The organism is Methylobacterium organophilum (assembly GCF_022533465.1).
Taxonomy (GTDB): Bacteria; Pseudomonadota; Alphaproteobacteria; order Rhizobiales; family Beijerinckiaceae; genus Methylobacterium; species Methylobacterium organophilum.
Genome location: NZ_CP092848.1, coordinates 4,489,838 through 4,713,820, shown reverse-complemented (window position 1 = coordinate 4,713,820; position 223,983 = coordinate 4,489,838). Strand labels below are relative to the sequence as shown.

200 protein-coding genes, 2 tRNA genes and 13 pseudogenes (2 of these 215 only partly in view) are annotated in these 223,983 nt (G+C 70.6%); 103 read left to right on the top strand and 112 right to left on the bottom strand.

Annotated features, from left to right (window positions below; genetic code table 11):
- The 5 genes and pseudogenes from ureC to ureG all read left to right on the top strand — a co-directional run.
- Nucleotides 1-58 carry the final stretch of an urease subunit alpha gene (gene ureC, locus MMB17_RS22285; RefSeq protein WP_241100313.1) on the top strand. Its footprint begins 1,670 nt before the window's first position, so the window shows 58 of its 1,728 coding nt (coding positions 1,671-1,728); its start codon lies beyond the left edge, outside the window; the stop codon is at nt 56-58.
- Between the two features lie 33 nt (nt 59-91).
- Nucleotides 92-586 (top strand): DUF29 domain-containing protein, encoded by a 495-nt coding sequence (locus MMB17_RS22280; protein WP_241100312.1) that lies wholly within the window; start codon nt 92-94, stop codon nt 584-586.
- Nucleotides 583-1,110, top strand: a complete 528-nt coding sequence (locus MMB17_RS22275) for an urease accessory protein UreE (protein WP_241100311.1) — start codon at nt 583-585, stop codon at nt 1,108-1,110. Before MMB17_RS22280 ends, MMB17_RS22275 begins: the two co-directional genes overlap by 4 nt.
- Nucleotides 1,049-1,798, top strand: coding sequence for an urease accessory protein UreF (locus tag MMB17_RS22270; RefSeq protein ID WP_420847296.1), 750 nt, complete (start codon nt 1,049-1,051; stop codon nt 1,796-1,798). The genes MMB17_RS22275 and MMB17_RS22270 overlap by 62 nt, the downstream gene beginning before the upstream one ends.
- Before the next feature lie 10 nt (nt 1,799-1,808).
- Nucleotides 1,809-2,421 (top strand): annotated as a pseudogene (gene ureG / locus MMB17_RS22265) (urease accessory protein UreG).
- Between the two features lie 55 nt (nt 2,422-2,476).
- Here the strand turns inward: ureG and MMB17_RS22260 are convergent.
- A pseudogene (locus tag MMB17_RS22260) lies at nt 2,477-4,275 on the bottom strand (adenine deaminase C-terminal domain-containing protein).
- 307 nt (nt 4,276-4,582) lie between these two features.
- On the opposite strand from MMB17_RS22260, the gene MMB17_RS22255 reads away from it, so the two are divergent.
- The 4 genes and pseudogenes from MMB17_RS22255 to MMB17_RS22245 all read left to right on the top strand — a co-directional run bounded on the left by MMB17_RS22255 (nt 4,583) and on the right by MMB17_RS22245 (nt 6,521).
- Nucleotides 4,583-4,659: transfer RNA gene (locus MMB17_RS22255), tRNA-Arg, on the top strand.
- 93 nt (nt 4,660-4,752) lie between these two features.
- Nucleotides 4,753-4,857 (top strand): annotated as a pseudogene (locus tag MMB17_RS25455) (hypothetical protein); the annotation flags it as partial.
- An 80-nt stretch (nt 4,858-4,937) separates the two neighbouring features.
- Nucleotides 4,938-5,402: a hypothetical protein gene (locus MMB17_RS22250; protein ID WP_241100310.1), complete on the top strand. Its 465-nt coding sequence runs from the start codon at nt 4,938-4,940 to the stop codon at nt 5,400-5,402.
- A 270-nt stretch (nt 5,403-5,672) separates the two neighbouring features.
- Nucleotides 5,673-6,521 (top strand): site-specific integrase, encoded by an 849-nt coding sequence (locus MMB17_RS22245; protein ID WP_241100309.1) that lies wholly within the window; start codon nt 5,673-5,675, stop codon nt 6,519-6,521.
- 27 nt (nt 6,522-6,548) lie between these two features.
- Here MMB17_RS22245 and MMB17_RS22240 read toward each other — a convergent pair whose 3' ends face one another.
- On the bottom strand, nt 6,549-7,121 hold the full coding sequence (locus tag MMB17_RS22240; RefSeq protein WP_241100308.1) for a hypothetical protein: 573 nt from the start codon (nt 7,119-7,121) through the stop codon (nt 6,549-6,551).
- Between the two features lie 127 nt (nt 7,122-7,248).
- Between MMB17_RS22240 and MMB17_RS22235 the strand changes: the two genes are divergently transcribed.
- The gene (locus MMB17_RS22235) at nt 7,249-8,253 is read left to right on the top strand and encodes an IS481 family transposase (protein ID WP_241100307.1); all 1,005 of its coding nucleotides are present in this window, start codon (nt 7,249-7,251) and stop codon (nt 8,251-8,253) included.
- Between the two features lie 303 nt (nt 8,254-8,556).
- On the opposite strand, the gene MMB17_RS22230 is transcribed toward MMB17_RS22235, so the two are convergent.
- The 7 genes and pseudogenes from MMB17_RS22230 to MMB17_RS22200 all read right to left on the bottom strand — a co-directional run bounded on the left by MMB17_RS22230 (nt 8,557) and on the right by MMB17_RS22200 (nt 12,845).
- Nucleotides 8,557-8,736 (bottom strand): hypothetical protein, encoded by a 180-nt coding sequence (locus tag MMB17_RS22230; protein WP_241100306.1) that lies wholly within the window; start codon nt 8,734-8,736, stop codon nt 8,557-8,559.
- 131 nt (nt 8,737-8,867) lie between these two features.
- Complete coding sequence (locus MMB17_RS22225; protein ID WP_241100305.1) at nt 8,868-9,056, bottom strand: hypothetical protein; 189 nt, start codon at nt 9,054-9,056, stop codon at nt 8,868-8,870.
- 37 nt (nt 9,057-9,093) lie between these two features.
- Nucleotides 9,094-9,848, bottom strand: a pseudogene (locus tag MMB17_RS22220) (IS5 family transposase).
- A gap of 206 nt (nt 9,849-10,054) precedes the next feature.
- Nucleotides 10,055-10,306: a hypothetical protein gene (locus tag MMB17_RS22215; RefSeq protein ID WP_241100304.1), complete on the bottom strand. Its 252-nt coding sequence runs from the start codon at nt 10,304-10,306 to the stop codon at nt 10,055-10,057.
- A gap of 364 nt (nt 10,307-10,670) precedes the next feature.
- On the bottom strand, nt 10,671-11,591 hold the full coding sequence (locus tag MMB17_RS22210) for a hypothetical protein (protein WP_241100303.1): 921 nt from the start codon (nt 11,589-11,591) through the stop codon (nt 10,671-10,673).
- A 7-nt stretch (nt 11,592-11,598) separates the two neighbouring features.
- Nucleotides 11,599-11,940: a Flp family type IVb pilin gene (locus MMB17_RS22205; protein WP_241100302.1), complete on the bottom strand. Its 342-nt coding sequence runs from the start codon at nt 11,938-11,940 to the stop codon at nt 11,599-11,601.
- 32 nt (nt 11,941-11,972) lie between these two features.
- Nucleotides 11,973-12,845: a helix-turn-helix domain-containing protein gene (locus MMB17_RS22200; protein ID WP_241102265.1), complete on the bottom strand. Its 873-nt coding sequence runs from the start codon at nt 12,843-12,845 to the stop codon at nt 11,973-11,975.
- Nucleotides 12,846-13,423: 578 nt separating this feature from the next.
- Here MMB17_RS22200 and MMB17_RS22195 point away from each other — a divergent pair.
- The 5 genes and pseudogenes from MMB17_RS22195 (at nt 13,424) to MMB17_RS22170 (ending at nt 22,800) form a co-directional block, all read left to right on the top strand.
- Nucleotides 13,424-17,455, top strand: a complete 4,032-nt coding sequence (locus tag MMB17_RS22195; protein WP_241100301.1) for a flagellin — start codon at nt 13,424-13,426, stop codon at nt 17,453-17,455.
- A 444-nt stretch (nt 17,456-17,899) separates the two neighbouring features.
- Nucleotides 17,900-18,421 carry a helix-turn-helix domain-containing protein gene (locus MMB17_RS22185; RefSeq protein ID WP_241100300.1) on the top strand — a complete coding sequence of 174 codons (522 nt, stop codon included), beginning with the start codon at nt 17,900-17,902 and terminating at the stop codon, nt 18,419-18,421.
- A 452-nt stretch (nt 18,422-18,873) separates the two neighbouring features.
- Nucleotides 18,874-21,655 (top strand): annotated as a pseudogene (locus MMB17_RS22180) (xanthine dehydrogenase family protein molybdopterin-binding subunit).
- On the top strand, nt 21,652-22,167 hold the full coding sequence (locus tag MMB17_RS22175) for a (2Fe-2S)-binding protein (RefSeq protein ID WP_241100299.1): 516 nt from the start codon (nt 21,652-21,654) through the stop codon (nt 22,165-22,167). The pseudogene MMB17_RS22180 and the gene MMB17_RS22175 overlap by 4 nt, the downstream one beginning before the upstream one ends.
- A gap of 68 nt (nt 22,168-22,235) precedes the next feature.
- Nucleotides 22,236-22,800, top strand: a pseudogene (locus MMB17_RS22170) (Isoquinoline 1-oxidoreductase subunit).
- A gap of 578 nt (nt 22,801-23,378) precedes the next feature.
- On the opposite strand, the gene MMB17_RS22165 reads toward MMB17_RS22170, so the two are convergent.
- The 10 genes and pseudogenes from MMB17_RS22165 to MMB17_RS22120 form a co-directional block, all read right to left on the bottom strand.
- Nucleotides 23,379-24,005 carry a hypothetical protein gene (locus tag MMB17_RS22165; RefSeq protein ID WP_241100298.1) on the bottom strand — a complete coding sequence of 209 codons (627 nt, stop codon included), beginning with the start codon at nt 24,003-24,005 and terminating at the stop codon, nt 23,379-23,381.
- Nucleotides 24,006-24,101: 96 nt separating this feature from the next.
- Nucleotides 24,102-24,404: a cytochrome C oxidase subunit IV family protein gene (locus MMB17_RS22160; RefSeq protein ID WP_238310533.1), complete on the bottom strand. Its 303-nt coding sequence runs from the start codon at nt 24,402-24,404 to the stop codon at nt 24,102-24,104.
- Entirely contained in the window at nt 24,401-25,069 is a 669-nt protein-coding gene (locus tag MMB17_RS22155; RefSeq protein WP_241100297.1) for a cytochrome c oxidase subunit 3, read from the bottom strand. The genes MMB17_RS22160 and MMB17_RS22155 overlap by 4 nt, the downstream gene beginning before the upstream one ends.
- On the bottom strand, nt 25,066-26,763 hold the full coding sequence (ctaD, locus tag MMB17_RS22150; protein WP_241100296.1) for a cytochrome c oxidase subunit I: 1,698 nt from the start codon (nt 26,761-26,763) through the stop codon (nt 25,066-25,068). The genes MMB17_RS22155 and ctaD overlap by 4 nt, the downstream gene beginning before the upstream one ends.
- Before the next feature lie 109 nt (nt 26,764-26,872).
- On the bottom strand, nt 26,873-27,946 hold the full coding sequence (coxB, locus tag MMB17_RS22145; RefSeq protein WP_241100295.1) for a cytochrome c oxidase subunit II: 1,074 nt from the start codon (nt 27,944-27,946) through the stop codon (nt 26,873-26,875).
- Nucleotides 27,943-28,446 carry a hypothetical protein gene (locus MMB17_RS22140; RefSeq protein ID WP_241100294.1) on the bottom strand — a complete coding sequence of 168 codons (504 nt, stop codon included), beginning with the start codon at nt 28,444-28,446 and terminating at the stop codon, nt 27,943-27,945. Before MMB17_RS22140 ends, coxB begins: the two co-directional genes overlap by 4 nt.
- Nucleotides 28,439-29,395 carry a hypothetical protein gene (locus MMB17_RS22135; RefSeq protein WP_238310538.1) on the bottom strand — a complete coding sequence of 319 codons (957 nt, stop codon included), beginning with the start codon at nt 29,393-29,395 and terminating at the stop codon, nt 28,439-28,441. Before MMB17_RS22135 ends, MMB17_RS22140 begins: the two co-directional genes overlap by 8 nt.
- On the bottom strand, nt 29,392-29,925 hold the full coding sequence (locus tag MMB17_RS22130; RefSeq protein ID WP_238310539.1) for a c-type cytochrome: 534 nt from the start codon (nt 29,923-29,925) through the stop codon (nt 29,392-29,394). Before MMB17_RS22130 ends, MMB17_RS22135 begins: the two co-directional genes overlap by 4 nt.
- A complete protein-coding gene (locus tag MMB17_RS22125) occupies nt 29,922-30,437 on the bottom strand; it encodes a DUF3341 domain-containing protein (RefSeq protein ID WP_238310540.1) in 516 nt (171 codons plus the stop codon). The genes MMB17_RS22130 and MMB17_RS22125 overlap by 4 nt, the downstream gene beginning before the upstream one ends.
- Nucleotides 30,434-31,249: pseudogene (locus tag MMB17_RS22120) on the bottom strand (NrfD/PsrC family molybdoenzyme membrane anchor subunit); the annotation flags it as partial. The gene MMB17_RS22125 and the pseudogene MMB17_RS22120, both read right to left, overlap by 4 nt.
- A gap of 85 nt (nt 31,250-31,334) precedes the next feature.
- Between MMB17_RS22120 and MMB17_RS22115 the strand changes: the two are divergent.
- A protein-coding gene (locus MMB17_RS22115) for an IS3 family transposase (RefSeq protein WP_085987083.1) occupies nt 31,335-32,686 on the top strand; the annotation gives its coding sequence in 2 pieces (ribosomal slippage) (nt 31,335-31,671 and nt 31,671-32,686; 1,353 coding nt in all).
- 786 nt (nt 32,687-33,472) lie between these two features.
- Here the strand turns inward: MMB17_RS22115 and MMB17_RS22110 are convergent.
- Nucleotides 33,473-33,777 (bottom strand): annotated as a pseudogene (locus MMB17_RS22110) (trehalase-like domain-containing protein); the annotation flags it as partial.
- A gap of 55 nt (nt 33,778-33,832) precedes the next feature.
- On the bottom strand, nt 33,833-34,726 hold the full coding sequence (locus MMB17_RS22105; protein ID WP_238310549.1) for an SMP-30/gluconolactonase/LRE family protein: 894 nt from the start codon (nt 34,724-34,726) through the stop codon (nt 33,833-33,835).
- A 422-nt stretch (nt 34,727-35,148) separates the two neighbouring features.
- On the opposite strand from MMB17_RS22105, the gene MMB17_RS22100 reads away from it, so the two are divergent.
- Entirely contained in the window at nt 35,149-35,544 is a 396-nt protein-coding gene (locus tag MMB17_RS22100; protein WP_241100293.1) for a hypothetical protein, read from the top strand.
- 33 nt (nt 35,545-35,577) lie between these two features.
- Here MMB17_RS22100 and MMB17_RS22095 read toward each other — a convergent pair whose 3' ends face one another.
- The 5 genes and pseudogenes from MMB17_RS22095 to MMB17_RS22075 form a co-directional block, all read right to left on the bottom strand.
- Complete coding sequence (locus MMB17_RS22095; protein ID WP_238310551.1) at nt 35,578-35,937, bottom strand: SpoIIAA family protein; 360 nt, start codon at nt 35,935-35,937, stop codon at nt 35,578-35,580.
- Between the two features lie 55 nt (nt 35,938-35,992).
- Complete coding sequence (locus tag MMB17_RS22090; protein ID WP_241100292.1) at nt 35,993-38,206, bottom strand: primosomal protein N'; 2,214 nt, start codon at nt 38,204-38,206, stop codon at nt 35,993-35,995.
- Between the two features lie 101 nt (nt 38,207-38,307).
- Nucleotides 38,308-38,415 (bottom strand): annotated as a pseudogene (locus MMB17_RS22085) (type II toxin-antitoxin system PemK/MazF family toxin); the annotation flags it as partial.
- Nucleotides 38,416-38,455: 40 nt separating this feature from the next.
- Nucleotides 38,456-38,671, bottom strand: coding sequence for an antitoxin MazE family protein (locus MMB17_RS22080; protein WP_241100291.1), 216 nt, complete (start codon nt 38,669-38,671; stop codon nt 38,456-38,458).
- 67 nt (nt 38,672-38,738) lie between these two features.
- Nucleotides 38,739-39,971: an MFS transporter gene (locus MMB17_RS22075; protein WP_241100290.1), complete on the bottom strand. Its 1,233-nt coding sequence runs from the start codon at nt 39,969-39,971 to the stop codon at nt 38,739-38,741.
- Nucleotides 39,972-40,054: 83 nt separating this feature from the next.
- Here MMB17_RS22075 and MMB17_RS22070 point away from each other — a divergent pair, with 83 nt between their 5' ends.
- From MMB17_RS22070 to MMB17_RS22060, 3 genes are all read left to right on the top strand, one after another.
- A complete protein-coding gene (locus tag MMB17_RS22070; protein ID WP_241100289.1) occupies nt 40,055-40,783 on the top strand; it encodes an esterase/lipase family protein in 729 nt (242 codons plus the stop codon).
- Nucleotides 40,784-40,862: 79 nt separating this feature from the next.
- Nucleotides 40,863-42,026, top strand: a complete 1,164-nt coding sequence (locus MMB17_RS22065; RefSeq protein ID WP_238310556.1) for a complex I NDUFA9 subunit family protein — start codon at nt 40,863-40,865, stop codon at nt 42,024-42,026.
- A 90-nt stretch (nt 42,027-42,116) separates the two neighbouring features.
- A complete protein-coding gene (locus MMB17_RS22060) occupies nt 42,117-42,539 on the top strand; it encodes a cupin domain-containing protein (protein ID WP_241100288.1) in 423 nt (140 codons plus the stop codon).
- A gap of 72 nt (nt 42,540-42,611) precedes the next feature.
- On the opposite strand, the gene MMB17_RS22055 is transcribed toward MMB17_RS22060, so the two are convergent.
- The 3 genes from MMB17_RS22055 to MMB17_RS22045 form a co-directional block, all read right to left on the bottom strand.
- Nucleotides 42,612-43,247: a Crp/Fnr family transcriptional regulator gene (locus tag MMB17_RS22055; RefSeq protein ID WP_238310904.1), complete on the bottom strand. Its 636-nt coding sequence runs from the start codon at nt 43,245-43,247 to the stop codon at nt 42,612-42,614.
- 92 nt (nt 43,248-43,339) lie between these two features.
- Nucleotides 43,340-44,668, bottom strand: a complete 1,329-nt coding sequence (locus MMB17_RS22050) for a flavin monoamine oxidase family protein (protein WP_241100287.1) — start codon at nt 44,666-44,668, stop codon at nt 43,340-43,342.
- 94 nt (nt 44,669-44,762) lie between these two features.
- The gene (locus MMB17_RS22045) at nt 44,763-45,704 is read right to left on the bottom strand and encodes a Kelch repeat-containing protein (protein ID WP_241100286.1); all 942 of its coding nucleotides are present in this window, start codon (nt 45,702-45,704) and stop codon (nt 44,763-44,765) included.
- Between the two features lie 135 nt (nt 45,705-45,839).
- On the opposite strand from MMB17_RS22045, the gene MMB17_RS22040 reads away from it, so the two are divergent.
- From MMB17_RS22040 to glpK, 3 genes are read left to right on the top strand one after another with little or no spacing between them, the layout of a single operon-like run.
- A complete protein-coding gene (locus MMB17_RS22040) occupies nt 45,840-46,553 on the top strand; it encodes a sulfate transporter family protein (protein ID WP_238310560.1) in 714 nt (237 codons plus the stop codon).
- Nucleotides 46,554-46,579: 26 nt separating this feature from the next.
- Nucleotides 46,580-48,082, top strand: a complete 1,503-nt coding sequence (gene glpD, locus MMB17_RS22035) for a glycerol-3-phosphate dehydrogenase (RefSeq protein WP_241100285.1) — start codon at nt 46,580-46,582, stop codon at nt 48,080-48,082.
- 45 nt (nt 48,083-48,127) lie between these two features.
- On the top strand, nt 48,128-49,630 hold the full coding sequence (glpK, locus tag MMB17_RS22030) for a glycerol kinase GlpK (protein WP_241100284.1): 1,503 nt from the start codon (nt 48,128-48,130) through the stop codon (nt 49,628-49,630).
- Between the two features lie 9 nt (nt 49,631-49,639).
- On the opposite strand, the gene MMB17_RS22025 is transcribed toward glpK, so the two are convergent.
- On the bottom strand, nt 49,640-49,942 hold the full coding sequence (locus MMB17_RS22025; protein ID WP_238310563.1) for a hypothetical protein: 303 nt from the start codon (nt 49,940-49,942) through the stop codon (nt 49,640-49,642).
- Entirely contained in the window at nt 49,939-51,159 is a 1,221-nt protein-coding gene (zigA, locus tag MMB17_RS22020; protein WP_241100283.1) for a zinc metallochaperone GTPase ZigA, read from the bottom strand. Before zigA ends, MMB17_RS22025 begins: the two co-directional genes overlap by 4 nt.
- 208 nt (nt 51,160-51,367) lie before the next feature.
- On the opposite strand from zigA, the gene MMB17_RS22015 reads away from it, so the two are divergent.
- Entirely contained in the window at nt 51,368-52,030 is a 663-nt protein-coding gene (locus tag MMB17_RS22015) for a TetR/AcrR family transcriptional regulator (RefSeq protein ID WP_241100282.1), read from the top strand.
- A 50-nt stretch (nt 52,031-52,080) separates the two neighbouring features.
- On the opposite strand, the gene MMB17_RS22010 is transcribed toward MMB17_RS22015, so the two are convergent.
- Nucleotides 52,081-52,437, bottom strand: coding sequence for a DUF6883 domain-containing protein (locus tag MMB17_RS22010; protein WP_241100281.1), 357 nt, complete (start codon nt 52,435-52,437; stop codon nt 52,081-52,083).
- Nucleotides 52,434-52,616: a hypothetical protein gene (locus MMB17_RS22005; protein WP_241100280.1), complete on the bottom strand. Its 183-nt coding sequence runs from the start codon at nt 52,614-52,616 to the stop codon at nt 52,434-52,436. Before MMB17_RS22005 ends, MMB17_RS22010 begins: the two co-directional genes overlap by 4 nt.
- A 270-nt stretch (nt 52,617-52,886) precedes the next feature.
- Here MMB17_RS22005 and MMB17_RS22000 point away from each other — a divergent pair, with 270 nt between their 5' ends.
- Nucleotides 52,887-53,351 carry a DUF2852 domain-containing protein gene (locus MMB17_RS22000; protein WP_241100279.1) on the top strand — a complete coding sequence of 155 codons (465 nt, stop codon included), beginning with the start codon at nt 52,887-52,889 and terminating at the stop codon, nt 53,349-53,351.
- Nucleotides 53,352-53,519: 168 nt separating this feature from the next.
- A complete protein-coding gene (gene ruvC / locus MMB17_RS21995) occupies nt 53,520-54,092 on the top strand; it encodes a crossover junction endodeoxyribonuclease RuvC (RefSeq protein ID WP_238310568.1) in 573 nt (190 codons plus the stop codon).
- Here the strand turns inward: ruvC and MMB17_RS21990 are convergent, their stop codons facing one another.
- The 3 genes from MMB17_RS21990 to ubiG all read right to left on the bottom strand — a co-directional run bounded on the left by MMB17_RS21990 (nt 54,093) and on the right by ubiG (nt 56,523).
- Nucleotides 54,093-55,073 carry an NADPH:quinone oxidoreductase family protein gene (locus tag MMB17_RS21990; RefSeq protein WP_241100278.1) on the bottom strand — a complete coding sequence of 327 codons (981 nt, stop codon included), beginning with the start codon at nt 55,071-55,073 and terminating at the stop codon, nt 54,093-54,095.
- 77 nt (nt 55,074-55,150) lie between these two features.
- Complete coding sequence (locus MMB17_RS21985) at nt 55,151-55,723, bottom strand: YbhB/YbcL family Raf kinase inhibitor-like protein (protein WP_241100277.1); 573 nt, start codon at nt 55,721-55,723, stop codon at nt 55,151-55,153.
- A 65-nt stretch (nt 55,724-55,788) separates the two neighbouring features.
- A complete protein-coding gene (ubiG, locus tag MMB17_RS21980; RefSeq protein ID WP_241100276.1) occupies nt 55,789-56,523 on the bottom strand; it encodes a bifunctional 2-polyprenyl-6-hydroxyphenol methylase/3-demethylubiquinol 3-O-methyltransferase UbiG in 735 nt (244 codons plus the stop codon).
- Nucleotides 56,524-56,701: 178 nt separating this feature from the next.
- Here ubiG and MMB17_RS21975 point away from each other — a divergent pair, with 178 nt between their 5' ends.
- From MMB17_RS21975 to thrS, 6 genes are all read left to right on the top strand, one after another.
- Nucleotides 56,702-57,937: an aspartate kinase gene (locus MMB17_RS21975; protein WP_241100275.1), complete on the top strand. Its 1,236-nt coding sequence runs from the start codon at nt 56,702-56,704 to the stop codon at nt 57,935-57,937.
- A gap of 73 nt (nt 57,938-58,010) precedes the next feature.
- Nucleotides 58,011-60,275: a phosphoenolpyruvate--protein phosphotransferase gene (ptsP, locus tag MMB17_RS21970; protein ID WP_241100274.1), complete on the top strand. Its 2,265-nt coding sequence runs from the start codon at nt 58,011-58,013 to the stop codon at nt 60,273-60,275.
- Between the two features lie 122 nt (nt 60,276-60,397).
- Nucleotides 60,398-61,483: a peptide chain release factor 1 gene (prfA, locus tag MMB17_RS21965; protein WP_241100273.1), complete on the top strand. Its 1,086-nt coding sequence runs from the start codon at nt 60,398-60,400 to the stop codon at nt 61,481-61,483.
- A gap of 13 nt (nt 61,484-61,496) precedes the next feature.
- The gene (gene prmC / locus MMB17_RS21960; protein WP_241100272.1) at nt 61,497-62,387 is read left to right on the top strand and encodes a peptide chain release factor N(5)-glutamine methyltransferase; all 891 of its coding nucleotides are present in this window, start codon (nt 61,497-61,499) and stop codon (nt 62,385-62,387) included.
- Nucleotides 62,388-62,817: 430 nt separating this feature from the next.
- A complete protein-coding gene (locus MMB17_RS21955) occupies nt 62,818-63,924 on the top strand; it encodes a DUF4167 domain-containing protein (protein WP_238310576.1) in 1,107 nt (368 codons plus the stop codon).
- Nucleotides 63,925-64,101: 177 nt separating this feature from the next.
- Entirely contained in the window at nt 64,102-66,129 is a 2,028-nt protein-coding gene (gene thrS, locus MMB17_RS21950; RefSeq protein WP_241100271.1) for a threonine--tRNA ligase, read from the top strand.
- A gap of 16 nt (nt 66,130-66,145) precedes the next feature.
- Here the strand turns inward: thrS and MMB17_RS21945 are convergent, their stop codons facing one another.
- The gene (locus tag MMB17_RS21945) at nt 66,146-67,630 is read right to left on the bottom strand and encodes an aminotransferase-like domain-containing protein (RefSeq protein ID WP_241100270.1); all 1,485 of its coding nucleotides are present in this window, start codon (nt 67,628-67,630) and stop codon (nt 66,146-66,148) included.
- A 123-nt stretch (nt 67,631-67,753) separates the two neighbouring features.
- Here MMB17_RS21945 and MMB17_RS25300 point away from each other — a divergent pair, with 123 nt between their 5' ends.
- Nucleotides 67,754-67,879, top strand: a complete 126-nt coding sequence (locus MMB17_RS25300) for a hypothetical protein (RefSeq protein ID WP_276518048.1) — start codon at nt 67,754-67,756, stop codon at nt 67,877-67,879.
- The gene (locus tag MMB17_RS21940; RefSeq protein WP_241100269.1) at nt 67,879-68,814 is read left to right on the top strand and encodes a DMT family transporter; all 936 of its coding nucleotides are present in this window, start codon (nt 67,879-67,881) and stop codon (nt 68,812-68,814) included. The genes MMB17_RS25300 and MMB17_RS21940 overlap by 1 nt, the downstream gene beginning before the upstream one ends.
- Here the strand turns inward: MMB17_RS21940 and MMB17_RS21935 are convergent.
- Both MMB17_RS21935 and MMB17_RS21930 read right to left on the bottom strand, forming a co-directional pair.
- Nucleotides 68,780-69,187 carry a hypothetical protein gene (locus MMB17_RS21935; RefSeq protein WP_238310580.1) on the bottom strand — a complete coding sequence of 136 codons (408 nt, stop codon included), beginning with the start codon at nt 69,185-69,187 and terminating at the stop codon, nt 68,780-68,782. The two genes, MMB17_RS21940 and MMB17_RS21935, sit on opposite strands and share 35 nt — an antisense overlap.
- 8 nt (nt 69,188-69,195) lie before the next feature.
- Nucleotides 69,196-70,164: a hypothetical protein gene (locus MMB17_RS21930; RefSeq protein ID WP_238310581.1), complete on the bottom strand. Its 969-nt coding sequence runs from the start codon at nt 70,162-70,164 to the stop codon at nt 69,196-69,198.
- Between the two features lie 173 nt (nt 70,165-70,337).
- Between MMB17_RS21930 and MMB17_RS21925 the strand changes: the two genes are divergently transcribed.
- The 3 genes from MMB17_RS21925 (at nt 70,338) to MMB17_RS21915 (ending at nt 73,572) form a co-directional block, all read left to right on the top strand.
- Nucleotides 70,338-70,901 carry a nitroreductase family protein gene (locus MMB17_RS21925; RefSeq protein ID WP_241100268.1) on the top strand — a complete coding sequence of 188 codons (564 nt, stop codon included), beginning with the start codon at nt 70,338-70,340 and terminating at the stop codon, nt 70,899-70,901.
- Between the two features lie 21 nt (nt 70,902-70,922).
- Nucleotides 70,923-71,531: a flavin reductase family protein gene (locus MMB17_RS21920; protein ID WP_241100267.1), complete on the top strand. Its 609-nt coding sequence runs from the start codon at nt 70,923-70,925 to the stop codon at nt 71,529-71,531.
- 349 nt (nt 71,532-71,880) lie between these two features.
- The gene (locus MMB17_RS21915; protein ID WP_241100266.1) at nt 71,881-73,572 is read left to right on the top strand and encodes a methyl-accepting chemotaxis protein; all 1,692 of its coding nucleotides are present in this window, start codon (nt 71,881-71,883) and stop codon (nt 73,570-73,572) included.
- Between the two features lie 188 nt (nt 73,573-73,760).
- Here MMB17_RS21915 and MMB17_RS21910 read toward each other — a convergent pair whose 3' ends face one another.
- Entirely contained in the window at nt 73,761-74,417 is a 657-nt protein-coding gene (locus MMB17_RS21910) for an aldolase/citrate lyase family protein (protein ID WP_241100265.1), read from the bottom strand.
- Between the two features lie 128 nt (nt 74,418-74,545).
- Between MMB17_RS21910 and MMB17_RS21905 the strand changes: the two genes are divergently transcribed.
- Nucleotides 74,546-75,688 carry a transglycosylase SLT domain-containing protein gene (locus tag MMB17_RS21905; RefSeq protein WP_241100264.1) on the top strand — a complete coding sequence of 381 codons (1,143 nt, stop codon included), beginning with the start codon at nt 74,546-74,548 and terminating at the stop codon, nt 75,686-75,688.
- Entirely contained in the window at nt 75,685-77,313 is a 1,629-nt protein-coding gene (locus MMB17_RS21900; RefSeq protein WP_241100263.1) for a DUF2336 domain-containing protein, read from the top strand. Before MMB17_RS21905 ends, MMB17_RS21900 begins: the two co-directional genes overlap by 4 nt.
- Before the next feature lie 10 nt (nt 77,314-77,323).
- Here MMB17_RS21900 and MMB17_RS21895 read toward each other — a convergent pair whose 3' ends face one another.
- Nucleotides 77,324-78,091, bottom strand: a complete 768-nt coding sequence (locus tag MMB17_RS21895; RefSeq protein WP_238310588.1) for an NAD kinase — start codon at nt 78,089-78,091, stop codon at nt 77,324-77,326.
- 117 nt (nt 78,092-78,208) lie between these two features.
- Here MMB17_RS21895 and cutA (MMB17_RS21890) point away from each other — a divergent pair, with 117 nt between their 5' ends.
- Nucleotides 78,209-78,529, top strand: coding sequence for a divalent-cation tolerance protein CutA (gene cutA / locus MMB17_RS21890; protein ID WP_241100262.1), 321 nt, complete (start codon nt 78,209-78,211; stop codon nt 78,527-78,529).
- Nucleotides 78,530-78,548: 19 nt separating this feature from the next.
- On the opposite strand, the gene MMB17_RS21885 is transcribed toward cutA (MMB17_RS21890), so the two are convergent.
- Nucleotides 78,549-78,764 carry a hypothetical protein gene (locus MMB17_RS21885; protein ID WP_238310590.1) on the bottom strand — a complete coding sequence of 72 codons (216 nt, stop codon included), beginning with the start codon at nt 78,762-78,764 and terminating at the stop codon, nt 78,549-78,551.
- 194 nt (nt 78,765-78,958) lie between these two features.
- Here MMB17_RS21885 and MMB17_RS21880 point away from each other — a divergent pair, with 194 nt between their 5' ends.
- Together MMB17_RS21880 and MMB17_RS21875 are read left to right on the top strand one after the other, a co-directional pair.
- Nucleotides 78,959-79,615 (top strand): protein-L-isoaspartate O-methyltransferase family protein, encoded by a 657-nt coding sequence (locus MMB17_RS21880; RefSeq protein ID WP_241100261.1) that lies wholly within the window; start codon nt 78,959-78,961, stop codon nt 79,613-79,615.
- 186 nt (nt 79,616-79,801) lie between these two features.
- The gene (locus MMB17_RS21875) at nt 79,802-81,058 is read left to right on the top strand and encodes a murein hydrolase activator EnvC family protein (RefSeq protein ID WP_241100260.1); all 1,257 of its coding nucleotides are present in this window, start codon (nt 79,802-79,804) and stop codon (nt 81,056-81,058) included.
- 70 nt (nt 81,059-81,128) lie between these two features.
- Here the strand turns inward: MMB17_RS21875 and MMB17_RS21870 are convergent, their stop codons facing one another.
- Nucleotides 81,129-81,491, bottom strand: coding sequence for a YidB family protein (locus MMB17_RS21870; protein ID WP_238310593.1), 363 nt, complete (start codon nt 81,489-81,491; stop codon nt 81,129-81,131).
- Nucleotides 81,492-81,671: 180 nt separating this feature from the next.
- Nucleotides 81,672-82,544: an ATP-binding protein gene (locus MMB17_RS21865; RefSeq protein WP_241100259.1), complete on the bottom strand. Its 873-nt coding sequence runs from the start codon at nt 82,542-82,544 to the stop codon at nt 81,672-81,674.
- 205 nt (nt 82,545-82,749) lie between these two features.
- On the opposite strand from MMB17_RS21865, the gene yajC reads away from it, so the two are divergent.
- From yajC to MMB17_RS21830, 7 genes are all read left to right on the top strand, one after another.
- Entirely contained in the window at nt 82,750-83,085 is a 336-nt protein-coding gene (gene yajC / locus MMB17_RS21860; RefSeq protein WP_238310595.1) for a preprotein translocase subunit YajC, read from the top strand.
- Nucleotides 83,086-83,152: 67 nt separating this feature from the next.
- Nucleotides 83,153-84,754: a protein translocase subunit SecD gene (gene secD / locus MMB17_RS21855; RefSeq protein ID WP_241100258.1), complete on the top strand. Its 1,602-nt coding sequence runs from the start codon at nt 83,153-83,155 to the stop codon at nt 84,752-84,754.
- 85 nt (nt 84,755-84,839) lie between these two features.
- A complete protein-coding gene (gene secF / locus MMB17_RS21850) occupies nt 84,840-85,778 on the top strand; it encodes a protein translocase subunit SecF (RefSeq protein WP_238310597.1) in 939 nt (312 codons plus the stop codon).
- Between the two features lie 84 nt (nt 85,779-85,862).
- Nucleotides 85,863-86,282 carry an Mth938-like domain-containing protein gene (locus tag MMB17_RS21845; protein WP_420847294.1) on the top strand — a complete coding sequence of 140 codons (420 nt, stop codon included), beginning with the start codon at nt 85,863-85,865 and terminating at the stop codon, nt 86,280-86,282.
- Nucleotides 86,283-86,292: 10 nt separating this feature from the next.
- Nucleotides 86,293-87,177 carry a phytoene/squalene synthase family protein gene (locus MMB17_RS21840; RefSeq protein ID WP_238310599.1) on the top strand — a complete coding sequence of 295 codons (885 nt, stop codon included), beginning with the start codon at nt 86,293-86,295 and terminating at the stop codon, nt 87,175-87,177.
- A 201-nt stretch (nt 87,178-87,378) separates the two neighbouring features.
- Nucleotides 87,379-89,121, top strand: a complete 1,743-nt coding sequence (locus MMB17_RS21835) for an L-lactate permease (RefSeq protein ID WP_241100257.1) — start codon at nt 87,379-87,381, stop codon at nt 89,119-89,121.
- Between the two features lie 132 nt (nt 89,122-89,253).
- Nucleotides 89,254-89,796 carry a GNAT family N-acetyltransferase gene (locus MMB17_RS21830; RefSeq protein WP_241100256.1) on the top strand — a complete coding sequence of 181 codons (543 nt, stop codon included), beginning with the start codon at nt 89,254-89,256 and terminating at the stop codon, nt 89,794-89,796.
- A 6-nt stretch (nt 89,797-89,802) separates the two neighbouring features.
- Here the strand turns inward: MMB17_RS21830 and trmFO are convergent, their stop codons facing one another.
- Together trmFO and MMB17_RS21820 are read right to left on the bottom strand one after the other, a co-directional pair.
- Nucleotides 89,803-91,218, bottom strand: coding sequence for a methylenetetrahydrofolate--tRNA-(uracil(54)-C(5))-methyltransferase (FADH(2)-oxidizing) TrmFO (trmFO, locus tag MMB17_RS21825; protein WP_241100255.1), 1,416 nt, complete (start codon nt 91,216-91,218; stop codon nt 89,803-89,805).
- Nucleotides 91,219-91,249: 31 nt separating this feature from the next.
- Nucleotides 91,250-92,224 carry a S1C family serine protease gene (locus MMB17_RS21820; protein WP_241100254.1) on the bottom strand — a complete coding sequence of 325 codons (975 nt, stop codon included), beginning with the start codon at nt 92,222-92,224 and terminating at the stop codon, nt 91,250-91,252.
- A gap of 406 nt (nt 92,225-92,630) precedes the next feature.
- Here MMB17_RS21820 and MMB17_RS21815 point away from each other — a divergent pair, with 406 nt between their 5' ends.
- A complete protein-coding gene (locus MMB17_RS21815) occupies nt 92,631-93,182 on the top strand; it encodes a sigma-70 family RNA polymerase sigma factor (protein ID WP_241100253.1) in 552 nt (183 codons plus the stop codon).
- The gene (locus MMB17_RS21810; protein WP_241100252.1) at nt 93,179-93,874 is read left to right on the top strand and encodes an anti-sigma factor; all 696 of its coding nucleotides are present in this window, start codon (nt 93,179-93,181) and stop codon (nt 93,872-93,874) included. Before MMB17_RS21815 ends, MMB17_RS21810 begins: the two co-directional genes overlap by 4 nt.
- Before the next feature lie 79 nt (nt 93,875-93,953).
- Here MMB17_RS21810 and MMB17_RS21805 read toward each other — a convergent pair whose 3' ends face one another.
- A complete protein-coding gene (locus MMB17_RS21805; RefSeq protein WP_241100251.1) occupies nt 93,954-94,526 on the bottom strand; it encodes a fasciclin domain-containing protein in 573 nt (190 codons plus the stop codon).
- A gap of 190 nt (nt 94,527-94,716) precedes the next feature.
- Between MMB17_RS21805 and MMB17_RS21800 the strand changes: the two genes are divergently transcribed.
- Genes MMB17_RS21800 through MMB17_RS21790 form a run of 3 tightly spaced genes read left to right on the top strand, consistent with a single transcriptional unit; the run spans nt 94,717 to nt 95,819 of the window.
- The gene (locus MMB17_RS21800) at nt 94,717-95,010 is read left to right on the top strand and encodes a hypothetical protein (protein WP_241100250.1); all 294 of its coding nucleotides are present in this window, start codon (nt 94,717-94,719) and stop codon (nt 95,008-95,010) included.
- Complete coding sequence (locus MMB17_RS21795) at nt 95,007-95,402, top strand: hypothetical protein (RefSeq protein ID WP_241100249.1); 396 nt, start codon at nt 95,007-95,009, stop codon at nt 95,400-95,402. Before MMB17_RS21800 ends, MMB17_RS21795 begins: the two co-directional genes overlap by 4 nt.
- A gap of 45 nt (nt 95,403-95,447) precedes the next feature.
- Entirely contained in the window at nt 95,448-95,819 is a 372-nt protein-coding gene (locus tag MMB17_RS21790) for a hypothetical protein (RefSeq protein ID WP_241100248.1), read from the top strand.
- 73 nt (nt 95,820-95,892) lie between these two features.
- On the opposite strand, the gene typA is transcribed toward MMB17_RS21790, so the two are convergent.
- The 3 genes from typA to MMB17_RS21775 all read right to left on the bottom strand — a co-directional run bounded on the left by typA (nt 95,893) and on the right by MMB17_RS21775 (nt 98,782).
- Entirely contained in the window at nt 95,893-97,719 is a 1,827-nt protein-coding gene (typA, locus tag MMB17_RS21785) for a translational GTPase TypA (protein WP_241100247.1), read from the bottom strand.
- A gap of 192 nt (nt 97,720-97,911) precedes the next feature.
- Nucleotides 97,912-98,451 carry an RES family NAD+ phosphorylase gene (locus MMB17_RS21780; protein WP_420847385.1) on the bottom strand — a complete coding sequence of 180 codons (540 nt, stop codon included), beginning with the start codon at nt 98,449-98,451 and terminating at the stop codon, nt 97,912-97,914.
- The gene (locus tag MMB17_RS21775; RefSeq protein ID WP_373324955.1) at nt 98,417-98,782 is read right to left on the bottom strand and encodes an antitoxin Xre/MbcA/ParS toxin-binding domain-containing protein; all 366 of its coding nucleotides are present in this window, start codon (nt 98,780-98,782) and stop codon (nt 98,417-98,419) included. The genes MMB17_RS21780 and MMB17_RS21775 overlap by 35 nt, the downstream gene beginning before the upstream one ends.
- Before the next feature lie 325 nt (nt 98,783-99,107).
- Here MMB17_RS21775 and minC (MMB17_RS21770) point away from each other — a divergent pair, with 325 nt between their 5' ends.
- Nucleotides 99,108-99,785, top strand: a complete 678-nt coding sequence (minC, locus tag MMB17_RS21770; RefSeq protein WP_241102263.1) for a septum site-determining protein MinC — start codon at nt 99,108-99,110, stop codon at nt 99,783-99,785.
- Between the two features lie 30 nt (nt 99,786-99,815).
- Here minC (MMB17_RS21770) and MMB17_RS21765 read toward each other — a convergent pair whose 3' ends face one another.
- Together MMB17_RS21765 and MMB17_RS21760 are read right to left on the bottom strand one after the other, a co-directional pair.
- Nucleotides 99,816-100,010, bottom strand: a complete 195-nt coding sequence (locus tag MMB17_RS21765; protein ID WP_238310611.1) for a hypothetical protein — start codon at nt 100,008-100,010, stop codon at nt 99,816-99,818.
- Nucleotides 100,007-100,207: a hypothetical protein gene (locus MMB17_RS21760; RefSeq protein ID WP_238310612.1), complete on the bottom strand. Its 201-nt coding sequence runs from the start codon at nt 100,205-100,207 to the stop codon at nt 100,007-100,009. Before MMB17_RS21760 ends, MMB17_RS21765 begins: the two co-directional genes overlap by 4 nt.
- 408 nt (nt 100,208-100,615) lie before the next feature.
- On the opposite strand from MMB17_RS21760, the gene minC (MMB17_RS21755) reads away from it, so the two are divergent.
- From minC (MMB17_RS21755) to minE, 3 genes are read left to right on the top strand one after another with little or no spacing between them, the layout of a single operon-like run.
- Nucleotides 100,616-101,296, top strand: coding sequence for a septum site-determining protein MinC (gene minC / locus MMB17_RS21755; protein WP_241100245.1), 681 nt, complete (start codon nt 100,616-100,618; stop codon nt 101,294-101,296).
- A gap of 12 nt (nt 101,297-101,308) precedes the next feature.
- Complete coding sequence (gene minD, locus MMB17_RS21750; protein WP_238310614.1) at nt 101,309-102,124, top strand: septum site-determining protein MinD; 816 nt, start codon at nt 101,309-101,311, stop codon at nt 102,122-102,124.
- The gene (minE, locus tag MMB17_RS21745) at nt 102,121-102,393 is read left to right on the top strand and encodes a cell division topological specificity factor MinE (protein WP_238310615.1); all 273 of its coding nucleotides are present in this window, start codon (nt 102,121-102,123) and stop codon (nt 102,391-102,393) included. Before minD ends, minE begins: the two co-directional genes overlap by 4 nt.
- A gap of 87 nt (nt 102,394-102,480) precedes the next feature.
- On the opposite strand, the gene MMB17_RS21740 is transcribed toward minE, so the two are convergent.
- Entirely contained in the window at nt 102,481-103,848 is a 1,368-nt protein-coding gene (locus MMB17_RS21740) for a cytochrome P450 (RefSeq protein ID WP_241100244.1), read from the bottom strand.
- A 138-nt stretch (nt 103,849-103,986) separates the two neighbouring features.
- Here MMB17_RS21740 and MMB17_RS21735 point away from each other — a divergent pair, with 138 nt between their 5' ends.
- Together MMB17_RS21735 and MMB17_RS21730 are read left to right on the top strand one after the other, a co-directional pair.
- Complete coding sequence (locus tag MMB17_RS21735; RefSeq protein ID WP_238310616.1) at nt 103,987-104,313, top strand: DUF167 family protein; 327 nt, start codon at nt 103,987-103,989, stop codon at nt 104,311-104,313.
- A 157-nt stretch (nt 104,314-104,470) separates the two neighbouring features.
- Complete coding sequence (locus tag MMB17_RS21730) at nt 104,471-104,614, top strand: hypothetical protein (protein WP_238310617.1); 144 nt, start codon at nt 104,471-104,473, stop codon at nt 104,612-104,614.
- Nucleotides 104,615-104,629: 15 nt separating this feature from the next.
- Here the strand turns inward: MMB17_RS21730 and MMB17_RS21725 are convergent, their stop codons facing one another.
- On the bottom strand, nt 104,630-105,961 hold the full coding sequence (locus tag MMB17_RS21725; protein WP_241100243.1) for a Gfo/Idh/MocA family protein: 1,332 nt from the start codon (nt 105,959-105,961) through the stop codon (nt 104,630-104,632).
- A gap of 118 nt (nt 105,962-106,079) precedes the next feature.
- The gene (locus MMB17_RS21720) at nt 106,080-107,084 is read right to left on the bottom strand and encodes a magnesium transporter CorA family protein (protein WP_238310618.1); all 1,005 of its coding nucleotides are present in this window, start codon (nt 107,082-107,084) and stop codon (nt 106,080-106,082) included.
- Nucleotides 107,085-107,304: 220 nt separating this feature from the next.
- On the opposite strand from MMB17_RS21720, the gene groES reads away from it, so the two are divergent.
- Both groES and groL read left to right on the top strand, forming a co-directional pair.
- Nucleotides 107,305-107,595 (top strand): co-chaperone GroES, encoded by a 291-nt coding sequence (gene groES, locus MMB17_RS21715; protein ID WP_012457015.1) that lies wholly within the window; start codon nt 107,305-107,307, stop codon nt 107,593-107,595.
- Between the two features lie 79 nt (nt 107,596-107,674).
- Nucleotides 107,675-109,315, top strand: a complete 1,641-nt coding sequence (gene groL / locus MMB17_RS21710; RefSeq protein WP_238310619.1) for a chaperonin GroEL — start codon at nt 107,675-107,677, stop codon at nt 109,313-109,315.
- Between the two features lie 174 nt (nt 109,316-109,489).
- Here groL and MMB17_RS21705 read toward each other — a convergent pair whose 3' ends face one another.
- From MMB17_RS21705 to MMB17_RS21685, 5 genes are all read right to left on the bottom strand, one after another.
- The gene (locus tag MMB17_RS21705) at nt 109,490-109,981 is read right to left on the bottom strand and encodes a hypothetical protein (RefSeq protein ID WP_241100242.1); all 492 of its coding nucleotides are present in this window, start codon (nt 109,979-109,981) and stop codon (nt 109,490-109,492) included.
- Nucleotides 109,971-110,870, bottom strand: coding sequence for a ParA family protein (locus MMB17_RS21700; RefSeq protein ID WP_238310621.1), 900 nt, complete (start codon nt 110,868-110,870; stop codon nt 109,971-109,973). Before MMB17_RS21700 ends, MMB17_RS21705 begins: the two co-directional genes overlap by 11 nt.
- Nucleotides 110,871-111,016: 146 nt before the next feature.
- Nucleotides 111,017-111,238, bottom strand: coding sequence for a hypothetical protein (locus tag MMB17_RS21695; RefSeq protein ID WP_241100241.1), 222 nt, complete (start codon nt 111,236-111,238; stop codon nt 111,017-111,019).
- Between the two features lie 67 nt (nt 111,239-111,305).
- Entirely contained in the window at nt 111,306-112,409 is a 1,104-nt protein-coding gene (locus tag MMB17_RS21690) for an adenylate/guanylate cyclase domain-containing protein (protein ID WP_241100240.1), read from the bottom strand.
- 248 nt (nt 112,410-112,657) lie between these two features.
- Nucleotides 112,658-114,859: a transglycosylase domain-containing protein gene (locus MMB17_RS21685; protein ID WP_238310624.1), complete on the bottom strand. Its 2,202-nt coding sequence runs from the start codon at nt 114,857-114,859 to the stop codon at nt 112,658-112,660.
- A gap of 695 nt (nt 114,860-115,554) precedes the next feature.
- Here MMB17_RS21685 and MMB17_RS21680 point away from each other — a divergent pair.
- The 4 genes from MMB17_RS21680 to MMB17_RS21665 all read left to right on the top strand — a co-directional run bounded on the left by MMB17_RS21680 (nt 115,555) and on the right by MMB17_RS21665 (nt 120,996).
- Nucleotides 115,555-117,606: a hydantoinase/oxoprolinase family protein gene (locus MMB17_RS21680; RefSeq protein WP_241100239.1), complete on the top strand. Its 2,052-nt coding sequence runs from the start codon at nt 115,555-115,557 to the stop codon at nt 117,604-117,606.
- A gap of 11 nt (nt 117,607-117,617) precedes the next feature.
- Nucleotides 117,618-119,510 carry a hydantoinase B/oxoprolinase family protein gene (locus MMB17_RS21675; protein ID WP_241100238.1) on the top strand — a complete coding sequence of 631 codons (1,893 nt, stop codon included), beginning with the start codon at nt 117,618-117,620 and terminating at the stop codon, nt 119,508-119,510.
- A 75-nt stretch (nt 119,511-119,585) separates the two neighbouring features.
- Nucleotides 119,586-120,188, top strand: a complete 603-nt coding sequence (locus tag MMB17_RS21670; RefSeq protein WP_241100237.1) for an SRPBCC family protein — start codon at nt 119,586-119,588, stop codon at nt 120,186-120,188.
- Nucleotides 120,181-120,996 carry a creatininase family protein gene (locus MMB17_RS21665; protein WP_241100236.1) on the top strand — a complete coding sequence of 272 codons (816 nt, stop codon included), beginning with the start codon at nt 120,181-120,183 and terminating at the stop codon, nt 120,994-120,996. Before MMB17_RS21670 ends, MMB17_RS21665 begins: the two co-directional genes overlap by 8 nt.
- Before the next feature lie 117 nt (nt 120,997-121,113).
- Here MMB17_RS21665 and MMB17_RS21660 read toward each other — a convergent pair whose 3' ends face one another.
- From MMB17_RS21660 to MMB17_RS21600, 14 genes are all read right to left on the bottom strand, one after another.
- Nucleotides 121,114-121,971: an IclR family transcriptional regulator gene (locus MMB17_RS21660; protein WP_241100235.1), complete on the bottom strand. Its 858-nt coding sequence runs from the start codon at nt 121,969-121,971 to the stop codon at nt 121,114-121,116.
- Between the two features lie 184 nt (nt 121,972-122,155).
- Entirely contained in the window at nt 122,156-123,055 is a 900-nt protein-coding gene (locus MMB17_RS21655; protein ID WP_238310631.1) for a hypothetical protein, read from the bottom strand.
- Between the two features lie 389 nt (nt 123,056-123,444).
- Nucleotides 123,445-123,576: a hypothetical protein gene (locus tag MMB17_RS25295; RefSeq protein ID WP_276518047.1), complete on the bottom strand. Its 132-nt coding sequence runs from the start codon at nt 123,574-123,576 to the stop codon at nt 123,445-123,447.
- Between the two features lie 76 nt (nt 123,577-123,652).
- On the bottom strand, nt 123,653-124,738 hold the full coding sequence (locus MMB17_RS21650; protein WP_238310632.1) for a BMP family ABC transporter substrate-binding protein: 1,086 nt from the start codon (nt 124,736-124,738) through the stop codon (nt 123,653-123,655).
- Between the two features lie 204 nt (nt 124,739-124,942).
- Entirely contained in the window at nt 124,943-127,330 is a 2,388-nt protein-coding gene (gene cutA / locus MMB17_RS21645) for an aerobic carbon-monoxide dehydrogenase large subunit (RefSeq protein WP_241100234.1), read from the bottom strand.
- Between the two features lie 2 nt (nt 127,331-127,332).
- Nucleotides 127,333-127,875 (bottom strand): (2Fe-2S)-binding protein, encoded by a 543-nt coding sequence (locus MMB17_RS21640; RefSeq protein WP_241100233.1) that lies wholly within the window; start codon nt 127,873-127,875, stop codon nt 127,333-127,335.
- A gap of 12 nt (nt 127,876-127,887) precedes the next feature.
- A complete protein-coding gene (locus MMB17_RS21635) occupies nt 127,888-128,745 on the bottom strand; it encodes an FAD binding domain-containing protein (RefSeq protein ID WP_241100232.1) in 858 nt (285 codons plus the stop codon).
- A gap of 487 nt (nt 128,746-129,232) precedes the next feature.
- Nucleotides 129,233-130,354, bottom strand: coding sequence for a carboxylate-amine ligase (locus MMB17_RS21630; RefSeq protein ID WP_241100231.1), 1,122 nt, complete (start codon nt 130,352-130,354; stop codon nt 129,233-129,235).
- A gap of 164 nt (nt 130,355-130,518) precedes the next feature.
- The gene (locus tag MMB17_RS21625; RefSeq protein WP_420847293.1) at nt 130,519-131,085 is read right to left on the bottom strand and encodes a DUF4142 domain-containing protein; all 567 of its coding nucleotides are present in this window, start codon (nt 131,083-131,085) and stop codon (nt 130,519-130,521) included.
- Nucleotides 131,086-131,160: 75 nt separating this feature from the next.
- Nucleotides 131,161-131,487: a hypothetical protein gene (locus tag MMB17_RS21620; RefSeq protein WP_241102261.1), complete on the bottom strand. Its 327-nt coding sequence runs from the start codon at nt 131,485-131,487 to the stop codon at nt 131,161-131,163.
- A gap of 65 nt (nt 131,488-131,552) precedes the next feature.
- On the bottom strand, nt 131,553-133,148 hold the full coding sequence (locus tag MMB17_RS21615; RefSeq protein ID WP_241100230.1) for a S10 family peptidase: 1,596 nt from the start codon (nt 133,146-133,148) through the stop codon (nt 131,553-131,555).
- A gap of 206 nt (nt 133,149-133,354) precedes the next feature.
- Nucleotides 133,355-134,122: a Bax inhibitor-1/YccA family protein gene (locus MMB17_RS21610; RefSeq protein ID WP_241100229.1), complete on the bottom strand. Its 768-nt coding sequence runs from the start codon at nt 134,120-134,122 to the stop codon at nt 133,355-133,357.
- 351 nt (nt 134,123-134,473) lie between these two features.
- Nucleotides 134,474-134,809 (bottom strand): hypothetical protein, encoded by a 336-nt coding sequence (locus MMB17_RS21605; RefSeq protein WP_238310640.1) that lies wholly within the window; start codon nt 134,807-134,809, stop codon nt 134,474-134,476.
- 143 nt (nt 134,810-134,952) lie between these two features.
- The gene (locus MMB17_RS21600) at nt 134,953-135,615 is read right to left on the bottom strand and encodes a transglutaminase-like cysteine peptidase (RefSeq protein WP_241100228.1); all 663 of its coding nucleotides are present in this window, start codon (nt 135,613-135,615) and stop codon (nt 134,953-134,955) included.
- 228 nt (nt 135,616-135,843) lie between these two features.
- Here MMB17_RS21600 and MMB17_RS21595 point away from each other — a divergent pair, with 228 nt between their 5' ends.
- Entirely contained in the window at nt 135,844-136,266 is a 423-nt protein-coding gene (locus MMB17_RS21595; protein WP_241100227.1) for an acyl-CoA thioesterase, read from the top strand.
- Nucleotides 136,267-136,269: 3 nt separating this feature from the next.
- Here MMB17_RS21595 and MMB17_RS21590 read toward each other — a convergent pair whose 3' ends face one another.
- The 4 genes and pseudogenes from MMB17_RS21590 to MMB17_RS21575 form a co-directional block, all read right to left on the bottom strand.
- Nucleotides 136,270-137,595, bottom strand: coding sequence for an O-antigen ligase family protein (locus tag MMB17_RS21590; RefSeq protein WP_241100226.1), 1,326 nt, complete (start codon nt 137,593-137,595; stop codon nt 136,270-136,272).
- Between the two features lie 95 nt (nt 137,596-137,690).
- Nucleotides 137,691-138,596, bottom strand: coding sequence for a KPN_02809 family neutral zinc metallopeptidase (gene ypfJ, locus MMB17_RS21585; protein ID WP_238310644.1), 906 nt, complete (start codon nt 138,594-138,596; stop codon nt 137,691-137,693).
- A 114-nt stretch (nt 138,597-138,710) separates the two neighbouring features.
- Nucleotides 138,711-139,594 (bottom strand): annotated as a pseudogene (locus MMB17_RS21580) (uracil-DNA glycosylase).
- Entirely contained in the window at nt 139,591-139,956 is a 366-nt protein-coding gene (locus MMB17_RS21575) for an NUDIX hydrolase (protein WP_338041791.1), read from the bottom strand. The pseudogene MMB17_RS21580 and the gene MMB17_RS21575 overlap by 4 nt, the downstream one beginning before the upstream one ends.
- 293 nt (nt 139,957-140,249) lie before the next feature.
- Here MMB17_RS21575 and MMB17_RS21570 point away from each other — a divergent pair.
- Nucleotides 140,250-141,921, top strand: a pseudogene (locus tag MMB17_RS21570) (electron transfer flavoprotein-ubiquinone oxidoreductase).
- A gap of 84 nt (nt 141,922-142,005) precedes the next feature.
- Here MMB17_RS21570 and MMB17_RS21565 read toward each other — a convergent pair.
- On the bottom strand, nt 142,006-143,694 hold the full coding sequence (locus MMB17_RS21565) for a methyl-accepting chemotaxis protein (RefSeq protein ID WP_241100225.1): 1,689 nt from the start codon (nt 143,692-143,694) through the stop codon (nt 142,006-142,008).
- 480 nt (nt 143,695-144,174) lie between these two features.
- Between MMB17_RS21565 and MMB17_RS21560 the strand changes: the two genes are divergently transcribed.
- Nucleotides 144,175-146,004, top strand: a complete 1,830-nt coding sequence (locus tag MMB17_RS21560; RefSeq protein ID WP_241102260.1) for a tetratricopeptide repeat protein — start codon at nt 144,175-144,177, stop codon at nt 146,002-146,004.
- A 91-nt stretch (nt 146,005-146,095) separates the two neighbouring features.
- Here MMB17_RS21560 and MMB17_RS21555 read toward each other — a convergent pair whose 3' ends face one another.
- Nucleotides 146,096-146,752 carry an alpha/beta hydrolase gene (locus MMB17_RS21555; RefSeq protein WP_241100224.1) on the bottom strand — a complete coding sequence of 219 codons (657 nt, stop codon included), beginning with the start codon at nt 146,750-146,752 and terminating at the stop codon, nt 146,096-146,098.
- A gap of 296 nt (nt 146,753-147,048) precedes the next feature.
- On the opposite strand from MMB17_RS21555, the gene MMB17_RS21550 reads away from it, so the two are divergent.
- The 7 genes from MMB17_RS21550 to MMB17_RS21520 all read left to right on the top strand — a co-directional run bounded on the left by MMB17_RS21550 (nt 147,049) and on the right by MMB17_RS21520 (nt 154,358).
- Nucleotides 147,049-148,221, top strand: a complete 1,173-nt coding sequence (locus MMB17_RS21550; RefSeq protein ID WP_241102259.1) for a cysteine desulfurase family protein — start codon at nt 147,049-147,051, stop codon at nt 148,219-148,221.
- A gap of 71 nt (nt 148,222-148,292) precedes the next feature.
- On the top strand, nt 148,293-149,762 hold the full coding sequence (gene sufB, locus MMB17_RS21545) for a Fe-S cluster assembly protein SufB (RefSeq protein WP_238310651.1): 1,470 nt from the start codon (nt 148,293-148,295) through the stop codon (nt 149,760-149,762).
- Nucleotides 149,763-149,982: 220 nt separating this feature from the next.
- Entirely contained in the window at nt 149,983-150,735 is a 753-nt protein-coding gene (sufC, locus tag MMB17_RS21540) for a Fe-S cluster assembly ATPase SufC (RefSeq protein WP_241100223.1), read from the top strand.
- A complete protein-coding gene (locus MMB17_RS21535) occupies nt 150,735-152,057 on the top strand; it encodes a SufB/SufD family protein (RefSeq protein ID WP_241100222.1) in 1,323 nt (440 codons plus the stop codon). Before sufC ends, MMB17_RS21535 begins: the two co-directional genes overlap by 1 nt.
- A 163-nt stretch (nt 152,058-152,220) precedes the next feature.
- Nucleotides 152,221-152,676 carry an endonuclease domain-containing protein gene (locus MMB17_RS21530; protein WP_241100221.1) on the top strand — a complete coding sequence of 152 codons (456 nt, stop codon included), beginning with the start codon at nt 152,221-152,223 and terminating at the stop codon, nt 152,674-152,676.
- The gene (locus MMB17_RS21525) at nt 152,673-153,917 is read left to right on the top strand and encodes a cysteine desulfurase (protein ID WP_241100220.1); all 1,245 of its coding nucleotides are present in this window, start codon (nt 152,673-152,675) and stop codon (nt 153,915-153,917) included. The genes MMB17_RS21530 and MMB17_RS21525 overlap by 4 nt, the downstream gene beginning before the upstream one ends.
- Before the next feature lie 57 nt (nt 153,918-153,974).
- On the top strand, nt 153,975-154,358 hold the full coding sequence (locus MMB17_RS21520; protein WP_238310656.1) for an SUF system Fe-S cluster assembly protein: 384 nt from the start codon (nt 153,975-153,977) through the stop codon (nt 154,356-154,358).
- 4 nt (nt 154,359-154,362) lie between these two features.
- Here the strand turns inward: MMB17_RS21520 and MMB17_RS21515 are convergent, their stop codons facing one another.
- A complete protein-coding gene (locus tag MMB17_RS21515) occupies nt 154,363-154,932 on the bottom strand; it encodes a Uma2 family endonuclease (protein ID WP_241100219.1) in 570 nt (189 codons plus the stop codon).
- A 179-nt stretch (nt 154,933-155,111) separates the two neighbouring features.
- On the opposite strand from MMB17_RS21515, the gene MMB17_RS21510 reads away from it, so the two are divergent.
- The gene (locus MMB17_RS21510) at nt 155,112-155,492 is read left to right on the top strand and encodes a HesB/IscA family protein (RefSeq protein WP_238310658.1); all 381 of its coding nucleotides are present in this window, start codon (nt 155,112-155,114) and stop codon (nt 155,490-155,492) included.
- Nucleotides 155,493-155,577: 85 nt separating this feature from the next.
- Here MMB17_RS21510 and MMB17_RS21505 read toward each other — a convergent pair whose 3' ends face one another.
- The 6 genes from MMB17_RS21505 to MMB17_RS21480 form a co-directional block, all read right to left on the bottom strand.
- Entirely contained in the window at nt 155,578-156,636 is a 1,059-nt protein-coding gene (locus MMB17_RS21505) for a GGDEF domain-containing protein (RefSeq protein WP_238310659.1), read from the bottom strand.
- Between the two features lie 134 nt (nt 156,637-156,770).
- Nucleotides 156,771-158,900 carry a carbohydrate porin gene (locus MMB17_RS21500; RefSeq protein ID WP_241102258.1) on the bottom strand — a complete coding sequence of 710 codons (2,130 nt, stop codon included), beginning with the start codon at nt 158,898-158,900 and terminating at the stop codon, nt 156,771-156,773.
- Between the two features lie 363 nt (nt 158,901-159,263).
- Complete coding sequence (gene accC, locus MMB17_RS21495) at nt 159,264-160,616, bottom strand: acetyl-CoA carboxylase biotin carboxylase subunit (protein WP_241100218.1); 1,353 nt, start codon at nt 160,614-160,616, stop codon at nt 159,264-159,266.
- A 10-nt stretch (nt 160,617-160,626) separates the two neighbouring features.
- A complete protein-coding gene (gene accB / locus MMB17_RS21490; RefSeq protein ID WP_238310661.1) occupies nt 160,627-161,103 on the bottom strand; it encodes an acetyl-CoA carboxylase biotin carboxyl carrier protein in 477 nt (158 codons plus the stop codon).
- A 7-nt stretch (nt 161,104-161,110) separates the two neighbouring features.
- Nucleotides 161,111-161,581, bottom strand: a complete 471-nt coding sequence (aroQ, locus tag MMB17_RS21485; protein ID WP_238310662.1) for a type II 3-dehydroquinate dehydratase — start codon at nt 161,579-161,581, stop codon at nt 161,111-161,113.
- Nucleotides 161,582-161,688: 107 nt separating this feature from the next.
- The gene (locus MMB17_RS21480; RefSeq protein WP_238310663.1) at nt 161,689-162,495 is read right to left on the bottom strand and encodes a DsbA family protein; all 807 of its coding nucleotides are present in this window, start codon (nt 162,493-162,495) and stop codon (nt 161,689-161,691) included.
- 288 nt (nt 162,496-162,783) lie between these two features.
- Here MMB17_RS21480 and MMB17_RS21475 point away from each other — a divergent pair, with 288 nt between their 5' ends.
- Nucleotides 162,784-163,890 carry a pyridoxal phosphate-dependent aminotransferase gene (locus MMB17_RS21475; RefSeq protein ID WP_241102257.1) on the top strand — a complete coding sequence of 369 codons (1,107 nt, stop codon included), beginning with the start codon at nt 162,784-162,786 and terminating at the stop codon, nt 163,888-163,890.
- A gap of 62 nt (nt 163,891-163,952) precedes the next feature.
- Here MMB17_RS21475 and MMB17_RS21470 read toward each other — a convergent pair whose 3' ends face one another.
- Both MMB17_RS21470 and MMB17_RS21465 read right to left on the bottom strand, forming a co-directional pair.
- A complete protein-coding gene (locus MMB17_RS21470; RefSeq protein ID WP_238310664.1) occupies nt 163,953-165,251 on the bottom strand; it encodes a methyl-accepting chemotaxis protein in 1,299 nt (432 codons plus the stop codon).
- Between the two features lie 405 nt (nt 165,252-165,656).
- Nucleotides 165,657-168,614 (bottom strand): Rne/Rng family ribonuclease, encoded by a 2,958-nt coding sequence (locus MMB17_RS21465; RefSeq protein ID WP_241100217.1) that lies wholly within the window; start codon nt 168,612-168,614, stop codon nt 165,657-165,659.
- 565 nt (nt 168,615-169,179) lie between these two features.
- Here MMB17_RS21465 and MMB17_RS21460 point away from each other — a divergent pair.
- From MMB17_RS21460 to MMB17_RS21450, 3 genes and pseudogenes are all read left to right on the top strand, one after another.
- Nucleotides 169,180-169,368: pseudogene (locus tag MMB17_RS21460) on the top strand (chromate transporter); the annotation flags it as partial.
- A gap of 112 nt (nt 169,369-169,480) precedes the next feature.
- Nucleotides 169,481-170,770, top strand: a complete 1,290-nt coding sequence (locus MMB17_RS21455) for an N-acetylmuramoyl-L-alanine amidase (protein ID WP_241100216.1) — start codon at nt 169,481-169,483, stop codon at nt 170,768-170,770.
- A gap of 162 nt (nt 170,771-170,932) precedes the next feature.
- Entirely contained in the window at nt 170,933-173,353 is a 2,421-nt protein-coding gene (locus MMB17_RS21450; RefSeq protein WP_238310667.1) for a penicillin-binding protein 1A, read from the top strand.
- Between the two features lie 10 nt (nt 173,354-173,363).
- On the opposite strand, the gene MMB17_RS21445 is transcribed toward MMB17_RS21450, so the two are convergent.
- From MMB17_RS21445 to MMB17_RS21425, 5 genes are all read right to left on the bottom strand, one after another.
- Entirely contained in the window at nt 173,364-175,079 is a 1,716-nt protein-coding gene (locus MMB17_RS21445; RefSeq protein WP_241100215.1) for a putative bifunctional diguanylate cyclase/phosphodiesterase, read from the bottom strand.
- Between the two features lie 24 nt (nt 175,080-175,103).
- Nucleotides 175,104-176,969: an ATP-binding protein gene (locus tag MMB17_RS21440; protein ID WP_241100214.1), complete on the bottom strand. Its 1,866-nt coding sequence runs from the start codon at nt 176,967-176,969 to the stop codon at nt 175,104-175,106.
- A 197-nt stretch (nt 176,970-177,166) separates the two neighbouring features.
- A complete protein-coding gene (locus MMB17_RS21435; RefSeq protein ID WP_241100213.1) occupies nt 177,167-178,168 on the bottom strand; it encodes an alginate O-acetyltransferase AlgX-related protein in 1,002 nt (333 codons plus the stop codon).
- Nucleotides 178,169-178,259: 91 nt separating this feature from the next.
- Nucleotides 178,260-179,246, bottom strand: coding sequence for a copper chaperone PCu(A)C domain-containing protein (locus MMB17_RS21430; protein ID WP_241100212.1), 987 nt, complete (start codon nt 179,244-179,246; stop codon nt 178,260-178,262).
- Nucleotides 179,247-179,289: 43 nt separating this feature from the next.
- Nucleotides 179,290-179,661, bottom strand: coding sequence for a hypothetical protein (locus tag MMB17_RS21425; protein ID WP_241100211.1), 372 nt, complete (start codon nt 179,659-179,661; stop codon nt 179,290-179,292).
- Between the two features lie 278 nt (nt 179,662-179,939).
- On the opposite strand from MMB17_RS21425, the gene MMB17_RS21420 reads away from it, so the two are divergent.
- The 3 genes from MMB17_RS21420 (at nt 179,940) to mscL (ending at nt 182,906) form a co-directional block, all read left to right on the top strand.
- Nucleotides 179,940-181,256 carry a L,D-transpeptidase family protein gene (locus tag MMB17_RS21420; protein ID WP_373324963.1) on the top strand — a complete coding sequence of 439 codons (1,317 nt, stop codon included), beginning with the start codon at nt 179,940-179,942 and terminating at the stop codon, nt 181,254-181,256.
- A gap of 547 nt (nt 181,257-181,803) precedes the next feature.
- Nucleotides 181,804-182,346, top strand: a complete 543-nt coding sequence (locus MMB17_RS21415; protein WP_241100210.1) for a diguanylate cyclase — start codon at nt 181,804-181,806, stop codon at nt 182,344-182,346.
- A gap of 134 nt (nt 182,347-182,480) precedes the next feature.
- Entirely contained in the window at nt 182,481-182,906 is a 426-nt protein-coding gene (gene mscL, locus MMB17_RS21410) for a large conductance mechanosensitive channel protein MscL (RefSeq protein ID WP_238310673.1), read from the top strand.
- A gap of 37 nt (nt 182,907-182,943) precedes the next feature.
- On the opposite strand, the pseudogene MMB17_RS21405 reads toward mscL, so the two are convergent.
- The 5 genes and pseudogenes from MMB17_RS21405 to MMB17_RS21385 all read right to left on the bottom strand — a co-directional run.
- Nucleotides 182,944-183,216: pseudogene (locus MMB17_RS21405) on the bottom strand (hypothetical protein); the annotation flags it as partial.
- 250 nt (nt 183,217-183,466) lie between these two features.
- Entirely contained in the window at nt 183,467-183,880 is a 414-nt protein-coding gene (locus MMB17_RS21400; RefSeq protein WP_238310674.1) for a DUF1236 domain-containing protein, read from the bottom strand.
- 255 nt (nt 183,881-184,135) lie between these two features.
- A complete protein-coding gene (locus MMB17_RS21395; protein ID WP_241100209.1) occupies nt 184,136-184,876 on the bottom strand; it encodes a sigma-70 family RNA polymerase sigma factor in 741 nt (246 codons plus the stop codon).
- 133 nt (nt 184,877-185,009) lie between these two features.
- Complete coding sequence (locus tag MMB17_RS21390; protein ID WP_241100208.1) at nt 185,010-185,852, bottom strand: class II glutamine amidotransferase; 843 nt, start codon at nt 185,850-185,852, stop codon at nt 185,010-185,012.
- A 146-nt stretch (nt 185,853-185,998) separates the two neighbouring features.
- The gene (locus MMB17_RS21385) at nt 185,999-187,108 is read right to left on the bottom strand and encodes a hypothetical protein (RefSeq protein ID WP_241100207.1); all 1,110 of its coding nucleotides are present in this window, start codon (nt 187,106-187,108) and stop codon (nt 185,999-186,001) included.
- Between the two features lie 317 nt (nt 187,109-187,425).
- Between MMB17_RS21385 and MMB17_RS21380 the strand changes: the two genes are divergently transcribed.
- The 5 genes from MMB17_RS21380 (at nt 187,426) to MMB17_RS21360 (ending at nt 194,103) form a co-directional block, all read left to right on the top strand.
- Complete coding sequence (locus MMB17_RS21380) at nt 187,426-190,029, top strand: ATP-binding cassette domain-containing protein (protein WP_241100206.1); 2,604 nt, start codon at nt 187,426-187,428, stop codon at nt 190,027-190,029.
- A gap of 125 nt (nt 190,030-190,154) precedes the next feature.
- The gene (locus MMB17_RS21375; protein WP_241100205.1) at nt 190,155-191,345 is read left to right on the top strand and encodes a L,D-transpeptidase family protein; all 1,191 of its coding nucleotides are present in this window, start codon (nt 190,155-190,157) and stop codon (nt 191,343-191,345) included.
- A 198-nt stretch (nt 191,346-191,543) separates the two neighbouring features.
- Entirely contained in the window at nt 191,544-192,458 is a 915-nt protein-coding gene (locus MMB17_RS21370) for an MBL fold metallo-hydrolase (protein WP_241100204.1), read from the top strand.
- A 78-nt stretch (nt 192,459-192,536) separates the two neighbouring features.
- Nucleotides 192,537-193,940 (top strand): L-seryl-tRNA(Sec) selenium transferase, encoded by a 1,404-nt coding sequence (gene selA / locus MMB17_RS21365; protein ID WP_241100203.1) that lies wholly within the window; start codon nt 192,537-192,539, stop codon nt 193,938-193,940.
- 70 nt (nt 193,941-194,010) lie between these two features.
- Nucleotides 194,011-194,103: transfer RNA gene (locus MMB17_RS21360), tRNA-Sec, on the top strand.
- Nucleotides 194,104-194,156: 53 nt separating this feature from the next.
- On the opposite strand, the gene MMB17_RS21355 is transcribed toward MMB17_RS21360, so the two are convergent.
- Nucleotides 194,157-195,503 carry an L-serine ammonia-lyase gene (locus tag MMB17_RS21355; RefSeq protein ID WP_241100202.1) on the bottom strand — a complete coding sequence of 449 codons (1,347 nt, stop codon included), beginning with the start codon at nt 195,501-195,503 and terminating at the stop codon, nt 194,157-194,159.
- Nucleotides 195,504-195,851: 348 nt separating this feature from the next.
- On the opposite strand from MMB17_RS21355, the gene glyA reads away from it, so the two are divergent.
- Complete coding sequence (gene glyA / locus MMB17_RS21350; RefSeq protein ID WP_241100201.1) at nt 195,852-197,156, top strand: serine hydroxymethyltransferase; 1,305 nt, start codon at nt 195,852-195,854, stop codon at nt 197,154-197,156.
- A 100-nt stretch (nt 197,157-197,256) separates the two neighbouring features.
- On the opposite strand, the gene MMB17_RS21345 is transcribed toward glyA, so the two are convergent.
- A complete protein-coding gene (locus tag MMB17_RS21345) occupies nt 197,257-197,463 on the bottom strand; it encodes a hypothetical protein (protein ID WP_238310684.1) in 207 nt (68 codons plus the stop codon).
- A gap of 265 nt (nt 197,464-197,728) precedes the next feature.
- Between MMB17_RS21345 and MMB17_RS21340 the strand changes: the two genes are divergently transcribed.
- The 3 genes from MMB17_RS21340 (at nt 197,729) to MMB17_RS21330 (ending at nt 200,125) form a co-directional block, all read left to right on the top strand.
- Entirely contained in the window at nt 197,729-198,526 is a 798-nt protein-coding gene (locus MMB17_RS21340) for a cell wall hydrolase (protein WP_241100200.1), read from the top strand.
- Between the two features lie 132 nt (nt 198,527-198,658).
- Complete coding sequence (lipA, locus tag MMB17_RS21335; RefSeq protein ID WP_238310686.1) at nt 198,659-199,660, top strand: lipoyl synthase; 1,002 nt, start codon at nt 198,659-198,661, stop codon at nt 199,658-199,660.
- 6 nt (nt 199,661-199,666) lie between these two features.
- Nucleotides 199,667-200,125: a type II toxin-antitoxin system RatA family toxin gene (locus tag MMB17_RS21330; protein WP_238310687.1), complete on the top strand. Its 459-nt coding sequence runs from the start codon at nt 199,667-199,669 to the stop codon at nt 200,123-200,125.
- 121 nt (nt 200,126-200,246) lie between these two features.
- On the opposite strand, the gene MMB17_RS21325 is transcribed toward MMB17_RS21330, so the two are convergent.
- The gene (locus MMB17_RS21325) at nt 200,247-200,765 is read right to left on the bottom strand and encodes a DapH/DapD/GlmU-related protein (protein ID WP_238310688.1); all 519 of its coding nucleotides are present in this window, start codon (nt 200,763-200,765) and stop codon (nt 200,247-200,249) included.
- A gap of 359 nt (nt 200,766-201,124) precedes the next feature.
- Here MMB17_RS21325 and aqpZ point away from each other — a divergent pair, with 359 nt between their 5' ends.
- Nucleotides 201,125-201,859 (top strand): aquaporin Z, encoded by a 735-nt coding sequence (aqpZ, locus tag MMB17_RS21320; protein ID WP_241100199.1) that lies wholly within the window; start codon nt 201,125-201,127, stop codon nt 201,857-201,859.
- A 39-nt stretch (nt 201,860-201,898) separates the two neighbouring features.
- Here the strand turns inward: aqpZ and MMB17_RS21315 are convergent, their stop codons facing one another.
- Nucleotides 201,899-202,405 carry a CinA family protein gene (locus MMB17_RS21315; RefSeq protein WP_241100198.1) on the bottom strand — a complete coding sequence of 169 codons (507 nt, stop codon included), beginning with the start codon at nt 202,403-202,405 and terminating at the stop codon, nt 201,899-201,901.
- On the bottom strand, nt 202,402-203,697 hold the full coding sequence (locus tag MMB17_RS21310; RefSeq protein ID WP_238310691.1) for a bifunctional 2-C-methyl-D-erythritol 4-phosphate cytidylyltransferase/2-C-methyl-D-erythritol 2,4-cyclodiphosphate synthase: 1,296 nt from the start codon (nt 203,695-203,697) through the stop codon (nt 202,402-202,404). Before MMB17_RS21310 ends, MMB17_RS21315 begins: the two co-directional genes overlap by 4 nt.
- Nucleotides 203,698-203,824: 127 nt before the next feature.
- Here MMB17_RS21310 and dusB point away from each other — a divergent pair, with 127 nt between their 5' ends.
- The 7 genes from dusB (at nt 203,825) to hfq (ending at nt 213,479) form a co-directional block, all read left to right on the top strand.
- The gene (gene dusB / locus MMB17_RS21305) at nt 203,825-204,898 is read left to right on the top strand and encodes a tRNA dihydrouridine synthase DusB (protein ID WP_241100197.1); all 1,074 of its coding nucleotides are present in this window, start codon (nt 203,825-203,827) and stop codon (nt 204,896-204,898) included.
- Nucleotides 204,895-206,034, top strand: coding sequence for a two-component system sensor histidine kinase NtrB (locus MMB17_RS21300; protein WP_238310693.1), 1,140 nt, complete (start codon nt 204,895-204,897; stop codon nt 206,032-206,034). The genes dusB and MMB17_RS21300 overlap by 4 nt, the downstream gene beginning before the upstream one ends.
- A 25-nt stretch (nt 206,035-206,059) precedes the next feature.
- Nucleotides 206,060-207,523, top strand: coding sequence for a nitrogen regulation protein NR(I) (gene ntrC / locus MMB17_RS21295; RefSeq protein WP_238310694.1), 1,464 nt, complete (start codon nt 206,060-206,062; stop codon nt 207,521-207,523).
- A 78-nt stretch (nt 207,524-207,601) separates the two neighbouring features.
- Nucleotides 207,602-209,242: a DEAD/DEAH box helicase gene (locus MMB17_RS21290; protein ID WP_241100196.1), complete on the top strand. Its 1,641-nt coding sequence runs from the start codon at nt 207,602-207,604 to the stop codon at nt 209,240-209,242.
- Nucleotides 209,243-209,317: 75 nt separating this feature from the next.
- Complete coding sequence (locus MMB17_RS21285) at nt 209,318-211,672, top strand: sensor histidine kinase NtrY-like (RefSeq protein WP_241100195.1); 2,355 nt, start codon at nt 209,318-209,320, stop codon at nt 211,670-211,672.
- Nucleotides 211,669-213,039 carry a nitrogen assimilation response regulator NtrX gene (gene ntrX / locus MMB17_RS21280; protein ID WP_238310697.1) on the top strand — a complete coding sequence of 457 codons (1,371 nt, stop codon included), beginning with the start codon at nt 211,669-211,671 and terminating at the stop codon, nt 213,037-213,039. Before MMB17_RS21285 ends, ntrX begins: the two co-directional genes overlap by 4 nt.
- A 185-nt stretch (nt 213,040-213,224) precedes the next feature.
- Nucleotides 213,225-213,479: an RNA chaperone Hfq gene (gene hfq / locus MMB17_RS21275; RefSeq protein ID WP_003600267.1), complete on the top strand. Its 255-nt coding sequence runs from the start codon at nt 213,225-213,227 to the stop codon at nt 213,477-213,479.
- 368 nt (nt 213,480-213,847) lie between these two features.
- On the opposite strand, the gene MMB17_RS21270 is transcribed toward hfq, so the two are convergent.
- The 8 genes from MMB17_RS21270 to mdcA form a co-directional block, all read right to left on the bottom strand.
- Nucleotides 213,848-216,379: a TonB-dependent receptor family protein gene (locus MMB17_RS21270; RefSeq protein ID WP_241100194.1), complete on the bottom strand. Its 2,532-nt coding sequence runs from the start codon at nt 216,377-216,379 to the stop codon at nt 213,848-213,850.
- A gap of 291 nt (nt 216,380-216,670) precedes the next feature.
- Complete coding sequence (locus tag MMB17_RS21265) at nt 216,671-217,606, bottom strand: acyltransferase domain-containing protein (RefSeq protein WP_241100193.1); 936 nt, start codon at nt 217,604-217,606, stop codon at nt 216,671-216,673.
- Nucleotides 217,603-218,472 carry a triphosphoribosyl-dephospho-CoA synthase MdcB gene (gene mdcB, locus MMB17_RS21260; protein ID WP_241100192.1) on the bottom strand — a complete coding sequence of 290 codons (870 nt, stop codon included), beginning with the start codon at nt 218,470-218,472 and terminating at the stop codon, nt 217,603-217,605. The genes MMB17_RS21265 and mdcB overlap by 4 nt, the downstream gene beginning before the upstream one ends.
- Nucleotides 218,469-219,140, bottom strand: a complete 672-nt coding sequence (gene mdcG, locus MMB17_RS21255) for a malonate decarboxylase holo-[acyl-carrier-protein] synthase (RefSeq protein WP_241100191.1) — start codon at nt 219,138-219,140, stop codon at nt 218,469-218,471. The genes mdcB and mdcG overlap by 4 nt, the downstream gene beginning before the upstream one ends.
- Nucleotides 219,133-219,849, bottom strand: coding sequence for a biotin-independent malonate decarboxylase subunit gamma (mdcE, locus tag MMB17_RS21250; protein ID WP_241100190.1), 717 nt, complete (start codon nt 219,847-219,849; stop codon nt 219,133-219,135). The genes mdcG and mdcE overlap by 8 nt, the downstream gene beginning before the upstream one ends.
- Nucleotides 219,836-220,753 carry a biotin-independent malonate decarboxylase subunit beta gene (locus tag MMB17_RS21245; protein ID WP_238310703.1) on the bottom strand — a complete coding sequence of 306 codons (918 nt, stop codon included), beginning with the start codon at nt 220,751-220,753 and terminating at the stop codon, nt 219,836-219,838. The genes mdcE and MMB17_RS21245 overlap by 14 nt, the downstream gene beginning before the upstream one ends.
- Nucleotide 220,754: 1 nt before the next feature.
- Nucleotides 220,755-221,063: a malonate decarboxylase acyl carrier protein gene (gene mdcC / locus MMB17_RS21240; protein ID WP_238310704.1), complete on the bottom strand. Its 309-nt coding sequence runs from the start codon at nt 221,061-221,063 to the stop codon at nt 220,755-220,757.
- A 52-nt stretch (nt 221,064-221,115) separates the two neighbouring features.
- A complete protein-coding gene (mdcA, locus tag MMB17_RS21235) occupies nt 221,116-222,762 on the bottom strand; it encodes a malonate decarboxylase subunit alpha (RefSeq protein ID WP_241100189.1) in 1,647 nt (548 codons plus the stop codon).
- A gap of 244 nt (nt 222,763-223,006) precedes the next feature.
- Here mdcA and madL point away from each other — a divergent pair, with 244 nt between their 5' ends.
- Together madL and madM are read left to right on the top strand one after the other, a co-directional pair.
- The gene (gene madL, locus MMB17_RS21230; RefSeq protein ID WP_241100188.1) at nt 223,007-223,474 is read left to right on the top strand and encodes a malonate transporter subunit MadL; all 468 of its coding nucleotides are present in this window, start codon (nt 223,007-223,009) and stop codon (nt 223,472-223,474) included.
- Nucleotides 223,475-223,491: 17 nt separating this feature from the next.
- Nucleotides 223,492-223,983, top strand: the 5' portion of a protein-coding gene (gene madM, locus MMB17_RS21225) for a malonate transporter subunit MadM (protein ID WP_238310915.1). Its footprint extends 276 nt past the window's final position; only the first 492 of its 768 coding nucleotides appear in the window; it begins with the start codon at nt 223,492-223,494; its stop codon lies off the right edge, out of view.

Sequence of the window (223,983 nt, the reverse complement as noted above, 5' to 3'; positions counted from 1 at the left end):
TCTAGTGTGCGAGCCCGCCGAGGTTCTGCCGATGGCGCAGCGGTATTTCCTGTTCTGAGGTAGGATCGGGCGCGATGACGGGAGGCCCCGCATGACCAAGGCCGCGCTGAAGCCGCCACCGGCGGCCGATCTCTACGGGACGGATTTCCATGCCTGGACCCAGGCCCAGGCCGCCTTGTTGCGCGCGCGACGGTTCGACGAACTCGATCTCGGCAACCTGATCGAAGAGGTGGCGAGCGTGGGGGCCAGCGAGAAGCGCGAGATCGAGAGTCGGCTCGATATCCTCCTGGCGCACCTTCTCACGTGGGCCTATCAGCCCGGTGCCCGGACGAGCTCCTGGCAGGCGACCCTGCGCGAGCAACGCATGCGGATCGGCCGGATCCTGAAATCGAGCCCCAGCCTGAAAAAATATCCGGCCGAGGTCTTTTCGGAGAGCTATCTCGCCGGCCGGCTCGAGGCGGCCCGGGAGACGGGGATCGACTTCAGCCTCTTCCCGGAACAGCCTCCCTTCACGGTCGAGCAGGCGCTCGATCCGGATTTCCTGCCGAAGGAGCCCGGTCTCCTCGATCCGTCCCGGATTCCATGATCCGCGCCACCCGCGTCATCCGCCGCGACGCCCTTACCGGCGGCGAGATCGTCGACCGCATCGTGCTCGATTCCGGCGACCGCCACCGCCGCCGCATGGCGATGCAGGCGGTGGGCGGCACGCGCTTCCTGCTCGATCTGCCGGAGGCGGCCGTGCTCGAGGACGGCGACGCCCTCGCCCTGGAGGATGGCCGCCTCGTCTGGGTCGAGGCGGCCTCGGAACGGCTCCTGGAGATCCGCGCCGCCAGCCCGCTCGCCCTCAAGCGGCTGATCTGGCACATCGGCAACCGGCACATCCCCGCCGAGATCGGGGAGGAGGCGGTCTTCATCGGCTTCGACCACGTGCTCGCCGAGATGGTGCGGGGCCTCGGCGGAAGCGCCGAGCCGGTGACGCGTCCGTTCCGCCCGGAAGGCGGCGCCTATGCCGGCGGGCACGGGCATGCCCATGGGCACGCCCACGAGCATGGCGACGGCCACGGGCACGGGCACGATCGTCACCACGGGCACCCTCACCACCATGGTTGAGGCGGGCACGGCCGAGGCGGGGATGGAGGCGCTCCGGCTGATGGCCTGGCTGTCGCCGACCTATCCGGTCGGGGCCTTCGCCTATTCGCACGGTCTCGAATGGGCGGTGGAGACCGGCGACATCCGGGACGAGGCGAGCCTGTCGGAGTGGCTCGGCGACGTGCTGGAGCGGGGCGCGGGGCGCAACGACATGATCCTCTGCGGCGCCGCTCACCGGGCCTGCGGGCAGGAGGCGGCGCTGGCCGCGCTCAACGACCTCGCCCTGGCCCTGGCACCCTCGCGGGAACTGCATCTGGAGACGAGCCAGCAGGGCCGCAGCTTCCTCGACGCCACCCTCGCCGCCTGGCCCTGCCCGGCGCTCGCCCGGGCCGCGGCGGCGCTGCCCGGCCCCGTCGCCTACCCGGTCGCGGTCGGGGCGGCGGCGGGCGCCCACGGCATGGGCCGGGGCGCCACCGTCTCCGCCTACGGCCTCGCCTTCGTGCAGAACCTCGTCTCGGCGGCCCTGCGCGTCGCCCCCATCGGCCAGAGCGCCGGCACCCGCCTCATCGCCGGCCTGAGCCCCCGCGTGGCGGCGCTCGCCGCCACGACCGACGATCTCGGCTCCGAGGATCTCGGGGCGGCGACCCTGCGCGTCGATCTCGGCTCCTTCCGGCACGAGACGCAGTATTCCCGCATCTTCCGCTCCTGAGGACACCGCAATGGCATCCGCACACGGCCCCCTCCGCGTCGGCATCGGCGGCCCCGTCGGCTCCGGCAAGACCGCGCTGATGGAGCAGCTCTGCAAGCGCTTCCGCGACACCTACGAGATCTGCGCCATCACCAACGACATCTACACGAAGGAGGATGCCCGCCTCCTCACCGTGGCCGGCGCCCTGCCGGAGGAGCGCATCATGGGCGTCGAGACCGGCGGCTGCCCGCACACCGCGATCCGCGAGGATGCTTCGATCAACCTCGCCGCGGTGGCGGAGATGCGCCGCCGCTTTCCGAAGCTCGACCTCGTGCTGATCGAATCGGGCGGCGACAACCTCGCCGCGACCTTCTCGCCGGAGCTCGCCGACATCACGCTCTACGTCATCGACGTGGCGGGCGGGGAAAGATCCCGCGCAAGGGCGGCCCGGGCATCACCCGCTCGGACCTGCTCATCGTCAACAAGACCGACCTCGCGCCCCTGGTCGGCGCCGATCTCGCGGTGATGGAAGCCGACACGCAGCGCATGCGCGGCACGCGGCCCTACGTGTTCTCCTCCCTGCGGGAGGGCCGGGGGCCGATGCCATCGCGCGCTTCGTGGTCGAGGCCGGCGGCCTGGCCTGAGGCCACCGGGCCCGCTTCCGGGCTCTCCCCGCGCGGCGCGGGGAGAGCCGGATCGTCAGGCCGCCTCGAACAGCGGCACCAGCTCCATCGCCGGCACGGTGACGAGGCCCTTGTCGGTGATGCGGATCTCCGGGATCACCGAGAGCGGGATCAGGTTGAAGCCCATATAGGGGATGGCGCAGCCGGCCTCCGCCCAGGCCGCCTTCACGGCCCGCAACTCGTCGGCGACGACGCCGACCCGCTTGTCGGACATCAGCCCGGCGATGGGCAGCGGCACCATGGCGACGACCGCCCCGTCCGCCACCACGCAGACCCCGCCCTGGGCGGCGCGCAGGGCCTCCAGCGCCACCCGCATGTCGGCCTCGTTCAGGCCCGCCACGATGATGTTGTGGGAATCGTGCCCGACGCTGCTCGCCACGGCCCCGCGCTTCAGGCCGAAGGCCCGGAGCAGGCCATGGGCGACCTTGCCGTGGAAGCCGTGCCGCTCGATCACCGCCACGTGGCAGAGATCGTTGGCGGCGAGGGTCGCGGCCCAGTCCGCCCCGGGGTGAGGGCGAGGCGCTCGTGCTTGAGCTCGATGCCCGGCAGCACCGTGCGGATCGCGTTCACGCGGCAGGGCCCCTCCGGCAGGGGCGGCACCAGGGCGGGCAGGGGATCGGGCAGGCGCACGGTGGCATAGGCCGGGGCGGGATAGCGGTAGGGCTTCTCCAGGGCCTCCTCCAGCCGCGGGGTGGGCTTGCGGCCCTCCACCACCAGCTCGCCGCCATACCAGGTCGCCTGGGGCACGGATCGTCGTCGAGGAGCACGAGATCGGCCCGGCGCCCGCCGCCGAGGCCGCCGATCTCGCCGTCGAGATGGAAGCGCGTCGCCGGGTGGAGCGAGCCCATCGACCAGGCGGCGGCCTTCGGGATGCCGTGCTCGACCGCCTGGCGCACCACCCAGTCGAGGCCGTGGTCGAGGAGGTCGTCCGCGTCGCGGTCGTCGGTGCAGGCGCAGACCCGCTTCCAGGCCGCGCCGTAATCCGTCACCGTGCCGATCGCCTTGGGCAGGGAATGCCAGGGCGTGGCCGGGGCCGCCGCGCAGGAAGATCCAGAGGCCGGCCTCGAGCAGGTCGTCGGCGATGTCGCGGTCGATCGCCTCGTGCGTGTCGGTGACGCCGCTCGCCGCGTAAGCGGCCACGAAGTCGCGCCCGTAGATGTGGCCCGAGACCGGCCGGCCCCGCTCCAGGGCCGCGGCGATGATGGCATGCGCCCGCGGGTCGCCCATGGCCACCGCCACGAAATCCATCTTCTCGCCCAGCGCCAGGGCCTCCGGCCACGTGTCGAACAGGGCCGCGATCTTCTCCGGCGTCAGGTCGCCGCCGGCGGTCTCGAGCTCCGGGGTGGTGGCGGGCACGGTGCTCGGCACGGTGAGGTAGATGTTGAGGGCGCCACCCTCGCATCCTCGAGCATCCACTCGACGCCATTGGCGTCGAGCACGTTGCCGATCTCGTGGCTGTCGCAGAACACCGTGGTGGTGCCGTTGATGAGCGCCGCCTCCGCATAGGCGCAGGCGGTGATCATGCTGCTCTCGATATGCAGGTGCGGGTCGACGAGGCCCGGGGCGATCAGGCCGCCGGCGGCGTCGTAGCGGGGGCGCTGCCCCGGTAGCTGCCGGCGGGCTTCAGGGCGGCGATGCGCCCGCCCGCGATCCAGAGCTCCCGGTCGGGCAGGATGCGCTCGAATAGGTCGAGAGGACCCGGGCGCCGGTGATCACCAGATCCGCCTCGGAGCGGGCTCCGGCGACATCGGCGAGCCGCCTCGTCAGCCTGTGCCTGGGGGAAACGGCGAAACGGTTGAGCGGGCTGTCCGTCATCAGAGCCTTGGCCTTCCTCGACACGCCACCCCCGCACACATCATGCCACCCCACGACAACATCTCAGGCGGGAGGGTTGAAGAGATCTCCGTCAGAAGGAACCTCGGCCCAAAGGACCACGATCACCGCCGGATGCGAAGGCTCGCCCCGACGCACTACGGCGCAGCCGTTCCGCATATGAAGCCGAACGGCCGGCCCCATGGCAGGTGGCGAACCAGATCTGCAATTCGGCATTAGCATGGCCTTGCAAATCCCGAACGAAGGACTTAGACACCCGGCTCACCGGCGGCCAACACAGCCGCCGCAGGCGCCCGTAGCTCAGCTGGATAGAGCACCAGACTACGAATCTGGGGGTCAGAGGTTCGAATCCTTTCGGGCGCGCCATTCATTCTCCAAGCCATTGTCTGGCTGGAATTTCTGCTAAAATCAGTACCTTGGGCCGCCGCCGGTCATGCAATCGGGCGGTGCAAACGGGCCATGGCGCTGATGTCATATCTCTCTCGTGATCGGCTTGGCACGTACTACTTCCGCAGGGTGATCCCGGCGGAGCTGCGCCCCTTCATGCCGGCGCCGTGGACCGGAAAGGCGAACTGGAAGCAGAGCCTCAGGACCAAGGAACCGGCTGCCGCCAAAAAGCCGGCTCCAGGATGCTGCGCGACTGCATGGCGGACTTCGAGCAGGCCGAGCGGACGAAGCGAGGGGAGATCCCTACAGCCTCGACCCGACGTGCTGCCACGATGCCCCTGCCTGAGGAGATTGAGGCGGACGTGCTGGCGGAGCTGTTGGCTGCCGATGACACCGAGCGATCGGACGGGGATGCTCGCAGACAGCTCCAGACTGCCGCCGAGCGTTCGCAGTGGCCCGACCTGATGCCGGTTGCCTTCGCCCGGCGCGGGATGGCTGAGGACCACCACCACGTCTACGGCGGGGAGTTGGAGGAACTGGCGGCGGACTACCGCAAGGCTCTCTCCCGATCCGATCCCGGCATCGTTGACGCTGAGACCCGCAACCTCCTGCGGCGAAAACAAGCACCGATAGACCCGACCTCCGAGGCCTACCATGAGGCGTCCTTGGCGGTCCTGCGGGCCCACGTGAAGGCCTACGGGCTGATGCTCGCTTGGCAGTAGGGTAAGGTGGTCTCTACCCCGCCGCCCAGCTCACAGCGCGGCCCAACCATCACAGAGGCCTACGAGGCTTGAAAGGCAGGCAGCGGCGCACGGGACAGCCGCAAGCCCAGCGGGCGGACCTTGCTCGAAGCCGAACGCTCTGTGCGCCTTCTCAGGGAGTGGCACGGAGACATCCGCCTGGGCGATCTTACGCGGGAGAAGGCGAGGGAGTTCAGGGACGCTCTTGCCCGGGTGCCGACACGCCTCCCTGCGGATCTCCGCCGGCTGCCAATGCGGGTCCTCCTGAAGCGGGACCTCAAAGGCTACCCAACCCAGCACGCCGCCACGATCAACAAGACGCTGAACATCCTGTCCGCCATCGTCAGCCACGCGGAGGCAGCCGGCAGCCTCGACACGGTGCCGGGCTTCAAGAACCCATTCGGCAAGGGCATCAAGCTGGTGGTGGATGCGAGGGCGGAGGAGAAGCGGCAACCCTTCAGCGCGACCGACCTCAAGGCCATCTTCAGCACGGGGGTCTATCAGAGCGGCGAGCGGCCCCGCGGAGGGGGAGGGGAGGCAGCCTTCTGGCTTCCGCTGATGGCCCTCCTGTCTGGCGCACGGCAAGGCGAGCTGGCGCAGCTCCGCGTGATGGATTTGGCGCAGGACGCTGAGACGGGCGTCTGGCACCTCGACATCGGGACGGCCGGAGGGCGAAGCATCAAGACGGCCTCCTCCCGGCGGAAGATCCCCCTGCACCCCGAACTGGAGCGGATCGGCCTGCTTCGCTACCGGCAGTCGCTGCTTGATGCCGGCTCAAAGCCCGACAGCCCGCTGTGGCCACACGTCGAGGCCGACAGCGAGGGGCGGCAGAATGGGCCGTGGTCGAAGTGGTTCAACCGATACCTCCGCGACAAGACAGGCATCGAGGACCGGACCAAGGTGTTTCACTCGTTCCGGCACACCTTCAAGGAGCTGGCGCGGGCCGCCAAGCTGGCTGAGGATGTGCACGATGCGCTCACAGGGCACACCGGGGGCGGTGTCGGGCGGCAGTACGGCGGGTTTGGTCTGAAGGTCCTAGCGGAAGAGCTGGCGCGGATCGAGGCGCCCGACGTGGTGCGGGGCTTACGGACGGAGTACTAGCTTGCGAGAAGCGGGAGCCGTTGAACGCTACTGCCTTCCCCTCACGATAGCATCCCGCAACTCAACCAAATCTTGGTCGAACTTGAATTCGCTATCTGCTGATATTTCTTTGAAACTGCACGCTCTGAATGTTTTAGACCCCGTAGGGCCAGAGAATGCACAATATTCAAACTCGCAGTTATCAAAACTTGAAATCATCAATTCATGAAATCTAACACTTGAATATCCAACGCTGCAATTATTGAACTCTGCACCAGAAAGTGACGAAATCGACGCCGAGTAGATGCTGCATTCGATGAACTTACACTGCATGAAGTCGTAATCGTTCAGCTTCAAATCACCAATGCCGCACCCTCTCAATGTTATATCACCTACATGAATTGATTTTGGAACTTCTCTCGATGCTATCGCGGAAAAGGCGTCGATAAAGTCCGCCTGAGACTTTACTGCTGCCTTCTCGTTATCCTGCGATCTCGCCCTACAAAACGACGCCAAAACCGCAAACGCTTCATTTCTGTATCGATGTTGTTTATTACTTGCAATCTCGCGCAAAATTGCGATGCCCGCGACACGAACAGCTAATCCGTCAGCTTGGAGCATTTCGGCTCCCTTTTGGAGCCGATCAGCATTCGCCCCTGCCTCAGCTAATGCAATCTGCTGCTGAAGACCCCTGATGTTCGGTCCCGCAGAGTGGTGGTACGACTGATGGCGCATGGAGGGACGCGCTATGGGACAGGTTCTCCACGGCAGCGCCACGACGACTGAGACGGTCCGTCGGGCAATCCAAGCTCGTCAAGAGAGCGTAAGGGCCGCCGCCAAGCGCTACGGCATCAGCGCCACGACGGTGCAGAAGTGGCGCTCACGCCAGACCAGCACGGATGCACGGATGGGGCCGAAGGAGCCCCGCTTCAGCGTGCTGAGCGTGGAGGACGAGGCGGTCATCGTCGCCTTTCGACGGCATACCCTGTTGCCACTGGACGATTGCCTCTACGCGTTGCAGCCGAGCCTGCCGCATCTGACCCGCTCGTCGCTGCATCGCTGCCTGCAGCGTCACGGCATCAGCCGCCTGCCGGATGTTGACGGCGACAAGCCCAAGCGCTCGCGCTTCAAGGCCTACCCAATCGGCTACTTCCACATCGACATCGCGCAGGTCAGCACCGAACAGGGCAAGCTACACCTGCTCGTGGCCATCGACCGCACGAGCAAGTTTGCTTTCGTTCAACTGCATGAGAAGGCGACGCAGCGGATTGCGGCAGCCTTTCTACACGATCTGGTCGCCGCCGTGCCGTACACGATCCACACGGTGCTGACGGATAACGGCATCCAGTTCGCCGACAATCATCCGGTGGACGAGGAGGCCGAGGCCAAGGCGGCCGCCTACTGGGCGACCCAGGATCGGCCACGCATCTACCGCTGGCACTCATTTGAGTGGGCCTGCGAGCAGACGAAGATCGAGCATCGCCTGACCAAGCCGCGCTGCCCGTGGACGAACGGCCAAGTCGAGCGCATGAACCGCACCATCAAGGACGCCACGGTCAAGCGCTACCATTACGCCAGCCACGACGAGCTCCGGCAGCACCTGCAGCTGTTCGTGGATGCCTACAACTACGGCCGCCGGCTCAAGACCCTGCGCGGCCTCACGCCCTACGAGTTCATCTGCCAGACCTGGACGAAAGAGCCAGAACGCTTCAGGCTCGATCCGTCACACCACATGCCGGGACCAAACAGCTAAGCTGTGCTTCACCGGTTGCAGCTTGGCGATGAGCAGTCCAGCTTCGCCAAACGGCGAGCGGCAGGCCGATTATGCCTGCAAGGAGTAATCCGAGCTGATATGCGATCTGGACAGCTTCCACACCTGACTTTCCGGACGAAATCGCGAAGACAATCACCAGGACAACTGCTATCAGGACAGCTGTTGCACCACAAACTACAATATTTGGAGCGCCGATTGTCGTTATCATTCGGCGAATTCGTTCTATAACCACGAAAACCCCTAGAGCAATCTGCGATCTATGCCGCTCTTCGGAGCTATAAATCACGGCTTTCCTCTCTGCACCACCCGCAGCTTCATCATTCCGGGCGGCATGTCAGGCGGCTGCGGGCGGCCGGCCTCAAGATCCGGGAAGTGGGCCTTGCACTTCGGCACGTACTGGCTCTTGGCCCGGGGGTGCCGCTCATCGAGCCACGGGCAATCGAAGGCGATGCGCAGAAGCACGTTCTCCAGCGGGGTCTCAGGGCCAAGCCGCGCGGCCAACCTGGCAAGCCAGCAACGGTGAAGGCATCGCTGGCTCCTTCACCGGTCAACGCTCCAGCCACCGTCCTGTCGCAACACCACCGGGCACGGCTCTAGTTGACCGAGCGGCCCGTAGTGGCGGCGCTCAGCTCGGAAGACCGCGGGGAGAGGATGCTGTCTCCGGTCTGCCAGGTCCGCACGGCATCCCGCCAAGCCTCATGCACCGAGCCGGCCATGTAGCCGTACTGCCGGGCGTTGGCCGCCACCCGCACCCGGTCGCCCTGGATCGCCCCGCCAATCATCCGCTCCAGAGGCCGGGCTCCTAGGTCGTGGACTCATTCAGGTCCATGCGACGACACAGGAAACGAGCGCGACGGCGGCCAGATAGTTGCAAGACAAACGGTCATATCGGGTCGCGACGCGCCGCCAGTTTTTGAGATGGCCGAACAGGCGCTCGATCCGGTTGCGCCGCCGGTAGGCGATCCGGCTGTGCTTGTAGGGGACCGTCCGGGAGGCCGTGGACGGGATGGTGGCGATCACCTTGCGGCTCTTCAACCAATCCCTCAGGCTCTGTGCGTCGTAGGCCTTGTCGGCAATCAGGCGCTTGGGTGGTACGACGGCCTGTAACAGAGGCAACGCCATACTGATGTCGGCCACGTTGCCCGGTGTCAGGGTGAACGCAATCGGTCGGCCACGACCATCGGCCAAGCAATGGATTTTGCTCGTGAAGCCGCCGCGCGAGCGGCCGATGGCTTGGATCCAGGCCCCCCTTTTCCGCCGGATGCCGAGCGGTGTGCCTTCACGTGAGAGGCATCGAGCATCAGCTCCTCGGGGACAGGACCTGCGGCAGCGAGCCTGGCAAAAAGCCGCTGCCAGACACCGCGCTGAGACCACCTGTTGTAGCGGTTGTAGATCGTCGTGTGCGGGCCGTAGGCAGAGGGCGTGTCCTGCCAGCGGCAGCCGACCTTCAGCACATGTAGGATGCCGCTGATCACCCGCCGGTCATCGACCCGCGGCTTGCCCGGTTGACCGTGAGGCAACTGCGGTTCGATCCGCGCCCAGGCTTCGTCCGAGAGCCAGAACAGCCGTGCCATTGCGATCCTCCTACGCAGGAAGCCCCATACCCAGGAAGAAAACGCAAGAGAAAGCAATTGGTTGTATGAGTCCCCTACCTAGGCCGACGCATACCGGCAAATCCTCCCAGAGCGCGGCCGCCGCGGCGGCAATCCGGCCGGAAACGAACGAGCCCGCCGCGGCGAACCGGGCGGGCCGACATGGCAGGGCTTGGGACGGCTTTGGCTTACCGGCGGCGGAAGCGGCTCTGCGTGACCGTCGTCGTGTTGCCGCCGACCGTCTTGCTCTCGTGGTGGTAGTCCACATGGGTCGCGCCGTTGCCGATGCCGCGCTTGATGTCGTTGAACATGCGGTCGAGGTCTCCGAACGCCGAGCGGGCGCCGCCATGGACCTGATCGAGAGCGTCGTCGGAAAGAAGAACGGGCTGGGCGCCGATGGTCTGATCGGTGGTCATCGCGGTCATGTCACGGTGGGTCATGGGAAGATCTCCTGATGTCGATGCGACGTCTTGCTGGCGTCTGTCGTGATTGACACCGGATCGCCCCGGCTTGGCTGTGTTCGGGAGCACGTGGCCACGCTTTGCCGCCGTGGCGATCCACAGGGACACTGGGGGCGCCGCCCGTCACCCAGCTGAACCCTTCAGCAGAGCCGCGGGTGAAGGCCGTTCTCCCAGGAGCGCGGCGTCGCATACGGCCCAGCCTGAACCGCTTCGCACTCAATGAGTGTCGAGCCTACCTTCTATGACGCACCCTGATCGGATAGCGCTCTCACCGTACAGCAAAGGCCGACCCTGCACTCGTTTTGAGCCTCGACTACCGCGTGGGAGCCAATCAGCATCTCCATTAGAATTTTATATTTTTATTATTCATCGTCATTTCCGCAATTCGAAAGGTGAGATCGTAAGATGAGAGGGAATCGCCGATGTAGCGGTCAATGGCGCTGATCCCGCGAGGCGTGAGGGTGATAGCCTTCCGGCCGGCTCCGATGCGCTCGACCAAATTGTGCGCTTCTGCTGCGACGATGACGTTGCGGATATGCGATCGCGAAACACCGAGGCGGTCCATCAATCCGGCGAAGCTCGTCTCCGTCACGGTTGAACACGGATCCTGGCTCTTGATGAGAAGCAAATTCATCAGGACAAGAGCCCCATTGTTCATCTGTGCAAATGGAAGAAGCGCGGCATCCTTCATGAGAAGCTGGGCGATGACGCTAAAAATCTTCAGGGCATTGCGGCGATGGGCGACATAGAACTCCTGGTCGCGCCGGACCGCGATACCATAATCGCTGCCTGGATAGAGCATCTGCAGAATATCGTAGTAGCTGCAGAGCCAATCGCGATCCCATGTCAGCATCTTCTCCGTCGGCTGGAGGAATCGCAGGCGCCCGTCGGCGGCCGGGCGCTCGACGGTGACATGTCCGGTCGCCATCACGCGGGCGATGAAGTCGTCGAGCTGGCGAGGACTGGAAAGACCGATCAAGGCAGCCGCATCCTTGAACCGCTTGAGGGTTGGCCAGGTCGATCGGTCGTCGGCATCATAAGACGCGTGAAGGCTTACGATGACACCGATGGCCGCAACACGATACGCGGTCGACGGCCAATTGCCTGGAAAGCGGCGGACTTCGTAGTGCGACAGCATATGCGCAATGTAGATGGTCCGGATTCGCGCATAGTCCGGATGTGAGACGATCTCGCCAGTCGTCCGATGCTCGATATCGGGAATGAATCGGCGAAAGAGGCCGCTGTCGGTCGGATAGGGCTTCAAGGTCGTTCTACCTTTCGCGCACCTGCGCCGATTCATCGAGGCGGCCATCGGTGCGGATCGCGGATCCGGAATGCATGTTGGCGCGGAACGCGTTGCGTTTGGCGGCCGCAAGCGCCTCTTCCGGCAACACGCTGCGGGATTGCACAGGACGCTCGCGAGGCTGCTCCTCGGTGCCGAAGAAAATCCCCTCGCCCCGCGCGGGGGCTAGGTGCGTGAGCACGGCCTGCTTCAGTTTAGGCGCCAGCATCCTGTAGGCCGGTATCGACACGCCGCAGAACAGTGCAGCGATTAATCCGTACTCGATAGCGGTCGCACCTGCCGCGCTCGTCGCAAATGATCGGAATCGCATCGCAGCGTCTCGCCTCACGCAACCCGGGATGGTCACAGATCCAGTTGTCGAATCCACGTTCCGAGGGTGGAGCCGCCCTTCGATTGGTCAGGCCAGATCAACGGCTCGGCGGAGGCTTCCCGGGGCAGGAAACCGAACCGTTGCTTGAAGGCGCGGCTAAACGTTTTCTCGTTTGAGAAGCCCGTGGCATAGGCGACGCTCGAGACGCGGGGCCGGGGCCCACCGTCGTTTCGGGTCAGGAGCCGCATCGCCCGAGCGAGGCGCCGCTCACGGATGTAGTTCTGCACACCCTCATCCGCAGCGAACTGTCGGTACAGGGTGGCGCGCGACAGGCCGAAGCGGGCGCAGATCGTCTCCGCCCCAAGGTTGGGCGAGCCGAGATGATTCAGGATGAAGGCCCGAATTTCGAGGCTGGTCCGCCGCTCCGCCGCTTCGCCCTCCGTCGGGGTACCGGGAAGCGCGGTGCTGCAGAGCTTCGAGGCGGCTTCCGCGATGCCCGGCAGATGCGCGGCATCGATCTTCTCCATCAGCCCGACCGTCTCGCAGAGATAGGACGAGAGCAGTCGCGCGACCGGGTCCTGCGCCGCGCTGAAGACGCTCCCATGCAAGGCTTCGACCGCGCCAGCGCGGGGGGCCAGCCTGGCACGCGGCAGAAGGATGCTCGTTACTGAGACGGGCGGTGAATCCGTCTCGACCGGCTGCGCGAGATCATAGACCACGAAATCCGAGGGCCTCACCTCGACCTCGCGGTGCCGGGTGCGCAGCCGGCTCGTCCCCCTCCGGTAGAGCTGGATGAGCACGTGATCGATGCCCTGCTGCGCGGCCTTGCGCGCGCTGCGCTCGAGCTTCTGCGCCGGCGCCGACATCTCCCCGACGAGGACGTTCCCGAGATTGTAGCTGCACATCGACACCGTGCCGTCGATCTGCGTCCCGGTCAGCGCGGTCGCATCGAAGACCGGGGTGAGATGCTCGGCCCATGCTCGCCACGCGGCAACCGGATCGACGGGGGGCGTGAACCTATCGGCAGCGACGCTTGTCATGTCCCGGCCATGAATGCTTAACCGAGGCCCTTTTGCTCATAGCAAAAGCAGCGATGCTCATACGCGATTTAGGCAGACCAAAAGCACAGCCCAAGTCGAGCCAAGCAATATGCATGTCGATTATCTGTATGTTTCTCGACGTGCAATCGGGGCAAAATGTCAAATTTTGCGAGGATCTCGACGGCCTACCCTGAACTCGTTTGCGCGATTTTCCCACCAGCGCAGATGAATCCGCCTTAAGCATCGCAGCAATGAGACAAAATGCGATACTTTTGGTACTCAGAGCGATATTTGATTACTTTGAAGCATTCTCAGACATATATGAGATAAAACGCGATCAATACATCGCAATGGAGGCAGAGAAATTAGATTCTGAGTAATCTTGCCGATCTCTGATTGCCGTGTCGCCGAAGCGTTCGGCCTCAGCTCGATCGGATCTCACCATGTCATCCAGCATCACGCTCTCGGCAGCGACGCGGCAGAACCTGCTGTCGCTGCAGGATACGGCCAACCTTCTCGCCACGACCCAGACACGTCTCTCGACGGGCAAGAAGGTGAACTCGGCTCTCGACAATCCGACCAACTTTTTCACTTCGCAGAGCCTGACCGCTCGCTCGTCCGACCTCTCGGCACTGCTCGACGGCATGTCGAACGGCGTGCAGGTCATCCAGGCGGCCAACCAGGGCATCACCTCGATCCAGAAGCTTCTCGACAGCGCGAAGTCGACGGCCCAGCAGGCACTCGCCGACAAGACCGGCGGCAGCAGCGGCCTCACCGGAGGCTCGGCGGCCCAGACCGCCAAGGTGAATGGCGGCTCGACGCTCGCAAGCCTCGGCACGACCGCGAACGGCACCACCACCTTCGATCTGTCGAGCCCGACGAAGGACGCCTCGCTCGATATCTCGCTCGATGGCGGGAATACCAAGACAACGATCCGCCTCGACTCGAATTCGCTCAGCAAAGCGGGCCTCGACCTGACCAAGGTCACGAGCGACCAGCTCCTGAGCGCGATCAGCAATCAGATCTCGGCGAGCAGTGCGCTGAACGGCAAGGTCACGGCGAGCATCGGCACCGACGGTCGCCTCGCCTTCGCGACCACCGCCACGGGTGCCTCTGCCAAGCTCAGCGTGGCCGGCTCGGCCGATTCGACCGTCGATATCGGCTACGGCAAGTCGTCGATCCCACCGACCGCCGCCACGGTCACCGCCACCAACGCCCTCAGCGCCATCACCAATTTCGCGAACGGCGCCAGCGCGTCGCTCAGCGTCTCGGACGGCTCGAAGAACGTCACCATCACCCTCAACAGCGATTCGCTGCTCAGCGACGGAACCACCAAGCTGGGCAACGCAGCGACCGCGGCCAGCATCCAGTCCGCGATCCAGTACCAGCTCACGCAGGCGGGCTCCTCTGCCACCGTGAGCGTGGACGGCGCGACGAACAAGCTCGTCTTCACCTCGAGCGACACCGGCCCGGACGCGGCGCTTACCGTGACCGGAGGGGCCGATTCCACGATCGGCGGCGCCACGGGCGCCACCGGCATCGGCTTCACCAGCTTCAACAGCGCCGGCAGCACCTCCGTCGCGCCGACCGACCTGTCCGTGAGCAACGCCGTGGCCGGCACCGTCGCCGGCCCTGCGGTGACCAGCACCGGCGCCGCGGGCGTCACCGCCTTCGGCAAGGCTCTGCCGACCAGCGGTTCGATCACCATCCCGGCCACGCTGGACACCACCTTCAGCGTCGGGGGCCAGACCGTCACCCTCAAGGCCTCGTCACCGACGGGAACGGGCAGCGACACGCTTGCCACCCACTCGACGCTCACGGACGTGCTCGGCGCGATCAACGCCCAGCTCCACGCCGCCGGCTCGGCGGCGGCCAGCATCACCGCAGGCGCGGACAGCAGCGGCCACATCACCTTCACCGACGCCAATCAGGCGAATGCCGCGCCGACGGTGAGCATCACGGACGATTACCTCGGCCTGCTCTCAAGCCCTGCCTCGACGAAATTGACGGCCGCCTTCAACGGCACGACCTTTGATCTGACCGGCAACAAGGCTGCGGCCTTCACCATCAGCGATGCCAGCGGCAATACGAAAAGCGTCACGATCAACGCCGACTCGCCGAAGAGCGGTCAGGCCACGCTCGGGAACAACAACACCAACGCCGTCTCCTCAGCGGACGTGCTCGACTCGATCAATACGCAGCTCGCCGGCACGAAGTTCAAGGCGTATGTCGACACGGCCGGCAAGCTCAACTTCGTCGGCAGCGACCCGTCTGCCAGCGCTCTGACGATCAGCAACGCCTCGGACACGACCGGCGCAGCGGTTTTCGCGGACGTGGCAGCCGGCGCCGCCGGGACCCAGGCCTCGTCGAGCACCACGACGCAGAGCGCCCAGGCCACGGCGACGGCAGCCAACGCCGCGACGACGCTGAACGCCAACTCGTTCGGCACCGGCGGCCACACCACCTTCACGGTCAACGGCACTGCGGTCACCGTCGGCGGCGCCTCGCTGTACGATTCCGACCCTGCCCACACGCTCGCCTCGGATCCGAGCAAGCTGGCCCAGGCGGTCAACGTGGCCATGCAGGGCGCCGGCGTTACCGGCGTCACCGCGAGCCTGACTGGTGGCAAACTGGTCTTTTCCGCCTCCAACGGCGGCAGCACGCCACCGGCCATCGGCACCAACGGCGGTAGCAACACCGATCAGCTCGGCCTGTTCGGCACACCCGCGACGACGACGCTGACCACCGACCTCTCGACGAAGCTGGTCAATGGCAGCCTCGACCTGAGCGGCGGCAAATCCTCCAGCTTCAAGGTCAGCGGAACGACCGTGACCGTCAGCGCGACGGCAACCGACGGAAATGGCGGCTCCGGGACGCTCGGCACCAGCGCAACGCTCGCCGCGCTCGCGAAGTCGGTGAACGCGCAACTGAACGGCACCGGCTACTCGGCCTACATCAACAGCCAGAACAAACTGACCTTCGTCTCGGCCGACAGCCAGTCGGCTCCGCCCGCCATCACGCCGACGGCCGCGGGATCGACCGGCCTGACGGATGCGCTCGGACTCGGCCTCGGCACCGCGGCCTCGACGACCGCCGGCACCGCGGCCGCGTTCAATGGGAACGGCACCATCGACCTGTCGGCCGGCAAGTCCAGCACGTTCAACATCGGTGACGGCACCAACAGCACGACCGTCACGATCAACCAGAACAGCACCACGGACGGCACGACGCCGATCGGCGCGAACGCTACCAAGGCGCAGGTCGCCGCAGCGATCCAGTATCAGCTTAACAACGCAACCTCCAACGGCAACCCGGCGCCGGTGAAGGCCACGGTCTCGTTTGACGCGGCCAGCGGCAAGCTCACCGTGACCTCGCAGGCGGTCGGCAGCCAGGCGAAGGCCACCCTGTCCGGGATCAGCGACACGGCTCAGCTCGGTGTCGGCAGCACCGTGACAACGAACGGCACCTATACGCAGGGAACCGGACAAGCCGCCATTGCCACGACGGCCACGGGCTCTGCAGCCACCGACGGATCCTCGCAGGCCTCCATCGTCGGGACCGACCAGAGCGCGTATCCGACCCGGGACTTCAGCGGTACGAAGGACGCGTCCTTCACGCTGAAGCTCGGCGACGGCCCGATGAAGATGATCAGCTTGAACAGCAGCACTTTCGGAAGTTCTGCGACGACCAGCCAAAGCGCCATTGCCAAGGCGATCAACGACCAGATCGCGGCCGATACCGGGCTCGCCGGCAAGGTGAGCGCGAGCTACGTCAACAACAAGCTCGTGATCTCCACCACGGCCTCAGGCTCCAACCAGAAGCTCGCCGTCTCGGCAGCCCAGGCGACATCGGGCGGCGTCGGCGCGGTCGATATCGGGTTCGGAATCTCAGGACAGGGAGCGACCGCCCAGACGGCCAGCGGCACCGACGTCGGCGGCAGCAAGGGCATCAGCTCGGCCCGATCCTCGCTGGCCGCCCAGTACAACCAGATCCTGCAGCAGATCTCGCGGCAGGCACAGGACTCGGGCTATAACGGCGTGAACCTTCTCTATCGCGACAGCAACAACGCTGCCGACAACACCCTGCACATCACCTTCAACGAGAAGAACACCTCGGCGCTCGACATCCAGGGCGTGAGATTCGACGCGACGGGTCTCGGTCTCGATGCCGTCTCCGGCAACTTCCAAACCGATACCGAGATCACCGCGGCCATCGACTCGCTCAGCACGGCCACCAGCCTGTTGCGGAGCCAGTCCTCAACCTTCGGCTCCAACCTGATGGTGGTGCAGAACCGTCAGGACTTCACCAAGGCGATCACCAACATCCTCGACACGGGCGCAGCGAACCTGACGAATGCCGACCTCAACGAGGAGGCGGCGAACTCCCAGGCGCTCTCGACCCGCAACTCGCTCGCGATCTCGGCACTGTCGCTTGCCAACCAGGCCCAGCAGGGCATCCTGCAACTGCTGCGCTGAAGTCTCCGGGGAACCGGGACGGATGGCTGTCCCATCCGTCCCACTCCTTCTTTCCCGCGGCCGCCCCATCGGCCGCGGGCATATAATCCCGGGATGGGTGTAACGGGTCGAGGGCCTCGGCAGCCTGCTACGACTACTCCGGCGGCGCGCGTTGCAGAACGGCCCGGACGCCTGCAACCTGCCAAGCGCTCAACCACCAGCAACTCGTCTTGCCGCTGCAGCCCGGCAGGTGCTTCCGTTATAGGCCGGCACGCAGCCCCAAGATGAGGCCCGTCAGCGTCACCCGGCGCGCAGCCGGACGTTTCGGGAGGGCGGCCTCTTTCCCACTCAGGCCAGTCAGGTCCCGCGCCAACACACACGTGCTCGAAGCGGCGCTGGAGATGTTGAGGGCGCCTCCCGCACCGGCGGCTTGGTAGTGGGCCAGCGTCCGCCCCCTCCGGCCAAATGCCCGTGATCCGTTGTCAGGACGACGCAGTTCGAGAGATAGAGGCAAAGAGGGCTTGGCAGCATTCGCCGGGCACTGCGGGAATCCAGCGCATGTCCAAACCCGTAGTGGTCCCGAGCATGATTGAACCGACAAGCCACGTCGAGCTCGATCGGGCCTTCGAGTTCTGGCAGAGCACGGCGCTTGCACGATTCGGCGATGTCGATCGCCAACATCCGCGCGAGCCGTTCTCGGCCAAGCGCCTCACCGTCGCTATGCCGGACTGGATCCTGACGCACACGATCAGCAGCCCGATAGGGCTGGATTTCAGGGCCTGCCCCATCGATCGCAACGCCCGCGACATGGTGGTGATCGGCCCGGGCAACCTCGCCTACCGGCGCCTGGCGTCGCCGCGCCACGACGCGCGGACGGTCGCGACGATCGCTTATGCCTGCGGGTTCACCGATATCCCGACCTTCAACCGCGCCTTCCGCCGACGCTTCGACCTCTCGCCGCGCGACCTGCGGGCGAGCCGCGCCTGATCGCTCGCCCGCGGGTCGCAGGGCGAGGCGCGACCCACGGATATATTCGTTGTCGATCCGTCTCAGGGCCGCGCGAGGCCGCCGCGCCGGATACTGCGCGGGGCAATAGAATCGGTCGAAGGCGCCGATCGCCGGGATTAGGGACATCTCGGCCGATAGTCCATTTTTGTTCAAACCAAATAAATCACTCGCTTACAAATATTTTTATTTTCCACCGCAGCAGCGCATTGACTCAAGCAAATCTTGCATGCTTTTAAGTCATTCTAAAGAGATTTCCGGGAAACGTTTTGCCGGCAGATCGACGGCCGGACGCGCGGCATGGCCGTTAGACTTCAAAGCGCATGCACAAGAGATGATGTTTTGCTCGATTCTGCAGATCATCGGATCTCGAGTGCAAATCCAGTGTGATCGTCACTGCAGGTCCGGCGTCGGGTCGTTGAGGAGTGGGCAGGATGCGAGCGTCGCGGCGCGATTTCGTCAAGCTCGGCATGGCCGGCGGCATCGCGATCACGCTGTCCCGTCTCGCCCGCGCCCAGGCGGCCCCCGGACCGCAGCCCTTCCTGGCCCATGAGACGCTGCCTCAGGCGAGCCCCTTCGGCCCGGCCGCCGGCCGCATCGACGGCGTCGCGAAGGTCACGGGCGAGAAGCTCTACGCCTCGGATTTCCGCGCCTCGGACATGCCGGGCTGGCCGGCCCGGACGAGCCACGCCCTGCTCGTACGCGCCAACAACGCGACCCATGTCTACGAGGGGCTCGACCTGGCCCGCCTCGATCCGGCCGCCGCGCCCGACGTGGTGGTGACGGCGTCCGACCTCGCGCGCCTCGGCGTGACGGTGCCGGCCTTCTACGCCGGCGACCTGCTCTGCCCGGTCGGCGAGACGCCGCTCTATCTCGGGCAGCCGGTCGCGCTCCTCCTGTTCACGCAATTCGACGCCTACGACCGGGCGCGGCTCGCCTTCCGCGAGGGGGGCATGCTGAAATTCGGCCGGGAGACCGGCCCGCTGAAGCGGCCGAACTACGCCGCCTATCGCTTCACCCGCGTCGCCGGCGCGACGCCCGAGGCGCCCGATCTCTACGCGCCGATCCGGGAGGGCTGGATCAGCCCGGGCTTCACCGAGAGCTCCGGCCGGCCGATCTGGGCGGCGCTGCCGGTGGCCGAGGGCGGCGCCTACGCCCAGGGCGCCCGGCACGGCGAGGCGATCCGCGCGGAGCTGAAGGGGGCCGACCCGGCCGTGCTCACCCTGGAGCGCGCCTTCACCACGCAATCAGTCGACCCGATGTTCCTGGAGCCGGAGGCCGGGCTCGCCTGGTACGAGCCGTCGGGCAAGGTGCTCGACATCGTGCTCGGCGTGCAGTCGCCCTTCGAGGCCGCGGAATCGGTGGCGACGCTGCTCGGCACCGCGCAGGCGGACCGCCGACCCGTGCGGATCGACGCCAAGTTCGCCCATGTGGGCGGCGGCTTCGGCGGGCGCGACCACACACACGCCCTTCCCCCTCTACGTGGCGCTGGCGGCGATCTTCCTGCCCGGCCGGCCGGTGCGCCTCGCCCATGACCGGTTCCAGCAGTTCCAGGGCGGCGTGAAGCGTCACGCCTTCGCCATGCGCTCGCAGATCGGGGTCGACCGGGCGAGCGGATTGATCCGCGCCTTCGCGGCCGACCACGTGCTCGACGGGGGCGGCCTCGCCAATTACTCGGCCAGCGTCGCGACGGTTGGGGCCACCGGCGCGATCAGCATGTACGACGTGCCGAAGGTCGACGTGACCACGGTGGCCGAGCACAGCCGCGGCGTCACCGCCGGGTCCACGCGCGGCTACGGCACGCTGCAGACCATGACGGCGCTGGAGACGCTGATCGACGAGGTCGCGGCCGCCTTGCCCCTCGACCCGATCGAGCTGCGCCGGCGCAACGCTCTGCCGCCCGGCGGTCGCACCATGACGGGCAACCCCTTCTCGGTCTCGGTCCGCGCCCCGGAGATCCTCGACAAGCTCGAGGCCCATCCGATCTGGCGGGACCGCGCGCTCCATCAAAGGCAGGCGCGGCCGGGCGTGCTCGTCGGCACGGGCGTCGCCTGCGCGGCCAAGGATTACGGGACCGGGGCGGATTGCTCCCTGGGCGCGGTCAGCATCGATGCCGAAGGGCGCGTCGCGATCCACAGCGACGCCGTGGAGATGGGCAACGGGATCGGCACGGCGCTGGCCAACCGCGTCGCCGCCCATCTCGGCCGCCGTGCCGATGCGGTGACCGTGGCGCAGGTCGACGCCTTCGATGAGCTGGGCCTGCGCAGCTCGGGCGATCCCTACGCGATCAGCCAGGCCGAGCAGGATGCGGCGGCACGCGACCCGCGCTGGGTGCCGGCGATCTCCTCGCCGACCAGCGCCTCCATCGGGGCGCATGTAGGCACGCACGCAGCCGCCGAGGCCGCCCGCATCGTCTTCCGGTTCGGCCTGTGGCCGGCGGCCCTGGCACTGTGGGGCATTGCCCCCGGCGACCCGCGGACGCGCCAGTGGCAGGACGCCTACTGGCAGGGCGATGTGCTGATCCTCTCCGGCCTCTCGCCCCTGCCGCTCAAGACCATCGCCGCCAAAGCCCACCAGCAGGGCGGCGTCACCGGGGCGATGACCCACGCATTCTCCCGCTGGGCCTGGGCGGAGGCGACCTTCGGGCTTCCCGAAGAGGACTGGACCGCCGACATCGACGCCCTCGCGATCCGGCGGGGCGCGGGCGGCTTCGTGCGGATCGACCGCCGGGCGGTCGCCTTCCCGCCGACGGAGTACAACCGCATCGGCACGGCCTTCACCTCCATGTGCGGCACGGTGGTGCGGGTGGAGATCGATCGCGCCAGCGGCGCGCTCACCATCGCCAAGGCCTACAGCGTGCTCGAATGCGGCGCAGTGCTGGTGCCCCAGGTCGTGCTCGGCCAGGCGCAGGGCGGGTTCGCCATGGGGGTCGGCTACGCCCTGCTGGAGACCCTGCCGCCCTTCGAGGACGGGCCCGGCAACGGCCAGTGGAATCTCGGCCGCTACCTGGTGGCGCGCGGCTCCGACCTGCCCCTGCACGACCTCGAGATCGAGGTGCTGCCGCCGCTCTCGCCGCGCGAGCCGCCCAAGGGCATGGCGGAGGTGGTGATGATTCCGGTGGTGCCGGCGCTGCTCAACGCCATCCATGCGGCGACCGGCCACCGCTTCCAGTCGCTGCCGGTGACCCAGGCGATGATCAAGGGAGTTCTGGGGTGACGACGATCTCGCTCACGATCAACGGGCGCCCGCACGGCCCGGTCGCGATCCGCGACGACCTGACCATGAACGACTTCCTGCGCGAGGTGCTGGGCATGACCGGCACCAAGTTCGGCTGCGGGGCGGCGCAGTGCCTGAGCTGCGCGATCATCGTCGACGAGGCCGACGGCACCAGCGCGACGACGCCGACCTGCGTCGCGCCGGCCGTGTCGTTCGACGGGAAGACGATCCGCACCGTCGAGGGCCATGCCCGGGACGGCCGCCTGACGCCCCTGCAGGCGAGCTTCATTGAGCATTTCGCCTTCCAGTGCGGCTACTGCACCCCGGGCTTCCTCAACGAGGGCCAGGTTCTGCTGGAGCGCCTGGAGAAGGCGCCGATCGGCCGCGCCGACGTGGAGCGGGTGGTGGCCGAGGCGCTGGACGGGCATCTCTGCCGCTGCTCGGGCTACGTGAAGTATCATGAGGCGGTGCGCGCGGTGATCCTCGCCGATCCCGCCCGCTACCTCGCCTGAGGGACGTGCCGATGCGCATCGCTCTCCTCGCCGCCGCGTTCGGCCTCGCCGGCCTTCTCGCTGGCACGATGGCGAGCCGAGGCGGCCCCGTCGGGCCCGGCAACGGGCCGTCCTCCGCCCTGGCCAGCCCCGAAAGCTTCGCCGGGATCGCCGATTCCCGGGCGCGCTCGGCGGCCACCTTCACCGAGCTCGGCCGGGTGCTGACCCATCCGCGCTGCACCAACTGCCACCCGGCCGGGGACCGGCCGCGGCAGGGCGACGAGGCCCGGCCGCATCAGCCGCCGGTCTCCCGGGGCGCGGACGGCCACGGCCTCCCAGCCTTGCGCTGCGACCGCTGCCACGGGCCGGCGAACTTCGACCCGGCCGGCCTGCCCGACCATCCGGTCTGGCACCTCGCCCCGGCGGAGATGGCCTGGGAGGGCCGCAGCGTCGCGGCGATCTGCGCGCAGATCAAGGACCCGGCCCGCAACGGCGGCCGCTCGCTGCAGGATCTCGTCGCGCATATCGGCGACGACAGCCTCGTTGGCTGGGCCTGGGCACCAGGCCGCGGGCGCAGCCCGGCGCCTGGCAACCCAGAAGCAGGCCAAGGCGCTCGTCGAAGCCTGGATCGCCAGCGGCGCCGCCTGCCCCTGACACGCCGTCCGAGAACGGTGGGAGCGGGCGCGGCAATGCCGCCGGGCCCGCGGATGAGACGTGTCCGCCGCGACCGGGAGGCTTCGATGAGGAGGAAGACATGAGCCGCCTTGCCGCACTGCGCCGCCGCTGGTCCGCAGCGACGCTGTCGGGCGCCCTCGCGCTCGCAGCCGGCGCGGCCCAGGCGCAGCCGGAGATCCCGGCCTATATGGACGTCATCGTCGGCGCCCGGTGCCGACGCCGGCACAGGCCGCGCGGCAGGACGTGCTCGACTCGCTCACCCGCATCATCGCCGACCGCACCGTGGGCGAGACCTTCTTCGGCCGCCGATATCTGATGGATTACGAACTCATGGGGGCGACGCGCGCGACTCCATCGTCGCCGAGACCAAGGCCCGCGGCCTGCCCACCCATCGACCGCCCAAGGTGCCGTTCGGCTCCCACCAAGGGCCGACCCTGGTCACGACCGGCCCCGGCCCGGCCTCGCGCGCCGACCTGCCCTAGACCCAGGACGCCGCCGACTGTGGACGCGGATCGCCGGGGACGTTGTCCCCGGCGCGAGGGCCGGAAGCCCCCGACTCACTGCCGAGCGGTGCAGCGCTTCTTCCCGCTTCTTTCCACCTTGCGCGTCGCGAAGTTGAAGACCGACTTTTCCTCGATGGCGGCCGAGCCCGTGGTCTTCATGAACGACGCATAGTCTTTGCAGTTCTTCGCCGTGGGCTTCTCGTCGATCTCCCCCCAGAACGTGAGCCCGCGCTCCTCGATGCTGAACTCGTCGCTCATGCAGCCCTCCGTGGGCTGGCAGTTTCCCTTCACGGAATAGCCGGTCGCCAGCAGCTTCCGTCCTCCGGGAACCTCGTGAATCGCGAGGGCGCGGTCGGGCCCGGTGCCGTTGTCGAGGATCAGGAACGACCGGAACAGGGCGATGTAGTAATAGGCGTCGTCATCCGTCGCACCCAGGACCACGTCGGTACCGCGCGGGTCGACCTCGCAATCGGCCTTCAGCGCGGCCGTGGGCGGGCGGACCCGGAAGGTGGTGCCGACCGCGTCCTGCTTCTCCGTCGCGAGCACGGTCGCCACGTCGTTGCGATAGCAGTGCCATGCCACGGTGGAGGAGGGGGCCTGCATCGGACTAGGCTCGGCCCTGACTGCAGAAATCCCCAGCGCGACGAAGGCGCAGGAGAGGACCACAGAACGAAACGGCATCGTCGGCTCACTAGCGGAGGAATCGGAGGCCCACCCCACCACACTCGTCGGCCCCGGTCGATGGCGGCGGACGGCACCGGGGGATGCGTTCCGAGCTCAGGTGTTGAGGAGGCGGCTCAGCGTGTCCGCCAGCGTCAGGGTGAAGAGGATCGCCAGCCAGAACAGGCCGCAGGCGGCGGCGAGCCGGATCAGGGCGTCGGCGCGCCCGAGACGCATGAAGAGCACGGCGACGAGTCCCGCCTGCGTCGCGGCGATGCCGAACGGGACAGCCCCCGCCAGCGGCTCGGGGAGGAGGCGGGCCGCGAGAAGGCCGAGGGCCAGCAGCGCCAGGAGCAAGGCCCAGACGACGAGGCCGCGGCGTCCGATCGCCCGCGCGGAGAGGGAGCGGGGCGCGCTCATCCGGCCCGCCCCGCGAGGTAAAGGGCGGGGTAGAGGAAGATCCAGACCAGGTCGACGAAGCCCCAATACAGCGTCGCCACCTCGACTTGGGGATTTCCGACGAGGAAATCCGGCTCGCGCGCGCCCTTCCAGAGGAGCCGCGCGAGGAGCCCGAGACCGATCGAGAGATGGATCGCGTGGAGGACGGTCGAGAGCCAGTAGAAGCCGAAGAAGAGCTGCGCCGGCCCTTCCGGAAGCGCGAAACGCGCGCCCGGCACCAGATGCCTCTCGATGTCCTCGCGGTATTCGAGCCCCTTCACCACCAGGAAGGCGAGGCCCAGGGCGAGGGTGGCCGCGAGGCACCACAAGGTCATGCGGCGCAGGCGGCCATCCTCGGCGGCCTGCGCCGCCACTGCCGCTCCGAGGCCGCTCGTGAGGAGGAGGACGGTGTTGATCGTGCCGTAGACGAGGTTGGTCTCCCGCGCGGCCGCGAGGAAGGCTTGCGGGTGCTCCAGGCGCAGGGCCGTGTAGAGCAGGAACAGCGCCCCGAAGAACAGCACCTCGCTCGCGAGGAACACCCAGATCCCGAAGGTGGCGCCCGCGCGCTGGCGCGCGAGGGCCTGCGCCTCGGGCAGGGCGAGCTCGTCCCAGGGCTCGCGCAGGAGCTTGTCCGCCCCCGCGCTCACGTGAGCGACCCGTGCGCCGACATGCGGGGCTGGTCGCCGGTGGGTGTCGCGCCTTCCGGATGATAGTTGTAGGGCGACGACAGCACCTCCGGGCGCCCCAGGAAATTCCCGCGGGGCGGCGGCGAGGTGGTGCGCCATTCGAGCCCGGCGGCGTTCCAGGGGTCGTTGACCGCGCGCGTGCCGAAGAAGATCGACCAGGTCAGGTAGCCGAGCGGCATCAGGTAGGCGACGGCGAGCACCGCCGCGCCGGAGGACGAGAGCACGTTCCAGACCTGAAATTCCGGCGGATAGACGTGGTAGCGCCGCGGCATGCCGAGATAGCCGGCGATGAATTGCGGGAAGAAGGTCAGGTTGAAGCCGAAGAACATCAGGATCGCGGCGAAGCGCGCCCAGGCCTCCGGGTACATCCGCCCCGTCACCTTCGGCCACCAGAAATGCAGGCCCGCGAAATAGGCCGACACCGACGCGCCGACCATGATGTAGTGGAAATGCGCCACCACGAAGTAGGTGTCCTGCACGTGCACATCGATCGGCACGGAGGCCAGGAACAGTCCGGTCAGGCCGCCCACCGTGAACAGGCCGAGGAAGCCCAGGGCGTAGAGCATCGGCGATTCGAAGCCGATCTGGCCGCGGTAGAGCGTGGCGGTCCAGTTGAACACCTTGATGGCCGAGGGCACGGCTACGATGAAGGACAGGAACGAGAAGACCAGGGCGGCGAAGGGCGACATGCCCGAGGTGAACATGTGGTGGCCCCAGGTGAAGAAGCCGATCACCGCGATCGCCACCAGGGCGTAGACCATGAAGGAATAGCCGAAGATGCGCCGGCGGGCGTAGCAGGTGATCACCTCGGAGATCACGCCCATGGCCGGCAGGATCATGATGTAGACCGCCGGGTGCGAATAGAACCAGAACAGGTGCTGGAACAGGATCGGGTCGCCCCCTCTGGCCGGATCGAAGATCGGCAGGTCGAAGGTGCGCTCGGCGATGACGAGGGTCAGTGTCAGCGCCAGGACCGGGGTGGCGAGCACGAAGATGATGCTCGTCGTGTACATCGACCACACGAAGAGCGGCAGGCGGAACCAGGTCATGCCCGGCGACCGCAGGTAATGGACCGTGGCGATGAAGTTCACGCCCGTGGCGATGCTGGAGAAGCCCGACACGAACACGCCGAGCACGGCGAGCGCCACGAATGAGTTGGAGAACACCGTCGAGTAGGGGACGTAGAAGGTCCAGCCGGTGTCGATGCCGCCGGCCACCACCGCGGCGAGCGTCAGCAGGCCGCCACCCATGTTGAGGTACCAACTGATCAGGTTCAGCTTGGGAAAGGCGAGGTCCCGCGCGCCAATCATCAGCGGCAGCAGGAAATTGCCCATCGTCGTCGGGATCGACGGGATGAGGAAGAACCACACCATGACGATGCCGTGCAGCGAGAACAGCTTGTTGTAGGTGTCCGCGCCGACGAGATCGGCCTGCGGCGTGAACAGCTCCAGCCGCACCAGGGTGGCGGCCGCCCCGCCCACGAAGAAGAAGAACGTGATCGAGAGCGCGTAGAGAATGGCGATGCGCTTGTGGTCGGTGGTGAAGAGCCAGGAGCGCAGGGAATGCCCGTCCGCGAGGTAGCTGACCGGCAGGTGCAGATCGAGCTCGCGCGGATTGGCGAGCGTCGGGGCGTCGGTGGAGGCGCCGCTGCTCATCGGGTCGGACTCCTGTGGCGGGGATGTCGCGGCATGTCCCTCCCGCCTCTGTGGGGACGGATGGAGGGCAGGTGCTTCGGCATCGACCGCGCCTGGAACGACGAATTCGTCACGGCCGCGCTCCCGCATCGGCCGGCGCGCCCGGCAGCATGGCGGGGCTGCGCGGGGTCTGGTTGGCGGGGGCCTGGCCCGGCGCGCAGATGTTCTCCGCGGGCGAGAGGTTCAGCGCGCCGACCGGGTCGAACGTGTCGGTGCCGAGGCGGAGATAGGCGACGAGCGCCTGGATCTCCCCCTCGGTGAGCCGTCCCTCGAAGCTCGGCATGATCGCCTCGTAGCCGGCGACCACGTCGCGGCCCGGCTGCAGAATGGAATCGCGCAGATAGGTCTCGTCGACGGTGACCGTGCGCCCGTCCTCGAGGGACACCGACTGGCCCCAGATCCCGGCGAGCGAGGGCGCGTGCACCTTGGAGCCGGCATCGTGGCAGCCCGAGCAGCCGCGCTCGGTGAAGAGCCGCTCGCCCTTCTCGGCGAGCCCGTCCCGCTCCGGCTGGGTCGAGAGCCAGTGCGCGTAATCCTGCGGCTCCATCACGATCACGCGGCCGAGCATGCGGGAATGATCGGTGCCGCAGAATTCCGTGCAGAGCAGGTGATAGGTGCCGGTTTTGGTGGCCTGGAACCAGGCTTCCGTCTGCTGATAGGGCAGGGCGTCGCGCTTCAGGCGGAAGGCAGGCACGAAGAACGAGTGGATCACGTCCTGCGAGGTCAGGACAAGGCGCACCGGGGCGCCGACGGGCAGGTGCAGCTCGTTGATCTCGCGGGCGCCGCTCGGCCCTTGCGTCTTCCACATCCACTGTTTGCCGACGACGTGGATCTCGATGGCGTCCTTGGGGGCCGAATAGGCGCCGATCTCGACCGAGGCGGCCCACCAGAAGATGAAGACGAAGACGAACAGCGTCGCGGCGGTCCAGCCGATCTCGAACTCGCGGGAGACGATGATCGGCAATTCGCCGCGCTTGGCCGGCGAGCCGCGCCGGAAACGGATCGCGAAGGTGACGACGAGCCCGACGACGAGGAGCACGATCGCGAGGGAGATCAGGGTCAGCCCCGCGAAGATCGCGTCCACCTTGGCCGCCTGGAGGGAGGCGGCCTCGGGCCGCAGGAAGGAGGGGATCAGGGCGATCACGGCGTCCCTCCCGCTCCGGACGGCCTGGCCGGCCCGTCGCCGGGGGAGGGCATCGGGCGCGCGCCGCCGCCGCGGCTGCCGAGCGGGGGCACCCGCTCGGGCTGGAGGGGCGCGGCGTAGGCCGCCTGGCCCCGGCCGGCGAGCTGCCGCATGGCGTCCTCGATCGGCATGCGGGCGATGCCCTTCTCGCGGTCCACCCAGGCATAGCCGGCGAGCTGCCCGCGTTGTTCCTTCAGCAGGGCGGCGAGGTCGGCCTCGGGGTTCTGCTGCAGCCGCGGCGCCGGGAAGGTCTTGGGCGCCTCGACGAGCGGGCCGGGGACCTGGAAGCGGTAATAGAAGCGGATCCCGGTGAGCGTCGCCGCGGTGAAGACGACGATGAACAGGCCCGTCAGCAGGACCGGCCGCAGGGCGATGCCGGGGGGCTCGGTGCCGGGCCGGGCGTGGCCGACGACCTCGTTATGGACGCCCCTGTGGAGCTGTCCCGGTGCGCTCTCAGGCATGGCCGAGCCTCCGCCCGCACCGGCCGAGACGCCGCCGGGATAGGTGCGCGACGAGCGCCAGGACGGCCAGGAAGGGCAGGGCGAGGAGCGCCGCCGGGCCGGCCCCCGCACCGTAGGCGGGCAGGACGTACCAGGCGAGATGCAGGGCGACGCCGAGGAGGACGACGAGCCCCACCGCCCGCAGCAGGGCCGGGCTCCGGCGCACGGCGGAGAAGAGCAGCATCGCGAAGGGCAGCACGCCGCCGACGAGCAGCGTCGCGATCAGGATCCCGCCCCAGGGACTCTCGCCGCGTTTCAGATACCACGCCGCCTTGGGGGGCAGGTCGCCGTACCAGGCGACGATGAAGGACATCAGCTCCAGGTAGAGGACGCCGAGCAGGCTCGCGAGCATCAGGCCGGCGAGGTCCGAGGCGCCGCGGGCATCGAGCCCGGCCGGGCTGACCAGGGCGGCGAAGGCGAGGGCGGCGAGGATCTGGTGCAGTGCGACGCCCGCCGCGAAAGCCGAGGAATTGAAGCCCGGCTCCACGGAGAGGATCCAGTCGACGGCGACGAGGCTGATCGTCAGCCCGTAGAAGCTCAGGCCCAGGCCGGCGACGAGCTTGCCGCAGCGGCCCGCCCAGCACGCCCAGGCCAGCAGCGACCACCCGACGAGGGTCACCGCCGCGCGCAACAGGAACAGCGTCGGGTCGAGGTAGAGCTGCAAAACGTCGGGCTTGGCGCCTGCGCCCGCGGCCCAGGGATAGGTGGCGGGGAGCCCGAGCGCGATGCCGAGGAAGGCCAGCGCCACGAGCGGCACCAGGGCGGTGGCCGGCCGCAGTACCGGCGCCAGCGTCTCGCCCCAGCGCCCCCCGGTGAGGGCGTGGATCATGAGGAGCACGAGGCTGCCGACCGGGACCGCGCTCCAGGCGATCCAGGCGACGAGCCAGCCGCGGGCGAGGGCCTCCGTCACGGCAGTTTCTCCCGCAAGCCCGGCACCTCGGCGACGCGGGCGCCCTGGGAGAGTTGCAGCGCGCGGATATAGGCGGCGATGGCCCAGCGGTCCCGCGGCTCGACCCGGGCGGCGTAGGAATACATCACGCCGTAGCCCCGGGTGATCACGTCGACGACGTAGCGGGCGGGCGCCGCCCGCAGGCGGTCCTCGTGATAGGAGGGGGGCGCCGGAAAGCCCCGCTGCACGACCATGCCGTCGCCGTGCCCGGTCAGCCCGTGGCAGGGGGTGCAGAAGGCCTCGTAGCGCTGCCGGCCGCGTGCCAGCAGGGCGGCATCGACCGGCGGCGGCTCCTTCAAGGCGGCCTCGCGGTCGAGCGCCCCGACCTCCACCGTGCCCTCGGGTGGGCGCCGCGCCTCGGCCCCGTCCGGGAAAAGCGGGGCCTTGCCGTAGACCTCGTAGCGGCTCTGCGTCTGCATGGACTGGTCCCCGCAGGCGGCCAGGAGGAGGAACGGCAGGACCAGGGGCGGGAGAGCGCGGAGACGCCTCATGGCGGCATCTCCGAGACCAGCGTCGCGCCGGCCTGCTCCAGGCGCTGCCGCAGGGGGGCAGCCTCGCCCCGGGGCGCCACCAGGAGCAGGAAGCGGTCCTGGCTCGCCCGCTCGAATTGCGGCAGGGCGAAGAGCGGATGATGCAGCCGGGGCAGGCCGCAGGTCCACAGCATCGCCACGAACCCCGCGAAGGCCGCGGCCAGCACGCCGACCTCGAAGGGCACGAGCAGGAAGACCGGCCAGGAATGGAGGGGCCTCCCGCCCGAATTGAGCGGATAGGCGATCACCGAGGAATACCATTGTAGGGCGTACATCGCCGCCGCCGCGCCGAAGCCGGCGATGGCCATGACCGGCCGCACGGGGTTGCGCGGGGGCGCGAAGGCCTCGGTCAATGCGGGCACGGGGAAGGGCGTGAAGGCATCGAGCGCCCGATGGCCGTCCGCGCGGGCGACCCGCAGGGCCTGCACCAACGCCTCGGGCGTCTCGAACACGGCGAGCAGGGGGCGGCTCATGCGGCGGCTCCCTCGTCATGGGCGACCTGCCGGATCTCGTGCATCGAGACGATCGGGAAGATCCGCGCCAGGACCAGGAAGCCGAAGACGAACAGGCCGAGGGGCGCGATCAGGATCGCCACGTCGTAGAGGCTGACATGGTAGGTCCGCCACAGGCTTTCGGCATAGCCGCGGGAGAGCGTGTTCCAGACGATCAGGATGCGCTCGAGCCACATCCCGAGATTGATCACGACCGCGATGATCGCGAGCGACCAGAGATTGAGGCGGACACGGGCGAACCAGAGCGCCTGCGGCACGAGGCAGTTGCAGAACAGCAGGCTGTAATAGAGCCAGCGGTAGTCGCCGGTGAAGAAATAGGCGACGACCCTGCGGTCGGCATGCTCGCCGCCATACCAGGCCATGAACCACTCCGTGGCGTAGGAGAGAGTCATGACGATGCTGGCGAACAGCATCACCTTGGCCATGGCGTCGAAATGGGCCGGGGTGATCACCGCCTGCAGGCTCAGGCCCCAGCGGATGGCGATGGCCAGCACCACCACCATGGCGAAGCCCGAATACATCGCGCCGACCACGAAATAGGGCGGGAAGATCGATTCCTGCCAGCCCGGCATCAGGCTCGCGGCGAAATCGAGCCCGACGATGGAATGCACCGAGCAGACCAGCGGCACGGCGAGCGCCGCCATGGTCTTGTGGAAGCTCTCGTAGACCGCCCAGTGCCGGGCCGAGCCGCGCCAGCCCAGCGCCAGGGTCCCGTAGATCACCTGACCCGCCCGGCTCCGCGCCCGGTCGCGCATCGTGGCGAGGTCGGGCAGTGTCCGCCGTCAGCGGCCGTGAGACAGAGTGAGGCCCTTCACGAACGGAGGATGACTGGTTCATCGTAGCCCCCAAGGAGCGAAGATGAAGCAGACATCCGGGCCGGCACGGAAGCCGGCAGAGGCGGTGATCAAGGACATCCGCCGCGCCACCCGCCGCCAGTTCTCGGCCGAGGAGAAGATCCGCATCGTGCTGGAGGGCCTGCGCGGCGAGGACAGCATCGCAGAGCTGTGCCGACGCGAAGGCATTGCCACCTCGATGTACTACGGCTGGTCCAAGGAGTTCCTGGAAGCGGGCAAGAAGCGGCTGGCCGGCGACACGGCCCGCGCCGCCACCTCGGACGAGGTCAAGGACCTGCGCCGTGAGGCTCGTGCCCTCAAGGAGGTCGTGGCCGATCTCACCCTGGAAAACCGCCTGCTCAAAAAAAGTATGAGCGGAGCTGGGGAAGACGAGGCATGAGGTACTCGGCTTCTGAGAAGCTGGAGATCATCCGGCTGGTCGAGCAGTCCTCTCTGCCGGTGCGCGCCACCCTGGAGAAACTCGGCATCCCGCGCGCCACATTCTACCGCTGGTACGACGCCTACCAGCAAGGGGGACCCGAGGCCCTGGCCGACCGACCCTCTCGGCCCAGCCGGGTCTGGAACCGCCTGCCCACGGCGATCCGCGAGCAGATCGTCGCCCTCGCGCTCGAGCAGCCGGAGCTCAGCCCACGCGAGCTGGCCGTGCGCTTCACCGACGAGCAGCGCTCCTTCGTCTCGGAAGCCACGGTCTACCGCCTGCTCAAGGCGCACGACCTGATCACCAGCCCAGCCTACATCGTTGTCAAGGCAGCCGACGAGTTCCGTGACAAGACCACGGCCTCCAACCAGCTCTGGCAGACCGACTTCACCTACCTGAAGGTGGTCGGCTGGGGCTGGTACTATCTGTCGACGGTGCTCGACGACTTCTCCCGCTTCATCGTGGCCTGGAAGCTGTGCGCCACGATGCAGGCCAGCGACGTCACTGCCACGCTCGACCTGGCGCTCAGCGCCGCCGGGCTCGATCAGGTGCAGGTGGTGCACCGGCCGCGGCTGCTGACCGACAACGGATCGAGCTACGTCGCGGGTGACCTGGCCGACTGGCTCGGCAGCCGCGGCATGACCCACATCCGCGGTGCTCCCCGCCATCCCCAAACTCAGGGCAAGATCGAGCGCTGGCACCAGACGCTGAAGAACCGCATCCTGCTCGAACACGCCTATCTGCCCGGCGAGTTGGAGGCGCGGGTCGGGGCGTTCGTGGAGCACTACAACCACGTCCGAGCTCATGAGAGCCTGAACAATCTCACGCCGGCCGACGTCTACTTCGGCCGGGGCGAGGCCATCCTGCGCGAGCGGGAGCGGATCAAGCGCCAGACTCTCACCGACCGCCGCTTGCGCCACCACGCGCAGGCTGCCTAACTTCTCAACCCAGGTGGACCAGTGCCTCCGTTCCTGAGGCCCGCAGCCTGTCTCAAATCATCTGACGACGGACAAATTACCAATCCTTTGCACAGCCATGCGGCCGTGAGAAAAACGTCATCCAGGATGCCGACCGTCGCCACCGACAGGATCCGGCACGGCCCCGTCGATCGCCGGAGGGTGAGGGCGCGACGCACCTGGCCGGCGCTCTGATCAGAGCCCTTCCGGCGTCGGTTCGCTGCGACTGAAGCTCGGCGCCATCCCCCGACCTGCGCTGTGACGACGCGCCATGATGGACCAGCCCCTCGCCGGCGGCAAGCGCTCTGGTTGCATTAGAAGGATTCTACTCTACCAAACGAAGAGTTGGCAGGATGCGGCACACGTCGAGTCAGGCCCTAATCGCGCCTTGACCGATGCGATCGGGCCTCGACAATCCGGAAATTCACGTGCTTTGGCCGCGATATCGCAGAAACAGAATTTTATATTTTAAATATTCTTTGATTGCCCTTTTTGAGACTTTGCCTTTCTTTCTTCGAAATCGAGCCGACACAAGAGAATCTATAAATATTCATGAAACATTTAATAATCATATATTTTATTCGTAAATCAAGAAAAAATGAAGCACATGAAATAGAAACATACTTTCAGCAAATCGCCATGAAGGTCTTCATTCCATCCTTCATCGGAAATCCCGCGAGCGGACCCGCAGGGCAGGGGTCGCGCCCTCTGCCGCATCCGGATCGCGCGCGCCGAAATGGCGCAACCAAAGCGTGAAATCGGAAAGTCTTCCGGCCCGACCATGAAGTCGTGCAGGATGACGAAGCCGTGCTCCGTGGGGAAGGTCGTCTCCAGGATGTTGCTGCAGCTCAGGTATTGCCGCACCGTCTCGAAGCGCTCGGCCGGGCGGATCGTGAAGAAGTCCCCGCGCCGCCGGTCGAGCAGGCGCGAGAAGGCCGGATCGGCATCGAAGCGCTCCAGGCAGGCCCAGTCGATCGACCCGTCCCGGGCGACCAGGGCGCAGCCCTCGCAATTGCTCAGAGAGCATAGGCCTCGATCGGCGGGTAGGGGCGCTCGGTCTCGGAACGGGGCATGGGACTCCTTCCGGGCGCCGTGGTTCGGGTGGGACGGGAGGCGAAGGCGGGGCGCTCAGGCGGCGAGGCGGAAGGCGGGTTCGAGCAGGCCGCGCACGCCGATCTCCACCAGAAGCGTGCGCCCGTGCTCCGGATCGGCGGCACGAGCGGCCGCGTCCATGCCCTCGTAGGCGCTCGTCACCAGCAGACGGTCGAGATCCGCCCCGGCGAAGGTCGGGCAGGTCGGCTGCCGGACCGGGACGGGGAGGCTGCGCACCCGGTTCCCCGCGGGGCTGTAGGCGTCGAGGCAGCCGGCGCCGAAGCGGGCGGTCCAGATCAACCCCTCCGCATCCACGGCAGCCCCGTCGATGCCGCCTTCGCCGCCGCGATGGTCGTAATGCGTCTCGGGCGCGGCAACGGGCAGGCCGGTGGCGGGGTCGAGGGCGACGCGGTGAAGGACGCCCTCATCCGTGTCCACGAAATAGCCGGTGGCGCCGTCCGGCGCGAAGGCGATGCCGTTGGGGATGGTGAGGTTCGCGTAGAGCCGCGTCACCCGGGTGCCGGCGACGTGATAGAGCGCGCCGCGGCCAGGCTCCGCCCCACGCCCCATGGTGCCGATCCAGAGGGCGCCGCAGGGATGGACGCGCCCGTCATTGGAGCGGGTCGCGGACTCCTCCGCCTCCAGGGGGCAGTAGAGGCTCAGGCGCCCATCCGCGAGGCTGCGCAGGTAGAGCCCGTCCGCCGCCGCGAGCAGCTGGCGCCCGGAATCGATTGCGGCGACGCCGCTCGCGGTGATCGGCAACTTATGGACCCGGGCCGGGCCGCCGCCCTCCCGCAGAGAGATCTCGAACAGGCGGTCCTCGAGGATGTCGACCCACCAGGCCGTGCCGGTCTCCGGATCGTAGCTCGGCCCTTCGCCGAGATGACAGCGGGGCGCCTCAAGGATACGGGCCGAGGTGATCTGCGTCAAAACAAGACTTCCCTGGCAGCAAAACCCGTCGACGCCCGATGACCGTCAAAGTTCCCAAGTCCCGGGCCTGTCGGGTGAGGTTCTGCACCACGCATATCGTCGGTTCTTCATCCCGATATTCTGATCAATCATCCCCGCCAGCGGCATCGCGGCCGGCTGCGGCTCAAGGCACAGCGTCCGCCGGCAAGGGCTTCATCAAGAGCGTCACCTTGCGTTCAGCAGTCCTGTGGCCTTTCCTCGGCAGGCTGTTCAAGCGTGGCCGGTTCTTTGCATCGACTTTCGCGGATGAAAGCCGGTCAAGCTTGGTTCTGGTCTTATTCTTGCCCCTTCTCCCGGCGAGAAGGACGCCTCTCATCCACGGACGATTCGCGGGACGACGGCGCCGCCGTCGGCGGTTCGTCGCATCCTGCGCAAGGGGATCCATGCCGAAGCTCATCGCCCAGCTCGCCCTCTCCGCCGGTCTCGCGGCGGCCGCGGCTGTCCCCGCAACGGCGGGGGAGGGGACCTATGACGGCACCTGGTCGGTGGAGCTCGTGACCGAGAGCGGCCTGTGCGACGCCCGCTACAGCTATTCCCTCACCGTGCAGGACGGGCAGGTGCGTCCGGTCTCCCGGGCCGCCAGCAGCGGCGCCACGGTGACGGGCCGGGTCGGCGCCGATGGCAGCGTCGGCCTCAACGTCGCGACCGCGGCGGCCAGCGGCAGCGCCTCGGGCCGCCTCCAGGCGCGCTCGGGCGCCGGCACCTGGCGGGTCTCCGCTCTGTGCTCGGGCCATTGGACGGCGCGGCGCAACACCCTGCGGACCGCCCAGGCCGAATAAGAGCGAGCGGGCGCGAGGCCCGCTCCTTCGGGCTCACGCCGTGGCGAGCCAGCTCCGCGCTTCCTCGATGCGGGCGCGGTCGAAAACCTTGATCTCGGCGGGGGAGAGCCGGCCGAAGCTCTCGGCGAGGATGCGCAGCCAGGACGCGTCCGTGACCAGGGCGACGTGGCTGATCCCCTTCATCAGCGCCAGGCCGAAGCGCACGTCCTTGAAGAAGGCGGCGGGCTCCATGCCCTCGAAGGCGCGCACATCCTCCAGGAGCCGCAGCTTCCCGCCGGCATCGAGATCGGCCTTCATCTTGGCGATGGCCGCGTTCATCTCCTCGTCGGTGATTTTCCCGTCGACCACGATCTCGGCGACATTGGAATCGGGCTTTTTGTCGTAGCTCAGCAAGGTGCGCGCTCCTCGACTCGCGGGGCGACGCGCCCCCAAGCGGATCCGCGCAGGACTATAGGAAACTTTGCGGGTCCACGTCGATCGCGACCTTCACGTTTCCGCGCGGTTTGGGCGCCCGGGCGAGCCAGTCCCGCAGATAGCTCTGGATGTCGATGCCCCGCTCGGTCTTGACAAGCAGGCGGAAGCGGTAACGCCCACGCACCAGGGCGAGGGGCGCCTCGGCAGGCCCCAGCACCATCACCCCCTCCGGCGGATCGGCGGCGCGGGCCAGGGCCTGGCCATGTGCCTCCGCCGCCTCGCGCTCGTTGGCCGAGACGATCAGCGCCGCCAAGCGCCCGAAGGGCGGCAGCCCCGCCGCCTCGCGGGCGGCGATCTCCTCCTCGTAGAAGCGCTCGGCATCCCCCGAGAGCAGGGCGGCGATGACCGGGTGGTTCGGCTGATAGGTCTGGACCAGGGCGCGCCCCGGCCGCTCGCCGCGCCCGGCCCGGCCGGTGACCTGCTGCAGGAGCTGGAAGGTTCGCTCCGCCGCCCGGGGATCGCCGGTGGCGAGCCCGATATCGGCGTCGAGCACGCCGACCAGCGTCAGATGCGGGAAGTTGTGGCCCTTGGCGACGAGTTGCGTGCCGACCACGATGTCGCATTCGCCCGCCGCCACCGCCTCCAGTTCCTGGCGCAACCGCTCGGCACCGCCGGGAAAGTCGCTGGAGAGCACGATGACCCGCTGGTCCGGGAACAGCTCGCTCACCTCCTCGGCGATGCGCTCGACCCCCGGACCGCAGGGGGTCAAGTGGTCGAAGGCGCCGCATTCGACGCAGGCCTCCGGCTTGCGCTCGGCATAGCCGCAATGGTGGCAGACCAGCGCCCGGCGGAAGCGGTGCTCCACCAGCCAGGTCGAGCAGTTGCGGCACTGGTAGCGGTGGCCGCAGGCCCGGCACAGGGTGAGGGGAGCATAGCCGCGCCGGTTGAGGAAGAGGAGCGCCTGCTCGCCGGCGGCCAGCGTGGTCTTCACCGCGTTGACGAGGGGCGGGGACAGGAAGCGCCCGCGCTCCGGCTTGTCGAGGCGCAGGTCGATGGCGGTGATGTCGGGCAGGCGCCGGCCGCCGAAGCGCTCGGGCAGGACGATGCGGCGGTAGCGGCCGCGCTCCGCGTTCACCCGGCTCTCGATGGAGGGGGTGGCGGAGGCGAGCACCACCGGGCAGCCCTCGATCTTGCCCCGCACCACGGCCATGTCCCGGGCGTGGTAATGGACGCCGTCCTCCTGCTTGTAGGCGGTCTCGTGCTCCTCATCGACCACGATGAGGCCGAGCGTCGCGAAGGGCAGGAACAGGGCCGAGCGGGCGCCGACCACCACCGCGATCTCGCCCGCCGCCACGCCCGCGCGGATGCGCTCGCGCCTTTTGCCGCCGATGCCGGAATGCCAGGTCGCCGGCCGCACGCCGAAGCGGGCCGCGAAGCGGTCGAGGAACTGCGCGGTCAGCGCGATCTCCGGCATCAGCACCAGGGCCTGGCGCCCGCGGCGCACGCATTCGGCCACCGCCTCGAAATAGACCTCCGTCTTGCCCGAGCCGGTGACGCCTTCGAGGAGAAGGGTCGCGGCATCGGAGGACGCCATCCCCTCCGCGGGGGCGGACGCCGGCAGCGCGGGGGGCAGCGGGGACAGATGCGCGCCCAGCTCGGCGGCCGCCTCGGCCTGGGCCTCGGAGAGAGGGACCCGGGGATGATCCGGATCCGGGGGCAGGGCGACGGGCTCCGGGGCGAGGGCCACCGTCTCCAGGGCGCCGTCGTCGATCAGCCCGTCGACGACGCTCAGGGAGACGCCGGCCTCCTTGGCGAGCACGCTCTTGCCCCGCACGCGGCCGTCGGCGGCCACCGCCATCACCTTGCTCCGGGCGGCGGTGGCCCGGGCAGGGGGTTGGCCGGAGGCCCGCACGCCGACGCGGACGGTCTCGCGCATCGCGGCTTCGTCGGGCAGGCGCAGGGCCATGGCCAGGGCCGAGCCCTTCGGCGCCAGGGTGTAGCGCGCGAGCCAGTCGACGAGCGTCCTCAGGGAGGCGGAGAGCGGCGGCACGTCGAGGCGGCCGGTCACCGGGCGCAGGTTGCCGCCCGAGGCCCGCTCCTCGATTCCCCAGACCACGCCGATGGTCTCGCGCGGCCCGAGGGGCACCTGCACGACGTCGCCCTCGGCGAGGGTCAGCCCCGCCGGCACCGCGTAGCTATAGGCGGTGTCGAGGGCGAGGGGGATCAGGATCTCGGCGGTCTGCGGCATCGGCTCAGGGAAACGGACCGTTTTGTTCTATATATGTCCCGCGGAGGCCGAACGCGACCACCGATCGCGACCTTGGTCCGGGCCTGGGCAGCGGATCGGAATCAAACCACGCCCAGGAACACCGCCAGCGACCGCGTCACCGCGAGCATGGTCGCGTCGTCGAGCCGGCCGAAGACGGGCCCGAGCCTGTCACGCCTCACCGACATCGCCGGGTATCGCGACCGTGACGAGGTCGCCCCGCCTCACGCCTCATCCTCGGCGTCGAGATCGGAGGGCGGCATCCATGAACCCGCCGAGTTCGGGATCGGCCGCATCGGCCGCCGCGACGACCCCGGATTGGCGTCGGCATTCCTGCGCGAAGCCGGGGGCGCGCGTGTCCGGAACCCAGATCTGCACCGGCCGCAATCCGGCGGCTCGAAGGGCCTCCCGGCGCGTGCGGACGCGCTCGCCGACGGATGACGGCATGTCTGTCCTCCCTCACGCTGCGTTACATGCAACAAAGCCGAGGAGAGATCTGAAGGGGCGACGGGCGTCAAGGCAGCCACGGGAGCCGGGCTTGGCCGGGCCGGGAAGCCCCGTGGCCGCCTCGGAGAGACAAGGCCAGAGGCACGGCCGCGAGGCTGAGGGCGCTCATGGCGAGGAAGGCCTGGGCGCCGAAGGCGGCGTAGAGCCGGCCGGCGGCGAGCGTCACCAGGGCCGAGGCGAGGCCCAGACCCAGGGTGCCATAAACGGCGAGCGCCGTGGCCCGCAACGTCGCCGGCACGCCAGCTTCGATCAGGGCGAGGCAAGCGAGGTGGAGCGCGGCGAAGGTCAGCCCGTGCAGGAGCTGGATCGCGGCGAGGACCGGCAGGGCGGCGGTCTCCGCCTGGACCGCCCAGCGTAGGGCACCGGCCAGCGCCGCGAGCGCCAGGACGCGCGGGGGCCCGAGCCGGCCGAGCAGCCACGGCCCGAGCCACAGGAAGACCGCCACCTCCGCCGCCACCGATTCCGCCCAGAGCAGGCCCGCCGCCCCGGCGGCGATGCCCTGCTCCGCCCACACGATCACCGCGAAGGCATCGTGCAGGGCATGCGCGCCGATCACCAGGGCGGCCGCGAGCACGGTGCGGCGGAACCGGGGAAGCGCGAGCAACGCCCGGACGCCGTCCTTCGCGGGCCTGGATTCCGGTCGGGAGGCCTGCACCACGGGCAGGCGCAGGGCGGCCAGGGCGGCGAGCAGGAAGAGGGCACCGCTGGCGACCAGGGCCGCTTCGTGGCCGTGTCCCTCCACAAGCCGGCCGGCCCCGGCGCTCGCCAGGATGAAGGCCGCCGAGCCCGCGGCCCGCACCCAGCCATATTCGAAGGCACGCCCGCCTGCGGCGGCGGGCAGGGCCAGGGCATCGGCCAGGGGCGCGACCGGAGCCGTCGCGACCGCCTGCAGCAGGGCGAGGGCGAGGAGCAGCCCGAATCCGTGCCCCGCGAGGAAGCCGAAGCCGAAACTCCCCGACAGCACCAGGGCGAGGGCGAGCAGCGGCCGCGCGGCGCCCCTGCGATCGGCAATCCGCCCGGCGAGCGGGCCGGCCACGAGACGCACCAGCATCGCCGCCGCGAGCAGGTCCGCGATGGACGCGGGCGACAGGCCGCGCGCCCGAAGGAAGGCCGGCAGGAAGGGCGAGAGGGCGCCATAGGCCCCATAGAGCGCGGCGAACAGGAGCAGGAAGCCCGGCAGCCCCCTGCCGGTCCGTCCGCCGATGCGCCTGCCCTCCGCCAAGGATCCTCCAGAGGCCATGTGCTCGGGCGCACGGCGCCGCTCCCTCCGATGCGGAGACTGCGCGCGGTTGCAGCCGAAGGAAAGCCGGGCCGGGACGCGCCATGTGGAGCCAGACCCCAGCGCGGGAGGGCGTCGTCCTGCTCCATGGCATCGCGCGGCGCGCGGCCTCCATGGCGCCGATGGCGCGCCGGCTGCGGGCGGCCGGCTACGCGACCCTCAACCTCGGCTATCCAGCCCGGCACGCCGCGCTCGAGGACCTCGTGGAGCCTGTCGCTCCCCAGGTCGCGGCCTTCGCCGCGCCCCTCGACCGCCTCCATTTCGTGACTCATTCCATGGGCGGCCTGCTCGCGCGCGCCCTGATCACCCGCCACCGCCCGCCGCGCCTCGGACGCGTGGTCATGCTGGGCCCGCCCAACGGCGGCAGCGAGGTCGCGGACGCGCTCCATCGGCTCGCGCTCTATCGCCGCATGTTCGGCCCGGCTGGGGCACAGCTGACGACGCGGCGCAGCGCAGCTCTGGAGCGGCTCCTCGGACCGGTCGATTATCCCCTGGGCGTCATCGCCGGCGACCGAAGTTCCGACCCGGTCGCCTCCCGGCTGTTCCTCGAAGGGCCGAATGACGGCCGGGTCACGGTGGCGCGGACCCGCCTGGCGGGCATGGCCGATCACCTCACCCTGCACACCACGCACGCGACCATGATGTGGAACCGCCGCGTCATGGCGGAAACCCTCCACTTCCTGTGCGAGGGCCGCTTCACGTCCGAGACGCCGCTGACATCCCGGGCGATTTGCGCGACGAAAGCGGCTGCCTCCACAGCGAAACTGTTCTAAGTAGCGCCGTGCTTGTGAGGAGCCCGGTGCGGATTTCCGGTCGCGGAAGTGCCAAGCAGCGGGCGGGTTCGAGACGGCGATGACCAACACCGACATCCTTCCCCCCACCCGGCCTGAATCGCAGCTCGTCACGATTTTCGGCGGCTCCGGCTTCCTCGGGCGCCACGTGGTGCGGGCGCTGGCCAAGCGCGGCTACCGGATCCGCGTCGCCGTGCGCCGGCCGGATCTCGCCCTGTTCCTGCAGCCCCTCGGCAAGGTCGGCCAGATCGTCGCGGTGCAGGCCAACCTGCGCTATCCCGAATCGATCCGCCGGGCGGTCGAGCATTCGGACGTGGTGATCAACCTCGTCGGCATCCTGCAGCAGAGCGGCGGCCAGAGCTTCGACCGGGTGCAGACCCAGGGCGCCGGCGAGATCGCCCGGGCCGCGGCCGCCATCGGCGCGCGCATGGTGCATGTCTCGGCGCTCGGCGCCGACGCGAACTCCGCCTCCCTCTATCTCCGCTCCAAGGCGCTCGGCGAGGCCGAGGTGCTGGCCGCGCGGCCCGAGGCGGTGATCTTCCGGCCCTCCCTGGTGTTCGGCCCGGGGGACAGCTTCTTCAATCGCTTTGCCAAGCTCGGCACGATGCTGCCGGTGCTGCCGCTCGCGGGCGCGGAGACGAAGATGCAGCCGGTCTTCGTGGGCGACGTCGCCGAGGCGATCGCCCGCGCCGTCGACGGGGAGGCCAAGGCCGGCACGGTCTACGAGCTCGGCGGCCCCGAAGTGGCGTCGCTGGAGCACCTGATCCGCTACATGCTGGAAGTGACCATGCGCCGCCGCATCGTCCTTCCCCTGCCGGAGAGGGCGGCCCGCCTCCAGGCGCGGGTGCTCGAGATCGTCGACACCCTGGCCCTCGGCCTGCTGCCGGCCGATTTCAAGCTCACCCGCGACCAGGTGACGATGCTGCAGCTCGACAACGTGGTCTCGGACAAGGCCAAGGCGGAGGGCCGCACCATCGAGAGCCTCGGCATCGTGCCGACGGCGGTCGAGGCGGTGGTGCCGGGCTATCTCTGGACCTTCCGCAAGGCGGGCCAATTCGCGGAGGGCCGGGGCAATCCGTCCGAGGCCGCGGTCCCGGATACCCTCGCCTCGGAGCCGCTGGCGCCGGAATCCCAGCACCGCCCCGGCCGCGCCAGCGGCCCGGCCATCGGCCCCAACGCGACCCGGCCGAGCCAGATGGGCGCCCGCTGGGGCACGCGCGGCTGACACGACGCGCCCTGCCGCGCCGGGGGCCTGGGCAGGGGCGCATGGCGGGCGCATGATGCGCGCGCGAAGAGACCTTTCGGGAGCGAGACGATGAGTGGGCCGGGCGAGACGGCGGGACATGCCGTGTTCGACGTCGCCGAGGCGGTGGCCGGCCTGCCGGAGGCCGCCACGACCATGGTCGCCGATCACCGCTTCACCGACGACGAGGCGGCGAGCGCCCGGGTCTTCCGGGTCTACACACCGACGCCGCCGCATTACCACACCACCTGCGACGAGTATCTCTACGCCCTGTCCGGACGCTGCCTGATGAAGTTCGGGGACGAGGCGCCGGTGGAGGTGGGGCCGGGCCGGCTCGTGTTCTTCAAGCGCGGCGTGGTGCATTCGGTGCCCGAGATCCTGGAGGAGCCGATGGTGTTCCTCTCCGTCGACACCCCGCGCCGCGGCCCCCGCGACATCCAGTTCGTCGAGGACGGCACCGGCACGCCGGACAGCTTCATGCGGCAGACGGATTGAGGCGGGCGGCTCTGTTTCCGCATCGCCTTCTTCGAGAGGCCGGACAGCACCGTTCGGGGCGATGCTCTCGGGTCAGATCAGCTCCGACGCCGTGACCGGCTTCTCCTCCGCCCCCTTCTGCGCGGCGGCGCTCTGGAAGAGGCGGTCGCTCGTCAGCTTGAGGAAGTAGAAGCCGAATTCCGGGTTCTGGTAGTAGAGCTGCTTGACCTCGGAATAGGGCAGGCACAGCGCCTTGCCCGCCTCGACGCAGACCAGCGAGCCCGTGCGCAGGTTGCCCGGCGAGAGCAGGCCGAGCTCGCCCACCACCCCGCCGGCCCCGAGTTCCACCCCGACCTCGGGGATGCGGAAGCGCCCGCTCTGGATGGTGAACATCTCCGCGGCCGGATCGCCCTTCCGGAACAGCGTCTCCCCGGCCTTGAAGCGCTTCACCGTGCCGAAGGCGGCGAGCCAGTCCATGGAAAGGTCGCCGGCGGCCGCCTTCTCCACGTCGCGCACCAGCCGCACCATCTGCCAGAGCCGGAAGGTGTTGAAGGGGATCTGGATCGCCTCAGTGATCACCACCGGCATGCTGTCCGTGAGGAAGCCGTAGGTGATCATGGCGACGCTCGCGAGGATCGCCACCACGCGCAGGGGGATCATCGTGCTCATCGCCGAGGAGGCGATGGTCAGCGCCGTGCCGACATAGCCGATCGTCTCCACCCAGTTCATCGTCCAGATCATCGCGGCCCCTCATCCGGCCCCCGGCCCGGTCCGCCGGGCAGACAGCACGGATGGAAAGCACTGTCGATGCCCGGGCGACCTCAGCCGTCTCCCAGGGTGGGTTCGCCGCGCAGGAGCGCCGCCACTGCGGCGGCGGCGCGCTCGCCCTCGGCATAGGCGCCCCCGACCGTGCCCCATTGCTCCCGGGACAGGGCTTCGCCCGCGAACCAGATCCGTTCGCCCACTGGCGCGTGCAGGCGCAGGCGCGCGCCGGCATGGCCCGGCGGCGGCACCGCCCAGGAGCCGCGGGACCAGGGATCGGCCCGCCATTCCGTCACCGCCGGCACGGCGAGGTCACGGATCGCGCCGTGGCCGAGATGCGCCGCCATCACGTTGCGGGCGAGGCGGCGGGTCGCGTCGGGGCCGGCGCGCAGGGCGTCGACGGCCTCGGCACAGGCGGCGTCGAGCTCGAAATAGTGGAAGGGCGTGCCGTCGATCCGGGTGAGCAGCCCCGGAGGCCGGTGGCGCCCCCCGACCACGCTGGCCAGACGGTCGCGGCCCCGGAAGGGCGCGGAGGGCCAGTGCAGCACCGCGTGCTCGTAGATCCCGGGGCGGAAGCCGTCGATCGCGGCGCGCGGGCCGTCCGGCAGGCTCGGCTCGAAGACCACGCTCGCCCGCAGCACCATCACCGGCAGGGTCACGATCAGGGCCCTGGCCCGAAGCGTCGCCCCGTCCGCGGTCTCGACGGCGACGCCTCCGCCCGACCAGGAGACCCGGGTCGCCTCCGCCCGCAGGGCGATCGGCAATCCGTGGGCGAGGCGGGCGAGATAGGCGCCGTAGCCCCCGGCGAGGAAGTAGTTGTCGCCATATTCCATGCTCGGCCAGTCCTGCAGCGAGACCTCGCGCAGGGGCCGGCCGGAGACGAGGGCGTGGACGAGGTCGATCCGGTCGCGCCAGGGGCCGAGCACGGGGGGCACGGCGGCATCGGCCGGCCGGTCCGGCCCGGGGGCGGCGGCCCCTTGCGTCATCGCCCGGTCGGCGCGGTCGAAGGCGCGGCCGAAGGCGGCCTGCTCCGCCGGGCGCCCGAAGCGCCGCCCGACCACGAGGTGGCTGTCCTGGGGCGCCTTGCGCAGGGGCTCGCCGCGCACGAGCCCGAGGGCGACGAGCGGGTTCACCGGCCCGGCATGCAGCCAATGGGCGCCGAGATCGATCGCGTGGCCGCGCAGGGTCGTGGTCACCGCCCGGCCGCCGACCCGGTCCCGCGCCTCGAGCAAAGCCACCGCGATCCCGCGGGCGATCAGCGTCCTAGCCGCGGCGATGCCCGCCGCCCCGGCGCCGAGGACGATCACCTCGGGGGCGGCGGGCAGGGCCGCGAGGCGCGGCCGCGTGCTCGGGCGGAAACGGGTGTGAGCCGGGAGGGCAGTCTGCATCGTCGCGGGGTCGAAGGAAGGGGGCGGCCGCCGGGCCGGGTCGGCCTAGCAGCAAGCGCGTTTCGGCGACAGGCGCGTGTCGGGGCGGCCCCGGTCAGGGCGCGGCCGAGGGGTCGAAGCGCTCGACGAGGTTCGAACGGTCGCCGCCGGGCTTCGGGCTGCCGGTGAGGGTGACGATCCTGCCGTCATGGACCAGCGCCCCGAAGCCGTGGCGGGGCGTCGGCAGGGGCGCGAAGCGCTCCCAGCGGCCGGTCCTCGGGGAGAAGGCCTCGACCGCGCCATAGGTCTGCTCGCGCGATTCGCCGCCGAGCACGAAGACCTTGCCGTCGAGCACGGCCGAGGCGACGCCGCTGCGGGGGGTCGGCAGGGGCGCGGCCTCGCTCCAGGAATCGGCCTTGGGATCGTAGCTCTCGGTCGTGGCGAGATTGCCGGCCGGGTCGCCGTCCCGCCGGCCGGCCAGGGCGAGGATTCTGCCGTCCACCGCCTGCACGGCGAGGTGGTCGCGGGGCGTCCGGAGCGGCGCGGCCCGGCTCCAGCGGTCGCTCGCCGGATCGTAGACCTCGTGGGCGGGATCGTTCTTCCGGCCCGAGACGCTGCCGCCGATGACGTGGATGCCCTCGCCGAGAAGCACCGCGCCCCCCGCTGCCCGCGGGGTCGGCAGGTCCGCCCGCCTTTCCCAGGCGTTGCGCTCCGGATCGTAGGCCCAGACCTCGGGGCTGGCCTCCCAGCCGTTCACGTAGCCGCCGAAGACGTAGAGCTTCCCGCCGAAACCCGCCGCCATGGCGTGGTGGACGGGGTGGGGAAAGGGCGCGCCCTCGCGCCAGCTGTCGGCGGCGGAGTCGTAGATCAGGAGGCCCGTGGCGCCGTTGTAGTCGCCCACGACATAGGCCTTGCCGTCGAGGGCCGCCACGGCGACCTCGGAGCGGGGCGCCGGGGCCGGCGCGCCCCGGCTCCAGCCGCCGGGCTCCGCCTCGGCCGGGAGCCCCCCGAACGGAAGCCCCACGAGGACCAGCAGGAGGCGGAGACGGCGGCGCATGGGCTCTTCCCGGCGACACGGCTTGCGGACAGAGTGACACCGGACCAATCGACAACGCGCCCCGGGGTTGCGCCCGCGGGCCTCTGCGGCCAAAACCTCGGCCCGAGGGAGCGACCACGAACTGCCGGTGACGCGATGCTGTTCAAAGCCGCCGCCGCGGCCCTGCGGCAGGTGCTGTCGCCGGGCCTGCGGGCGATCCTGCTGAAGTCCCTGGCCCTGACGCTGGGGCTGCTCGTCGCCGTCTGGTTCGCCCTCACCCGCGCGATCCAGTGGTTCCAGTCGAGCCATCACATCTCCGCGGATTATCCCTTCCTCGACACGCTGGCCTTCTTCCTGGCCGGCGCCGGTTTGTTCGTGGCGCTCGCCTACGTGATGCCGGCGGTCTCGATCCTGGTAGCGGGCTTCTTCCTCGACGACGCCGCCGAGATCGTGGAGCGGGCGGATTTCCCCGGGGAGCCCACGGGCCGAGCGCTGCCCTTCGGCGCGGCGATGTTCTCGGCCCTGCGCTTCGCCGGCCTCGCCCTGGTCGTGAACCTCGTGGCCCTGATCCTCGTCTTCGTGCCGGGCGTGAACCTGATCGCCTTCTTCGGCGCCAATGCCTACCTGCTCGGCCGCGAGTATTTCGAGCTCGCCGCCAGCCGGTTCCGGCCGCTGCCGGAGGCGCGGGCCATGCGCGAGCAATTCGGCATCACGGTGATGCTGGCCGGCTGCCTGCTCGCCGGGCTGATGGTGGTGCCGATCGTCAATCTCGCCACGCCCCTGTTCGGGGTGGCCCTCATGGTCCATCTGCACAAGGGCCTGAGCCGCAAGGCGCTGCCCGCGGGGGCGACGCCGGAGCGGCTGCGCTGAGCGGCCCGGGCGGGGAGGGGCGAACGGTGGGCGAAACCTTCGACCTCCTCGTGATCGGCGGCGGCATCAACGGCACCGGCATCGCCCGCGACGCCGCCGGGCGGGGAGTGAAGGTCCTGCTCTGCGAGCAGGGGGACCTCGCCGGCTCCACCTCCTCCGCGAGCACCAAGCTGATCCATGGCGGCCTGCGCTACCTGGAGCAGTACGAGTTCCGGCTGGTGCGCGAGGCCCTGGCCGAGCGCGAGCGGCTGATGCGGCTCGCCCCTCACATCATCTGGCCCCTGCGCTTCGTGCTGCCGCATGACCGCGGCCTGCGCCCGGCCTGGATGCTGCGGATCGGGCTCTTCCTCTACGACCATCTCGCCAAGCTCGGCTCCCTGCCGGGCTCCCAGGCCGTCGGCCTGCGCGGCTTGCCCTACGGCGCGCCGCTCCAGGAGCGGCTGACCCGCGGCTTCGTCTATTCGGATTGCTGGGTCGAGGATTCCCGCCTCGTCGCCCTCAACGCCGTCGATGCCGCGGAGCGCGGCGCCGACATCCGCACCCGCACCCGCCTCGTCGCGGCAAGGCGGGAGGCAGGGGCCTGGGCCGCGGAATTGCACGACGCGGCAACCGGGCAGACCCGCCCCGTGCGGGCGCGCATCCTCGTCAACGCCGCGGGGCCCTGGGTCGGCGACCTCCTGCAGGAGACCCTCGCCCTCGCCAGCCGCGCGCATCTGCGCCTGATCAAGGGCAGCCACATCGTCGTGCCCCGCCTCTACGCGGGCGACCACGCCTACATCCTGCAGCAGCCGGACCGGCGCATCGTCTTCGCGATCCCCTACGAGCGCGACTTCACCCTGATCGGCACCACCGACGTCGCCCATGACGGCGCCCCCGGCCCGGTGGCGATCGCCCCGGAGGAGACGGCCTATCTCTGCGCCTGCATCGACCGCTCCTTCGCCCGGCAGGTCCGGCCGGAGGACGTGGTCTGGAGCTATTCGGGCCTGCGCCCGCTCTACGACGACGCGGCGGCCGACGCCTCCACGGTGACGCGGGACTACGTGCTCGACCTCTCCGACCGGGACGGCCGCCTGCCGGTGCTCTCGGTCTTCGGCGGCAAGATCACGACCTATCGCCGGCTCGCCGAGCACGCCCTCGCGAAGCTCGAACCCCACCTGCCCGGCCTCGCCCCGGCCTGGACCGCGACGGCGCCCCTGCCGGGGGGCGACCTCGGCACGGATTTCGAGACCTTCCTGGCCGAGCTACGGCGGGACTATCCCTTCCTGCCGGAGGAGACCGCCCGCCGCCTCGCCCGCGCCTATGGCAGCCGCGCGCGGCGCATCCTCGGCTCCGCCCGTTCGCTCGCCGACCTCGGCGCGGCCTTCGACGGCGGCCTGAGCGCGGCGGAGGTCGAATACCTGCGCCGCCACGAATGGGCGCGCACCGCCGAGGACATCCTCTGGCGCCGCTCCAAGCTCGGCCTGCGCACCGGCGCCGGGAGCCGGGCGCGGCTGGAATCCCATCTCGCGGCGGAACCGGCCCCGGCCTGAGCGGCGATCCGGGCGAGACAGGGCAGGTCGGAAGGAGGAGACGCCATGGGCCGTTACGTCGGGGCGATCGACCAGGGCACCACCAGCACCCGCTTCATGGTGTTCGACCGGGAGGCGCGCGTGGTGGCGCGGGCCCAGGAAGAGCATGCGCAGATCTACCCGGCCCCCGGCCATGTCGAGCACGACCCGCAGGAGATCTGGCGCAAGACCGTCCAGGTGATGGGGCAGGCCCTGGAGGAGGGCGGCCTCGCCCCCGCCGACCTCGCCGCGATCGGCATCACCAACCAGCGCGAGACCACGCTGATCTGGGACCGGCGCACGGGAAAGCCCCTGCACAACGCCCTGGTCTGGCAGGACACCCGCAACGACCGGCTGGTCGCCGCCTTCGCCCGGGAGGGCGGGCGCGACCGCTTCCGGGCGGTGACCGGCCTGCCCCTGGCGAGCTACTTCTCCGGGCTCAAGCTGCGCTGGCTCCTCGACCACGTGGAGGGCGCCCGCGAACGGGCGGAGGCCGGCGAGGTCCTGTTCGGCACGATCGATTCCTGGCTGGTCTGGAATCTCACCGGCGGCCCGGAGGGCGGGCGCCACCTCACCGACGTGACCAATGCCAGCCGCACGCAGCTCATGGCCCTCGACCGGCTCGCCTGGGATGCGGGCATGCTCGACGTCTTCGGCATCCCGGAGGCGATGCTGCCGGAGATCGTGCCCTCGAGCGGCTGGCTCGGCGAGACGACCACGCCGTTCCCCGGCGTGCCGATCGCGGGCATCCTCGGCGACCAGCAGGCCGCCCTGTTCGGGCAGACCTGCTTCCGCCCGGGCGAGGCCAAGAACACCTACGGCACCGGCTGCTTCGCCCTCATGAACACAGGCCCGGCGCCCGTGCCCTCCAAGGCCGGGCTGGTCACGACCGTCGGCTACAAGCTCGACGGGCAGGATCCGGTCTACGCCCTCGAAGGCTCCATCGCGATCACCGGCGCCCTGGTGCAGTGGCTGCGCGACAATCTCGGCCTGATCCGCGAGAGCGCGGAGATCGAGCGGCTGGCCGCCTCGGTCACGGACAATGGCGGCGTCTATTTCGTGCCGGCCTTTTCCGGCCTCTACGCGCCGCATTGGTGCGAGAGCGCCCGGGGGCTGATCATCGGGCTCACCCGCTACGCCCATCGCGGGCACATCGCCCGGGCCTGCCTGGAGGCGACGGCCTTCCAGACCCACGAGGTGCTGGAGGCGATGGCGGCGGATTCCGGGATCCCCGTGACGGAGCTGCGCGCCGATGGCGGCATGGTCGTCAACGACGCGCTGATGCAGTTCCAGTCCGACATCCTCGGCGTCGCCGTGGTGCGGCCGAAGGTGAGCGAGACCACGGCGCTCGGGGCCGCCTATGCCGCGGGGCTCGCCACCGGCACCTGGAAGGGCCTCGACGACCTCGTGCGCAACTGGAGCGTCGAACGGCGCTGGGCGCCCGGCATGGCGCAGGAGGAGCGCCGCCGCCTGCGCGCCGGCTGGGACCGGGCGGTCAGACGCTCCTTCGACTGGGCGGACGAGGTCTGACGGCCCCGCTCAGGGGAGGGGCGCGCGCTGCAGCGCCTCCTCCGCCGCGACCGCGCGGCATTCCTCCGGCCCGATCGCGCCGAGGGGATGCCGGACGCGGATCGCCCGGGTCGGCTCGTGCAAGCGCATCACCAGAACCACCGTCTCCACATCCGGGCAGCCGGGCTCGGCGCAGGCGATCTCGCTGACCGAGAGGGCGTCCTCCGGCCCGAGGGCGAGGAGGGGGGCGAGCAGCGCCTTCACCCGCGCGGCCTCGGCCGCCCGCCCGGCGCTGCGGGCGCGCCAGGCCCCGAGGCTGAGGAACCCGCTCACGCCGCCGCGCGGCGCCAGGCGGGGAAGGGATCGGGCAGGCCGCGATAGGCCGCCGGGTCGAAGCGCTTCGGCGCGGCCGGGCCGACGAGGCAGGCCTCGAGCGCGGCGGTGATCGCCGCCCGGTCCATGTCCCGCCCGATGAAGACCAGTTCCTGGCGCCGGTCGCCCCAGACCTCGCTCCAGACCGAATGAAGCTTCTCGCGGAAGATGCCTTCCTCCGGCCAGCGCGCCTTGGGCACGGCGGCCCACCAGAAGCCCATGGCGCCGACCCGCGCCACCGCGCCGGCCAGCGAGAACTCCCCGACCCAGTCCGGGCGCGTGGCCAGCCAGAAATGCCCCTTGGCCCGGATCAGCCCCGGCCAGGTCGCGTTCACGAAGGCCGAGAACTTTTCCGGGTCGAAGGGCCGGCGGGCCCGGTAGACGAAGGAGGAGATCCCGTATTCCTCCGTCTCCGGCACGTGCGCGTGGGCGCCATAGAGCTCCTTGAACCAGAGCGGATGCTCCTGCGCCTTCTCCTCGTCGAACAGCCCGGTCTCGAGGATATCGGCGATGGCGACCTGCCCGTGGGAGGTCTCGATGACGCGCGCGTCGCCGTTCAGGCCCCGCACCACCGAGCGCACCAGGGAGAGCTGCTCGGGCCCGACATCGCCGGCCTTGTTGATCACCACCACGTCGGCGAACTCGATCTGCTCGACGAGGAGATCGACCAGGGTGCGCTCGTCCTGCTCCCCGGCGGTCTCGCCGCGCTCGCGCAGGAAATCGTTCGAGCCGTAATCCTTGAGCAGGTTCACCGCGTCGACCACGGTCACCATCGTGTCGAGCCGGGCGATGTCGGAGAGGGAGCGGTCCTCCTCGTCGCGGAAGGAGAAGGTCGAGGCGATGGGCAGCGGCTCGGCGATGCCGGTGCCCTCGATCAGCAGCGTGTCGAAGCGGCCTTCCTCGGCGAGCCGGCGCACCTCCGCGAGCAGGTCGTCGCGCAGGGTGCAGCAGATGCAGCCATTGGTCATCTCCACGAGCGTCTCGTCGGTGCGGGACAGGTTGGCGCCGCCCTCGCGCACCAGGTCGGCGTCGATGTTCACCTCGCTCATGTCGTTGACGATCACCGCGACGCGCCGGCCCTCGCGGTTGTTGAGCACGTGGTTGAGGAGCGTCGTCTTGCCGGCCCCGAGGAAGCCGGACAGGACGGTGACGGGAAGGCGCTTGTCGGGAGCGGGCATGGGTATCGGGATCGTTTCTCGGGAAATGATGTAACTTTATAACATTGCTAAGGCGCTCGCCTGTCAAGCCGCGGTCTCCCGAAAACGGCGGAGCGAGGCCCGGCAAGGGTCGACTTCGCCGCCGAACCGTCCGAAAACGCCGCCGCGTCTTGGAAACCGGCCGGCTTCCCGGCGCGTAGACGGGGCGGGGCAGAACAAGGACGAGGACGTGCGACCCTGGCGCGAGGGACCGCGCGATCGGCGCGGCTACCATCACGGCAACCTCAAGGAGGCGCTGATCGAGGCCGCGCGCCGCTTCATCGCCGAGCGCGGGGTCGGCGGCTTCACCCTGGTCGACGCGGCCCGCCTCGTCGGCGTGACGCCGGCCGCCCTCTACCGCCATTTCCGGGGCCGTGAGGCTCTGCTGGAGGAGGTCGCCGGCCGCGGCTTCGCCGACCTCGCCGACCGCCTCGCCCGGGCCGTCTCGGGCCGCGGCACGCCGCTGGAGCGCTTCACCCGCATGGGCGAGGCCTATCTCGCCTTCGCGGAGGAGGAGCCGGGCTACTACGCGGCGATCTTCGACACCCGCAGCCTCGCCGCCGCCCCGGCGGGGGAGCGGCCGAACCCCTTCGATCTCCTGGTCGACGCCCTGCGCAGCACCTTCCCCGAGGGCTTCGGCGGGGTCGATCCCCGCTTCGTGGCCCTCGAAGTCTGGGCGCTCTCGCACGGCCTCGCCACGCTCGCCGCCGCCGGCCGCCTGCCGAAGGGCGGCCCCGACAAGTACGAGCTGCTCCGGGCCGGTGTGCTGGCGCTGGTGCACGGGGCGGGGGGAGCGGCGGGCCATCGCCGCGCACCGCCCGGAGCGGAGAGCCCTGCGCCGCCGGCGGCCTGATCCTTCGGCAGGACAGCACCGCGCACGACCGGATCGCAGGTGCGAGCCGTCTAACGGGATCGCGGGAGCGGCTTCAGCGTGATGAAACGGGCGGGGTTGGGGCCCGAGTCGGCATCGACCTGCCAGACGGTCCGGACATTCGCGACCGAACCATCTGGGCACGGGAGCGGCCCCTCGAAATGGTAGCGGTGCCCAAACGGCGTCGGATAGGTGCGGGTCAGCGTGTGCGGAGTCGGATGGGCCGCCAGCGCCGCCATCAGCGAGACCGGATCGTCGACCGTGAAGCCGATGCTGAGGAGGAAGGCGCATTTGTCGCCGCCTTCGGCGTGGTCCGGATCGAGGAGATAGCGCCTGACCTTGTGGTCATCGACACGGAACTGCTCCGGATAAGCGACGAAGCCACTCACTCGTCGATGCGCTCGACCAGCGCGAGCGCTTGCGGCGCGCACAGGGCCAGGGCCTCGACCGGGCGCACGAATTCCACGTCGAAGCCCAGGCCGCCGCGCCAGACGGCGACGACGGTTCCTGTGCTGCCGGCGGGCACGACTTCGCCGTCCTCGCCCTGCACGTCGACGAGCGCGCGCACGCGGTCCAGCTCGCGAAAGAGCGGGCGGCCCGGCGCGCGCTCCGCGGCAGGGCGACGGTCAACCACCAATGAGAACGTTCGCTCCGGCATCGCGCGACTGTGCGCCTGCCCGCATCCACGGGCAAGATCCCGAATTCGTTCAGCGACGCGGTCGCCGAACGGAAGCTCCGGCGACGCCCCGCCCGAAAAACACGAGCCCCCCACCCTTGAAAGCGGGGAAACGGCCCCGCATGTGAATGTCGTTCACATTCACATCGGAGCCTTCAAGCCGTGAACACGTCCACCACCTCTCCATGGGGCGCGTGCCGCAGTCGCGGCGGCCCCTTCCCGCGCCGTTCCCTCGAGATCGCCACGATCGTCGTCGGGTTCATCTACGCCTGGCCGCTCGCGGTCGCCTATGTCGCCTGGAAGATCGCGGGCTACCCGGCCCTCGACCAGATACGGGACTTCGCCCGCACGGGCTCCTGGGGCGCGGCCGGCAACGGCGCTTCCCGTTTCGCCCAGGCCTTCGAGGCCGCCCGGAATGCCGGCCCCACCGGCAACTGGGCCTTCGACGAATACCGCAAGGCCGAGCTCGAGCGCCTCGAGGCCCGTCGCCGGGCGCTCGCGGAGGAAAGCCGTGCCTTCGCCGAGTTCGTCGAGGAACTGAAGCGGGCCAAGGACCGCGAGCAGTTCGACGCCTTCATGGCCAAGCGCCGCGGCAGCGAGGGCAGCGGCCCGACCATCGACGCCTGATCCGGCCGTCCCGGCGCGGAACGGCATCCGTCAGACAGCGACGCCTCTCCGGACCCGTCCGGGGAGGCGTTGCCGTTTCGTTTGCGGCAACCCTTCGTTCACTGTACGTTTCGTACAGACAAGGGGGGTGCGGTCACTTCCGACCGGGACGAGGAAGGGCCGAGGGCCGTGACGCAGGAAATCCGCATCCTCGGCATCGATCCGGGCCTGCGCCGGACCGGCTGGGGCCTCATCACCGCCAAGGGCACCAAGCTCGCCTATCTGGCCTGCGGCGTCGTCACCTCCGACGGGGACCTGCCGCTGGCCCTGCGCCTGCGCGAGCTGCACGAGGGCATCACCCGCATCGTCGAGGCGCATGCGCCGGACGAGGTCGCGGTGGAGGAGACCTTCGTCAACAAGGACGCGCAGGCGACGCTGAAGCTCGGCCATGCCCGCGCCATCGCCCTGCTGGTGCCGGCGCTCGCGGGCCTGCCGGTCTCGGAATACGCGGCCAACCTCATCAAGAAGTCGGTGGCGGGCTCGGGCCATGCCGACAAGGGACAGATCCAGGCGATGGTGAAGTTCCTGCTGCCCAAGGCCGAGTTCCGCCTCGCCGACGCGGCGGATGCCCTCGCCATCGCCGTCACCCACGCCCATCACCGGGGCCATCAGCGCCTGAAGTCCCGCCACGGCGCCGCCGCGGGCTACGAGGGGCCGGCGGCCGCCCGCATCGCCGCGGCCCTGGCGCGGCAGGGCGGCTGATCAACCGCTCACCCGCAGGAGCACCTTGCCCACCGCCTCGCGCCGCGTGAGGAGGCCGAGGGCCTCCGCGTAGTCGGCGAGCGGCAGCACGCCGTGCACCGTCGCCCGCAGCTTGCCCTCCGCCGCCCAGGCCACGAGCTGCGCCTGGTTCGACCGGTGCCGCTCCGGCTCGCGCTGGACGAAGGCGCCCCAATGCACCCCCTGCACGTCGATGCCCTTGAGCATGATCACGTTGAGGGGAAATTTCGGAATCGCGCCGGCGGCGAAGCCGATCACGAGGTAGCGCCCCTTCCAGCCGAGGGAGCGGAGCGCGGCCTCCGCGTCGTCGCCGCCCACCGCATCGTAGATCACGTCGATGCCGCTCTCGCCGCCGAGGCGGCGCAGGGCCTCGCGCAGGTTCTCCGCCTTGTAGTCGACGCCCTCGTCGGCCCCGTGCGCCCGGGCGATGTCGAGCTTGGCCGGGGAGGAGGCGCAGGCGATCACCCGCGCGCCCATGATCTTACCGATCTCGACCGCGGCGAGCCCAACGCCGCCGGAGGCGCCGAGCACGGCCAGCGTCTCGCCGGGCCGCATCCGGGCGCGGTCGGCCAGGGCGTGCAGGGTGGTGCCGTAGGTGATGGTGAGGCCGGCCGCCTTCTCGTCGCTGAGGGCGTCGGGGACCGGCGTCAGCCGTTCGGCCGGGACGGTGACGCGTTCCCGGGCCGTGCCGTGGCTCGCATGCACGATCACCCGATCGCCGACCCGCACGCCCTGCGCGCCGGGACCCAGGGCCTCGACCACGCCGCAGGCCTCGCCGCCGGGCGAGAAGGGCAATTCCGGCTTCACCTGGTAGCGGCCGGCGATGATCAGCGTGTCGAAGAAGTTGAGCGCCGCGACCCGCACCCGCACCAGGGCCTCCCCGGGACCGGGCACGGGATCGGGCAGGGTCTCGATCGACAGCTCCTCCGGCCCGCCGAGCCGCGTGCACATCAACGCCTTCATGCCGTCTCCTCCTTCAGGCGGTCATGCCTGCAGGCGATGGCGGGACGCAAGGCCGACGAAGGACGGGGAGGGGACCGTCAGGACCGCTCATAGGTGCCGGTGAGCAGCCCCCTGGCGATCACGTTGCCCGCCATCGCCTCCAGGAGCGCGCCGCGGCCGGGGGAGGCGGGGAGGCCGGCGGTGCGGGCGAGCGCGAAGACCTGGAACAGGTAGCGGTGCGGACCGTGGCCGGGGGGCGGATCCGGCGGCAGCCAGGCCTCCTTCTGGAAGGAGTTGCGGCCGAGATCGTGCCGCTTGCCCGGCCCCGCCGGGCCGGGGAAGTCGCCCTCGGCGATCGTCTCGGTCAGGGGCGGCAGGTTCCAGGCGATCAGGTGGACGAGGGGGTTGATCGCCGGGGCGTCGGGATCCTCGACAAGGAGCACCAGCGCCGCGGCCTCCCTCGGGAGATTCGTGATAGCGAGCGGCGGGGACAGGCCCTCGCCGTCCGCGGTGAAGCGGGCCGGGATCGGCGCGCCGTCGGCGAAGGCCGGGCTTCCGACGCCGATCGTGGCCGGCACCTCGGGGAAGGCGGCGTGGAAGGCGGCCTTGTCGGCGCCCGCCTTCACGCCGGCCAGGGCCTCGCCCACGGCATGGGGCAGTTTCTCGAGCATCCGCGCCTCCCTCGTTCCGGTCGAGGGAGCAACGGCGCCGCGGCGGGCGGGTTCGTGGGCGGGCCTCAGGCGGGGCGTTCGGCCGCAATCATGTAGTTCACGCCCGTGTCCCGGCTCCGGCGCCAGCCGTCGTTGAGGGGGTTGTAGACGACCCCGGTCGTGTCGGTGACGGTGAGCCCCCCGGCTTCCACCGCCCGGCGCAGCTCGTCGGGCGTGACGAATTTTTCCCAGTCATGGGTGCCTCTGGGCAGCCAGCGCAGCAGATATTCCGCCCCGACGATGGCCAGGGCGAAGGAGCGCAGGGTCCGGTTGAGGGTGGCGGAGAAGAACAGCCCGCCGGGCTTCACCGCGGCGCAGGCGGCGCCCACGAAGGCCGGCATGTCGACGACGTGCTCCACCACTTCCATGGCGAGCACGATGTCGAAGCGCTCGCCGGCCGCCACCACCGACTCGATGGTCTGTCCCCGGTAATCGACGGCCACCCCCTCGGCCTCCGCATGGGCGCGGGCGACCTCGATATTGGTGGCGGCCGGATCGAGGCCCGTCACCGTCGCGCCGAGCCGGGCCAGGGGCTCGGAGAGCACGCCGCCGCCGCAGCCGACATCCACGAGGCTCAGGCCCTCGAGGGGGAAGGGCACCCTCGGATCGCGCCCGAAATGGGCGCAGGCCGCGTCGCGGATATAGGCGAGGCGCACGGGGTTGAAGCGGTGCAGCACCCGCATCGGGCCGGTCTCGTCCCACCAATCCCGCGCGATCGCCTCGAAGCGCGCCACCTCTTCCTGGTCGACCGAGGCACCCATCCGCCGCAACCCTCATCCGCCCCGGGCACCTGAACCGGCCCCGGCCCTCGCATTGACACGTCCGAGGCGCCCTTGTACCCGCCGGGCACCTCCCCGGTACAGACGCTGCATTCCGGTCCCACAGGCCCGGCGGCGTCGACCTTCGACGGTGCGAGACGGATAGCGACGCGGACGCGACATGCCCCGTTTGGTGATGAAATTCGGCGGCACCTCCGTCGCGAACGTCGACCGCATCCGCAACGTGGCGCGCCACGTCGCCCGCGAGGTCGCGGCCGGCTACGAGGTGGCGGTGGTGGTCTCGGCCATGTCCGGCAAGACCAACGAGCTGGTCGGCTGGGTCAAGGACGCCAACGCCCTCTACGACGAGGCCGAGTACGACACGGTCGTCGCCTCGGGCGAGCAGGTGACCTCGGGTCTGCTCGCCATCGCCCTGCAGAAGGACGGCATCAAGGCCCGCTCCTGGCAGGGCTGGCAGATCCCGATCGAGACCTCCGACGCCCACGGCTCGGCCCGCATCGCGGCGATCGACCCGAAGAATCTCGACGAGGGCTTCGCCCGGGGCGAGGTCGCGGTGATCTCCGGCTTCCAGGGCGTGCACCTGCCCACCGGCCGGATCGCGACACTGGGTCGCGGCGGCTCGGACACGAGCGCCGTCGCCATCGCCGCCGCCATCGGCGCGGAGCGCTGCGACATCTACACGGACGTGGACGGCGTCTATACCACGGATCCGCGGGTGGTGCCGAAGGCCCGGCGCATGGAGCGCGTGACCTTCGAGGAGATGCTGGAGATGGCCTCGCTGGGCGCCAAGGTGCTCCAGGTCCGCTCCGTGGAGCTCGCCATGGTCCACCGCGTGCCGACGACCGTGCGCTCCTCCTTCGATCCCCCCGATGCCGCGCGGCCGGGCACCCTCATCTGCGACGAGGATCAAATCGTGGAACAGCAGATCATCACCGGGATCGCCTTCTCGAAGGACGAGGCGCAGATCACGCTCCGCTCCGTGAAGGACAGTCCCGGCATCGCCGCGGCGATCTTCGGCCCGCTGGCGGATGCCAACATCAACGTCGACATGATCATCCAGACCGTGTCCGGCGACCAGTCGACCACGGACATGACCTTCACCGTGCCGGCGGCCGATTACGAGCGCTCCCGCGCCATCCTCGACGCCCAGCACGACATCATCCAGTTCGGCCAGATCGAGGGCGCCACCGACGTGGTGAAGGTCTCGGCGATCGGCGTCGGCATGCGCTCGCATGCGGGCGTGGCGGCCAAGGCCTTCCGGGCGCTCGCCCAGAAGGGCATCAACATCCGCGCGATCACGACCTCGGAGATCAAGTTCTCCGTGCTGATCGATGCCGCCTACACGGAGCTTGCCGTTCGCACGCTCCACTCGCTATACGGCCTCGACCAGGCCTGACCGTTCCCGCCGCACGTCATCCCTCGTCTGAGTACACGCGAGGGTTGCGTAGGCCGTCCCGAATGGACCACAGATGCCCGCTGCGCCCGGAGGCCCGCGCCTGCTGCTGCGCCGCCTTCGCGAAGCGATGGCGGAGCCGGTCAGCCCGCAGCAGCGTCTCGACCGCATCGTCGTCCTGATCGCGGCGAACGTGATCGCCGAGGTCTGCTCGGTCTATGTGCTGCGCGACGACCAGACGCTCGAACTCTTCGCCACCGAGGGCCTCAACCGCGAGGCGGTGCATCTCACGCGCATGCGGGCGGATGAGGGCCTCGTCGGCCTGATCGCCCGCACCGCCGAGCCGCTCTCCCTCTCCGACGCCCAGTCGCACCCGGACTTCTCCTACCGGCCGGAGACGGGCGAGGAGATCTACCACGCCTTCCTCGGCGTGCCGCTCCTGCGGGCGGGCAACACGCTCGGCGTGCTCGTCGTCCAGAACAAGACCTACCGCGTCTATTCCGAGGAGGAGATCGAGGCGCTCCAGACCACCGCCATGGTGCTCTCGGAGATGATCGCCTCGGGCGAGCTGCAGGCGCTGGCCCCCGGCGCCGGCTCGGCGGCGCGGCGCCCGGTGAGCCAGCGCGGCGTGGCCTTGGCCGACGGCATCGGGCTCGGCCACGTGGTGCTGCACGAGCCGCGCATCGTCGTGAAGACGCTGATCGCCGAGAACGTGGAGCGCGAGGTCGAGCGCCTGGAGGCGGCGATCGAGGAGGTGCGCTCGGCGATCGACGCGCTGGTGGAGAACGGCGACGGCGTCGGCTCGGGGGAATCCCGGGAGGTGCTTGAGACCGTGCGCATGTTCGCCCACGACAAGGGCTGGCTGCGCCGGATGCGCGAGGCGGTGCAGTCGGGCCTGACCGCCGAGGCCGCGGTCGAGCGCGTCCAGTCGGACAACCGCGCCCGCATGCTGCGCCAGAGCGATCCCTATCTGCGCGACCGCCTGCACGACCTCGACGACCTCGCCAACCGCCTGCTGCGCCGCCTCGTCGGGCAGGAGGGCGGGGGCGCCGCCGGCGCGATGCCGGAGAACGCGATCCTGGTCGCCCGCTCCATGGGGCCGGCCGCGCTCCTCGACTACGACCGCGCCCGCCTGCGCGGCGTGGTGCTGGAGGAGGGCGGCCCGACCAGCCACATCGCCATCGTGGCCCGGGCGCTGGGCATCCCGGCGGTGGGCGAGATCGCCAACGCCACGGCGCTCTGCGATTCCGGCGACGCCATCATCGTCGACGGCGTGACCGGGGAGATCCAGGTCCGCCCGACGCCGGAGGTCGAGGCCTCCTATGCCGAGATGGTGCGCCTGCGCGCCCGGCGGCAGGAGCAGTACCGCGCCCTGCGCTCGGTCCCGGCCCAGACCCGCGACGGCGTGCGGGTCGGCCTCAACCTCAATGCCGGGCTCCTGGTCGACCTGACCCATCTGCACGAGACCGGGGCGGAGGGCATCGGCCTGTTCCGCACGGAGCTGCAATTCATGGTCGCCGAGCGCATGCCCTCGGCCGCCGAGCAGCAGACGCTCTACGAGCAGGTCTTCGCCGCGACCGGGGACCTGCCGGTCACCATCCGCACCCTGGACATCGGCGGCGACAAGATCCTCCCCTACATGCCGGCGCTGGAGGAAGAGAACCCGGCCCTGGGCTGGCGGGCGATCCGCATCGGCCTCGACCGGCCCGCCCTGCTGCGGGTGCAGCTGCGCGCCCTCCTCAAGGCCGCGGCCGGCCGCCCGCTCAAGATCATGTTCCCCATGGTGGCGACCGTGGAGGAATTCACCCGGGCCCGGGAGATCGTCGAGCGCGAGAAGGCGCATCTGCGCCGCCACGGCTACGTGCTGCCGAGCGACTGCCAGCTCGGCGCCATGATCGAGGTGCCCTCGCTGCTGTTCCAGATCGACGAGATCGCCCGCGAGGCGGATTTCCTCTCGGTCGGCTCCAACGACCTGATGCAGTTCCTCTTCGCCGTCGACCGGGAGAACCGGCGCGTGGCCGACCGCTTCGACCCGCTCTGCGGCGCGGCGATGCGGGCCTTCCGGCTGATCGCCGAGCGCGCGGCGGCGGTCGGCTGCCCGGTCACGGTCTGCGGCGAGATCGGGGGGCGGCCCCTGGAGGCCATGGCCCTGATCGGGCTCGGCTTCCGCAATCTCTCGATGTCGCCGGCCGCGATCGGCCCGGTGAAGGCCATGGTGCTCTCGATCGAGGCCAAGGCCGTCGCCGACGTCATCGACGACGAGCTGAAGAAGGCGACCGACGGCGCCTCCCTGCGGCCCGCGCTCACCGCCTTCGCGAAGGCCAACGGCGTGCCTATCTAGCTGTTCTCGAAGCCCTTGCCGTCCCGCGCCCGTGAAGGCGGCCCGCGGCCGAGAGGCCGGCGGCCCTGCTCCGCGGTGCGGCCGGCTTCCCCTGCGATCACGTTGCGAGTACCGACCGGGCGATGACCCCCCTTCCTCCAGAGCGCCTCGACGCCATCCTGGCGCGGCACGACATCGCCACCGCCACCCTCGCCTCGGGCGCCACCGATTCCGAGAGCGTCGTCGCCCTGTCCCGCGAGCTCGCCGAGCTCGACGGCGTGGTCGCGGCGATCCGCGCCTATCGCGCCGCCGCCGAGAACCTCGCCGGCATCGAGGCGCTGATCGACGAGGCCGGGGGCGATCCCGAGATGCGGGCGCTCGCCGCCGACGAGAAGCCCGAGGCCGAGGCCGCCCTGGAGCAGGCCCACCGCGCCCTGCAGCTGATGCTGCTGCCCAAGGACGCCGCCGACGAGAAGAGCGCGATCCTCGAGATCCGCGCCGGCACCGGCGGCGACGAGGCCGCCCTCTTCGCCGGCGACCTCTTCCGGATGTACGCCAAATACGCCGAGTCGAAGGGCTGGAAGGTCGAGGTGATGTCCGAGAGCGAGGGCACCGTCGGCGGCTTCCGCGAGGTCGTGGCCGAGGTGAAGGGGAGGGGCGTCTTCTCCCGCCTCAAGTTCGAGAGCGGGGCGCATCGCGTCCAGCGGGTGCCCGAGACGGAGACGCAGGGACGCATCCACACCTCCGCCGCCACCGTGGCCGTGCTGCCCGAGGCGGAGGAGGTCGACATCGTCATCAACGAGGCCGACCTGAAGATCGACACCATGCGGGCCCAGGGTGCCGGCGGCCAGCACGTCAACAAGACGGAATCGGCGATCCGCATCACCCACGTGCCGAGCGGCGTCGTGGTCTTCGTCCAGGAGGAGCGCTCCCAGCACAAGAACCGCGCCCGGGCCATGTCGCTCCTGCGGGCGAAGCTGTTCGACGCCGAGCGCAACGCCAAGGATTCCGCCCGCGCCGCCGACCGCAGGGCCCAGGTCGGCTCCGGCGACCGCTCGGAGCGCATCCGCACCTACAATTTCCCCCAGGGCCGGGTGACCGACCACCGCATCAACCTGACCCTCTACAAGCTCGAGGAGGTGATGGCCGGGACCGCCCTCGACGAAGTGATCGACGCCCTCGTCACCGAGCATCAGGCGGAGCTGCTCGCCGCGGAGGGAATGGCGTGACCCGCCAGGCGCGATGAGCCCGGATTTCGCCCCCGGAGAGCCGCGCCGGGACGCCCTGCGCACCGCCCATCGCCTGTTCGCGGAGGCCGGGATCGGGGAGGCGCGCTCGGATGCCCGCTTCCTCCTGCTCCACACCCTCGGCCTGACCATGACCGACCTGGCGCTCCGGGGCGAGGCGCCCCTGGGCGAGGAGGGCGCGCGTGCCCTCACCATCGCCGTCGCCCGGCGGCTGTCCGGGGAGCCGGTGGCCCGCATCCTCGGCGCCTGGGAGTTCTGGGGCCTGCCCTTCGCCCTCTCCCCCGAGACCCTGGTGCCCCGGCCCGACACCGAGACGCTGGTCGAGGCCGCCCTCGCTTGCGCGCCGGAGCGGGACGCGCCCCTGCGCCTCCTCGATCTCGGCACCGGCTCGGGCTGCATCCTGATCGCCCTGCTGCACGAGCGGCCGGCGGCGATGGGCCTCGGCCTCGACCGCTCCGAGGGGGCGCTGCGCGCCGCGCGGGGGAACGCCGTCGCCAACGGCGTGGCCGGGCGCGCCCTGTTCCTGCGCGGGAATTGGTGCGCGCCGGTCGCCGGCCCCTTCGACCTGATCGTCTCGAACCCGCCCTACATCGCCGCGGGCGCGATTCCCGGGCTGTCCTGGGAGGTGCGCGGCCACGATCCCCTGGCCGCCCTCGACGGGGGCGCGGACGGGCTCGACGCCTACCGCGCCATCCTGGCGGCCTGTGCCCGCCACCCGGGCCTGCTCGCGCCCGGGGGCGCCGTTCTGTTCGAGGTCGGGTACGACCAGGCCGACGCCGTGCTGGCGCTCGGCGCGGCGAGCGGCCTGCCGGAGGGCGATGTGGTGCGCGACCTCGCCGGGCATCGCCGGGTCGTCATGCTTCGGCCATCCTCGGCGGCCAGATAAGTCCCGGCAAAGCCCCGAGCGCACAGCTTTCGCGCTCGGGAAATGGAAAAAAAGCTTGTTGCGAGGTCGCCCAGCGACTAACTAGAGGACAGCAGACTGCGAACGGTCCGTTAAGTCGGGTCGCGGTAGGGTCAAGGAAAGCTGATCCTCCCCGTTCGTTGGGTCTCCTCAGCCGTCGGGTGTTCGAGCGCGATTGTCCGCGATCCGGCCCGCTGGTTCCGAACCTGACAGTCCTACGTGCCTGACCGCCCGCCCTTCACCAGCGGGTCGAGGCGCAGACCGGATGGAACGACGTCGCGCACACCGCTGAACGATCGACGATGGACGAGCGCCCGGCCGCCGATGCGGTCTGGAAGGCCGCCCTTGCACCACGCTTCTCGAGACGAGTGAGGGTCATTCGAGACCGATGAGACCAAACCAGAATAGACGGATGCGCGGCCGCAACCGGCCGAAGGGCCCCAATCCGCTGACCCGGTCCTACGAATCCAACGGCCCCGATGTGAAGATCCGCGGCACGGCCCAGCACATCGCCGACAAGTACGCCCAACTCGCCCGCGACGCGCTGGCGAGCGGCGATCCGGTCGCCGCCGAGAACTACTTCCAGCACGGCGAGCACTATTTCCGCATCATCACCAGCGCCCAGGACCAGAACCGTCCGCAGACCGCGCAGGGCTATGCCCGCCACGGCTTCGACGAGGACGAGGAGGGCGACGAGGAGATGCAGGGCAACGGCCAGGGCGAGCAGGGCCGCCAGGGCTACGGCCAGTACGGCAACGACGACTACGCCGATCCCGGCCAGGCCCCGCAGCCCTACGAGCGGCACGATTTCGAGAACCGGCAGGCCCGCAACGATGGCCGCCAGGATCGACAGGACCGGCCGGAGCGCCGCGACGACCGGCGGGACGACCGCCGCGACCGCTTCCAGAACCGGAACGAGCGCAACCCGCGCTTCGACGGCCCGCGCCAGGATTACCGCCAGGACTACAACCGGGGCGAGCAGCCGCGGCAGGAGTTCCGCGGGGAGCGCGGCGACCAGGGCCGCGACCAGAACCGCCAGGACTACAACCGCGGCGAAGGCCGGCCGGAGCGTCAGGACCGGCAGGATCGCCAGGACTACCCGCGGCAGGACCAGCCGCGCCGCGAGCCGCGCGAGGCCGCCCGCGCCGAGAACGGCCGCGGCGACTACGTCCGGAACGAGGCGCCCCGGGAGGCCCCGCGCAGCGAGGCGCCGGCCCGCGCCGAGGGCGCCCCGGCGCCCGCGCGCCGCGAGCGCAAGCGCCCCGAGCCGGTCGCGGCCGTGGCCGAGGACAGCAACGCCCTGCCGGCCTTCCTGATGACGGCGACCCGCAATCCGCAGCCGGCGGCTCCGGTCGCGGAGGCCCCCGTCGAGGAGAAGCGCGAAGCCGCCGCGCCCGAGGCGGCGCCGCCCGCCGCCGCCGAAGAGGCGCCCGCGCCGAAGCCGCGCCGCCGCCGCACCCGCTACAAGGCGGCCGAGGAGGGGTCGGACGCCCCCGCGGACGCGTCCGCCGCCGAGTAACCGGCGCCCTCACCCGCGAATCCGGGGCCGCCTCCGCGAGGGGGCGGCCCTTTCGTTTGCGCGGGACACGTTCCTTCCCGCGCGGATTCGGTCTAAACCGCCGCCGCCCCGCGCGGGCCAACCTCCCCGACACCCGCTTACCTGCCTCGTTCGCAGGAGTGAGCAAGGAGCACGACGATGCCCATCCTGACCTTTCCCGACGGCAATGCCCGCAGCTACGACGCGGGGGTGACCGGCCGGACCGTGGTGGAGGGCATCGCCAAGTCGCTCGCCAAGCGCACCGTCGCCATGGCCCTCGACGGCACGGTGCACGACCTCGACGATCCGATCACCCGGGACGCGGCCATCGAGTTCCTCGGCCGCGACGACCCGCGCGCCCTCGAGCTGATCCGCCACGATTGCGCGCACGTGCTGGCGGAGGCCGTGCAGGCGCTCTGGCCCGGCACGCAGGTGACGATCGGCCCGGTGATCGAGAACGGGTTCTATTACGACTTCGCCCGCGACGAGCCCTTCACGCCGGAGGATTTCCCGGCGATCGAGGCGAAGATGCGCGAGATCATCGCCCGCGACGCCCCCTTCACCAAGGAGGTCTGGGCGCGCGACGACGTGCGCCGGCTCTTCGCCGACAAGGGCGAGGCCTACAAGGTCGAGCTCGTCGACGCGATTCCCGCGGGCGAGGATCTGAAGATCTACCGCCAGGGCGACTGGTTCGACCTCTGCCGCGGCCCGCACATGACCTCCACGGGCAAGGTCGGCACGGCCTTCAAGCTGATGAAGGTCGCCGGCGCCTATTGGCGGGGCGATGCCAACAACCCGATGCTGACCCGCATCTACGGCACGGCCTGGGCCACGAAGGAGGACCTCGACGCCTATCTCCACCGCCTGGAGGAGGCCGAGCGCCGCGACCACCGCCGGCTCGGCCGGGAGATGGATCTGTTCCACTTCCAGGAGGAGGGGCCGGGCGTCGTCTTCTGGCACGCCAAGGGCTGGAGCGTGTTCCAGAACCTGATCGCCTATATGCGCCGGCGCCTGAAGGGCGACTATGCCGAGGTGAATGCGCCGCAGATCCTCGACAAGGCCCTGTGGGAGACCTCGGGCCATTGGGGCTGGTACCGCGAGAACATGTTCGCCGCCCAGTCGGCCGGCGAGGAGGCCGAGGACAAGCGCGTCTTCGCCCTCAAGCCGATGAACTGCCCGGGCCACGTGCAGATCTTCAAGCACGGTCTGAAGTCCTACCGCGATCTTCCTCTGCGCATGGCGGAATTCGGCGCGGTCCACCGCTACGAGCCCTCGGGCGCCATGCACGGGCTGATGCGGGTGCGCGGCTTCACCCAGGACGACGCGCACATCTTCTGCACCGAGGACCAGCTCGCCGAGGAATGCCTGAAGATCAACGACCTGATCCTCTCGACCTACAGCGATTTCGGCTTCGACGAGATCCTGGTGAAGCTCTCGACGCGGCCCGAGAAGCGCGTCGGCTCGGACGCCCTGTGGGACCACGCGGAAGCCGTGATGACCCGCGTCCTCGCCCAGATCGAGGAGCAGTCCGGCGGCCGCATCAAGACCGCGATCAATCCCGGCGAGGGCGCCTTCTACGGCCCGAAATTCGAGTACGTGCTGCGCGACGCCATCGGCCGCGACTGGCAATGCGGCACCACGCAGGTCGATTTCAACCTGCCGGAGCGGTTCGGCGCCTTCTACGTGGATGCCGACAGCCAGAAGAAGCCGCCGGTGATGGTCCACCGCGCCATCTGCGGCTCGATGGAGCGCTTCACCGGCATCCTGATCGAGCATTTCGCCGGGCATTTCCCGCTCTGGCTGGCGCCGGTCCAGGTGGTGGTCGCCACCATCACCCACGAGGCGGACGACTACGCCCGCGAGGTGGTGCGCACGCTGGAACGCGCCGGCCTACGGGTCGAGGCGGACCTGCGCAACGAGAAGATCAATTACAAGGTCCGCGAGCATTCGCTGGCCAAGGTGCCGGTGCTGCTGGCGCTCGGCCGCCGCGAGGCGGAGGAGCGCACGGTCTCGATCCGCCGCCTCGGCAGCCAGAAGACCACGACCCTGTCCCTCACGGCGGCCCGCGACGCCTTCGTGGCGGAGGCGACCTCCCCGGATCTGCGCCGGGCGGAGGCGATCCTCGACGCCGTGCCCTCCGAGGAGGCGGTGCTCGATTCCCATCACGGGGAGCACGCCGCGCCCTGAGGCGGGGTTCGGTCGATCAGACTTCGTCTCCTATCCCCCGCGTGGAGATAGGAGCGGACCGGCTCGACCCGTTCCGATCAGCCGCGCCTCCCCCCGCCATCGCCCGCTCCAGCTCGGAAAACACCCGCGGGTCGGCGCATTGGGCCACGTTGAAGCGCAGGTGGTCGCCCGCGCCCTGACTCAGGCTGAACACGTTGCCCGGCGCCAGCACGACCCCGCGGGCGAGGGCCCGGCGGGAGATCGCGGCGGCGTCGAGCCCCTCCGGCAGCTTCGCCCAGACGAACATGCCGGCCTTCGGCACCAGGGGCACGCTGAGCCCCGCTTCCGTGAGGCGGGCCACGGCCCGGCCGCGGGCCTCGGCCAGCCGCGCCCGGATCGCGTCGAGATGGTGCCGGTAATGGCCGTCGGCGAGGAAGCGGTGGATCAGGGCGGCGTTGAGCCGTCCGCTGCTGAGGCTCACCGCGAGCTTGAGATCGACGAGCCGCTCGACCCAGTCCGGCCGCAGGGCGATCACGCCGATGCGGGCGGCGGCCGAGAGCGTCTTCGAGAAGCCGCCGATATGGATCACCCGTTCCAGCCCGTCGAAGCCGGCGAGCCGCGGCCCCGGCTCGGTCTCGAAATCGGCATAGACGTCGTCCTCGACGATCAGGGTGTCGTGGGCCTCGGCGAGCTTGAGGACGCGATGGACCGCCGCCGGGGTCAGGGAGGCGCCGGTCGGGTTATGGAGGCCGGAATTGGTCAGGTAGAAGCGCGGGCGATGCGCGGCCAGCGCCTGTTCCAGGGCGGCGAGATCCGGCCCACCCGCCCCGAAGGGCACGCCCACCACCTTGACCCGATGCGCCCGCAACAGGGCGTGGAAGTTGAAGTAGCAGGGATCGTCCACCAGCACGGTGTCGCCGGGATCGAGCAGGAAGCGGCCGATCAGGTCGAGGGCCTGCGTCGTCGAATCGGTGAGCACGATCTGGTCGGGATGGGCCGGGATGCCCCGCTCGGACAGGCGCAGCGCCAGGTGCTGGCGCAGGGGCGGAAGACCCTGGGGCGCGTCGTAATCGGTCAGGCCCGAGCCGCGCTCGCGGCCGACCTGGCGCAGGGCCCGGCGCAGATCCGCGTCGGGCATCCAGTCCGGGGGCAGCCAGCCGCAGCCGGGCTTCAGCATCGCGGCGCCCGCCTCCAGGGATTGCCGGGCGATCCAGAGCGGATCGACCTCCCGGTCGAGGCGCGGCCCGATCGAGGCGAGGCAGAGCGGCTGCGCCCGGCTCGCCACATAGAAGCCGGAGCCGGGGCGCGAGACGATGCTGCCCTGGGCGAGCAGGCGGTCATAGGCCTCGACCACGGTGGATTTCGAGACGCCCATGCTCTCGGCCAGGCCCCGGATCGAGGGCAGCTTGGCGCCGGGCGAGAGGGCGCGCCCGCTGATGCGGGCCTCGATGGCGGCCATCACCGCCTCGACGCGGGTGAGGCCCTCCTCCGGCCGCAGGCGCTCCGGGATCGGCTGGTCCATGGCGGGGCTCCGACTGTACTGGTTCTCGTCCCGGACAGTTCGGCGAAATCGTACTGCAACCGTCCCTGTCGTGAAAGCCGCCGCCGTGGGAGGATGCGGCCAGCATCGAGACGGAGCGGACCCATGCGCAGGACGGAGCACATCGAACGGAACGGAAGGACGGGCTGGCTCGCCCGCCGCCTCAGCGACGCGGCGATCGTCGCCGCGGGCCTCGGCCTCGCCCTGCCGCTGATCCTGCCCTTCGCCTGATGCGGGGGCCGGCGGCGGCCACGCCCGTGCTGACCCGCGACGTCGAGACCGGCTTCGGCCCCTGGCGCGACGGTCTCGCCGGGATCGCGATCTTCAGCGGCTCGCTCGTCGCGACGCGGCTGGCGCTCGGCGGCTTCGAAGCCTTCTTCCTCACCGCGGCCCGGGCGGCACTCGCGGGGCTGGCGGCCGGCCTCGCTTTGGCGGCGGCCGACCGGCGCCGGCCCCGGGCCGGCGACCTCGCGTCGCTCGCCCTCGTGGCGCTCGGCGTGGTGATCGGCTTTCCCTTCCTCACGGCGCTCGCCCTGCAGCGGGTCGGGGCGGCCCATGCCACGGTCTTCGTCGGCCTGCTGCCGCTGGCCACCGCCCTGTTCGGAGCCCTGCGCGCGGGCGAGCGGCCGGGAAGGCGCTTCTGGCTGTTCTCCCTGCTCGGCAGCGCCGTCACCGTGGCCTTCGCGGCCCGCGGCCTCGGCACCGCGTCGCTGGCCGGGGACGGGCTGATGCTCGCGGCCATTCTGGTCTGCGGGCTCGGCTATGCCGAGGGCGGGCGGCTGGCCCGGCGCCTCGGCGGCTGGCAGGTCATCGCCTGGGCGCTGGTGCTGTCCCTGCCGCTCAGCCTGCCGCTGATGCTGCTGTGGTGGCCGGCCGCCCCCGCCGAAGCGCCGGCCTCGGCGCTCCTCGGCCTCGCCTATGTCGCCCTGTTCAGCATGCTGATCGGCTTCGTGTTCTGGTACCGGGCGCTGGCGCGGGGCGGCATCGCCGCGATCGGTCAGTTGCAGCTGCTCCAGCCCTTCCTCGGGCTCGTCGCGGCCGCCCTGATCCTCGGAGAGCGGCTCGAACCGGCGATGTTCGCCGCGGCGGCCGCCGTCGTCGCCTGCGTCGCCGCGGCACGGCGCAGCGCGCTCAGCCCTGCACGCAATTCGCCCGATAGAGGCTGAGGGCGCGCTCCATCGCCCGGTACTGGTCGGGGCTCGCCGGGTTGCGCAGCTCCGGCCCCTCGGGCAGCAGCCCGGCGAAGCCCGCCGCGAGGTCGGCCACGAAGCCGCGATCGCCCGTATAGGTGCCCATGCGGTTGGGCCGGTCGATCGCCCCGCACAGGGCGCCAGCCCGGCCCCGCCGCAGGCCGGAGACGCGGCCGGCCTCGCCCCTGGGCAGGGCCCTGCCGATCAGGGCGAGCACCGCGCCGGCGGTCTCGGCGCCGAGCGCCGCCTCGGAGCCGTCGGTCACGCTCTGGGCGCGGGACGCGGGCGCCGCGGCGAGGAGGAGCAGGAGGGCCAGCCCGCCGCGCCGGCCCCTCGCTGTCGCTCTCATGACCGCTCTCATGATCCCTTGGCCACCACCTCGATGTCCCGGTCCATGCCGCTCTCGACCTTGAACTCGCGGGTATAGACCTGCCCGTCATGGCGGGCGATCAGCACGTAGTCGCCCTCCGCCAGCGTCACGGAGGGGAAGGCGCCGATCGCCTCGCGGATGGTGTCGCCGCCCGGCGTCAGCACGCTGAAGGCAGTGCCGGCGAAGGCCTCCGCGCCCGGCGCGGCCACGAGCTTGAGGGTCACGGTGGCGGCGCGGTGGTTCAGGGTCGCGTCGGTGACCTTGCCGTTCTCGACCCGGAGATCCGCCCGCTGGATCGCGTTCGATTCCCCGTAGGTGGAGACGACGTGGTAAGTGCCCTCCGGCAGGCGCACCAGCTCGCCCGCCTTCACGCCCTCGCGCACGAGCCGCCCCTCCATGTTGGTGCCGATGGGCACGAAGACCGAGAAGGCGATCTGGGCGGGCGGGATCTTCTGGTCGCCGACCGCGCCGTAGAGCTTGAGCGCCCCGGCGCTGACCCGCAGCTGCTCGCTCACCGGCGTGCCGGAGAGGGCGACGCGCTTGGTGGCGCTGGCATAGCCGTAGGTCACCGTGGCGAGATAGGCGCCGGGGGGCAGGTGGAAGGTGGGGTTCGCCTCGTTCGAGCGGGCGACCACCGCCGGCCGGCCGTCGTCGCCGCGATCCTCGAAGACGCGCCAGGCCAATCCGGAGCGGATCGGCTGGCCGCTGCCGGAGAAGACCGAGGAGAGGTAGAGGTCGGTGGCGTTCTCCGCCGGGGTCGGCGGCAGGTTCGGCCCCGTCACGGAGGGGGTGGGCAGGGCGGGGCCGATCGGCGTCGAGACCTGACCGGAAAAGGGGTCCGGCGGCTGCGCGGCGGCGGGAAGGCCCGCGGCGGCGAGCCCCAGAACGGCCAAGGAAACGGCCAAGGGAACGGCCCGCAGACCGGTCGAGCCTCCGGCGGTGACAGCCCTCGTCATGGTCCTCGCGCCTCGCCTTGCCGCACGCTGCGGCCCTACGGCCGCCGCTCCGGCCTTGCAACCGGAGCGTGGCGGCGGCATGGCCGAAGGCGGGGGCATGATCGCGGATCGTCGCATCTCGTGGCATCCGCGTCCATCGGACGCCTCCCTCGTCCGCCGCGCACGGGTGACCCATGACCGAGACCCTCGACCTGCTCCGCCGCCGCCGCTCGGTGCCGCCCCCGCTTCTCGAAGGGGAGGGCCCCTCCCGCGAGACCCTCGACGGCCTCCTCGCCATCGCCGCCCGCGTGCCCGACCACGGCAAGCTCGCCCCCTGGCGCTTCCTCGTGATCGAGGGCGAGGCCCGCCACCGCATCGGCGCGCAGCTGGCGGCGATCCACGCGGCGGATTTTCCGCAGGCCGACCCGGCCCGGCTCGACCAGGAGCGCAAACGCCTCGCCCATGCCCCCGTGGTGGTCGCCGTGGTCTCCCGGGCGGCCCCGCATGTGAAGATCCCGGAATGGGAGCAGGTGCTCTCGGCGGGCGCGGTCTGCATGAACCTCGTCGTCGCGGCCAATGCGGCGGGCTACGCCACCTCCTGGCTCACCGAGTGGTTCGCCTATGACCGGCGGGTGCTCGACGCGCTGGGCCTCGGACCCTCGGAAAAGATCGCCGGTTTCATCCATATCGGGCATCCGCGGGAGATCCCGAGCGACCGGCCCCGCCCGGACCTCGCCGAGATCGTCACCCGGCTCTGACGTCATGAAGAGGGCGGCCCGATGCATTACGATCCCGAGACCCGCAGCCTGCCGCACAACCCGTTCAAGGCGATCGTCGCGCCCCGGCCGATCGGCTGGATCAGCGCCATGGACCGGCAGGGGCGGGTGAATCTGGCGCCCTATTCCTTCTTCAACGCCATCGCGGGCGATCCCGACATGGTCGCCTTCGGCTCCGCCGGCCGCAAGGATGCGATGACCTTCGCGGAGGAGGGGGGCGAGTTCGTCTGCAGCCTCGCCACCCACGACCTGCGCGCGCAGGTGAACGCCACCTCCGCGCCCCTGGCCCGCGGCGACAGCGAATTCGGCTTCGCCGGCCTCACCCCCACCCCCTCGCGCAAGGTGCGCCCGCCCCGCGTGGCGGAATCGCCCGCGGCGATCGAGTGCAAATGGCTCCAGACCGTGCCGCTGGTGCCCCTGGGCGGCGGCGAGGCGGAAAACTTCCTGGTGATCGGGCAGGTGGTCAGCCTCTATGTCGACGACCGCTTCGTCGTCGACGGCCGGGTCGATACCGGCGCCATGCGCCCGATCCTGCGGGCGGGCTATTTCGACTACTTCACCACGGAGCCGGAGAGCCGCTTCGAACTGCGCCGGCCGAAGGGCGGCAGCTGAGGGACGTCCCGCATCCCGCCGATCCTGAAGGTCCGCTCCCTCCGGCCCTGGCCGCAGAAGGCGTCGCCCTCGCTCCCGCCGCAGCGCCCCACCGGGCAGGGGAGGCCCCAGGCGCGACCTCCGACATCTCAAGACTATCGCCCGAAGAGTCGGTCCGGCCTGGAGGGCTCGCCTGCCGAGCGCGCTCTTCGCACAGCTGAACAGCCGGCCCAATCTCGCGACCCGACGCCATCACGAAATCTCGAGAACGGGTTTTTCCAGCGGCTTTTTCTGTTTTATCTCGTAAATAACTTAAGTCAATTTTCATAGTATGTCCTGAAAGTTCCCTAAGAAAAATGGGGACAAAACGATGTCAATACTCGCAAACCTCAAGCTTCTGATAAAACTGTCTGCAGTTGTTTTTCTAATTGGTCTTGTAATTGGAGGTTGCGTCTGGTTCGCACAATCGCGAATGACCGAGATCGACGCGACCTACCGCTCGTTCATCGAGCACGACGCCAAGGCCGTCGCCAATGCGCGCCGCGTGAACCGGCTCATGTTCGAGATGAATTACTGGATCTACCGCATCATCGGCGAGACGGAGGAGGTCCAGATCGAGGCGGCCAACGAAGGCTTCAAGGCAGCGGTCCCCACCCTGAGGACGGTGCTCGCCGAGTGGCAGGAGCGGGTCCCCCAATTTGCCGACCGGATCAAGGCTCAGACCAAGCGCATCGACCTGTTCATCCAGGAGGCGACCGAGGTGCGCCGGCTCGGCACGGCCAATCGGAACGCCGAGGCCATCGCCCTCGTGCATCACGCCATCGACCCGATCTTCTCCACCATGGTGCAGGAGGGCAACCAACTCGGGGACGACATCCGCAAGGCCCTGGACAAGGGTTCGGCCGAGCTGACTGATCGCACCAATGCCACGCGCCACAGCCTGATCCTGTTCAGCGCACTCGGACTGGCCGCCGGGCTTGTCGCCGCGGCCTTCGTGACCGTCATCGGCATCACGCGCCCGCTCGGCAGGCTGGTGGAGGTCCTGCAGCGGATGTCCCGCGGCGAGATCGATGCCGCGATCCCCGAAGCCGCGCGCGGCGACGAGATCGGTGCGGTCGGCCGGGCGGTGGAGGGCATCAAGGCCATGGTCGCCCGCAAGGCCGCCGAGGAGGCCGAGACGAAGCGGCGCACCGACGAGGCCGCCCAGGCCGAGCGCAAGCGCACGATGATCGAGCTCGCCGACGGCTTCGAGCGGGCCGTGGGCGGCATCGTCACCCGGGTGTCGTCCTCGGCCACCGAGCTGCAGGCGACCGCCAGCACCATGACCGCCACCGCGACCGAGACGGCCTCGCAATCCACCACCGTGGCCGCCGCCGCCGAGGAGGCCGCCTCCAACGTCCAGACCGTGGCCTCCGCCGCCGAGGAGCTGGGCTCCTCCGTGCAGGAGATCGGCCGGCAGGTCGCCGGCTCCGCCCGCCTCGCCCAGTCGGCCGTCGGCGCGGCCGATCAGACCGCCGACCTCGTCCAGGCGCTGAGCCAGACCGCGGCCCGGATCGGCGACATGGTCGGCATGATCTCCTCGATCGCCGGGCAGACCAACCTTCTCGCCCTCAACGCCACCATCGAGGCGGCCCGCGCCGGGGAGGCGGGTCGCGGCTTCGCGGTGGTGGCCGCCGAGGTCAAGGAACTCGCCAACCAGACCGCGAAGGCGACCGAAGAGATCGCCCGTCAGATCGGCGAGGTGCAGGGCGTCACCGATCAGGCCGTGACGGCGATCGGCGGCATCACGGGCCGGATCCGCGAGATCGACACCGTGGCCACCTCGATCGCCGCAGCGGTGGAGCAGCAGGGAGCGGCCACGCAGGAGATCGTCCGGAACGTGAGCCAGGCCGCCCAGGGCACGGGCGAGGTGACCAGCAACATCGCCGGCGTGGCCCAGGCCTCGGAGGAGACCGGCGCGGCCGCGAACCAGGTGCTCTCGGCCGCCTCCGAGCTGTCGCGCCAGTCCGAGCATCTCGGTGCGGAGGTCGCCCACTTCCTCGCCACTGTCAGAGCGGCCTGACTTCGCCCCACCGCTTTCAGCAAGTACAATAGGACTTGATCATCGATCAGGCGTCCGCTTCTGCCCCGACAGGTAGCAGAAGCGGACGGGCCAAATTCTACCCGAAACGACCCTCAGTACGCGCACCCGGCCTCCACAACCTTCCCACTCGATTGCTCGGGACAAAAAACCGGCCGCGCCGACGCCATTCATGCGTCAGCCCCACCGCCCACACGCACGCACCCCGCCCCGAAACCGTCCCGGCGCGCCGCCGCCCAAAAGGCCGTCCCGTCGTCTCCCACATCCACCGCCTCCACACCCGCCGCCGCGGCGGCGAGGCGCAGCAGGGCGCGGGCCTGGGCGAGGGGGGGGATCAGGGCGCCGGCCGCATCGCGGGGCGCAGCGCCGAGCTCGGCGGCCAGGGCGGCCGGGTCCCAGGCGAGGGCGCACAGACGCGGGCTCGCCCCGGCGAGGGGACCGGCGGCGAGGAGGCCGGCGGCGTTGTCGAGCCAGCCCAGGATCCGCGTGGCCCCGTCGGGCCGGCCGTGCTCGGCCTCGGCCACCGCGAGGCGGCTGCCGAGATCGGCGAGGTCGGCCCCCCGCCGCAGGCCGGGCAGCACCAGCCCCTCGGGGGCCGCCGGCATCAGGGCGTCGAGGCGGGGGCCGAGATCCGGGTCGTCCAGCCCGCCGAGCCGGAGGAACAGGGCGGGGCCGCCCAGCGGCCGGGCGCAGAGGCGGGCCTTCAGCGCGGGCAGATCCGCCGGGGCGTGGGCCGAAACGTCGAGGAGGAGGACGTCGGCCCCGCCCGCGGGATCCGGCCGCGGCGGGGCGAAAACCGCCGCCGGGAGGCTCAGGTAGCGGCGCATCGGGCGGGGGAGGGGCCTGCGCGGAAACGGGACATCTTCCGGATCCAAGATCTTCAATCTTCCTTTACCATGATCGCAGGAATGTCGTCTCCGGCGGGATCGGGCGCGGTCCCCGCGGCGGACCCTCGATGTTCCTGTTCACCAACACCTCCCCGGCCACGGCCCAACGCGACGCCGGCGCCAGCGCCGGGACCGGCCGCGCGGCCAGTGCGTCCACCGGCGCGGCCGACGGCACGGTGCTCGCCGCGATCCGCGACGGGGCGCAGAACACCGGCGTCGGCTTCGATTATCTCCTCGCCACGGCGCAGCGCGAGTCGAGCCTCAATCCCGCCGCCAAGGCCGCGACCTCCTCGGCCACCGGCCTGTTCCAGTTCATCGAGCAGACCTGGCTCGGCGTGATGAAGAATGCCGGGCCGAAGCTCGGGCTCGGCAGCTATGCCGACGCCATCACCGCGAGATCCGACGGCACCTACACGGTGTCCGACCCGACCACCCGGCAGGCGATCCTCGACCTGCGCCGCGACCCCAAGGTCTCGGCGACCATGGCCGGGGCGCTCACCCAGAAGAACCGCGAGGCCCTGCTCGACGCGCTGGGCCGCGAGCCGACGAGCGGCGACCTCTACGCCGCCCATGTCCTCGGGGCGAAGGGCGCGGCCACCCTGATCGCCGATGCCCAGGCGGTGCCCGAGCGGGCCGCGGCCCTCGACCTGCCGGAGGCCGCCGCCTCCAACCGCAGCCTGTTCTACGACCGCAGCGGCCGCCCCCGGGGCGCGGCCGAGCTCTACGCGACGCTCGCCAACGCCACCGCCGGGGTGACGAGCCCGGTCACCGGCCCCGACACGGCGACGGGCGCGGGCGTGCCCACCGCCTATGCCTCCCTCGAAGGCGGCATCCGCGCCCTGTTCCAGACCGACCGGCGCCAGGGGGCGATCTCCGACGGGGTGGCCAAGCTCTGGCAGAGCCGCAACCCGGCCCTGCCGGCCGCCCCCGCCGCACCGACCTGGTTCCCGCGCTCCGAGGAGGGCGAGGCCGGCACGGGGCCGGCCGAGGCGACGGCGACCGCAGTGACCGCGCCCGCCGCGGCGGCGGCGCCCGCGGACGGCGCCCCCATCCTGATCCCCCTGCCGCCGCGGCGGCCGGAGGGGCTCACCCCGACGGCCCCCGCGGCGGCGCTCGCCGCCCGGGCCGCGACGCCGGCCCCGCCCGGCGCCATCGCCACCAACGCCGCCCTGTTCGACGTCTCCTCCTACAAGCTCCGGAACGGCCCATGACGATCCGCCAGCGCCTCCTCGCCCCCCAGTACCAGAGCGCCGAGCGGCGCGCGGAGGCCGCGGCGGCGCTCGCCCGCTCCTACCTGCACGGCGCCCTCGGGCCGGATGCGGCCTGGGAGACCAAGACCACCCTGCTCGCCCTCCTCGACGATCCCTCCGACCAGGTGCGCCGGGCCCTGGCCGAGGCCTGCGCCGGGGCGGAGACCGCGCCGCGGCCGCTCATCGTGGCACTGGCCTCCGACCAGCCGGACATCGCCTGCCTGGTCCTCGCCCGCTCGCCGGTGCTGATGGATGCCGATCTCGTCGACTGCGCCGCCATGGGCTGCGAGACGATCCGCAGCGCCATTGCCGGGCGGGGCGACCTGTCCAAGCCCGTCGCCGCCGCCCTGGCCGAGGTGGCGGGGCTCGAATCCCTCACCGTGCTCGCCCGCAACCACGCCGCCGAGATCGGCACCGCGGCGCTCCTGCGCATCGTCGAGCGCCACGGGGCGGATGCCGGCCTGCGCGAGGCCCTGCTCGCCCGGCCCGACCTGCCGATCGAGGTGCGCCACGCCGTGGCCGTGCGGGTGGCCGACTCCCTCTCCGCCTATGGCCGCGAATGCGGCTGGCTCAGCCCGGAGCGCAGCGCCCGCGTCACCCGCGAGGCGCGCGACCGCGCCGCCCTGGCGCTGGGCGACGAGACCGGGGAGAGCGGGCTCGCCCGGCTCGTGGCCCATCTGCGCAAGGAGGGTCAGCTCACCGCCGGGCTGATCCTGCGGGCGATGCTGTCCCTGCGCATGCCCTTCGCCGAGGCCGCGCTCGCCGAGCTCTCCGGCCTGTCCCGCGCCCGGGTCGCCGGCCTCCTGCTCGAGCCCCGCAGCGGCGGCTTCGCCAGCCTGCACCGCAAGGCCGGCCTGCCGCCGATCCTGCTCGGGCCGATCCAGGCCGCCCTCGAGGCCTGGCGCGCGGCGGCGACGGGGCAGGAGGCCTGCGAGGGGGCGCGTCTCGCCCGGCGGATGATCGAGCGGGCCCTGAGCGCCTGCGAAGCCCTGCCCTTCGCGGAAGCGCGCAGCCTCCTGGCGCTGCTCGCCCGCTTCGAGGCGGAGGCCGCCCGCGACGAAGCCCGCGAACAATCCCCCCTCCCCACCGCGGCCGGACAGGACGGCGCAGAGGAGCCGCTCGCCCTTGGGGCGCCCGAGGCCGGCGCGCCGGTGGTCCTGTCGGCCGACCGGACCGAGGCGGCCGACGGCCCCTGGCCCGCGGCGCCGCGCCCCAGCGACCGGATCCTGCCGGTGGCGGGCGAGGTGATCGACCTGCGCTTCGATGCGATCCTCGACGAGCTGCCCGAGGCGATCGTGGCCAGCTATCAGGCGGAGCAGCAGCGCCGCAGCGCCGCCGCCACGCAGAGGGTGCTCGACGATCTCTCGGGCGCGCTGATGGAGAGCTTCATGGCCTCGCGCAACGCGGCCGTCGCCGTCAGCGCCGAGCCCGTGACCGCTTCCGTCGTCCTGGAGATTGTGCCGGAAGTTGTGCCGGAGCCGCCGCGGGCGCGCCCCCGGGCGGTCGCCCTGGCGCTCGCCGCCAGCATGATCCCGGAGGAACTGGTGCGCAGCTACGCCGAGGGCCGGTCGCGCCTCGCCGCCTGACCGCCCCGCATCAGCCGAACTGCTCGCGCAGGATCCGCTCGTCGAGGCCGTGGCCGGGATCGTGGAGCAGCACGAGCTCGGTGGTGCGGTCGAGGGAGGTGTCGACGCTGCAGACTCGGCGGAACTCGGTGTGGTCGGCCACCGCCGAGACGGGCCGGTGCTCCGGCTCGATCACCTCGATTCGGATCTGCGCGTGGTGGGGCAGCAGCGCCCCGTGCCAGCGCCGGGGTCGGAAGGCCGAGATCGGGGTCAGCGCCAGCAGATGCGCGTTGAGCGGCAGGATCGGCCCCCCTACGGAGAGGTTGTAGGCGGTCGAGCCCGCCGGCGTCGCGGCGAGCACCCCGTCCGCGATCAGCTCGGGCAGGCGCACCTTGCCGTCGACGAGGATCCGCAGCTTCGCCGTCTGGTGCGTCTGGCGCAGCATGTAGACCTCATTGATCGCCCGCGCCGTATGGCGGCGCCCCTCCGTGTCGATGGCGACCATGCTCAAGGGATGGATGACGCTGCGCTGGGCCTGTTCCAGGCGCTCGATCAGGCCCTCCTCCCGGAAGTCGTTCATCAGGAAGCCGACGGTCCCGCGGTTCATACCGTAGATCGGCTTTCCGCTGTCCATCATGCGGTGGAGGACCTGCAGCATCACGCCGTCGCCGCCGAGCGCCACGACGACGTCCGCATCCTCCGGCGTCACATGGTCGTAGCGGCGCATCAGGGCCGCCGCGGCCTCCCGCGACTCGCGGGTAGGGCTCGCCACGAAGGCGATCCGATGGAAACGCGGCATCCGCTCTCTCGCCTCGTCCCTCTGCCGCCGCTTTGGCCGCCGCGTTGACGCGGGTGCCGGGGCAGGGCTCATTCACGAGAGACGCCGCCCGCGGCCTTTCGATCAAGGAGCCATAGCATGGAGCGCATGCTCCTCGTCTATACGACCTTTGCGGACGCCGAGACCGCGCTGGCGGTCGGCGAGTCGCTGGTGCGGGACAAGCTCGCCGCCTGCGTGAACGTGCTGCCGGGGATGCGCTCGGTCTATGCCTGGAAGGGCGCGGTCGAGCGGGGCGCGGAGGTGGTGGCGATCCTCAAGACTCGGGAGGGGCAGGGGGCCGCGCTGGCCGCGGCGCTGAAGGCGCGCCACCCCTACGAGACGCCGATCATCCTCCACCTGCCGGTCGGCGAGGCCGATCCGGATACCGCGGCCTGGATCCTGGCCGAGACGGGGGCGTGAGCCGTCCGGGACCGCCCGCTCACACCTTGATGTCGATGAGCCGCCGCTCCGTCACGGGTTCGCTGCGCATCACGTCCGCATCCGCCCTCAGCTTGGTGGCGGGATCGACGGGACGCACGACCTCGACCGTCACGGTCTCCGGGGGCGCATGCCGCGCGGCGGCATCGTTGCGCAGGGACAGGCCGAGCTCCGCGGCCCGCACCGGGCCGAGGGAATTGAGGGAACCGATGGTCATGGTCCGCTCCTCCTGCAAAGGGAAAGCGCAGCACGACGACCCGGACCATGGGGTTAATTCTTTCACTCGACTTGTCGGCAACGGGGCTCCATCCGGCGACGGCTGGGGAAAACCCGCTGGCGTCCCGCCCGGGAGCGTGCTGATTCGGCACAGGCGCGGCGGCGCCATTCAGCCTTCGGGACACGGGACGCATCATGCCTGAGGGCGACGGGGATCTGACCGAGGCGGTGGGCAACGCGGCCTTCGTGCTGTCCCTGCGGGAGCGGGGCCTGCGCGACACCGCCGTGCTGCGCGCCATGGAGCAGGTGCCACGGGAAGGCTTCGCGCCCGCGCCCCTGCGATCTCATGCCCGCAGGGACATCGCGCTGCCGCTGGCCTGCGGGCAGACCATGACCGCGCCGCGCCAGGTCGGGGCGATGCTCGCGGCCCTGGCGCTGACGCCGGGCGCGCGCGTCCTCGAGGTCGGCACGGGCTCGGGCTACGTCACCGCGCTGCTCGCCCGGCTCGGGGCTGGCCAACTCCACAGCCTGGATCGCTACGCCACCCTGACCCGGGCGGCGCGGGACAACCTGCACGCGGCGGGGATCCGGAATGCCGTCCTTGAGACCGCGGACGGGCTCGCCGATGGGGTCGCGGGGGAGGGGCGCTACGACCGCATCCTGGTCAACGGGCTGCTCGCCGCCCTTCCCGCCGGGCTCACAGCGGCCCTCACCCCGGGCGGGCGTCTCGTCTGCGCCCTGCCGGGACTGGAGGGCGGCCGCCTCGCCATCATTGGCCCTGACGGGGCGACGCAATCGGGCGCATCCCTGCGCTTGCCGCCGCTCACCCCGGGCCGCGCCCGCATGTCCTGAGCGGCCTGTCCCACGCAACGTGTCCCCAGCGACACGTTGCATCGAACCCGTTCGATAACCTTCCGATTGCGCTTCGAACGTGGTGAACGGGAACGGTTGCTTAACCTGAATCCCGTTTGAATGCCCCTATCAAGTTGCGTCAGGCAAACGGGTGCGTCGATGCGGATTCGCGGGGCTGGTCGGGGGATGAGGACGCTGTCGCGCTTCGCCCTCATCGGAATCATCGGAGGGAGCGCCGCGGCCTGCTCGTCGGACGCTTCGCGCCTCTCAGATCCCTTCACCAATCCGTTTACCTCCAGCGAGCCGTCCGCCACGGGCAGCCTACCGGAGGATGGCGGGGATCTCGCGCCGGCTCCCGCCATCCGCACGCCGCGGATCCGCTCGGAGGCGCTCGGCGCGCCCGGTGGCACCGCCCCGGCCATGACCTCCCGCCCGCTCCCGATCGCCCCGCCGCCCCGTGTGGCCTCGACCGAGCCGGTGACCGGCGCCGTCTCGGGCCTCAATCCCGATGCGGGCCGCCTCGCCCCGGCCATGACGCCCCGCACCGCGCCGGCCGCGCCGAAGCTGCAATTCGCCCCCGGTCCCAAGGCGGTGGACAAGGCGGCCGAGAAGAAGGCCGCCGAGAAGGCGGCCGAAGCCAAGCGCGAGGCAGAGAAAGCCGCCGAGGCCCGCAAGGCGGCGGAAAAGGCCGCCGAGAAGGCCGCGGAAGCCAAGAAGCTCGCCGAGGCCGAGGCGAAGAAGAAGCATATCCGCCCCGGCCAGACCGCCGAGAAGAAGGCCGACGACAGGAAGCCGACCGAGAAGGCCGACGCCGCGGCCAAGGCGGCGGAGAAGGCGCGCCTCGCCAAGGCCGAGGCGGCCAAGACCGCCTCCGAGCAGGCCGCCAAGCGCGTCGCCGAGGCCAAGGCGGCCGAGGCTGCGGCGAAGGCCGCCGCCAAGGAGAGCGCGAAGGCCAAGGAGAGCGCCAAGGTCGCGGCCAAGGAGCCCGCCCCCGCCAAGGAGGCGCCGAAGGAGGCCGCCACTCCGGTCAAGGTCGCGAGCGCCGATCCGGCGAGCGTGCCCGCGGCGGCCGAGGCGGAGGCCTTCCGCTGGCCGGCCCGTGGCCGGGTCATCACCGGCTACGGCTCGGGCGGGAACGAGGGCATCAACATCGCCGTGCCCGAGGGCACGCCCGTCAAGGCCGCCGAGGACGGCACCGTCGCCTATGCCGGCTCCGACGTGAAGGGCTACGGCAAGCTCGTGCTGGTGCGGCACAGTAACGGCTACGTCTCGGCCTATGCCCATAACGGCGAGCTCGACGTGCGGCCGGGCGAGAAGGTGAAGCGCGGCCAGGTGATCGCCAAGTCCGGCGCCACTGGCAACGTCACCTCGCCCCAGCTCCACTTCGAGATCCGGAAGGGCGCGACCCCGGTCGACCCGATCCCGCACCTCGCCTCGAACTGAACGCGCGAAACAATCTGGCTTCAGGCGGCGGCTCCGGGAGGGGCCGCCGCTTTCGTTCGATGCGGTCGCGTCAGGCGTCCCGCGGCGGCGGGCTCTGGAGCGTGCCGTTCGGGCTCTGCCGGTCCACCGCCTCCGGCAGCAGCTTGGACAGGGTGGCGAGAACCTGGTCCGGCGGCAGGCCGAGCTTCTCGGCGATCATGCGGACATGGTCGTCGCCGATCACCCGGCGCAGGTCGCCCGTGGTGATCGGCTCGTTGGGCCCGCGGCCGAGCCAGGAATTGACCTGGGCCGCGTGGCCGGATTGCTGGAGCCGGTCGAGCAGGCCCTGAAGGCCGCCGGGAAGCACCGTCTCGATGATCTGCGGCAGGGCGGCGGCGGCCGCCTGCCCGAGCGATCCGCTCAGCGAGCTCTTGATGCTGTCGAACAGACTCATTGCGCTTCCTCCCCCCGACGCCGCCCATGGCGCGCCGCGGCATCGGCGGGGCAGTAGACGACGGCACTGCAGCAGACGGCAAGCCCGCGTTTCGTGCCCGACGCCCGCGGCCCAGGGGCAACCCGGCGCGCGCGCCTTCGATCCCACCCCCGAGCCCGTCCGGCGCCGCGATCCCGCGCCTCAGTCCAGCGTCTTGCCGAGCCGGCCGGCGAGATCCTGGATGAACTGGACGGCGGTGCGACCGGAGCGCGCACCACGGGTGGTCGCCCATTCGAGCGCCTCCGCCCGCAGCTGCTCGGCCGGGAGGTCGAGCCGGAACCGCTCCGCATAGGCGCGGATCATCGCGAGATATTCGTCCTGGCTGCACTTGTGGAAGCCGAGCCAGAGGCCGAAGCGGTCGGAGAGCGAGACCTTCTCCTCCACCGCCTCGCCGGGATTGATCGCGGTGGAGCGCTCGTTCTCGACCATCTCCCGGGCGAGGAGATGCCGGCGGTTCGAGGTCGCGTAGAACAGGACGTTCTCCGGCCGCCCCTCGATGCCGCCGTCGAGGGCCGTCTTCAGCGACTTGTAGGAGGTGTCGTCGGCATCGAAGGAAAGATCGTCGCAGAACACGATCCAGCGGTGCGGGTCGGGGCGCAGGAGCGCCATCAGGTCGGGCAGGGCCTCGATGTCCTCCCGGTGGATCTCGACGAGCTTCATCGGACGCGCCGCGCCGCCTTTCGCATTGATCTCGGCATGGATCGCCTTGACCAGCGAGGACTTGCCCATGCCCCGCGCGCCCCAGAGCAGGGCGTTGTTGGCCGGCAGGCCGCGGGCGAAGCGCGCGGTGTTGTCGAAGAGCTGGTCACGCGCCCGGTCGATGCCGGTGAGCAGCCCGATCTCGACCCGGTTGACCCGCGGCACCGAGATCAGGCGCCGCTCCGACCCCCAGAGGAAGGCATCGGCCGTGGTCGTATCCACCGGCGGCAGGGCGGACGGGGCGGCCCGCTCCAGGGCAGTGGCGATCCGCTCCAGCAGGGGCATCAGGGCGGACAGGGTCGGCTCGGCCGTCATGGCGGCTCCGGATTGGAGGAGGGGGTTCGTTCGTGCGGGCGTCCTTAGCCGATCGTGCCGCGGCCGGGGAGAAGCCCGCCCGCAGCGCGCGGTTGCGTGACGTTGCTTTCGGGAAGCCCGTGGCTATAGTCCGCGCGCTTTTCGACAGGCCCCGCCATCCGTGGTGCAGCTCAGGCCGCCTGTCCGACCATCAGGAGTTCCAGCGTTGATTACCCCCGCCTTCGCGCAAGGGGCCGGTTCCACCGGCGGCGGCGCCGAGATCGCCATTCAGCTGGTGCCCTTCGTCCTCATCTTCGTGATCATGTATTTCCTGATCCTGCGCCCGCAGCAGCGCAAGCTCAAGGATCACCAGACCATGATCAAGAACGTGCGCCGGGAGGATACCGTCGTCACCAATGGCGGGATCGTCGGCCGCGTGACCAAGGTGGCGGACGACGCCTCCGAGATCGAGGTCGAGATCGCCCCGAATGTGCGCGTGAAGGTCGTGCGGAGCATGATCTCCGAGGTCCGCGTCAAGGGCGCACCGGTCAAGGCGGCCTGAACAGGCCGGATGAGGATGCCGGGCCAAGGCACGGCATCCGCACAAGAAAAAGAGTCGGACCGGGCGGATGCTGCGCTTCTCCAGAACCAAGATCGTCACGACGCTGCTGGCGATCCTGATCGGCCTCAGCCTAGCCGTGCCGAGCTTCTTCTCGGCCGAACAGCGCAAGCACTTCATGGCGGCTTTGCCCGCCTGGGTGCCGCACTGGATCGTCCCGAACCGGGCGATCGTGCTCGGCCTCGACCTGCAGGGCGGCTCGCAGCTCCTGCTCGAGGTCGACCAGAACGAGCTCGTCGGCTCCATGGCCAAGGGCCTGCGTGACGATGTCCGCCGCATCCTGCAGCAGGAGAACGTCCGCGCCGATGGCGGCATCCAGGTGCTGAAGCGCGGCGTCCAGGTGCGCATCGCCGATGCGGCCGCCCGTGCCAAGGTCATGCCGAAGCTGCGCGAACTCTCGCAGCCGATCCAGAGCCTGTCGGCCACCGGCGTCTCCACCGTCGAGGTCAACGAGCAGCCCGATGGGCTGATCCAGCTCGCCTACACCGATGCCGGCATCACCGAGCGCACCCGCCGCGCCGTGGGCCAGGGCATCGAGGTCATCCGCCGCCGCATCGACCAGACCGGCACGCTGGAGCCTTCGATCCAGCAGCAGGGCGCCGACCGCATCCTGATCCAGGTGCCCGGCCTGCAGGATCCGCAGCGCCTGGAGGAGCTGCTCGGCAAGACCGCCAAGCTCGAATTCCGAATGCTCGCCGACAGCCCCTCGGGCGATGTCGACCTGCTGCCCTCGAAGGACGAGAAGGGCGCCAAGGTCCCGGTCGAGCGCCGGGTCATGGCCGATGGCGGCGACCTTACCGACGCGCAGCCGGCCTTCGACCAGCAGAGCCACGAGCCGATGGTGAGCTTCAAGTTCAACCTGCGCGGGGCTCAGCGCTTCGGCCAGGCCACCAGCGAGAATGTCGGCCGCCGCATGGCCATCGTGCTCGACAACGAGGTGGTCTCCGCCCCCGTGATCCGCTCGGCGATCACCGGCGGTTCGGGACAGATCACCGGCAACTTCACCGTCCAGCAGGCCAACGACCTCGCGGTGCTGCTGCGGGCGGGCGCCCTGCCGGCCAAGTTCACCGTGGTCGAGCGGCGCGTCGTCGGCCCGGGGCTCGGCAACGACTCGATCGAGGCCGGCAAGAAGGCGACCATCGTCGCCGCCATCCTCGTCGTGATCTTCATGTTCGCGACCTACGGCACCTTCGGCTTCATCGCCAACATCGCGCTGATGGTGCATGTCGGCCTGATCCTCGGCCTGATGTCGGTGCTGGAGGCCACGATGACCCTGCCCGGCATCGCCGGCATCGTGCTCACCATCGGCACGGCGGTCGACTCGAACGTGCTGATCTACGAGCGCATGCGCGAGGAGCAGCGGGCCGGGCGTTCCCTGGTCTCGGCGCTGCAGGCCGGCTTCGACCGGGCCTTCGCCACCATCATCGACTCGAACTCGACCATGGCGATCGCCGCCCTGATCCTCTTCTTCATGGGCTCCGGCCCGGTGAAGGGCTTCGCCGTGGTGTTCATCCTCGGCATCCTCACCACCGTCATCACCGCGGTGACCCTGACCCGCATGATGATCGCCGTGTGGTATACGACCTTCCGGCCCAAGACCCTTCCGTTCTGACGACAGACGACGCCCGCCGGATCGTGGCGGGCGGCGACGCCGTTTCCGAGAGGTGCCCGGCACCGCTCCCGCTTCGAGACCGACCATGCGCCTGCTTCGCCTCTGGCCCGACGAATCGCATTTCGACTTCATGCGGTTCCGGCGCTTCACCTTCCCGCTCTCGGCGGCGATGTCGCTCGCGACCGTGGTGCTGTTCCTGACGATCGGGCTGAATTTCGGCATCGACTTCAAGGGCGGCACCCTGGTCGAGCTGCAGGCGAAGTCCGGCGCGGCCGACGTCGCCGCGATCCGCCACACCGCCAACGGTTTCGGCTTCGGCGAGGCGGAGGTGCAGGAGCTCGGCAACCAGGGCACCGTGCTGGTGCGTCTGCCGCTCCAGGCCGGCGAGCAGGGTCAGACCGCGGTGATGAACAAGGCCCACGCGGCCTTCGACAAGGATTACGAGTTCCGCCGCACCGAGACCGTGGGCCCGCGCGTCTCCGGCGAACTCGTCCAGTCCGGCACGGTCGGCGTCGTCCTCTCCGTCGTGGCGGTGCTGCTCTATCTCTGGTTCCGCTTCGAGCGGGAGCTGGCGCTCGGCGCCATCATCGGCACCCTGCACGACATCGTGCTCACCGTGGGCGTCTTCATCCTCACCCGGATCGAGTTCAACATGACCTCGATCGCCGCGATCCTGACCATCGTCGGCTACTCGCTCAACGAGACGGTGGTGGTGTTCGACCGGACCCGCGAGCTGATGCGCCGCTACAAGTCCATCCCCACGGTCGACCTGCTCAACCTCTCGATCAACTCCACCATGTCGCGCACGGTGATGACGGCGACCTCCGCCTTCCTCTCCCTGCTCGCCCTGGTGCTGTTCGGCGGCGAGGCAATCAACGGCTTCGCCGTGGTGATGCTCGCCGGCGTCGTGATCTGCACCTACTCGGCGATCTTCGTCTCGACCCCGTCGCTGATCTATCTCGGCCTGATGCTGTCGGGGGCGAAAGCCTCGCAGCGCGAGGGGGTGCCCCAGGCCGCCGAATAGCGCCTCGCCCCGAAAGGCGCCCGCCGGCTTTCGGGGCGAGGCCACGACAAGGACCTTCCCGTCCCGGATGCGGTTTCCGGGATCATGCGGAAGAGGACAGGCCAGGGAGAGCACCGGATGCCGGAAGGCCGGCTTCACGACGGATTCGTGCCGGGGCGGTACGGGATCGACGCCTATGGCGACGGCGGCTTCCGCTTCGCCGAGATGTCCCATCGCGGCTCGATCCTGGCGCTGCCCTCGGGGATCCACGCCTGGGACCCGATCGTGGCCGCGGCCATCGACGCGGCGAGCCTCGCCCCGGTGCTCGCCGAGCACGAGGCGATCGACCTCCTGCTCATCGGCACGGGCGCCGAGATCCTGCCGCTGCCGGCCGCCCTGCGCCAGCGCCTGAAAGCCGCCGGGATCGGCCTCGACGTGATGCAGACGGGAGCGGCGGCGCGCACCTACAACATCCTCGTGGCCGAGAACCGTAAGGTCGCGGCCGCGCTGATCGCCGTCGCCTGAGCGGGGCCGCGTGAGCGACGTCACCAGCAATCCGGCAAGCGCCCGCGAAGGCCTGGCCTTCGCCTTCCAGCATTGCGAAAGTCTCGTGCGCGAGGGCGATCCCGACCGCTACTTCGCCACGCTGTTCGCGCCGGCCGCCTTCCGGCCGCATCTCTTCGCCCTCTACGCCTTCAGCCTGACCATCGCCAGGGTGCGGGACGCCGCCTCGAACCCGATGGCCGGCGAGATCCGGCTGCAATGGTGGCGCGACGCCCTGCAGGGCGAGGCGCGGGGTGACGTGAAGGCCAATCCCGTCGCCGCCGCCCTCGACGACGCCATCGTCACGCGTCGCCTCGGCCGCCAGCCCTTCGTCGACCTGATCGATGCCCGGGTCTTCGACCTCTACGACGACCCGATGCCGCGGGTGAACGACCTCGAAGGCTATTGCGGGGAGACCGCCTCCTCCCTGGTCCGCCTCGGCAGCCTCGTGCTGGCCGAAGGCGGGGAGCCGGGGGGCGCGGCGGCCGCGGGCCATGCCGGGGTCGCCTACGGCGTCGCCGGGCTCCTGCGGGCGCTGCCCTGGCATGCCCGTCAGGGCCAGGTCTACCTGCCGGCCGATCTGCTGCGGGAGAACGGCGTCACCCGGGAGGACATCGTGACCGGTCGCGGCGGCCCCGGGCTCGACCGCACCTGCGCCGCCCTGCGGGCCCTGGCCCGCCGGCACCTCGCGGCCTACGAGGCCGCCCGCAACACGATCTCGCCCGCCGCCCGGCCGGCCTACCTGCCCACTGCCCTGGTCGAGACCGTTCTCTCCGCGATGGAGCGGCCGGGCTACGACCCGCTCAACACTCTGATCGAGATCCCGCGCTGGAAGCGGTTGTGGCGGTTGTGGCGCGGCGCCCGGAGCTTCGGCTGAGCCCGGGCCGCATCCGAACGGAGCAGTCGACCGGATCTCGCGAGGGGCGGCCCACGTACGGGGGCGTGCCGTCATCCACGCAGAAAAGCCACACCTTATGAATGCATTATCACGCTCCGTTGAGCGGGTCTCACGGCTCTGCTAGCAGGATCGGATCGGCACGGCGGCAAGATCGTACCGATCCGGAGGAGCGCGACGCCCATGCAAACCTGGAATCAGGTCTACGACCCGTTCGGGAACCAGATACTCTCGACCTTCGCGGCGTCGCTGCCCGTCATCGCCCTGCTGGGCATGATCGCGAGCGGCAAGGTCAAGGCCCATATCGCCGCCGTCCTGTCCCTCGGCATCGCACTCCTGGTGGCGATCGTCGCCTTCGGCATGCCGACCGATCTCGCGATCCGCGCCTCGATCCTCGGCATGGTCACGGGCTTCTTCCCGATCGGCTGGATCATCCTCAACGTCATCTTCCTCTACCGCCTGACGGTGGAGAAGGGCTGGTTCGCGATCCTCCAGCAATCGGTCGCCGGCATCACCGAGGACCGGCGCATCCAGCTCCTACTGGTGGCCTTCGCCTTCGGCGCCTTCTTCGAGGGCGCAGGCGGCTTCGGCACCCCGGTCGCCGTCACCGGCGCCATCCTGATCGGCCTCGGCTTCTCGCCGCTCGCGGCCTCGGGGCTCTCGCTCATCGCCAACACGGCGCCCGTCGCCTACGGCGCGCTCGGCGCCCCGATCCAGGGCCTGGCCTCGGTGACGGGCTACGACCCCTACATCCTCGGCGCCATGATCGGCCGTCAGTTGCCCTTCTTCTCGCTGCTGGTGCCGTTCTGGCTGATCTGGGTGTTCGCGGGCTTCCGCGGCATGATCAAGATCTGGCCGCCGATCCTCGTCTGCGGCGCCTCCTTCGCGGCGGCCCAGTTCCTGATCTCGAACTACGTGAATCCCTGGATCGTCGATATCGGCGCCTCGCTGGTCTCGATGGGCTGCCTCGTCGCCTTCCTGAAGATCTGGCAGCCCGCCCAGATCTGGACCTCCCCGGCGCTGCGCGGCCACGATCCCTCGATCGGCTACGGCTCCCCCCGCCCGGTGGCCCTCGGCGCGGGCGTGCCCGGCGACCTGCCGAAGGCCTCGGTCGGCGGCCGCACCGCCTCCTCCTCCGAGATCGTCATGGCCTGGGTGCCGTGGATCATCCTCTCGATCGTCGTGGCGATCTGGGGCACCGGCTGGTTCAAGAGCGTCGTGAACCCGATCTTCACCTGGAAATACGAGGTGCCGGGCCTGCACAACGTAATCCTGAAGGTACCCCCGGTGGTGGCCAAGCCGATCCCCGAGGCGGCGACCTTCCTGTTCACCTACATGTCCTACACCGGCACGGGCGTGCTCTTCGCCGCGATCATCTCCGGCCTGATCATGCGCTTCTCGCCCCTGCGCCTGATCACCGCCTATTTCGAGACGATCTGGGTGCTGCGCTACTCGCTCATCACCATCTCGGCGATGCTGGCGCTGGGCGTGCTCACCCGCTACGCGGGCGTGGACGCCACCCTGGGCCTCGCCTTCGCGGGAACGGGCATCCTCTACCCGTTCTTCGGCACCCTGCTCGGCTGGCTCGGCGTCGCGCTCACGGGCTCGGACACCGCCTCCAACGTGCTGTTCGGCGGCCTGCAGCGGATCACCTCCGAGCAGCTCGGCCTGTCCGGCATCCTGATGGCCTCGGCGAACTCCTCGGGCGGCGTCATGGGCAAGATGATCGACGCCCAGTCGATCGTCGTGGCCTCCACCGCCACCGGCTATTTCGGCCAGGAGGGCAAGATCCTGCGCTTCGTGTTCTGGCACTCGATCGCGCTGGCCTGCCTCGTCGGCCTGCTGGTCATGCTCCAAGCCTATGTGCCGCCCTTCACGGACATGGTGATCCACCCGCCGGCCACCGCAGCGGCTCCCGCCCACTGAGCCTCCCCGGCGAACATCGAAAAGACGAGACCCCGCACCGGCCTCCGGTGCGGGGTTTTCTCGTTCCGGGTGGATGGAAAATCCGGCTCGGACGTATCTTTCCGTAGGATCTCCCGAGCCCAGTTCTCCCCCATGGGCCTCCTCGCCTCCCTCCGCCTCGGCCCGCGCCGGGACCGCCTCGACAGGCTGCCCGCGATCGAGACCGACCGCCTGCGCATCGCCCCGCTCCTGCCCGAGGATGCCGCCGCCCTCCAGGCGCTCACCGACGACCCGGCCATCACCGCCGCCGTGGATTTCCTGCCCGACCGCTTCCGGATCGAGGATGCCCGCGGCCTGATCGGCAGCGGGCAGCGGGGCCGCGACGTCTTCCTCGGCGTGCGCGGACGCGAGGATCCGGCCCTGCTCGGCGTGGTCGGCACCCATTTGCGGGCGAGCGCGGCCGTGGAGATCGGCTATTGGATGGGCGGCGCGGCACGGGGGCGCGGCTATGCGGCGGAAGCGGTCGGCGCCGTCGTGCGGACGCTCGCGCGCGCCTATCCCCGCCGCCTGCTCGTCGCCGAATGCCGCCCGCAGAACGAGGCTTCGAGCGGCCTCCTGCGCAAGCTCGGCTTCGAGGATACCGGCGAGGACGGCCACCGGCCGGGCCGGCGGGTCTTCGTCTGGCGGGGGCCGTGAGGGGGACTACTCCGCCGCCCGCGGCGTCTCCCCGGAGAGCCAGGCGGCGAGGTCGGCCCGCGCCCGGTCGGTGAGCGCCTTCTTCTTCAGGGCCGCCTTCTCGGGGCCGCGCAGGCGCTTGCCGGTTTCGTTGCGCGGCAGCCGCTCCAGGGGCGGGAACAGGCCGAAATTCACGTTCATCGGCTGGAAGGAACGGGGGGCGCCCTCGTCCTCGGCCGCGATATGCCCGCCGGTGATGTGGCCGATCAGGGCGCCGAGGGCCGTGGTGGCCGGCAGGGGCGCAAGCGCGCGGCCCTCCGCCTCGGCGAGGGCGAAGCGGCCGGCCATCAGCCCCACCGCCGCGCTCTCCACATAGCCCTCGCAGCCGGTGATCTGGCCGGCGAAACGCAGGGACGGCCGCACCTTCAGGCGCAGGGTCGCGTCGAGCAGCCGGGGGCTGTCGAGATAGGTGTTGCGGTGCAGGCCGCCGAGGCGAGCGAACTCCGCATTCTCCAGGCCCGGGATCGTGCGGAAGACCCGGACCTGCTCCGCATGACGGAGCTTGGTCTGGAAGCCGACCATGTTGAACAGGGTGCCCAGCGCGTTGTCCTGGCGCAGTTGCACGATGGCGTAAGCCTTGACGGTCGGATTGTGCGGGTTGGTGAGCCCGACCGGCTTCATCGGCCCGTGGCGCAGGGTCTCCGGCCCGCGCTCGGCCATTACCTCGATCGGCAGGCAGCCGTCGAAATAGGGGGTCGAGGCCTCCCATTCCTTGAAGACGGTCTTCTCGCCCTCGATCAGGGCCCGCACGAAGGCCTCGTACTGCTCCTTGTCCATCGGGCAGTTGAGGTAATCCGCCCCCGTGCCCCCCGGCCCGGCCTTGTCGTAGCGCGACTGGAACCAGGCCTTGCCCATGTCGATCGACTCGCGGTGCACGATCGGGGCGATGGCATCGAAGAAGGCCAGGGATTCCGCCCCCGTCAGGGCGCGGATCGCCTCGGCCAGAGCCGGGGAGGTGAGGGGGCCGGTGGCCAGGATGGTCGGCCCCCAGCTTTCCGGGGGTAGCCCCGCCACCTCCTCGCGCTGGATCGTCACGTTGGGATGGGCTTCCAGCGCCGCGGTCACGGCCCGGGCGAAGCCCTCCCGGTCGACGGCGAGCGCGCCGCCCGCGGGCACTTGATGGGCATCGGCCGCGCGCAGGATCAGCGAGCCGAGAGTCCGCATCTCCTGATGCAGCAGGCCGACGGCGTTGCCGTTGGCGTCGTCCGAGCGGAAGGAATTGGAGCAGACCAGCTCGGCGAGCCCGTCGGTCTGGTGGGCGTCGGTGCCGCGGACGGGCCGCATCTCGTGGAGCACGACCCGGCGGCCGCCTTCCGCGATCTGCCAAGCGGCTTCGGAGCCGGCGAGACCGCCGCCGACGACGTGGATAGGAGTGTCGCTCATCGCCGCGGGATAGACCTGCGCCGGCCTGCGATCAATGCAGCGGAGGCCGCACCAGGAAGGCCTCGCGGTCGACCGAGGTGACCGAGACCGTAAGCGTCCTGCCGTCCCGGCGGAGGGTCAGCGGCACCCGGATGCCGGCATCGCCCAGGGCCCAGACCTGCCGGAAGAAGCCGGCGAGGTCGCGCACCGGCTCGTTCGCCACCGCGGCGAGGATGTCGCCCGGGCGCAGATCCGCGCTCTCGGCCGGCCCGTCGTCGGTCAGCCCCATCACCACCACGCCGTCCTCCGTCTCGGTGGCGTAGAGCCCGAGCCAGGGCCGGGGCGGGCGGTCGGCGCGCCCGCGGGTCTGGAGATCCTCTAGGATCGGCGGCAGCAGGTCGATCGGCACCACCATGTTGATCGCCCGCGCCGGCCCGGTGCCGCCCTGCTGAAGTTGCAGCGAGCCGATGCCGAGGAGCTCGCCCGAGGGCCCGATCAACCCCGTGCCGCCCCAATGCGGATGGCAGGGGGCGGTGAACAGCGCCTCGTCGAGCACGTATTCCCAGTAGCCCGCGAATTCCTGCCGGCCGATCAGCTCCACGGCGACGCTGTGCTTGCGCCCGCCCGCACCGGCGAGCACCGCCCGGTCCCCGGTCTTGAGGATGGAGGCCGTGCCCAGGGCCAGGGCCGGCAGGTCGAGATCGCCCAAAGCCTGCACGAGGCCGAAGCCCGTGACCGCGTCGTAGCCGACGACATGCGCCGGCACGGAGCGGCCGTCATGGGTGGTCAGCCAGACGGTGTCCGCCTCCATGACGAGATAGCCGATGGTGAGCACGAGGCCGTCTTCGCGGATCACCACGCCGTTGCCGGCCCGCTCGGTGCCCAGCGTCTCGGCGGTGAAGGCCTCGAGCGGCACCCGCGTCGAGAGGGAGACCATCGCCGCGAGCGCCCGGTCGAGATCGTAAGCGTAATCGCCCGGCTTGGGCTGGGCGGAGGCGGGAATCTTGAAATCGCCGTGGACGCTCATCCGGCTCTCGATGATTCGGCGCGGGGCGGATCGCCCGACATCCCCTAACCTAGGAACCCGGCCCGCCTCGCGACAGCCTCCCGCGACGCGACAGGCTGCGTTCGGGCGGGATCGTCACGGGCCGCAAGCCCGCAGGGGGCGTTCGATCCTTCCCGGCCTTCCTGAGAAGCTCCTCTGGGGGCAGCGGGATCCTCGGCGTGGCGCGGGCGCCCGGTCTCGGATAGGGTTGTGCGCAACGTTCTCGCGCAAGCGCTCATCGCCGGACCGGACCTCGGCCCGGCGGTAGGGAAAAGCGGTGCGACGAGACAGGGGAGGCGGCCCTCGCGAGGCGACCGGGCTGGCTCGCGAACGAAGGATCGGGGGCGTCACGCCATGTCATGCAGGGCCACAGCCGGGGAGCCATGCCTTGCGTGAGGACGAGCCCCTCCGCCGGCTGCTCGCCCAGATCGCCGGGGGCGACGCGGCGGCCCTGCGCAGCCTCTACGACCTGACAGCGCCGAAACTCTTCGGCCTGATCCTGCGTATCCAGCGGGACAGGAGCCTCGCCGAGGACGTGCTTCAGGACGTTTACCTGAAGATCTGGCGCTCGGCGGGATCCTACACGGCACAGGCGGGGCCGCCGCTCCCCTGGCTCTGCGCCGTCGCGCGGCACCGCGCGATCGACGTCATCCGGCGCAAGGGCGAGGTCCAGGGGCCGGTGAGCGAGGATGGCGAGGATTTCTTCGAGCGGCTCGTCGATCCGAGCGACGCGGAGGGCGCGTTCCTGAACCGGGACGCCCTGCAGCATTGCCTGGGCCAACTCGACCCGGCCCATCGCGACTGCGTGGTGCGGGCCTATTGCGAGGGCCTGTCGCGGGAGGAACTGGCCCAGATCCATGACCGGCCCGTGAATACGATCAAGACCTGGCTGCACCGGGCGCTCGCCAGCCTCAAGGGCTGCCTGGAGGCGCGGGCATGAGCGCCGAGCATCCCGACGATCCGGACCTGCGCGCCGCGGAATACGTGCTCGGCACGCTGCCCGCCGAGGCCCGCGCCGCCTTCGCCCGCGACCTCGCCGCCGATCCCGGGCTCGCGGCCCGGGTCGCGGATTGGGAGCGGCGGCTCGCGCCGCTGGCGCTCTGCGTGCCCCCGGTCGCGCCGCCGGCCGACGCCTGGGAGGCCATCGCCCGCCGGCTCTCCCCGACGGAGGCCGCCAACGACAACCGCGTGGCGGCCCTCTCCGCCCAGCTCCGGCGCTGGCGCCTTGCGACCGCGGGGGCGGGCCTCGTCGCGGCCGGCCTCGCCCTGTTCGTCGCCGCGGGCCTGCGGGCACCGGCCCCCGACTCCCGCTACGTGGCGGTCGTGACGAGCGGCGGCGACCTGCCGGCCCTGATCGTGAGCGTGGACACCCGGGCGGGGACCGCCCAGGTCCGCCCCGTGGCCGCCCAGGCTCCGGCCGGCCGCAGCCTCGAGCTCTGGTATGTCGGGGCGGGCAAGGCGCCCAAGACCCTCGGCCTGCTCGGCGAGCGCGCCAGCCGCATCACCCTGCCGGAGGAGGCCACCGCCCGCGGGGAGGGCGTCATCGCCGTCTCCGTCGAGCCCCCGGGCGGCTCGCCCACGGGCCAGCCGACGGGGCAGGTGATCTACACGGGCAAGCTGATCCGCGAGTAGAGCGCCCCTCAGGAAGCATGAAAAACCCCGGCTCTCGCGAGCCGGGGCCGTTCTTCCGTCTCCCTCGGGGCCGCCCCGATCAGGGCTGCAGCACGCCGTTGATGACGTGGATGACGCCGTTCGACTGCATCACGTTGGCGATGGTCACGGTGGCGGTGCTGCCCTTGGCGTCGGTCACATAGACCTTCTTGCCCTTGGTCGTGACGGTGAGGGGCTCGCCCTGCGCCGTTTTGAGCTGGGCCTCGCCGCCGCCCTGCTTCGCGAGGGCCATCAGGTCCTTGGCGGTGTAAGTGCCGGGGACGACGTGGTAGGTCAGGATCGCAGTGAGCGTCGCCTTGTTGGCCGGCTGCACCAGCGTCTCCACCGTGCCCGGGGGCAGCTTGGCGAAGGCGGCATTGGTGGGGGCGAACACCGTGAACGGCCCGGGGCCGGACAGGGTGTCGACGAGACCCGCGGCCTTCACGGCGGCGACCAGCGTGGTGTGGTCCTTCGAGTTCACCGCGTTCTCGACGATGGTCTTCGAGGCATACATCGGCGCGCCGCCGACCATCGGGTTCTTGGCGAGCGCTGCGGCAGGCACGGCGGCGCCCAGCGTGAAGGCGAGCGCGAGGGTTGCGGCCCGCTGCGCAAGCGGCCGGCTGAGGTTGAACATGGCGTATCCTTGAACGTTTCGCGCCCTCGATGGCGGGGCGTGAGCGGGATACGGCAGGGTCGGAACGGAAGTTTCGCGGCGCGCGCAGAATAATCGCGCCGGAGCCGGGCCGGGGCGTTCGCGGGCCCATGGGCGGTCTTCTTAACGCGCCCCTGCGAGGCTTCGGGGCCTCTCCCGACCGCTCCCCGGCATGCCCGCGCGCCTCTCTCCCACGCCGACTCGTTTCAGCGGCTGGTCTCCCGGGTCGGCCCGGGCGCTGCTGGCCGCCCTCGCCCTGCTCGTCGCCGCCGGGATCCTGACGGGATCGACGACCCCACGGCCGGTCCCCGCGCCCGCTGCGCCGCCGGCGGCGAGCGGGAATCCGCTGGCCGCGGAAGGCGACGCCGCCCTCTACCAGGCGATCGCGGCGCGCATCGCGACCGGCGACGGCTACTACGCCGCGGCCGTCACCGGGCCCGGGACTACCCGCTGCGCCCCTTCGTGACCGTGCGGCTCCCGACGCTCAGCCTCGTCGAGGCGCAGGCCGGCCCCCTCGGCACCCGGATCCTCGCCATCCTGCTCTGCTTGGCCGCCTGGGCCGCGCTGCGCCGGGCCTTCGCCCGGCAGATGCCCGAGGGGCCGCGCCTGATCGCGGCCTCCGTGCTGGCTGCGGGCGGGCTCGCACCCGCTCTGAACGCCACCTACACCTACGCCCACGAGGCCTGGATCGGCAGCCTGCTCGCCCTGGCGCTGGGGCTGCGCCGGCCGGAACGCTACGCCCCCGCTGTGCTCGTCGGCCTCCTCGCCGTCGCGATCCGGGAGATTGCCCTGCCCATGCTCGGCGCCATGGCCGTGCTGGCCCTCGGCGAGGGGCGCCGCCGCGAGGCGGCCACCTGAGCCGGTGCTGCCGGCGCCGGGTTCGCCCTGCTGGCGGCCCACGCGGTGGCCGTCTCGGCGCATGTCGGCCCCCTGGACGCCGCCTCGCCCGGATGGGCGGCGGCGGGGGGCTGGGGCTTCGTGCTGCGGATGGTGCAGGATTGCACCCTGCTGATCCTGGCGCCGGCGCCCCTCGTCGCGCTTCTCGTCCCGCTCTGCCTGATCGGGTGGATGGCCTGGCCTGGCGCCTTCGGGCGCCGGGGCCTCCTCGTCGGCGGCGGCTATCTCTGCGCCTTCATGCTCGTCGGCCGGCCCGACAACACCTACTGGATCCTGATGGTCGGCCCCCTGCTGATGCCGGGCCTCGCCTTCGCGCCGGCCGCCCTGCGCGACCTCGGCTGCGCAGCGCTGCCTCGGCGGCGGGGCGCCGGCGCCTGACCCGCCAGGCAAACGAAAAGGGCCGCCCCCATCGGAGCGGCCCCGTCAAAATTCCCGTCCGAGGCGGCTCGCCTCAGGCGGAAAGCGCTTCCTTGGCCCGCTCGGCGCGCTTGCGGTCGTTCGGGTCGAGCACGGCCTTGCGCAGGCGGATCGACTTCGGAGTCACCTCGACCAGCTCGTCGTCCTGGATCCAGGCCAGCGAGCGCTCGAGCGTCATGCGAATCGGCGGGGTCAGGCGCACCGCCTCGTCCTTGGAGGTGGTGCGGATGTTGGTGAGCTTCTTGCCCTTGAGCACGTTCACCTCGAGATCGTTCTCGCGGTTGTGCTCGCCGACGATCATGCCTTGATAGACCTTCCAGCCGGGCTCGATCATCATCGGGCCGCGGTCCTCCAGGTTCCACATGGCATAGGCCACGGCCTCGCCCTGGTCGTTGGAGATCAGCACCCCGTTGCGGCGGCCCGGCATCTCGCCCTTGTAGGGCTCGTAGGCCTTGAACAGCCGGTTCATGATCGCCGTGCCGCGGGTGTCGGTCATCAACTCGCCCTGGTAGCCGATCAGGCCGCGGGTCGGAGCATGGAAGACCAGGCGCAGGCGGTCGCCGCCCGAGGGACGCATCTCCAGCATCTCGGCCTTGCGCTCGGACATCTTCTGCACGACGACGCCGGAATGCTCCTCGTCGACGTCGATCACGACCTCCTCAATGGGCTCCAGCACACCGCCGTTCTCGTCCTTCTCGAAGACGACGCGGGGACGCGACACCGCGATCTCGAAGCCCTCGCGGCGCATGGTCTCGATCAGGATCGAGAGCTGCAGCTCGCCGCGGCCGGAGACGTAGAACGAGTCCTTGTCGGCGGCTTCCTCGATCTTCAGCGTGACGTTGCCCTCGGCCTCCTTGAACAGGCGGTCGCGGATCATGCGGCTCGTGACCTTGTCGCCCTCGGTGCCGGCGAGCGGCGAATCGTTGACGATGAAGGACATCGTCACGGTGGGCGGGTCGATCGGCTGCGCCTGGATCGGGGTGTTGACGGAGGGGTCGCAGAAGGTGTCGGCCACCGTGCCCTTCAGGAGGCCGGCGATGGAGACGATGTCGCCCGCCTCGCCGACCTCGATCGGCTGGCGCTCCAGGCCGCGGAAGGCGAGGATCTTGGAGACGCGGCCGGTCTCGACCACCTTGCCCTCGCGGTCGAGCACCTTGATCGACTGGTTGGGCTTCACGGTGCCCGAGGCGATGCGACCGGTGATGATGCGGCCGAGGAACGGGTTGGCCTCCAGCAGCGTGCCGAGCATGCGGAAGGCGCCTTCCTCGGTCTTGGCCTGCGGCACGTGCTCCAGCACCAGGTCGAAGAGCGGGGCGAGACCTTCGGAGGGATCGCCCTCCGGCGAGGTCGCCATCCAGCCGTTGCGGCCCGAGCCGTAGAGGATCGGGAAGTCGAGCTGCTCGTCGGTGGCGTCGAGGGCGGCGAAAAGGTCGAAGACCTCGTTGACCACCTCGTTGATGCGGGCATCCGGCCGGTCGACCTTGTTGACCGCCACGATCGGGCGCAGGCCGATCTTGAGCGCCTTCGAGACCACGAACTTGGTCTGCGGCATCGGGCCCTCGGCGGCGTCGACCAGCACGATCACGCCGTCGACCATCGAGAGGATGCGCTCGACCTCGCCGCCGAAATCGGCGTGGCCGGGGGTGTCCACGATGTTGATGCGGGTGTCCTTCCAGACGACCGAGGTCGCCTTGGCCAGGATGGTGATGCCGCGCTCCTTCTCGAGGTCGTTCGAGTCCATCGCCCGCTCTTCCACGCGCTGGTTCTCGCGGAAGGTGCCGGATTGCTGGAGCAGCTTGTCGACGAGCGTGGTCTTGCCGTGGTCGACGTGGGCGATGATGGCGATGTTGCGCAGCTTCATCGGGGGTTCTCGAAGCATGGCGAGCCCGTCTCGTGGCGGAGCGCGGCAGACGCGACCGTCGACGGCGGGCTGGCGGGAATCTGGCAGTGTCGCGTCGCAATAAAGGGAAGGGCCTGTTCCCGCAAGCCGTCCGTTATTCGCCGCGCGCGGGGTAGGGGGTACGTCGGGCAGGGGGCGGGACGGCGCCCGCCCTCACAACCAGGGCGCGTCGGTCTTCGGGAGGCGGCCCTCCGGGTCGATGACGGACAGGCGGGGACCCTCCTCGCCATTCCAGCGCCACAGGGCGATGCCGGTGCCGCCGCGGGACATGAAGGAGGGATGGATCAGGCCGTGGAAACCCGCCTCAAGGAGCCGTTCGGCCGCGCGATGCGTCTCTGGCAGCCGTCCCGCGTCGAGATCCGCGCGCCACTCCGCCCGGTGCAGGTCGTCGGGCAGGCCGAGCCCCCGCAGGCCGTCCGGCGCGGTCAGATCGGCCAGACGAGCCCCTTTGAGGATGAGCTGCGCGATGGTGGCAGGATGCTGCACGAAACCCTGATTGTATTCCGCCCAGGCCGTCGACAACTCGCGGGCTGCGTAGAGGCAGGGCTGCCCGATCCTGTTCCAGCGTCCGCCGAAGCGAGCCGCCCCGGCCCCGGACAGAGGATCGTGCGCCCAGCGGGGAACGTAGGCGCGCCAGAGGACGAGCCGGCTTCCCGGCTCAGGCATAGACGCCGGCGCGCACCGCTTCGAGATAGGCGATGACCTTATCCGCCTTGTGCTCGCGCACGAGGTCGTAGGCCGTCTTGCCGGCCCAGCCCGGGATCGGCTGGTGCTTGAACCAGATCGCCGCCCGCATCTCGTCGCCGGTCATCTCCGCGGCCATGGCGATGATGCGCACGATGGGGCTCAGGGCTCCCTCGACGGAGCGCGTTCCGCGGGAAGCCGTCAGCGTGTTGCGCGAGATGCCGGCGAGCCGCGCGAGCTCGGTCAGCGTGAGACCGAGCCCCTCCGCCACCCGGCGCGGCGAAAGATAGGGCGCATCGGCCTCGCGGAAGAGGGTGGCGACGGAGGGCAGGGCGCTCATCGGCATATCCTGCTGAACGGGCGGGGCAGGAATTGGTCGCATCCTGATCCTGACAGTGCTCAGATTATGCAAGCCCTGCCGGTCCGGCAAGCGGTGGACGCGGTCCGGCGACCTCCCCGCGCCGCCGGGCTCGCGCAGAGGCGCCCTCCACACGCGGAACGGGATGAGGTGTTGACGGCCTCGCCGCTGAGGTGATCGTGGGATACGCGGGGTGGCGTCGGCGAAGGCCGACGGCTCCGCACATGTCATCGCCAGCGACAGGGCCAGATTTTCCGTGACCGCCGCCCGTCCCCCGATCCGCTTCCGCGGCCGTTCCTTCCTGGCGATGGTGCTGGCCCCCGTGCCGCCGATCGACCTGTGGCTCGCCGAGCTCGACGCCCTGAAGGAGCGCGCCCCCGCCTTCTTCACGGTGCGCGCCATCATCCTCGACGTGACCGGCCTGCGCTTCGACCGCTCGGACCTGCTCGACCTCTGCGCGGCGCTCAACCAGCGCTCCATCACCATCCTCGGCATCGAGGGGATCGGCCCGACCTCCCTCGGCCCCGGCTTTCCGCCCCCGCTCGCCGGGGGCAAGCCGGTGGAAGACATCGTCCCGCCCGAGGCCGCCCTGCCGGCCACCGCCGCGGCGGCCGCGGCGCCGGCGCCCGTGCCGCTTCCCCAGGCCGCGCCGCGCCACCGCTCCTTCGTGATCGACGCACCCGTGCGCTCGGGCCAGGTGATCCAGCATCTCGACGGGGACGTGACCGTGCTCGGCTCCGTCGGCTCCGGCTCGGAGGTCATCGCGGGCGGCTCCATCCACGTCTATGGCAGCCTGCGGGGCCGGGCCATCGCCGGGGCGGTGGGCGATCCCAATGCGCGCATCCTGGCCCGCAAGTTCGAGCCGGAGCTCATCGCCATCGACGGGCTCTACAAGACCGCCGACGATCTCGGCGGCCAGCTGCGGGGCCAGGCGGTACAGGCCCGGCTCGACGGCGATTCGATGATCCTCCTGCCCGTCGACTGAGGCCGTCTTCCGGGTCGACGGCCCGCGGGATCACTCCTCCCGCTCGTCCCACACGACCCAGCCCGCGCCCAGCGTCGTGGCCACGATCGCGATCCAGAGGCCGGTCTGGCCAAGGAGATCGCGCAGCCACCCGTGGAGGGTCGAGAGGCCGAGCGTGAGCAGGCAGTCCCAGATGCCGAGATAGAGGGCGAGGGCGAGCAGCGAGACGGCGAGGGGCCGCGTCATCGGTCCTCCATCTCGTTCCAGAGGGCCCAGGCCCCGACCAGGACCATCGCTCCAATCACGAGGCGCATGCCCGTATGGCCGATGCGCTCGAGCAGCCAGCCATGGACAGCCGAGAGCCGGATCTCGAAGACCCAGCCGCCGCCCGTCACGAAGAGGGCGGCCCCGAGCACGATGAGGAGTTTGGCCCAGATCGGCATGCGGCCGCGCTAGCATCTTTTCGCGGCAGCGCCGAGGGTCCGGACTGATTTCGGCTCGCCCTGTCCTGGAAAATTGCTTCGCCCAGGTCGCCCTCGCCCCGGCGAATACGCTCCCGCGCACAGGATCTTCGCCGCGTCTTCCATGACCGATCTCGGCGAGATCCTGAGGCCGGATCGCCGATTCGCCGACGTCACGGGATCCAGGGATCCTGCGATCCCGGGCCGGATTAAGGTTCGTCGCCGCCCGCACCGGGGGCCAAATCCTTGCCTGAGCAAGCTTTTCTCCGGCAGCCCGAAGCACCGCCGGAATGTGTCCCGGCAAATTTTGCCGGGCGCCCGCGGAAAATTAACCGCCCGGTAACCATCCCGGCCATCAATGGGAGCATCGGTAAGGAAACGTAAACGCCCGTGACCAGCACCGCTCCACAACCCCGGACCTTCAGCCTGCGGGGCCGCACCTTCCGGGCGGCCGTGCTGGCGCCGGAGGCCCCGCTCGAGGACTGGCTCGCCGGTCTCGACGGCGCCCTGAAGCGTTCGCCGACCCTGCTCGACGGCAAGGCGGTGATCCTCGACCTCGCGGCCCTGCGGCCGGAGAAGGAGATCCTGGCGGGCCTCATCGCGGATCTCGCGACCCGCAATGTCCGCGTCCTCGGCCTTCAGGGCGCGGATGCGGCGCTCGGCGAAGCCGGCCTGCCGCTTCTGGCCGGCGGCCATGCCGGCGCGGTGCTGGAGGTGCCGACCGAGCCCGAGAAGCCCGCGCTGACCTCCCTCACCATCGAGGGATCGGTGCGCTCCGGCCAGACCATCGTCCATCCGGACGGGGACGTGACGGTGATGGGCTCTGTGTCCTCCGGCGCCGAGATCCTCGCGGGCGGCTCCATCCACGTCTACGGCGCCCTGCGCGGCCGGGCCATCGCGGGCGCCGCCCGCAACCCGCGCGCACGCATCTACTGCCGCAAGTTCGAGCCCGAGCTTCTCGGCATCGACCGCCTCGTCCGCACGGCCGAGGACATGGGCACCCACCTGCGCGGCCAAGCGGTCCAGATCTGGAACGACGGCGGCGCCATCAGAATCGCAGCCTTGGGTTAAGGGGAAACGAGAATGGCCAAGGTTCTTTGTGTCACGTCCGGCAAGGGCGGCGTCGGCAAGACCACCACCACGGCCGCGCTCGGCGCGGCGCTGGCCCAGGCCGGCGAGAAGGTCTGCGTGGTCGATTTCGACGTCGGCCTGCGCAACCTCGACCTGGTGATGGGCGCCGAGCGGCGCGTGGTCTACGACCTCATCAACGTCACCAACGGCGACGCCAAGCTTCCCCAGGCGCTGATCCGCGACAAGCGCCTCGACAACCTCTCCCTGCTGCCCGCCTCGCAGACCCGGGACAAGGACGCGCTCACCGACGAGGGCGTGGCCAAGGTGATGGACGAGCTGCGCGAGAAGTTCGACTGGATCGTCTGCGACAGCCCCGCCGGCATCGAGCGCGGCGCCCAGCTCGCCATGCGCCACGCCGACGTCGCCGTGGTGGTGACCAACCCCGAGGTCTCCTCGGTGCGGGATTCCGACCGGATCATCGGCCTCCTCGATTCCAAGACCGTGCGCGCCGAGAAGGGCGACACCATCGAGAAGCACCTGATCCTGACCCGCTTCGACCCGGCCCGGGCCGATCGCGGCGACATGCTGAAGGTCGAGGACGTGCTCGAGATCCTGTCGATCCCGCTGCTCGCCATCATCCCGGAGAGTCTCGAGGTCCTGCGCGCCTCCAATGTCGGCTGCCCGGTGACCCTCAACAACCCGCTCTCCGCCCCGGCCCGCGCCTATATCGACGCCGTGCGCCGCCTGAAGGGCGAGACCGTGCCGATGGCGATCCCCTCGGATCGCAAGTCCCTGATCAACAAGCTGTTCACTCGGAGGGCCGCATGAGTGTCTTGACCTTCCTCAAGCCCCGCGCGTCCAGCGCGGTCGCGCGCGAGCGCCTTCAGCTCATCCTCGCCCACGAGCGGGCGGAGAGCGGGCGCCCGGATCTGGTGATCACTCTGCGCGAGGAGATCCTCGCCGTGATCGCCAAGCACGTCGCGGTCGAGCGCGACAAGGTTCAGATCAAGCTCGAGCGCGGCCAGGGCGTCTCGACCCTCGGGGTCGATATCGAGATCCCGGTCGAGGCCGCGCCGCTCAAGCGGGCGGCGGGTTGATCAGACACCCACGGAAACCGGGGCGATCGCCGAGAGGCGGCCGCCCCGGTTTCCGTTCGGCCTGACCGCACACGGCCGCGCGGGGCCTCACCCCGCCCGGGGCGCGAGGCGGAAGGCGGGGGCGTGGTCCGGCTGCGTCGTCACGATCGCGGCCGGCAGCACCGGGCGTGCCTGGGCGCGCTCGAGGCGGAACCGGCCGACGAGCCGCGCCAGGGCCAGCACGACTTCCGCCAGGGCGAATTGCGCCCCGATGCAGACCCGCGGGCCGGCCCCGAAGGGCAGGTAGGCGAAGCGCCGCACCGGCGCCGCGCCCGGCAGGAAGCGGCCGGGATCGAAGGCGTCCGGATCGGTCCAGAGCCCGCGATGGCGGTGGAGAAGCCAGGGCGAGATCACCACGATCTCGCCGGGGGCGACCCTCTGCCCGCACAGGGTGTCGGCGGCGAGCGCCCTGCGCGCCAGCACGAAGGCCGGCGGATAGAGCCGCAGGGTCTCCTCGATCACCGCCCGGGTGAGGGGCAGGGCCTGGGCCGAGCCGGTGCCGGCGGCGCGGCCCTCCGCGAACACCGCCTCCTGGATCTCCGGCGCATCGGCAAGCAGCACGCAGGCCCAGAGCAGCGTCACCGCCGTGGTCTCGTGGCCGGCCAGGATCATCGTCGCGACCTGGTCGCGCAGGGCCTCGACGGAGAAGCCCTCGCCGGTCTCGGGATCGCGGGCCGCCTGGAGCAGGTCGAGCAGGTCGCGGGCGCCCCCGCCGCCCCGTTCCGCCCGCTCGGCGATCACCCCGTCGAGGAAACCCGTCCAGTCCCGGCGGAACCGGGCCCGCGCCCGATCGAGGGGCGTGCGCCAGGACAGGGGCAGCAGCGCGTCGAGGGCGTGCGGGCGCCCGAGCTTCTCCGCATAGGCGACGACGTGGTGCCGGAGCGCCGGGCCATGCCGGCCCATGCCGAGGGAGAACATGGTGCGGCCGGCGATCTCCAGGGCGAGGTGCTGGAGCGCAGCGAAGAGATCGACCGGACCGGCCTCGGCCGGGGCGGCGAGCGCGTCCAGGGCCGCGTCGGTGGCCGAGAGGATGTGGGGCGTGAGCAGGTCCACCGCCCGGGGCGTGAAGGCGGGGCTCAGGGTGCGCCGCTGGTGGCGCCAGGCCGCGCCCTCGCTGATCAGCAGCCCGTCGCCCAGGAGCGGGCGCAGCATCCGCACGGTGATCGCCGTGCGCACGTAGTTCTCGGGGTTCTCGACGAGCACCCGGCGCACCGCCTCCGGATCGCTGATCGTCAGGCGGGTGCGCCCCAGGATGCGGCGGCGCAGATACGGCGCCTCGTAGGCCTGTTGCGGCCAGCAGCCGATGCCGTTGATGCGCATCGCCCGCACGAAGCGCCAGGTCGAGAGCTCCCGCGCCGCAGGTGTCGGCACCGGCGGCACCAGCCGCGGGAAGACGGGCAGAGCGAGGGCATCCATACCCGGTTCCTATCCCATCGGCCGGGGGCGGACATCCGACATTCCGGTGATGCGGCGGCGGCCCGCCGTGTAAACGCGTGTTAAAGGGCAGGACGCGAACCGCCGCTGACAACCGCCCCCGAACCGACCCCGGACGACATGGCCGAGCCCGCCCACCCCTATACGATCGAGGCCGACGGCCTGCGCCTCACGGTCCGCCTGACCCCGCGCGCCTCCCGCAACGGCCTCGACGGTGTGAATATCGGCGCGGACGGGCGGCCGGTGCTCGGCATCCGGCTCGCGGCCCCGCCGGTGGAGGGCGCGGCCAACGCGGCCCTCCTCGCCTTCCTCGCGGAAACGCTCGACCTGCGCCGGGCCGGGATCCGCTTCCTCTCCGGCGAGACCTCCCGGCTGAAGCGCCTCCATCTCGCCGGCGACGGCGCCGCTCTGGCCGCGCGGCTGGAGGCGCTCCTGGCGAAAGCCTGACAGGACGGGCTCCGCCCTCACGCGAAAGGGATCGGACGGACCCGCAACGGGTTGAAGTCCGATCGGCGGCCATGGCAAGCGCCCCGGCGGAGTCGGGGGGAGCGATGGGGCGGATCGAACAGGCAGGCGCGGGCGCCGCGGGCGGGAGCGGGCGGGCGTGAACCCGGTCGCCGTCGCCGTCCTGCTCGGCATCACCGCCGTGTTCCTGGCCCTCGTGCTCTACGCCGTCGGCTCGGGCCATGTCTGGATCCTGGCGGTGCTCGCCATCCTCCTGGTCGCAGGCTTCGTGCGCTGGGGGTAGGGCGCAATCGGGGCCTCAGCCGTCGAGGGCCGGCCCGCGGGTAGCGTCGGCGCCCATGCCGGTGCCGGGCAGGGGGCCGACCGTGACGGGGGCGCGGCTGCGGGCCGCCTCGTAGATCGCCGCCATCAGGATCTGGTCCTGCAGGCCCTCCTCGCCCGGGGTGCGGGGGCGGCGGTCCTTCAGGATGCACTCCGCCATGTGGTCGAGCTCCAGAGCGAACTGGTTCTTCGGCGGGATTACCGGCTCGTCCTTCTGCACCCGCGTCCCCTCGCGATGGGCGATCATCAGGCGCTGGCCGCGATAGGCGAAGGCGTTCTCGAGGGTGAGGGCCCCGCCCTCGGTATGGACATCGAGCCGCCGGCTCTCGTGGACGCCGTAGCTCGTGCCGCACTGGGCGATGACGCCGGAGGGGAAGGTGAGGGTGAAGACGACGCTCTCCTCCACCTCCCGGAAGAGCGGGCTGTCGGGCGTCGAATGGACCTGCGCCGTCACCGAGACCGGCTCCTCGCCGGTCAGGGCCCGCACCCCGTTGAGGCAGTAGAGGCCGATATCGGGGAGCGCTCCGCCGCCGGCCAGGGCCTTGCGGAGCCGCCACTGCTCGGGCAGGCCCGAGGTCTGGCCGTTGAAGGCCTGGATCAGGCGCAGGCGGCCGAGGCTCCCGGAACGGGCGATCTTCGTCACCTCGCGGTTGTTGGGCTCGTACTGGCAGCGATAGGCGATCATCAGCTTGACCTTGGCCTGGGCACAGGCCTCGATCATGGCCCGGGCCTCGTCCGGGCTCGTCGCCATCGGCTTCTCGCAGAGCACGTGCTTGCCCGCCCCCGCCGCCGCCACGACGTGCTCCCGGTGGAGCGCGTTCGGCGTCACCACGTAGACCGCCTGCACCGCCGGGTTCGCCTTCAGGCGGTCCCAGTCGCCGTAGCCGTAGATCGCCTCGGCGGCGATGCCGTATTGCGCGGCGACGAGCTTCGCCTTGTCCGGCGAGCCCGAGACCAGGGCGACGGGGCGCGCCATCTTCGCCTCGCCGAAGGCCGGCAGGATCTCCTCCAGGCTCAGGCGGCCGAGGCCGACGACGGCGAAGCCGACCCGCTTCTCCGGGGGCAGGGGCGCGGGCGGCGGGGGAGGGGGCGCGTCCCCCTGGCCGCGCCAGTTCGGGAACACGACCCGGCCGCCCTGGACCGCGCCGGTATCGGCCGGCACCGCCGGGCCAAGCGCCCCATCCTGTGCCTGCGCCGCGGCGCCGGTCGCGGCGAGCGCGGCACCGGACAGGGTCGCTCCGCCGGCCGCCAGAAGATTCCTCCGCGAGAGGCGATAGGCCGCCTCGCCCTGCTTGCGCTCGTCGCTCATCAGCCCTGCCACACCCATATCTCTGCCGTTCCGGGGATGCCCGGGAACGGCAGGGAGGGGCCGGCGTTCCGGCCCGGCGCGCGAGGCCCGCTGCCGCACCCGCCGGAGTCGAGGAGCGTCAGATCCAGCCCTTCACCCGGAAGAAGATCAGCGGGATCAGCGCCGAGATCGCGATCAGCGCGAGGCCGTAGGGGTAGCCGTAGGTCCAGCTCAGCTCGGGCATGTTCTTGAAGTTCATGCCGTACATCGAGGCGATCAGGGTCGGGGGCACGCCCACCACCGAGACCACGGTGAGGATGCGGAAGGCATTGTTCTGCTCGATGTTGATGAGGCCGAGGGCCGCGTCGAGCTGGAATTGCAGCGTCTCCGAGAGCCGGGTCTCGAACTCGTCGAGGGAGGCGATGTCCCGGGACAGGGTGTCGAAGCGCGGCTTCTCCTCGGCATGGAGCAGCTCGCCGCACTCGTCCTTCACGAAGGGCACGATCCGGCCGAGGCCGAGCAGGCTGGCCCGGACCTTGGCCAGAGCCTTGCCCTGCCGCCCGATCGAGCGCAGCAGCCGGCGCAGCGCCAGGTCGCGGCGCTTGGGCGCGGTGGCGTCGTCCTTGCGCGCCCCGGGCCGGGCGCTCACGTCGAAGTCGAAGATCCGGGTCGAGAGGGCATCGAGATCGGCCGACATCTCCTCCAGGGCGTCGGCAAGGCTGTCGACCAGCTCCTCGACGAGCAACAGGAACACCTGGGTGCTGGTGGTCGCCTTGTCGTCCTGCTCGGCGATGCGCTTCTTCACCGTCGCGAAGGCGCGCAGATCGTGGAAGCGGACGGTGAGCAGGTGCTCTCTGGTGAGCACGAAGCCGAGGGGCTTCAGGGAAAAATCCGCCCGGTCGAAGGTCACCATCGGCGTCGAAAGGGACAGGCCGTTGCGGTTGCGGCGCAGGCGGCTGGAGGATTCGACTTCGCTCAGGGCGGCGCGGGAGGGCACGCGCAGGCCGGTGCCCCGCTCCACCGCAGCGGCCTCCTCGGCGGAGGGATCGTCGAGATCGATCCAGACGGTCGCCGGGTCGAGGGGACCCTGCCCCTCCAGGCAGGCGGTATCGACGGCGCCCTGCGGTCCCTGAAGGCTGATCATCGCGGGAGGAGACTCTTTTGCGAGAAGGGCGGCGCCGAGAAGAGCGAATTCGTGCAAGCCGCCTGCTGCGGCAGCTTGACTCGGCGCGCGCCCGAGCCTATCTCGCCGCCGTCGTTAGCACTCGACGCACGAGAGTGCTAACAGGTTGCTAGCGACAAGGTCGGGACGCGGTCCCCGCCGCATCAAGACCATTCGAGAATTCGAAGCAAGAGGGCAGCTCATGAAGTTCCGTCCGCTGCACGACCGCGTCGTCGTCCGTCGCATCGAGAGCGAAGAGAAGACGAAGGGCGGCATCATCATCCCCGATACCGCCAAGGAGAAGCCGCAGGAGGGCGAGATCGTCGCCGTCGGCCCGGGCGCCCGGGACGAGCAGGGCCGCGTGAACGCGCTCGACGTCAAGGTCGGTGACCGCGTGCTGTTCGGCAAGTGGTCCGGCACCGAGGTGAAGATCGACGGCCAGGATCTCCTCATCATGAAGGAGTCCGACATCATGGGTGTGGTCGCCGCCTAAGGCCCCCCGAACCCTTCCCCGCCCTTCGAGGCGCCGCTCCGGCCGCCTTGGGGCTCCCACGAACTGCAGAGGTAGTACAATGGCAGCGAAAGACGTCCGTTTCTCGGCCGACGCCCGCGACAAGATGCTCCGCGGCGTCGACATCCTCGCGGATGCCGTCAAGGTGACGCTCGGCCCGAAGGGTCGCAACGTCGTGATCGAGAAGAGCTTCGGCGCCCCCCGCATCACCAAGGACGGCGTCACCGTCGCCAAGGAGATCGAGCTCGCCGACAAGTTCGAGAACATGGGCGCCCAGATGGTGCGCGAAGTGGCCTCGAAGACCAACGACATCGCCGGTGACGGCACCACCACCGCGACCGTGCTCGCCCAGGCGATCGTCCGCGAGGGCGCCAAGTTCGTCGCCGCCGGCATCAACCCGATGGACCTGAAGCGCGGCATCGACCTCGCCACGGCCGCCGCGGTGAAGGACATCACCGCCCGCGCCAAGAAGGTCTCGACCTCCGACGAAGTCGCCCAGGTCGGCACGATCTCCGCCAACGGCGACAAGGAGATCGGCGAGATGATCGCCCACGCCATGCAGAAGGTGGGCAACGAGGGCGTCATCACCGTCGAGGAGGCCAAGACCGCCGAGACCGAGCTCGACGTCGTCGAGGGCATGCAGTTCGACCGCGGCTATCTCTCCCCGTACTTCATCACGAATGCGGAGAAGATGATCGCCGAGCTCGAGGATCCCTACATCCTCATCCACGAGAAGAAGCTCTCCTCGCTCCAGGCCATGCTGCCGGTGCTCGAGGCCGTGGTGCAGACCGGCAAGCCGCTCGTCATCATCGCCGAGGACATCGAGGGCGAGGCTCTGGCTACCCTCGTCGTCAACAAGCTCCGCGGCGGCCTCAAGGTCGCGGCCGTCAAGGCGCCGGGCTTCGGCGACCGCCGCAAGGCCATGCTCGAGGACATCGCGATCCTGACCAAGGGCCAGATGATCGCCGAGGATCTCGGCATCAAGCTCGAGAACGTGACGCTCCCCATGCTCGGCCGCGCCAAGCGCGTGCGCATCGAGAAGGAGAACACCACGATCATCGACGGTCTCGGCGAGAAGGCCGACATCGAGGCCCGCGTCGGCCAGATCAAGGCGCAGATCGAGGAGACCACCTCGGACTACGACCGTGAGAAGCTCCAGGAGCGCCTGGCCAAGCTCGCCGGCGGCGTCGCGGTGATCCGCGTCGGCGGCGCGACCGAGGTCGAGGTCAAGGAGAAGAAGGACCGCGTGGACGACGCGCTCAACGCCACCCGCGCTGCGGTGGAAGAGGGCATCGTCCCCGGCGGCGGCACGGCCCTACTGCGCGCCAAGAAGGCGGTCGCCGAGCTGACCTCCGACGTCCCGGACGTCCAGGCCGGCATCAAGATCGTCCTGAAGGCCCTTGAGGCCCCGATCCGCCAGATCGCCCAGAACGCGGGCGTTGAGGGCTCGATCGTGGTCGGCAAGATCACCGACAACACCTCCTCGGAGACCTACGGCTTCAACGCCCAGACCGAAGAGTATGTCGACATGATCCAGGCCGGCATCGTCGACCCGGCCAAGGTGGTGCGCACCGCCCTGCAGGACGCCGCCTCGGTGGCCGGCCTGCTGGTGACCACGGAAGCCATGGTCGCCGACGCGCCGAAGAAGGACAGCCCCGCTCCGGCCATGCCGGGCGGCGGCATGGGCGGCATGGACTTCTAAGTCCAGCCACCCATACGAGACGGAAGAGGGGTCGCCGCGAGGCGGCCCCTTTTTCGTGGGCGCGGGTGACGCGCAGGAGGCTCGGAGGCGGCCCCTCGATTGATCGGCTCGGTCGGCGCCGCTCCCGCCGGCAAGGACGAGCGCGACGCCGAAGCGGCCGATCCGACCCGATTCTCAACCCTTCTTCTTGTCCTTCTTGCCCTTCTTCTCGGATTTCTTCTCCGCCGGGGCGTCGTGGTCCTTGCCGTCCCAGGTCGCGGCGAAGGGGCGGCTCGCCAGAGCCCGCTCGGCCTGGGGCTCGGGGGCGGGCTTGGCGGGCGGGGTCTCGCCCTTGCGGATCGGGGCGTCGCCCGCCGCGAGCGCGGTCAGACGGCGCCGGAACCAGGTCGGCGTCGCCTCCCGGAGGCTCGGGTGATGCGGGTCGAGCCGCGTGACGAGGCTCTTCACCTCGGCATCGCTCATCCCGTCCGCGATCAGCGCAAAATTCTCCATGCCGACCACGTCGCGGATCAGGCGCAGGCCGGCCACATTCAGGCTGCGGACCTTCAGCTGCTTCACGACGAGGGTGCGGGCGAGCCGGGGCACCTCGGTCTGGATATCGGGGAAGGCCTCGGGCGCGGCGCCCATCGCCTGCAGCACCGCGTAGCCGTCGACATCAAGCGCCATGGAGGATTCCCTTCACTTCCTCGACGAGGGGGACGAGCACCGTCGAGACGTAAGCACCGTACTTGCCCGAAAAGGTCGGCGGCGCGTCCTCGCTCGGCAGCAGGGCATCGGCCAGGGCCGCCGCCTGGGGGATGCGCGTGGACAGGAGCCGGAAGCCCGCATCCGGGGCGGCCGCTTCCGCCTCCAGCCGCGCCAGGGTCTGCTGGTGCTGGCGGACATGGGCCTGATAGCGGGTGACGAGGACATGCGGCCTCCCCCGCGGCGCGATCTGGCTGGCTTCGCGGCTGCTGCGCCGCCAGACCGTCTCGACGAAGGCATTGAGGCCGTAGGTCGACAGGAAATCGGGGATCGAGGTGACGAGCACGAGATCGGCGGCCCGCACCGCGACCTCGGTCATCGGGGAGATGCCCGGCGCGCAGTCGAAGAAGACGTAATCGTAGTCCTGGGTCAGGGGGACGAAGTCGTCGTGGAAGATCTTCCACAGCCGGCTCTCGATCTCGTGCATCGAGTATTTCTGCGCCGTCAGCTCGTAGACGATCTCGCGCTCGATCATGCGCAAATGCGGGCCGGAGGGCAGCAGGGACAGGGTGAGCGGCGCGTTCCGGTGCATGGTCAGGCTCACGCCCGGCTGCACCCGCGCCCGCAGGTCGGGCTTGTGACGGGCAATCAGCTTGAGGGCGAGATAGGCCTCGAGGGTGCGCCCCTTGCCGATCATGTCGGCGAGCAGCCGGTCGCCAGCCAGGCAGACGGAGACGCTCGCCTGGGGATCGAAATCCGCCACCAGCACGCGGGCGCCATCCGCGGCGAGGGCCTCGGCCAGCATCACCACGGTCGTGGTCTTGCCGACGCCGCCCTTCATGTTGGCGACCGCGATCAGCTTGCCCGTCACCGCTCCTCCCACTCCTCGCCCGGCCCGGCCGCACGCTCCATCGGCAGGATCCCGGCACCGGCCCCCGCTGAAAGGCTCGATTCGAGGGCGCCGTCAATCGCCGCGCTTCACCGAGGTGAAGACACCGTTTGCGGCCGGGCGTCCGATCACGGGCCGTGCGGGACGAGCCGGGAAACGAAACCCGCCGCGATCAGGGCGATGCCGAGGGCAAAGCCGGGCTGGCTGATCTCCCCGCCGATCGAGGCGACGATGCAGCGGAACACGATCACGAGGCCGAGGAGCGGCGGCCCGAAGCGCAGGGCGAGACGCAGGGGCGTCCGCCAGGTCCTGCGCGGCGGCTCCCTCGCCGGTTTCACGCCCTCCGCCATGCCGCCTCCGGCCTTCGCGCTCGATGCCGGGGTCAACGCGGGGCGGCCATTGCCGTTCGCTCCCGGCTCAGCGTCCCCCGGCCACGGCCCGCGGGCGGGCGGCGGCGGGCGGGTCGGCGGCGATCGCGGCGCCGGCCATCGCCTCCGCGACCTGGTCGCTGCGTTCCAGGGTCGAGACCGAGAGGCGCCGGCCCCGGCCGCGCAGGGCATGCGCCCCGAGGGAGCGGGCTGTGACGCCCTCGGGCAGGCGCGGCAGCCGGGCGAGGAGGTCGTCGGAGATCAGCACGTCGACGCCGAGGGGCCGGCACAGGGACTCGACCCGCGAGGTCACGTTCACCGCGTCGCCGAAATAGGCGATCTTGTGCCGGTCGACCCCGACTTCCGCCGTCACCACCGAGCCGCCATGCAACGCCGCGCGCAGGCGCGGCACCGTGCCGAAGCGGGCCTGCCAGGCCGGCGCCTCCGCGGCGAGGCGGTCGCGCACGGCGAACAGGCAGGCGACGCAGCGGGCCTCCTTCAGGCCCCGGGCCATCGGCCAGGTGATCATGGCCATGTCGCCGATATAGTCGTCGGTCGAGCCCTGGTAGCGCCGCACCGGCTCGGCGAGGGTGGCGAAGACCGCGCTCAGATATTCCTGGGCCCGCAGGTCGCCATGGGTCTCGGCGAAGGCGGTGGAGCCGACCACGTCGAGGAAGAGGAAGATGCGCTCCTCCTCCACCGGGCGGTGATAGCGGCCGATCAGGAAGTTCACGAAGACCTCGCCGCCGATCAGGTCGCGCATGCGGATCACGAAGACGAGCAGGGCGGAGACGGCCAGGGCATAGGCCAGCACCCGCGGCGTCATGCGGATGGATTCGAGGAAGGGGTCCTGGGTCATGCCGAAGGCCCAGACCACGACGCCGCCGATCGAGTTGCCGACGACGATCATGGCCATGTAGGCGAGCTCGGCCGCGGGCACGTAGAGCCCCGCCGGCAGCCGCCGGATCCGCGCCTGCAGCCCGGCGAGCACGAGGCCGCGCTCGAAGGCCAGCGCCGCCCCGCCCATGAACAGGCCATAGGTCAGGCCCGCCAGCGGCGAGGCGCCGGCGGCGAAGATCACGTTGTAGATCAGCCCCGCCACGGCGCAGGCGAGCAGGATCAGGACCCAGAACCAGCGGTGCTGCGGCAGCATTAGGGACGCCTCCGGGCGCGGCCGAAGGCGCCGGCGCAGCCGCGGCGCGCCGGATCGGGCCGTCGATGGGGCAGGGGGGCTGGCACGGGGCTCCCTCTCGCGGATCCGCGCGGCGGAGCCGGCGTCGGACCCAGGCTCATGCCCGCATGATGGCGCCAATAGGGCGAAGCGGCCCCGGTCGGGCCGGAAACCGTCCGGACCGGGCGCCGCGCCGCGTCAGGGCCGCGTCAGGGGCCGGATCCGCGCGCTCACTCGCCGACGCCGAAGAGCTTCTCCAGGAAGTTGCGGTCGTCGCGGCTCGGCCCCCGGGCCTGGGCCTCGACACGGGCGGACGGGCGCGGCGCGGAGGCGGTCTGCTCCGGCTCGCCCAGGAGCGTCCCGATCAGGCCGCCGGGGGAGGCGCCGTCGCGGGCGGCGACCGGGCTCTCGGGGCGGGCGCGCCAGCGGTTGAGGCCGGGCAGCGGCACCGGCTTCTCGCCGCGCAGGGCCACGGTCATGTAGGTCTTCCAGATCTCCACCGGCAGGTTGCCGCCGGAGGCCTTCTTGGTCGGCTCGCCGTCGTCGTTGCCGAGCCAGATCCCCGTCACCAGGGAGCCCGAATAGCCGATGAACCAGGCGTCGCGGTAATCCTGGCTGGTGCCGGTCTTGCCGGCCAGCTCCCAGCCCGGGATGTCGCCCTTGCGCGCCGTGCCGATCGTGAAGACGTCGTGCATCATCGCGTTCATCATGCCGACCGCGTTCGGGTCGATCACCCGGCCGAGCCCGCCCTCGCCGCGCTTGTAGAGCACCTTGCCGTTGGCGCCCTTGATGCTGGCGATGACGTAGGGGATCACCCCGGTGCCGCCATTGGCGAAGGCGCAATAGGCGCCGACCATCTCCATCGGCGTCACCTCGGAGGTGCCGAGGGCGATGGAGCCGTTGGCCTGAAGCGGCGAGGCGATGCCGAGGCGCTGGGCCGTCTGCGCCACCGCCTTGGGGCCGACCTCCTGGCCGAGGCGCACCGCCACCGTGTTGAGCGACAGGGCCAGCGCTTCGCGCAGGGTCACGGCCCCGCGGTAATCGTGGGAATAGTTCTCCGGGCTCCAGTTGCCGAGCCGGATCGGCGCGTCGTCGCGCAGGGTGTCTGGGGTCAGCCCGTGCTCGACCGCCGTCAGATAGACGAAGGGCTTGAAGGAGGAGCCGGGCTGGCGCTTGGCCGTCGTCGCCCGGTTGAACTGGCTCTGGGCGTAGTCCCTGCCGCCGATCAGCGCGCGGATCGCTCCGTCCGGCCGCATCGAGACCAGCGCCCCCTGGCCGACATTGTAACGGACGCCCTTGGTGTTCAATTCGTCGACCAGGGCCTTCTCGGCCACGCCCTGCATCGCGGAATCGACCGTGGTGGAGACCACGATGTCGTCCTCGAATTTCGGCAGGAAATCGTCGAGGACGTCCATCACCAGATCGGCGACGTAGTTCGAGGAGCCGCCGCCGCGGGTCGAGGCGAGCCGGGCCGGCTGGGCCAGGGCGACCTTTACGTCCGGCGCCTTGGCGAAGCCGAGCTCCTCCATGGCCGCGAGCACCTGGGCCGCGCGGGCCTGGGCGGCCTTCAGGTTGCGGTTCGGGGCGAGGCGGGAGGGGGCCTGGACGAGGCCGCCCAGCATCGCGGCCTCGGCGAGGGTCACGTTCTTGGCGGGCTTGCCGAAATAGCGCTGGGCCGCGGCCTCGACGCCGTAGGCGCCGGCGCCGAAATAGACCCGGTTGAGATAGAGTTCGAGGATCTCGTCCTTCGAATATTTGTGCTCCAGCCACAGGGCCAGGATCGCTTCCTGGATCTTGCGCGAGGCGGAGCGCTCCGGCGTCAGGAACAGGTTCTTGGCGAGCTGCTGGGTCAGGGTCGAGCCGCCCTGCGAGACGCCGCGGCGGGTCAGGTTCTGCACCACCGCCCGGGCGATGCCCACGGGGTCGACGCCGAAATGGTCGTAGAAGCGCCGGTCCTCGATCGCCACGAAGGCGCGCGGCAGATAGGGCGGCAATTCCTTGATCGAGACGACCCGGCCGCCGGTCTCGCCGCGATTGGCGAGCAGCGAGCCGTCGCTCGCCAGGATCGCGATGTTGGGCGGCCGCTTGGGCACCGCGATCTGGTCGATCGGCGGCAGTTGCGAGGCATGGTAGGCGACGAGGCCCGCGATCCCGATCACGCACCACAGGCCGAGCACGACCAGGCCGTAGACCGCCCGGCCCAGGAAGGAGCCGCCGCGGCGGCTCTTCTTGCGGGCCGGCGCGCCCCGGCCGCCGCCGGATGTCCGCCGGCCGGCCGGCTTGGGTTCCGAACCCGCTCCGCGCTTTGCCACGCCGCCCCCCGCCCGTTCGGCGCGGGTGAGGCGCAGATCGAGGCTGCCGGGATCGACGCGGCCTTCGGGCGCGTCGAAATTCGGCTCACCCCGTCTCGTCCGTCCGCGTCCGTCCGCCATGCGTCCCGTCAGATCCGAAAGCCTCCCCGGCGCGACCGCGCGGCGGAGAGACCCGCATCGGCACCGTAAATGCGGCGGGTTTACGGACAATTAACCAGCGATTTTCTTTTCATCAGCAAAAACATAGCATTAGATTCAGCCGCCCGTGCGGGGCCGCACCCGCACTGCCGTGGGCTCGCGACAGGATCACGACGGGATCGCCTCTCCGAGCTTGAGCGTTGATGCGATGTCCCCTCGCGGAGACCGACCATGCATCGATGGCTCGACAGGTTGCGGATCTGGCTCTGGCAGCGGCAGGTGAGGGCGCTGGAACGCGCGATTCGGCCGACAGGCACGACAGAGGGCGACGGGATCGTCGCGACCGTCACGGGTTCCATGAACAGCAGCGGTCACGGGGCCGGCGCAACGTCCGGGATCGGCATGCCCCTGCCGTGAGTCGCGCCGGCCTTCGGCCACGGAACAGGCGCCGGTGAGACGATAAGCGACCGCGGGCTTCGGTCGAGCACATCCCCTTGCCCCGCTTCGGTCGGCCAGAAGCCTCGAAGAGTGCTTCGCTCGCCGCCCGTCTGATCAAATCCGCATCATTTCCCCGGGCCCCGCGTCGGAAATTTCAGCAGGCGGGGCGCTTGCCGCGCTGCGCGTTCATATGCATTATTTGGACATCGTATCCATATATCGGATAGAAAGTCAGCGGCATGGGCCTGCAGATCGCCATCGACACCGGGGGCACCTTCACCGACGTCGTCGCCATCGACGACACCACGGGGCGGATCACGGCGGTGAAGACGCCGTCGACGCCCTCCGACCCGAGCATCGGGCTGATCGAGGGCGTGCGGACGGTGCTCGCCGAAGCCGGCGGCACGGATGCCGACCTGCGCATGCTGCTGCACGGCTCGACCGTGGCGACGAATGCGGTGCTGGAGCACAAATTCGCTGGCCTCGGCCTGATCGTGACCCGCGGCTTCCGCCACATGATCGAGATCGCCCGGCAATCGGTGCCGGACGGCTACGGCAACTCGTTCTTCTGGGTGAAGCCGCCGCGTCTGGTGCCGCTCCACCTCGTGCGCGAGGTGCCCGGCCGCCTGACCTTCGAGGGACGCGAGATCGAGCCCCTCGACGAGGCGGCGACCCTTCAGGCGGTGCGCGAGCTCGTCGAGGACGGCGTGCGCTGCATCGGCGTCTGCCTGCTCCACGCCTATGCCAACGGCGCGCACGAGCAGCGCATCGGCGCGCTGATCCGCGCCGAGTTCCCCGACGTCTTCGTCTCGCTCTCCTCGGTGGTGCTGCCCGAGTACCGCGAATACGAGCGGGCGATGACGACGCTGATCGACGTGCTCGTGAAGCCCTATTGCAAGACCTACCTGCAGAACGCCGCCGACGCGATCCGCGCCAAGTCCGGCGACATCCCGTTCCTGATCATGCAGTCGAACGGCGGCGTGGTGAAGCATTCGACCGCCGGCGAGAAGCCGGTGACCATGCTGCTCTCGGGCCCGGCCGCCGGCCTGCTCGGCTCGATCCACATGGCGCGGCTCGCCGGCTACAAGGACATCCTCACGGTGGATGTCGGCGGCACCTCCACGGACGTGGCGATCATCGAGGACTACACCCCGATGTACACCTCGTCCTCGATGGTCGAGAGCTACCCGGTCAAGACGCCGATGCTCGACATCGTCACGGTCGGCGCGGGCGGCGGCTCCATCGCCTGGACCGACCCCTACGGCCAGCTCAAGGTCGGCCCGCGCAGCGCCGGCGCCGATCCAGGCCCGATCTGCTACGGCCGCGGCGGCACCAAGCCCACCGTCACCGACGCAGCGATCACGCTGGGCCGCCTGCCCGCGTCGCTGATCGGCGGCGCGATCCGCCTCGACGACGGGGCCGCGCGCAAGGCCTATGCGGAGCTCGGCGAGAGCTTCGGCATGTCCGCCGAGGAGGTCGCCGCCGGCGCCCTGGAGATCGCCGCCGTCAACCAGGTCTTCGGCATCCGCCAGGTCACCACGACCCGCGGCCGCGATCCCGGCGCCTATGCCATGGTCGCCTTCGGCGGCGCGGGCGGCCTGTTCGCCACGGAGGTCGCCGACTTCCTCGACATCCGCACGGTGATCTCGCCGCCGAACCCCGGCAATCTCTGCGCCTTCGGCCTGCACGTCTCCGACGTGCGCCGCGACTACATCCGCACCCTGGTGCGCCAGCAATCGACCGTCGACGGGGCCGAGATCCTCACCGCCTGGAACGAGCTCGCCGCCACCGGCCTCGCCGATATCGAGGCGGAGGGCATCCCGGCCGAGCGCATCGAGATCCGCCGCATCGCCGACGTGCGCTACTTCGGCGAGGGCCACGAGGTGCAGGTGGCGATCCCCGCCGGCCTCTCCGACGAGGCGATCCTCGACCACCTCTGGTCGGACTTCCACCGCGTCCACGACCAGACCTTCGGCTTCCACTACGAGGGCAAGCAGGACGTCGAGCTCGTCAACCTGCGCATCCAGGCCGTGGGCGAGCAGAACCGGCCGAGCATCGCCGCCGACACCGTCGCGCGGGAGCCGGCCGCGCCCTTCGCCACGCGCCGCGCCTATTGGCGCCAGACCGGCTGGATCGACTGCCCGCTCTACCGCCGCACCGAACTCGCCGTCGCGCAGAGGGTCGCCGGCCCGGCCATCGTCGAGGAATACGGCTCGACGGTCGTGGTGCCGACGAGCTGGAGCGTCCGCGCGGACGCCTACGGCAACCTGATCCTCGAGAAGAGCCTGTGAGGGAGGCGACCATGACGCAAGAGACCCGCACCACCCTCGGCCCGATCGAGCTCGAGGTCATCCACGGCACCATCCGCGCGGCCGAACTCGAGATCGAGGCGGCAGTGGAGCGCACCGCCCGCTCGCCGATGATCCGCGACCAGCACGACTACCGGGTCGCGCTGTTCGACGCCAAGGGCCGCAAGCTCACCGGCCGCTCCTACTCGGCCATCGTCGAGCCGGTCTTCGAATATTTCGGCGCCGACGACATCCATCCCGGGGACGTGTTCTTCTGGAACGATCCCTACAATTCCTGCGGCGGCATCGGCCACGTGCCGGATCTCTGCACCACGGTGCCGATCTTCCTCGGCGAGCGGCTGATCGGCTTCAGCCAAGTCTTCGGCCACCACGACGACATCGGCGGCGCCGTGCCGGGCAGCCTGCCCGTCCACGCAACGGATTCGTGGATGGAGGGCGTGATGATCCCCCCGATCAAGCTCTACGAGAAGGGCAAGCGCAACGAGGCGGCCTTCCGCATCATCGTGCGCAATTCCCGCCTGTCCGAGCACCTCGCCGGCGATCTCGACGCGGAGATCGGCGCGGCCAAGCTCGGCTCGCGCCGGGTCGTGGCCCTGGCCGAGCGCTACGGCGCCGACACGCTGGAAGCCGCCTTCGACCAGATCCTGAAGAACACCGCCGAGATCTTCCGCCGGGAGATCCTGCCGAAGATCGCCGACGGCGAGTACACCTTCGAGGACTTCATCGAGAACGACGGCGTCGAGAAGGACAAGCTCCACGCCCTGCGCGTGACGATGATCAAGACCCCGGACAAGATCGTCCTCGACTTCACCGGCACCGACCCGGAGGCCAAGGGCCCGATCAACTGGGCGCTCGACGAGGCGGAGGGCCGCTACTTCCGCAAGTGGCTCGCCCCGACGCTGCGCTCGCTCGCGAGCTCCCCGGAGCGGGCCGCCGAGATCGACTCGAACGAGGGCGTGCTCGACGTCATCGACGTGGTCTTCCCGAAGAAGGGCACGCTGATCACCCCGACCTTCGGCAAGCCCACCGGCATGCGCTTCTTCCTGATGCTGCGCACGCTGGGCTCGTTCGCCGCCTGCCTGTCCAAGGCGACGGGGGGCAAGATGCCGGCCGACCACGAGACCATCCGCATCTGGGGCGTCACCGGCGGCAAGACGCAGGAGGACTTCTACCTGTTCCGCGAGGTGCTGGGCGGCGGCAGCCCCGGGCGCCCCTGGGCGGACGGCTCGGATGTCGTGCACATCGTGCCGAACTCCAAGAACCTGCCGGCGGAGTTCTCCGAGACCCGCTACCCGATCCTGGTGGAGGAGCTCGGCCTCAAGCAGGGCTCCGGCGGCCCCGGCTATCACCGCGGCGGCTTCGGTTACGACAAGCGCATCCGCGCCCTGCAGGAATGCCGCCTGATCTCCAACGCCGACCGCTCCCTGCTCGGCTGCTACGGCGTCAACGGCGGCAAGGCCGGCGAGAACTATCAGGTCTCGGTGATCGACGGCGAGAACCGCGAGACGGTGCATCCCGGCATGAGCGACACGGTCACGGTCGCGCCGGGCTCGGTGATCCGCATCGTCACGACCGGCGGCGGCGGCTGGGGCGATCCTCTGGAACGGCCGGTGGAGCGGGTGGTGGCCGACGTGCAATGCGGCCTCGTCTCGGAGGCCTCGGCCCGGCACGATTACGGCGTGGTGCTGACGCGCGCCGGCCGCACATGGACAGCCGACCTCGCCGGCACGGAGGCCCTGCGGGCCCGGCTCGCCAAGGAGCGCGGCACGCCGCCGATGTTCGACCGCGGCCCCTATTTCGCCGCCCTCAAGGCGGCCGGCCGGATCACCCGGCCGGAGGGGCTGCCCGATCCGGACGAGGGCTGGCACGCCCGGCCGGTGCGGTAGGAACCCAGGCGCCGCAGCCGGCCCGGACGCGGCGCCCACCGACTTCTCCCTCCGACGTCTCTGGGGCGCGAGACCATGAAGATCACCCAATCCTTCGAGGTGCCGCGGCCGCTGCCGGCCGTCTGGGACCTGTTTCAGGACATCCCGGCGGTCGCGCTCTGCATGCCGGGCGCCGAGCTGACCGAGGACAAGGGCAACGGCGTCTATGCCGGCAAGGTCGGCATCAAGCTCGGACCGTTCGGGGCCTCCTTCGACGGGGAGGCCACGGTGACGACGGATCCCGCCACCCATAGCGGGCATGCCGAGGGCCGGGGCACCGACAAGCGCGGCGGCAGCCGCTCCAAGCTCGCCCTCGACTATCGCCTGACCGATCTCGGCGGCAGCGCCACCCGCGTCGACATCGACGCGGACGTGCAGCTCGCCGGCCCCATCGCCCAGTTCGGCCGCACCGGCCTCGTCAACGAGACCGCCTCCGTGCTGATCGGGCAATTCGTGAAGAACGTCGAAGCGCAGCTCGCGGCTCTCCCGGCCGCGAGTGACGCGGCCGTCGCGTCATCCCCCCAGCCCGCTGCGGCGGCCCCACCGACGCAGACCACGCAGATCAGCGTGCTCGCCCTGCTCGTCCGGCTGATCGCATCCCTGTTCAGGAAACGGCAGAAGGAATCGACCCATGGCTGATCCCGCCTCCAGCGCCCCCGCCGCCGGCGGGGAACGGCGCATGTCCTTCATGACGCAGATGGAGATCGCGGAGGCGATCGCGCAGAAGCGCGCCGTGATCCTGCCCACCGGCGCCACCGAGGCGCACGGCCCCCACATGCCCACCGACACGGACACGCATCAGGTCGAGCACATCGCCTGGCTGCTGGCCCAGCGGATCGACGCCCTGGTGGCGCCCCCCGTCGCCTACGGCATCTCCAAGACCTTCGAGTTCTTCCCCGGCACGATCTCGCTCTCGATTCCGACCTACCAAGCCATGCTGTTCGAGATCGGCGCGGCCCTGGTCCGGCAGGGCTTCGAGCACCTGATCCTCCTCAACGGCAACCGCCCGAACGGCACCGCCAACGACGCCGTCGCCCGCCACCTCGTCGACGAGCTCGACGCGGCCCACAGCTTCAAGGTCTCTGCCGTGAGCTACTGGGAGCCGGCGGCGGAGAGGATCCACGCCCTGCGCCGCTCGGTGCCGGGCGGCATGGGGCATGGCTGCGAGTTCGAGACCGGCTTCCAGCTCGCTACGCGGCCCGAACTCGTGAAGATGGATCGGCTGGAGGGCGCCCATTACGGCCCGGTCGGCTGGGACCTCGTGGCGCCGACGGAGCCGGTGCGCACCTATATGCGCCGGCCGCGCCCCGCCGCCGGCCATGCCGCGATCTTCGGCGACCCGTCCTGCGCCACGGCGGAGGCCGGCCAGGTCTTCATCGACACCGTGGTCGAGGTGCTGGAAGAGACCTTCCGCACTCTGCGGGGCTCCTACGAGGAGCGGCGCTGACCGCGCCGCGCCTCCGCAACCGACCCGAAACCCGGCCCGGGACGTGCCCACGTCCCGGGCCGGCTGCGTTTCGGGTTGATCGGAACGGTCGCGCGCTTCCCGAGTCGCCCCCTGGCCTCAGCGACCGTGGCGCCAGCCGAGGTCGAGGGAGATCGAGTGGGCGGCATGCCCGATCTGCTCGCGCAGGGTCTCCCGGCGCGCGTCGCTCTTCAGGAGATTCTTGCGGAAGACGAAGCAGAGCGCGGCCACGGTCTGTCCCGTCGCGTCGCGGATCGGCGCCGCCATCGAGGCGGCGAAGAGCTGGACGTCGCCGACGGTGAGGGCGAAATCCGAGGCCCGCACCTCCTCCAGGATCGCCCGCACTGCCACGGGATCCGTCACCGTCTCCGGCGTCAGGCGCTCGAGGGGGCGGGCGAGATAGGCGTCGATGAAGGCGGGCGGCTCATTGGCCAGCAGCACATGCCCCTTCGAGGCGCAGTGCAGCGGGAAGTGATAGCCGTAATGCGCCTTGGTGATGTCCTCATCGACATGCTGGTGCGAGTAGATCACCACCGATTGCCAGCCGATCCGCTCGACCACCTGCAGGGCGATTCCGTCCAGCTCGGAGAGCTTGGCGAGGTAGGGCATCGCCGCCGTCAGCACCCGGTGATTCGACAGGTAGGCCGAGCCGATATGCCAGAGCCGCGGCCCGATCTGGTAGCGGCTGGTCTCCGGATCGCGCCGCAGGAACTGCGCCTTCTCGAGTTGCACGATCGTGCGGTGGACGGTGGCCCAGGGCAGGTCGAGGGCCCGGGTGACGTCGACGACACGGGCCGGCGCCTGGGCCAGCAGTTCCAGCACGGCGAAGGAGCGGTCCATGCCGCGCAGGGAGCCGGGATCGATGGCCGAGGGGAGGGCGCCCTTCGGGGCCGGCGCCTCGGACGCAGCCTGATCCGCGGCGGCCTTGCGCCCCCGCTGCTTGCTCTGTGCCGTCATGGGATCCTTCACGCCGCGTGCGATCGCGTCCGCGAGATCTGTATCCGACAAACGGATACGGCCGTGAAGGTCGCGCCGGCGGATTTCCTGCGACGGATCCGTTCCGGTGTCCGGATCCGCGCCATGCGTTCGGCCCTGGCTGGGAGCCAGGGCCGGTGGGGTGTGCGGTGAAGTCCGCGCCGTCTCAGAAGATGTGAACGGAGACGCCGGCGAGGAAGGTCTTTTCTTCGGCGCCCGGGACGTTGTTCTGGTTGGTGCCGAACTTGTTCATCCAGTACTGGAAGCCGACGAAGGCATCGAGCTTGCCGGGCTGGCCCCAGACGAGCTTGCCCACGTCGAGCACGAGGTTGGTGCGCGACAGGAACTCGAGCTCGGTCTTGGCGCCGAAGCCATCCTTGCCCTTGGGCAGGTTGACGTTGTTGAAGCCGGCGAGGCTGAGCGGCAGACCGGTGAAGGCCAGCGGGAAGTTGTAGACCAGCTCGAAATGCGGCACCGCGTCGAACTCGACGCTGCGGAAGGGCTCGGCCACGATGCCGTTGCGATTCCACTCCTTCTGGACATACACGCCGAGGTTCATGAAACCGGCGGGCACGTCGAAGGAGAAGACCGCGCCGGCGAGCAGCTTACGGACTTCCGGACCGAACTGGGTGTTCTTGGTGTTGGCGTCGAAGCCGTAGCCGAGCGAGATGTTCTTGAGAACGCCGGGAACGCTGAAGGCCTTGGTGTTGAAGACCTCGTTGCCGCCGAGCGTGCCGCGGTAGAGGCCGTAGGCTTCCGTCGCGCCGTAATCGTAGAGGGCGAAACGCGGAGCGCCGGTGCCGGCGGGATCCTGCGAGCCGGACTGCAGGATGTCGAGGGAGAAGAAGTTGGTGCCGTAGGCCCAGGCATCGGCGTGCGAGATGTTGAGCACGTTCTTCGGGATCGAGCGGCCCGCGAGGGAATTGCCGGCCCGGCCGCCGGTGACGCCCGGCTCGCGCGCATCCGCCAGGTAGAAGTAGCTCACCTGGGTGTCGGAGAAGAGGAAGAAGGACGGGGCGGCGGCCGGCGCGGGCGGAGCCTCCTTCTTCGGCAGGTCCGCGGCCATGGCGGCACACGCGCAGGTAGCAGCCGCGACGAAAGATACAAACTTTGATACGAAAAGATGAGCTGACATGTTGGGCAGTCCCCTCGGCTAATGCCAGAGAACTATTTTCCGACTCCAAAGATCAGTCAACGATGAGTTCCCGAACATCTCGAAGAGCAACATCGATTAAAGCGATCGTTGCACAAATATCACTGAAAGATTGTGCACAATCTATCGAGATATAATGGTTACGACCGGCCGTTATTTCCGGTCGCCGGTGCGCTGGTCTGCAATTTGGCACCCTAGCCTCCGAGGCCCCCGGGGACTAATGCCGCTCCGGCATCAATCCTGTCTTTCGGGGTTCGGCGCAGATGGACGCTGGTGCATGTCCCGTGCCGGCGCGTCGTCCTTCAGAAGCCGTAGCCGACGGTGAAGGACTGGGCGAGCCGATACTCGACGCCGGCGCAGATCGCGAAGCCGTCGAACGACTTCGACACTCCCGTCAGGCAGAGAGCGGGCGACGCCCCAGACGAACCGCGCATCGAAAACACCGAAATCCGCCCAAGAAACAAAGAGCAGGGAGCGCCGCCGACAGGGCCGGCGGCGCGGGCGGAGGGATCAGCGCTGGGTGACGACGCCGGGGAGGAACCAGTCCATCTTCCAGAGCTCGGCATCGCTGAGAACCTTGCCCTCAGGCACCCGCTCGACACCGTCCCGATCCTTGAGGGGACCGGCGAAGATCTGCTTGCCGTCGATGAGCGCCTGACGCTCCGCCATGATCCTGTCGACTGCCGCCTTGGGCACGGCCGGGCCGCAGCAGGCGATGTCCGGACCGCCCTCCTTGATGGACAGGAAGGCGCCGAAGGGGCGCGGCTCCCAGGTGCCGGCTTTGATCTTCTCGATCGTGGGCACGAAGTAGCGCTCCCAGTACCAGACCGAGGAGCACTGGGTCGCCGTCGGCGCGAATTCGCGCATGTCGCGGTGATGGCCGGTGGCGAAGATGCCCTTCTCCTGGGCCACGATCTGCGGGGTCGGCGTGTCGACATGCTGGCCGATCGCATCCATGCCCTGGCCGATCAGGGCCGCGGCGGCGGCCCGCTCCTTCACCGGATCCTTCCAGGCGCCGGTATAGACCGCGGTCGTGACGGCGTTGGGGTTCGTCAGCCGGGCACCGAGTTCGTAGGCATTGATCGTCCAGTTGACGATGCCGAACGGGTTGGCGGCGACGAAGCCGATCTTGCCGCTCTTGGAGGCCGCGCCGGCGGCCATGCCGCAGAGGTAATGCGTCTCGTAGGTGCGGCCGTAGAAGGATTCGAGGTTGGGGCCGGTGGTCGTCCCCGAGCCGTTCACGAAGGCGACCTTCGGATACTTCTCCGATAGCTCCTTGAAGGTGTCGGAGAAGGCATAGGCGGTGCCGATGATGATGTTGTAGCCGCGCTTGATGAACAGCTCGGCGGCCGGCCGGATCGAGGTCGCGGTCTCCTGGATGTTCTCCACCACCGGGATCGTGATGCCGAGGGCCTTCTCCGTGCGCTGCCGGGCCTCGTCCATGGCCTGGGACCAGCCGCCGTCGTTCTTGGGCCCGAACAGGATCATGGCGACCTTGGGCTCGCCCTCGAGCTTGAACGGGGCGGCAGAGGCGGCCGGGGCCTGGCCGGCAACGGCCAAGCCGAGGGCCGCGCAGGCGGCAACGCGTCGGATCATGTGATGTGTCCCCTTGTCCTCGCCGGCCGTGGGTCGGACCCTGTTCTTCGATGGGCGGACGCGGCCGATTGTTCGGCCGCGTCCGCAACCGCAGGGCAGCTTATCGGCCCCCTGCGCGGCGACCCAATGCCGTCTGGGCGGCGGCCGATGCCCGCCCGGCATCGTGCCCGCGGGCCGGCTCCCGCCCGGATCCGCGGGCCGCGCTCAGGCGCCCGCGAGGGCGGCGTGGATCATGCTCGGCGTGATCGGCACGTGCCGGAACGGCCCGGCCCCGAGGGGCCGCAGCGCGTCCTCGATGGCGGAGGCGACCACCGAACCGACCGGGATGCAGCCCGCCTCGCCCACGCCCTTCACGCCGAGCGGGTTGAGGGGGGAGGGCGTCTCGAGATGCAGGATCTCCACCGGCGGCACCTCGGTGGCGTAGGGCACCAGGAAGTCGACGAAGTTGGCGTTGACCGGGTTGCCCTCCGCATCGAACTCGATGCGCTCGTAGAGGGCACCGCCGAAGCCCTGGGCGATGCCGCCCATGACCTGGCCCTCGACGATGGTCGGGTTGATCATGGTGCCGCAATCGTGGACGCAGACGTAGCGCAGCACCTTCACCGCGCAGGTCTCGGGATCGACCTCGAAAAGGCCGCCATGGACGCCGTAGGCCCAGGTGGCGCAGGGCGGGCTGTAATAGTCCGTCGCTTCCAGGCCCGGATGCTCGCCCGGGCGGAGGGCCGGGCCGTCGTGTCGGCTCGCCGGGGCGAACTGGGTCGCCGCCTTGGCCGCCTCGTTGAAGGCGTAGCGCAGGGGATTGGTCGCGGTGGCGATCGCCGCGAGCGACACGCTGCGGTTGGTGCCCCGCGCCCAGGCGGCACCGTCGCGCAGGTCGATGTCCTCGCGGTCGACCTCCAGCATGTTGGCGGCGGCCTCGATGGTCTTGGCTCGCACGATCGCCGCCGATTGGTGGATGGCGTTGCCGGAGACCACCGCCGCCCGGCTCGCGAAGGTGGCCACCCCCCAATCATAGGCCTTGGTGTCACCCTCCACGACGATCACATCCTCGACGGCGACGCCGAGCTGGTCGGCCACGATCTGGGCGAAGACCGTGTCGTGGCCCTGCCCCTGCGAGGTCAGGCCGGTATTGACGGAGACCTTGCCGGTGATCGGCTGGATGCGGACATGGCCGCCCTCGTAGGGGCCGAGGCCGGTGCCCTCGACGTAGAAGGCGAGGCCCAGGCCGAGATAGCGGCCCTGGGCCCGCGCCCGCTCCTGCTCCGCTGGAAAGGCTTTGGCGTCGAGCCGCTCCTCCAGCATGGCGAGCGCGCGGTGATACTGGCCGCTGTCGAGGCTGACCGGCAGGCCGTCGGCGAAGAGCAGGCCCTCGCGCAGCACCGGGAATTCGTGGTCGGCGACGAGGTTGCGGCGGCGCACCTCGAAGCGGTCGAGGCCGAGTTCGTCGGCGAGCTGGTCGATCGCCCGCTCGATGGCGAAGTTCGCCTGGGGCCGGCCGCAGCCGCGATAGGGCGTGACCGGGACCGTCGGCGTGTAGACGCAGCGGAAGGCCACGTCGATGTTCGGGATCCGGTAGGGGCCGGCGATCGAGGTCGAGGCGACCTGGGGAATCGCGATGCCGTAGGGGATGAAGGCGCCGGTATCGTGCAGGAAGACGTCGCGCAGGCCGAGGATCGTGCCGTCCCTGCGGGCGAACAATTCGATCTCGTGGATCTGCGTGCGCTCCTGCGAGGAGCCGATGAAGTTCTCGCGCCGGTCCTCGATATACTTGACCGGGCGGCCGAGCTGGCGCGCGGCCATCGGCACCAGCAGTTCGTCGGGATAGAACTGGTAGACCTTCTGGCCGAAGCCGCCGCCGACATCGGGGGCGATGACCCGGACCTTGTCCTCGTCGATCCCGAGGATCGAGGCCAGCGCCCCGCGCACGGAGATCGGCGCCTGGGTGCCGTCCCAGACCGTCAGCTCGCCGGTGACCGGGTCGTGGACCGCGGCCACGGCGCGGCATTCCATCGGCGCGGCGGTGGAGCGGTCGACCTGCACGCGGATGCGGGTGACGTGCTCCGCCTGCGCGAAAGCCGTGGCCGGATCCCCGCAGATCTGGCGGAAATCGGCGGCGACATTGTTGGTATGACCGGCATGGACCAGCGGCGCCCCATCCGCCACCGCCCGCTCCAGATCGAGCTCGACGGGCAGCGGGTCGTACTCGACCCAGACCAGGGTGGCGGCGTCCTCCGCCGTGTAGCGGTCGACGGCCACCACCATCGCCACCGGCTGGCCGACATGGAACACGTCCTCCCGGGCGAGCGGCCGCTGCGTGCGCGGATCCGTCATCGAGGGATGCGGGATGAGCTGCGGCAGTTCCAGATCGAGGGCGCCGATGTCGTCGCAGGTATAGACCGCGCAGACGCCCGGCATGGCCTTCGCCTCCGCCGTGTCGACCGACAGGATCTTCGCCCGGGCGAAGGGGCTGCGCACGAAGGCGACGTGCAGCGGATGGGCGAGCGGAATGTCGTCGACGAAGGAGCCTTCGCCGCGCAGGAGCTTGGGATCGATGTTGCGCTTGATCCGGGCGCCGAAGGTGCGGGTCGACATGATCAGGCTTCCCCTCGGCGGACCGCGAGGCGCTCAGCCGCCTGGCGATAGGCGGCGACGATGGCCTGGTAGCCGGTGCAGCGGCAGAGATTGCCGGAGAGCACGTCCCGGATGCCCTCCTCGGAGAGGTCGACCGGCTGCCCGGATTCGAAGTGGCTCAGGATGTTCATGATGAAGCCCGGGGTGCAGTAGCCACATTGCAGGGCGTGGCAGTCGCGGAAGGCCTCCTGCAGCGGGTGCAGGGTGCCGTCCTCGGCGGCGACCGATTCGATGGTGCGCAGCTCCGTCCCGTTGGCCTGCACCGCCAGGGTGAGGCAGGAGCGGGCGGACTTGCCGTCGATCATCACCGTGCAGGCGCCGCAGACACCGTGCTCGCAGCCGACATGGGTGCCGGTGAGCCCGAGTTCGTGCCGCAGGAAATCCGAGAGCAGCATGCGCAGGCTGACTTCGCGCTCGACCGCCTCGCCGTTGACGGTGAGGGCGACGCGGATCGTGGGATCGTCCGAGGTGACGGGAAACTGGCGCCGGGCCTTTGCGCGGGACATGGGAATCGTGCCTCAGGAAGCGCGGGAGAGGGCGCCCGCCACGGCCCGCCGGACGAGGCCGGCGAGGAGGTGGCGGCGGTATCCCGTGGTGGCGTGGAGATCGTCGGGGGCGGTGACCGCCGCCTTGGCCGCCTCGGCCGCGGCGCGGATCGCACCCTCGGAGAGGTCGCTGTCCGACAGGAGCGCCTCCGCCGCCTCCAGGCGAACGGGGCGGGCGGCGATGCCGCAGGCAGCGAGGGAGACCGTGTGCCGGACCGTGCCGCGCCGGATCACCGCGCCGACCGCAGCGACCGCGTAGTCGCCCCGGCGGCGGGCGAATTCCTCGAAGGCCCAGCCGGCCCCCTCGGGCAGGACCGGGAAGCGCGCCTCCGTGACGATCTCGTCCTGGCGGCGGGACGTGGTCATGTGGAACGCGAAGAAGTCCCGCGCCGCGATCTCGCGCCGTCCTTCCGGCCCCTGCGCGACCACGCTGCCATCGGTGAGCAGGAGCAGCATCGGCATCTCGGCGGCGGCATCGGCGTGGCAGAGGCTGCCCACCACGGTGCCGCGGTTGCGGATCGGGATATGGGCGACATGGGCCATCACCGCGCGGATGAGCGGGTTCGCCCGATGCGCCTCGGCGCTGAGCTCCAGCTCCCGGTGGCGCACCATGGCGCGGACCGTGATCCGGCCCTCGCCCACCGTGATCCCCCGCAGGCCCTCGACATGCTGGATGTCGACGAGGCGGCCGGGGGCGGCGAGCCGCAGGTTCATCGCCGGGACGAGGCTCTGGCCGCCGGCCAGCACCATCGCGCCGGGATCCCCGGCCAGCAGGGCGATCGCCTCGTCGAGCGTCCGCGGCGCGTCATATGCGAACAGAGACGGTTTCATGGCCTGTTCCGGTCTTCTCGCGGCATGAGCGGACAGTCTTCGCAAGCTTTCGCATGGAAGCCCGATGCCCGGAACCGCATCGCCCACAAACGAGCAGGATGCCCAAAACGGCGGCATCGCTGCTCATTTGTTTATCCGTATAGTGGATATGATATCCTCGATTAGGATACGTGACCACTTTGCCCTGTCAATCTCTCCAGTACTTCGAGGAAGGGATTTTTCTCTGCGGGCACCCAGCGCGGCGCGAGGCCCCGAGGCTGGAGCGGCCCGCGGCATTCCCGGCCGAGGCGGCCGATCGGAACGGCCATCGCTCGCGCCGAACCGGTCTGCCCTTCGGCGAAGGGAGCTCTAGCAAGAGCGGGACCGACTCGCTTTTCCCCGGCTTCCGGGCGGCATGCGGCCCGCTCCCGGCGAGGCGCGCAGCATCCACGACTGAAATTTCCGCAGCCTGCCCGTTGCGCTCGCAACGGCTACGACGGTCGCTGCCTCAGCCCGCCTTTGTCGCCTCGGCGAGCCAGTCGATCACCGCGCTCAGCGCCGCGCGGGGGCTCTTGCCCGCCGCGAGCGCCGCCTCGTGCACGGCGAGTTGGTGATCGGCGCTCGTGCCGTCCCGGGCGATGTGCCGGGCATGGGCGACCTCCGATTCGCATCCCAGGGCCGCCGCGTCCTCGGCCACGAGATCGAGCAGGGCGTCCACCGCCTTGCGGACCGGCACCGCACTCGCGGAAGTCTCGTCGATCAGGCTGGCATGGACGCCCTCGCGCTCGGCCCGCCAGAGATTCTCCATCACGAAGCCGCGGGAGGCGCCGGTCATGTGGGCGTGGATCTCGGGCCGGCGCTCGACCAGGCGCACGAGGCAGCGGAACAGGGCCGCGACGGCGAGGCTGTCGGACAGGCGGGTGCAGCTGTCGGCCACCCGCAATTCCAGGGTCGGATAGCGGATCGAGGGACGGATGTGCCACCAGAAGAAGGTCGCGTCCTCCACCGCCTTCGCCTGGGTCATGGCGGCGACGTAGCGCTCGTAATCGGCCATGTCCTCGAACAGCTCCGGCAGGCCGGTGCGGGGCAGCTCCGCATAGACCCGGGCCCGGTAGCCGGCGAGGCCGGTGCGCTCCCGCTCCCAGAAGGGCGAGGAGGTGGAGAGGGCCAGAAGCAGCGGCAGGAAGGGCAGGAGCCGCCGCATCAGGTCGATGCGCGCTTCGGGCCGGGGCACCTCGACATGGACGTGCAGCCCGCAGACCACGGAGCGTCGCCCGACGATCTGGAGGTCCTCGATCATCTTGCGGTAGCGCGCCTTGCGGGTCGGCTTCTGCTCCGACCAGAGCGCGGTCGGATGCGTGCCGGCGGCGAAGACCTTGAGCCCGTAGTCCCGCGCCACCCCGGCGAGGCCGGAGCGCAGGGCGGTCAGACGCTCCCGGGCCTCGGAGAAGCTCGCGGAGGGCGGCGTGCAGATCTCGATCTGGCTCTGGAGCATCTCCCGCTCTACCGCCTCGAGCCGGCGCCGGGCCTCGTCGTGGAAATCCCTGGGCACCTCGCGCGGGGCGGAGCGGGACCGGGTGCTCGCGAGAAAGAGCTCTTCCTCGATCCCGAAGCGGTAGGCGTGGGCCATTGGTTCGTCCTGGCGGCTCCCCGTCTTTTTCCGCGCGCGGGGCGGCGAAGGGACAGGCAAGACTTTGGCCGCGCGGGACGCCGCACGGCCGTGACACGGGAAAAGGGCGGATCGGGGGGGCCGCCGCAAGGGGTCCTAAGTGCCCGCGGCGGCGCCCAGGGGCGCTACTTCGGGAGCTCTTCGGCGAGCTTGAGATGCGCGTCGAGGGTCGGCTTCATCTTGGCGGCGAAGGCCTTCAGATCGGCATTGTCGCCGCCATCGGCGTAGCGCTTGTAGAGGTCGACGGCGTTCTTGTGGGCCGTGACCTGGTCCGAGCGGTACTGCTTCACGAAGTCGTCGCCCTTGAGGCCCTTGAGCGTGTCGAGCTTGCTCTGGTGGCTGCTGTCGAGGGCCGTCGGCCAGTCGGCCTTGACCTTGCCGCCATCGACCAGGGCCTTGAGGCCGTCGGTGGTGGTGCCGTGATCGGCGATCATCTTCCGGGCGAAGGCCTTGGTCTTGTCGTCGCCGCGCTCCTCGGCGAGCTGGCTCGATTGCTTCTCGAACAGGTCGCTGATCACGGCCTGGGTCACGAAATCCTGGGTCGAGGGGCTGACCCCGAGCACCGAATTGACGCCGGTCTTCTCGCCGACGGACTGGGCCGCAACCGGCCTCGCCAGCGCAAGGCACAGGGCGGCGAGCCCCATCCCGATGACGAGTCCCGTCCCGATTCCGGTCCTGCCTGGGCTGATCATGGTTCGCTCCTCCTTCCTTCGGCAACCGGAGGAGGGAGGCGCGGTTCCGCGCCGGGCGCGCCGGCGCGGGCCGCCTCAGGACTTCACGATGCGGTCGAGGCGGTTGTTGACGAAGAAATAGAGCTCCTTGGCGCCGGGCTCGGTGTAGAGCACCTGCACCTCGCGGCCGGCACGGCCCTCGCCCACCAGCACGTCGGTCGGCGGCTTGCCCTTGAGACGGACGAGCTCGCATTCGCCGATCCCCGGCTCGATCGCCGCGGCACCACCCGGCACGGGTCCGGTGCAGGTGCCGCTGCCGTCGAGGACCGGCCCGGAAAAGGTCGGCGCCGCGGGGGCTTGCACCCGGGGAGCCGGGGCGACGGCCGCCACCGGCGGCGGGGCCGGGGGCCGGCCGGACTCCATGCAGCCGGCCAGGGAGCCGCCGACGAGCGCGAGAAGCAGGAACCGGGCGGACGAGGACAGGCAGATCACGGGGTCGGGTTCTCCATCGGACGCTCGCGGACCGTCGAGGACGGGGCGCTGCCCTCCGTGCGGCCGCGCAGGGCGGCGGCGAACATCGCGGCGACGTCGTCGTGGAAGGCCATGCGCGCCTCCGGCCGGGAATAGAACATGTGGCCGCCGGGATAGACCTTGAGCGACAGGCGCGCGCCCGCATCGCGCAGGGGCACCTGATCGATCAGCAGCTTGGAGGCGAAGTAGGGCGTCACGAGATCCGTGTAGCCGTGGGCCACGAGGATGCGCAAATTCCCGTCGAGGGCCATCACGTCCTTGAGGGCGCCCATCGCCTCCGGGGCGGACCGGCCCGAGCCCCAGGACCAGCCGCGGTTCACGGTGTTGCTCAGGAGCTCGTAGCGCAGGTCGTTGACGCGCCAGTTCAGGAGGCGGGTGGTGAGATCGACCATGGCGCTGGTGAGCGGCGCCTGCATGGCGGTGAGCAGCGGGTCCTCGAAGCCGGAATGCGGGGCGGTCGGGTCCGGGTCCCAGCCGGTGACGCCGGTGTCGTAGGCCGAGGCGACGCGGCCCGCCTCGCGGCCGATCTCGCGCTGGTAGCTCGCCGCCGTGGGCCGTCCGGCCTGCCGCCGCACGGTCTCGGGATCAAGCCCGGTCAGGGCCGAGACGCGCTCCGTGAGCCGGCCCACCGCCGCCCGGTCGTTCGGTCCTTTCAGGAGATCGGCGAGGTAGTCGCCGGCGGCATAGGCTTCCGCATCGGCCATCAGCTCCCGGGTCGGCAGCCGGCCCGCGCGTTCGAGCCCGGCGGCGGCGAGGGAGGGCAGGCGGGTCACGAAGCCCCAGGGCGTGGTCCGGGCCGATTGCAGCCAGGCGAAGTCGAGCACCGGGGAGACGAGGACCAGCCCGGACAGGCCGATGCCGACATCGCCCTGCAGCTTCTGGGCGATCAGCGGCCCTCGGAAGCCGCCATAGCTCTCGCCGACGAAGAATTTCGGCGAGGCGAGCCGGTCGTTCTGACGCAGATAGCGGGCGATGGCCGCGGCCAGCACCGAGGCGTCCGCATCGACGCTCCAGTACTTCTTGGCGTCGTCCCCGGCGGCGCGGCTATAGCCGGTGCCGACGGGATCGATGAAGACGAGGTCGGTGACGTCGAGCCAGGTCGCCGGGTTCGGCTGCAGGGCGATCGGCTGCGAGGGGCTGATGCTCGCCCCGTCCAGCGGCAGGCGCCAGGGGCCGATGGCGCCGATATTGAGATAGGCCGAGGACGCCCCCGGCCCCCCGTTCACCGCGAAGGTGACGGGCCGGGAGGCGGCCTCCTCCGGCTTGCCCCGTGTAAAGGCGGTGAAGGCGATCTCGGCCTGCAGCGCCCCGCTCTCGTCCACGAGGGCGAGACTGCCGGCGGTGGCCGCGAAATCGAGCTTGCGGCCCTCCGGCAGGACAAGGGTGTGCTGGGTGACCGCATCCGCGGGAAGCTTGCGCCCCTCGGGCCGCCGCTCGGGGGCCTTCCGCCCGGATTCCTGCGCGCCGCCATGGGGCGCCCCCTGCTGCGCGCCGGCCCCGAGGGGAGCGAGCCCGATGGCGAGGGCGGTGAGCCCGATGAGGAGGCGATTCATCGTTTCCGTTCTCCGGCGGCTCGCGATGTCTGTCAGGAAGCGCCGTCATTCGACGCACCGGATCCACCGCGTCGGAAAGCACGACAGGCCGGGACCCTAGCAGCCGGGGCAGGGCGGAGCGATGCGGCCTTGCGCCCGCACGAGCACCGCCAAAACAAAAAACCCCGGCGGAGCCGGGGCTTCTCGTGGTTCCTTCGTGCTCGGGCTTAGCGGCGGTCGCCGAGCAGCGAGAGCAGGAACTGGAACATGTTGATGAAGTCGAGATACAGCGTCAGGGCGCCGTTCACCGACATCTTGGCCGCGCCCTCGGCGTCGAGGCCGCTGTAGAGATACATCTCCTTCAGCTTCTGCGTGTCGTAGGCGGTGAGGCCCGCGAAGATCAGGACGCCGAGCACCGAGATCGCGAACTGGAGCGCGCTCGAGGCGAGGAAGATGTTGACCAGCGAAGCGATGACCAGGCCGATCACGCCCATGATCAGGAACGAGCCCATCCCCGACAGGCTGCGCTTCGTGGTGTAGCCGTACAGGCTGAGCGCCCCGAAGGTGGCCGCCGTGATGAAGAACACCCGCACCACGCTCGCGCCCGTGAAGACGAGCAGGAGGGTGGACATCGAGGCGCCCATCACCGCCGCGAAGGCCCAGAACATCGTGCGGGCCGAGACCGACGACATCCGGTCCATGCGGAAGGAGAACACGAAGATGAAGGCGAGCGGCGCCAGCATCAGCACCCACTTCAGCGGGCTCGTGTAGAGCGCCTGCCCGAAGGGGGTGAGGATCGGCCGCGTGCCCTGATAGGCCGCGACCGACAGCATGTTGAGGCCGAGCGCGACCAGCCCCGAGATGCCGAGGCCGACGGTCATGTTGTTGTAGACGCCGAGCATGAAGGAGCGCAGGCCCTGGTCGACCTCGACCTGGGTGCCCGCGTAACCCTGCGGCTGGGCGCCGTAGCGGAACGGGCTATTCTCGAATGCCATGGGAGTTCCCCCGGGAGCCTCTCTCAGCGTGGACTTGAAACGCGAGGTTCACGCGAAACCTCGGGCATCTCGCGGATGCCTCGCCGCGAAATATGTTCTGTCGGCCCGTCATAAACAAGAGGCCGGCCGAGCTTGCCTCGACGAATCCAAGTGCCGTCGAGCACATGGAATTTTATCAGAAAACGCGGGATTAAACCTTGCGTGTCGGCGTTGTGACGCCCGCATGAACTTTTGGAAACCATTCCGCCGCTGCGGGCAACGGCAAAGCCGGCGCACGGTCCGCGTGCACCGGCCCGGCAGGGCGACCCTGCCGACGGGCGACTTCCGGGAGGATCGTGGCGCCGTCCCGCCTCAGAGCTGGCGGGTGGGTGCGCGGCCCATCAGCCAGATCCGGGCGCGGGCGACCAGCGCCGGGCGGACACGGGCGACGTCCTCGTCGTCGAGGAGCGGGGAGGTGGAGAGGGCGGCGAGATAGGCGTTCTCCCGGTCGCGGCACTCGCGCAGGGCGGCATCGGCCGCGAGCGTCTTGCCGGAGAGGGCGGCCTTCAGGCCATAGGCCTCGCGCAGGCAGCTCTGCCAGGCGGCATGACTCTGGCCCGCGGCACCGGCAGGACCTTCGGCCCGGGCGGCCGGGGCCGCCAGGAGAGCGAGGGCGATCAGCGCGGTGCGGGGGAGGGAGAACGGCATCGGGCTCGCGCGAAGGCTTTGGCCGGAGAGATATTTCTCGAAAAGCGATAATCCGAGAAACGTTCCGTCAACCTTCGCGCAAGACGCCTTAACGGGGCGCTAACCGCCGGCAGAGGGGCCGTCCCGCCGCGGGACAGGCGCGGTCAGCGGTTCGCGGTGGTGGCCGGATCGGGATCGCGGCCGAGGGCGACCCAGGCGACGGCGTCCTGGCTCTCACGCTTGACGAAGACGTAGCCGGTCTGGCGCCAGGGCAGGACGGCGTTGGTCTTGTTGTCGAGGATCAGGTCACCGCGGTCGGTCAGGATCGTGAGGACGGCGTGGCCCTCGCCCTTCTCGTCGACCACCACGGTCATGCGCATGGCCCGCCGCGGCAGCCCGGCCTCGGCCAGCAGGCGGCGCTTGAGCAGCTGGAAGTCCTCGCAATCGCCCATGCCGTCCTCGGCGAGGTCCCAGCGGTCGGCCGAGCCCCAATGGTCGAGGTCGGTGACCGCGCGGATGGACTTGTTGACCCGCTTGTTGACCGCGTTGATCGTCTGCCAGGTCGCGTTCGAGAGGGCGATGCGGGCCGGCTCGCTGCGGTTGAGGGCGCATTCGGCCGGATAATTCTCGCAGAAGGTGGCCCAGGCGGCGATGGGCTTGGCCGGGCCGGTCACGGTGGCGGTGGACGGGGACCGGCTCGGCAGGGCGGCGAGCGTCTGGGCGGCGGCGGGGGCCGCGGCGGCAAGGACCAGGGCGAGGCCCGCGGCGAGCACCCGGAGCCGGGCCCTGCCCGCGCCGCCGACCCGCTTGGAGAACCCGTCACGCATGACCCGTACTCACCGTTAAGCTTTCGTTTAGGAAGCTCGCACGGGCGTCGCCGACCGGCAATCGCGAGGTTAAAATTCGGTTAACGGCATTTTTAGGATTCGAGCGATTCCCTCCGGCGAGGCTTCAGACAGGAGCCTTTCGTCCCGCTCCGCGGTCCCGGAACGAAGCGGCGACGGCACGAACGTGGCATGCTTGGCCGCGCCAGGAACTGCCGCGCGAGCGAGGCCATGACCGAAACCGTGACCGTCGAGACGATGCCGGGCGTCCCTGGCCAGCCGAGCGACCGCGGGGCGCCGGTGATCCGCACCATCGCCATGCCGGCCGATACCAACCCGGCCGGCGACATCTTCGGCGGCTGGCTGATGGCGCAGATGGATCTCGCCGCCGGCAACGTCGCCGCCCGCCGGGCGCGGGGCCGCTGCGCCACGATCTCGGTGGAGGCGATGACCTTCCACCATCCGGTCTTCGTGGGCGACGAGGTCAGCCTCTATGCCTGGATCGTGAAGGTCGGCCGCACCTCGATCCGCATCCAGGTCGAGGTCTGGCGGCGGGAGCGCGAGAGCGAGACCACCATGAAGGTGACGGAGGGCCTGTTCACCTTCGTCGCCATCGGCCCGGACCGGCGGCCCCGGCCGGTGCCGGAGGCGTGATCCTCAGCGCGCCACCGCCGGTGCCAGGGTGCGGAAGCGCAAGCCGAACAGGGCGAGGACGAAGAGCAGGAAGATCGCGCTGTTGCCCTCGTAGAACACGGATTCGAAGAAGCCCGTCATCAGGGCGTAGAGCCAGAGGCTGACGAAGAAGACCGTGGCCGGGTCCATCCGGCGCCCGCCCTCCGCCCGCTGGAGGTCGCGTAGGGGACGGGCCACGAAGACCAGGAGCGTCAGGGCGAGGCCCGGCAGGCCCATGAACAGGGCCGTGTCGAGATAGGCGTTGTGGGCCTGGGAGGTCTCGGCGAGCCAGGTCTGCGTGCCCCAGCTGCCGTATTGCGTCTCCTCCGTGCGCCAGAACCCGCCATAGCCCCAGCCCGAGACCGGGTGCTTGAGGATGTTGTCGAGGGCGAACTCCCAGATCTCGGTGCGGCCGGTGAAGCTCGTATCGGTGAGGGTGCCGGCGATCAGCTCCTGCAGCGGCCGGAAGAAGAAGGAGCCGAGCGAGACGAGACCGAGCAGCGCCACCGGCCCGAGCAGCACGAGCCCGCGCCAGAGACTCCCGCGGAAACGCTGGGCGAGCCAGACCTGGAGGAGGATCAGCGGCAGCAGCGCGGTGGCGGTCTTGGAATGGGTGAAGACCAGGAAGAGGGCGGCGAGCCCGGCGACGGCGCCCCCGAGGAGCCGCTGGCCGGTGTTCCAGGCGAGCAGCCCGACGAACACGAACAGCACCATGATCGCGCCGGCCTCGTTCTTGTGGTTGAACGGGCCCCGCCAGTTGCCGGCGAGATCCGGCTCCTTGAGGTCGAGGGTGGTGTGCATGGCGTAGCGCGGCGCCACCACGACCGAGAGGTAGGACAGCACCAGCACGCCGAGCGCCGTGAGCGCGAGGCTGCGCGCGAACTGCCGCACCGAGCGCGCGACGAGCAGCAGGGCCGCCGCGAGGAAGATACAGATGAAGGTGAGCGCCAGCCGACGCATCGAGTTCGCCGGAGCCTGGGCGAGGAGCGTCGAGACGCCGATCCAGGCGACGAGCAGGGCCTCGAGCGGCCCGGCAAGGGGCTTCAGCCGGGCGAAGCCGATCCGGGCCACCAGGGCAAGGGCGGCCAGGAAGAGGGCGCTATAGGCGATCTGGGTGAGGAGGTTGCCGCCCTCCCAGACCTCGATCGTGGCCGGGGAGCTCAGATCCACGAAGGGGGTGGTGTGCACCGTGCACAGGAGCAGCGTCGCCGCGATGAGGGCGTTGGCGGCCCAGACCGGCACGGCCCGGCCCGGCACGCCCGCCGAAGCGGGGCGCAGCAGGCCGGAGAGCATCGCGAAGGAATCGGCCATGGGATCCGGGCGGGCGGCGAAGATCCGCCCATCCTCGCATGGCAGGTGCTAACGGCTTATCGAAATCCGGCCGATGGCGCGGCGATGCCGGGCGCTCAGTTCGCCGCGGCGCGGAAGGTGTCGCAGGACTTGGTCTGGCCGCTCTTGTAGCCGGTCATGAACCAGCGCATCCGCTGCTCGGAGGAGCCGTGGGTGAAGCTGTCGGGCACGGCGTAGCCCTGGGCCTGCTCCTGCAGCTTGTCGTCGCCGATGGCGCTCGCCGCGTTGAGCGCCTCCTGGATGTCGCTCTGGTCGAGAGCGTTCCAGCGGTCGTTGGAGTTCTTGGCCCAGACGCCGGCGAGGCAATCGGCCATCAGCTCCACGCGCACGGAGAGGCGGTTCGCCTCCGTCTTGCTGCTCGCGGCCTGCTGACGGCCCTGCACCTTGCCGAGGATGCCGAGCACGTCCTGCACGTGGTGGCCGACCTCGTGGGCGATGACGTAGGCATAGGCGAAGTCGCCCTTCACGCCGAACTTGGTCTGCATCTCCTTGAAGAAGCTCGTGTCGAGATAGACCTTCTTGTCGAGCGGGCAGTAGAACGGCCCCATCGCCGCCTGGGCCGAGCCGCAGCCCGAGCGGGTGCCGCCCTGATAGAGCACCATGGTCGTCGGAGTGTATTGCCGGCCGGTCTGGTTCGGCAGCACCGTGCTCCAGACGTCTTCCGTGTTGCCGAGGATCTTGGAGGCGAACTGGCCGGCCTGGTCGGTCGGGGCCTGGCGGCGCCGGGCCTGGGTCTCGGGATCGACCCGCTCCTCGCGCGGACGGCCGCCGCTCATGTGCTCGGCCCCGCCGATCAGGATGGCCGGGTTGATGCCGGTCACCCAGGAGATGAGCAGCAGCACGACGATCGTGCCGATGCCGAGGCCGCCGGCCCCGCCCCCGGGAAAGCCGAAGCCGCCTCCGCCGCCCTCACCGCGGCGATCCTCGACGTTCTCCGAACTGCGGAAGTCTTCCCAACGCATCGCCCGCCACCCGTGTCGCCCGGTCCCCGGCGCCGCGAGACGCGCGCCGGTGCCGGAATGAGAATGATCCTGTCCGGGATACCGTTCCGCTTGGGCCGGATCGAGCGCCTCCGGTCAAGCCCGCGTGTCGAGGGCGGCCTTCAGCGCCCGGAAGTCGCGCCAGGCGAGGCGCTTCTGCACCGGCTGGCGCAGGAGATAGGCTGGGTGGAGCGTGGCGAGCGCCCGGATCTCGCGCCCGTCGCCGAGGCGATAGGGATAGAACCGCCCCCGCGCTTTCAGGATGCCGTCCTTCGTGCCCGTCAGCGTCTGCGTGGCCGGGGCTCCGAGGCAGACCAGGATGTCGGGATCGACGAGGGTGATCTGGCGCTCGATGAAGGGCCTGCAGATCGAGACCTCCTGCGGGGTCGGGTTGCGGTTGCCCGGGGGCCGCCAGGGCACGATGTTGGCGACATAGGCGCCCGAGCGGTCGAGGCCGATCGCCGCCATCATCCGGTCGAGGAGCTTGCCGGAACGGCCCATGAAGGGCTTGCCGATGCGGTCCTCGTCGGCGCCGGGCGCCTCGCCGACGAACATCACCCGGGCCTGGGGATTGCCGTCGGCGAAGACGAGGTTCTTGGCCGTGAAGCGGAGGCCGCAGCCTTCGAAGCCGCGCAGCAAGGCCTCCAAAGCCTCCAGCGACTCCGCCTCGGCCGCCTTGGCGCGGGCATCGACCGCGGCCTCGCCCGGCGCCGCCGCGGCGGCCCCGCCATAGGTGCGGGCGGGCGCGGCCGGACGCGGCGCCTCCGGGCTCCGCGACGGCAGCTCCCGCCGGGGCAGGGGGACAAAAGCGGCGGCGGCGAAAGAGACGGGCGCCGCGCGTCCGGGGCCGGGGCGTCGGCCTCGGCGAAGCGGTCATGCGGGGTCTCGTCGAGGGCGAGATCGACACCGGCCTCGACGTCGAAGTCGAGGAGCGCGATCTGCGCGTCCCTGTCCTGGCTCGCGGGGCTCATTATTGTCATGTGGCGTCGCGGGCGCCTGTGGACAACGTCCCGCGCCGGCATGGAGCGGCAGCACGTGGTCGCGGGTGAGGGGCGCCAGGGGAGGGCGCCCGGCGCGGCCGCGTCGATCCAGGCGATCTCCGCGATCTCGGCGGCCGGCGCCACCGGACCCGCCACCGACAGGCGGAAGATCTCCGCCTCGACGACATGGCCCGGCTCGTTGGCGGCCTCCGCCCGGAAGCGCCCGAGGAAGACCGCCGCCTGCGCGTCGACGACGAGCCCGAGCTCCTCGGACAGCTCCGCCGCAGGGCGGCGCGCGGCGCCTCGCCGGGTTCGATCTTGCCGCCCGGCTGCATGAAGGCCTCCGTGCCGCGCTTGCGCACGAGCAGCACCCGGCCCTCCGCATCGGACAGGAAGGCCGCGGCGATCCGGATGACGGGGAGGGCGAAGGGGAAGGGAGGGGACCGCCGGCACGTTCATGGGGCGACCTTAACCGGACGGGCGCGCCGGAAACAGCGCCGGTTCGGTCCGGTTGCGGGCAAGGGAGTCCTGTGGCTAGGGCTGTGCCATTCTAGCAAGGACGGCTTGCCTTCCTAATTTGGAATCGGTTGAGAGAGTTCAATAACACGAACGCGCCGACGCGACGGGGACGCCGCACGGCTCAGGAGGATCGAGGATGGCGTTGCCGGATCGCGAGGGGATGGATTTCGACGTGGTGGTGGTGGGTGCGGGGCCCGCGGGCCTCGCCGCCGCGATCCGCCTCAAGCAGCTCTCCGCGGAGAAGGGCGAGGAGATCTCCGTCGTCGTGGTGGAGAAGGGCTCGGAGGTCGGCGCGCATATCCTGTCGGGCGCCGTGGTCGACCCGATCGGCCTCGACGCCCTGCTGCCCGACTGGCGCACGGATCCCGAACGCCCGCTCAAGACCGCGGTCGAGCGTGACGAGTTCCTCTATCTCACCAAGAACAGCGGCGTCCGCCTGCCGAACCTGTTCTTTCCCAAGCTCCTGTCGAACCACGGCAACTTCGTCGGCTCGCTCTCCAACACGGTGAAGTGGCTGGGCGCGAAGGCGGAGGGCCTCGGCGTCGAGATCTATCCGGGCTTCCCGGCCTCCGAGGTGCTCTACGACGACAAGGGCGCCGTGACCGGCATCGCCACCGGCGATCTCGGCATCGGCCGCGACGGTGCGCCGCGCGCCGATTTCACCCGCGGCATGGAGCTGCGCGCCAAATACACGGTCTTCGGCGAGGGCGCCCGCGGCTCGCTCACCAAGACCCTGATCGAGCGCTTCCAGCTCAACCGCCACAGCGACCACCAGAAATACGGCATCGGCATCAAGGAGCTCTGGCAGCTCAGCGATGCGAAGTTCGAGCCCGGCCTCGTCCAGCACACCATGGGCTGGCCCCTGCCCAACAAGGCCGGCGGCGGCTCCTGGCTCTACCATTTCGACGACAACCTGCTCTCGGTCGGCTTCGTCACGCACCTGAACTACGAGAACCCGACCCTGTCGCCGTTCGAGGAGTTCCAGCGCTTCAAGACCCACCCGATGATCCGCGAGACCTTCGAGGGGCCAAGCGCATCGGCTACGGCGCGCGCGCCATCATGGAGGGCGGCTGGCAATCGGTGCCCAAGCTCGTCTTCCCCGGCGGCTGCCTGTCGGCGACTCGGCCGGCTTCGTGAACGTGCCGCGCATCAAGGGCTCGCACAACGCGATCCTGTCCGGCATCCAGGCGGCCGACGCCATCTTCGCGGCCATCGCGGCGGGCCGTCAGGGCGACGAGCTGACCGCCTACGAGGAGGGCTGGCGCGGCAGCGCGATCGGGCGCGACCTCAAGCCGGTGCGCAACGTCAAGCCGCTCTGGTCGAAATACGGCACCCTGGCCGGGGTCGGGCTCGGCGGCCTCGACATGTGGACCAATGCCCTCGCGGACACCTCTTTGTTCGGTACCCTCAAACACGGCAAGCCGGACCATGCCTGCCTGAAGCCGCTCTCCGAGGTGACGCCGATCACCTACCCGAAGCCCGACGGCAAGCTCACCTTCGACCGGCTCTCCTCGGTCTACCTCTCGAACACCAACCACGAGGAGGACCAGCCGCCTCACCTCAAGGTGACGGACAGCGAGCTCCAGAAGCGCTCCGAGCACGACGTCTATGGCGGCCCCTCCGGCCGCTACTGCCCGGCGGGCGTCTACGAATGGGTGGAGGACGCCTCCGCCCGCGACGGCCTGCGCTACCAGATCAACGCGCAGAACTGCGTCCACTGCAAGACCTGCGACATCAAGGACCCCAACCAGAACATCACCTGGGTCACCCCGGAGGGGCCGGGCGGGCCGAACTATACGAACCTCTGAGACCGCCGGTTCACGGAAGCGCGAAGGCCCGGGGCATGCCCCGGGCCTTCTGGTTTTCAAGCCTCGCGAGGGGCGCGGGCGGCCTCAGGCGGCCCGCACGGTGGCGAGGAAGCGGGCGACCTCGCTGCCGAGATGCTCGGATTGCTGCGACAGCTCGCCCGCCGAGGTGAGCACCTGGGAGGCCGCATTGCCGGTCTCCTCGGCCGCCTCGGCCACGCCCGCGATGCGGCCGGTGACGGCGCCCGTCCCCTGCGCGGCCTCGGCGACGCTGCGGACGATCTCCTGGGTCGCCGTGCCCTGCTCCTCCACGGCCGCGGCGATGGAGCTCGCGACCTCGTTGATCTCGCGGATGCGGCCGCCGATGCCCTGGATCGCCGCCACCGCCTGCTGGGTCGAGCCCTGGATGCGCGCGATCTGGCCGGAGATCTCGTCGGTCGCCCGGGCGGTCTGGCTCGCGAGTTCTTTCACCTCCGCGGCGACCACCGCGAAGCCGCGCCCCGCCTCGCCGGCCCGGGCCGCCTCGATGGTGGCGTTCAGCGCCAGGAGGTTCGTCTGGCTGGCGATCTGCGAGATCATGCCGACCACGTCGCCGATCCGGGCCGCCGCCTCCGACAGCTCCTGCACCAGCCCAGCGGTGGCGCTCGCCTCGTTCACCGCGCCCTGCGCCATCTCGGCCGAGTCGCCGACCCGGCGGGCGATCTCCTGCACCGAGACGCCGAGTTCCTCGGCCGCCGCGGCCACGGCGCCGACATGGTTGGAGGCCTCCTGCGCCGCGCCAGCCACGGCGTTGGTTTCGCCCACGGACCGGGTGGCCAGGGTCGTCATCCCCTCGGCGGTCGCCCGCATCTCCGTCGCGGCAGCGGCCACGGTCTCGACGATGCCGCCCACGGCCCGCTCGAAGGCGTCCGCCATCTGGCGCATGCCGGTCTTGCGCTGCTCCTCCGCGGCGAGGCGTGCCTCGGCCGTCTCCGCCTCCAGCGCCCGGGTCCGGATCAGGTTCTCCTTGAAGACCTGCACGGCGCCGGCCATGCCGCCGACCTCGTCGCGGCGCCCGAGCCCCGGCACCGCAACCGTGGCATCGCCCTGCGCGAGGCGGCCCATGGAGCCCGTCATCGCGCGGATCGGCTTCACCAGCCCGGCATGGAGGAGGGCGAGGGTGGCGACGGAGGCCAGGATCATGGCCAGGAGGCCGCCGATGCAGACCCGGCGGAACGCGTCGCCGGCCGCCGCCGCCGCCCCTGCACGCTCGTCAAGCAGCCCCTTCTCGATCGAGACGATCTCGGCGGCCTGGGCGCGAAGAGCGTCCATGGCGCTCTTGCCGGCGCCGGAGGCCTCGATCGCCCGGCCCTGCTCACGCGTCTCCGGGTCGCGCATGAGGGCGATCTCGCGCTCCGCCACGTCCTTGCGCCAGCGGGAGGCCGCCTCGCCGAGCGCGGTCAGGCGCTTCTGCTGCCCCGGATTGTCGGCGATCAGGCCCTGCAGATGGGCGAAGGTCGTCTCGAAGGTTTCCCGGCCGCCGCGATAGGGGGCGAGGAACGCGTCCTCCCCGGCAATCAGGTAGCCGCGGACCCCGGTCTCCTGGTTGACCATCGCCTCGACGAGGCGCTGGGCATCGGCCATCACGGCGTGGCTATGCGCCGTGGCCTCCGCCGTGGCCTCGATCCTGTTCAGGTTGGACCATGACAGGCCCGATGTCAGGACGCTGACCAGGGCGAGGACGGCGAGCGCCCCGCTCACCTTCACGAAAATCGGCAGATCGCTGTAACGCGGCATGTCCGGCTCCGACTTGAGAACGGTCAACCACCCGTTCAGGGGGCTGGCACGCTGGGTTGCTCGCGTCGGACCCAATCAGTCATTCATTATTACGAGATGAATATCGTCAAAACCTGTTCAACCTGCGGCAAAATTTCTGGAACGACATCCCATCCTTAGATTGCATTACCGTCAAAACAACAATCGAAAGGAGAGACACCGGCGTGGAGGCCGTCGCGTCCCGACCGCCCGTCCGGCCCCCTCCACCCTCGAAGCGGTCTCGGACGAGCCCCCGAGGACGCGCACGCGGCACCCCGCCACGGCCGTCCCCCGCGCCATCCTTTCGCCTTGCGGTCATGGCGTGAAGGGTTCAGTGTCCCGCGCCACAACGGCGCCGGCCTTATAAATCCGGCCGCCGCCAAGGAGCCGTGCCTGGTGACCCAATACGGAAACGCCACCCGCCGCCGCCCTGCGGCGCTCGCCCTTCTGCTGGCCGGGACGATGCTGGCGAGCCCCGCCGCCTCGGCGATGCAGCCGCGGGAATCCGCTCCGCTCTCGGAATTCGAACCGGCGGAGTCGCTCGAGGGCAACTTCCTCTCCGCCTACATCGCCGGCGCCTCGAAGGACACGGCCGCCGCCGCGAGCTTCTACCGCGAGGCGGTGAAGGGCGACCCGCGCAACGCCGAGCTGCTGGAGCGCGCCTTCGTCTCGCTGCTCGCCGACGGCGCCATGACCGACGCGTTCCGCTCGGCCGAGCGCCTCGCCACCCGGGAAGGCTCGAACGGCCTCGCCCAGCTCACCCTCGGCGTGCGTCAGCTCAAGGCCGGGCAGTACCCGGCCGCCCGCCAGAGCTTCGCCCGCTCCGGCCGGGGCGCGGCCGCCGACCTGACCGCGACGCTGCTGACCGCCTGGGCCTATGCCGGGGCCGGCGATGGCAAGCGGGCGCTGGAGACGATCAACCGCCTCAAGGGCGAGCGCTACTTCAACGTCTTCCGGGACTACCATGCCGGGCTGATCGCCAACCTCGTCGGCGACAAGGCGGAGGCCGAGCGCCGGCTCAAGGCGGCCTACGACGCCGATCACAATACCTTGCGCATCGTCGACGGCTATGCCCGCTTCGAGGCGGCGGCCGGGCGCACCGACCTCGCCATCGATGCCTACAGCACCTTCGAGCAGGTGCTGCCGCGCCACCCGATCGTGGCCGACGCGCTGGACAAGCTGAAGAGCGGCAAGCCCCTCGGCCAGCTCATCAACTCGGCCCAGGAAGGGGCCGCGGAGGTGCTCTACGGCCTCGGCTCGGCCGGCTCGACCCAGGGCGACGAGCTGCCGGCGGTGGTCTACCTGCGGCTCGCCCTCTACCTCGCCCCCGAGCACGCCATCGCCCGGCTGACGCTGGCCGACACCCTCGACCGGATGAAGCAGGCCGAGCGCTCCAACGAGGCCTATGCCCAGATCCCGGCCGCCTCGCCGCTGAAGCTCAATGCCGAAGTGCAGATCGGGCTCAACCTGGAGCAGATGGGCAAGGGCGACGAGGCGATCCAGCATCTCGACGCAGCCCTCAAGACCTATCCCGACAACATCGACGTGATCTCCGCCCTCGGCAACGTCCAGCGCTCGCGCAAGCAGTACAAGGAGGCCGCCGCCACCTACAGCCAGGCGATCGAGCGGGTGAAGCCGGCGGAGGAGGGCAATTACTGGACGCTGTTCTACTTCCGCGGCACCGCCTACGAGCGCGCCGGCGCGTGGGACAAGGCCGAGGCGGACCTGAAGAAGGCCCTGTCCCTGGTGCCGCCGACCCAGCCCAACGCCAAGGCGCAGGTACTGAACTACCTCGCCTATTCCTGGGTCGACCGTTCGATGAACGTCGACGACGCCTTCAAGATGCTGCGCCAGGCCGTCGATCTCTCGCCCCGCGACGGCATGATCATCGACAGCCTGGGCTGGGCCTATTTCCGGCTCGGCCGCTGGGACGACGCCGTGCGCGAGCTGGAGAAGGCCGTCGAGCTCAAGCCCGGCGACCCGACCATCAACGACCATCTCGGCGATGCCTATTGGCGCACCGGCCGCCGGCTCGAGGGCAAGTTCCAGTGGCAGCACGCCAAGGACCTGAACCCCGAGCCCGACGATCTCGCCAAGATCAACGCCAAGCTGAAGGACGGCCTGCCGGAGCTGCCCAAGCCCACCGAGACCGCGGAGAACCCGGCCGCCCCGCCGGAGACCCTGGCCGCCCCGGTCGCCGCGCCGCACGATCCGAAGAATCCCAAGCTGCCCAAGGGCGCACCGGCCCCGAACGAGCCCCCGGGCGCCGCCGACAAGAAGCCGGGCGGCTAGCCCGGCCACACGGGTCCCGCCCCAACGAGAAAGGGCGCCGATCCGGCCGGATCGGCGCCCTTTCTCGCGTTCGGCGAGCGTGCGGCGGCGCTCAGGCCGCCTCCTCCCGCTTGCCGAGGCGCTTGTCGAGATAGGTATCGACGGTCTTGGTCAGCTCGTCGACCTTGCCGTCGAAGAAGTGGTTGGCGCCCTCGACCATCTGGTGCTCGATGATGACGCCCTTCTGCGTCTTCACCTTCTCGATCACCGGCATCACCTCGCGGGCCGGGGCGACCCGGTCCTCGGAGCCGTGCACGAACAGGCCCGAGGACGGGCAGGGGGCGAGGAAGGTGAAGTCGTAGCGGTTGGCCATGGCCGCGATCGAGATGAAGCCCTCGATCTCCGGGCGGCGCATCAGCAGCTGCATGCCGATCCAGGCGCCGAAGGAGACGCCGGCGATCCAGCAGGACTTCGCCTCCGGGTTCACCGCCTGCACCCAGTCGAGGGCGGCCGCCGCGTCCGACAGCTCGCCCGAGCCGTGGTCGAAGGCGCCCTGGCTGCGGCCGACCCCGCGAAAATTGAAACGCAGGGCTGCGAAGCCGCGATTGGCGAAGGTGTAGAAAAGATTGTACACAATTTGATTGTTCATCGTACCCCCGAACTGGGGGTGCGGGTGCAGCACGATGGCGATCGGCGCGCCCTTCTTCTTGGGCGCCTGGTAGCGCCCCTCGAGGCGGCCGGCGGGACCGGAGAAGATGACTTCGGGCATGGGTTCCTCAAGAGATCGGATCGCCCCGCGCCGGCGCAGCGCCCTCGGGAGATCGCGGCGGGATGCCTTGACTCGTCCCGGCAGCCTCCTAAAAGCACGCTTAGAATAGTTCTAGTCGATTAGACTAATTCTAAACTAGCTCGTGAACACCGCCGGACAGCCGGTGAAGACGGGTCGAACCCGGCCCTTAGCACGAGGGCCGGGGGCAAAAGCAAGAATTTCGAGATGTGGAGCGGCCCGAAGACACGCCCCCGAGCAGGGAGATGCGACGGCGAAGGATGAGCGAGGATTCCACCATGGGTTCAGAAGAGCGCAGCTATCTCGACCACAATGCGACATCCCCGGTCCGGCCGGAGGTGGCGGATGCGGTCGCGCGGGCGCTCACCCTGCCGGGCAATCCCTCCTCGATCCACACGGAGGGCCGGGCCGCCCGGGCGGCGATCGAGGCCGCCCGCGAGCAGATCGCGCGGCTGGTGGGCGGGCAGGGGGTCCGCATCGTCTTCACCAGCGGCGGCACGGAGGCGGCCAACACGCTCCTGTCCGGCGCCCTCCGCCGCGCGGGCCGGGCCGCCCCGACGCGGCTTCTGATCTCGGCGACCGAGCATCCCTGCGTCACCGCGGGCCACCGCTTCCCCGCCGAGGCGGTCGAGGTGCTGCCCGTCGATGCGGCGGGCGTGGTCTCTCTGGCGGCGCTGGCGGAGCGCCTCGACGCGCTCTCGGGCGAGGGCGTGCTCATCTCCGTGCATGCGGCCAACAACGAGACCGGTGTGGTGCAGCCCCTGGCCGAGATCGTCCGCCTCGCCCGCGCCCACGGCCAGGCCCTGGTGCATAGCGACGCCGTGCAGGCGGCGGGCAAGATCGCCCTGGACATGGGCGCCCTCGGGCTCGACGCGCTCTCGATCTCCGGGCACAAATTCGCGGCGCCGAAGGGCGTCGGCGCCTTCGCCCTCGCCGAGGGCGTGGAGCTGGAGGGCGCCTTCCTGCGCGGGGGCGGCCAGGAGCAGCGGCTGCGCTGCGGCACCGAGAACCTGCCCGGTATCGTCGGGATGGGGCGCGCCGCCGAGCTGGCGCGCGCCGCTCTCCCGGCGGAAGCCGAACGGCTCGCCGGCCTGCGGGAGGGAACCCTGACGGGGGTCCGCGCGCTGGCCCCTGACGCGGTGGTGTTCGGAGAGGGGGCTTCCCGGCTTCCCAACACCCTGGCCTTCGCGGTGCCGGGGCTGGAGGCCGCGACCGCCCTCATCGCCCTCGACCTCGCGGGCGTCTCGGTCTCGTCGGGTTCGGCCTGCGCCTCGGGCAAGGTCGCCCGCTCGCCCGTCCTCGCGGCGATGGGGGTCGATCCGGCCCTGGCGGCGGGAGCCCTGCGGGTGAGCTTCGGCTGGAACAGCACGGAGGACGACGCGCGGCGCTTCCTCGCAGCCTGCGAACGGGTGCTCGCACCCTTATATCAACGGCGAGGACGGGCGGCCTGAGCGCCGCCCCGCCCGAGCCATCTCAGTGAGATCCCCCGGTCCTTGACACCGGAGTCGGTAGGAGACGCGGAATGCCTGCAGTGCAGGAGACCATCGATCGGGTCCGTTCGATCGACCTCGACCAGTACAAGTACGGCTTCGAGACCACGATCGAGATGGAGAAGTCCGAGAAGGGCCTCTCCGAGGACGTGATCCGCTTCATCTCGGCCAAGAAGAACGAGCCGGAATGGATGCTGGAATGGCGGCTCGACGCCTACAAGCGCTGGCTCACCATGAAGGAGCCGGAATGGGCCCGCGTGTCCTACGACAAGGTCGATTACAACCAGATCTACTACTACGCGGCCCCGAAGCGTAAGGCGGCCCAGTCCCTCGACGAGATCGATCCCGAGATCCTCAAGACCTACGAGAAGCTCGGCATCCCGCTGCGCGAGGTCGAGGTGCTGGAGGGCATCGCCCCCGAGCGCCGCGTCGCGGTCGACGCGGTGTTCGACTCGGTCTCGGTGGCGACCACCTTCAAGAAGGAGCTCGAGAAGGCCGGCGTGATCTTCATGCCGATCTCCGAGGCCATCCGCGAATATCCGGACCTGGTGAAGACCTATCTCGGCTCGGTCGTGCCGGTGACGGACAACTTCTTCGCGACCCTGAACTCGGCTGTCTTCTCCGACGGGTCGTTCGTCTACATCCCGCCGGGCGTGCGCTGCCCGATGGAGCTGTCGACCTACTTCCGCATCAACGAACGCGATACGGGGCAGTTCGAGCGCACGCTCATCATCGCCGACAAGGGCTCCTACGTCTCGTATCTCGAGGGCTGCACCGCCCCGAAGCGCGACGACAACCAGCTCCACGCCGCGGTGGTCGAGCTCGTCGCCCTGGAGGATGCCGAGATCAAGTATTCGACCGTCCAGAACTGGTATCCGGGCGACAACGAGGGCAAGGGCGGCATCTACAACTTCGTGACCAAGCGCGGCGATTGCCGCGGCGCCCGCTCGAAGATCTCCTGGACGCAGGTCGAGACCGGCTCGGCCATCACCTGGAAGTACCCGTCCTGCATCCTGCGTGGCGACGATTCCCGCGGCGAGTTCTACTCGATCGCGGTGTCGAACGGCATGCAGCAGGTCGATTCCGGCACCAAGATGATCCATCTCGGCAAGAACACCACCAGCCGGATCATCTCGAAGGGGATTTCCGCGGGCCGCTCGCAGAACACCTATCGCGGTCTCGTCTCGGCCCACAAGAAGGCCAAGGGCGCGCGCAACTTCACCAACTGCGACTCGCTCCTGATCGGCGACCAGTGCGGGGCGCACACCGTGCCCTACATCGAGTCGAAGAACGCCTCCGCCGTCTTCGAGCACGAGGCCACCACCTCGAAGATCTCCGAGGACCAGAAGTTCTACTGCCAGCAGCGCGGCCTCTCCGAGGAGGAGGCGACCGCCCTCATCGTCAACGGCTTCGTTCGCGACGTGCTGCAGCAACTGCCGATGGAGTTCGCGGTGGAGGCCCAGAAGCTGATCTCGATCAGCCTGGAAGGCTCGGTGGGCTGACGGCACTCGAAAGTGCGCCGCCTTCTCCCTCCCCCCTCTGCGGGGGAGGGTGCCGAGCGAATGCGAGGCGGGAGAGGGGCAGCGCGACGGTGCCGGATGCGGCACCGGTCGCGACCTTTCCGGACACGGCGCACCCCTCTCCCGACCCCTGCTGACGCAGGGGCCACCCTCCCCCGCAAAGGGGGGAGGGTCGATCAGATTCGAACAGGACGACCGATCAATGCTTGAGATCAAGAACCTCGTCGTACAGATCGAGGACAACCGCATCCTCAACGGCCTGAACCTCACCGTGAACGACGGCGAGGTCGCCGCGATCATGGGCCCGAACGGCTCGGGCAAGTCGACGCTCTCCTACGTCATCGCCGGCAAGGAGGACTACGAGGTCCTCGACGGCGAGATCCTGCTCGACGGGCAGAACATCCTGGAGATGGCGGCCGACGAGCGCGCCGCCGCCGGCATCTTCCTGGCCTTCCAGTACCCGCTGGAGATCCCCGGCGTCGGCACGATGACCTTCCTCAAGGCCTGCCTCAACGCCCAGCGCAAGGCCCGCGGCGAGGACGAGCTCTCGACCCCCGACTTCATCCGCGCCGTGAACGCGGCCGCCGACAAGCTCGAGATCAACAAGGAGATGCTCAAGCGCGCCCTGAACGTCGGCTTCTCCGGCGGCGAGAAGAAGCGCATGGAGATCCTCCAGATGGCGCTCTTGCAGCCGAAGTTCTGCGTGCTCGACGAGACCGATTCCGGCCTCGACATCGATGCCCTGCGCATCGTCTCCGAGGGCGTGAACGCCTTGCGGGCGCAGGGCCGTTCCTTCCTCGTCATCACCCACTATCAGCGGCTCCTCAACCACATCGTGCCCGACACCGTGCACGTCATGTCGAAGGGCCAGATCGTGAAGACCGGCGGCAAGGAGCTGGCGCTGGAGCTCGAGGCCTCCGGCTACGCCGAGTACCGCGCGAGCGAGGCTGCGTGATGGCCGACGTCACCAATCTCCGCTCCCCCGCCGAGGCCGGGCTCTCCAAGCTCTTCGAGTCCGCGCGCAAAAGCTTCGCCAGCGAGCAGGCCATCAGCCGCGAGGAGGCGTTCCGCTTCTTCGAGGCGACCGGCCTGCCGAGCCGCCGGGTCGAGGCGTTCAAGTACACGGACCTGCGCGCCGCCATCACCGAGGCCGCCCCGCCCGCCGAGGCGCCGTCTGAGGATGCCGCACGGGCCGCTGTCGCCGGGGCCAAGGGCTTCGCCGAGGTCGAGGCCGCCCGCCTCACCTTCGTCAACGGCCATCTCGTCGCCGCCCTGTCGGATCTCGACCGGGTGCCGGAGGGCGTCACCGTCACGCCGCTCAACGCGGCTTTGGCCGAGGGCGATGCCCGCCTGACGCTGCTCGCCCCCGTCGAGCAGGTGCGGGAGAACCCGATCTACCAGCTCAACACCGCCTTCCTGGCCGATGGTGCGCTGATCTCGGTGGCCGCCGGCGCCAAGCCCGCGACGCCGCTGCACCTGCGCTTCATCGGCGCCGGCGAGACCGCCTTCTCGACCGCCACCCGCGTGCTGGTCGATGTCGGCGCCGGCGCGGAGGTCTTCCTGCTGGAGAGCCACGAGGGGCCGGCCGGGCTGACCTATCAGCCCAACGATGCCCTCGACGTGCGCATCGGCGCGGACGCCGCCTTCCGCCATACCCGCCTGAACCGGGAAGGCGACGGGGCCATCGCCCTCTCGACGCTCTCGGTGCGGCTCGACGCCCGGGCCCAGCTCGAGACCGTCAACCTCGTGACCGGGGCCAAGCTCTCGCGTCACCAGATCTACCTGCATGTCGCGGGCGAGGACGCCAATGCCGTGGTCAACGGCGCAGCGCTGCTCGGCCACGGCCAGCTCGCGGATTCGACCCTGCTCGCCGACCATGCGGCGACGGGCGGCGTCGGCCGCGAGATGTTCAAGACGGTGATCGACGGCGATTCCACCGGCGTGTTCCAGGGCAAGATCATCGTCCGCCAGGTCGCGCAGCAGACCGACGGCAAGATGAAGTCCGACTGCTTGCTCCTGACCGACGACGGTCAGATGATGAACAAGCCGGAGCTGGAGATCTTCGCCGACGACGTCGCCTGCGGCCATGGCGCCACCTGCGGCGCGCCGGACGAGGATCTGCTGTTCTACCTGATGGCCCGCGGCCTGCCGCGCGCCACCGCCGAGAGCCTGTTGGTCCAGGCCTTCGTCGGCGAGGCGGTGGAGACGGTCACGCATGAGGGCGCGCGGGACGCGCTGATCGGCGGGATCGAGGCCTGGCTGGCGGCACGGGGGTAGGGCATCGAAACCCTCCCCCCTCTGCGGGGGAGGGTGCCTGCGGAGCAGGCGGGAGAGGGGCAGGCTCAGGTCCTTCCGGAAGTGGCGCTCCTCTCTCACGCCCCCTTCGGGGCCACCCTCTCCCGCAATGGGGAGAGGGGGTTTGCGGAAACGGAAGCGGATCATGGATACGCGTCCCAAGCTCAACGAGGTCTCGCCCCGCCTGCGCGGCTTTGCCCGTGCGCAGCGCAGGGACATGCCGCGTGCCGAGGCCCTGTTCTGGGAGCAGGTGCGCAGCGGGCGCTTCCGCGGCGCCAAGTTCAAACGCCAAGTGCCGATAGCCCCTTTCATCGCCGATTTCTTCTGCGCCTCGGCGCATCTGATCGTCGAGATCGACGGTCCCGTGCATGAGGCTGAAGATCGCCGCCGGCGTGACGAGGCTCGTGATGCCTGGCTGACAGGTCAGGGCTTCCTCGTGCTGCGTTTCTCCACCGACCTCGTTCTGAGCCATCTCGGTGCGGTGATGGACGCCGTCGGCGCGGCCATCGATGACCGGGGTTTCCCCTCTCCCGCCTCGCTCCGCGAGGCACCCTCCCCCGCAGAGGGGGGAGGGATACGACGCGCGAGCGCCCTTTCATGAACGCACCCGTCCCCGCCACCCCCTACGACGTCGAGGCGATCCGCAAGGACTTCCCGATCCTGTCGGAGAAGGTCTACGGCAAGCCGCTGGTCTATCTCGACAACGCCGCTTCGGCGCAGAAGCCGAAGGCGGTGATCGATGCCATGGTCTCGTGCATGCAGACCGGCTACGCCAACGTGCATCGCGGCCTGCACTACATGGCCAATGCCGCCACCGAAGGCTTCGAGGGCGCCCGCGAGACCACGCGCCAGTTCCTCAATGCCCGCTCGACGGACGAGATCATCTTCACCCGCAACGCCACCGAGGCCTACAACCTCGTCGCCTCGTCCATGGGCTGGGCCGGGCTGATCGGGGAGGGGGACGAGATCATCCTCTCGATCATGGAGCACCACTCCAACATCGTGCCCTGGCATTTTCTGCGCGAGCGGCGCGGGGCGGTCATCAAGTGGGCGCCGGTCGACGACGACGGCAACTTCCTGGTCGAGGACTACGAGAAGCTGTTCTCGCCCCGCACCAAGATGGTGGCGATCAGCCATATGTCGAACGTGCTCGGCACGGTGACGCCGGGTGAGGAAATCGTGCGCATCGCCCATGCCCACGGTGTGCCGGTGCTGCTCGACGGGGCGCAGAGCGCGGTCCACCGTCCGATCGACGTGCAGGCGCTCGATTGCGACTTCTTCGTCTTCACCGGCCACAAGGTCTACGGCCCGACCGGGATCGGCGTGCTCTACGGCAAGAAGGAGTGGCTGGAGCGGCTGCCGCCCTACCAGGGCGGCGGCGAGATGATCCGGACGGTCAGCCAGGACGCGATCACCTACAACGACCCGCCCCACCGCTTCGAGGCGGGCACGCCGGCCATCGTCGAGGCGGTCGGCCTCGGCGCCGCGCTCGAATTCATGATGAAGCTCGGCCGCGACAAGATCGCTGCGCACGAGGCCATGCTGACCGCCTATGCCCAGGAGCGGCTCGGCGCCATGAACGCGCTGCGGCTGATCGGCACGGCCCGGGACAAGGGCGGCGTCATCGCCTTCGAGATGAAGAACGCCCACGCCCACGACGTGGCGACCATCATCGACCGGCAGGGCGTGGCCGTGCGGGCCGGCACCCATTGCGCGATGCCGCTTCTCGCCCGCTTCGGCGTCACCTCGACCTGTCGCGCTTCGTTCGGCCTGTATAATACGACCGACGAGATCGACGCGCTCGCCGAAGCCCTGACCCGGGCCGAGATGCTGTTCGCCTAGACGTCCTTCATATTTCGGCCCCCGCCCCGAACGGGCGGCGGCCGGAGGAGAGAACCGATGAGCACCGACGCCACCATCACCGGCGGCACCCACGCCCCCGCCCTCGCGGCCGCCGCGGCGATCCCGGCCGAGGAGATCGACCGCCTGACCGACGAGATCGTCGCCGCCCTCAAGACGGTCTACGACCCCGAGATCCCCGCCGACATCTACGAGCTCGGCCTGATCTACCGGGTGCAGATCGAGGACGACCGCCGGGTGCTGATCGACATGACGCTCACCGCCCCGGGTTGCCCCGTGGCCGGCGAGATGCCGGGCTGGGTCGAGAATGCGGTGGCCGCGGTGCCGGGCGTGCAGTCCTGCCAGGTCACGATGGTGTTCGACCCGCCGTGGGACCAGAGCCGCATGTCCGACGAGGCCCGCATCGCCCTCGACATGTGGTAGCGCGTCACCGCGTCGGGATCGCGCGCCCCGGCTCGAAGCCGACATCCTCGTAGATGTCGGTGAGCGCCAGACGTGCGCCGATGGCAGGCAGGTCGATCACGGCGTCGAGCGATTCGAAGCTCTCTTCCGCCCAACCCTCCCCCGCGCGTCGATAGAGCACGGCACTCGGGAAGCGCGTCTCGACGAGGAGGATGCAAGCGAGGCTCGGATGGCGCCGGTACTCGTCGAGCTTGCGGAAGCGGTCGATATTGGTGGTGGAGGGCGACAGCACCTCGACCACGAGGCGCGGCAAGCGGCTCTCGTAGCTATCGCGGACGAGGTCGCCGCATTCCACGGTGACGTCGGGACGGCGGATCGTGGCGATGCCGGTGCGCAGCGCCAGATCGTCGGTGGTCGGGCGACAGCCGCTTCCGCGCAACTGGACACCGAGGCTGATGATGATGTTGACGACCGTGCGGTCGTGCTGGGCGCTTGCCCCGGTCATCATCTTCACATGCGGCACAGGCACGCCATCGACGAGCTCGTAGAGCCCGTCCTGGGTGGATTGCCACGCGAAGAACTCTTCCGGCGTCATCCGCCGCCTTGCAGGTTCGGACATCGCTCGCCCCGTCACCGATTCAGCATAGCACGGCTGCAATCGGCCGGCGCACCGGGTCTCCCGGTGGACCCCTGCCCCGGGAGTGCTTATCTCTTCGGGATCCGAAAACCCTCACCCGCCCGGGCCTTGAACCCGGCTGCAGGAGAGCGACCACGATGTCAGGTTTCAAGGTGATCTCGCTGACCGACCGGGCAGCGGAGCGGATCAAGGCGATCATGGCGGAGGCCGACCGGCCGATCGCGGGATTGCGGGTCGGCGTGAAGAACGGCGGCTGCGCCGGCATGTCCTACACGATGGAATATGCCGAAGCGCGGAAAGCCGGCGAGGACATGGTCGAGGACCGCGGCGTGACCGTGTTCATCGATCCCAAGGCGGTGCTGTTCCTGCTCGGGACCGAGATGGACTTCAAGACCGACAAGCTCTCGGCGCAGTTCGTGTTCAACAACCCGAACCAGACCTCGGCCTGCGGCTGCGGCGAATCCGTCGCCATCACCCCGGCCACGCCCGACCGCCTGTCCGCGGCCGGCGCCGCCTGACGCCACGAACGAGACAAAGCCCGCCCCGGACGAGGGCGGGCTTCGATCTCACGGGACTGTCCGGGCCGAGACGCCCGGCCCACGCTCAGGCGACGGCCGACAGCTCCTGCTTCTGGCTGTCGTCGATCGCCCGGTTGCGGCCGGCGCGCTTGGCGGCGAAGAGGCAGGTATCCGCCCGCTCCAGCAGGGAAACGGAATTGTCTTCGGTCTGGCGCTGGGCGATGCCCAGGGAGATCGTGACCTTGCCGAGCGACTCGCCGGTGGAGCGCTTCACGAGTTCGCGGCCCATGACGCTGCTGCGCACCTTCTCGGCGATCTCGCGGGCCGCGGCCCGGTCCGTCTCCGGCAGCACCACGCCGAATTCCTCGCCGCCGAACCGGGCGAGGGTGGCCTTGGGCGAGCGCACATGCTCGCGCATCACGATGGCGACCAGACGGAGCACCTGGTCCCCGGTCAGGTGACCGTAATGGTCGTTGAAGCGCTTGAAGAAATCGATGTCGATCACGATCAGGCTCACCGGCCGGCCGGGGGGCGCGGCGTCGATGTCCCGCTGTAGCGCCTCCTCGAAGGCCTTGCGGTTGCCGAGCCCGGTCAGCGGATCCGTCAGACTCTCGATCCGCGCCACCGCGAGGGTCTCGCGCAGGGACTCGACCTCCTTGCGGCTCTCGCGCATGCGCGCCTCGAGGGTCCGGTTGCTCGCCGCCACGTCGCGGGTATCGGCGATGAGCGTCGCCACGATCTCGCGCAGGCGGTTGCGGTTGGTCGCGGCCCCGGCGAGGTCATGGGAGAGCACGCGCAGGGACTCGCCGTATTGCGCCGTGGCGCCGAGGGAGAGATCGATCATCTCCATGATCCCCTCGACCTCGGCGATCAGGCTGGCGGAGGTGCGGTCCGCCTCCCCGGCCATGCGACGGCCCCCCAGGAAGTCCTGGAACAGCTGATCGACATCGGCGTCGCTGAGGCTGCCGTTCTGCGTGGTCAGCCGCTTGATCGCATCGTTCATCAGGGGATGCGTGCCCGCCACATAGGCGTACCAGACGGAGTAGGCCCGGGGCGAGGCCGAAGCCCCGTAGTCGCGCATCAGCTCGAAGCTGCGCTGCCCCAGCGCAAAGCTGCGGTCACGATCAACGGGTGCCTCGCTCATCCGGCTTTATCCGCATCCACCACGAGGAAGCCCCTCGCGGCCCCCGGGAAACAATGGAACAGCGAGTGTGGATGTTGCGTTAAGTTCGTCCCCCGCTCTTGAGGACTTTACCGTACCGAAGGGACCAGGGCCGCCTAAAAGTCTGCGTGCAGGCGCGTGCCCAGGAAGTCGGCGGGACCCCGGTCGCGGTTATAGGCGGGGTTCTCGACGTGCTGGTAGTCGAGGCTCAGCGTGACGGCCTTGGTCAGGCTCAGGGCGTAGTAGACCTCGACGGCCCGCTCCGGCGCGTAGGTCAGCCGCCCGTCGCCGATGAGGAGGCCGAGGCCGCCATGGGCGAAGAATGCGCGGTGGGCGGGGGAGAGGCCGTTCTGCGAGGCGCCGATGCCGATCGTATCGGAGGGGCGCCCCCAGGCCGTGCCGCGCAGCGACAGGCCGCCGGAGATCGAGGAATCGACATCGGTGAAGGACAGGTTCTCGCTGCGGCCGTCGCCCCAGCTCGCCCGGGCGAACAACCCGAGATCGGCGGTGAGCGCCTGTTCGAGGTTGAGATAGACGCCGCTCTTGCGCCGGGGGGCGCGGGCGGCCGCCGCGGCGTCGTTGATGTCGGCGAACAGGCCGGCCTGCGTCAGCGCCACGACCTGCCGATAATCGGCGGTGTTGCCGACATTGGAGAAGACGCCGACGCGCAGCTTGCCGGGCTGCTCCAGCACGGGAAGGGTGTGGCGCTCCTCGAATTCCACCGTGGTGCCGGCCCGCTCGAACACCCGCGGGTCGAGCACGTCGCTGGAGGGCTCTTTCGGCACCTGGGTATAGGCGGCGCGCAGGGCGAATTCGGCGCGGTTGTATTCCACCATCAGCCCCTGCGTGTAGCCGGGGAGGTTGGCCGGGAAGTCGTAGGCCGCCGAGCCCCACAGGCCCCAGTTCATGAAGTCGACCCGGGGGTCGTGGGCATAGGCATTGCCGTCGAAGAAATCGCCGAGGGCGAACTTGCCGAACACCACGGTGATGCGCTCGACGTCGCGGCTGCCCGCGATGGAATTCGGCGCGTCCGGCACCTCCTCGGTGCCGCCGCCGAGGCTGAAGGTCTGGCGGAGGAAGTAGCGGTTGGAGCGCAGCTTCGGGAAAGGCGCGCCCGCCTTCTGCGCCTCGCCGTTGACGAAGCCGGCCACGCCCAGCGTCCGCGACAGGCCGAAGCCCTGGCTGAATTCCGGGTTGTAGTAGAGTTCCGTCCCCTCCCACAGCTTCAGCCCGAGGAAGGCCGTGCCGGTGGTGGTCGCCTGGGCCTGGTCGGGGATCAGGCTGTTGGGACCGCGATAGGCCTCCCGGAAGCCACTGACGCCCTGGTTGACGAAGGTGACCTGCCCATGGAGCGAGAAGCGCCGCTCGCTGCCGGAGGACGCATCGACGGCTTCGTCGGCGGGCAGCGCCAGAGCCTCGGGATGCCAGATGATGCGCGCCATCATCTCGTTCGAGACGAAGTGGCTGCGGGTCGAGACCGGGCCGCCGGCGGCGCCCGGCAGGACGCCCAGATCGAAGCGCCCGCTCGCGCCGAGATCGCTGTAGCGGTAATCGACCCCGAGGGAGAGGTGCGGCGAGACCGCGAACTGCACGCCCGCGCCCAGGGTGAAGCCAAGATAGGACACGTCGCGGGAGGGCGTCGCCACCGTGCCCCCGGCGAGATCCGGATAGGTGGCGAGCACCCGGCCGTTCGCCGCGGCGAGGCCGGCCGTGGCATAGACCAGATTGGCGCCGAAGGCGTAGCCGAGCCGCAGGCGCGCCGCGCCGATCCGATCGGTCTTCTCGCGGATGACCGGGAAGGCCGTGCCGAGATCCTCGTAGCCGAGGCCGGGAACCGCGGAGGAGACGGCGCGCTTCAGGTTGATGCCGACGAGATCCGCTTCCAGGCCGTAGACATAGGGGCCCGTCTGCCAGTTCCAGCCGGCGAAGCCCCCGCCCACCGCCGTGGTCGCATCCCGGCCGAGATCGGCGCTGCCGGTGGAATCCCCCGTCCGGAAGGTGCCCACGCTCCGACCGCCGACCCGCGTCGGCCCGAAGCCGAAGGCCCCGAAGGACGCGCCGGCGCTTCCCTCGATCCCGGCATAGCCACCCGACCAGTCCACGAAGTCCGGCGCCTTCACCGCGGCGGGGTCGGCCGCGAGGACCGGCGCGGAGATGGCGACGAGAAGCAGGGGGAGGGGGAGAGAAAGGGGGCGGGCGCGCCTCCTGTCCCGTGCCGCCCGCTGCCCGCCTCCGGCCATGACCATGCCCGCCACCCTCAAGACTCGTCCGTTCGCGTGTAACCGCCGTCAGACATAGCACAAGCTATAAATCATACAATTGACTTATTATCGCTCGGCCGCCGCGCGCTCCGTTGCGACCACAACGGTGTTTGCCGACAATGCGATGACAGCGCCATCATCCATGTCGGACCGGGTGCGCGGCGGTGGGAGAGTGTCGCCCGAAGGTCGCATCGGACCGGGCGGCGGCCTGCTCCAGGCATGGGGACAGGCCGTCCGACCCGGAGGATCGGCGGCGGCGCAACCTGAAAAGGTCAGAGGAAGATCAGGCGATTGGGCGGGAAAGCTCTTTCACCGCCTCAACGATGTCGGCGATCCCGGCCAGCGGCCTCAGGCCCCGGCCGCCTCGCGCTCCAGGAAGCCCTCGAGCCAGTGGATGTCGTAGGCCCCGTTCAGAACGTCCTGGTTGCGCACCAGGGTCCGGAACAGGGGGAGGGTGGTGTCGACGCCGTCGACCACGAACTCGTCCAGCGCCCGCCGCAGCCGCATCAGGCACTCGTTGCGGGTGCGGCCATGCACGATCAGCTTGCCGATGAGGGAATCGTAGTTCGGCGGGATCCGGTAGCCCTGGAAGGCGGCGGAATCGACGCGCACCCCGAGGCCGCCCGGCGGATGGTAATAGGTGATGGTGCCGGGCGAGGGCCGGAAGGTCGCCGGATGCTCGGCATTGATCCGGCACTCGATGGCGTGGCCCTCGACCTTGATGTCGTCCTGGCCGACGGAGAGGCCGCCCCCGGCCGCGACCCGGATCTGCTCGTTCACGAGGTCGATCCCGGTGATCATCTCGGTGACGGGGTGCTCCACCTGGATGCGGGTGTTCATCTCGATGAAGTAGAAGCGCCCGTCCTCGTAGAGGAACTCGATGGTGCCGGCGCCGAGATAGCCGAGCTCGCGCATGGCATGGGCGCAGACGCCGCCGATCTCGGCGCGCATCGCCTCGTTGAGGACGGGGGAGCCGCCCTCCTCCCAGACCTTCTGGTGGCGCCGCTGCAGGGAGCAGTCGCGCTCGGCGAGATGCACGGCGTTGCCCTGGCCGTCGCCGAGGATCTGCACCTCGATATGGCGGGGCTTCTCCAGATACTTCTCCAGATAGACCGCGTCGTCGCCGAAGGCGGCCTTGGCCTCGGTGCGGGCAATGCCCAGGGCCTGCTCCAGGTCGGCCTCGGTGCGGGCCACCTTCATGCCGCGGCCGCCGCCGCCGGAGGCCGCCTTGACGAGGACCGGATAGCCGATCTCGGCGGCGACCTTCTTGGCCTCCTCGACATCCGTGACCCCGCCTTCCGAACCCGGCACGCAGGGAATGCCGAGGCGCTTGGCGGTGCGCTTGGCCTCGATCTTGTCGCCCATCACCCGGATATGCTCGGCCTTGGGGCCGATGAAGCCGATATTGTGATGCGCCAGCACCTCGGCGAAGCGGGCATTCTCCGAGAGGAAGCCGTAGCCGGGATGCACCGCGTCCGCGCCCGTGATCTCGCAGGCCGCGATGATCGACGGGATGTTGAGGTAGCTGTCGCGCGCGGCGGGCGGCCCGATGCAGACGCTCTCGTCGGCGAGCCGCACATGCATCGCATCGGCATCGGCCGTCGAATGCACGGCGACCGTGGCAATGCCGAGCTCCTTGGCGGCCCGGAGGATGCGCAGGGCGATCTCGCCGCGATTGGCGATCAGGATCTTGTCGAACATCGGCCGCCGGTCACTCGAGGACGAGGAGGGGCTCGCCGTACTCGACCGGCTGCCCGTCTTCGATGAAGATCGCGGTGACGGTGCCGGCCCGCGGCGCCACGATCTCGTTGAACGTCTTCATCGCCTCGACGAGCAGGAGCTTGTCGCCGGCCTGCACCTTGGCGCCGATCTCGACGAAGGGCTTGGCATCGGGCGAGGGGCGGCGATAGGCGGTGCCGACCATGGGGGAGGGCACGGCGCCCGGATGGCCGGCCCCGGCCTTGGCCGGCACGGCCGGCGCCGGGGCGGGCGCGGCGACGGGGGCCGCGGCGGCGAGGACGGGGGCGGGCACCGCGTTCGCCACCTGCACCGAGACCGGCTCCGGCGTGCGGGCGACGCGGATGCGCAGGTCGCCCTTCTCGACCTCGATCTCGCTCAGGCCCGTCTCGGCGATCATCTTGGCGAGCTCGCGCACGAGCTCGGGATCGAAGGGGTCGTTCTTGGCCATCGGCTCTTTAGCGTTCTTGGGAAGTGGATCGGGGCGCGGCGCGCCCGCGCAGGAGATGGGTCAGGGCGTCGAGCCCGGCCACGTAGCTGTAGGCGCCGAACCCGCAGACAACCCCGGCACAGACCGGGGCGATCATCGAGACGTGGCGGAAGGATTCCCGGGCATGCACGTTCGAGAGGTGGATCTCGACGGCGGTGACCCCGGCCCCGGCGATCGCGTCGCGGAGCGCGATGGAGGTGTGGGTATAGGCGCCCGCATTGAGGAGCACGCCGGCGCCGGCCGCGCCCGCCTCCTGAACCCAGGTGACGAGCTCGCCCTCGTGGTTGCTCTGGCGGAAGCTCAGAGCCACGCCGAGCCCCCCGGCCCGGCCGCGCAGCTCCCGCTCGATATCGGCGAGGGTCGCGGACCCGTAGATCCCGGGCTCGCGGCGCCCGAGAAGGTTGAGGTTCGGCCCGTTGAGAACGTGAATGGCGATCATGGGACCGGGTTCGAAGGCTCCGGTTCGTGCGGAGGCGGGCATGCCCCCTGGCGAGCCGCGGTCTTAGACGACCGGCGAAGCCCGCGACAAGTCGCCCGCCCGCATCCTCAGCAGCTGGCGTGGCCGCACTGGCGCACGTCGTTGACGGTCTTCTTCATCGGCTCCAGGCCGACCGCGCCGGGCAGGATCTCCTCGCCGACGATGAAGGCCGGGGTGCCCGAGAGGCCGAGCTTGTCGCCGAGGCCCATGTTCTCGGCGAGCGCCGCCTTCACCTCGGGGCCCTGCGCGTCCTTCTTCAGCTTCTCCAGGTCGAGGCCGAATTCCTTGGCGAGGGCGAGCGCCCGCTCCCCGTTCACGCGGCCCTTGCTCTCCAGGAGCTTGCCGTGGAAGTCGAACATCCTGTCGCCCTTGAGCTGCAGCTTGGCGGCGAGCGCCAGCTTGCTCGCCTCGAGGGATTCCGCGCCGAGCACGGGGAAATCCTTCAGCACGACGCGCAGCTTCGGGTCGGACTTCATCAGCGCCTGGAGGTCGAAGAAGGCCTTCCGGCAATAGCCGCAATTGTAGTCGAAGAACTCGACCAGGGTGACGTCGCCGTTGAGATTGCCCGCGATCACGCCGTTGGGCGAGTTGGTCAGGGCCTCCCGCGCCTCCTTGATGGCGGCGGCCTGGGCGAGGCGCTGCGTCTCCTGGGCGCGGCGCTCGCCCTCGGCGATCGCCTCCTGCAGCACCTCCGGGTTCTTGACGAGGTAGTCCTTGACGATCGCCTCGATCGCCTTGCGCTGCGCGTCCGTGAAGGGTGCGCTCTCCTGGGCCGCCTGCGCGGCGGTCTGGGCGGGTTCCTGCGCGGCGGCGGGCGCGGAAACGCCGAGGACGGCGAGCAGCGCGAGGGCGGAGACGGAGCGGAACAGGGGCATCGATGTCCTCGGAAGCGCCGGGCGGCCCTTCTCGCGAAACGCGGGGCGGCCCTGACCCATCGTGTAGGCACGGGGTTAGGCGTTTTCGCGGCGGGCGGCAAATTCCGGCGGCCCGGTTTCGGCGCGACGGGAATTGAGCCCCGGCCCCATCGGCGCTAGGCCGCGCCTCTGGCCTCCTTCCCCGGCCGCCTTCCCACGGAGCCCGACAGCGTGCGCTGCGACCCGACCCTCGACCGCCCGGCCCTCGCCATCTCCCGGCGCGCGGCGGCGGTGGCGCCCTTCCTCGCCATGGACGTGATGGCGGCGGCCGCCGCCAAGCGGCGCAGCGGCGTCGACGTGGTGCATATGGAGGTGGGCCAGCCCTCGGCCCCGGCCCCGCGGCCGGTCATCGCCGCCGCCCAGGCCGCCCTCGCCGACGGGCGCATGCCCTATACGGAAGCCCTCGGCCTGCCGTCCCTGCGGGAGCGCATCGGCCGCCACTACGCCGAGACCTACGGCGTCGCGGTCGCCCCGGAGCGGGTGGTGGTGACGACGGGCTCCTCGGCGGGCTTCGTGCTCGCCTTCCTCGCCCTGTTCGAGGCCGGCGCGCGGGTGGGCGTGCCGCAGCCGGGCTATCCCGCCTACCGCAACATCCTCACCGCCCTCGACCTCGTGCCCGCCCCCCTGGTGCTGCGCAGGGCCGACCGCTTCGCGCCGACGGGCGACCTGATCCGCGCGGCCCATGCGGAGAACCCGCTCTCCGGCGTGCTGGTGATGAGCCCGGCCAATCCTTCGGGAACCGTGATCGATCCGGCCCGGCTGGCGGAGCTCTGCGTCACCGCGGCCGATCTCGGCCTGCCCTTCGTCTCCGACGAGATCTATCACGGGCTCAGCTACGGGGTGCCGACGGCGACCGCGCTGCAATTCGACCCGCGCGCCGTCATCATCAACTCGTTCTCGAAATTCTATTGCATGACCGGCTGGCGCATCGGCTGGATGGTCGTGCCGGAGGAGCTCGTGCGCCCGGTCGAGCGGCTCGCCCAGAATCTCTACATCTCCGCGCCCTATCTCTCGCAGGTCGCGGCGCTGGCGGCCTTCGACGCCCTCGACGAGACCCACGCGATCCGGGACGGCTACGCGCGCAACCGGGCGCTCCTCCTCGACGCGCTGCCCGCGATCGGCCTCGGCGAGGTGCACCCCGTCGACGGGGCCTTCTACCTCTATGCCGATGTCGGGCGGCTCACCAACGACGCCAGCGCCTTCTGCCGGCGGATGCTGGACGAGGCGGGGGTGGCCGCCACCCCGGGCCTCGATTTCGACCCCGACGAGGGCCACCACCACGTCCGGTTCTCCTTCGCCGGCGCGACGGCCGAATGCGAGGAGGCGGTGCGGCGCCTGCGGGACTGGCTGCGCTAACAACGCGAAACGCCCCCTTCGCCGTGGCGAAGGGGGCGCCGTGTTCTCTCGCCGGTCGCGGATCAGGCCGCCAGAGTCTCGGGCGCCAGAGTCTCGGGCGCCAAGCCCTTGGGCGCCGTCGCCCCCGCGAGGGTCGCGGCCTCCTTGGCCGCGGCCTCGAAGGCGCGGAAGGACTCGGTGGCCGCCCCCCAGTCGGACGCCTTGACCTGCTCGACCGTGGCGGCGGCGGATTTCGCGGCCGCGGCCACGATCCGGCGCAGGCTCTCCTCCAGCCCGGCCTCGCCGCCGGGGCAGACCGCGGCGGAGGCGTTCGCCGGCTTGAGCCCGACCAGGACGGCGGCCATGTGGCGGCGCCAGGCGCCGAGATCGGCGGGCAGCCGGGCGAGACGGGCGCCGGGCAGCCCCGCCTCGACGCCCTTGGACAAGGCGTCGAGGCTCATCGTCTCCAGCGTGGTGAGGCGGCCGATCGCGTCGGCGATCTCGCCGCGGGCCTTGTCCGTGCCGGTGGCGATGCGCTCGACGCTCGACGAGATCTCGGCGACGGCGAGCTTCTGCTGCTCCATCACGTCGGCGAGGGCGCGCATCTCGCCCGCGGATTCGGCGACCGCCAGGCTCTCCGCCTCGACCCGGGCATTGGCCCGGGCCATGGCGCCGGCGCCGGCGGCGACCGCTTCGCGGGTCTGCCCCACGGCGGATTGCATGGCGCTGAGCTCGCCGCGCAGGCCAGCGAGCCGGCCGCGGATCTCGTCGGTCGCCTTGGCGGTCTGGCCGGAGAGGGCCTTCACCTCACCCGCGACGACGGCGAAGCCGCGGCCGGCCTCGCCCGCGCGGGCGGCCTCGATGGTGGCGTTGAGGGCGAGCAGGTTGGTCTGGGCGGAGATGCCGGCGATCGCCGTGGCCATCTCCTCGATCTGGGAGGCGGCGCGCTCGAAAGCCGCGAGGCAGGCGGCGATCTCACCGGCGCTCACCTCGATGCCCTTCATGCGCTCGCTGGCCATCGCCATGTCGGCGACGCATTCGGAGATGCCGCTGCGCGCCCGCTCCGCGGTGACCGCGGCGGATTGCGAGCGCTGGGCGATCTCGCCGGTCGAGGCGGAGACCTCCTCGCCGGCCGCGGCGATGGTGCGGGCCTGATCGGCGATCTGGGCGGCGTCGTGGGTGATCCAGCCGATCGCCATGCCGGCCTCGGAGGCTTCGGCCGAGATCGCGGCCTGACGGCGCAGCCGTTCGATCTCCCGGGCGCTCGATTCCGCGGCAACAGGAAGCGCGACGGGAGGCGGGGCGGCGGCGACGGCTTCCGGCAGTGCGGCCACGTCCTGCATGGACGGGGCGGCCTGTTTGGGACGGAACAGGCGAAGCATCGAAGGGCGACTCCATCCGAGTATGGGCCGCGTGCCAGTCCCGATATGCCCGGGCTTCGGCCGCGCTCCATGATCTGTCCGACGCACCCCTAGGACAGAAATGGCAACCCTAAATGGGCACGTCTGATTTCAGACAATGCCAAGCATTGCTAAATTCCCGGTTAAGCTGCCCGAGCAGTTTCAAATGACTTGTAGGTGCAAGTCGAACGTCCCAATGCGGAGATCGCTGCGGCACGATGCCGAGACGGACGCATCGCGCGAGGAGGGCGCGCCCCCCCGGAGACCTGTCGGGAGGTCGGCGAACAGGCGCGGAGCACGCCGCGCGCCGCGGGACCATTCGCGGCCTTCGGCCCGAGCGCCCGCGACACCTCGAACACCCGAGATGTCGCGGACGCGAAGGGCGCCTTACTCGCCCGTCAACGCCGCCTTGGTGCGGGACCACCAGCCGGCCCGCTTGGGCCGGTTGGGATCGGCCGGGGTGAGCACCACCGCGACCGGCTCGGGGGCCGGTTCGGGCGCGGGCTCGGTCTTCTCGGGCTCCGCATCCGCGGCCGGCGGCGCGACCACCGCGGCGACCTCGGCCTCGGCGACCGGCAGCTCGACCGCCGTCTGGCCGGCCGTGTCGGGATCCGTGGTGCCGAGATCGGCAGCAACCGCCTCGATCGCCTCGGCCTCGACCGGCTCCTCCGCCGACAGGGCAGCGGCCGCCTCGTCGCCCTCGGCCCCGTCCTGGGACTCGCGCTCGCCGCGCTCCCGGCCCCGGCCGCCCCGGCGACCGCGTCGGCGGCGGCGGCCATTGCCGCCCTCGCCGTTGCCGCCGGCCTCGGCCGGCGCGGCCGGTTCGTCGGCCTCCTCCCCGGAGGGGCCGGCGGACTCGCCGCCCTCCTCGTCCCGGAGCTCGTCGGAGCGGGCGTCCTGAGGCTCCTCCTGGCCGTCCTCCTCGTCGGACTCGCCGTCGTCCTGGCCCTCGGCGCGCGGCCCGTCGTCCTGGCCGGCACGGCCCCCGCGACGGCGACGGCGACGGCGACGGCGGCGGTTGCCCTCGTCGTTGGACGCGGTGTCGCGCGCCTCGGCGCCCTCCTCGTCCTCGCCGGCCTCGACCTCGCCCTCGGCGCTCTCCTCGTCCTCGGCCTCCTCCTCGAGCTCGTAGACCGGGGAGACCACCGCCGCGCGCACGCCGGTGGCCGGCGCCGCGTCGCGGACCGCGAGCTCGCCGCGATCGAGCTGGAAGGCGGCGGTGGCAGCGAGCCGCTCGTCGGCGGCGATCGTGATGCTGACGCCGAAGCGCAGCTCCAGATCGCGCAGATGCGCCCGCTTCTGGTTGAGGATGTAGAGCGCCACCTCGGTGCGGGTGCGCAGGATCAGGTTGTGGGTCGAGGACTTGAGCAAAGCCTCCTCGATCGAGCGCAGGATGTGCAGCGCCACCGAGGAGGTCGCGCGCACGAAGCCCGAGCCGCCGCAATGGGCGCAGGGGATCGACGAGGATTCGAGCACGCCGGTGCGGATGCGCTGGCGGCTCATCTCGAGGAGGCCGAAGGGCGAGATCCGGCCGACCTGGATACGGGCCCGGTCGTTCTTGAGGGCCTCGTTGAGGCGCTTCTCCACCGCCCGGTTGTTGCGCTTCTCCTCCATGTCGATGAAGTCGATCACGACGAGGCCGGCGAGATCGCGCAGGCGCACCTGCCGGGCGACCTCCTCGGCCGCCTCCAGGTTCGTCTTCAGCGCCGTGTCCTCGATGTCGTGCTCACGGGTGGCGCGTCCCGAATTCACGTCGATCGAGACGAGCGCCTCGGTCGGATTGATGACGAGGTAGCCGCCGGATTTCAGCGCCACGTGGGTCGAGAACATCGCGTCGAGCTGCTGCTCGACGCCGTGGCGGGCGAAGATCGGCGTCTGCTCGGTATAGGGCTTCACGACCTTGGATTGCTGCGGCATCAGCATCCGCATGAAGTCCTTGGCCTCGCGATACGCGTCGGGGCCGGAGACGAGGACCTCGTCGATGTCCTTGTTGTAGAGGTCGCGGATCGCCCGCTTGATCAGCGAGCCCTCCTCGTAGACCAGCGCCGGGGCGGTGGAGGCGAGCGTCAGCTCGCGCACCGATTCCCACAGGCGCATCAGGTACTCGAAGTCGCGCTTGATCTCCGGCTTGGTGCGCGAGGCGCCCGCCGTGCGCAGGATGACGCCCATCCCCTCCGGCACGTCGAGATCGGCCACGACCTCCTTCAGGCGCTTGCGGTCGGCGGCGGAGGTGATCTTGCGGGAGATGCCGCCGCCGCGGCCGGTGTTCGGCATCAGCACGGAGTAGCGGCCGGCGAGCGACAGATAGGTGGTCAGCGCCGCGCCCTTGGTGCCGCGCTCCTCCTTGACGACCTGGACGAGGATGATCTGGCGGCGCTTGATCACCTCCTGGATCTTGTAGTGGCGGCGATAGGGGCGGGGACGCTCCGGGATCTCGGCAAGCGCGTCGCCCGCGCCGCCGACCTGGGCGATCTTGGGCTCGCCGTCCTCGTCCTCGGACTCCTCGTCGTCGGAGTCCTCATCGTCCTCGTCGTCGGACTCCTCGTCGGATTCGTCATCCGACTCGTCCTCATCCTCTTCGTCGTCCTCGTCGGAGGCGTCCTCGTCGGAGTCCTCGCCCTCGGAAGCGGTCTCTTCGGAGGCGGTCTCCTCGGCGACGCTCTCCTCGGCGGCAGCGACCACCGGCTCGGGCGCCGCCTCGGCGGACGTCTCGCCCGCGGGGCTCTCCGGCGCGTCGGACACGGCGGGCGCCGGCTCGGGGGCGGGCGGGATCACGGATTCCGGAAGCGCCGCGGCGGTCTCGCCGGCCTCGGCCGCTTCGGATTCGGCGGGAACGGCCGCCTCGTCGGGCGCGGCCGACGCGACGGGCGTGCCCTCCGCGGCCACGTCCACCGTGATCTCGGCGGTGGTCTCGGCGGCGGCCTCGACCGTGTCCTCGGCCGCGTCGCCGGCGCTCACGGTCTCGTCGGAGCGGGCGGAGGCGGCCTCGGCCCGGCGGCCGCGCGACCGCCGGCCCCGCGAGCGGCGCTCCTCGCGTTCGTTGTGCTCCGCCTCCTCGCGCGCCTCCGCCTCGATCAGGGCGAGGCGGTCGGCCATCGGGATCTGGTAGTAGTCGGGGTGGATCTCGTTGAAGGCGAGGAAGCCGTGGCGGTTGCCGCCATACTCCACGAAGGCGGCCTGGAGCGAAGGCTCCACCCGCGTCACCTTGGCGAGATAGATGTTGCCACGCAGAGGCCGGCGGTTGGCGGCCTCGAAGTCGAACTCCTCGACCCTAGAACCGTGGACCGTGACGACCCGGGTCTCCTCCGGATGCGTCGCATCGATGAGCATCTTGTTGTTGGCCATGACGAACTTTCGACATGGCGGCCGACGTCGCACACCTTGAGCCGCGCCCCGGCGGCGCATCTCCGGGCCTCGAGGCCCTGCGGAGGAACGCCCGTGCCGGCCTCGTCGCCGAGGCCGCGGGGGAGGAGGGGAGGGGATTGCCGTCAACCGCCGTACGGCGCCGGGCATCGGCGCGCCTGGGGTTGAAACTGGCCGGGACGACGGAAGGAGCGGCGCGAAGCGCCGCGCACGTGGTGACACGCACGGTTGAGGCACGAGCAGCGGCAGCCGTTGCTGTGCGTCCTCCCATCGTTTGTCCGGCCTCGCGAAACAGGGGGCCGTTTCGGGCCCGAATCGATACTGGGCGCCGCGCCCGAAAAAAGGACGCATCGCCGACACCCGCCCGGATGCCGGGAAGCGCCGTCGGACGCTGCTGATGAAGGAGCGAGGAGGGCGCTTCGAGGCGGACCCGGGCCTCCCGAAGCCGCGAAATGCGCGTGCTTCGAAATGGGGTCCCTATCATTACAGACCGACACCGGGATATTGCAAGCTTTCCTTGCTCGGCAAAGAGGCAGGCCGGCCGGGGATGTCCGGGCCGAGCCTGCCGTGCCGCCCATGCACCCACCCCTTCCCGTCCGGCCCGGAGCACGGCGTCGGCTTCGCGGAGGCCGCGCGGGTCTAGGCGCGGATCGCGCTCCTCAGCTTCGGCGGGCCGGCGGGACAGATCGCGGTGATGCACCGCATCCTGGTGGAGGAGCGGCGCTGGATCGGGGAGCCCTGTCACCCCGAGACAACAACGCCGGACGGATCGCCCGGGCGGGGGTGAGGAACGGTTAACCATCCTGGCCGTATCCCCTATCGGAAGGACCGGGACACGTCGCCGAACGATGCAGCCACGCTCTCGCCTCGCCCGCTCCCTTCGCGCCGCCCTCCTGTCGGGGGCGCTGGCGCTCGTGGGGCCCCTCTGCGCCTCCGGCGGCGCCGGCGCGCAGGACACGCTGCGCGCCGTCGCGATCGGCGCGGAGCTCGCCTCGCAGGGTCCGACCACGAAGCTCACCCTCACCCTGTCGCAGCCCGTCGAGCCGCGGGCCTTCGTGATGGAACGGCCGGACCGGGCCGTGATCGACCTGCCGGAAGTCAATTTCCAGCTTCCCCCCGAAGTCGGGCGCAAGCGCGACGGGCTCGTCGCCTCCTACCGCTACGGCCTGTTCGCGCCGGGCCGCTCGCGGATCGTGGTCGATCTCGCCGGGCCGGCGATCGTCGACCGGATCGAGACGGAGACGCGCAAGCCCGACGGAGCGGTGCTCCTCAGCCTCACCTTCAAGCGGGTCGAGCGCGAGGTCTTCCGCAAGGCCGCCGTGGCGAGCGATCCCGCGCCCTCCGCGCGGGCCGCCGTGGCCCCCGAGACCGGGGACGGCCGCCCGCTCATCGTGATCGATGCCGGCCATGGCGGCACCGATCCCGGGGCGATCGCCGCCACCGGCGCCTTCGAGAAGGACATCGTGTTCGGCTTCGCCCAGGCGCTGGCCGCGCAGCTCGGCGCCTCGGGCCGCTACCGCATCCGCATGACCCGCGACCGCGACGTGTTCGTGCCGCTTGCCGAGCGGGTGCGCATCGCCCGGGAGGCCAAGGCCGACCTGTTCGTGTCGATCCACGCCGATTCGATCTCCTCCGCCCCCCAGGTGAAGGGGGCCACGATCTATACGGGCTCCGAGAAGGCGACCGACGCGGCCTCCGCCCGGCTGGCCGAGCGCGAGAACAAGGCCGACGCCTCCGCCGGCACCGATTCCGGCACGGGCCCGGGGGACGTGACCGACATCCTGCAGGAGCTCACCCTGCGCGAGACCCGGACCTTCTCCGGCAATGTCGCCCGGCGCCTGATGGGGGAGATGGCCCCGGTGATGGAGATGAGCAGCAAGCCCCATCGCGAGGCGGGCTTCGTGGTGCTGCGCTCGCCGGACGTGCCCTCCGTGCTGGTCGAGCTCGGCTATCTCTCGAGCAAGAGCGACCTCGAGAAGCTGCAATCGGAGAGCTGGCGGGCCAGCGTCACCGGCTCCATGGCCAAGGCGGTGGACCAGTTCTTCTCCGGGCGCGCCACCCTGTCGCGGCCCGGCCCCCAGGCCTCGCGCCGGGCCGAGGCGACCAATGCCGGCCGCACCGCCCCAGTTTCACCATAGAACAGGTGTGATACGGGGACCGTGAAAGGGCCCCGCCCGGTCGTCGCCGCCGCTTCCCGGCGGCGGTCCGCGAGGGGATTGCCGAGAGCCCGATCCACGGCCGGTTTTCGCCGGCCCGGCGCGGTCGGCCCCGCAGCGGACAAGCGACGGACGGTTCACCGGATGCGATTCATCCTGCGGTTCTTCGGATTCCTGTTCTCGATCGGGGCGGTGCTGTTCTGCATCGCCGCGGCCGTGGGCGCGTTCTTCTACTGGAAGTACAGCCGGGACCTGCCCGACCACGCGGCGCTCGCCAATTACGAGCCGCCGGTGATGACCCGCGTCCACGCCGCCGACGGCTCGCTGCTGGCCGAATACGCCCATGAGCGCCGGCTCTATCTGCCGATCCAGGCCATGCCGAAGATCGTGGTCGCCGCCTTCCTCTCGGCGGAGGACAAGAACTTCTACAAGCACGGCGGCATCGACCCCGAGGGCATCGTCCGCGCGGTGCTGACCAACGCCCAGAGCGGCAAGAAGCAGGGCGCCTCGACCATCACGCAGCAGGTCGCCAAGAACTTCCTGCTCTCCAGCGAGCAGACCTACGACCGCAAGATCAAGGAAGCCCTGATCGCCCTGCGCATCGAGGCGGCCTATTCCAAGGACAAGATCCTCGAGCTCTACCTGAACGAGATCTTCCTCGGCACCATCGTCCCGGGGCGCAACCTGCACGGCGTCGCCGCCGCGGCGCTCGACTATTTCGGCAAGTCCGTCCACGAGCTGACGATCAACGAGGCGGCCTATCTCGCCGCGCTGCCCAAGGGCCCGAACAACTACCACCCCTACCGGCGCACCCAGCAGGCGCTCGCGCGCCGCAACGAGATCATCGGCCTGATGGCCCAGAACGGGTACATCACGCAGGAGGAGGCGGCCGAGGCCAAGAAGCAGCCCCTGGGCGTCAACCCGCGGGTCGCCTTCCCCAACGGCTCCGTCGCCAACTACTTCACGGAGGAGGTCCGCCGCGAGATCTCCGAGCGCTACGGCGAGACCAAGCTCTACGAGGGCGGCCTCTCGGTGCGCGCCACCCTCGACCCGAAGATGCAGGCCTGGGCGCGCAAGGCCCTGATCGACGGCCTCGTGCGCTACGACCAGTCCCATGGCTGGCGCGGGGCCGACCACAAGGTCGACCTGACCGGGCGCGACTGGGGGCTCGCCGTCTCCGAGGTGCCGGCGCTCGGTGACATCGCCCCCTGGCGCGTCGCCGTGGTGCTCGGCATCACCGGCGGCAGCGCGCAGATCGGGCTGCAGCCCCGCCGCGAGGCCGGCGGCATCTCCAAGGAGCGCGAGACCGGCACGATCGGCCCGGACGGCGTGAAGTGGACCGGCCGCCCGGTCGCCTCCGCCCTCAAGGTCGGCGACGTGATCTATGTCGAGGCGATCGAGCCCGGCCGCAGCAGCTACCGCCTGCGCCAGAAGCCCGAGATCTCCGGCGCCATCGTCGCGATGGATCCCTATACGGGCCGCGTGCACGCCATGGTCGGCGGCTTCTCCTACGACGAGTCCGAGTTCAACCGCGCGACGCAGGCGATGCGCCAGCCGGGCTCCTCCTTCAAGCCGATCGTCTACTCGGCGGCGCTCGACAACGGCTACACGCCCTCCTCGATCGTGCAGGATTCGCCGATCACCATCGAGGCCGGCCCGGGCCAGGAGGCGTGGTCGCCCTCGAACTACGACGGCAAGTCCGGCGGCCCGCATACCCTGCGCTACGGCATCGAGCACTCGAAGAACCTGATGACCGTGCGGCTCGCCAAGGATATCGGCATGCCGCTCATCGCCGAATATGCCCGCCGCTTCGGCGTCTACGACGACCTGCTGCCGGTGCTGCCGATGTCGCTCGGCGCCGGCGAGACCACGGTGATGCGCATGGTCACCGCCTATTCGATGCTCGCCAATGGCGGGCGCCGCATCCGCCCGACCCTGATCGACCGCATCCAGGACCGGACCGGCGAGACGATCTACCGCCACGACAACCGCAAATGCATCGGCTGCGACGCGGAGAAGTGGTCGGGCCAGGACGAGCCCAAGCTCGTGGACGAGTCCGAGCAGGTGCTCGACCCGCTCACCGCCTACCAGATGGTCTCGATCATGGAGGGCGTGGTCCAGCGCGGCACCGCCACCATCCTGAAGCAGATCGGCAAGCCGCTGGCCGGCAAGACCGGCACGACGAACGACGCCAAGGACGCCTGGTTCGTGGGCTTCTCGCCGGATCTCGCGGTGGGCGTCTATCTCGGCTTCGACAAGCCGAAGTCGCTGGGCGACCGCGCCACCGGCGGCGGCCTCGCCGCGCCGATCGCCCTCGACTTCCTGAAGGTCGCGCTCAAGGACAAGCCGCCGACGCCCTTCCGCGTGCCCCCGGGGATCAAGCTGATCCGCGTCAACGTCGCCTCGGGCAGCCGGGCCGGCTCGGGCGAGGGCGCGGGCACGATCCTGGAGGCCTTCAAGCCGGGCACCGCCCCGCCCGACGCCTATGTCGCGCCGGCCGCGCCGCCGCCGGGCGAGGTGCCGCCGGAGGCACCGGCCGCCGCCCAGGCCGGCGGCGTCTACTGAGGACGGGCGATCAGGCCCGCCGCCCGACGACGTGGCGGCGGGCCTCTTCCGTGGCGCGGTGGCCGAGGCCGTCGCGGGCGGGCGCGGGCCGGCCCTCCTCGCCGCGGATCTGCTCGATGAGCAGGGGCCGCGCGAAGTAGAAGCCCTGGGCGCAGCGGATCTGGGTCGCCCCCTGCAGGTAGACGACCTCCTCGAAGGTCTCGACGCCCTCCGCCACCACCGACATGCCGAGCGCCTGGCCGAGGGATTCGATCGCCTTCAGCACGATCTGGCTGCGCGGCCGTTTGTGGATGTCCGTGATGAAGGAGCGGTCGATCTTGATCTCGTCCGCCGTGATCTCGGCGAGGGCGGCGAGGGAGGAATAGCCGACCCCGAAATCGTCGATCGAGACCTTGGCGCCGATCTTCCGGATCCGCGGCAGCACCTCGGCCTGGAACCGGCCCTTGGTGAAGAAGGCCTCCTCGGTCAGCTCCAGGATGAAGCGCTCCGGGCAGCCCGTCTCGGCCACCGCGTCGATGAAGGAATCCATGAAGGCGATGTCGCAGGCCTGCTGGGCCGCGATGTTGAGGCTGATCGTGATGTCGGGGCCGAAGACGTCGTCGATGTCGGGCAGGGAATGGACGGTCTCGGCGAGCACCTGGAAGGTGATGTCGTTGATGAGCCCCAGCTCGGCGGCGAGCCCGACGAAGTCGCCCGGCGCCTGGATCATCCCGTGCTCGTCGCGCCAGCGCAGGAGCACCTCGACGCCGTGGACGCGCTTGGTGCGGATATCGACCTTGGGCTGGTAGGCGCAGCAGAAGCAATGGTCGCGGATGGCGAGCCGCAGGCGCTGCTCCACCGCCATGCGCTCGGTCGCGGCATGCCCCATCGTCTCCTCGAAGACGCTGACGCCGCCCTTCACCCCGCCCTTCACCCGGTACATCGCGCTGTCGGCCCGCCGGCGCAGCACGTCGTAGGTCATGCCGTTGGCGGGATAGAGGCTCACGCCGATCGAGGCCGAGGCGAAGATCTCGTGATCGTCGATGAAGAAGGGCTGCTTCAGCCGCTCGGCCATGTCCACCACGAAGGCGCGGGTGGTCTCGCCGTCGAGAACCGGAGAGAGGAGCAGCACGAACTCGTCGCCGCCGACGCGGGCGAGCATGTCGGTCGGCCGCAGGGAGCCGGCGATGCGGGCCGCCACCTTGGTGAGCAGCGCGTCGCCCGCGGCGTGGCTGTAATAGTCGTTGATGTGCTTGAAGTTGTCGAGATCGATGAAGGCCAGGGCGAAGGCGCCGCCGGGAGGCGTCGAGGCGATCAGGTCCTGGACGCTCTGCTCCAGCAGGCTGCGGTTCGGCAGCCCGGTCAGGGAATCGATATAGGCGCGCTGCAGCAGGTCGCGCTGGATCACGTGCTGCTCGGTCACGTCGGCGACGGTGACGAGGGCGAGGGTCTCGTCCGGCAGCGCCAGGGGGTGGATGCGGGTCTCGAGGGTCCGCTCGCCGGCCCGGTGCAGGAGGGGGGCGGAGGCCGTGCCCTCCTCGCCCGGGCCGGCCAGGGGCGAGCCCGGGAGATCGAGCCGGCCGTCCGCGGCATAGCCCTGCGCCGCGACGTTGGCCAGGATGCAGCGGCCCAGCCCGTCATGGACGGAGACGCCGAAGGGAAGCGCCTGGATCGTCGCTTCGAGCAGGCTGTGCCGGTGGCGCGCCGCCGGGGCCGCCCGCCCCGGCTCTCTCCGGTCCTGGTCCATCGCCGCCTCCACCTGGGCGCGCCCTCAACGCTGCCAGAGCGAACCGGCAGCCCGTAATTCGGCCCGGATATCGGTGGCGGCCGGCTGCGGCGCCTCGGCGGAGGCCGGGGCGTCGAGGGGCCGCCGCAGCAGACGGCGATGGGCCTGGTCGAGGGCGGCGGCGCTGCCCGGCACCTCGGCCGGGGCGACCGGCGCCGCGCCGGCCAGGGGCTCGCGCAGGAGCCGCTGCGCCGGCGCCTCGGCCTCCACGGGGCCCTTGCTCATGGTCGCCCCGCGCCAGCGCTCGACCACGGCGCCGACGAAGGCGGCGTTCGAGACGCCGTCCAGTTCGTCGCTGCGCCCGAGGGTGTCGCTCTTGGGCCTGCGCTCCTGGGGCAGCTCCCGGAACTTCATCCGCGCCGGCAGCGGCACGCCCTCGCCGAAGGCGATGACCTCCCCGGTGGCCAGCAACGGCACGAAGGAGAGCAGGTTGGTCGCGTCCGAGACGGCGGCGGCGAGGAAGGCCTGGTCGCGCTCGTTCGACATGCGCATCGCGAAGAGCGTGCTGCACTGGGAGATGATGGTCGGGTCGAGCTCGGCCGGGCGCTGGGTGACGAGCCCGAGGAAGACGCCGTGCTTGCGGCCCTCCCGGGCGATGCGCGACAGCGCTCGGCGGGTCGGGGTGAAGCCCACCGAGCGGTCGGCCGAGGCGTAGCGATGGGCCTCCTCGCAGACGAAGAGCAGCGGCACCGCCCCCTCGCTCCAGAGGCCGAACTCGAAGGCCAGGCGGCAGAGCACGCAGACCACCGCGTCGACCACCTCCACCGGCAGGCCGGCGAGCTGCATGATCGTCATCGGCCGGCCTTCCGGCTCCAGCCGGAACAGGTGGGCGAGGAGTTCCCCCATCATATCGCCGCCGACATTGGCGTTCTCGAACATGAAGCCGTAGCGGGGGTCGTTGCGGATCGTCTCGATGCGGCCGATCAGCCGGTGGTAGTGCATCCGCGAGTTGCGGTTCTCCAGGCGGCCCATCCGCTCGTCGATGAGCGCGATCAGGTCCTGGAGGAGGTAGGGCACCGGCGTGTCGACGGTGTAGCCCCCGCCCCGGGCGACGCCGCGCTTCATCAGGCCGCGCTCGGGCGCGTCCTTGTACTGGGCGTATTTGGCCTTCGCGAGGGGGATCAGCTCGGCCAGGATCTCGATCTCGTCCTCCACCGGCGGGCGGCCGCCATAGATGACGTCGACCGTCTCCTCCAGGTTGAACAGCCAGAAGGGCAGCTTGAGGGTGCGCGGACTGATCACGCTCGCCCGCTCGCCGAAGCAGCGGGCATATTCGTTGTGCACGTCGAGCAGGAAGATGCGGATATCCGCGCGCGCCTTCAGGATCTCCTCGACGATGACCGCGACGCCGCTGGACTTGCCGACGCCGGTGGTGCCGAGCAGCGCGAAATGCTTCGAGAGCAGGTCGTCGATCGTGACACAGGCCGGCATGCCGGCATCCTGGTAGAGGGTGCCGATCGGCACGGTGCCGGCCACGGCGGGCTGGAAGACGAGGCGCAGGAAGGCGGCCGGGAGCGGCTCGACCCGGTCGCCGATCGCGGGATGGCAGGCGATCCCGCGCCGGAAGGCGGTCTCGCCCGCCTCCGTGGGAACGATCTCGCCGAGAAGATCGAGCTCGGCGCGGCTCCGGGCGGTGCCCGCCGCAAGCTCGGCGGCGAGCGTGGTGACGATGCCGACGAGATAGGCCGAGCCGGCGCACACGCCCACGAAGCTGCCGACCGTGACCCGAGGCGCGCCCGGGCGCCCGTCGATGCCGATCGCCACCGTCACCGCCGAGCCCTTGATCGAGATCACGCTCCCGATCGAAGCCGCCTGAAAGGCCGGGTCCGGCAATGTCTCGCCCAACGGCATCGTCAAGGTCCCCCGACCGACGTCAACATCGAATGTCAGGAGGCTGGCAGAGGCGCCTTAAGCCGGAGCGAAGGAAGATCGTAAATGCTTTCCGAAAACAGACGAGACAAGGCCGGAACAATTGACGTCGCAAGTCGTTTCGCGCGCAATTTGCTTCACAACCGGCCAGGATGACTGAAATACCGCCAATCGCGCCTTCAAACGGGCAGGGCGCGTCCCGCCCCTTCCTCGGCCTTGCGGGCCGCCGCCATCGCCGCGAGCCGCTCGATGGGCGCGTTCCGGGGCGGCACCTCGATCATGAAGCGCTCCGCGATCTCGCCGATCACGAAGTCGGGCCGCACCGCGCGCACGTAATCCCAGTCGATGCTGGGCGACCACAGGAAATGCACCTCGCGGAAGCTGTCGGCGAGGAAAGGGGTCAGGGTCGCGACCGGACTCATCGCGCTGTGCTGGCAATAGGAATCGCCGAACAGCACCAGGCGGCGCGGGTCGGCCGCGGGATCCTCGTTGCGGAACACGGCCAGCGCCCCGAGATGGGCGTCACGCACCGCGCCGCTCGCCTCGAAGCCGAGCAGGAAGGCGTTGGCGTGGACGCGCCGGGCCTGCGAGACGAAGCGGGTGCCGAGCGCCGTCTCGGCGCGGGGCCGGGAGAATTTCGATCCGAGATCCCCGGCGAAATGGGGGACGGATTCGGGGATGCGCCGCCGCGCGATGTCGCGCCGGGGCGGGACGCCGAGATGGCGCAGGATCGCCTCGTAGGCGACCTCGCAGCCGGCGAAGGTCCAGTGCGTGTCGGTCCGCAGATAGAGGTCGGGGCCGGAGCGGGCCGCCCGCAGGGCGCCGAGGAGGTCGATCCAGGCCCCGCGGGCCGGGGACAGGTGCAGCCAGCGGGCGAGGCGCCGCACCGGCGCGCGCCTCGGATCGTAGGGCAGCCCCGCCGTCAACTCGGGCAGAACCGTCAGCTTCTCCGGCGCCACCGCATGGGCGTAGCGGATGCCGAGCGCGGCGCAGAGCCGGACGCGCTCGACGAGCCGGCGCCGCCATTCCCAGAGCCGCGCCCGGGGAAAGCCGTCGGGGCCGAACTGCTCGAGGACGCGGTTGCTGCCCCCGGTGAGGAACAGCCAGCCATCCCGTCCGGCATGCACGTCCGGATGGGCTTCGAGGGGATCGTCCGGCGGGGGCGGCGAAGGCGCGGTCATGCGCCGTCTTATCGCCCCCGCGCCGTCCTGGCACCGGCCTGGCGGCCTCGGCCCGGCGCCGGGCTCGGCCGCACCGCGACCGGGGAAGGCCTCAGTGCTGGTGGCCCTGCTCGGCCCCGGCCGGCGCCTGTGCGCCGATGGGGGCGACGGTGAAGGTGACCGGCACGGTGCCGGCCTTGGCGAAGGTGAGGGTGCCCGACACCGTCTCGCCCGCCTTCAGCCCCTGCTTCAGGTCGAGGAACATCAGGTGGAGCCCCCCCGGCGCCAGGGCCACGCTCGCCCCGGGGGCGAGGGCGAGACCGCCCTCCACCGGCGCCATCTTCATCACGCCGCCCTCGGTCGACATGGTGTGGATCTCCGCCCGTCCGGCCTGCGGGATCGAGGCCCCGGTCAGGGTATCGGGCTCGGTGCCGGTGTTGCGGACCGTGACGTAGCCGCCCGCGACCTTCGCGCCGCCCGGCGTCGCCCGCAGCCACGGCGCCTCGATCGACAGGGCGCCGGCCTTCACCGCCGGAGCGGCCGTCGCGGGCGCGTTCTTCTGGGCGGCGGCGACGATGCGCACGGCCGGCGCCGGCGATTTCAGGGCATGGGCGTCCTGGCCCTCGGCCGGGATCTCGCTCCAGCGGTAGCCGCCGCCCTCCGCGCAATCCTGCTCGATGGGGAAATAGACCGTCGCGCCGGGGGCGAAGGCGTCGGAGACGCGGGCGAAGAAGGTGAACTCGTCGACCTGGTCGTCGGGCAGGCTGCCGCCGCTCCAGGTGATCGTCTTCACGCCCTCGGAGACCATGCCGTGGAAGGACGGGTAGCTCTTGGCATAGGCCCCGGTGCGGGTGGCCAGCGTCCAGCCGGGCTTGGGCATGGGCTTGGCGCCGATCACCCCCTCCGGGATGGTGACGCTGACCCGGGTGGTCGGCTTGCCGTCGCAGCCATGCATGATCTGGACGACGCCGCGATAGGACGCGTTGGGGGAGGCCTCCTTGCGCTCGAGCACGGCATGGGCCGAGGCGGCGGAGGCGGACAGGCCGACGGTGAGGCCGAGCGCGAGGCCGAGGGAGGCCCGGGTGGCGAAATGGGTCATCGAAGGTTTCCGTGACGTGAGGGATCGGGGGAGGGCGATCGGCTCAAGCGTCCGGCGGCGCGCGGGCCCTGGCGCGGGTGACGGGCGAGGGGGGAACGGCCGGGGCGGCGGCCCGGTCCCAGTCGACGGGGCACGCAGCCAGAAGCCGGGCCGCATCCGGCGGGGCGGGGAGCGGGCCGGCCGGGGACGGCGCGGCGAGGCTGCAGCAGCCGGCATGCTGATGGGGGGCGCCCCGCCCGTCCGGCGTCTCGACCGGCGCCGCCGGCGCGCAGAGCATCGCCGCCTTCGCGGCGAGCGGAAGCGCGGCGATGCCGCCGAGCAGCCCCTGGAGCACCAGGGCGTAGAGCGCGAGCACGGCGACGGGGCCGCGCAGGCCCTGCGCGCCGCTTCGACCGCCCTGGTTCCGCCTCGCCATGACTGCGAGCCTTAGAGCGCCCGCCGGGCGAGGGGAAGCGGCTTCCCGCGCCTCCGGAGGCCCCGCGGGAGGCCCCGCGCCTGTGGCGCTCCGGCCGCATCCGGCGCGGGGACGGGGACCCCGCCCGTCATCGCGTGCGCTGGAACACGCCCACGCCACAATATGGCCCGGAAGGACATGGCTTCTTAACCGCAGACCGCAACAACGGCGACATGTGGATTGGCCGAGGACTGTATCGGCCCCGTCCGACCGCCCCCTGTTTTCAGAGCAACGGATCGATGCTGCACCAGGCGCTCCCCCCCCGCTCTTCCAAGAATCGCGTGCTCGCCCTCGCGCTTGCCGGCGCGACGCTGATGACCGCCCCGGCGCTGGCGCGCGATCCCGGCTACGCGCAGGCGGAGTGGGCGCAGGACTACGCCTCGCCGGCGACCATGCAGGTGCACCGCTCCTCGACCCCGATCCTCTCGCCCCAGACCATCGAGGCGACGGAGGCGATGGCGCAGCGCTACCGCGACATCGTCGCCCGGGGCGGCTGGCGCCCGGTCACCGGCGCGGACCGCCTGCGCATCGGCGCCAAGGGCCCGGCGGTGGCCGCCGTGCGCCAGCGCCTGATCGTCACCGGCGACCTCGACGCCACGGCGGGCGAGTCGGGCATCTACGATTCCTACGTCGCGGCCGGCGTGAAGCGCTTCCAGGCCCGCCACGGCCTGTCCCAGACCGGCCAGATGAGCCCGGCCACCCAGGCGGCCATGAACGTGCCGGCCGATGTGCGCCTGCGCCAGCTCGAGACCAACGTGATCCGCCTGCGCTCCTATTCGGGCAATCTCGGCCAGCGCTTCGTCATCACCAACATCCCCGCCGCCCTGGTGCAGACGGTGGAGAACGGCCAGGTGGTGACGCTGCACGCCGCGGGCGTCGGCAAGATCGACCGCCAGTCGCCGATCATGAACACCAAGGCGACGCAGATCAATTTCAACCCGACCTGGACGGTCCCGGCTTCCATCGTGAAGAAGGACCTCATCCCGAAGATGCAGAAGGATCCGAACTACCTCACGGACAACAAGATCCGTATCTTCGCCAACGGTCAGGAGATCTCGCCCAAGTCCGTGAACTGGTTCTCGGACGAGGGCACCCGGTACATGTACCGCCAGGATTCGGGCGCCGACTTCAACTCGATGGGCGTCGTGCGCATCAACATCCCGAACCCCTACGGCGTGTTCATGCACGACACGAATTCCCGCGGCGTGTTCGGCGACGACTTCCGCTTCATCTCCTCGGGCTGCGTGCGCGTGCAGAACGTGCGCGAATACATCACCTGGCTGCTCAAGGACACGCCCGGCTGGGACCGCAACCGCGTCGAGCAGGCGGTGGAGAGCGGCCAGCGCATCGACGCGACCCTCGCCCAGCCCGTGCCGGTCTACTGGACCTACATCACCGCCTGGGCGACCCCGGACGGCACGGTGCAGTTCCGCGACGACATCTACAAGCGCGACGGCGTGAACGTGCCCTCGACCATCGAGGCGCCGACCCCGGTGGCGAGCGCCGCCGCGACCCAGCCCGAGCGCTTCGAGCAGTTCGAGGACGGCGAGAACTGAGCACGGCGCCGGCCTCGTCCGGCACGGCGTTTCGGGCGGCGGGAGCGATCCCGCCGCCTTTTTCGTGCCTCGGGACCGGGATCACGGGGGGCGTGCGACACGTTGATTCCGGTAGACCCCGACGCCGGAGAGCAGATTGCGCAAGCGCCTTCCCGAGAACGACCGGGGCATGCCCTCCCTGATCCTGGCGATCGTGGTGGCAGCCCTGGTGGCCCGGATCGCCTTCGATGCGGCGAGCGACTGGCCGCTCTGAGCAGGGCGCGCCGACGAGAGGCCGGCTGTTTTCTATCCGGATCGCCGATGATCCCCGCCAATGCTGGAGCGGATGAGAGAACACGGCCGGCCGTTTACCGGACGAACCTGACATCACCTTCCCGAAGGAGACGCGGGCAAGCAATTCCCGCCGTGTATACACGCGGAGTCGTCAACCTTGTTTCCCGCAGCGGTGGCGATATTGCCGTTCGCCAGCAATGCACTACCCTTGATTGCATCGTCAGGAGAGGGGTCTCTTGAAACCATGCCGTCATCCAGCGCTCCCCCCCGAACCATGCTCTCCGCGGCCCTGACCGCGGCCGGCTTCGTCGGCACCTGGGACTGGAACGTGAGCGCGGGCGAGGTGGTGCTCGACGACGGGGCGGCGGCGCTGCTGATGGGGGATGCGGCCCTGGCCGGCCGCTCACTGCCCCTCGAGGCCTCCATCGTCCGCGTGCATCCCGCCGACCGGGACCGGATCGTCCCGGCGATCCTGGCGGCCGGCCGGGAGGGCGGCGACTTCTCGCTCTCCTTCCGCGTGGCGCTCCCCTGCGGGGCGGTGCGGCGGCTGCTCGACCGGGGCCAGGTCGCCCGCCAGGCGGACGGCTCCCTGCGCGGCTTCGGCACCCTCCTCGACATCACCGAGAATCCCCTCGGCGTGGTCGAGCCACGGACGAGCGATCCCCTGGAGACGGCCGGCGAGCTCTGCACCCTGCTGCGGCAGACCTTCGCGCAGGCCGGCGGCTTCCGCCTGAAGGTCCTGGCCGACATGCTGCGGATCGAGATCGAGCGGGAGCGCGAGCGGGCGGCCCTCCGGCAGCGGCCCGGGCTGCACTGAGCGGACGCCGACACGCCTTCCAAGCAATTGGCCGTGGACAGGAGCGCCGGCGCGGCACACGGAAGGATTGCGCCGGCTTTCCTCCGCCGCCACCATCCGCCTCATCGAGTCGAGGGGGGATCGGAGAGGCGGGCATGCTGGAGGAATTCAAGAAATTCGCCCTGAGGGGCAATGTCGTCGACCTCGCGGTCGGCGTGATCATCGGCGCCGCCTTCGGTGCGATCGTCAATTCCCTGGTTCAGGACGTGATCATGCCGATCATCGGCGCGGTCACCGGCGGCCTCGACTTCTCGAACTACTACATCCCGCTCTCGTCCAAGGTTCAGACCGGGCTCGCCTATGCGGATGCCAAGAAGCAGGGCGCCGTGGTCGGCTACGGCCAGTTCCTGACGCTCGCCGTCAACTTCACCATCGTCGCCTTCGTGCTCTTCCTGGTGATCCGGGCGATGAACACGCTGAAGTCGAAGGAGGAGGCCAAGCCCGTCCCCGCCGAGGTCCCGCCGGACGTGAAGCTGCTCACGGAGATCCGGGATCTCCTGGCGAAGCGGCCCGCGGCGTAGGCTGGGCCGGCGGGGTCGTCCCCGCCTTCGGGGCCGTCTCCTGGGCGACCCCGAAGGCGTCGAGGATCCGGTCGAGGGCCTGGCCCACCGCCTCGGTGCCCTCCTCGTGGGTCTTGAGCCGGGTCTCCAGCCGTTCGAGCTGCGGCACGAAGACCTCGGGCACGGTCTCCTCGTCGCCGAGGAATTTCGGCTGCTGCGAGGCCACGGGATAGACGGCGCGCAGTTGCTGGCCGAGATGATCGCGCACGGGCTCGGGAAGGGTGGTGTTCTGCCGGTGATCCGGGTCGAAGTTCGGGTCGCTGCTGGTCATGGCAGAAGTCTCGTGATCGCGGTCATCCTTCCGGACCTTTCAACGGCCTTACCCCGCGATGCGTTTCGCAGGATCCGCGAGAAATGTCCTTCGGTGAACACTAGCTGCGCCGAAGACCGGCCGCCACGAACACCTGCCGCGACGGCGCGAGGTTTTCCGTGCGGCGCGGCACCCGCAACGAGAAAGCCCCGGCACGGGGCCGGGGCTTTCCGAAGGGCCGGCCCGAAGGCCGGCCGGCAGGGCGCGCGACTTACTCGATCACCTCGATGATGCGGTGACGGCCGTCCACCAGGACCGGGCGGTCGTTGACCACGGTGTAGCGGGTGCCGCGGGCGACGCGGTACTCGGAGGGCACGTCGTAATAGGTCACGCCGGAATCGGGCAGGGTCGAGCCGACGGCGACGCGGCCGTCATAGTCGTAGGAGCGGACGTTGCGCTCGCGCACGTAGGAGCGGAAGCGGGGACGGTCGTCGACGCCGAGAATGCCGCCGACCGTACCCGTCGCCGCGCCGACGGCGCCGCCGACGATCGCACCCACCGGGCCGGCCGCATCCGCGCCGTCCCGGGCGCCCTGTTCGGCACCGCGCAGGGTGCCCTGAGCCTGGGCGGTCATCGGCAGGGCGAGGGCGAGGGCCGAAGCCGCGAGAAGGGTCTTCATCTTCATGGAGCGCATCTCCTTGATCTCGTGTCGTCCAAGGTGCCGGCAAGACGCCGCGCGGCACGGTGGGGTTCGGCGCGGTAACGCCCGAGGTCCGGAAAGGGATGCGAAAAAAGATGAGAAAGCGCGGCCGATCCCCGCAGCGGCGTCGTGGCAAAAGAATCTTTTCGGAAAACAGCGAACGGCCGGCATGACGGCGCGGCCGTTCGAAACTCCATTCCAAGGGGCCGCCCTCCGGACTTGGGAGGAAGGCCCGGAGGCTCACGCCTCCTTCGGCATGGCCGACTGGATGAAGCGGTCGGAGGCGAGGTCCTCCTCGTCGTAGCCCAGCAGCTCGGCAAGGCGGCCGCGGGCGCGGCTGACGCGGCTCTTCACCGTGCCGACCTTGCACCCCATGATGGTCGCCGCCTCCTCGTAGGAGACGCCCTCGGCCCCCACGAGCACCAGGGCCTCGCGCTGGTCCGGCGGCAGCTTGGCGAGGGCGGATTGCAGGTCCTCCACGTCGAGCCGGTCGCCCTGATGCGGGGCGGTGGCCAGCCGGGCGGCGTAGGAGCCGTCCTGGTCCTCGACCTCGCGCACGCGCTTGCGGTGATCCGAGTAGAAGATGTTGCGCAGGATCGTGAACAGCCAGGCGTTCAGGTTGGTGCCGGGCTGGAAGCGGGCACGGTGCTGCCAGCCCTTCAGCAGCGTGTCCTGCACGAGGTCGTCGGAGCGGGCGGGGTTCGAGGTCAGCGACAGGGCGAAGGCGCGCAGGGACGGAACGGCGGCGAGCAGGCCGTTGCGGAAATCGGGATCGACCCGCTGTCCCTCCGCCCGCAGCGCGGCCTCGAGCTTCTCGATCAGCTCGGCGAAGCGGGCCGTGGCGCTCTCGTCCGTGCCCAGCGTCTCGTAGACCGTGCGCAGATGGTCGCCGAGATGGGTGCGGATATTGGCGGTGAGGCCGGGCCGGCCCCCCTCGGCATCCGCGGGACGGGCCAGCGTGGCGTCGGTATCGTTGCGCATGACGGCTCTGAACGGTTCGTCGATCAATGGCACGCCGGGCATGGGGCGCGGACACAATTGATTTGTGTTGTAGCGCATCGTGTCCGGCGGTGCATCCCGAGCCCGCGAATTAAGGACAAGCTTGTATTCTACGTCACACTTGTCCAGGGCGCGCCGACGATCCGTCGCAGGGGGGCGGGGCCGCCGGGAGCCGGGGCGCGGCCTCGGCGGGCAGCAGGCGCACCGCCCCCTCCGTGAGAACCAGGGTGTCGCCGCGGGCGAGCTCCGTCCAGGTCTCGTCCCGGGTGAGCGCCCGGGTCGCGATCACGGTGACCACGTCGGTCTCCGTGGTCTCCTGGGCGAAATCGACCCGCCAATCCTCGTCGATCAGGGTGGCCGTGCCGAAGGGGGCCCGGCGGGTGAGGTAGCACAGGCGCTTGCCGCAATGCGCGTAGAGGGTGGCGCCGTCCGAGAGCAGCATGTTGAACACCCCCATCGCCCCGAGCGCGCGGGCCATGTCCGCCACCGCCGCCTCGATCTGGGCGGCCCGCGGCCGGCGCGGCCAGCGCGCCTGGAGCTGCGAGAGCATCCAGCAGAAGGCGTGCTCGCTGTCCGTGGTGCCGATGGGCTCGAACCGCCCGAGGGGCAGCTTCTTCACGCCCTTGAGCTGGCCGTTATGGGCGAAGGTCCAGGGCCGGCCCCAGAGCTCGCGGCTGAAGGGATGGGTGTTCTCCAGGCTCACCCGGCCGCGATTGGCCTTGCGCACATGCGCGACCACGATGAGGCTCTTGATCGGGTAGTTGCGCAGGAGTTTGGCGAGTTCCGATTTCGCGCTCGGCTCCGCGTCGTGGAACGAGCGGCTGCCATGGCCCTCGTAGAAGGTGATGCCCCAGCCATCGGCATGCGGCCCGGTCTCGCCGCCGCGCCGGGCGAGCGCCGCGAAGGAGAAGCGGATGTCGGTGGGCACGTTCGCGCTCATGCCGAGCAGTTCGCACATCGGGATCTTCTGAAGGCTGCGGGTGTCGCGGGGAGGGTGGAGAGGGGCGGGGACGATAGCCAAGGCTCCGGCGGGAAACCAGTTCCGCGGGCGTCCCGCGCCCGCGCATCCAGGGACCGCCGGCCCGGCGCGGTCGGGCGGCGTCCCTAGGGGCCGCGCCGGCGGGGCCGGGGGGCCTCGCGCGGGTCCGGCGCCCGGGCGGGCAGGAGCCGGCGTCCGACGAGGGTCAGGCCGAGGGCCAGGCTCGACAGACCGGCGAGCACGAGCAGGTCCCCGAGGGTGAGGCGGAAGCTGCCGCGGAGCGACGGGGTGACGAACCAGAACATCTCCAGGGCATGGGCGAGGAGCACGAAGGCGGCGAACAGCCGGGTGCGGTTCTCCCCCGGCGCCAGGGTCAGCACGGCGCCCATCAGCACCAGGAGCCCGGAGAACACGCTCCAGGCCAAACCCGCCGAGCCGATCCGGGCGAGATACCAGGCGGTATCCCCGGGCCGGTCGCCCGCCAGCAGGTACTGGACGGCATGCAGGAGGGCCCAGACGCCGAGCAGCACCACGAGGGGGGTGAGCCGGTTGTGCCGCCGCCGGGACGGGCCGACATCGGGCGGCGCGACGACGATCGCCGCCGCCAGCGCCACGCTGCTCCAGGCCGCCATCAGCAGCAGGCCCGAGAGCAGGCCGTGGGACCGGGCCGAGACCGAGAGGATGAGGTCCCCCGCCACCAGGGTCCCCGCGGCGAGGTGCAGGCCGAGGCCGATCGCGGCGCGGGCATCGTCCAGGCCGCCGCCGCGGCCGAAGGGCGCATCGGCCCGGTTGGCGAAGACGAAGGCGAGAACCGTCCAGACCGAGAAGACGAGGAGCACCCGCAGGAGGACGAAGGGCGGCGCGTACCAGCCCGGCACCGTCTCCGGCATGGCGCCCCGCGCCCAGGGATAGAGGAGGGGCGAAGCGATCAGCACCGGCAGCGCCAGCAGGGCCACCACCGGCATCGCCGTGAGCAGACCGCGCAGGGTCTCGAGCAGGGCCGTCTCCGGCTGCGGCCGCCACAGGTCGACCCGCTCGATCATGACGACGACGGGCAGCGCCCCGACCGGCAGAGCCAGCAGGCAGGCCCAGGCGCCGAGATAGGCGATCGCCGCCCGCTGGATCCCGAGCCCGAGGAAGGCCGCGGCCAGGGCGGCCACCCCGAAGACGAGGGCGACGGCGGGCAGCCGGGCCGGATCGAGGAAGAAGCCGCGGGCGTCGCGGGGCCGGCTCATGGCATCCGCTCCCCGAACGAGGGGTCCGGGCCGGATCCCCGGCCGGGACAGGCGATGAGAGGCGAGAGCGGGGGCAACATCGATGCGACCGGGCTTCCCAACCCTCGGTTCCGATCCGTCGCGGGTCCCGGACGGCCCGCGCGGCCTCCGGCCGACGAGCGGTAGCCTGTCACGGCCGCGCGATCCAGAGCGGGCGGACCATTCGGCCCGGGCGTCCGGCATGTGCCGGGACGCGCTTCACGGGGCTCGGCCGATCGTCTAAGGCCGGCCCCGCATGACTGGCCATCGCCCCGCCCGGCCGACCGGACCGGCCCACCATGGAACGTGACCCGGCCCTCTTCGCCTGGCGCGCCGCGCCGGCGCATCACGCGGCCGCGGTCGGGCTCTCCGTCGGCCTCGGCGGGCCGCTCGCGGCCCTCGCCCTGTTCTGCCTGCGCGACCTCGTCGACGCCCTGACCCAGGACGGCACGGGCAAGCTCGCCTTCCTGAAACTCGTCCTGCCGCTGCCCGAGGGCTTTGCCGAGCGCCGGCTCACCCTGTTCGACGGCGTCCTGCTCAGCCCGTCCGACCTGCAGCTCGCGGCGCTGGGCGGGATCGCAGGCACGGCGATCGCCGTGGCCGGGCTCGGCTGGTTCGTCTCCCTGCTCTGCTTCGAGGCCCAGACCCGGGCCACCCTGCGCCTGCGCGCCAAGGCGGCGGAGGCGATCCTGCGCTCGCCGGCGGCGGCGCGGGAGGACGTGCGGGCGCTGCCCGACCTCGTCGGCCGGGCGCTCGCCGCCATGGGCGGGATCGCGGCGGTCGGGATCCTGCTGCCGGCGATGTCGCTGGCCGGGCTGACGCTGGCCGTGGTGCTGGGCGAGCTCGCCGCGCCCCGGCTGGTGCCGGTGGTCCTCGCCGCCCTCCTCGCGGCGGGGCTGGCGCGCATCCTGGTTCTGCGCCGGGCCGGGGCGCGGGGCGCCCTGCGCCGCCGGGAGGCGCAGGCGGCGGAGGAGGGGCTCGGCGACCTGATCCGGCGCATGCCGGCGGTGCGGGCCCACGGCGCGGCCGCCTTCGAGCGCCGCCGCCTCGGCCTGCGGGCGCTAGCCGACCGGGCCACGGTGGAGCGGGCGGAGGCCGGGCTGGCCTATGCCCGCGCCCCGGCGCTCGCCCTGGTCGTCCTCCTGCCGGCGATCCTCGTGGCCACCGCCCTCTGGCGGGAGGATGCCTCGGGCCAGGGCGAGGCGGTGCTCCCCGGGGAGCTCGCCGCGGCGGCGGGCGCCGCGGCCATCGCCGCCGCGCTCCTCGCCCTGGCGCTCCGCCTCTGGCTCGCCCGCCGGGAGGCCGCGCCCCTGCTGACGGCCATCGCCCGCATCCTCGACGGGCTCGAGACCCGCCGCCTGCCCATGAACGGGCGGCGCACCGCTCCCTTCCCGAAGACGGGCAGCCTCACCGCCACCGGCGTCGGCGCCTACGATCCCGGCAGCGGCGAGCGGCTGGCCGGGATCGACGCCACGCTGCCGATGCCCGCCCATGTCGCCATCGTCGGCAGCCGGGGCGGGGGCGCCCGGGCGCTGGCGGCGGTGCTGGCCGGGCAGATCGAGCCGACCGCGGGCACCGTCTCCTACGGCGGCATCGACCTGCGCAGCCTCGACCCGGCGGAGCGGGCCCGCCGCATCGCCTTCGCCGGGCAGGAGGCGATCCTGATCGAGGGGACGCTGCGCCAGAACCTGCTCTACGGCGCCCGCAGCGGCGACCGCGAGGCCTCGGGACTCGCCGACCGCATCGCCATCCTGAAGCTCACCGGGCTCGACGCCTTCGTCTATGCCCGCGGCCTGGAGGCGCCGATCGATCCCGAGGACGAGCCGGCGGCCGCGGCGGCGATCGTGGCCGCCCGCCAAGCCGTGCGCGACCGCCTCGAAGCCGAGGGCATGGCGCGTCTCGTCGAACCCTTTGATCCGGCTCGCTACAACCGGCAGGCCAATGTCGGCGAGAACATCCTCTTCGGCGAAGCCCTCGGCCCCGCCTTCGCGCAAGCGAACCTCGCCGCCCATCCCTATCTGCGCGCGGTGCTGGAGGCGGAGGGGCTGACCGCGCCCATGGCCGAGATCGGCCTGCAGGTCGCCCGCTCGACCGTCGAGATCTTCGCCGACCTGCCGGACGACCATCCTCTCTTCGACGCCTTCTCCCTGTTCCCGGCGCAGGAGCGCGGCTTCTTCGAGGATCTCGTGGCCCGCCAGCCCGATGCCCGCTCCTGGCGGCGCGGCCCCGCGGGCCAGCGCGACCGCGAGCGGCTGATCGGGCTCGCCCTGCGCTACAGCGAGACCCGCCACCGCTTCGGCCTGATCGACGAGGCGCTGGAGGAGCGCATCGTGGCCGCCCGCCGCTCCTTCGCCGCTCTGCTGCCGCCGCGCTTCCGGGCCAAGGTCGAGTTCTACGATCCCGCGCGGCTCACGGCGGCGGCGAGCCTGGAGGACAACCTGCTGTTCGGCCGCGTGACCCAGGGCGAGGCGGGGGCCGAGCAGCGGGTGCGCGCCCTGGTGCGCCGGGTGCTGGCCGAGCAGGGGCTGGAGCCCACCGTCTACCGGCTCGGGCTCGCGACCCGGGTCGATCCCGGCGCGACGGGCACCGGCCCGGGCGGCCGCGCCTCGGCGGGCGAGGGGACGCTGGGCCCCCGGGAGCGCGTAGCGATCGACCTGGTGCGCTGCCTCGTGCGCCGGCCGGACATCCTGGTGGTGGGCCTGAGCCTCGACGAGCGCAACGCCGAGGAGATCCGCGACCGGATCGCGCGGCTGCGCGCCCTGCGGGCCGGGCTCGGCCTGATCGTCTGCCTGCCGGATGCCGCGAGCCTGGAGGCCGGCGCCCCCTTCGACGCCGTGCTGCGGGTGGAGCGCAACGCGCTGGTGCCGGACGCGGCGGAGGCGGCCATGGCGGAAGCCGGCTGAGGGGCCTGCCCTTTGCCGGCCCTCTTCTCAAAACCGCCCAAAAGCAGGAGCATCCGGTCAATCTTCCGCCGTGCGGCGGCCGGCCCCGCGATTCGGCGCAGGGCCGTTCTGTATCCGGGCGGTGCATGCTCCCTCGGTTTGTCGCCCTCTCCGCCTTGGCGATCCTCCTCGCCGGGGCGATTCCGGCCCGCGCCGAGCCCGACAAGGCGCTCGCCCCGATTCCCGGCCCGACCCTCGCCCTGATGGCGGCCAGGGACACGACGCCGGCGGCGCCGCTGCTCCTGCGCGCCTACAAGAAGGAATCGGAGATCGAGGTCTGGAAGAAGGCCGGCAACGGCCGCTTCGTCCACGTGAAGACCTATCCGATCTGCCGCTGGTCGGGTCAGCTCGGCCCCAAGACCCGCTCGGGCGACCGGCAGACGCCGGAAGGGTTCTACACCGTGGCCAAGAGCCAGATGAACCCGCATTCCCGCTACTATCTCTCCTTCGACATCGGCTATCCCAACGCCTACGACAGGGCCCATGGCGGCACCGGCTCGGCGGTGATGGTGCACGGCATCTGCTCGTCGATGGGCTGCTTCGCCATGACCGACAAGGTCGCCGGCGAATTGTTCGCCATCGCCCGGGACGCCTTCGCCGGCGGGCAGACCGCCTTCCAGTTCCAGTCCTTCCCCTTCCGCATGAGCGCGGCCAACATGGCCCGCTACCGCACCGATCCCAATATCGGCTTCTGGCGCCAGCTCAAGGAAGGCTCGGACCGCTTCGAGGCCACGGGCGAGGAGCCGGTGGTGAGCGTGGCGGCCGGCCGCTACGCCTTCGCCCCCTCGAAGGATCCGGCCAAGGAAGCGGAGGCCGTCGCCCACCACAAGAGCGAGGAGGCGAAGATCGCGAGCCTCGTCGAGGACGGCTCGGCGGCCGTGCGCACCACCTATTCCGATGGCGGGCAGCATCCGTTCTGGGCCTCGCTGATCGCCAAGGGCGTGCCCGTCGGCGACATCAGCCGCCCGGAAGCGCTCGCCTATGCCGGCCAGGACGTGATCGTGATCCCGGCCCGGCGCCGGCCGGCCCCGCCGTCGCCCCTGCCCGAGGCGGTCTGGGCGGCGGCGATCGCACCCGGCAGCCCGCTCTCCGCGCAGGCCACCCGAATCGCCGGCTTCGTCTCGGCCTGGGAGGCGCCGGCCCCGGCCTTCGCCCCCCTGGCCACGCGCTATGCCGAATCCTGGCCGCGGATCCTGCGCGCCAGCCTGGACAACGACACCCCCGCCTTCGAGCCGATCGAGGCGGCCCCGCATGTCGCGCAGGTGGCGCAACGGTGAGATGCATCCGGTTCCAGGGCCCTGCCTTCAAAACGCCGTGTGCGTGCACGCACACGAACGGGCATAGGCGGCTCCCACATCCTCACTGTACACTTCGCGCCCGTTACCTTGTCGAACCGCATTCCTGTTGAGATGCGACGACACCGGCGCGACACGAAGAACGCTCGCGGCCTCGCGGCCGGGCGACTGGTATCGGATATGGTTTCTCACCCTTCTTCGGACGACGCCCTTGTCCTTCGTTTCTGGGGCGTGCGCGGCTCCACGCCGGTCAGCGGTCCGGACACCGTCGAGTTCGGCGGCAACACCCCCTGCCTGGAGATCCGCTGCGGCGAGCGCCTGTTCGTGCTCGATGCGGGCTCGGGGCTGGGCGCCTTCGGCCGGGAATGCACCGGGCCGCTGCCGCAGGACATCGACCTGCTGTTCAGCCACCTGCATCTCGATCACACCGCCGGCCTGCCCTTCTTCAAGCCGGCCGTCTTCGATGCGGACCGCACCATCCGCACCTATTGCGGCAATCTCGACGGCGCCTGCGCCGGCGAGGCGCTCGGCCGCATGTTCGCGCCGCCGCTCTTCCCGATCACCCTCGACGTGCTGCCCTGCCGCATCGAGCATCACGGCTTCAAGGCCGGCGAGCCCCTGGTCTTCGCGGACGGGTCGCGGGTCGACACCATCCTGCTGAACCATCCGCAGGGCTCGGTCGGCTACCGCTTCGAGCATGCGGGCAAGCGCCTCTGCGTCATCAGCGACATCGAGCACACCGACCCCTGGCCGGATCCGAGCCTGCGCGCCTTCGTCGAGGGGGCGGACCTCCTCGTCTATGACGGCATGTTCACCGAGAGCGAGTATCCCCGCTGCTGCGGCTGGGGTCACTCCACCTGGCAGAAGGGCGTGGAGCTCGCCAAGGCCGCCGACGCGAAGGCGCTCGCGATCATCCACCTCCACCCGGCCCACAGCGACGCGCAGCTGCGCGCGGTCGAGGCCGAGATGCAGGCGGCCATGCCGACCGCCTTCATCGCCCGGGAGCGGCAATGCGTCGAGCTCGGCGCCAGCCGGGCCGCCCCCGCCGCCAGCCGCGCCCTGCGCCCGCAGCTGACCCTCGCCCACAGCGCCTGAGGCCCGGGAAGCGCGTTCCGCACCGGCTGCCCCGAAAAGCCGGTCCCCCTTCCCGCGCCGATGCCCTAGATCGCGGCCATGACCGCGCCCGCGCCGCCCCACCCCCTCCGCCCGCCCTCTGTCGAGCGGCTCCTCACCGAGGCCGCCGCCGCGCCCCTGGCCGAGCGCTACGGCCGCCAGGCGCTCACCCACGCCCTGCGGGCGGTGCTCGCCGCGATGCGGGAGGGCAGGGCGGCGCCGGCCGCGGAGGCCGCCCCCCTGCTCGCCCGGGCGCAGAGGCTCCTCGAAGCCGAGAACGCGCCCTCCCTGCGCCCGGTCTTCAACCTCACGGGAACGGTGCTGCACACCAATCTCGGCCGCGCGCCCCTGCCGCCGGAGGCGGCGGAGGCGGTCGCGGCGGTGATGCTGCAGGCCTCGAACCTCGAATTCGACCTGGCCCGGGGCGAGCGCGGCGAGCGCGACGACCATGTCGAGGCCCTGATCTGCCGGCTGACCGGGGCCGAGGCGGCCGTCGTCGTCAACAACAACGCCGCCGCCGTGCTCCTCGTCCTCAACGCGCTCGCCCTGCGCAAAGAGGTGATCGTGTCCCGGGGCGAGCTCGTCGAGATCGGCGGCTCCTTCCGGGTGCCCGACGTGATGGCCCGAGCCGGCTGCCGGCTGCGGGAGGTCGGCACCACCAACCGCACGCATCTCAAGGACTATGCGGAGGCGATCGGCGAGCGGACCGGCCTCGTCATGAAGGTGCATCAGAGCAACTACGCCATCCACGGCTTCACCGCAGAAGTGGAGGAGGCGGCCCTGGCGACGCTCTGCGCGGAGCGGGGCGTGCCCTTCGCCGTCGATCTCGGCAGCGGCAACCTGATCGACTTTTCCGCCTACGGCCTGCCCCCCGAGCCGACCGTGCGCGCGGTGCTGGCGCATTCCGACCTCGTCACCTTCTCCGGGGACAAGCTCCTCGGCGCCGTGCAATGCGGGATCGTCGCCGGGCGGGCCGATCTCGTCGCCAAGGTGCGCAAGAACCCGCTCAAGCGCGCGCTCCGGGTCGACAAGATGACCTATGCGGCGCTCGCCGCCGTGCTGCGGCTCTACCTGCATCCCGAGCGCCTGCACGAGCGCCTGCCGGCCCTGCGCCTGCTCACCCGCGAGCGGGCGGCCATCCTCGCCCAGGCCGAGCGGCTCGCGCCGGAAATCGCCGCGAGGCTCGCCGGCCGGGCCGCGATCGGCGTCGAGCCCTGCATGAGCCAGATCGGCTCCGGGGCGCTGCCGGTCGAGACCCTGCCCAGCGCCTGCCTCGCCCTGCGCCCGCCGGAGGGGTCGGGCCGCAAGGGGGAGGGGGCCTGGCTCAAGCGCATGGCCGCCGCCCTGCGCGCCCTGCCCGTGCCGGTGATCGGCCGGGTCAGCGAGGGAGCCCTGCGCCTCGACCTGCGGACGCTCGAGGACGAGGCCGGCCTCCTCGCCTCCCTCGACGCGCTGGACGCCTGATCGCGGGAAGAAATCGTGCCGCAGCCCGGGGACCTGTTGCGGGTCGCCGGCCTTTGCTATCACCGGCGGCGGAGGCGAACGGGGTCTGGTGGCCCCCCTGGTCTTCAAAACCAGCGCAACGCCAACAGCGTTGGGTGGGTTCGATTCCCATCCGCTTCCGCCAGGATCCCGCCACGGCCCCCTCGGCAGGATTCCCCGCCCTCGGAACAGAGGCCGTCAGCAGGCCGCGACGTTGACCGCGAGGCCGCCGAGCGAGGTCTCCTTGTACTTCGACTGCATGTCGAGGCCGGTCTGACGCATGGTCTCGATGACCTCGTCGAGGGTCACCCGGTGCTCGCCGTCCCCGCGCAGCGCCAGGGAGGCCGCCACCACCGCCTTGTTGGCCCCGAAGGCGTTGCGCTCGATGCAGGGCACCTGGACCAGTCCGGCGATCGGGTCGCAGGTCATGCCGAGATGGTGCTCCATGGCGATCTCGGCGGCATTCTCGATCTGGAAGGCCGAGCCCCCCAGCGCCGCGGTGAGGCCGGCCGCGGCCATGGCGGCGGCCGAGCCGACCTCGCCCTGGCAGCCGACCTCGGCCCCCGAGATCGAGGCGCGGGCCTTGATGAGGCCGCCGATCGCCGCCGCGGTGAGCAGGAAGTCCCGGCCGCGGGCATCGCTCCAGCCGGGGCAGAAGTCGCGGGCGTAGCGCAGCACCGCCGGGATGATGCCGGCCGCGCCGTTGGTCGGCGCGGTCACCACCCGGCCGCCGGAGGCATTCTCCTCGTTCACGGCGAGGGCGAACAGGCTGATCCAGTCCATGATCTCGTGGGCGGGGCGGCTGTTCGAGAGCTTCGCGGCCTCGAGGGACTCGTGCAGGCGCCTGGCCCTCCGCCGCACCTTCAGGCCGCCGGGCAGCTCGCCCTCCATGCGCAGGCCGCGCTCAATGCAGGCGAACATCGCGTCGCGGATCGCGTCGAGCCCCGCCTCGATCTCGGGGCCGCTGCGCAGGCTCAGCTCGTTGGCGAACTGGATCTGCGGGATGGTGAGCCCCGTGCGGAGCGTCAGGTCGAGGAGCTCGCGGGCGGAGCCGAAGGCGAAGTCCGGCACCACCGCCGGCGCGTCCGCGGCGGCGGTGTCGGCGACGACGAAGCCGCCCCCGATCGAGTAGCGGACCTGCTCCTCCAGAAGCGCGCCCGCCGCGTCGTAGGCGCGGAAGCGCATGCCGTTGGTATGGAGCGGCAGCACCTCGCTGTAGTTGAAGACGAGATCGCGCTCGGCGTCGAAGACGAGGCCGGGAATGCCGAGATCGCCGGTGCGTCGCAGATCGGCGGCGAGCGGGGTGGTCAGGTCCGGGTCGATCGTCGCCGGATCGTGGCCGAGCAGCCCCAGGAGGATCGCCACGTCGGTGCCGTGGCCGCGCCCGGTCCAGGCGAGGGAGCCGTGGATCTCCGCGCTCACGCGGGCGACGCCGCCGCGCGCGAGGATCGCCTCGCGGAACCGGCGCGCGGCGACCATGGGCCCGACGGTGTGCGAGCTCGACGGGCCGATCCCGATCTTGAACAGATCGAACGTGCTGATCATCGGGTAGAACGCGCTTTCGAACAGACGGATTCAGAGCCGCGGGATGCGGCCCTGCGACGCGACGACCGGCGAACGCACCTTCGAGACCCCCGCAGCCGGGGTGCCCGCAAGGCGCGCTCCCGATCGGGGCGGAACGCAGGAACCGGGCCCGGACCAAGGGTTTCGGCGGGCCGAGGTTGGGGCGGCCTCTGCCTAGTACCTGAATTTTTTTGAATACAAGCCCAAAATCACATGCGGTTGGCCTGTCTCCCGCGAGCGTGTACGACTCGCGCGGAACGCCCCCCGTATACGCCGACGGGACCGAACGGGTGCGTCAGCCCGTATAAACAGACCAATGAGGCCCATCCCATGAGCGCCGGCACCGCCACCGCCCATTCCGCCACCAACCGCTTCTTCTCCGCCCACGTCACCGAGACCGATCCCGAGCTCGCCAAGGCGCTGGAGCAGGAGCTCGGCCGGCAGCAGCACGAGATCGAGCTGATCGCCTCGGAGAACATCGTCTCCCGCGCGGTGCTGGAAGCCCAGGGTTCGGTGCTCACCAACAAGTACGCCGAAGGCTATCCGGGCCGGCGCTACTACGGCGGCTGCCAGTTCGTGGACATCGCCGAGAACCTCGCCATCGACCGCGCCAAGCGGCTGTTCGGCTGCGAGTTCGCCAACGTGCAGCCGAATTCCGGCTCCCAGGCCAACCAGGGCGTGTTCATGGCCCTGATGCAGCCCGGCGACACCTTCCTCGGCCTCGACCTCGCCGCCGGCGGCCACCTCACCCACGGCGCCCCGCCGAACGTCTCGGGCAAGTGGTTCAAGCCGGTCTCCTACACCGTGCGCCGGGAGGACCAGCGCATCGACATGGAGCAGGTCGAGCGCCTCGCCCAGGAGCACAAGCCGAAGGTGATCATCGCCGGCGGCTCGGGCTATCCGCGCCACTGGGACTTCGCCAAGTTCCGTGAGATCGCCGATTCCGTCGGCGCCTACTTCTTCGTCGACATGGCCCACTTCGCCGGCCTCGTCGCCGCGGGCCTGCATCCCTCGCCGTTCCCCCATGCCCACGTCGCCACCACGACGACGCACAAGACCCTGCGCGGCCCGCGCGGCGGCATGATCCTCACGAACGACGAGGCGCTGGCCAAGAAGTTCAACTCGGCGATCTTCCCCGGCCTGCAGGGCGGCCCGCTCATGCACGTCATCGCCGCCAAGGCCGTGGCCTTCGGCGAGGCCCTGACGCCGGAGTTCAAGGTCTACGCCAAGCAGGTGATCGACAACGCCAAGGCGCTCGCCGACACCATCATCTCGGGCGGCTACGACATCACCTCGGGCGGCACCGACAACCACCTGATGCTGGTCGACCTGCAGCGGAAGGGCCTGACCGGCAAGGCGGCCGAGGCCGCGCTGTCGCGCGCCCACATCACCTGCAACAAGAACGGCGTGCCCTTCGACCCGCAGAAGCCGACCATCACCTCGGGCATCCGCCTGGGCACCCCGGCGAGCACCACCCGCGGCTTCGGCGTGGCCGAGTTCAAGCAGGTCGGCGGCTTCATCGTCGAGGTGCTGAACGGGCTGGCCGAGAAGGGCGAGAGCGGCGACGCCGCGACCGAGGCCAAGATCAAGGAGCAGGTCCACGCGCTGACCGACCGCTTCCCGGTCTACGGCTGAGCCCGACCTCACAAGCCAACGCGCGAAGGCCGCGGATCGCAGGATCCGCGGCCTTCGCCGTTTCGGAACCGGAATCGCAGGGCCGCCGTAGATCCGGGGATCAGGCGGCCACCACCGCCACGCTCTCGGCCGGCCTCTCGCCGGCGCCCGGGTGGCGGCGGCCCGAGTAATAGAGGCCGATGGCGTTCCAGAAGGCCTCGCGCTCCTCGCGGCTGAAGCGCTGAAGGGCCGCCTCCAGCGCCTCGCGCCCGGCCTTGGAGGCCTCGTCGCGCAGACGTTCGTCCATCATCGCCGTGCTGTCCGACATGACCGCTCCCTTCCCGCCTGCGCCGAAGGACGGCGCCGTTCGAGGGAACCCTGAAGTCCGTCCCACGGATCCGGCGGACCGGTGTTTTTCGGGGGTCGACCGCCCTCACCGGTTGACCCCTCGGGCGCGTGGCCGGGACCGTGTGCGAAAAGTCACACACATTTTGGAATCGAAGGTCAGGCTTAACGGTTCCTTTGCGCTTCGACCTTAGCCGTTGCACCCTGGGGTTCCGGGGCCGTCCCGGGACAATCGCTGAGGAGCCTGCATGCGGTTCGACCGACGCATCCAAACCGGCATCGTCCTGGCCACGCTGACGGCGGGCCCCGGACTCGGCGGATGCGGCGTTCTGCGCCCGCAGGAGATGACCACCGGCTCCATCGCCCCCAACGCCAAGGTCGTCGCCGCGCCGACCAGGGCGGATAAGGAGTGCCTCGCCCGGGCGATGTACTTCGAATCGAACCGGAGCGACGAAGAGGGCCTGCTCGCCGTCGGCACGGTGGTGATGAACCGCCTCGATTCGCCGAAATATCCGGGCAGCGTCTGCGAGGTGGTCGGCCAGAAGCGCCAGTTCGCCACCGGCGTGCTCAACCGCGCGGTCCGCGACCAGGACCGTCCGCGCATCGAGAAGGTGGCCGACGCGCTGCTCTCCGGCCAGCGCCATTCCGGCGTCGGCCAGGCCCTGCACTTCCACACCGCCGGGCGCAGCTACCCCTACGACAACATGCATTACGTGGCGCAGGCCGGCGGCAACGCCTTCTACGAGAAGAGCGACCGCGAGGGTTACCTGCCCGCCCCCATCCCCCATGCCGTGGTGCGCACCGCCACCGGCTCCCTGGTGCCGCTCCAGGTCGCCGCGCTCTCCGACGCGACCCTCGTGCCGAGCACCCCGAAGGCCCCCGGCCTCGCCCCGGTGGCCGCGCCGGTCGCGGTCGCGCAGGCCCCGGCGCTGCCCGCCCGCGTGCCCACGCGCTACGCCTCCGCGCCCGGCAGCGCCCACGCCCGGCACGCCACGGTCGACCCCGCCCGCAACATCTGCCGCGTCGCCGACGAGCAGTGGGGCTGACGGAGGCCGCGTTCTGTCGCGGCCGTTCCCCGCGCGGGTTTGCGGGCCGGCGCCGGGCGCCTTAAGTCAGGGCTGACCGATCCGGTTCGTGCTGGCTGGCGCGGATCGCCCCGCCTGAGCGCCCCGAGAGCCATGGCCGTCGTCCTCGACCTCCTCAACAACGACACCCGCACCCGGCTGCCGGAGGCGGCGCGGCCGCGCCATCCGGAGAAGGCGCACCGCCCCGACACGCCGATCCAGCGCAAGCCGGACTGGATCCGGGTGAAGGCGCCGGGCTCGAAGCTCTGGGCCGAGACCAAGGAGATCGTGCGCGCGAACAAGCTCGTCACGGTCTGCGAGGAGGCGGGCTGCCCGAATATCGGCGAGTGCTGGGAGAAGCGGCACGCCACCTTCATGATCATGGGCGACACCTGCACGCGGGCCTGCGCCTTCTGCAACGTGCGCACCGGCCTGCCCGAGGGGCTCGATGGCGACGAGCCGCAGAAGGTCGCCGACGCCGTGGCCAAGCTCGGCCTGCACCATGTCGTCGTCACCTCCGTCGACCGGGACGACCTGGCCGATGGCGGCGCGGAGCATTTCTTCCGCACCATCCGCGCGATCCGCGCGACGAGCCCCGGCACCACGGTCGAGATCCTGACCCCCGACTTCCTGCGCAAGAAGGGCGCCCTGGAGCGGGTGGTCGAGGCGCGGCCCGACGTGTTCAACCACAACCTGGAGACGGTGCCGGGCAAGTACGTCACCGTGCGGCCGGGGGCGCGCTACTTCCACTCCGTGCGGCTCCTGCAGCGGGTGAAGGAACTCGATCCGACCATCTTCACCAAGTCCGGCATCATGGTCGGTCTCGGCGAGGAGCGGAACGAGGTCGTGCAACTCATGGATGATCTGCGCTCGGCGGATGTGGACTTCCTGACCATCGGTCAGTACCTGCAGCCGACCCGCAAGCACCACGAGGTCGTGCGCTTCGTGCCGCCCGACGAGTTCAAGGCCTACGAGACGACCGCCTATGCCAAGGGCTTCCTCCTGGTCTCGGCGACGCCCCTGACCCGCTCGTCGCACCATGCGGGCGAGGATTTCGCCCGCCTGCAGGCGGCGCGCCTCGCCAAGCACGGGGCCGCGCCCCTCGCAGGCGCCTGAACCCCGATGCCGTCCTTCCGCATCACCAAGCACGTCCGCCACACGCCCGAGCAGATGTACGATCTGGTCGCGGATATCGAGCGCTATCCGGAATTCCTGCCGCTCTGCGAATCCCTGCGCGTGCTGCGCCGGCAGGAGGGGCCGAACGGGACGCAGGTGGCGGTCGCCGAGATGGGCGTCGGCTACAAGGCGATCCGCGAGCGCTTCACCACCCGGGTCACCCTCGACCGGGCCAACCTGAAGATCACCGCCGAGTATATCGACGGGCCGTTCCGGCATCTCGAGAATCGCTGGGGCTTCCGCCCCGGGGCCAAGGGCGGCTGCGACATCGACTTCTTCATCACCTACGAGTTCAAGAGCTTCGCCCTCGGGCTCCTGATGGGGAAGATGTTCGACAAGGCGTTCCGCAAGTTCACCGACGCCTTCGAGAGCCGCGCCGACCGCATGTACGGCGTGCCGGCCTGAGGCCTCCTGCCCCCCGCCGGAAGGGGCGACGGCCACGGCGCGAGGCGCAGCCTCAGCGCATCCCATCGGGGTCGACCTGCCGCGGCGATGGCCCGGCCTCCGGCCCTTCGACCGCCGGGGCCTAAACCGCGAATTCTTCCAGAACCTTGATGCGCTTGGCGGGAACGCCGGCCGCGAGCACGTTGCTCTCGATGTCCTTGGCGACGACCGAGCCGGCACCGATCACCGAATTCTCTCCGATGGACACGCCGGGAAGGATCTTGCATCCGGCCCCGATCCAGACGTTGTCGGAGATCGTGACCGGCTTGTGATAGGAATTTCTTTTATTGAGCTCGTGATTGAACCAATGCCCGGCCGTATCGATCGAGACATTGGGCCCGATATTGCATCGATTGCCGATGAATACCTGCGCCTTCGAGGCAGATATGCGGCAGTGATACCCGATGAAGCAATCCCTGCCGATTGCGATTTGCCGCAGCGTTGGCCGCCTGAAGCTGAATTCGAGGATCAACGGGCCGGAAATGCGCGTCTCCCGATCGATCGACAACCCGGCCAGCCGGTAGAGGAACACGCGCATATAATCCAGCGCATGAAAGCGCGGGATGGCATTGGCCACACAGACCAGAAGATATTTCAGCATCTCGAAAGCTGGTCTCATGATCAAATGCCCTCTAGCAGCGAATATAATCTATAGTTGTATTTAAAAAAGTAAAATACCCTCGGTTGCGTACGCGCGAATGCCTTGGAGTCCTCGCTTTTTATCAGCAAAAATCACGCCGGAAAACCAGAAGTATTGTGCGATCAAGGACGTACCTTCCTCCCCATGCCATCGCCCATGCGTTCGCAGGAGCCGCCGGGGCTTCGCGGAGCGCGCTGGGGCCGGGGGCCGGCCTCGCATCGGCGATGGTCTGCAAGGACCTTGATTTCGTCCGCCCGAAGGCTCTTCCTCCAAGAACTGGCGCGCCCCGACGACGCTCCTGACAAGAGTTGGAGGCCATCATGGATCACGATACGCAGAAACGGGCCGCAGCCGAGTTCTTCGGAACCTTCTGGCTGACCTTCGGCGGCTGTGGCGCCGCCGTCCTGTCGGCCGCCTACCCGACCCTCGGCATCGGATTTCTCGGCGTCGCCCTGGCCTTCGGCCTGACCGTCCTGACCATGGCCTATGCCGTGGGCCACATCTCCGGCGGACACTTCAATCCCGCGGTCACGCTGGGGCTGTGGTCCGCGGGACGCTGCGCCAACCGGCACGTCCTGCCCTACATCGTCGCGCAGGTCCTCGGCGCGATTCTCGGCGCCGGCATCCTCTTCATGATCGCCTCCGGGAAGGCGGGCTGGCAGCCCAACGGCTTCGCCTCGAACGGCTACGGCGCCCTGAGCCCCGGCCAGTACGAGCTGGCGGCCTGCTTCCTGACCGAGTTCCTGCTGACCTTCTTCTTCCTGTTCATCATCATCGGGACGACCTCGAAGGGGGCGGCGGTGGGCTTTGCCGGCATTCCCATCGGCTTCGCCCTGGTGCTGATCCACCTGATCTCGATCCCGGTCACCAACACCTCGGTCAATCCGGCCCGCAGCACCGGGACGGCCTTCTTTGCCGGGGGAGAGTACGTTGTGCAGCTCTGGCTGTTCTGGCTCGCCCCGATCCTCGGCGCGGTCGTCGCGGGGGCCCTGGCCAAGTGGCTCTACGAGCCGGCCATCGCCCTCGAAGCACCGATCAAGGAGCACGCCGTCTGAGAGGATGTCCCGCGCCTGACCTTGCGACCGGAGCGCGGGTCAGGCGCCCTCGCCGGCGAGGGCGTCCTCGAGCAGCGCCAGCGCCTGCTCGACCGAGAGCCGGCGGATCTCGCCGCGCCCGGGATCCCCGAACCGGCGCGCCACGTGGCGCGTCGCCCCGTCCCGGACGGCGAGCCCGAAATGCACGAGGCCGACCGGCTTCTCCGCGCTGCCCCCGCCCGGGCCGGCAATGCCGGTGACGGCGACCGCGAGATCGGCGCGGGAGGCGGCGAGCGCCCCCTCCGCCATGGCGCGGGCCACGGGCTCGCTCACCGCGCCATGGGCCGCGATGAGCGCCATCGGCACGCCGATCGATTCGGCCTTGGCTTCGTTCGAATAGGTGACGAAGCCGCGCTCCAGCACGGCGGAGGAACCCGGCACGGCAGTGATCAGCCCGGCCACCAGGCCGCCCGTGCAGGATTCCGCCGTCGCGAGCGTCTTGCCTGCCGCCCCGTAGGCCCGCACCAGCGCCTCGGCGCGGGCGAGCAGGGCGGCGTCGGCGATCACGCGCGGCGCGCGGCCGTCTCCGCCGCGTCGTCGAGGGGCGGGCATTCCTCCGGCAGGCGCACGGTGGCGGCGGCCTGGGCGGCGAGCCCCTCGGCCCGGCCGACGAAGCCGAGCTTCTCCGTGGTGGTCGCCTTGATCGAGACTGCAGTGAGCGGCACGCCGGCGATCGCGGCGATGCGGGCGCGGATCGCCTCCCGGTGCTGGCCGATGCGCGGCGCCTCGGCGAGCACGGTGATGTCGAGATGGTCGATCTTGCCGCCGCGGGCCCGCACCAGCGAGCAGGCATGGGCCAGGAACTGGTCGGAAGCGGCGCCGCGCCATTTCTCGTCGGAGGGCGGGAAATGGGTGCCGATATCGCCGTCGGCGATGGCGCCGAGCAGGGCGTCGGTCAGGGCGTGGAGGGCCACGTCCCCGTCGGAATGGGCGAGCACGCCGCGATCGGCGGGAATCCTCACGCCGCCGAGCCAGACATGGTCGCCCTCCGTGAAGGCGTGGACGTCGAAGCCGGTGCCGAGGCGGGTCACGTAAGCAGTCATCGCCGTATCAGATACCCCGCCGGCGGGGCCGGAGAAAGTCCGGTCCGCGTCGATCAGGTCCGCGGCCTGGGTGATCTTGCGGTTGCGGGCATCGCCCTCGAACACGACCACGGGCAGGCCGGCCCATTCCGCCAGCGCCCCGTCGTCGGTGAAGCCGTCATGGCCCTCGGCCTGCGCCCGGCGATGGGCCTCGATCAGGGGGGCGAAGCGGAAGCTCTGCGGGGTCTGCACCGCGCGCAGCCGCTCCCGGGCCGGCGTCTCGTGGACGCGGCCGATGCCCGGCGCCACGTCCTCCACGAGCTTGATCGTGTCCGAGACGGCCACGCCCGGCACCGCGGCGCCGTGGTCGCGCCCCGCCGCCACGGCCCGGTCGATCAGGGCCTCGTCGACATAGGGGCGGGCGGCGTCGTGCACGAGCACGAGATCCGGGGCGCCCGCCGCGGCCAGCGCCTCCAGCCCGGCCCGGACCGAGCCCTGGCGCGTGGCGCCGCCGGGCACCGGCTCCGCGAGCTTCCCGCGGGCGGCCGAATCGAGGTCCTCCAGGCATTCCGCGTAGAAGGCGGCGGCGTCCGGCGCGATCACCGGCTGGATCCGGGCGATGCCCGGATGCCGGGCCAGAGCCGCCAGCGTCCGCGTCAGCACGGCCCGGCCGCCGACCCGGCGATACTGCTTGGGCACGTCGCCGCCGATGCGCACGCCCTTGCCCGCCGCCACCACCACCGCGGCAATCTCCGGCCTCGCGGCGCGCTCGGACATGACGAAGCCTCGAATTGCAAAAATAACAGGGACGGTCCAGGTGCCGCGCTCTTAGGCTCGGGATGACGCGAAGGCAAACGAACGAAGCGCTTGCGTCCGGCTCCGCTTTGGCTATTTATTGTGCAGAATGATCGCTGACCATTATTTGAGCGTCGTCGGGGGCGCGGGACGGGCCGAGGGGGCGAGCCCGGATGCGGCGACCGGCGCCGCGCCGGTCGTCCTGCTCGCCCCGCTCTCGGGCGTCACCGACCTGCACATGCGGCGCATCGCCCGCCGCCTCGGGGCGAGCGCCGTGGTCTCCGAGATGGTGGCCGCGGCCGAGTTCGCCCGCGGCGAGGCGGAATCGCGGCTGCGGGCGGAGGGCGCCGGGGTCTTCCCCCACATCGTCCAGCTCGCCGGCTGCGCCCCCGAGCCGATGGCACAGGCCGCCCGGCTGGCGGTCGACAACGGCGCCGACGTGATCGACATCAACATGGGCTGCCCGGCCAAGACCGTCACCGGCGGGGAGGCGGGCTCGGCCCTGATGCGCGACCTCGACCACGCGGCGCGTCTCCTCGCCGCCGTGCGGGCGGCTGTCAACGTGCCCGTCACGGTGAAGATGCGCCTGGGCTGGGACCAGGCCAGCCTCAACGCCCCCGCGCTCGCCCGCCGGGCCGAGGGCCTGGGCCTGAACGCGGTCACCGTCCATGGCCGCACCCGGCAGCAATTCTACAAGGGCCGGGCCGATTGGGGCGCGATCCGCGCCGTGGTCGAGGCCGTGCGCATCCCCGTCTTCGCCAACGGCGATATCGGCGCGACCGCGGAGGCCCGCGCCTGCCTCGCCGCCTCCGGCGCGGCCGGGGTGATGGTCGGCCGGGCCGCCGTGGGCCGCCCCTGGCTCGTCGGCGCCCTCGCCGACGCCCTGGCCGGCCGGCCGGAGCGGGTCCTGTCCCGGGCCGAGCGGGCGGATCTCGCCACCGAGCATTACGAGGGGCTGATCGCCCTCTACGGGGCCGCCATGGGCGTGCGCCACGCCCGCAAGCATCTGGCCGCCTATGTCGAGGCGGCCGGCCCCGGCGCCCTGGCGCCCGAGGAGCGGCAGCGGCTCCTCACCACCACCGATCCGGCGCTCGCCCGCGCGCTCCTGCGGCGCGCCTTCCTGGAACCCCGGCACGGCCGGGCCGAAACCGCGGCCGGCACGCCGCTCGTCGAGGCCGCATGAACGAGACGGACGAGGGGGCGCCCCCCTGGGGCGACCAGCCCGCGGCGGAAGCCGTGCTCAACGCGCTGCCGCTGCCGGTGCTCACCATCGGCCCGGACGAGCGCATCCTGCGGGTCAACCACGCCGCGGAGCTGTTCTTCGACGCCTCGGCCCGGCTGATGCGCAGAGGACGCCTGCGCGACATCATCCCCTTCTCCTCGCCGATCATCGCCCTGGTCGCCGAGGTGCGCCGCCGCCGCTCCAGCGTGGCGGAGTACCGGGTCGAGCTGACCCAGCCGCGCTCCGGCCAGGAACGCAGCGTCGACGTCTTCGCCACCCCCCTGCGGGACGAGGACGAATCGGTGGTGCTGATGCTCCAGGAGCGCACCATCGCCGACAAGATGAACCGGCAGCTCACCCATCGCGGCGCGGCCCGCTCGATGATCGCCCTCGGCGCCATGCTGGCCCACGAGATCAAGAACCCGCTCGCCGGCATTCGCGGCGCCGCCCAGCTCCTCGAGCAGTCCGGCGAGGAGGAGGACCGCATCCTCACCCGGCTGATCTGCGACGAATCCGACCGGATCGTGCGCATCGTCGAGCGCATGGAGCTGTTCGGCGAGGAGCGCCCGGTCGAGCGCGGGGCGGTCAACGTGCACGGGGTGCTCGACCAGGTGAAGCGCTCGGCCCAGTCGGGCTTCGCCCGTCACATCCGCTTCGTCGAGAATTACGATCCCTCCCTGCCGCCGGTGCTCGGCAACCGCGACCAGCTGATCCAGGTGATTCTCAACCTCGTGAAGAACGCCACCGAAGCGATCGGCGCGGACGCGGTCGACGGCGAGATCACCCTCTCGACGGCCTTCCGCACGGGCCTGCGCCTGCAGGTGCCCGGCTCGCGCGAGCGCGTCAGCCTGCCGATCGAGGTGGCGGTGCGGGACAACGGCCCGGGCATCCCGCCCGATCTGCTGCCGGACCTGTTCGACCCCTTCGTCACCACCAAGGCACAGGGGACCGGCCTCGGTCTTGCTTTGGTGGCCAAGATCGTCGGCGACCACGGCGGGATCGTCGAATGCGATCCCGCCCCCCGCCGAACCGCCTTCCGCATCCTCCTGCCCATGTCGAGCGCCCGAGACGGGCGCGAGTCCAGCGTGGATCCGTGATCCCCGGAGCCCCGAGTCAAGCGTCATGCCGAACGGCCACATCATCGTCGCGGACGACGACGCCGCGATCCGCACGGTCCTCAATCAGGCCCTCTCGCGAGCGGGCTACGAGGTCCGCTCCACCGGCAACTGCGCCACGCTCTGGCGCTGGGTCGCGCAGGGAGAGGGGGACCTCGTCATCACCGACGTGATGATGCCCGACGAGAACGTGTTCGACCTGCTGCCCCGCATCAAGCGGGTGCGGCCGGAGCTGCCGATCATCGTGATGAGCGCGCAGAACACCTTCATGACCGCGATCCGCGCCTCGGAGCGGGGCGCCTACGAGTACCTGCCCAAGCCCTTCGACCTGAAGGAGCTGACGGCGATCGTCGGCCGCGCCCTCTCCCGCCCCCGCGGCGCCCCCCCGCCCGGCGCCGGCCCGGAGAACGAGGACATCCCCCTGGTCGGCCGCTCGCCGGCCATGCAGGAAATCTACCGGGCGCTGGCCCGGCTGATGCCGACCGACCTCACCGTGATGATCACCGGCGAATCCGGCACCGGCAAGGAGCTGGTGGCCCGCGCGCTGCACGATTACGGCCGCCGCCGCTCCGGACCCTTCGTGCCGGTCAACATGGCCGCGATCCCCCGGGACCTGATCGAATCGGAGCTGTTCGGCCACGAGAAGGGCGCCTTCACCGGCGCGCTCCAGCGCTCGGCCGGCCGCTTCGAGCAGGCGGAGGGCGGGACGCTCTTCCTCGACGAGATCGGCGACATGCCGATGGAGGCGCAGACCCGGCTGCTACGCGTCCTTCAGCAGGGCGAGTATACCACCGTCGGCGGCCGCGTGCCGATCAAGACCAATGTCCGCATCATCGCGGCGACCAACAAGGACCTGCGGGTCTCGATCCAGCAGGGCATCTTCCGCGAGGACCTGTTCTTCCGCCTCAACGTGGTGCCCCTGCGCCTGCCGGCCCTGCGCGAGCGGGCCGAGGACGTGCCCGACCTGGTGCGCCACTTCTTCGTGCTGGTCGAGCGCGAGGGCCTGACCCGCAAGACCCTCGACGGCGACGCCATGGAGCGGCTGAAGCGCTACCGCTGGCCCGGCAACGTGCGCGAGCTCGAGAACCTGGTGCGGCGGCTCGCGGCGCTCTATCCGCAGGAGACCATCACCGGCCCGGTCATCGAGGCGGAACTCGACACCCTGCCGCTGGCCCAGCCCCAGGCCGCCACGGCGGCGGGGGGCCGCAAGGCCGGGGGGGAGAGCGAGACCCTGTCGGGCGCCGTCGAGCGTCACCTCGCCGATTATTTCTCGGGCTACCGGGACACCCTGCCGCCGCCCGGCCTCTATCACCGGATCCTGCGGGAGATCGAAGGCCCGCTGATCGGCGCGGCCCTGGCCGCCACCCGCGGCAACCAGATCCGCGCCGCGGAGCTGCTCGGGGTCAACCGCAACACCCTGCGCAAGAAGGTGCGCGACCTCGACCTGCAGGTCTTCCGCACCTCCCGCTGACCGCGACGGGGGAGGGATCCCAGCCTCCTCCGATCCCCCTCTGTTCTCCTCGCTCCGGCCGCGCTAGAGGCGCGGCCCATGCTCCGCCTCCGTGACTATCAGCGCGCCGCCCTGGACGCCCTCGACCGGCACTGGTCCGAGGGCGGGGGGCCGGGGCTCGTCGTGCTGCCCACCGGGGCCGGCAAGGCCCTGGTCATCGCCGCCCTGATCCGGGAATGGCTGGAGGGCGCGCCGGATGCGCGGCTCTGCGTCGTCACCCATGTGCGCGAGCTCGTCGCGCAGAACCACGCCGAGCTCATGGCCTATTGGCCCCACGCCCCGGCGGGCCTCTATTCCGCCGGCCTCGGACGGCGCGAGGCGCAGGCCCAGATCCTGATCTGCTCCATCCAGTCGGTGCGCGACCGGATGGAGACGCTCGCCCCCTTCGACGCCGTCATCATCGACGAGGCCCATCTGGTGCCGCGCTCGGTCGAGACCAGCTACGGCCGCTTCCTCGCCGCGGCCCGGCGGCGCAACCCGGCGCTGCGCGTCGTCGGCTTCACCGCCACGCCCTACCGCCTCGATTCCGGCCGGCTCGACGAGGGGGAGGGCAAGCTCTTCGAGCGGATCGTGTACGAGGCCGCGGTCGGCGACCTGATCCACCAGGGCTATCTCGCGCCCCTCGTCTGCAAGGCGACGGCGACCGCCCTCGACGTGACCGGCGTGCCCAAGCGCGGGGGCGACTACGTGCCCTCGGCGCTGGAGGCCGCGGTCAACAAGGACTGGGTCACCCGGGCCGCGGTCGCGGAGATGGCGGAATACGGCCGGGAGCGGCGGGCCTGGCTCGCCTTCTGCGCGGGGCTCGCCCATGCCGCCGCCGTGCGCGACGCGGTGCGGGCGGAGGGCTTTTCCTGCGAGACCGTGACCGGGGACATGAACCGGCGGGAGCGCGACCGCGTCGTCGCGGCCTTCCGGGCCGGCCGGATCCGCTGCCTCGCCTCCGTCGGGGTGCTCACCACCGGCTTCAACGTACCGGAGGTCGATCTGGTCGCCCTTCTGCGCCCGACCCAATCCGCCGGCCTCTACGTGCAGCAGGTCGGCCGCGCCCTGCGCCGCGCGCCCGGCAAGGCCGACGCGATCGTGCTCGACTATGCCGGGCTCGTGCGCATGCACGGCCCGGTGGACGCGGTGACCGCCCGCTCCGTCACCCTGGGGGCCGCCGCGCCGGGCCTGAGCCGGGCCAAGCCCTGCCCCGGCTGCGGCGCCCTGATCGCGCTGAATGCCAGCACCTGCGAGGCCTGCTGGGTCGAGCCGGAAGCCGAGGAGGACGGGGGGCCGCCCCACGAGGCGAGCGCGGAGGACGCCCTGCCGATCCTGTCGGAGACGGCCGCGCCCTGGTGGCCCGTCGAATCCTGGCACCTGGCCCACGGCCCCGGGGGCAGCGGGCCCGACCGTCTGGAAGCCGTGTTCCGCTGGCGGAGCGGCGGCTGCCGGATCGAGATCGGGCTTGAGCATTCGGGCCATGCCAGGGAGAAGGCGGTGCAATGGTGGCGGGCCTTCGGCGGCGCCGAGCCGGTGCCGATGCGCGTATCCGACGCGTTGGCCCGCTTCGACGAACTCGAGCGCCCCGCCGCCCTGCAGATCGCCGCGGCCGGCCGGCTCTCGGAGAGCGTCACCGTCCGCTTCGCCGATGGCCGCCGCTTCCGCGACCTGCGCCGCTGGGGCGGCCTCGCCGCCTGACAGGACCGCCGCTCCGGAGCCCCCGCGACCGGATTCGTATTAATTTCGCCACACTGTTGTGGCCCCGCATCAGCCATGCCGTCGCAAGAACAGAACAAGGAGCCGACCGCCTCCGGCCCGCAGGGGCCGGGCGCCACGGCCACGACGCGCCCCAACCCGCGCGGCCCGGGCTGGGCCGGTGCGGCGATGGTCGGCATGGCGCTGGTCTCGGCCACGATCACCTTCCTGATCCTGGCCGGCCTCATCAAGGTGACGCCGACGCCGACCATGGGCGTCACCCTGCTCGCCATCAACGCCGCCGTGGTGCTCGGGCTGGTCGTGGTGATCGCCTGGGAGGCGCGGGTCTTCCTGCATGCCCGCAAGGCCAATGCCACGGTGGCGCGGCTGCACAGCCGCATCGTCGGCCTGTTCAGCCTGATCGCGATCCTGCCGACCATCCTGCTCGCCATCGTCGCCTCGGTGACGATCGACCGGGGCCTGTCCCTCGGCTTCACCGACCGGGTGCGCGACGTGGTGCTGAAATCCGTGGAGGTGGCCGACGCCTATCAGGAGAACCAGTGCCAGTCCCTCGCCCGGGAGATCCGCATCCTCACGGACGACCTGACGCGGGCGCGGCCGAATTTCGACGTGAACCGGGACTGGTTCGAGAACTTCCTCACCACCCGCGCCACGGCCCTGGGCCTGCCCATCGCCAAGATCATGCGCGGCCCCAACGAGGTGGTGGCGCGGGCCAATATCGACGTCCTCAAGCAGACGCGGCTGCCCTCGGCGGCGGCCTTCGAGGATGCGGCGAAGTCGAGCGACCCGATCTGCCTGCTGCCGACCGAGGGCCGGGTCTTCGCCGCCCTGCTGCGCATGCCGGCCTACGACAACGCCGTGCTCCTGGTGCAGCGGGAGGTGAGCCAGCTCGCCATCGATTTCCCCGGCGTGTCGCGGGCGGCGGCGGCCGAGTACCTGACCTACGATTCCCTGCGCCGCTCGATCCAGATCGCCTTCGCCTCGGTCTTCGTGCTGATCTCGCTGATCGCCCTGCTCTCGGCGGTCTGGTTCGGGCTCAACTTCGCCAACCGCTTCGTCGCCCCGATCCGCCGCCTGATCAACGCCGCCGACCAGGTCGCCTCGGGCAACTTCTACGCCCAGGTCCCGGCCCGGAAGACGGATGGCGACCTCGCCCATCTCGGCGAGAGCTTCAACAAGATGACGCAGGAGCTGCGCCGCCAGCATGACGGCCTCACCGCCGCGAGCGAGCTGATCGACCGCCGCCGCCGCTTCACGGAGGCCGTGCTCTCCGGCGTCTCGCCGGGGGTGATCGGCGTGGATGCCGGCGGCCTCATCACCATCGCCAACCCCTCCGCCGAGCGGACCCTCGGGCTCGCCTCCGAGACGCTCGTCGGCATGCCGCTCACCGCCGCGGTGCCGGAGCTCGCGCCGCTGCTGCCGGAGGGGGAGGGGCGCCAGCGCGCGCTCCAGCAGCAGATCCAGCTGACCCGGGGCGGGCGCGAACGCACCATCGCCGTGCGGGTGACGAGCGAACAGGCGCAGGGGGCCGCCCGCGGCTTCGTGGTGACGCTGGACGACATCACCGACCTCGTCTCGGCCCAGCGCACCTCCGCCTGGGCGGACGTGGCCCGCCGCATCGCCCACGAGATCAAGAACCCGCTCACCCCGATCCAGCTCTCGGCCGAGCGGATCCGGCGCAAGTACGGGAAGGTCATCACCGCGGACAAGGAAGTCTTCGACCAGTGCACGGCGACGATCGTGCGCCAGGTCGACGAGATCAAGCGCATGGTCGACGAGTTCTCGTCCTTCGCGCGCATGCCCAAGCCGGCGATCACGCGCCAGGACCTCACCGAGATCGCCAAGCAGAACCTGTTCATGCTCCGCATGGCGCATCCCGAGCTGGACTTCCCGTTCTCGTCGGAGGGGCCGGAGGGCGCGGAAAAGGTCGAGGCAGCCTTCGACGTGCGGCTGCTCAGCCAGGCGCTCACCAACATCCTGAAGAACGCCGTCGAGGCGGTGCAGGCCGTGGAGGCCCTGCTCGCGGAAAGCGGCGAGAAGGGCCGCGTCGCCCTCCGGCTCCTCGTCGAGGGCGACTTCGCGGTGATCGAAGTCACCGACAACGGCAAGGGATTTCCCCAGGAAGGGCGTCAGCGCCTGCTGGAGCCCTATATGACGACGCGCGAAGGCGGTACGGGCCTCGGCCTCGCCATCGTCAGCAAGGTGCTCGAAGAGCACGGCGGCGGCATCGAGTTGAACGACAACCCTGAAGGACGGGGGGGACAGGTTCGCATGCGGGTTCCGCGCGAGATCGGGCATGCCCCGGCGGCGGAGGCCAAAGCGGCCGCCGCCTCGCTCGACAAGAATACGACGGACAAGGACAGGGAGAGCGAGAGCATGGGTTCGCCACGCGTCGCGGAGATGCAGCCATGAGCGCCGATATCCTCATCGTCGACGACGAGGCGGACATCCGCGACCTCGTGGCCGGCATCCTCGACGACGAGGGCCATCGCTGCCGCACGGCCAGCGGCTCGGACGAGGCGCTGGCGGCGATCGAGTCGCGACGGCCGCATCTCGTCTTCCTCGACATCTGGCTGCAGGGCTCGCGCCTCGACGGCCTGCAGGTGCTCGACCTGATCAAGGCGGGCCATCCGGACCTGCCGGTGGTGATGATCTCCGGCCACGGCAACATCGAGACCGCGGTCTCGGCCATCAAGGCGGGCGCCTACGACTTCATCGAGAAGCCGTTCAAGGCCGACCGGCTGATCCTGGTGGCCGAGCGGGCGCTGGAGGCTTCCCGCCTCAAGCGCGAGGTGCGCGACCTCAAGACCCGCTCCGGCCAGGCGAGCCGCCTCGTCGGCGGTTCCGTGGCCATGAACCAGTTGCGCCAGACCATCGAGCGGGTGGCCCCGACCAATGCCCGCGTCATGGTCTCGGGCGCGCCGGGCTCGGGCAAGGAGCTGTCCGCGCGCACCCTGCACGCCGCCTCCGCCCGGGCGAGCGGCCCCTTCGTCGTCATCAACGCGGCGACGATCACGCCGGAGACGATGGAGGCGGAGCTGTTCGGCGTCGAGGCCGGGGAGGGCCGGGCCCGCCGGGTCGGCGCCCTGGAGGAGGCCCATGGCGGCACCCTCTACATCGACGAGGTCGCGGACATGCCGCGGGAGACGCAGAGCCGGATCCTGCGCGTCCTCGTCGACCAGAACTTCCAGCGCGTCGGCGGCACCACGCGGGTGCATGTGGACGTGCGCATCATCTCCTCCTCCTCCCGCGACCTCGCGGAGGAGATCGCCGGCGGCCGCTTCCGCGAGGACCTGTTCCACCGCCTCTCGGTGGTGCCGATCCGCGTGCCCTCCCTGGCCGAGCGCCGGGAGGACGTGCCGGAGCTGCTCGCCTTCTTCATGGACCAGATCTCGGCGGCCACGGGCCTGCCGCGGCGGCGCATCGCCGAGGACGCCATGGCGGTGCTCCAGTCGCATGACTGGCCCGGCAACGTCCGCCAGCTGCGCAACAACGTCGAGCGGCTGATGATCCTGACCCAGACCGACCCGGAGCAGGAGGTCACCTCGGAGATGCTGCCGACCGAGATCGGCGCGCTGGTTCCGACCACGCCGACCGGCGCGGGCGGCGAGAAGCTGATGAGCCTGGCGCTCCGCGAGGCCCGGGAGATCTTCGAGCGCGAGTACCTGATCGCGCAGATCGCCCGCTTCTCCGGCAACATCTCCCGCACGGCCGAGTTCATCGGCATGGAGCGCTCCGCCCTCCACAGGAAGCTGAAGTCCCTCGGCATCGGCTCCTGAGGAAGAATCGGCGAGAGCCGGGCCGAAGCATCACGGCCGGGCTCTTGCATCGCGCGGGGCTTCGCCGTGTAATGTCGACGGCTGGGGAGTCACGCCCGACGAAACGGTGCGGACACGGGACTTCGAAACGCCATCGACAAGAACCCGCCAGATCCGGCGGGCGGCTGGTGCAAGGATAACAAGAAATGGCGGGCGAACGCGCTCAGAACCTGCAGGACACGTTCCTGAACCATGTTCGCAAGAACAAGATCCCGCTGACGATCTTCCTCGTCAACGGCGTGAAGCTCCAGGGCGTTGTGACCTGGTTCGACAACTTCTGCGTGCTTCTGCGCCGGGACGGCCATTCGCAGCTCGTCTACAAGCACGCGATCTCGACAATCATGCCGGGCCATCCGGTTCAGCTCTTCGAGCCGGACGAGACCGCCCCCGAGAAGGCCTGAGGCGCCTGCCGGGCGCATATCGCCGGACCTGAAAACACGCCGCCAGCACCCTCTCTCCGGGAAGGTGCGGCGGCGAAACTTTGCGTGCGGGCGAGCGCCCCCGCGGCGCGGCCTTTCTCAGGACAGGGCGCGGCCCCCGGCCGGCTTCGCGCGCGCACGGGCGGCTAGGACGGCGCCCCGAGACGGCCGCCACCCCGAAGCGATCGAACGGAAGCCCCATGACCGCCCGGCCCCCGGCGCGGCCATCCCGCCCGTCGCGCGCCGCGCCACCCGAAGCCCCCCTCGAAACGCAGACGCGCGGCCCGCCATCAGACGAGCCGCGCGCGCGGAGGGTCGTGGCAGGCGCCGGGTTCGCCGGCGCCCGTTTCTCAGAACTTGCGGACCAGCGGCTCCACCGGCGGGGCGGGCGGCGGCACGTCGAAGGCGTAGCGGAAGCCGCCATAGACCGAGAGCGGCTGCGCCAGCGTCGTGGTGCGCGGGTCGTTGATCACGTAGTTGCCGGCCACCGCACCGGCCTCGGCGAAGGTGCCGAACGTCGCGTAGCGGTTGTTGGTCAGGTTGGTCACGTAGCCGAACAGCTGGAGGTTCTTGTTGACCTGGTAGCTCGTGTTCAGGTTCAGCACGTAATAGGCGGGCAGCTTGGGGTTCAGGTTCGACTCGTCGCCCCGGTAATAGGCCGAGGAGAAGGCCTGGAGGGCCATGCCGACGCGCCAATGCGGCAGCACCTCGACGTCGAAGCCGACCTTGAACTGGTGATCCGGGATCAGCGGCACCTTGTTGCCCGGCACGACGAAGATGGCGCCGTCGTCCGAGAGCGGGTTGTTCGGCGAGGAGAGCGTGCCGTTGAACCGGAAGGTGGCATCGATCAGCGCGTAGTTCGCGTAGACCGTCAGCCAGTCGGACACGTACTCGGCGCTGACCTCGACTCCCTGGCGGCGGGTGGCGGGAACGTTGACGAAGTAGCCGCGGGCCGCGTTGCCGGGGGTGGCGAGCTGCAGGATGTCGTTGGTCAGGTCGGTGCGGAAGGCGCCGATCTTATAGTTCACGAGGCCGCCGTCGTAGAAGTTCGCCAGCGAGCCGCGGAAGCCGACCTCGTAGGTCTGGGCGGTGACCTGCTTGAGCGGCGGATCGGCGACCAGGGAGTTCGGCAGCAGGCAGGGCCGGTCGGGATTGGCGCAGGCGAGCTCCAGCGGGGTCGGGGCGCGGTTCGATTCGGAATAGCCGCCGTAGAGCGCCAGCTCGGGGGCGAAGCGGTAGGTCAGGCCCGCGAGCGGGTTGATCTTGTTGAAGTAATGCGTGCCCGTCACGTCCGGCGAGAAGCCGGTCTGATCCTCGCTGGAGATGCGCGCGAAGTTGAGGCGCGCCCCGGCGGTCAGCGAGAGGGCGTCCGTCAGGTCGATCGTGTCGGAGGTGTAGAGGCCCATATAGAGGTTGGAGCCCTGGACCGAGCTCGGCGCGATGCCGAGGGCGGCGGCGGTCCGCAGGAACTGCGTGCCCAGCCCCGGGACGAACCCGTAATAGGGGTTGTTCGGATCGGTGGTCACCGCCAGGTCGGGATTGATCACCCCGAGGGTGCTCGACGACTTGAAGCTGTAATTGGCGACGTCGATCGAGCCGCCGACCACGAAGCTGTTGTTGAAGCCGAAGACCTTGTCGCGGTTGGCCGCCTGGAGCGAGCCGCCATAGCCGGTCGCCTCGGTCTTGGTGATGTCGATGGTGCCGTAGGGCACGCCCGCCGTGAACGGGATGCCGTTGGCGGCGGTGCCGCGGCCGAGCATCAGGAACTGGTTCCGGAAGTCGAGCTGCGACTGGCCCGGGGCCGGGTCGAAGCCGTCATCCTCGAAGCAGAGGCGCCCGCGGAAGCTCGAACGCGTGCTGCAATTCTCGAAGTTGCCGTCGTTGCCGTCGACGTAGTTCTGGCTGAAGCGGCGGAAATAGGCGTTGCCGGCGAGATCCCAGGTCGGGGAGATGTCGACGCGGCCGGTGAGCTGGATCGTGCCCAGCTGCGTGGTGGTGGTCTGCGGGTAGGTGAAGATCGCCCGGTCGTCGGTGTGCGTGAAGTCGACCGGGGTCGCCGCGGCGGCGCCGAAATAGGTGCGCGCGAGCTGGCCGACGAGGTGGAACTCGGAGTCGAGCGTCCGGTAGCCGAGATCGGCATAGACGCGGCCGATCGTGCTCGGGCTCTGGTAGCGCCAGCCGCGGTCGTTCAGGCCCTCGCCGGCGAAGTAGAAGCTCCATGGGCCGATCATGGTGCCGTACTGGAGCGAGCCGGCGATGCGGCCATCCGAGCCGCCTAGGGCCGAGATCTCGGTGCCCTGCCAGGTGAAGCCGTTCTTCATCTGGATGTTGATGGCGCCGCCCAGGGCGTTGAGGCCGAAGACCGGGTTGCCGGTGACGACGTCGATGCGCTGGATCGCGACCTGCGGGATCAGGTCGAGATTGACCGTGTCGCCGAAGGCCTCGTTGATGCGCACGCCGTTCTGGTAGACGGCCAGCCCCTGCGGCACGCCGGTGACCGGCGAGGCCTGGAAGCCGCGATAGTTGATGTCGATGCGGTTGTTGTTGCCCTGCGAGTCCGAGAGGTTGAGGCCGGGCACGCGCCGGCCGAGCGTCTCGATGGTGTTGAAGGTGGCCCGGTCGAACTCCAGATCGGCCGCCGTCACCGTCTCGACGGTGCTCGGGATCTTGTAGAGCGGCTGGGCGCCCCCGCGCAGCCGCGGCTCGGCCACCGTGGGGAGCTGGGTGGCGGGCGCCAGGCGCGGCCCGAGGCCGGCGCCGGCCACGCCGACCGGGGTGGTCGCGACGACGCTGATCTCGTCGAGCGTTGTGGCCGGCTGCGCCAGGGCAGCGCCCGGCAAGAGCGCAACGGAGGCGATGAGGCTGCGACGGAGCGCGCGCATAGATTCCCGACCCAAGAGATTCGTTGTTGCCGTTGTTGTTCCGGCTGTCCTCGGCCTGTCTGACGCAACTCGGCCGTGCGGCACAATATGGTCACGCTTGGATTTCGGCCTCCGCGGCCGGGCGCGGCGAAGGTTATCCGCGCGCGTGGCGGTCAAGTCACATTTATGCCATAGATATCAAGGGCATACGGGAGCATACGGCAAGGATTTCGGGATCATTCGGCAATCTCGCGTGAGGGTTGAAACACCGGCCCTTGCGCCTGCGAAGCCGGGCGCCGGATCTCCGGTGGGTCAGGCCTGCGCCCGGCCCGCGACCCAGCGGACGAGGCCCGGCGCGGAACGGAAGTCGTCGAGGGCGTGGACCTGGGCGCCGGGGAGGGCATCCCGGGCCATGGTCGCCAGGGCGTGGCCCGGCCCGAGCTCGAGCACCGTCTCGGCGCCGAATTCCCGGCAGGCGTCGAGGCAGGCCGCCCAGTCGATGGTCCGGGCGATCTGGTCCGCGAGCTTGTCCCGCCCGGCCGCGGCATCGAACACCGCCGCCCCGTCGAGCCCGGCGATCAGCCGCGGCGCCCCCGGCGGCGGCCGCAGTGGCGTCGCCTCCGCGAGCGCCGCGCGGAACGCGTCCGCCGCCGCCGCGAGCCGGGGCGTGTGCGAGGGGGTGTGCACCGGCAGCACCACGGCGCGCTGCGCCCCGGCCTGGATCGCCTCCGTGCAGAGCGTTTCGAGGGCCGCCCGGGCCCCGCCGACGACACCACTGTCGATTGCATTCCGGATCGCGAGATGGCCGCCATGCCGGGCCGCCAGGGCGTCGAGGGCGTCGAGCCGGAGGCCGCGGATGCCCGCGAGGCCGAAGCCTTCGCCGGAGGCCGCATCCATCGCCTCGGCCCGGGCGGCCGCGAGGCGCAGCACAGTCTCCGGCGCCAGCCGCCCGGCGACGCCCCAGGCGGCGAGATCGCCGATGCTGTAGCCGGCCACCACCGCGCGGCCGGGCTTCGCGGAGGCGACCAGCGCCCAGCCGGCAAGCGCCGCGACGCAGCACAGGATCTGGCCGGTGCGGTTGCCATGCAGGTCGGCGCCGGCGGCCTTCACTAGGTCGCGCGGGTCGGTGCCGCCGAGGAGCGGCCGGGCCGCCTGGAACACCGCCTGCGCCGCCGGCAGGTCCGCCGTGAGGTCGAACATGCCCGGATGCTGGCCGCCCTGGCCCGAGAGCAGCACGGCCAGGGTCATGCCGCGGCCTCGAGGCCCTGCACGAACAGGCTCATCGCCAGCAGGTCCGCCGCCCCGCCCGGGCTCAGCCGGCGGGCGACGAAGGCATGGTGCAGCGCTTCCGCCGCCCCGCGCCAGCCGGCCTGCCCCACCCCGCCGCGGGCGAGGAAGGCGGCCGCCGCGGCCCGGGCGAAGCGATAGCCGTCCGCGCCCCCGCGATGGAGCAGGTTGGTGTCCTCCAGGGCCGCGACCAGGGCGAGGCAGGCCTCGACCCGGGCCGCCTCGGCGTCGCCGGGCCGCAGCCGCGCGCCGCGCCGCAGGGCCGGCAGGCCGACGCGATAGAGCGTCGGAAAGCCCGCCGCCGCCTCCGCCGGCGCGCCGCCGACGCCGTGGCGCCGCCGCGCCCGGGCCCCCGGCGCATGCAGCAGCACCGGCCCGTCGAGGATCTTTTTCGCGTGCCGCGCCCGGACATGCGCCCCGAGCGACCCCGGCGGGAGCGGCTTCGCCCCGGCCCCGAGCGCCCCGGCGGCGGAGACGAGGAGGCCGAGGCCGAAGATCGCGCCGCGATGGGTGTTCACGCCCCCCGTCGCCGCCCGCATGGCGGCCTCCGCCGCGAGCCCGATTCCGCGCAGATGGTCCATGTCGCGCCCCTCCGCGCCGGCCCGGGCCAGATCCGCGAAGAAGGGTTCCAACGCCGCCGCGCTCGCGGCGAAGCTCGCCGCGTCCATGTCGTCGTGGCTGCCGCTGTCGACATGGCTGACGAGGCCGGGCTTCGGATAGGTGGCGACTTCGAGCCGCAAGGCCGCCACCGCCTGCGCCGCGATGGCCTCGGCCCGGCAGGGCAGGGGGCGGGGAGCGACACAACGGAGGGGGAGGGCCGCACTCATGCCGCCCGCTCCTCCGAGGCGGTGGCCAGCAGGGCGTCGACACGCCTCAGTTCCAGCCGGTCGAGGGATTTGAGGATCGCCTCGCCGGTGCCCGGGAGAAGCTCGCGCCACTGCACCCCGGCGCCGTCCGGGAAGACGATCTCGCCGTCGAGGCGCATCGGCGCCGTCTCGGCCAAGGCGGACAGGCCGGCGAGGAAGCCCGGCGGCACCGGGCCGGAAACGGGCCAGAGCAGGTCGAGATCCGAGGCGTCGCTCAGATAGGGCAGGCCGGTCAGGGCCTGCCAGAGCAGGCTGCCGAAGGGGCGCGGACTCAGCCCGAAGCGCTCGCCGAGCCGCAGGAGATCCGCGAACGCGCCCCGCCAGGCGGCCGGCGCCACCTCCGTCACCGCCGCGAGCTCCGGGGCCGGGCAGGGCGCCAGAACCGCCGCCGGCAGGGCGAGGCCGATCCGGCGCTTGCCCGCGGATGGAGGCAGGGGCAGGCCGAGGGGCACCGCGTCCCGCGCCTCGCCGGGATGGTAGCGCCGCACGATCAGCGGATGCCCCGCTTCCGCCCATCCGGCGAGGAGGTCCGATCCGTGGAGATCGGGCCGGGCGCGCAGGAGGTCGTCCCAGGCCGCCGGCACGACCCGGACGAGGTCGTGGCGCCGGCAGGCCGGCGCCTCAGCCACCCCGCGCCTCGCGGGCCACCTGCGCGGCGATCGCCTCCGCCACGGGGCGCCCGCCCCGCTCGGCCCCGAGCCGGTCGCGGATGTCGTCCCGGGGCAGATCCGCGAGCAGGGTGCGGATCTGCGGCGCCAGGGGCTGGCCGGGATCGAGCACCGCATGCACGGCACCGGCGGCGACCATGTTGTCGAGGCCCGGCGCGAAGACCGGGGTCGACTTCGCCATGTCCTCCAAAGTCTCCAGCGGCAGCTTGGTGACCCGGGCGACGGAAGGCAGATCCATCACGCTCGGATTGGCCCCGGGCAGGGCGGCGAGCACGCGGGTGGCCAGGGCGGTGGCGATGAAGGCGCCGGCGGCCGAGTGGCCATAGATCAGACCGAAGGTCGGATGGCCGGAGCGGTCGGCCAGCAGCAGCGCCTTGGCGAGATGGGCGAGGCATTCGTTGAGGCCGAGCAGCTCGTCGCGCCGGCTCATGCGCTGGCTGTCGGAATCGACCAGAACCAGGATCGGCGCGCCGCCCCCGGTCCGCACCGCGTCGAGCACGGCGCGGGAGAGCGCCAGCGCGCCCTCGACGCCCAGGGGCGTGTCGCCGTCGATGCCGACGACCACGGCCTCGGCCCCGTCGAAGGGCCCGCGGCCCGTGACGAGGCCGTCCGCGACCACCACCGCATGGCCCTCCGGGAAGAGGGCGGCGAGGATCTCAGCGAGCGTCATGGTCGGCCTCCTGCACGCGGGCCACGGTCTGCGCGAAGGCGGCCGCGGTCATGGCCGGCACGGCATCGGGATCGTTGACGCCGAGGCGCGCCCAGACCTCCGTGGCGTCGCGGCAATCGCCGAAGCGCGCCACCCGGGCTTCGAGCCGCGCCTGCTCGGCCTCCAGCGTGTCGAGGTCGAAGGCGGGGGCGCGGGCGATCAGGTCGAGGGCGGCGGCGCGGAAGGCGGCGACGCTGTCCTCGGCGAAGGCGTCGGCCCCGCCGATGAGACGGCGGTGCTTGCCGCCCATGGTGCGCCAGACCAGCGCCCGGTCGCGGGAATCGAACTCCTCGGCGCCCCTGTTGGTCTCGATCACCTCCGGCCCGGAGACCGAGATGCGCCCGCTCTCGGAGACGGCGAGCCGCGAGCAGGTCCCGGCGATGAGGCCGCCGCCGCCGTAGCAGCCGGCGCGGCCGCCGATCAGGCCGATCACCGGGATGCCGGCGGCGCGCACCGCCACGATCGCCCGCATGGCCTCGGCAATGGCGGTCTCGCCAGCATTGGCCTCCTGCAGGCGCACGCCGCCGGTGTCAAACAAGATCAGCACGGCGGCGGGCTTCACGCTCAACGCCGCGCGGAGAAGCCCGATCAGCTTGGCGCCGTGCACCTCGCCGAAGGCGCCGCCCATGAAGCGGCCCTCCTGCGCGGCGACGAGGACCGGCTTGCCGGCGAGGGCGGCGCGGCCGACCACGATGCCGTCGTCGAAGGCCCGCGGCAGGTCGAAGAGGGGCAGGTGCGGGCTCATGCGCCGCTCGGTCGGCCCGAGGATCTCGGCGAAGCTGCCGGGATCGGTGAGCGCCGCGACGCGCTGGCGGGCGCTCGCCTCGTACCAGCTCAGGGCGCTCGGATCGGTGCTCGCGGCCATGTCAGGCCTCCATCAGCCGGGCGCCCTGGAGCAGGCGCAGGGACACGGTGTCGGGGCGCGCGCCCCCGTCATTGATGCTGATGCGCAGGCCGCCGGGCTGGGTCCGGGCCACGAAATCGGCCACCACCGCCTCCCAGACCGCGCCGTAGCCGGCGATCGGGGTCTCGATCACGACCTCGCAGGCATCGGGCGGCAGCACCCGCTCCAGCAGGATCTCCAGATTGCCGGAGGCGACCACGCCGGTGATGGCGTGCGGCACCGAGCCGGGCAGCGGCGTCTTCGTGGTGTGGCGGAAGGTCAGGGATTCCATGGGGATCTCCGCGGGGACCGGCGCGCCTCCCCCGCACGGGGAGGCGGCGGGCTCACCAGTTCCGGAACTTCGCGGGCGGGTCGTAGAGGCCGCCCGACCAGTGCACGAGGTCCTTGATCGACTTGGCGGCGAGCAGGGAGCGGTCGGCGTCGAGGGGCTCGATGCCGAGATCCTCCGGCCGGCGCACGATGCCGCGGGACCGCAGCGCCTCGACCTTGGCCCGGTTGCGGCCCCGGCCGATCTCGGTGTAGCCGGCCACCCCGCGGATCGCCTGCTCGCGCTCGTCCGCGTCGCGGCAGAGCAGGAGGTTGGCGATGCCCTCCTCGGTGACGATGTGGGTGACGTCGTCGGCATAGACCATGACCGGGGCGAGCTCGAGCCCGGTCTTCTTCGCGAGCTCCATCGCGTCGAGGCGCTCGACGAAGGTCGGGACCAGCTTGTCGCCGAAGGTCTCGACCAGCTGCACCACGAGCTTGCGCCCGCGCATCAGCAGCGGGTCGCCGCCCCCCTGCGCCTCGCGGCCCGCCTTCATCCAGGTGTCGGAGGGATGGCGGCGGCCATGCGGGTCCGAGCCCATGTTCGGCGCGCCGCCGAAGCCGGCCACCCGGTTCTGCGTGACGGTGGAGGAATGGCCCATCAGGTCGATCTGCAGGGTCGAGCCGATGAAGAGGTCGCAGGCATAGAGGCCGGCGGTCTGGCAGAAGGCGCGGTTCGAGCGCAGGGAGCCGTCCGCCCCGGTGAAGAACACGTCCGGCCGCTCGCGGATGTAGCGGTCCATGCCGACTTCCGAGCCGAAGCAATGCACCTGGGAGACCCAGCCCGATTCGATCGCCGGGATCAGGGTCGGGTGCGGGTTGAGCGCCCAGTGGGTGGCGATCTTTCCCTTCAGGCCGAGGCGCTCGCCATAGGTCGGCAGCAGCAATTCGATCGCCGCCGTGCCGAAGCCGATGCCGTGGTTGAGCCGGCGGATGCCGTATTCGGCGTAGATCCCCTTGATCGCCATCATGGCCATCAGGATCTGCGTCTCGGTCATCGCCGCGGGATCGCGGGTGAAGAGCGGCTCCACGTAGAAGGGCTTGTCGGCCGCGACCACGAAGTCGACCCGGTCGCCGGGGATGTCGACCCGGGGCACGCGCGCGACGATCTCGTTGACCTGCGCGATCACGACGCCGTTCTTGAAGGCGGTCGCCTCCACCACCGTCGGCGTGTCCTCGGTGTTGGGCCCCGTATACAGGTTGCCCTCCCGGTCGGCGGAGACGCCGGCGATCAGGGCGACGTTTGGCGTCAGGTCGACGAAGTAGCGGGCGAAGAGCTCCAGATAGGTGTGCACCGCGCCGAGCTCGATCTGCCCGCCATAGAGCATCCTCGCGATCCGCCCGCCCTGGGGGCCGGAATAGGAATAGTCGAGGCGCCGGGCGATGCCCGTCTCGAACACGTCGAGATGCTCGGGCAGCACGATGCCCGACTGGACCATGTGCAGGTCGTGGATCTTGGCCGGGTCGCAGGCCGCCAGCCCGCGGGCGAGGCAATCCGCCTGCTTCTGGTTGTCGCCCTCCAGGCAGACCCGGTCGCCGGGGCGCAGCACCGCTTCGAGCAGGTCGATCACGGCCCCGGCGGCCACGACCTTGCCCGTCGCGTGGGGGCGGCCCGCCGCGATCCGCTCCTCCCGGGCCCGTTTCTCCCCGCGCCAGTCGCTCATGGAAGCTTCCTTCGCCCGTCCGTATCCGCATCGGCGGAGAATGGCCGATCACGTATCCGTTATCGCCATCATGACCGATATTGGTATTCTTGTTTGCGGATTTGTCAATATTCTGCATACTGACAACGAAGCCGATCCATAACGGCGAAACAGGAAGGAATCGTCCGATGCGCCCTGCCGCAGCGCCCCCTCTCCGCCGGCCTGTCGCCGATGCGCGGGCCGTCCCCGCGCGGGGAGGCCGGGCATGACCATCCTCGGTGTCGCCCTGCTCGCGGCCTGCACGCTGATCGGCGTGTATCTCGGCGACCTGCTCGGGGCCGCGCTCCACGTGAAGGCCAATGTCGGCGGCGTCGGCCTGGCGATGATCCTGCTCATCGCCGCCCGGGTCTGGCTCAAGACGCACGACCGTCTCGGCAAGGGCGTCGTCACCGGCGTCGAGTTCTGGGCCAGCATGTACATCCCCATCGTCGTGGCGATGGCCGCGCAGCAGAACGTGGTCGCCGCGGTGAGCGGCGGCCCGATCGTGATCATCGCCGCCACGGGCTCGCTGGTGCTGTGCTTCGCCTGCGTCGCCCTGATCAGCCGGATCGGGCGCCGGCCCGAGGACGACCGCTGGAGCGCCGAGGCCCGGCACGGCGGCGCCGTGATCGGCGGCGAGGCGGAGCCGGCTCCGGCCGCCGGCCCCGTCATCGCCGACCACCGCAGGGGGTGAGCGCCATGGACCTTTCGATCTGGCACGGCATCGAGCACGTCTTCGTCGAGCAGAGCCTGGTGGCGGCCTTCGCCGTCGTCGGCGCGCTGATGCTGTTCTCGAACGTTCTCGCGAGGCGGCTCACGGCGGGCCGGGTGCACGGCTCGGCCATCGCCATCGTGCTCGGGCTGGTCCTGGCCTATTTCGCCGGCCTCCAGACGGGCGGCAAGAAGGGCGTCGCCGACCTCCCGGCCCTGGCCGGGATCGGCCTGATGGGCGGGGCGATGCTGCGCGACTTCGCCATCGTGGCCACCGCCTTCGAGGTGGACGTGGTCGAGGCGCGCCGCGCCGGCCTGCTCGGCGTCCTCGCCCTGGCGCTGGGCACGCTGCTGCCCTTCGTGGTCGGGGCGCTCACGGCGGTCGCCTTCGGCTATCACGACGCGGTCTCGATCACGACGATCGGCGCGGGCGCGGTCACCTACATCGTCGGCCCGGTCACCGGCGCGGCGATCGGGGCGGATTCGACGGTG

What these genes read in the sequence shown, in the direction of transcription:
- MMB17_RS22280 (WP_241100312.1), top strand. Translation starts at nt 92, where the DNA reads ATGACCAAGGCCGCGCTGAAGCCGCCACCGGCGGCCGATCTCTACGGG.
- MMB17_RS22275 (WP_241100311.1), top strand. Translation starts at nt 583, where the DNA reads ATGATCCGCGCCACCCGCGTCATCCGCCGCGACGCCCTTACCGGCGGC.
- MMB17_RS22270 (WP_420847296.1), top strand. Translation starts at nt 1,049, where the DNA reads ATGGCGACGGCCACGGGCACGGGCACGATCGTCACCACGGGCACCCTC.
- MMB17_RS22250 (WP_241100310.1), top strand. Translation starts at nt 4,938, where the DNA reads ATGGCGGACTTCGAGCAGGCCGAGCGGACGAAGCGAGGGGAGATCCCT.
- MMB17_RS22245 (WP_241100309.1), top strand. Translation starts at nt 5,673, where the DNA reads ATGCGGGTCCTCCTGAAGCGGGACCTCAAAGGCTACCCAACCCAGCAC.
- MMB17_RS22240 (WP_241100308.1), bottom strand. Translation starts at nt 7,121, where the DNA reads ATGCTCCAAGCTGACGGATTAGCTGTTCGTGTCGCGGGCATCGCAATT.
- MMB17_RS22235 (WP_241100307.1), top strand. Translation starts at nt 7,249, where the DNA reads ATGGGACAGGTTCTCCACGGCAGCGCCACGACGACTGAGACGGTCCGT.
- MMB17_RS22225 (WP_241100305.1), bottom strand. Translation starts at nt 9,056, where the DNA reads ATGATTGGCGGGGCGATCCAGGGCGACCGGGTGCGGGTGGCGGCCAAC.
- MMB17_RS22215 (WP_241100304.1), bottom strand. Translation starts at nt 10,306, where the DNA reads ATGACCCACCGTGACATGACCGCGATGACCACCGATCAGACCATCGGC.
- MMB17_RS22205 (WP_241100302.1), bottom strand. Translation starts at nt 11,940, where the DNA reads ATGCGATTCCGATCATTTGCGACGAGCGCGGCAGGTGCGACCGCTATC.
- MMB17_RS22200 (WP_241102265.1), bottom strand. Translation starts at nt 12,845, where the DNA reads ATGTGCAGCTACAATCTCGGGAACGTCCTCGTCGGGGAGATGTCGGCG.
- MMB17_RS22195 (WP_241100301.1), top strand. Translation starts at nt 13,424, where the DNA reads ATGTCATCCAGCATCACGCTCTCGGCAGCGACGCGGCAGAACCTGCTG.
- MMB17_RS22185 (WP_241100300.1), top strand. Translation starts at nt 17,900, where the DNA reads ATGCCCGTGATCCGTTGTCAGGACGACGCAGTTCGAGAGATAGAGGCA.
- MMB17_RS22165 (WP_241100298.1), bottom strand. Translation starts at nt 24,005, where the DNA reads ATGCCGTTTCGTTCTGTGGTCCTCTCCTGCGCCTTCGTCGCGCTGGGG.
- MMB17_RS22160 (WP_238310533.1), bottom strand. Translation starts at nt 24,404, where the DNA reads ATGAGCGCGCCCCGCTCCCTCTCCGCGCGGGCGATCGGACGCCGCGGC.
- ctaD (WP_241100296.1), bottom strand. Translation starts at nt 26,763, where the DNA reads ATGAGCAGCGGCGCCTCCACCGACGCCCCGACGCTCGCCAATCCGCGC.
- MMB17_RS22140 (WP_241100294.1), bottom strand. Translation starts at nt 28,446, where the DNA reads ATGCCTGAGAGCGCACCGGGACAGCTCCACAGGGGCGTCCATAACGAG.
- MMB17_RS22130 (WP_238310539.1), bottom strand. Translation starts at nt 29,925, where the DNA reads ATGAGGCGTCTCCGCGCTCTCCCGCCCCTGGTCCTGCCGTTCCTCCTC.
- MMB17_RS22125 (WP_238310540.1), bottom strand. Translation starts at nt 30,437, where the DNA reads ATGAGCCGCCCCCTGCTCGCCGTGTTCGAGACGCCCGAGGCGTTGGTG.
- MMB17_RS22100 (WP_241100293.1), top strand. Translation starts at nt 35,149, where the DNA reads ATGCCGAAGCTCATCGCCCAGCTCGCCCTCTCCGCCGGTCTCGCGGCG.
- MMB17_RS22090 (WP_241100292.1), bottom strand. Translation starts at nt 38,206, where the DNA reads ATGCCGCAGACCGCCGAGATCCTGATCCCCCTCGCCCTCGACACCGCC.
- MMB17_RS22080 (WP_241100291.1), bottom strand. Translation starts at nt 38,671, where the DNA reads ATGCCGTCATCCGTCGGCGAGCGCGTCCGCACGCGCCGGGAGGCCCTT.
- MMB17_RS22075 (WP_241100290.1), bottom strand. Translation starts at nt 39,971, where the DNA reads ATGGCCTCTGGAGGATCCTTGGCGGAGGGCAGGCGCATCGGCGGACGG.
- MMB17_RS22070 (WP_241100289.1), top strand. Translation starts at nt 40,055, where the DNA reads ATGTGGAGCCAGACCCCAGCGCGGGAGGGCGTCGTCCTGCTCCATGGC.
- MMB17_RS22065 (WP_238310556.1), top strand. Translation starts at nt 40,863, where the DNA reads ATGACCAACACCGACATCCTTCCCCCCACCCGGCCTGAATCGCAGCTC.
- MMB17_RS22060 (WP_241100288.1), top strand. Translation starts at nt 42,117, where the DNA reads ATGAGTGGGCCGGGCGAGACGGCGGGACATGCCGTGTTCGACGTCGCC.
- MMB17_RS22055 (WP_238310904.1), bottom strand. Translation starts at nt 43,247, where the DNA reads ATGAACTGGGTGGAGACGATCGGCTATGTCGGCACGGCGCTGACCATC.
- MMB17_RS22050 (WP_241100287.1), bottom strand. Translation starts at nt 44,668, where the DNA reads ATGCAGACTGCCCTCCCGGCTCACACCCGTTTCCGCCCGAGCACGCGG.
- MMB17_RS22045 (WP_241100286.1), bottom strand. Translation starts at nt 45,704, where the DNA reads ATGCGCCGCCGTCTCCGCCTCCTGCTGGTCCTCGTGGGGCTTCCGTTC.
- MMB17_RS22040 (WP_238310560.1), top strand. Translation starts at nt 45,840, where the DNA reads ATGCTGTTCAAAGCCGCCGCCGCGGCCCTGCGGCAGGTGCTGTCGCCG.
- glpK (WP_241100284.1), top strand. Translation starts at nt 48,128, where the DNA reads ATGGGCCGTTACGTCGGGGCGATCGACCAGGGCACCACCAGCACCCGC.
- zigA (WP_241100283.1), bottom strand. Translation starts at nt 51,159, where the DNA reads ATGCCCGCTCCCGACAAGCGCCTTCCCGTCACCGTCCTGTCCGGCTTC.
- MMB17_RS21990 (WP_241100278.1), bottom strand. Translation starts at nt 55,073, where the DNA reads ATGAAGGCGTTGATGTGCACGCGGCTCGGCGGGCCGGAGGAGCTGTCG.
- MMB17_RS21985 (WP_241100277.1), bottom strand. Translation starts at nt 55,723, where the DNA reads ATGCTCGAGAAACTGCCCCATGCCGTGGGCGAGGCCCTGGCCGGCGTG.
- ubiG (WP_241100276.1), bottom strand. Translation starts at nt 56,523, where the DNA reads ATGGGTGCCTCGGTCGACCAGGAAGAGGTGGCGCGCTTCGAGGCGATC.
- MMB17_RS21975 (WP_241100275.1), top strand. Translation starts at nt 56,702, where the DNA reads ATGCCCCGTTTGGTGATGAAATTCGGCGGCACCTCCGTCGCGAACGTC.
- ptsP (WP_241100274.1), top strand. Translation starts at nt 58,011, where the DNA reads ATGCCCGCTGCGCCCGGAGGCCCGCGCCTGCTGCTGCGCCGCCTTCGC.
- prfA (WP_241100273.1), top strand. Translation starts at nt 60,398, where the DNA reads ATGACCCCCCTTCCTCCAGAGCGCCTCGACGCCATCCTGGCGCGGCAC.
- prmC (WP_241100272.1), top strand. Translation starts at nt 61,497, where the DNA reads ATGAGCCCGGATTTCGCCCCCGGAGAGCCGCGCCGGGACGCCCTGCGC.
- MMB17_RS21955 (WP_238310576.1), top strand. Translation starts at nt 62,818, where the DNA reads ATGCGCGGCCGCAACCGGCCGAAGGGCCCCAATCCGCTGACCCGGTCC.
- thrS (WP_241100271.1), top strand. Translation starts at nt 64,102, where the DNA reads ATGCCCATCCTGACCTTTCCCGACGGCAATGCCCGCAGCTACGACGCG.
- MMB17_RS21945 (WP_241100270.1), bottom strand. Translation starts at nt 67,630, where the DNA reads ATGGACCAGCCGATCCCGGAGCGCCTGCGGCCGGAGGAGGGCCTCACC.
- MMB17_RS25300 (WP_276518048.1), top strand. Translation starts at nt 67,754, where the DNA reads ATGCGCAGGACGGAGCACATCGAACGGAACGGAAGGACGGGCTGGCTC.
- MMB17_RS21940 (WP_241100269.1), top strand. Translation starts at nt 67,879, where the DNA reads ATGCGGGGGCCGGCGGCGGCCACGCCCGTGCTGACCCGCGACGTCGAG.
- MMB17_RS21935 (WP_238310580.1), bottom strand. Translation starts at nt 69,187, where the DNA reads ATGAGAGCGACAGCGAGGGGCCGGCGCGGCGGGCTGGCCCTCCTGCTC.
- MMB17_RS21930 (WP_238310581.1), bottom strand. Translation starts at nt 70,164, where the DNA reads ATGACGAGGGCTGTCACCGCCGGAGGCTCGACCGGTCTGCGGGCCGTT.
- MMB17_RS21925 (WP_241100268.1), top strand. Translation starts at nt 70,338, where the DNA reads ATGACCGAGACCCTCGACCTGCTCCGCCGCCGCCGCTCGGTGCCGCCC.
- MMB17_RS21920 (WP_241100267.1), top strand. Translation starts at nt 70,923, where the DNA reads ATGCATTACGATCCCGAGACCCGCAGCCTGCCGCACAACCCGTTCAAG.
- MMB17_RS21915 (WP_241100266.1), top strand. Translation starts at nt 71,881, where the DNA reads ATGTCAATACTCGCAAACCTCAAGCTTCTGATAAAACTGTCTGCAGTT.
- MMB17_RS21910 (WP_241100265.1), bottom strand. Translation starts at nt 74,417, where the DNA reads ATGCGCCGCTACCTGAGCCTCCCGGCGGCGGTTTTCGCCCCGCCGCGG.
- MMB17_RS21905 (WP_241100264.1), top strand. Translation starts at nt 74,546, where the DNA reads ATGTTCCTGTTCACCAACACCTCCCCGGCCACGGCCCAACGCGACGCC.
- MMB17_RS21900 (WP_241100263.1), top strand. Translation starts at nt 75,685, where the DNA reads ATGACGATCCGCCAGCGCCTCCTCGCCCCCCAGTACCAGAGCGCCGAG.
- MMB17_RS21895 (WP_238310588.1), bottom strand. Translation starts at nt 78,091, where the DNA reads ATGCCGCGTTTCCATCGGATCGCCTTCGTGGCGAGCCCTACCCGCGAG.
- cutA (WP_241100262.1), top strand. Translation starts at nt 78,209, where the DNA reads ATGGAGCGCATGCTCCTCGTCTATACGACCTTTGCGGACGCCGAGACC.
- MMB17_RS21885 (WP_238310590.1), bottom strand. Translation starts at nt 78,764, where the DNA reads ATGACCATCGGTTCCCTCAATTCCCTCGGCCCGGTGCGGGCCGCGGAG.
- MMB17_RS21880 (WP_241100261.1), top strand. Translation starts at nt 78,959, where the DNA reads ATGCCTGAGGGCGACGGGGATCTGACCGAGGCGGTGGGCAACGCGGCC.
- MMB17_RS21875 (WP_241100260.1), top strand. Translation starts at nt 79,802, where the DNA reads ATGAGGACGCTGTCGCGCTTCGCCCTCATCGGAATCATCGGAGGGAGC.
- MMB17_RS21870 (WP_238310593.1), bottom strand. Translation starts at nt 81,491, where the DNA reads ATGAGTCTGTTCGACAGCATCAAGAGCTCGCTGAGCGGATCGCTCGGG.
- MMB17_RS21865 (WP_241100259.1), bottom strand. Translation starts at nt 82,544, where the DNA reads ATGACGGCCGAGCCGACCCTGTCCGCCCTGATGCCCCTGCTGGAGCGG.
- secD (WP_241100258.1), top strand. Translation starts at nt 83,153, where the DNA reads ATGCTGCGCTTCTCCAGAACCAAGATCGTCACGACGCTGCTGGCGATC.
- secF (WP_238310597.1), top strand. Translation starts at nt 84,840, where the DNA reads ATGCGCCTGCTTCGCCTCTGGCCCGACGAATCGCATTTCGACTTCATG.
- MMB17_RS21845 (WP_420847294.1), top strand. Translation starts at nt 85,863, where the DNA reads ATGCGGAAGAGGACAGGCCAGGGAGAGCACCGGATGCCGGAAGGCCGG.
- MMB17_RS21835 (WP_241100257.1), top strand. Translation starts at nt 87,379, where the DNA reads ATGCAAACCTGGAATCAGGTCTACGACCCGTTCGGGAACCAGATACTC.
- MMB17_RS21830 (WP_241100256.1), top strand. Translation starts at nt 89,254, where the DNA reads ATGGGCCTCCTCGCCTCCCTCCGCCTCGGCCCGCGCCGGGACCGCCTC.
- trmFO (WP_241100255.1), bottom strand. Translation starts at nt 91,218, where the DNA reads ATGAGCGACACTCCTATCCACGTCGTCGGCGGCGGTCTCGCCGGCTCC.
- MMB17_RS21820 (WP_241100254.1), bottom strand. Translation starts at nt 92,224, where the DNA reads ATGAGCGTCCACGGCGATTTCAAGATTCCCGCCTCCGCCCAGCCCAAG.
- MMB17_RS21810 (WP_241100252.1), top strand. Translation starts at nt 93,179, where the DNA reads ATGAGCGCCGAGCATCCCGACGATCCGGACCTGCGCGCCGCGGAATAC.
- MMB17_RS21805 (WP_241100251.1), bottom strand. Translation starts at nt 94,526, where the DNA reads ATGTTCAACCTCAGCCGGCCGCTTGCGCAGCGGGCCGCAACCCTCGCG.
- MMB17_RS21800 (WP_241100250.1), top strand. Translation starts at nt 94,717, where the DNA reads ATGCCCGCGCGCCTCTCTCCCACGCCGACTCGTTTCAGCGGCTGGTCT.
- typA (WP_241100247.1), bottom strand. Translation starts at nt 97,719, where the DNA reads ATGAAGCTGCGCAACATCGCCATCATCGCCCACGTCGACCACGGCAAG.
- MMB17_RS21775 (WP_373324955.1), bottom strand. Translation starts at nt 98,782, where the DNA reads ATGAGCGCCCTGCCCTCCGTCGCCACCCTCTTCCGCGAGGCCGATGCG.
- minC (WP_241102263.1), top strand. Translation starts at nt 99,108, where the DNA reads ATGGTGCTGGCCCCCGTGCCGCCGATCGACCTGTGGCTCGCCGAGCTC.
- MMB17_RS21765 (WP_238310611.1), bottom strand. Translation starts at nt 100,010, where the DNA reads ATGACGCGGCCCCTCGCCGTCTCGCTGCTCGCCCTCGCCCTCTATCTC.
- MMB17_RS21760 (WP_238310612.1), bottom strand. Translation starts at nt 100,207, where the DNA reads ATGCCGATCTGGGCCAAACTCCTCATCGTGCTCGGGGCCGCCCTCTTC.
- minD (WP_238310614.1), top strand. Translation starts at nt 101,309, where the DNA reads ATGGCCAAGGTTCTTTGTGTCACGTCCGGCAAGGGCGGCGTCGGCAAG.
- minE (WP_238310615.1), top strand. Translation starts at nt 102,121, where the DNA reads ATGAGTGTCTTGACCTTCCTCAAGCCCCGCGCGTCCAGCGCGGTCGCG.
- MMB17_RS21740 (WP_241100244.1), bottom strand. Translation starts at nt 103,848, where the DNA reads ATGGATGCCCTCGCTCTGCCCGTCTTCCCGCGGCTGGTGCCGCCGGTG.
- MMB17_RS21735 (WP_238310616.1), top strand. Translation starts at nt 103,987, where the DNA reads ATGGCCGAGCCCGCCCACCCCTATACGATCGAGGCCGACGGCCTGCGC.
- MMB17_RS21725 (WP_241100243.1), bottom strand. Translation starts at nt 105,961, where the DNA reads ATGAGCGACGAGCGCAAGCAGGGCGAGGCGGCCTATCGCCTCTCGCGG.
- MMB17_RS21720 (WP_238310618.1), bottom strand. Translation starts at nt 107,084, where the DNA reads ATGATCAGCCTTCAGGGACCGCAGGGCGCCGTCGATACCGCCTGCCTG.
- groES (WP_012457015.1), top strand. Translation starts at nt 107,305, where the DNA reads ATGAAGTTCCGTCCGCTGCACGACCGCGTCGTCGTCCGTCGCATCGAG.
- groL (WP_238310619.1), top strand. Translation starts at nt 107,675, where the DNA reads ATGGCAGCGAAAGACGTCCGTTTCTCGGCCGACGCCCGCGACAAGATG.
- MMB17_RS21705 (WP_241100242.1), bottom strand. Translation starts at nt 109,981, where the DNA reads ATGGCGCTTGATGTCGACGGCTACGCGGTGCTGCAGGCGATGGGCGCC.
- MMB17_RS21695 (WP_241100241.1), bottom strand. Translation starts at nt 111,238, where the DNA reads ATGGCGGAGGGCGTGAAACCGGCGAGGGAGCCGCCGCGCAGGACCTGG.
- MMB17_RS21690 (WP_241100240.1), bottom strand. Translation starts at nt 112,409, where the DNA reads ATGCTGCCGCAGCACCGCTGGTTCTGGGTCCTGATCCTGCTCGCCTGC.
- MMB17_RS21685 (WP_238310624.1), bottom strand. Translation starts at nt 114,859, where the DNA reads ATGGCGGACGGACGCGGACGGACGAGACGGGGTGAGCCGAATTTCGAC.
- MMB17_RS21680 (WP_241100239.1), top strand. Translation starts at nt 115,555, where the DNA reads ATGGGCCTGCAGATCGCCATCGACACCGGGGGCACCTTCACCGACGTC.
- MMB17_RS21675 (WP_241100238.1), top strand. Translation starts at nt 117,618, where the DNA reads ATGACGCAAGAGACCCGCACCACCCTCGGCCCGATCGAGCTCGAGGTC.
- MMB17_RS21670 (WP_241100237.1), top strand. Translation starts at nt 119,586, where the DNA reads ATGAAGATCACCCAATCCTTCGAGGTGCCGCGGCCGCTGCCGGCCGTC.
- MMB17_RS21665 (WP_241100236.1), top strand. Translation starts at nt 120,181, where the DNA reads ATGGCTGATCCCGCCTCCAGCGCCCCCGCCGCCGGCGGGGAACGGCGC.
- MMB17_RS21660 (WP_241100235.1), bottom strand. Translation starts at nt 121,971, where the DNA reads ATGACGGCACAGAGCAAGCAGCGGGGGCGCAAGGCCGCCGCGGATCAG.
- MMB17_RS21655 (WP_238310631.1), bottom strand. Translation starts at nt 123,055, where the DNA reads ATGGCCGCGGACCTGCCGAAGAAGGAGGCTCCGCCCGCGCCGGCCGCC.
- MMB17_RS25295 (WP_276518047.1), bottom strand. Translation starts at nt 123,576, where the DNA reads ATGCGCGGTTCGTCTGGGGCGTCGCCCGCTCTCTGCCTGACGGGAGTG.
- MMB17_RS21650 (WP_238310632.1), bottom strand. Translation starts at nt 124,738, where the DNA reads ATGATCCGACGCGTTGCCGCCTGCGCGGCCCTCGGCTTGGCCGTTGCC.
- cutA (WP_241100234.1), bottom strand. Translation starts at nt 127,330, where the DNA reads ATGTCGACCCGCACCTTCGGCGCCCGGATCAAGCGCAACATCGATCCC.
- MMB17_RS21640 (WP_241100233.1), bottom strand. Translation starts at nt 127,875, where the DNA reads ATGTCCCGCGCAAAGGCCCGGCGCCAGTTTCCCGTCACCTCGGACGAT.
- MMB17_RS21635 (WP_241100232.1), bottom strand. Translation starts at nt 128,745, where the DNA reads ATGAAACCGTCTCTGTTCGCATATGACGCGCCGCGGACGCTCGACGAG.
- MMB17_RS21630 (WP_241100231.1), bottom strand. Translation starts at nt 130,354, where the DNA reads ATGGCCCACGCCTACCGCTTCGGGATCGAGGAAGAGCTCTTTCTCGCG.
- MMB17_RS21625 (WP_420847293.1), bottom strand. Translation starts at nt 131,085, where the DNA reads ATGATCAGCCCAGGCAGGACCGGAATCGGGACGGGACTCGTCATCGGG.
- MMB17_RS21620 (WP_241102261.1), bottom strand. Translation starts at nt 131,487, where the DNA reads ATGGAGTCCGGCCGGCCCCCGGCCCCGCCGCCGGTGGCGGCCGTCGCC.
- MMB17_RS21615 (WP_241100230.1), bottom strand. Translation starts at nt 133,148, where the DNA reads ATGAATCGCCTCCTCATCGGGCTCACCGCCCTCGCCATCGGGCTCGCT.
- MMB17_RS21610 (WP_241100229.1), bottom strand. Translation starts at nt 134,122, where the DNA reads ATGGCATTCGAGAATAGCCCGTTCCGCTACGGCGCCCAGCCGCAGGGT.
- MMB17_RS21605 (WP_238310640.1), bottom strand. Translation starts at nt 134,809, where the DNA reads ATGCCGTTCTCCCTCCCCCGCACCGCGCTGATCGCCCTCGCTCTCCTG.
- MMB17_RS21600 (WP_241100228.1), bottom strand. Translation starts at nt 135,615, where the DNA reads ATGCGTGACGGGTTCTCCAAGCGGGTCGGCGGCGCGGGCAGGGCCCGG.
- MMB17_RS21595 (WP_241100227.1), top strand. Translation starts at nt 135,844, where the DNA reads ATGACCGAAACCGTGACCGTCGAGACGATGCCGGGCGTCCCTGGCCAG.
- MMB17_RS21590 (WP_241100226.1), bottom strand. Translation starts at nt 137,595, where the DNA reads ATGGCCGATTCCTTCGCGATGCTCTCCGGCCTGCTGCGCCCCGCTTCG.
- ypfJ (WP_238310644.1), bottom strand. Translation starts at nt 138,596, where the DNA reads ATGCGTTGGGAAGACTTCCGCAGTTCGGAGAACGTCGAGGATCGCCGC.
- MMB17_RS21565 (WP_241100225.1), bottom strand. Translation starts at nt 143,694, where the DNA reads ATGCCGCGTTACAGCGATCTGCCGATTTTCGTGAAGGTGAGCGGGGCG.
- MMB17_RS21560 (WP_241102260.1), top strand. Translation starts at nt 144,175, where the DNA reads ATGCTGGCGAGCCCCGCCGCCTCGGCGATGCAGCCGCGGGAATCCGCT.
- MMB17_RS21555 (WP_241100224.1), bottom strand. Translation starts at nt 146,752, where the DNA reads ATGCCCGAAGTCATCTTCTCCGGTCCCGCCGGCCGCCTCGAGGGGCGC.
- MMB17_RS21550 (WP_241102259.1), top strand. Translation starts at nt 147,049, where the DNA reads ATGGGTTCAGAAGAGCGCAGCTATCTCGACCACAATGCGACATCCCCG.
- sufB (WP_238310651.1), top strand. Translation starts at nt 148,293, where the DNA reads ATGCCTGCAGTGCAGGAGACCATCGATCGGGTCCGTTCGATCGACCTC.
- sufC (WP_241100223.1), top strand. Translation starts at nt 149,983, where the DNA reads ATGCTTGAGATCAAGAACCTCGTCGTACAGATCGAGGACAACCGCATC.
- MMB17_RS21535 (WP_241100222.1), top strand. Translation starts at nt 150,735, where the DNA reads ATGGCCGACGTCACCAATCTCCGCTCCCCCGCCGAGGCCGGGCTCTCC.
- MMB17_RS21530 (WP_241100221.1), top strand. Translation starts at nt 152,221, where the DNA reads ATGGATACGCGTCCCAAGCTCAACGAGGTCTCGCCCCGCCTGCGCGGC.
- MMB17_RS21525 (WP_241100220.1), top strand. Translation starts at nt 152,673, where the DNA reads ATGAACGCACCCGTCCCCGCCACCCCCTACGACGTCGAGGCGATCCGC.
- MMB17_RS21520 (WP_238310656.1), top strand. Translation starts at nt 153,975, where the DNA reads ATGAGCACCGACGCCACCATCACCGGCGGCACCCACGCCCCCGCCCTC.
- MMB17_RS21515 (WP_241100219.1), bottom strand. Translation starts at nt 154,932, where the DNA reads ATGACGCCGGAAGAGTTCTTCGCGTGGCAATCCACCCAGGACGGGCTC.
- MMB17_RS21510 (WP_238310658.1), top strand. Translation starts at nt 155,112, where the DNA reads ATGTCAGGTTTCAAGGTGATCTCGCTGACCGACCGGGCAGCGGAGCGG.
- MMB17_RS21505 (WP_238310659.1), bottom strand. Translation starts at nt 156,636, where the DNA reads ATGAGCGAGGCACCCGTTGATCGTGACCGCAGCTTTGCGCTGGGGCAG.
- MMB17_RS21500 (WP_241102258.1), bottom strand. Translation starts at nt 158,900, where the DNA reads ATGGTCATGGCCGGAGGCGGGCAGCGGGCGGCACGGGACAGGAGGCGC.
- accC (WP_241100218.1), bottom strand. Translation starts at nt 160,616, where the DNA reads ATGTTCGACAAGATCCTGATCGCCAATCGCGGCGAGATCGCCCTGCGC.
- accB (WP_238310661.1), bottom strand. Translation starts at nt 161,103, where the DNA reads ATGGCCAAGAACGACCCCTTCGATCCCGAGCTCGTGCGCGAGCTCGCC.
- aroQ (WP_238310662.1), bottom strand. Translation starts at nt 161,581, where the DNA reads ATGATCGCCATTCACGTTCTCAACGGGCCGAACCTCAACCTTCTCGGG.
- MMB17_RS21480 (WP_238310663.1), bottom strand. Translation starts at nt 162,495, where the DNA reads ATGCCCCTGTTCCGCTCCGTCTCCGCCCTCGCGCTGCTCGCCGTCCTC.
- MMB17_RS21475 (WP_241102257.1), top strand. Translation starts at nt 162,784, where the DNA reads ATGGACGTGATGGCGGCGGCCGCCGCCAAGCGGCGCAGCGGCGTCGAC.
- MMB17_RS21470 (WP_238310664.1), bottom strand. Translation starts at nt 165,251, where the DNA reads ATGCTTCGCCTGTTCCGTCCCAAACAGGCCGCCCCGTCCATGCAGGAC.
- MMB17_RS21465 (WP_241100217.1), bottom strand. Translation starts at nt 168,614, where the DNA reads ATGGCCAACAACAAGATGCTCATCGATGCGACGCATCCGGAGGAGACC.
- MMB17_RS21455 (WP_241100216.1), top strand. Translation starts at nt 169,481, where the DNA reads ATGCAGCCACGCTCTCGCCTCGCCCGCTCCCTTCGCGCCGCCCTCCTG.
- MMB17_RS21450 (WP_238310667.1), top strand. Translation starts at nt 170,933, where the DNA reads ATGCGATTCATCCTGCGGTTCTTCGGATTCCTGTTCTCGATCGGGGCG.
- MMB17_RS21445 (WP_241100215.1), bottom strand. Translation starts at nt 175,079, where the DNA reads ATGGACCAGGACCGGAGAGAGCCGGGGCGGGCGGCCCCGGCGGCGCGC.
- MMB17_RS21440 (WP_241100214.1), bottom strand. Translation starts at nt 176,969, where the DNA reads ATGCCGTTGGGCGAGACATTGCCGGACCCGGCCTTTCAGGCGGCTTCG.
- MMB17_RS21435 (WP_241100213.1), bottom strand. Translation starts at nt 178,168, where the DNA reads ATGACCGCGCCTTCGCCGCCCCCGCCGGACGATCCCCTCGAAGCCCAT.
- MMB17_RS21430 (WP_241100212.1), bottom strand. Translation starts at nt 179,246, where the DNA reads ATGACCCATTTCGCCACCCGGGCCTCCCTCGGCCTCGCGCTCGGCCTC.
- MMB17_RS21425 (WP_241100211.1), bottom strand. Translation starts at nt 179,661, where the DNA reads ATGGCGAGGCGGAACCAGGGCGGTCGAAGCGGCGCGCAGGGCCTGCGC.
- MMB17_RS21420 (WP_373324963.1), top strand. Translation starts at nt 179,940, where the DNA reads ATGCTGCACCAGGCGCTCCCCCCCCGCTCTTCCAAGAATCGCGTGCTC.
- MMB17_RS21415 (WP_241100210.1), top strand. Translation starts at nt 181,804, where the DNA reads ATGCTCTCCGCGGCCCTGACCGCGGCCGGCTTCGTCGGCACCTGGGAC.
- mscL (WP_238310673.1), top strand. Translation starts at nt 182,481, where the DNA reads ATGCTGGAGGAATTCAAGAAATTCGCCCTGAGGGGCAATGTCGTCGAC.
- MMB17_RS21400 (WP_238310674.1), bottom strand. Translation starts at nt 183,880, where the DNA reads ATGAAGATGAAGACCCTTCTCGCGGCTTCGGCCCTCGCCCTCGCCCTG.
- MMB17_RS21395 (WP_241100209.1), bottom strand. Translation starts at nt 184,876, where the DNA reads ATGCGCAACGATACCGACGCCACGCTGGCCCGTCCCGCGGATGCCGAG.
- MMB17_RS21390 (WP_241100208.1), bottom strand. Translation starts at nt 185,852, where the DNA reads ATGTGCGAACTGCTCGGCATGAGCGCGAACGTGCCCACCGACATCCGC.
- MMB17_RS21385 (WP_241100207.1), bottom strand. Translation starts at nt 187,108, where the DNA reads ATGAGCCGGCCCCGCGACGCCCGCGGCTTCTTCCTCGATCCGGCCCGG.
- MMB17_RS21380 (WP_241100206.1), top strand. Translation starts at nt 187,426, where the DNA reads ATGGAACGTGACCCGGCCCTCTTCGCCTGGCGCGCCGCGCCGGCGCAT.
- MMB17_RS21375 (WP_241100205.1), top strand. Translation starts at nt 190,155, where the DNA reads ATGCTCCCTCGGTTTGTCGCCCTCTCCGCCTTGGCGATCCTCCTCGCC.
- MMB17_RS21370 (WP_241100204.1), top strand. Translation starts at nt 191,544, where the DNA reads ATGGTTTCTCACCCTTCTTCGGACGACGCCCTTGTCCTTCGTTTCTGG.
- selA (WP_241100203.1), top strand. Translation starts at nt 192,537, where the DNA reads ATGACCGCGCCCGCGCCGCCCCACCCCCTCCGCCCGCCCTCTGTCGAG.
- MMB17_RS21355 (WP_241100202.1), bottom strand. Translation starts at nt 195,503, where the DNA reads ATGATCAGCACGTTCGATCTGTTCAAGATCGGGATCGGCCCGTCGAGC.
- glyA (WP_241100201.1), top strand. Translation starts at nt 195,852, where the DNA reads ATGAGCGCCGGCACCGCCACCGCCCATTCCGCCACCAACCGCTTCTTC.
- MMB17_RS21345 (WP_238310684.1), bottom strand. Translation starts at nt 197,463, where the DNA reads ATGTCGGACAGCACGGCGATGATGGACGAACGTCTGCGCGACGAGGCC.
- MMB17_RS21340 (WP_241100200.1), top strand. Translation starts at nt 197,729, where the DNA reads ATGCGGTTCGACCGACGCATCCAAACCGGCATCGTCCTGGCCACGCTG.
- lipA (WP_238310686.1), top strand. Translation starts at nt 198,659, where the DNA reads ATGGCCGTCGTCCTCGACCTCCTCAACAACGACACCCGCACCCGGCTG.
- MMB17_RS21330 (WP_238310687.1), top strand. Translation starts at nt 199,667, where the DNA reads ATGCCGTCCTTCCGCATCACCAAGCACGTCCGCCACACGCCCGAGCAG.
- MMB17_RS21325 (WP_238310688.1), bottom strand. Translation starts at nt 200,765, where the DNA reads ATGCTGAAATATCTTCTGGTCTGTGTGGCCAATGCCATCCCGCGCTTT.
- aqpZ (WP_241100199.1), top strand. Translation starts at nt 201,125, where the DNA reads ATGGATCACGATACGCAGAAACGGGCCGCAGCCGAGTTCTTCGGAACC.
- MMB17_RS21310 (WP_238310691.1), bottom strand. Translation starts at nt 203,697, where the DNA reads ATGTCCGAGCGCGCCGCGAGGCCGGAGATTGCCGCGGTGGTGGTGGCG.
- dusB (WP_241100197.1), top strand. Translation starts at nt 203,825, where the DNA reads ATGATCGCTGACCATTATTTGAGCGTCGTCGGGGGCGCGGGACGGGCC.
- MMB17_RS21300 (WP_238310693.1), top strand. Translation starts at nt 204,895, where the DNA reads ATGAACGAGACGGACGAGGGGGCGCCCCCCTGGGGCGACCAGCCCGCG.
- ntrC (WP_238310694.1), top strand. Translation starts at nt 206,060, where the DNA reads ATGCCGAACGGCCACATCATCGTCGCGGACGACGACGCCGCGATCCGC.
- MMB17_RS21290 (WP_241100196.1), top strand. Translation starts at nt 207,602, where the DNA reads ATGCTCCGCCTCCGTGACTATCAGCGCGCCGCCCTGGACGCCCTCGAC.
- MMB17_RS21285 (WP_241100195.1), top strand. Translation starts at nt 209,318, where the DNA reads ATGCCGTCGCAAGAACAGAACAAGGAGCCGACCGCCTCCGGCCCGCAG.
- ntrX (WP_238310697.1), top strand. Translation starts at nt 211,669, where the DNA reads ATGAGCGCCGATATCCTCATCGTCGACGACGAGGCGGACATCCGCGAC.
- hfq (WP_003600267.1), top strand. Translation starts at nt 213,225, where the DNA reads ATGGCGGGCGAACGCGCTCAGAACCTGCAGGACACGTTCCTGAACCAT.
- MMB17_RS21270 (WP_241100194.1), bottom strand. Translation starts at nt 216,379, where the DNA reads ATGCGCGCGCTCCGTCGCAGCCTCATCGCCTCCGTTGCGCTCTTGCCG.
- MMB17_RS21265 (WP_241100193.1), bottom strand. Translation starts at nt 217,606, where the DNA reads ATGACCCTGGCCGTGCTGCTCTCGGGCCAGGGCGGCCAGCATCCGGGC.
- mdcB (WP_241100192.1), bottom strand. Translation starts at nt 218,472, where the DNA reads ATGAGTGCGGCCCTCCCCCTCCGTTGTGTCGCTCCCCGCCCCCTGCCC.
- mdcE (WP_241100190.1), bottom strand. Translation starts at nt 219,849, where the DNA reads ATGACGCTCGCTGAGATCCTCGCCGCCCTCTTCCCGGAGGGCCATGCG.
- MMB17_RS21245 (WP_238310703.1), bottom strand. Translation starts at nt 220,753, where the DNA reads ATGGCCGCGAGCACCGATCCGAGCGCCCTGAGCTGGTACGAGGCGAGC.
- mdcC (WP_238310704.1), bottom strand. Translation starts at nt 221,063, where the DNA reads ATGGAATCCCTGACCTTCCGCCACACCACGAAGACGCCGCTGCCCGGC.
- mdcA (WP_241100189.1), bottom strand. Translation starts at nt 222,762, where the DNA reads ATGAGCGACTGGCGCGGGGAGAAACGGGCCCGGGAGGAGCGGATCGCG.
- madL (WP_241100188.1), top strand. Translation starts at nt 223,007, where the DNA reads ATGACCATCCTCGGTGTCGCCCTGCTCGCGGCCTGCACGCTGATCGGC.